192 protein-coding genes, 1 tRNA gene and 3 riboswitches (2 of these 196 running past the window's edge) are annotated in these 230,686 nt (G+C 57.8%); of the genes, 96 read left to right on the forward strand and 97 right to left on the reverse strand.

Annotation, left to right across the window (positions count from 1 at the left end; all coding sequences use genetic code 11):
• Nucleotides 1-767, forward strand: partial view of a glycoside hydrolase family 15 protein gene (locus tag N018_RS10490; RefSeq protein ID WP_024645757.1) — the 3' portion only. Its footprint begins 1,060 nt before the window's first position; the window shows 767 of its 1,827 coding nt (coding positions 1,061-1,827); the start codon falls outside the window, past its left edge; its stop codon occupies nt 765-767.
• Nucleotides 768-962: 195 nt separating this feature from the next.
• Nucleotides 963-1,187, forward strand: a complete 225-nt coding sequence (locus tag N018_RS10495; RefSeq protein WP_024645756.1) for a DUF6555 family protein — start codon at nt 963-965, stop codon at nt 1,185-1,187.
• Nucleotides 1,188-1,217: 30 nt separating this feature from the next.
• Here N018_RS10495 and N018_RS10500 read toward each other — a convergent pair whose 3' ends face one another.
• Nucleotides 1,218-2,636, reverse strand: a complete 1,419-nt coding sequence (locus tag N018_RS10500; RefSeq protein WP_025389511.1) for an MFS transporter — start codon at nt 2,634-2,636, stop codon at nt 1,218-1,220.
• A gap of 307 nt (nt 2,637-2,943) precedes the next feature.
• On the opposite strand from N018_RS10500, the gene N018_RS10505 reads away from it, so the two are divergent.
• Complete coding sequence (locus N018_RS10505) at nt 2,944-4,263, forward strand: Nramp family divalent metal transporter (protein ID WP_024645754.1); 1,320 nt, start codon at nt 2,944-2,946, stop codon at nt 4,261-4,263.
• Nucleotides 4,264-4,324: 61 nt separating this feature from the next.
• A complete protein-coding gene (locus N018_RS10510) occupies nt 4,325-5,776 on the forward strand; it encodes an MFS transporter (RefSeq protein WP_025389512.1) in 1,452 nt (483 codons plus the stop codon).
• Between the two features lie 7 nt (nt 5,777-5,783).
• Here the strand turns inward: N018_RS10510 and N018_RS10515 are convergent, their stop codons facing one another.
• From N018_RS10515 to N018_RS10535, 5 genes are all read right to left on the reverse strand, one after another.
• Nucleotides 5,784-5,984: a hypothetical protein gene (locus N018_RS10515; RefSeq protein ID WP_024645752.1), complete on the reverse strand. Its 201-nt coding sequence runs from the start codon at nt 5,982-5,984 to the stop codon at nt 5,784-5,786.
• Between the two features lie 142 nt (nt 5,985-6,126).
• Nucleotides 6,127-6,330: a hypothetical protein gene (locus tag N018_RS10520; RefSeq protein WP_024645751.1), complete on the reverse strand. Its 204-nt coding sequence runs from the start codon at nt 6,328-6,330 to the stop codon at nt 6,127-6,129.
• 63 nt (nt 6,331-6,393) lie between these two features.
• A complete protein-coding gene (locus tag N018_RS10525; protein ID WP_024645750.1) occupies nt 6,394-6,882 on the reverse strand; it encodes a DUF3828 domain-containing protein in 489 nt (162 codons plus the stop codon).
• 211 nt (nt 6,883-7,093) lie between these two features.
• Entirely contained in the window at nt 7,094-7,402 is a 309-nt protein-coding gene (locus N018_RS10530) for an RcnB family protein (RefSeq protein ID WP_032632844.1), read from the reverse strand.
• A 96-nt stretch (nt 7,403-7,498) separates the two neighbouring features.
• A complete protein-coding gene (locus tag N018_RS10535; RefSeq protein WP_025389513.1) occupies nt 7,499-8,356 on the reverse strand; it encodes an SDR family oxidoreductase in 858 nt (285 codons plus the stop codon).
• An 87-nt stretch (nt 8,357-8,443) separates the two neighbouring features.
• Here N018_RS10535 and N018_RS10540 point away from each other — a divergent pair, with 87 nt between their 5' ends.
• The 3 genes from N018_RS10540 to poxB all read left to right on the forward strand — a co-directional run bounded on the left by N018_RS10540 (nt 8,444) and on the right by poxB (nt 12,771).
• Nucleotides 8,444-8,872 carry a winged helix-turn-helix transcriptional regulator gene (locus N018_RS10540; RefSeq protein ID WP_024645748.1) on the forward strand — a complete coding sequence of 143 codons (429 nt, stop codon included), beginning with the start codon at nt 8,444-8,446 and terminating at the stop codon, nt 8,870-8,872.
• 138 nt (nt 8,873-9,010) lie between these two features.
• A complete protein-coding gene (gene mrdA / locus N018_RS10545; protein WP_024645747.1) occupies nt 9,011-10,900 on the forward strand; it encodes a penicillin-binding protein 2 in 1,890 nt (629 codons plus the stop codon).
• Between the two features lie 152 nt (nt 10,901-11,052).
• Nucleotides 11,053-12,771, forward strand: a complete 1,719-nt coding sequence (gene poxB, locus N018_RS10550) for a ubiquinone-dependent pyruvate dehydrogenase (protein WP_025389514.1) — start codon at nt 11,053-11,055, stop codon at nt 12,769-12,771.
• On the opposite strand, the gene N018_RS26375 is transcribed toward poxB, so the two are convergent.
• Nucleotides 12,768-13,190, reverse strand: a complete 423-nt coding sequence (locus N018_RS26375; protein ID WP_080274812.1) for a GFA family protein — start codon at nt 13,188-13,190, stop codon at nt 12,768-12,770. The genes poxB and N018_RS26375 overlap by 4 nt on opposite strands.
• A 285-nt stretch (nt 13,191-13,475) precedes the next feature.
• Between N018_RS26375 and N018_RS10565 the strand changes: the two genes are divergently transcribed.
• From N018_RS10565 to N018_RS10580, 4 genes are all read left to right on the forward strand, one after another.
• Nucleotides 13,476-15,392, forward strand: coding sequence for a methyl-accepting chemotaxis protein (locus tag N018_RS10565; RefSeq protein WP_025389517.1), 1,917 nt, complete (start codon nt 13,476-13,478; stop codon nt 15,390-15,392).
• A gap of 641 nt (nt 15,393-16,033) precedes the next feature.
• Entirely contained in the window at nt 16,034-16,351 is a 318-nt protein-coding gene (locus tag N018_RS10570) for a hypothetical protein (RefSeq protein ID WP_025389518.1), read from the forward strand.
• A gap of 261 nt (nt 16,352-16,612) precedes the next feature.
• A complete protein-coding gene (locus N018_RS10575) occupies nt 16,613-17,137 on the forward strand; it encodes a chalcone isomerase family protein (protein WP_025389519.1) in 525 nt (174 codons plus the stop codon).
• A 17-nt stretch (nt 17,138-17,154) separates the two neighbouring features.
• A complete protein-coding gene (locus N018_RS10580; RefSeq protein ID WP_025389520.1) occupies nt 17,155-17,688 on the forward strand; it encodes a DUF3833 domain-containing protein in 534 nt (177 codons plus the stop codon).
• A gap of 32 nt (nt 17,689-17,720) precedes the next feature.
• Here the strand turns inward: N018_RS10580 and moaA are convergent, their stop codons facing one another.
• The 9 genes from moaA to N018_RS10625 form a co-directional block, all read right to left on the reverse strand.
• On the reverse strand, nt 17,721-18,719 hold the full coding sequence (moaA, locus tag N018_RS10585; RefSeq protein ID WP_024645740.1) for a GTP 3',8-cyclase MoaA: 999 nt from the start codon (nt 18,717-18,719) through the stop codon (nt 17,721-17,723).
• A gap of 267 nt (nt 18,720-18,986) precedes the next feature.
• Entirely contained in the window at nt 18,987-20,333 is a 1,347-nt protein-coding gene (locus tag N018_RS10590; protein ID WP_024645739.1) for a cation:proton antiporter, read from the reverse strand.
• A 154-nt stretch (nt 20,334-20,487) separates the two neighbouring features.
• The gene (locus N018_RS10595; protein WP_025389521.1) at nt 20,488-21,540 is read right to left on the reverse strand and encodes an ABC transporter substrate-binding protein; all 1,053 of its coding nucleotides are present in this window, start codon (nt 21,538-21,540) and stop codon (nt 20,488-20,490) included.
• Nucleotides 21,537-22,712 (reverse strand): NAD(P)/FAD-dependent oxidoreductase, encoded by a 1,176-nt coding sequence (locus N018_RS10600; RefSeq protein WP_025389522.1) that lies wholly within the window; start codon nt 22,710-22,712, stop codon nt 21,537-21,539. Before N018_RS10600 ends, N018_RS10595 begins: the two co-directional genes overlap by 4 nt.
• On the reverse strand, nt 22,709-24,100 hold the full coding sequence (locus N018_RS10605; protein WP_025389523.1) for an NAD(P)/FAD-dependent oxidoreductase: 1,392 nt from the start codon (nt 24,098-24,100) through the stop codon (nt 22,709-22,711). Before N018_RS10605 ends, N018_RS10600 begins: the two co-directional genes overlap by 4 nt.
• The gene (locus N018_RS10610) at nt 24,097-24,387 is read right to left on the reverse strand and encodes a (2Fe-2S)-binding protein (RefSeq protein WP_024645735.1); all 291 of its coding nucleotides are present in this window, start codon (nt 24,385-24,387) and stop codon (nt 24,097-24,099) included. Before N018_RS10610 ends, N018_RS10605 begins: the two co-directional genes overlap by 4 nt.
• Nucleotides 24,388-24,404: 17 nt before the next feature.
• The gene (locus tag N018_RS10615; protein ID WP_025389524.1) at nt 24,405-25,199 is read right to left on the reverse strand and encodes an ABC transporter permease; all 795 of its coding nucleotides are present in this window, start codon (nt 25,197-25,199) and stop codon (nt 24,405-24,407) included.
• Nucleotides 25,200-25,202: 3 nt separating this feature from the next.
• Complete coding sequence (locus N018_RS10620) at nt 25,203-26,075, reverse strand: ABC transporter permease (RefSeq protein WP_024676011.1); 873 nt, start codon at nt 26,073-26,075, stop codon at nt 25,203-25,205.
• Nucleotides 26,072-27,100 carry an ABC transporter ATP-binding protein gene (locus tag N018_RS10625; protein ID WP_025389525.1) on the reverse strand — a complete coding sequence of 343 codons (1,029 nt, stop codon included), beginning with the start codon at nt 27,098-27,100 and terminating at the stop codon, nt 26,072-26,074. Before N018_RS10625 ends, N018_RS10620 begins: the two co-directional genes overlap by 4 nt.
• Before the next feature lie 241 nt (nt 27,101-27,341).
• On the opposite strand from N018_RS10625, the gene N018_RS10630 reads away from it, so the two are divergent.
• Entirely contained in the window at nt 27,342-28,181 is an 840-nt protein-coding gene (locus N018_RS10630; protein WP_025389526.1) for an IclR family transcriptional regulator, read from the forward strand.
• 29 nt (nt 28,182-28,210) lie between these two features.
• Here N018_RS10630 and N018_RS10635 read toward each other — a convergent pair whose 3' ends face one another.
• The 5 genes from N018_RS10635 to N018_RS10655 all read right to left on the reverse strand — a co-directional run bounded on the left by N018_RS10635 (nt 28,211) and on the right by N018_RS10655 (nt 31,101).
• Entirely contained in the window at nt 28,211-29,173 is a 963-nt protein-coding gene (locus tag N018_RS10635) for a class I SAM-dependent methyltransferase (protein ID WP_025389527.1), read from the reverse strand.
• Nucleotides 29,174-29,237: 64 nt separating this feature from the next.
• Complete coding sequence (locus tag N018_RS10640; protein WP_025389528.1) at nt 29,238-29,942, reverse strand: YoaK family protein; 705 nt, start codon at nt 29,940-29,942, stop codon at nt 29,238-29,240.
• Nucleotides 29,943-29,983: 41 nt separating this feature from the next.
• A complete protein-coding gene (locus tag N018_RS10645; RefSeq protein ID WP_007253485.1) occupies nt 29,984-30,211 on the reverse strand; it encodes a hypothetical protein in 228 nt (75 codons plus the stop codon).
• Nucleotides 30,212-30,354: 143 nt separating this feature from the next.
• Complete coding sequence (locus tag N018_RS10650) at nt 30,355-30,696, reverse strand: FKBP-type peptidyl-prolyl cis-trans isomerase (RefSeq protein WP_024645728.1); 342 nt, start codon at nt 30,694-30,696, stop codon at nt 30,355-30,357.
• Nucleotides 30,697-30,819: 123 nt separating this feature from the next.
• The gene (locus N018_RS10655) at nt 30,820-31,101 is read right to left on the reverse strand and encodes a hypothetical protein (protein WP_024645727.1); all 282 of its coding nucleotides are present in this window, start codon (nt 31,099-31,101) and stop codon (nt 30,820-30,822) included.
• A 659-nt stretch (nt 31,102-31,760) separates the two neighbouring features.
• Between N018_RS10655 and N018_RS10660 the strand changes: the two genes are divergently transcribed.
• Entirely contained in the window at nt 31,761-33,329 is a 1,569-nt protein-coding gene (locus tag N018_RS10660; protein ID WP_025389529.1) for a TerC family protein, read from the forward strand.
• 66 nt (nt 33,330-33,395) lie between these two features.
• On the opposite strand, the gene N018_RS10665 is transcribed toward N018_RS10660, so the two are convergent.
• The 6 genes from N018_RS10665 to N018_RS10690 all read right to left on the reverse strand — a co-directional run bounded on the left by N018_RS10665 (nt 33,396) and on the right by N018_RS10690 (nt 41,660).
• Nucleotides 33,396-33,974, reverse strand: coding sequence for a GNAT family N-acetyltransferase (locus tag N018_RS10665; protein WP_025389530.1), 579 nt, complete (start codon nt 33,972-33,974; stop codon nt 33,396-33,398).
• Between the two features lie 57 nt (nt 33,975-34,031).
• On the reverse strand, nt 34,032-34,775 hold the full coding sequence (locus N018_RS10670; protein WP_025389531.1) for a hypothetical protein: 744 nt from the start codon (nt 34,773-34,775) through the stop codon (nt 34,032-34,034).
• Between the two features lie 5 nt (nt 34,776-34,780).
• Complete coding sequence (locus tag N018_RS10675) at nt 34,781-38,164, reverse strand: toxin VasX (RefSeq protein WP_025389532.1); 3,384 nt, start codon at nt 38,162-38,164, stop codon at nt 34,781-34,783.
• Entirely contained in the window at nt 38,154-39,035 is an 882-nt protein-coding gene (locus tag N018_RS10680; protein WP_025389533.1) for a DUF4123 domain-containing protein, read from the reverse strand. Before N018_RS10680 ends, N018_RS10675 begins: the two co-directional genes overlap by 11 nt.
• The gene (gene tssI / locus N018_RS10685; protein WP_025389534.1) at nt 39,032-41,074 is read right to left on the reverse strand and encodes a type VI secretion system Vgr family protein; all 2,043 of its coding nucleotides are present in this window, start codon (nt 41,072-41,074) and stop codon (nt 39,032-39,034) included. Before tssI ends, N018_RS10680 begins: the two co-directional genes overlap by 4 nt.
• Nucleotides 41,075-41,141: 67 nt before the next feature.
• The gene (locus tag N018_RS10690; RefSeq protein ID WP_025389535.1) at nt 41,142-41,660 is read right to left on the reverse strand and encodes an Hcp family type VI secretion system effector; all 519 of its coding nucleotides are present in this window, start codon (nt 41,658-41,660) and stop codon (nt 41,142-41,144) included.
• A gap of 533 nt (nt 41,661-42,193) precedes the next feature.
• Between N018_RS10690 and tssA the strand changes: the two genes are divergently transcribed.
• The 14 genes from tssA to N018_RS10760 all read left to right on the forward strand — a co-directional run bounded on the left by tssA (nt 42,194) and on the right by N018_RS10760 (nt 60,900).
• Nucleotides 42,194-43,741 (forward strand): type VI secretion system protein TssA, encoded by a 1,548-nt coding sequence (gene tssA / locus N018_RS10695; RefSeq protein ID WP_025389536.1) that lies wholly within the window; start codon nt 42,194-42,196, stop codon nt 43,739-43,741.
• Between the two features lie 34 nt (nt 43,742-43,775).
• On the forward strand, nt 43,776-44,273 hold the full coding sequence (tssB, locus tag N018_RS10700; protein WP_024646492.1) for a type VI secretion system contractile sheath small subunit: 498 nt from the start codon (nt 43,776-43,778) through the stop codon (nt 44,271-44,273).
• A gap of 31 nt (nt 44,274-44,304) precedes the next feature.
• Complete coding sequence (gene tssC, locus N018_RS10705; RefSeq protein ID WP_025389537.1) at nt 44,305-45,780, forward strand: type VI secretion system contractile sheath large subunit; 1,476 nt, start codon at nt 44,305-44,307, stop codon at nt 45,778-45,780.
• Nucleotides 45,781-45,795: 15 nt separating this feature from the next.
• A complete protein-coding gene (tssE, locus tag N018_RS10710) occupies nt 45,796-46,200 on the forward strand; it encodes a type VI secretion system baseplate subunit TssE (RefSeq protein ID WP_025389538.1) in 405 nt (134 codons plus the stop codon).
• 88 nt (nt 46,201-46,288) lie between these two features.
• Nucleotides 46,289-48,076, forward strand: coding sequence for a type VI secretion system baseplate subunit TssF (gene tssF, locus N018_RS10715; protein ID WP_024646495.1), 1,788 nt, complete (start codon nt 46,289-46,291; stop codon nt 48,074-48,076).
• The gene (gene tssG, locus N018_RS10720; RefSeq protein ID WP_025389539.1) at nt 48,040-49,047 is read left to right on the forward strand and encodes a type VI secretion system baseplate subunit TssG; all 1,008 of its coding nucleotides are present in this window, start codon (nt 48,040-48,042) and stop codon (nt 49,045-49,047) included. Before tssF ends, tssG begins: the two co-directional genes overlap by 37 nt.
• Before the next feature lie 9 nt (nt 49,048-49,056).
• Complete coding sequence (gene tssH, locus N018_RS10725) at nt 49,057-51,654, forward strand: type VI secretion system ATPase TssH (protein ID WP_025389540.1); 2,598 nt, start codon at nt 49,057-49,059, stop codon at nt 51,652-51,654.
• A gap of 1 nt (nt 51,655) precedes the next feature.
• The gene (locus tag N018_RS10730; protein WP_024646498.1) at nt 51,656-53,185 is read left to right on the forward strand and encodes a sigma-54 interaction domain-containing protein; all 1,530 of its coding nucleotides are present in this window, start codon (nt 51,656-51,658) and stop codon (nt 53,183-53,185) included.
• 211 nt (nt 53,186-53,396) lie between these two features.
• Entirely contained in the window at nt 53,397-54,182 is a 786-nt protein-coding gene (tagH, locus tag N018_RS10735; protein WP_024646499.1) for a type VI secretion system-associated FHA domain protein TagH, read from the forward strand.
• Nucleotides 54,183-54,187: 5 nt separating this feature from the next.
• Nucleotides 54,188-54,679, forward strand: a complete 492-nt coding sequence (gene tssJ / locus N018_RS10740; RefSeq protein ID WP_024646500.1) for a type VI secretion system lipoprotein TssJ — start codon at nt 54,188-54,190, stop codon at nt 54,677-54,679.
• Nucleotides 54,676-56,007: a type VI secretion system baseplate subunit TssK gene (gene tssK / locus N018_RS10745; protein ID WP_024646501.1), complete on the forward strand. Its 1,332-nt coding sequence runs from the start codon at nt 54,676-54,678 to the stop codon at nt 56,005-56,007. The genes tssJ and tssK overlap by 4 nt, the downstream gene beginning before the upstream one ends.
• A 14-nt stretch (nt 56,008-56,021) precedes the next feature.
• A complete protein-coding gene (icmH, locus tag N018_RS10750; RefSeq protein ID WP_038401167.1) occupies nt 56,022-56,879 on the forward strand; it encodes a type IVB secretion system protein IcmH/DotU in 858 nt (285 codons plus the stop codon).
• A gap of 13 nt (nt 56,880-56,892) precedes the next feature.
• Nucleotides 56,893-60,396 (forward strand): type VI secretion system membrane subunit TssM, encoded by a 3,504-nt coding sequence (gene tssM / locus N018_RS10755; RefSeq protein WP_024646503.1) that lies wholly within the window; start codon nt 56,893-56,895, stop codon nt 60,394-60,396.
• 45 nt (nt 60,397-60,441) lie between these two features.
• Nucleotides 60,442-60,900, forward strand: coding sequence for a GNAT family N-acetyltransferase (locus N018_RS10760; RefSeq protein ID WP_025389542.1), 459 nt, complete (start codon nt 60,442-60,444; stop codon nt 60,898-60,900).
• A 79-nt stretch (nt 60,901-60,979) separates the two neighbouring features.
• On the opposite strand, the gene N018_RS10765 is transcribed toward N018_RS10760, so the two are convergent.
• The gene (locus N018_RS10765) at nt 60,980-61,486 is read right to left on the reverse strand and encodes a nucleoside 2-deoxyribosyltransferase (protein WP_025389543.1); all 507 of its coding nucleotides are present in this window, start codon (nt 61,484-61,486) and stop codon (nt 60,980-60,982) included.
• Nucleotides 61,487-61,655: 169 nt separating this feature from the next.
• Here N018_RS10765 and N018_RS10770 point away from each other — a divergent pair, with 169 nt between their 5' ends.
• Nucleotides 61,656-63,344 (forward strand): VRR-NUC domain-containing protein, encoded by a 1,689-nt coding sequence (locus N018_RS10770; protein WP_025389544.1) that lies wholly within the window; start codon nt 61,656-61,658, stop codon nt 63,342-63,344.
• Here N018_RS10770 and N018_RS10775 read toward each other — a convergent pair.
• Nucleotides 63,320-63,622: a hypothetical protein gene (locus N018_RS10775; RefSeq protein WP_025389545.1), complete on the reverse strand. Its 303-nt coding sequence runs from the start codon at nt 63,620-63,622 to the stop codon at nt 63,320-63,322. The genes N018_RS10770 and N018_RS10775 overlap by 25 nt on opposite strands.
• Before the next feature lie 127 nt (nt 63,623-63,749).
• Nucleotides 63,750-64,040, reverse strand: coding sequence for a hypothetical protein (locus N018_RS10780; protein ID WP_025389546.1), 291 nt, complete (start codon nt 64,038-64,040; stop codon nt 63,750-63,752).
• A gap of 536 nt (nt 64,041-64,576) precedes the next feature.
• Between N018_RS10780 and pstS the strand changes: the two genes are divergently transcribed.
• The 4 genes from pstS (at nt 64,577) to pstB (ending at nt 68,338) form a co-directional block, all read left to right on the forward strand.
• Nucleotides 64,577-65,602, forward strand: a complete 1,026-nt coding sequence (gene pstS / locus N018_RS10785; protein ID WP_024646509.1) for a phosphate ABC transporter substrate-binding protein PstS — start codon at nt 64,577-64,579, stop codon at nt 65,600-65,602.
• Nucleotides 65,603-65,682: 80 nt separating this feature from the next.
• Nucleotides 65,683-66,678, forward strand: a complete 996-nt coding sequence (gene pstC / locus N018_RS10790) for a phosphate ABC transporter permease subunit PstC (protein WP_005770815.1) — start codon at nt 65,683-65,685, stop codon at nt 66,676-66,678.
• On the forward strand, nt 66,675-67,559 hold the full coding sequence (pstA, locus tag N018_RS10795) for a phosphate ABC transporter permease PstA (RefSeq protein ID WP_024646510.1): 885 nt from the start codon (nt 66,675-66,677) through the stop codon (nt 67,557-67,559). Before pstC ends, pstA begins: the two co-directional genes overlap by 4 nt.
• Entirely contained in the window at nt 67,559-68,338 is a 780-nt protein-coding gene (pstB, locus tag N018_RS10800; RefSeq protein WP_024646511.1) for a phosphate ABC transporter ATP-binding protein PstB, read from the forward strand. The genes pstA and pstB overlap by 1 nt, the downstream gene beginning before the upstream one ends.
• On the opposite strand, the gene N018_RS10805 is transcribed toward pstB, so the two are convergent.
• Complete coding sequence (locus N018_RS10805; protein WP_024646512.1) at nt 68,339-69,268, reverse strand: LysR family transcriptional regulator; 930 nt, start codon at nt 69,266-69,268, stop codon at nt 68,339-68,341.
• Nucleotides 69,269-69,514: 246 nt separating this feature from the next.
• On the opposite strand from N018_RS10805, the gene N018_RS10810 reads away from it, so the two are divergent.
• A complete protein-coding gene (locus N018_RS10810; RefSeq protein ID WP_024646513.1) occupies nt 69,515-70,513 on the forward strand; it encodes an alpha/beta fold hydrolase in 999 nt (332 codons plus the stop codon).
• Between the two features lie 66 nt (nt 70,514-70,579).
• Here N018_RS10810 and nirD read toward each other — a convergent pair whose 3' ends face one another.
• Nucleotides 70,580-70,966 carry a nitrite reductase small subunit NirD gene (gene nirD / locus N018_RS10815; RefSeq protein WP_024646514.1) on the reverse strand — a complete coding sequence of 129 codons (387 nt, stop codon included), beginning with the start codon at nt 70,964-70,966 and terminating at the stop codon, nt 70,580-70,582.
• Nucleotides 70,966-73,527 (reverse strand): nitrite reductase large subunit NirB, encoded by a 2,562-nt coding sequence (gene nirB, locus N018_RS10820; RefSeq protein ID WP_025389547.1) that lies wholly within the window; start codon nt 73,525-73,527, stop codon nt 70,966-70,968. The genes nirD and nirB overlap by 1 nt, the downstream gene beginning before the upstream one ends.
• Before the next feature lie 622 nt (nt 73,528-74,149).
• Here nirB and N018_RS10825 point away from each other — a divergent pair.
• The gene (locus tag N018_RS10825) at nt 74,150-74,644 is read left to right on the forward strand and encodes a GNAT family N-acetyltransferase (RefSeq protein ID WP_025389548.1); all 495 of its coding nucleotides are present in this window, start codon (nt 74,150-74,152) and stop codon (nt 74,642-74,644) included.
• A 55-nt stretch (nt 74,645-74,699) separates the two neighbouring features.
• Here N018_RS10825 and N018_RS10830 read toward each other — a convergent pair whose 3' ends face one another.
• The 4 genes from N018_RS10830 to N018_RS10845 all read right to left on the reverse strand — a co-directional run bounded on the left by N018_RS10830 (nt 74,700) and on the right by N018_RS10845 (nt 79,632).
• Entirely contained in the window at nt 74,700-76,706 is a 2,007-nt protein-coding gene (locus tag N018_RS10830; protein WP_025389549.1) for a peptidase U32 family protein, read from the reverse strand.
• A 105-nt stretch (nt 76,707-76,811) separates the two neighbouring features.
• Entirely contained in the window at nt 76,812-77,603 is a 792-nt protein-coding gene (locus tag N018_RS10835; RefSeq protein ID WP_025389550.1) for an ABC transporter ATP-binding protein, read from the reverse strand.
• A complete protein-coding gene (locus N018_RS10840) occupies nt 77,600-78,622 on the reverse strand; it encodes a FecCD family ABC transporter permease (RefSeq protein ID WP_025389551.1) in 1,023 nt (340 codons plus the stop codon). Before N018_RS10840 ends, N018_RS10835 begins: the two co-directional genes overlap by 4 nt.
• Nucleotides 78,619-79,632: an ABC transporter substrate-binding protein gene (locus tag N018_RS10845; RefSeq protein ID WP_025389552.1), complete on the reverse strand. Its 1,014-nt coding sequence runs from the start codon at nt 79,630-79,632 to the stop codon at nt 78,619-78,621. Before N018_RS10845 ends, N018_RS10840 begins: the two co-directional genes overlap by 4 nt.
• A 131-nt stretch (nt 79,633-79,763) precedes the next feature.
• Nucleotides 79,764-79,963: riboswitch (cobalamin riboswitch) on the reverse strand.
• Between the two features lie 308 nt (nt 79,964-80,271).
• Between N018_RS10845 and N018_RS10850 the strand changes: the two genes are divergently transcribed.
• Genes N018_RS10850 through N018_RS10860 form a run of 3 tightly spaced genes read left to right on the forward strand, consistent with a single transcriptional unit; the run spans nt 80,272 to nt 82,543 of the window.
• The gene (locus tag N018_RS10850; protein WP_025389553.1) at nt 80,272-80,970 is read left to right on the forward strand and encodes a SixA phosphatase family protein; all 699 of its coding nucleotides are present in this window, start codon (nt 80,272-80,274) and stop codon (nt 80,968-80,970) included.
• Nucleotides 80,970-81,836, forward strand: coding sequence for a phosphatase PAP2 family protein (locus tag N018_RS10855; RefSeq protein WP_038401174.1), 867 nt, complete (start codon nt 80,970-80,972; stop codon nt 81,834-81,836). The genes N018_RS10850 and N018_RS10855 overlap by 1 nt, the downstream gene beginning before the upstream one ends.
• Before the next feature lie 32 nt (nt 81,837-81,868).
• Nucleotides 81,869-82,543, forward strand: coding sequence for a response regulator transcription factor (locus tag N018_RS10860; protein WP_024645541.1), 675 nt, complete (start codon nt 81,869-81,871; stop codon nt 82,541-82,543).
• A gap of 7 nt (nt 82,544-82,550) precedes the next feature.
• Here N018_RS10860 and N018_RS10865 read toward each other — a convergent pair whose 3' ends face one another.
• Both N018_RS10865 and N018_RS10870 read right to left on the reverse strand, forming a co-directional pair.
• Nucleotides 82,551-83,588, reverse strand: a complete 1,038-nt coding sequence (locus tag N018_RS10865; RefSeq protein WP_025389555.1) for an AraC family transcriptional regulator — start codon at nt 83,586-83,588, stop codon at nt 82,551-82,553.
• 8 nt (nt 83,589-83,596) lie between these two features.
• Entirely contained in the window at nt 83,597-84,511 is a 915-nt protein-coding gene (locus N018_RS10870) for a GGDEF domain-containing protein (RefSeq protein WP_024645543.1), read from the reverse strand.
• Nucleotides 84,512-85,010: 499 nt separating this feature from the next.
• On the opposite strand from N018_RS10870, the gene N018_RS10875 reads away from it, so the two are divergent.
• The 6 genes from N018_RS10875 to N018_RS10900 all read left to right on the forward strand — a co-directional run bounded on the left by N018_RS10875 (nt 85,011) and on the right by N018_RS10900 (nt 91,769).
• Nucleotides 85,011-87,527 (forward strand): TonB-dependent receptor, encoded by a 2,517-nt coding sequence (locus N018_RS10875; RefSeq protein WP_025389556.1) that lies wholly within the window; start codon nt 85,011-85,013, stop codon nt 87,525-87,527.
• Nucleotides 87,528-87,564: 37 nt separating this feature from the next.
• The gene (locus N018_RS10880; RefSeq protein WP_025389557.1) at nt 87,565-89,493 is read left to right on the forward strand and encodes a phytase; all 1,929 of its coding nucleotides are present in this window, start codon (nt 87,565-87,567) and stop codon (nt 89,491-89,493) included.
• Between the two features lie 54 nt (nt 89,494-89,547).
• Nucleotides 89,548-90,258 carry a protein TolQ gene (tolQ, locus tag N018_RS10885; protein ID WP_025389558.1) on the forward strand — a complete coding sequence of 237 codons (711 nt, stop codon included), beginning with the start codon at nt 89,548-89,550 and terminating at the stop codon, nt 90,256-90,258.
• Between the two features lie 9 nt (nt 90,259-90,267).
• Entirely contained in the window at nt 90,268-90,714 is a 447-nt protein-coding gene (gene tolR, locus N018_RS10890) for a protein TolR (protein ID WP_024645547.1), read from the forward strand.
• Complete coding sequence (locus N018_RS10895) at nt 90,711-91,562, forward strand: energy transducer TonB (protein ID WP_025389559.1); 852 nt, start codon at nt 90,711-90,713, stop codon at nt 91,560-91,562. The genes tolR and N018_RS10895 overlap by 4 nt, the downstream gene beginning before the upstream one ends.
• 131 nt (nt 91,563-91,693) lie before the next feature.
• Nucleotides 91,694-91,769 (forward strand) — tRNA-Asn (locus tag N018_RS10900).
• 233 nt (nt 91,770-92,002) lie between these two features.
• On the opposite strand, the gene N018_RS27755 is transcribed toward N018_RS10900, so the two are convergent.
• Nucleotides 92,003-92,170, reverse strand: coding sequence for a hypothetical protein (locus tag N018_RS27755; protein WP_195757173.1), 168 nt, complete (start codon nt 92,168-92,170; stop codon nt 92,003-92,005).
• Between the two features lie 88 nt (nt 92,171-92,258).
• A complete protein-coding gene (mapR, locus tag N018_RS10905) occupies nt 92,259-93,668 on the reverse strand; it encodes a GntR family transcriptional regulator MpaR (RefSeq protein WP_025389560.1) in 1,410 nt (469 codons plus the stop codon).
• Between the two features lie 419 nt (nt 93,669-94,087).
• On the opposite strand from mapR, the gene N018_RS10910 reads away from it, so the two are divergent.
• Nucleotides 94,088-95,575 carry a SulP family inorganic anion transporter gene (locus N018_RS10910; protein WP_025389561.1) on the forward strand — a complete coding sequence of 496 codons (1,488 nt, stop codon included), beginning with the start codon at nt 94,088-94,090 and terminating at the stop codon, nt 95,573-95,575.
• A gap of 7 nt (nt 95,576-95,582) precedes the next feature.
• On the opposite strand, the gene N018_RS10915 is transcribed toward N018_RS10910, so the two are convergent.
• Both N018_RS10915 and N018_RS10920 read right to left on the reverse strand, forming a co-directional pair.
• On the reverse strand, nt 95,583-96,758 hold the full coding sequence (locus N018_RS10915; RefSeq protein WP_025389562.1) for a sensor histidine kinase: 1,176 nt from the start codon (nt 96,756-96,758) through the stop codon (nt 95,583-95,585).
• 39 nt (nt 96,759-96,797) lie between these two features.
• Entirely contained in the window at nt 96,798-97,487 is a 690-nt protein-coding gene (locus N018_RS10920; RefSeq protein WP_024645552.1) for a response regulator, read from the reverse strand.
• 98 nt (nt 97,488-97,585) lie between these two features.
• On the opposite strand from N018_RS10920, the gene N018_RS10925 reads away from it, so the two are divergent.
• The 6 genes from N018_RS10925 (at nt 97,586) to N018_RS10950 (ending at nt 106,073) form a co-directional block, all read left to right on the forward strand.
• Nucleotides 97,586-99,058, forward strand: coding sequence for an efflux transporter outer membrane subunit (locus tag N018_RS10925; RefSeq protein ID WP_025389563.1), 1,473 nt, complete (start codon nt 97,586-97,588; stop codon nt 99,056-99,058).
• A gap of 19 nt (nt 99,059-99,077) precedes the next feature.
• Nucleotides 99,078-99,917 (forward strand): MipA/OmpV family protein, encoded by an 840-nt coding sequence (locus tag N018_RS10930; RefSeq protein WP_024645554.1) that lies wholly within the window; start codon nt 99,078-99,080, stop codon nt 99,915-99,917.
• A gap of 82 nt (nt 99,918-99,999) precedes the next feature.
• Nucleotides 100,000-101,067 (forward strand): efflux RND transporter periplasmic adaptor subunit, encoded by a 1,068-nt coding sequence (locus N018_RS10935; protein WP_025389564.1) that lies wholly within the window; start codon nt 100,000-100,002, stop codon nt 101,065-101,067.
• Nucleotides 101,064-104,114: an efflux RND transporter permease subunit gene (locus N018_RS10940; protein WP_025389565.1), complete on the forward strand. Its 3,051-nt coding sequence runs from the start codon at nt 101,064-101,066 to the stop codon at nt 104,112-104,114. Before N018_RS10935 ends, N018_RS10940 begins: the two co-directional genes overlap by 4 nt.
• A 109-nt stretch (nt 104,115-104,223) precedes the next feature.
• Nucleotides 104,224-105,465: a M20/M25/M40 family metallo-hydrolase gene (locus N018_RS10945; protein WP_025389566.1), complete on the forward strand. Its 1,242-nt coding sequence runs from the start codon at nt 104,224-104,226 to the stop codon at nt 105,463-105,465.
• Between the two features lie 182 nt (nt 105,466-105,647).
• Complete coding sequence (locus tag N018_RS10950) at nt 105,648-106,073, forward strand: VOC family protein (RefSeq protein ID WP_024645558.1); 426 nt, start codon at nt 105,648-105,650, stop codon at nt 106,071-106,073.
• 8 nt (nt 106,074-106,081) lie between these two features.
• Here the strand turns inward: N018_RS10950 and N018_RS10955 are convergent, their stop codons facing one another.
• Nucleotides 106,082-106,957: a LysR family transcriptional regulator gene (locus tag N018_RS10955; RefSeq protein WP_025389567.1), complete on the reverse strand. Its 876-nt coding sequence runs from the start codon at nt 106,955-106,957 to the stop codon at nt 106,082-106,084.
• 220 nt (nt 106,958-107,177) lie between these two features.
• Here N018_RS10955 and N018_RS10960 point away from each other — a divergent pair, with 220 nt between their 5' ends.
• The 4 genes from N018_RS10960 to N018_RS10975 all read left to right on the forward strand — a co-directional run bounded on the left by N018_RS10960 (nt 107,178) and on the right by N018_RS10975 (nt 126,765).
• The gene (locus N018_RS10960; RefSeq protein WP_025389568.1) at nt 107,178-108,899 is read left to right on the forward strand and encodes a ShlB/FhaC/HecB family hemolysin secretion/activation protein; all 1,722 of its coding nucleotides are present in this window, start codon (nt 107,178-107,180) and stop codon (nt 108,897-108,899) included.
• A gap of 39 nt (nt 108,900-108,938) precedes the next feature.
• Nucleotides 108,939-125,153: a two-partner secretion domain-containing protein gene (locus N018_RS10965; protein ID WP_025389569.1), complete on the forward strand. Its 16,215-nt coding sequence runs from the start codon at nt 108,939-108,941 to the stop codon at nt 125,151-125,153.
• Between the two features lie 2 nt (nt 125,154-125,155).
• Complete coding sequence (locus N018_RS10970) at nt 125,156-125,566, forward strand: hypothetical protein (protein ID WP_024647464.1); 411 nt, start codon at nt 125,156-125,158, stop codon at nt 125,564-125,566.
• 572 nt (nt 125,567-126,138) lie between these two features.
• Nucleotides 126,139-126,765 carry a glutathione S-transferase gene (locus N018_RS10975; RefSeq protein WP_025389570.1) on the forward strand — a complete coding sequence of 209 codons (627 nt, stop codon included), beginning with the start codon at nt 126,139-126,141 and terminating at the stop codon, nt 126,763-126,765.
• A gap of 151 nt (nt 126,766-126,916) precedes the next feature.
• Here N018_RS10975 and N018_RS10980 read toward each other — a convergent pair whose 3' ends face one another.
• The gene (locus N018_RS10980; protein WP_025389571.1) at nt 126,917-128,224 is read right to left on the reverse strand and encodes a sensor histidine kinase; all 1,308 of its coding nucleotides are present in this window, start codon (nt 128,222-128,224) and stop codon (nt 126,917-126,919) included.
• Nucleotides 128,225-128,683: 459 nt separating this feature from the next.
• Between N018_RS10980 and N018_RS10985 the strand changes: the two genes are divergently transcribed.
• The 8 genes from N018_RS10985 to N018_RS11020 all read left to right on the forward strand — a co-directional run bounded on the left by N018_RS10985 (nt 128,684) and on the right by N018_RS11020 (nt 137,911).
• Nucleotides 128,684-130,291: a M10 family metallopeptidase gene (locus N018_RS10985; protein WP_025389572.1), complete on the forward strand. Its 1,608-nt coding sequence runs from the start codon at nt 128,684-128,686 to the stop codon at nt 130,289-130,291.
• A 365-nt stretch (nt 130,292-130,656) separates the two neighbouring features.
• Nucleotides 130,657-132,015, forward strand: coding sequence for an amidase (locus N018_RS10990; protein WP_051476195.1), 1,359 nt, complete (start codon nt 130,657-130,659; stop codon nt 132,013-132,015).
• A gap of 79 nt (nt 132,016-132,094) precedes the next feature.
• The gene (locus N018_RS10995) at nt 132,095-132,853 is read left to right on the forward strand and encodes a DeoR/GlpR family DNA-binding transcription regulator (RefSeq protein ID WP_024647469.1); all 759 of its coding nucleotides are present in this window, start codon (nt 132,095-132,097) and stop codon (nt 132,851-132,853) included.
• Nucleotides 132,831-134,111: a Zn-dependent hydrolase gene (locus N018_RS11000; protein ID WP_025389574.1), complete on the forward strand. Its 1,281-nt coding sequence runs from the start codon at nt 132,831-132,833 to the stop codon at nt 134,109-134,111. The genes N018_RS10995 and N018_RS11000 overlap by 23 nt, the downstream gene beginning before the upstream one ends.
• A 9-nt stretch (nt 134,112-134,120) precedes the next feature.
• The gene (locus tag N018_RS11005; protein ID WP_025389575.1) at nt 134,121-135,074 is read left to right on the forward strand and encodes an aminoglycoside phosphotransferase family protein; all 954 of its coding nucleotides are present in this window, start codon (nt 134,121-134,123) and stop codon (nt 135,072-135,074) included.
• Nucleotides 135,071-136,006, forward strand: coding sequence for a choline kinase family protein (locus tag N018_RS11010; protein ID WP_025389576.1), 936 nt, complete (start codon nt 135,071-135,073; stop codon nt 136,004-136,006). Before N018_RS11005 ends, N018_RS11010 begins: the two co-directional genes overlap by 4 nt.
• Nucleotides 136,007-136,124: 118 nt before the next feature.
• Complete coding sequence (locus N018_RS11015) at nt 136,125-136,385, forward strand: hypothetical protein (RefSeq protein WP_024647473.1); 261 nt, start codon at nt 136,125-136,127, stop codon at nt 136,383-136,385.
• Nucleotides 136,382-137,911 (forward strand): sodium:solute symporter family protein, encoded by a 1,530-nt coding sequence (locus tag N018_RS11020; RefSeq protein ID WP_025389577.1) that lies wholly within the window; start codon nt 136,382-136,384, stop codon nt 137,909-137,911. Before N018_RS11015 ends, N018_RS11020 begins: the two co-directional genes overlap by 4 nt.
• 41 nt (nt 137,912-137,952) lie before the next feature.
• Here the strand turns inward: N018_RS11020 and N018_RS11025 are convergent, their stop codons facing one another.
• On the reverse strand, nt 137,953-138,864 hold the full coding sequence (locus N018_RS11025; RefSeq protein ID WP_025389578.1) for a LysR family transcriptional regulator: 912 nt from the start codon (nt 138,862-138,864) through the stop codon (nt 137,953-137,955).
• 141 nt (nt 138,865-139,005) lie between these two features.
• On the opposite strand from N018_RS11025, the gene N018_RS11030 reads away from it, so the two are divergent.
• Nucleotides 139,006-139,869, forward strand: a complete 864-nt coding sequence (locus N018_RS11030) for an aldo/keto reductase family oxidoreductase (RefSeq protein ID WP_025389579.1) — start codon at nt 139,006-139,008, stop codon at nt 139,867-139,869.
• A gap of 494 nt (nt 139,870-140,363) precedes the next feature.
• Here the strand turns inward: N018_RS11030 and N018_RS11035 are convergent, their stop codons facing one another.
• Nucleotides 140,364-141,212, reverse strand: a complete 849-nt coding sequence (locus N018_RS11035; protein WP_024645370.1) for a LysR family transcriptional regulator — start codon at nt 141,210-141,212, stop codon at nt 140,364-140,366.
• 116 nt (nt 141,213-141,328) lie between these two features.
• Here N018_RS11035 and N018_RS11040 point away from each other — a divergent pair, with 116 nt between their 5' ends.
• Together N018_RS11040 and N018_RS11045 are read left to right on the forward strand one after the other, a co-directional pair.
• The gene (locus N018_RS11040; RefSeq protein ID WP_025389580.1) at nt 141,329-142,336 is read left to right on the forward strand and encodes a hypothetical protein; all 1,008 of its coding nucleotides are present in this window, start codon (nt 141,329-141,331) and stop codon (nt 142,334-142,336) included.
• The gene (locus tag N018_RS11045) at nt 142,336-143,346 is read left to right on the forward strand and encodes a 2OG-Fe(II) oxygenase (RefSeq protein ID WP_025389581.1); all 1,011 of its coding nucleotides are present in this window, start codon (nt 142,336-142,338) and stop codon (nt 143,344-143,346) included. The genes N018_RS11040 and N018_RS11045 overlap by 1 nt, the downstream gene beginning before the upstream one ends.
• A 231-nt stretch (nt 143,347-143,577) precedes the next feature.
• Here the strand turns inward: N018_RS11045 and pdxH are convergent, their stop codons facing one another.
• The 16 genes from pdxH to N018_RS11125 form a co-directional block, all read right to left on the reverse strand.
• A complete protein-coding gene (pdxH, locus tag N018_RS11050) occupies nt 143,578-144,159 on the reverse strand; it encodes a pyridoxamine 5'-phosphate oxidase (protein ID WP_025389582.1) in 582 nt (193 codons plus the stop codon).
• Entirely contained in the window at nt 144,140-145,369 is a 1,230-nt protein-coding gene (locus N018_RS11055; protein WP_024645366.1) for an MFS transporter, read from the reverse strand. Before N018_RS11055 ends, pdxH begins: the two co-directional genes overlap by 20 nt.
• On the reverse strand, nt 145,366-146,448 hold the full coding sequence (gene pgk, locus N018_RS11060; RefSeq protein ID WP_025389583.1) for a phosphoglycerate kinase: 1,083 nt from the start codon (nt 146,446-146,448) through the stop codon (nt 145,366-145,368). Before pgk ends, N018_RS11055 begins: the two co-directional genes overlap by 4 nt.
• A complete protein-coding gene (locus N018_RS11065) occupies nt 146,445-147,743 on the reverse strand; it encodes an aminotransferase family protein (protein WP_080274816.1) in 1,299 nt (432 codons plus the stop codon). The genes pgk and N018_RS11065 overlap by 4 nt, the downstream gene beginning before the upstream one ends.
• Before the next feature lie 98 nt (nt 147,744-147,841).
• A complete protein-coding gene (locus N018_RS11070) occupies nt 147,842-150,010 on the reverse strand; it encodes an FAD/NAD(P)-binding protein (RefSeq protein WP_025389585.1) in 2,169 nt (722 codons plus the stop codon).
• 114 nt (nt 150,011-150,124) lie between these two features.
• Entirely contained in the window at nt 150,125-150,985 is an 861-nt protein-coding gene (gene aepX / locus N018_RS11075; protein WP_038401180.1) for a phosphoenolpyruvate mutase, read from the reverse strand.
• Between the two features lie 36 nt (nt 150,986-151,021).
• Nucleotides 151,022-151,999, reverse strand: coding sequence for an NAD(P)-dependent oxidoreductase (locus tag N018_RS11080; protein ID WP_024645361.1), 978 nt, complete (start codon nt 151,997-151,999; stop codon nt 151,022-151,024).
• The gene (argC, locus tag N018_RS11085; protein ID WP_025389587.1) at nt 151,989-153,056 is read right to left on the reverse strand and encodes an N-acetyl-gamma-glutamyl-phosphate reductase; all 1,068 of its coding nucleotides are present in this window, start codon (nt 153,054-153,056) and stop codon (nt 151,989-151,991) included. The genes N018_RS11080 and argC overlap by 11 nt, the downstream gene beginning before the upstream one ends.
• Nucleotides 153,053-154,060: a zinc-dependent alcohol dehydrogenase gene (locus N018_RS11090; RefSeq protein WP_025389588.1), complete on the reverse strand. Its 1,008-nt coding sequence runs from the start codon at nt 154,058-154,060 to the stop codon at nt 153,053-153,055. The genes argC and N018_RS11090 overlap by 4 nt, the downstream gene beginning before the upstream one ends.
• 2 nt (nt 154,061-154,062) lie before the next feature.
• Nucleotides 154,063-155,214 carry an iron-containing alcohol dehydrogenase family protein gene (locus N018_RS11095; RefSeq protein ID WP_025389589.1) on the reverse strand — a complete coding sequence of 384 codons (1,152 nt, stop codon included), beginning with the start codon at nt 155,212-155,214 and terminating at the stop codon, nt 154,063-154,065.
• 935 nt (nt 155,215-156,149) lie between these two features.
• Nucleotides 156,150-156,773, reverse strand: coding sequence for a PqiC family protein (locus N018_RS11100; RefSeq protein WP_025389590.1), 624 nt, complete (start codon nt 156,771-156,773; stop codon nt 156,150-156,152).
• Entirely contained in the window at nt 156,770-158,449 is a 1,680-nt protein-coding gene (locus tag N018_RS11105) for an intermembrane transport protein PqiB (protein WP_025389591.1), read from the reverse strand. Before N018_RS11105 ends, N018_RS11100 begins: the two co-directional genes overlap by 4 nt.
• Nucleotides 158,442-159,056: a paraquat-inducible protein A gene (locus N018_RS11110; protein WP_024645355.1), complete on the reverse strand. Its 615-nt coding sequence runs from the start codon at nt 159,054-159,056 to the stop codon at nt 158,442-158,444. The genes N018_RS11105 and N018_RS11110 overlap by 8 nt, the downstream gene beginning before the upstream one ends.
• Nucleotides 159,053-159,682 (reverse strand): paraquat-inducible protein A, encoded by a 630-nt coding sequence (locus N018_RS11115; protein ID WP_024645354.1) that lies wholly within the window; start codon nt 159,680-159,682, stop codon nt 159,053-159,055. The genes N018_RS11110 and N018_RS11115 overlap by 4 nt, the downstream gene beginning before the upstream one ends.
• A gap of 250 nt (nt 159,683-159,932) precedes the next feature.
• Nucleotides 159,933-160,232 (reverse strand): protealysin inhibitor emfourin, encoded by a 300-nt coding sequence (locus N018_RS11120; RefSeq protein ID WP_024645353.1) that lies wholly within the window; start codon nt 160,230-160,232, stop codon nt 159,933-159,935.
• Between the two features lie 33 nt (nt 160,233-160,265).
• Nucleotides 160,266-161,333 (reverse strand): M4 family metallopeptidase, encoded by a 1,068-nt coding sequence (locus tag N018_RS11125; RefSeq protein WP_025389592.1) that lies wholly within the window; start codon nt 161,331-161,333, stop codon nt 160,266-160,268.
• A gap of 268 nt (nt 161,334-161,601) precedes the next feature.
• Here N018_RS11125 and N018_RS11130 point away from each other — a divergent pair, with 268 nt between their 5' ends.
• The gene (locus N018_RS11130) at nt 161,602-161,952 is read left to right on the forward strand and encodes a hypothetical protein (RefSeq protein ID WP_024645351.1); all 351 of its coding nucleotides are present in this window, start codon (nt 161,602-161,604) and stop codon (nt 161,950-161,952) included.
• A 116-nt stretch (nt 161,953-162,068) separates the two neighbouring features.
• On the opposite strand, the gene N018_RS11135 is transcribed toward N018_RS11130, so the two are convergent.
• Complete coding sequence (locus N018_RS11135) at nt 162,069-162,386, reverse strand: DUF883 family protein (RefSeq protein ID WP_024645350.1); 318 nt, start codon at nt 162,384-162,386, stop codon at nt 162,069-162,071.
• 151 nt (nt 162,387-162,537) lie between these two features.
• On the opposite strand from N018_RS11135, the gene N018_RS11140 reads away from it, so the two are divergent.
• From N018_RS11140 to N018_RS11150, 3 genes are all read left to right on the forward strand, one after another.
• Nucleotides 162,538-162,792: a hypothetical protein gene (locus N018_RS11140; protein ID WP_024645349.1), complete on the forward strand. Its 255-nt coding sequence runs from the start codon at nt 162,538-162,540 to the stop codon at nt 162,790-162,792.
• A gap of 157 nt (nt 162,793-162,949) precedes the next feature.
• Nucleotides 162,950-164,311 carry an MATE family efflux transporter gene (locus tag N018_RS11145; protein WP_024645348.1) on the forward strand — a complete coding sequence of 454 codons (1,362 nt, stop codon included), beginning with the start codon at nt 162,950-162,952 and terminating at the stop codon, nt 164,309-164,311.
• A 22-nt stretch (nt 164,312-164,333) separates the two neighbouring features.
• Entirely contained in the window at nt 164,334-164,984 is a 651-nt protein-coding gene (locus N018_RS11150; protein WP_024645347.1) for a TetR/AcrR family transcriptional regulator, read from the forward strand.
• A gap of 16 nt (nt 164,985-165,000) precedes the next feature.
• On the opposite strand, the gene N018_RS11155 is transcribed toward N018_RS11150, so the two are convergent.
• The gene (locus N018_RS11155) at nt 165,001-167,742 is read right to left on the reverse strand and encodes a beta-glucosidase (RefSeq protein WP_025389593.1); all 2,742 of its coding nucleotides are present in this window, start codon (nt 167,740-167,742) and stop codon (nt 165,001-165,003) included.
• A complete protein-coding gene (locus N018_RS11160; RefSeq protein WP_024645345.1) occupies nt 167,739-167,975 on the reverse strand; it encodes a hypothetical protein in 237 nt (78 codons plus the stop codon). Before N018_RS11160 ends, N018_RS11155 begins: the two co-directional genes overlap by 4 nt.
• A 599-nt stretch (nt 167,976-168,574) precedes the next feature.
• Here N018_RS11160 and N018_RS11165 point away from each other — a divergent pair.
• On the forward strand, nt 168,575-168,913 hold the full coding sequence (locus N018_RS11165; RefSeq protein WP_032632793.1) for a hypothetical protein: 339 nt from the start codon (nt 168,575-168,577) through the stop codon (nt 168,911-168,913).
• A gap of 29 nt (nt 168,914-168,942) precedes the next feature.
• Here the strand turns inward: N018_RS11165 and N018_RS11170 are convergent, their stop codons facing one another.
• Nucleotides 168,943-169,824: a glycoside hydrolase family protein gene (locus N018_RS11170; protein WP_025389594.1), complete on the reverse strand. Its 882-nt coding sequence runs from the start codon at nt 169,822-169,824 to the stop codon at nt 168,943-168,945.
• A gap of 157 nt (nt 169,825-169,981) precedes the next feature.
• On the reverse strand, nt 169,982-170,461 hold the full coding sequence (locus N018_RS11175) for an LEA type 2 family protein (RefSeq protein WP_025389595.1): 480 nt from the start codon (nt 170,459-170,461) through the stop codon (nt 169,982-169,984).
• Between the two features lie 174 nt (nt 170,462-170,635).
• Between N018_RS11175 and N018_RS11180 the strand changes: the two genes are divergently transcribed.
• Nucleotides 170,636-171,844 carry an acetyl-CoA C-acyltransferase gene (locus tag N018_RS11180; RefSeq protein WP_025389596.1) on the forward strand — a complete coding sequence of 403 codons (1,209 nt, stop codon included), beginning with the start codon at nt 170,636-170,638 and terminating at the stop codon, nt 171,842-171,844.
• Between the two features lie 94 nt (nt 171,845-171,938).
• Entirely contained in the window at nt 171,939-172,712 is a 774-nt protein-coding gene (locus N018_RS11185) for an enoyl-CoA hydratase (protein WP_025389597.1), read from the forward strand.
• On the opposite strand, the gene N018_RS11190 is transcribed toward N018_RS11185, so the two are convergent.
• A complete protein-coding gene (locus tag N018_RS11190; protein ID WP_025389598.1) occupies nt 172,699-174,324 on the reverse strand; it encodes a type VI secretion system Vgr family protein in 1,626 nt (541 codons plus the stop codon). The two genes, N018_RS11185 and N018_RS11190, sit on opposite strands and share 14 nt — an antisense overlap.
• A 325-nt stretch (nt 174,325-174,649) precedes the next feature.
• On the opposite strand from N018_RS11190, the gene N018_RS11195 reads away from it, so the two are divergent.
• Entirely contained in the window at nt 174,650-175,354 is a 705-nt protein-coding gene (locus N018_RS11195; protein WP_025389599.1) for a YebC/PmpR family DNA-binding transcriptional regulator, read from the forward strand.
• A gap of 21 nt (nt 175,355-175,375) precedes the next feature.
• Here the strand turns inward: N018_RS11195 and N018_RS11200 are convergent, their stop codons facing one another.
• Together N018_RS11200 and N018_RS11205 are read right to left on the reverse strand one after the other, a co-directional pair.
• Nucleotides 175,376-176,680, reverse strand: coding sequence for a leucine-rich repeat-containing protein kinase family protein (locus tag N018_RS11200; RefSeq protein WP_025389600.1), 1,305 nt, complete (start codon nt 176,678-176,680; stop codon nt 175,376-175,378).
• Between the two features lie 76 nt (nt 176,681-176,756).
• Entirely contained in the window at nt 176,757-177,302 is a 546-nt protein-coding gene (locus tag N018_RS11205) for a TetR/AcrR family transcriptional regulator (protein WP_025389601.1), read from the reverse strand.
• Nucleotides 177,303-177,410: 108 nt separating this feature from the next.
• Between N018_RS11205 and N018_RS11210 the strand changes: the two genes are divergently transcribed.
• Nucleotides 177,411-178,628 (forward strand): MFS transporter, encoded by a 1,218-nt coding sequence (locus tag N018_RS11210; protein WP_025389602.1) that lies wholly within the window; start codon nt 177,411-177,413, stop codon nt 178,626-178,628.
• Nucleotides 178,629-178,662: 34 nt separating this feature from the next.
• Here the strand turns inward: N018_RS11210 and N018_RS11215 are convergent, their stop codons facing one another.
• Both N018_RS11215 and N018_RS11220 read right to left on the reverse strand, forming a co-directional pair.
• On the reverse strand, nt 178,663-179,799 hold the full coding sequence (locus N018_RS11215; RefSeq protein ID WP_024645334.1) for a M14 family metallopeptidase: 1,137 nt from the start codon (nt 179,797-179,799) through the stop codon (nt 178,663-178,665).
• Between the two features lie 97 nt (nt 179,800-179,896).
• Nucleotides 179,897-180,430 carry a DUF4880 domain-containing protein gene (locus N018_RS11220; RefSeq protein WP_025389603.1) on the reverse strand — a complete coding sequence of 178 codons (534 nt, stop codon included), beginning with the start codon at nt 180,428-180,430 and terminating at the stop codon, nt 179,897-179,899.
• A gap of 147 nt (nt 180,431-180,577) precedes the next feature.
• Between N018_RS11220 and N018_RS27390 the strand changes: the two genes are divergently transcribed.
• Nucleotides 180,578-180,733, forward strand: coding sequence for a hypothetical protein (locus N018_RS27390; protein WP_154219947.1), 156 nt, complete (start codon nt 180,578-180,580; stop codon nt 180,731-180,733).
• A gap of 193 nt (nt 180,734-180,926) precedes the next feature.
• On the opposite strand, the gene N018_RS11225 is transcribed toward N018_RS27390, so the two are convergent.
• Entirely contained in the window at nt 180,927-181,394 is a 468-nt protein-coding gene (locus tag N018_RS11225) for an Lrp/AsnC family transcriptional regulator (RefSeq protein ID WP_024645332.1), read from the reverse strand.
• Between the two features lie 174 nt (nt 181,395-181,568).
• On the opposite strand from N018_RS11225, the gene N018_RS11230 reads away from it, so the two are divergent.
• On the forward strand, nt 181,569-185,051 hold the full coding sequence (locus N018_RS11230; protein ID WP_025389604.1) for an indolepyruvate ferredoxin oxidoreductase family protein: 3,483 nt from the start codon (nt 181,569-181,571) through the stop codon (nt 185,049-185,051).
• A gap of 242 nt (nt 185,052-185,293) precedes the next feature.
• On the opposite strand, the gene cobM is transcribed toward N018_RS11230, so the two are convergent.
• Genes cobM through N018_RS11255 form a run of 4 tightly spaced genes read right to left on the reverse strand, consistent with a single transcriptional unit; the run spans nt 185,294 to nt 187,436 of the window.
• Nucleotides 185,294-186,043, reverse strand: a complete 750-nt coding sequence (gene cobM / locus N018_RS11240; protein ID WP_025389606.1) for a precorrin-4 C(11)-methyltransferase — start codon at nt 186,041-186,043, stop codon at nt 185,294-185,296.
• A 35-nt stretch (nt 186,044-186,078) separates the two neighbouring features.
• Nucleotides 186,079-186,528 (reverse strand): cobalamin biosynthesis protein, encoded by a 450-nt coding sequence (locus N018_RS11245; RefSeq protein ID WP_025389607.1) that lies wholly within the window; start codon nt 186,526-186,528, stop codon nt 186,079-186,081.
• A 1-nt stretch (nt 186,529) separates the two neighbouring features.
• Nucleotides 186,530-187,240 carry a CbtA family protein gene (locus N018_RS11250; protein WP_025389608.1) on the reverse strand — a complete coding sequence of 237 codons (711 nt, stop codon included), beginning with the start codon at nt 187,238-187,240 and terminating at the stop codon, nt 186,530-186,532.
• 10 nt (nt 187,241-187,250) lie between these two features.
• Nucleotides 187,251-187,436, reverse strand: coding sequence for a CbtB domain-containing protein (locus N018_RS11255; protein ID WP_024645327.1), 186 nt, complete (start codon nt 187,434-187,436; stop codon nt 187,251-187,253).
• A gap of 96 nt (nt 187,437-187,532) precedes the next feature.
• Nucleotides 187,533-187,746, reverse strand: a riboswitch (cobalamin riboswitch).
• Nucleotides 187,747-187,804: 58 nt separating this feature from the next.
• Nucleotides 187,805-188,029, forward strand: a riboswitch (cobalamin riboswitch).
• Between the two features lie 114 nt (nt 188,030-188,143).
• Here N018_RS11255 and cobW point away from each other — a divergent pair.
• From cobW to N018_RS11280, 4 genes are read left to right on the forward strand one after another with little or no spacing between them, the layout of a single operon-like run.
• A complete protein-coding gene (gene cobW, locus N018_RS11265) occupies nt 188,144-189,208 on the forward strand; it encodes a cobalamin biosynthesis protein CobW (protein WP_025389610.1) in 1,065 nt (354 codons plus the stop codon).
• Nucleotides 189,209-189,211: 3 nt separating this feature from the next.
• A complete protein-coding gene (cobN, locus tag N018_RS11270; protein ID WP_025389611.1) occupies nt 189,212-192,976 on the forward strand; it encodes a cobaltochelatase subunit CobN in 3,765 nt (1,254 codons plus the stop codon).
• Entirely contained in the window at nt 192,976-193,995 is a 1,020-nt protein-coding gene (locus N018_RS11275; protein ID WP_025389612.1) for an ATP-binding protein, read from the forward strand. Before cobN ends, N018_RS11275 begins: the two co-directional genes overlap by 1 nt.
• 53 nt (nt 193,996-194,048) lie before the next feature.
• Entirely contained in the window at nt 194,049-194,660 is a 612-nt protein-coding gene (locus N018_RS11280; protein WP_025389613.1) for a vWA domain-containing protein, read from the forward strand.
• 570 nt (nt 194,661-195,230) lie between these two features.
• Here the strand turns inward: N018_RS11280 and N018_RS11285 are convergent.
• A complete protein-coding gene (locus N018_RS11285) occupies nt 195,231-195,497 on the reverse strand; it encodes a hypothetical protein (RefSeq protein WP_024646044.1) in 267 nt (88 codons plus the stop codon).
• A 325-nt stretch (nt 195,498-195,822) separates the two neighbouring features.
• Here N018_RS11285 and N018_RS11290 point away from each other — a divergent pair, with 325 nt between their 5' ends.
• Nucleotides 195,823-197,145 (forward strand): sigma-54-dependent transcriptional regulator, encoded by a 1,323-nt coding sequence (locus N018_RS11290; RefSeq protein ID WP_025389614.1) that lies wholly within the window; start codon nt 195,823-195,825, stop codon nt 197,143-197,145.
• Here the strand turns inward: N018_RS11290 and N018_RS11295 are convergent.
• Together N018_RS11295 and pnuC are read right to left on the reverse strand one after the other, a co-directional pair.
• Nucleotides 197,089-197,667, reverse strand: coding sequence for an AAA family ATPase (locus N018_RS11295; RefSeq protein ID WP_025389615.1), 579 nt, complete (start codon nt 197,665-197,667; stop codon nt 197,089-197,091). The genes N018_RS11290 and N018_RS11295 overlap by 57 nt on opposite strands.
• Nucleotides 197,664-198,227 carry a nicotinamide riboside transporter PnuC gene (gene pnuC, locus N018_RS11300; protein ID WP_024646047.1) on the reverse strand — a complete coding sequence of 188 codons (564 nt, stop codon included), beginning with the start codon at nt 198,225-198,227 and terminating at the stop codon, nt 197,664-197,666. Before pnuC ends, N018_RS11295 begins: the two co-directional genes overlap by 4 nt.
• A 245-nt stretch (nt 198,228-198,472) precedes the next feature.
• Here pnuC and N018_RS11305 point away from each other — a divergent pair, with 245 nt between their 5' ends.
• Entirely contained in the window at nt 198,473-199,303 is an 831-nt protein-coding gene (locus N018_RS11305) for an undecaprenyl-diphosphate phosphatase (RefSeq protein ID WP_024646048.1), read from the forward strand.
• Nucleotides 199,300-199,788 carry a DUF1294 domain-containing protein gene (locus tag N018_RS11310; RefSeq protein ID WP_025389616.1) on the forward strand — a complete coding sequence of 163 codons (489 nt, stop codon included), beginning with the start codon at nt 199,300-199,302 and terminating at the stop codon, nt 199,786-199,788. Before N018_RS11305 ends, N018_RS11310 begins: the two co-directional genes overlap by 4 nt.
• On the opposite strand, the gene N018_RS11315 is transcribed toward N018_RS11310, so the two are convergent.
• Complete coding sequence (locus N018_RS11315; RefSeq protein ID WP_025389617.1) at nt 199,745-200,113, reverse strand: MmcQ/YjbR family DNA-binding protein; 369 nt, start codon at nt 200,111-200,113, stop codon at nt 199,745-199,747. The genes N018_RS11310 and N018_RS11315 overlap by 44 nt on opposite strands.
• Nucleotides 200,114-200,240: 127 nt before the next feature.
• Between N018_RS11315 and pcaD the strand changes: the two genes are divergently transcribed.
• From pcaD to N018_RS11335, 4 genes are all read left to right on the forward strand, one after another.
• A complete protein-coding gene (gene pcaD, locus N018_RS11320) occupies nt 200,241-201,032 on the forward strand; it encodes a 3-oxoadipate enol-lactonase (RefSeq protein ID WP_025389618.1) in 792 nt (263 codons plus the stop codon).
• Nucleotides 201,033-201,110: 78 nt separating this feature from the next.
• Entirely contained in the window at nt 201,111-202,091 is a 981-nt protein-coding gene (locus N018_RS11325) for a LysR family transcriptional regulator (RefSeq protein ID WP_025389619.1), read from the forward strand.
• A 73-nt stretch (nt 202,092-202,164) separates the two neighbouring features.
• On the forward strand, nt 202,165-202,770 hold the full coding sequence (locus tag N018_RS11330) for an FMN-dependent NADH-azoreductase (protein ID WP_025389620.1): 606 nt from the start codon (nt 202,165-202,167) through the stop codon (nt 202,768-202,770).
• Between the two features lie 361 nt (nt 202,771-203,131).
• On the forward strand, nt 203,132-204,172 hold the full coding sequence (locus tag N018_RS11335) for an alpha/beta hydrolase family protein (RefSeq protein WP_024646054.1): 1,041 nt from the start codon (nt 203,132-203,134) through the stop codon (nt 204,170-204,172).
• Here N018_RS11335 and N018_RS11340 read toward each other — a convergent pair.
• The 10 genes from N018_RS11340 to glgA form a co-directional block, all read right to left on the reverse strand.
• Nucleotides 204,108-204,833 carry a glycosyltransferase gene (locus N018_RS11340; protein WP_025389621.1) on the reverse strand — a complete coding sequence of 242 codons (726 nt, stop codon included), beginning with the start codon at nt 204,831-204,833 and terminating at the stop codon, nt 204,108-204,110. The two genes, N018_RS11335 and N018_RS11340, sit on opposite strands and share 65 nt — an antisense overlap.
• Complete coding sequence (locus tag N018_RS11345) at nt 204,802-205,428, reverse strand: class I SAM-dependent DNA methyltransferase (RefSeq protein WP_024646056.1); 627 nt, start codon at nt 205,426-205,428, stop codon at nt 204,802-204,804. The genes N018_RS11340 and N018_RS11345 overlap by 32 nt, the downstream gene beginning before the upstream one ends.
• Nucleotides 205,425-206,198: a PIG-L deacetylase family protein gene (locus N018_RS11350; protein WP_024646057.1), complete on the reverse strand. Its 774-nt coding sequence runs from the start codon at nt 206,196-206,198 to the stop codon at nt 205,425-205,427. Before N018_RS11350 ends, N018_RS11345 begins: the two co-directional genes overlap by 4 nt.
• A 13-nt stretch (nt 206,199-206,211) precedes the next feature.
• On the reverse strand, nt 206,212-207,225 hold the full coding sequence (locus N018_RS11355) for an acyl-CoA dehydrogenase (RefSeq protein WP_025389622.1): 1,014 nt from the start codon (nt 207,223-207,225) through the stop codon (nt 206,212-206,214).
• Nucleotides 207,222-209,405 (reverse strand): glycogen debranching protein GlgX, encoded by a 2,184-nt coding sequence (glgX, locus tag N018_RS11360; protein WP_024646059.1) that lies wholly within the window; start codon nt 209,403-209,405, stop codon nt 207,222-207,224. Before glgX ends, N018_RS11355 begins: the two co-directional genes overlap by 4 nt.
• 158 nt (nt 209,406-209,563) lie before the next feature.
• Entirely contained in the window at nt 209,564-209,941 is a 378-nt protein-coding gene (locus N018_RS11365) for a DUF2934 domain-containing protein (RefSeq protein WP_025389623.1), read from the reverse strand.
• Nucleotides 209,942-209,958: 17 nt separating this feature from the next.
• Nucleotides 209,959-212,742 (reverse strand): malto-oligosyltrehalose synthase, encoded by a 2,784-nt coding sequence (locus N018_RS11370; RefSeq protein ID WP_025389624.1) that lies wholly within the window; start codon nt 212,740-212,742, stop codon nt 209,959-209,961.
• A complete protein-coding gene (malQ, locus tag N018_RS11375) occupies nt 212,739-214,817 on the reverse strand; it encodes a 4-alpha-glucanotransferase (RefSeq protein ID WP_025389625.1) in 2,079 nt (692 codons plus the stop codon). The genes N018_RS11370 and malQ overlap by 4 nt, the downstream gene beginning before the upstream one ends.
• The gene (gene treZ / locus N018_RS11380) at nt 214,807-216,618 is read right to left on the reverse strand and encodes a malto-oligosyltrehalose trehalohydrolase (RefSeq protein ID WP_025389626.1); all 1,812 of its coding nucleotides are present in this window, start codon (nt 216,616-216,618) and stop codon (nt 214,807-214,809) included. The genes malQ and treZ overlap by 11 nt, the downstream gene beginning before the upstream one ends.
• Before the next feature lie 15 nt (nt 216,619-216,633).
• A complete protein-coding gene (glgA, locus tag N018_RS11385; RefSeq protein WP_024646064.1) occupies nt 216,634-218,226 on the reverse strand; it encodes a glycogen synthase GlgA in 1,593 nt (530 codons plus the stop codon).
• A 608-nt stretch (nt 218,227-218,834) separates the two neighbouring features.
• Here glgA and N018_RS11390 point away from each other — a divergent pair.
• Nucleotides 218,835-219,326 (forward strand): GNAT family N-acetyltransferase, encoded by a 492-nt coding sequence (locus tag N018_RS11390; RefSeq protein WP_025389627.1) that lies wholly within the window; start codon nt 218,835-218,837, stop codon nt 219,324-219,326.
• A 144-nt stretch (nt 219,327-219,470) separates the two neighbouring features.
• Here N018_RS11390 and N018_RS28005 read toward each other — a convergent pair whose 3' ends face one another.
• The gene (locus N018_RS28005; protein WP_038401188.1) at nt 219,471-219,644 is read right to left on the reverse strand and encodes a DUF6026 family protein; all 174 of its coding nucleotides are present in this window, start codon (nt 219,642-219,644) and stop codon (nt 219,471-219,473) included.
• 328 nt (nt 219,645-219,972) lie between these two features.
• Here N018_RS28005 and gnd point away from each other — a divergent pair, with 328 nt between their 5' ends.
• The 4 genes from gnd (at nt 219,973) to N018_RS11415 (ending at nt 225,172) form a co-directional block, all read left to right on the forward strand.
• Nucleotides 219,973-220,947 (forward strand): phosphogluconate dehydrogenase (NAD(+)-dependent, decarboxylating), encoded by a 975-nt coding sequence (gnd, locus tag N018_RS11400; protein WP_025389628.1) that lies wholly within the window; start codon nt 219,973-219,975, stop codon nt 220,945-220,947.
• Entirely contained in the window at nt 220,947-222,479 is a 1,533-nt protein-coding gene (gene zwf / locus N018_RS11405; protein ID WP_025389629.1) for a glucose-6-phosphate dehydrogenase, read from the forward strand. Before gnd ends, zwf begins: the two co-directional genes overlap by 1 nt.
• Nucleotides 222,472-223,290 (forward strand): Cof-type HAD-IIB family hydrolase, encoded by an 819-nt coding sequence (locus N018_RS11410; RefSeq protein WP_025389630.1) that lies wholly within the window; start codon nt 222,472-222,474, stop codon nt 223,288-223,290. Before zwf ends, N018_RS11410 begins: the two co-directional genes overlap by 8 nt.
• A 64-nt stretch (nt 223,291-223,354) precedes the next feature.
• On the forward strand, nt 223,355-225,172 hold the full coding sequence (locus N018_RS11415; protein WP_025389631.1) for a glycoside hydrolase family 15 protein: 1,818 nt from the start codon (nt 223,355-223,357) through the stop codon (nt 225,170-225,172).
• Here the strand turns inward: N018_RS11415 and alkB are convergent, their stop codons facing one another.
• Genes alkB through N018_RS11430 form a run of 3 tightly spaced genes read right to left on the reverse strand, consistent with a single transcriptional unit; the run spans nt 225,173 to nt 226,390 of the window.
• The gene (alkB, locus tag N018_RS11420; RefSeq protein WP_038401191.1) at nt 225,173-225,859 is read right to left on the reverse strand and encodes a DNA oxidative demethylase AlkB; all 687 of its coding nucleotides are present in this window, start codon (nt 225,857-225,859) and stop codon (nt 225,173-225,175) included. It abuts the gene before it with no gap.
• Between the two features lie 28 nt (nt 225,860-225,887).
• Entirely contained in the window at nt 225,888-226,070 is a 183-nt protein-coding gene (locus N018_RS11425; protein ID WP_024673799.1) for a hypothetical protein, read from the reverse strand.
• 14 nt (nt 226,071-226,084) lie between these two features.
• Nucleotides 226,085-226,390, reverse strand: a complete 306-nt coding sequence (locus N018_RS11430; RefSeq protein ID WP_007249367.1) for a DUF1883 domain-containing protein — start codon at nt 226,388-226,390, stop codon at nt 226,085-226,087.
• A 170-nt stretch (nt 226,391-226,560) separates the two neighbouring features.
• On the opposite strand from N018_RS11430, the gene N018_RS11435 reads away from it, so the two are divergent.
• Nucleotides 226,561-226,911, forward strand: a complete 351-nt coding sequence (locus tag N018_RS11435; protein WP_024646072.1) for a hypothetical protein — start codon at nt 226,561-226,563, stop codon at nt 226,909-226,911.
• Nucleotides 226,912-226,983: 72 nt separating this feature from the next.
• Here N018_RS11435 and N018_RS11440 read toward each other — a convergent pair whose 3' ends face one another.
• Nucleotides 226,984-227,265 (reverse strand): hypothetical protein, encoded by a 282-nt coding sequence (locus N018_RS11440; protein ID WP_024646073.1) that lies wholly within the window; start codon nt 227,263-227,265, stop codon nt 226,984-226,986.
• 337 nt (nt 227,266-227,602) lie between these two features.
• On the opposite strand from N018_RS11440, the gene galU reads away from it, so the two are divergent.
• From galU to N018_RS11455, 3 genes are all read left to right on the forward strand, one after another.
• Nucleotides 227,603-228,442, forward strand: coding sequence for a UTP--glucose-1-phosphate uridylyltransferase GalU (galU, locus tag N018_RS11445; protein WP_003315315.1), 840 nt, complete (start codon nt 227,603-227,605; stop codon nt 228,440-228,442).
• A gap of 101 nt (nt 228,443-228,543) precedes the next feature.
• The gene (gorA, locus tag N018_RS11450; protein WP_025389633.1) at nt 228,544-229,902 is read left to right on the forward strand and encodes a glutathione-disulfide reductase; all 1,359 of its coding nucleotides are present in this window, start codon (nt 228,544-228,546) and stop codon (nt 229,900-229,902) included.
• A gap of 61 nt (nt 229,903-229,963) precedes the next feature.
• Nucleotides 229,964-230,686, forward strand: the 5' portion of a protein-coding gene (locus tag N018_RS11455) for a PAS domain-containing sensor histidine kinase (RefSeq protein ID WP_025389634.1). It continues 570 nt past the right edge of the window; only the first 723 of its 1,293 coding nucleotides appear in the window; the start codon lies at nt 229,964-229,966; its stop codon lies off the right edge, out of view.

Below are 230,686 nucleotides of genomic sequence, written 5' to 3' on the forward strand. Positions count from 1 at the left end.
ATATCTACGGCGAACTGATGGATGCCGTCTACCTGGCCAACAAATACGGCGACGCGATCTCCCATGACGGCTGGAAGCATGTCGTGCGTCAGGTCGATTATGTGTGCGAGCACTGGAGCGACCGTGATGTGGGCATCTGGGAAATGCGCGGCGGCGATCAGCACTTTCTGCATTCGCGGCTGATGTGCTGGGTGGCGCTGGACCGGGCGCTGCGTCTGGCTTTCAAGCGTTCACTGTCAGGGCCATTCGAACGCTGGACCAAGGTGCGCGAAGACATCCAGAACGACATCTGGGAAAACTTCTGGAACGAAGAGCTTGGTCATTTCGTGCAACACAAGGGCAGTCGCAATCTGGATGCGTCCATGTTGTTGATGCCGCTGGTGCGCTTTGTCGGTGCCAACGATCCCAAGTGGCTGGCGACACTGGATGCCATCGAAGCGACGCTGGTGCGTGACGGCATGGTGTACCGCTATCGCAACGATGACGATCATGATGACGGCCTGGCAGGCGACGAAGGCGCATTCGTCGCCTGTTCATTCTGGTACGTCGAATGCCTGGCCCGCGCCGGACGCGTCGAGCAGGCGCATCTGGAGTTCGAGCAACTGCTGCGCTACGCGAATCCGCTGGGGCTGTACGCCGAAGAGTTCGATGGGCATGCCCGTCATCTGGGCAACACGCCGCAGGCTTTAAGCCATCTGGCGCTGATCAGCGCAGCCAGTTTTCTGGATCGCAAGCTGAGTGGCGGTGAGGCGCTCTGGCAGCCTTGATATCGGCAATCTGATAGCCGGTTGTGAGCGAAGCATGCGTGCGGGTAAGGCGCCCACTCATGCTCCATTTGCTTGATTCGTATGTCGCCCGGTGGCGTTCGTTGGTCGCGGATATTGAAAAAAGACTGAATTTTTGTGCTGTGTGAAAGGTCACCTATAGTTCAAGCCACTGCTGAAAAAAGGATCAGGCTTTCAATGGCACTTCCAAAGCACTACCGCATCGATTATCTATTAAACGGTTCGTTCAAGAGCTTTTACATACGCACCGAGAACATGGACAGTACCGAAGCATGGCATTACGCAAGTGTCGATGCAGGGTTGGCGCGCATACCCAAGTACCGTCTGGAAAAGGTTCCGCGGGTCTCGAAGCCCTATGCGGAACACTTCGGTGTGACCAACGTGGAGTGGGCCCAGGCCTGACCCACTCTGATCGCTGATCGGAACGCCGTATCAGCGATGGGTGATCTGTTCCAGCGCCAGATTGCGGGTGCGTGGCCCGAAGTAACCAATGACGATCATCACGATCAACATACTGCTGACGATGAATGCCAGTACTCCTGGTGTGCCGAAGTGTTCGAGAAACACCCCGATCAACAGGCTGCTGAACACCGTTGACAGGCGGCTGAACGAGTAACAGAAACCGACCGCACGAGACCGTATGTTGGTCGGGAACAGCTCACCCTGATAAGAGTGGTAACTGAAGCTCAGCCAGGCATTGCAAAACGTGATCATGATCCCGCAGAAGATCAGCCCGACTGCGCTGGTCTGAAACGCGAACAGGCTGCCGAAGATCATTGCACCCAATGCCGAGCCGACAATCTGCCATTTGTTTTCAAAGCGATTGGCAAATTTCACGAACAGTAACGGGCCCAGCGGGTACGCCAGCGTAATCACGAACGCATACCCCAGGCTATGGGTGACGCTTACGCCTTGTCCGGAAAGCAGCGCGGGCAGCCAGTTGCCAAAGCCGAAAAAGCCAATCGCCTGAAAAATGTGAAACACCACCAGCATCAGTGCGCGACGGCGGTAGGGCGGTTGCCACATGTCGGCAAAGCGCCCCTTACCCTCGACGGCCACTGCTTCAGGCTCCGGTTCATCCAGCGGCTTGCCATGTTCCTTCGCGCAACGTGTCTCGATGGTGTCCATGATCCGTTCGGCTTCATCGAAACGCCCCTGTTGGGCCAGCCAGCGAGGCGACTCGGGGAGCGCGGCGCGCAGCCACCAGACGAACAGCGCGAACACGGCACTGCTGATGACCACCCAGCGCCAGCCGGAAAAGCCGAACGGGTCTTGCGGCACCAGCCACCATGACATCAGCGCAACGCAGGGGACCGACAGGAACTGAATGAAAAATGCGAACGCGAAGGCTGAACTGCGGATGCGTTTGGGCACCAGTTCCGAAAGGTAGGTATCGATGGTCACCAGTTCGACACCCAGACCGATACCGACCACAAAGCGCATGCCGATCACGCCCATTGCCGAGGTTTGCAGGCCCATGATCACGGTGGCGACCGTGTACCAGATCAGTGCAAAGGTAAAAATCGCGCGACGCCCGAAACGATCGGCAATCGGACTGAGCAGGCTGGCCCCGAAGAACAGGCCGAGAAAAGTCGCCGAGGCAAAAGCCGCCTGATCAGAAAAGCCGAACAGGCCCTGGCTGCCGGTTGCGAAGATGCCTTCGCGGATCAGGCCGGGGCTGATATAGGCGGTCTGAAACAGGTCATAGAGCTCGAAAAATCCGGCGATGGACAGCAGCGCGACCAGTCGCCAGATGCTGGCGACTGCAGGCAGCCGGTCGATACGTGCCGAGATATAAGCTGCACGCAGCGATTCTTGCGCCGCAGTGCCCATCTTGTGTGGAGGGTTCATCAGTGGCCATCCTGAGTTCTTGTTGGTGAGCGGATGGTACGCTTTACAATTGGTAATGATTAGCGCCGAGTGCGTTTATCGGCCTTTTAGAGATGAATAATTGTTTACCCGATAACTTTGTTGAGTATTTATTTCACTTCATCGTCATCGCTGGCCGATCAGATGAATATCATATAAAGCCTTCGACAGGAGCAGTAAGTGACGAGCTCCCTGCAAAAAAGAGCGTTCCTGACGGGTTCGGATGTATCAACATGTGTCGCAAAACCTTAGGATTAGGTTCTTCATTCTTCTCCCTCGACGGGTTCCCGTGACGTACAAACTGCCCACCACTGCGACTGCTCCTTTCTGTCCCTCCGCGACCAGCGACAGCGTGGTCATTCCTGCCAATGCCTCGTTGCTGCGCAAGATGATGCTGTTCGTCGGCCCCGGTTTGCTGATCTCCATCGGCTACATGGACCCCGGCAATTGGGCGACGGCCATCGAGGCGGGCTCGCGTTTCGGCTATTCATTGCTGTTTGTAGTGGTATTGGCCAGCTTGTCAGGCATGGTGCTGCAAAACCTCTGTTCGCGCCTGGGGATCGCCACCGGGCGCGATCTGGCGCAGTTGTCTGCTGCTCATTACAGCCCGAAGGTCGCCAAGGGGCAGTGGCTGCTGGCGGAATTGTCGATCGTCGCCACCGACCTGGCGGAAGTGCTGGGTGCGGCGCTGGCGTTTCACCTGCTGCTGGGGGTGTCGATCACCGCGGGTGTCGCGCTTACCGCCTTTGATACGCTGATCGTGCTGGCCTTGCAGGGCGCCAACTTCCGGCGTCTGGAAGCGATTGTGCTGGGACTGATCGCGACCATTGCGGCGTGCTTTGCTGTCGAACTGATCTTGATCAAGCCGTTCTGGCCGGACGTCTTTGCCGGGCTGAAACCGAGTTGGGATGTGCTGAGCAGTCAGGAGCCGCTGTACATCGCCATCGGCATTCTGGGTGCCACCGTCATGCCGCATAACCTGTACCTGCATTCTTCGGTGGTGCAGACACGGGTGAACGGTTCTGACGAAGCGAGCAAGGCCAGCGCCATTCGCTTTGCGCGTTTTGACACCATTGGTTCGCTGAGCCTGGCGCTGTTGATCAACGCCGCGATTTTGATTCTCGCCGCGGCGGCGTTCCACAAGACCGGCCATACCGAGGTGGTCGAGATTCAGGACGCTTATCACTTGCTCGACCCGTTGGTCGGCGGCGCCATTGCCAGCGTACTGTTCGGGATCGCCTTGCTGGCTGCCGGGCAGAGTTCGACCTTCACTGGCACGATTGCGGGGCAGGTGGTGCTCGAAGGCTTTTTGCAGGCAAAAATTCCGTGCTGGCAGCGACGTTTCATCACCCGAGCACTGGCGCTGATTCCGGCGCTGATCGGTGTGATCTGGCTGGGCGACAGTTCAGTGGGCAAAATGCTGGTGCTCAGTCAGGTGGTGTTGAGCCTGCAATTGCCGTTCGCACTGTGGCCACTGATCCGCTTCACCAGTGACCCTCACCTGATGGGGCCGTTCGTCAACAGCCGGTTGATTAAAACAGTTGCGTGGGGGCTGTTCGGCTTGATATCAGCGGCCAACCTGACGCTGATGTGGTTCTGGATCAGCTGAACTCAGGCGATTTCTGCGACTCTCAACCCTGACACCAACGTCAGCCCTAGAGAGCCTGGAGATGAACACGACCCGTGATAATGGAGCAGTGTTCGAGACAGATTTGCCTGCCCGGCTTGATCGCCTGCCCTGGGGGCGCTTTCATACGTTGCTGGTGGTCGCGCTGGGTATTACCTGGCTGCTCGACGGCCTGGAAGTCACCCTTGCAGGTTCGGTAGCGGGTGCCCTCAAAGCCAGCCCGGCGCTGAACCTCAGCAACAGTGACATCGGCCTGGCGGGCGCGGCGTACATCGCCGGTGCCGTGCTGGGCGCGCTGTTCTTCGGCTGGCTGGCAGACCGACTAGGGCGGCGCAAGCTGTTCTTCATCACCTTGCTGCTGTATGTCGGTGCAACCGCTGCCACGGCGTTTTCGTTCAGCGTTTGGAGCTTCATGCTGTTCCGCTTTCTGACCGGCATGGGCATCGGTGGCGAGTACACGGCGATCAACTCGACCATTCAGGAATTCACTCCGGCCCGTTACCGGGGCTGGGTTGATCTGACCATTAACGGCACCTTCTGGCTGGGCGCGGCACTGGGGGCTATCGGTTCGATTGTCTTGCTCGACCCGCAATGGGTGGGGGCCGAACTGGGCTGGCGCCTGTGCTTCGGAATTGGCGCAGTGTTGGGCCTGCTGGTCTTGCTGATGCGCCTGTGGCTGCCGGAAAGCCCGCGCTGGCTGCTGATTCATGGCCAGTCGGCAGAAGCGACCAGGATAGTCGAGCAGATCGAGGCGGACCTGCAACGTCGCGGACACGTGTTGCCTGCCGTTGAGGGCAAACCGCTACGCTTGCACGTCCGAGACCACACGCCGCTTGGCGAGGTCGCGAGAACGCTGCTGGTTACGTTCCGCCAGCGCTCGCTGGTGGGCCTGACGCTGCTGACCTCCCAGGCGTTTTTCTACAATGCGATTTTCTTCACTTACGCGCTGGTGCTGACCGATTTCTACAACGTACCCGCTGAACGGGTGGGCTGGTACGTCCTGCCTCTCGCGTTGGGCAATTTCTGCGGGCCGCTGTTGTTGGGCAGGCTGTTTGACGTGATTGGTCGACGCGTGATGATCAGCCTGACCTATGGCGTGTCCGGGGTGCTGCTGGCAATCAGCGGATATCTGTTCCAGCAGGGCTTGCTGGACGTGACCCAGCAAGCGATCGCCTGGATGGTGATCTTTTTCTTCGCGTCTGCGGCTGCAAGCTCGGCCTACCTGACCGTGGCCGAAACCTTCCCGCTGGAAATACGTGCGCTGGCAATTGCAGTGTTCTACGCATTCGGCACAGGGCTGGGCGGGATCATCGGCCCGACGCTGTTTGGAGAGCTTATCGAAAGCGGGGATCGCAGCAATGTGCTGATCGGCTATCTGATCGGGGCAGGGTTGATGTTGCTGGCCGCGTTGGTGCAATCGATCTGGGGCATGGCTGCCGAACGCAAATCGCTTGAGGAGGTTGCACGGCCGCTATCGCAGGCGGATGGCCAGTAGCGACTGATCAGTTGCTGAACACGCCGCGCAGGCTGTCTACCGAGGCCTGCAGGCCGAAAATGCGCTCGCTGACTTCGCGAGCCTCGTGCGGGCGCGCAGAGCGCTCAAGGTACACCAGGTGCCCGGCAAGGTTGATCGAGACCCGCTCCAGATCATCGGCAGTGCGCTGCACATAGGCCTGGATGTCTTCCAGTCGTTCGATTTGCAAGAATGCTTCCTCATAGGTCGCATCCGAGCGCACTGACAAAAAGGGACCGTTTTGATAAAACCGCCCAAAAAAGTTTTCGGCAATGAAAGTGGCTTCTTTAACGGCGCGATCAAATAAATGTATGGGCGCCCGCCCTGGCCATTTATTCGTCCTCTTGATCGTCCTGCTCCGAATAGGAGTCCAGCAGTTCAGCCAGTGCCAGGGTGCGACTCAAACCGCTTTTGCTGGACACGATTTCAGCCACTGCCTGTGTGGCGGCAAGTCTGGCAGCTTCGCGTTCGGCATCGGTGTTATTGGGCGTAGCGGCCTGCGCAGCCTCAATAATCGATTCCTCAAAGGTATTCATGGTGCTCGCTCTTGAAGTTCAAGTGCCTGTGATACCGGTAAAGGCAAATGGTTTCAAGGTTGATCAGTCACCTTCGTAGGGAAATTCTTCGAGCGCCTGGCCCAACGCAACGCCCTGCGGGCCTTGCAGGTTGTCCAGCACCCAGCAGCTGTTGGCATTTTTCGCCATCAGCAGGCGTGTGGTCTGGCTGCTGACGGGTTGCTGAGGGGCATCCTTGTAACCCAGGTTGTAGGTCATCTCGACCACCGCCTGTTTGTCGGAATTGGACACCAGTTTCCAGTCGATGGGCTTCTGCACGTCGCCATCCTGTGCGTCAGTCCAGGGGTTGGCGCTGACGGCACACTGATCGCCGTTCTGGCACGCCCAGTCTTTCTTGAGCAGGCTCAACAGTGATTTGGACAGGTAATCAGCCCCGCCTTTGTCCTTGAGGTAAAAGTCCTGATGTTTCTCGTAGATCCAGCGCGCCGTATCGACTGGGGTGGCAGCAGGACAGGCAGCCTGTGCGGCGGATGAAAGCAGGCAGGCGAGGGCAATGGCAACGGTTCTGGACATGGAGCGAACTCGCGGTAAAGGTGGCAGTGGTGGTTACAGTCGGACGAGTCTGCATTTGTAAGGCATGCGGACAAAAAAGCAATGGTTTTGAGTGTGAGAGGTGACAGGTTGCTGATAGTTCGTCGGCAGAACGACGAGCATAGCCTTGGGCGCTTATGATTCGCTCTTGGCAGAGCCCTGTGCGCACGGCATGCGCACAGATTACCCGTACTTACTTCTTGACCGGCACGATATCCATGATCTGGCCATTCACTTTCTGGAATCGCACGTACTTGTCGTTGATCTTGACCCACTCGCTTTCCTTGGCTGGCGCTTCGAGGCCCTTGCTCTTCCAGTCCTTCACCTCAAGGTCGCTGCGACGGTACTTCTCCGGCACGCGGGAACCGACCTCCAGTTCGTGAACGTTGTCCTTCGACTCGGTCACTTTCGGGTCGGGCGTCTCTGCTGCGTGAACCGGCAGGGTAACGGCGGAGAAACAGCCGAGCAGGGTCATGCAGGCGATCAACGATTTGCTATTCATATGAAGACTCCCAGTCTTAGGTATCAGGCGGCTTAATGCCTTTGGTAATAACTGGGACCTTCATGCTTTCAAATCATTCGATCGGGTTTGCCGCGTTCAGCCTTTGAGCGTTTCAGCGATGCTTGCAGCCAGTGGCGTAGTGGGGCGCTTGATCAGCGTGCTCAACTGGCGGCCGTCGTCGAACAGTGCGCCTTTGGCTGCCGCAGCATCCGAGTCGGCCAACAACTGCGCGACGAAATCCGGCAGGCCCGCCTTGATCAGCGCCGCTTCGAATTCACTCTGCGGCAGGTCAACATAAGCCAGCGTCTTGCCGCTCTGCCTGGACAGCTCGGCAGCGTAGTCGGCCAACGTGTAAAAATCATCGCCCGCCAACTCATACACGCGACCGGCCTGATCCTGATCGTCTGTCAAAACTGTTGCGGCAGCTTCGGCGTAGTCCAGTCGGGAAGCCGAACTGATCCGCCCCTCGCCAGCGCAGCCCAGTACCGCGCCATGCGCCAGGGCTCCCTGTGCGCCTGCCACATAGTTTTCGGTATACCAGCCGTTACGCAGCAACACGAACGGCAGTCCGCTGGCGTGCAAATAGTCCTCGGTCTCGCGATGTTCTTTGGCCAGACCCAATGCCGAACGGTCGGCATGCAGGACACTGGTGTAGGCCAACAGTTTGATCCCGGCATTTTTAGCAGCATCGACAACCGCCTTGTGCTGCACCAGACGCTGGCCCACTTCGCTGGAAGACACCAGCAGCAGCTTTTTGGCACCGGCAAACGCGCTGTCCAGCGTCGACGGTTGGGAGTAATCGGCCTGACGCACCTGAATGCCCAGTGCCGCAAGGTCTGCGGCCTTTTCCGGGCTGCGCACGGCAGCGATGATCTGCGAAGCGGGCAGGCGAGTGAGCAACTGTTCAATGACGAGACGGCCAAGCTGGCCAGTGGCACCGGTGACAACGATCATGTTGGGGTTCTCGAATCAGGTTGATGGAAAGCACGAGGATAGTCATGATGCTTTCTTTTCGTAAGTACGTACAAAAAGGTAAGTGTCATGAGTGAATCCGCCGCGCGTCCATATTCCGAAACGGCCGAATCCATGCTGGCCTTTGTTCGTCAGGGACAAGTGCTGGCAACCGACTGCCCTTCGAGGGTTGTCCTCAACCATGTCTGCAGTCGCTGGGGCGTATTGGTGCTGGTGGTGTTGCGGGGTGGTGTGCATCGCTTCAGCGAGGTGCGGCGCAAGATTGGAGGGGTCAGCGAGAAAATGCTCGCGCAGACGCTTCAGCATCTGGAGCAGGACGGTTTCGTCATCCGCAAATCCCTGCCGGTGGTTCCGCCTCATGTTCAGTACAGTTTGACGCCGATGGGCGAAGAAGTTGCCTTGCAGGTCGAAACGCTGGCGACCTGGATCGAGACCAATCTGCCACGCATCATGCAGGCTCGCGAAGCGTCTGCGCAGGCTCAGGTGAAGCTGGTTTGAGATGTTTCTGACAGATTTTTCATCTGGTGATTGTCGGCTCAACTGCCTGCAAACTGTCGCTTCTTGCTATGGTGCGCGCCGAAATATTCATTTACACGTTCAGTAGCGCCGTTTGCCCTTCATCGAGAAGCTGTAGAAATGCCCAATCCAATCCCCTTGAAAGACCACGAGAAAGAGACGCGGCTGGTCAACCAGCGCTTGATTGCCTGTGCCGTATTGGTCGGGCTGCTGGCGATCTGTCTGGTCGCGCGGATGTATTTCCTGCAAGTCACCGAATTTGAATACCACTCGACCATTTCTGAAAACAACCGTGTGCATGTGCTGCCCATTCCGCCTGAACGCGGTCTGATCTTCGACCGTAATGGCGAGGTGCTTGCCGATAACCGGCCCAGCTTCAACCTGACCCTGACCCGTGAGCGCGCCGGAGACTGGCACAAGGTGATCGATGAGTTGATGACGCTGCTGGAGTTGCCTGACGAGGATCGCATCCTGTTCGACAAGGAGCTGAAGCAGGTGCGCCATCCGTTCGAGCCCGCGACATTGCTGTACGAACTGACTGAAGAGCAGATCGCCATACTGGCGGTCAATCAGTACCTCCTGCCTGGAGTGGATGTAGCCGCGCAGTTTGTTCGTCATTACCCGCTGGGCGCGCATTTTGCCCATTCGATCGGTTATGTCGGGCGCATCAACGAAAAAGAAGCCGCCCAACTCGACAATGATTATCGCGGCACTCAGTCGATCGGCAAGACCGGTATCGAACGGTTTTACGAGTCTGAACTGCACGGCCGGGTCGGCTATGAAGAAGTTGAAACCAACGCGCAGGGGCGCGTGCTGCGGGTTCTGAAGCATACCGATCCGGTGCCGGGCAAGAACATCACCCTGAGTCTGGATGCGCATTTGCAGGAAGCGGCCGAGAACGCGCTGGGTGATCGGCGCGGTTCGGTGGTGGCGCTGGACCCGGAAACAGGTGAAGTGCTGGCGATGGTCAGCAAACCGAGCTTCGATCCCAACCTGTTCGTGACCGGTATCAGCTTCAAGCAATACGCCGCGCTGCGTGACTCCATCGACCGGCCGCTGTTCAACCGAGTACTGCGTGGCCTGTATGCCCCAGGTTCGACGGTCAAGCCGGAGGTCGCCATTGCCGGGCTCGACAGCGGTGTCGTCAACGCCTCGACCAAGGTCTTCGACCCCGGTTACTTCCAGTTGCCGGACTTCGATCACAAGTACCGCAACTGGAACCACAGTGGCGACGGCTGGGTGGACATGGACACGGCGATCATGCGTTCCAACGACACCTACTTCTACACCCTGGCGCACAAGCTGGGCATTGACCGACTGCATGACTACATGACCATGTTCGGCATCGGCCAGAAGGTCTCGCTGGATATGTTCGAAGAATCCGCCGGCCTGATGCCGTCTCGCGAGTGGAAGCGCGCTACACGCCGTCAGGCCTGGTTCCCCGGCGAGACAGTGATTCTCGGCATCGGTCAGGGCTACATGCAGGTCACCCCGTTGCAACTGGCCCAGGCCACCTCGCTGATCGCCAGCAAGGGCGTTTGGCATCGCCCGCACCTGGCGATGGAAGTGGGCAATGTAGCGCCGGTCGACGAGCATCCGATGCCGAATATCGTGCTGCATGACCCCAATGAATGGAATCAGGTCAACACCGGCATGCAAATGGTCATGCACGACCCGCGTGGTATTGCGCGTGATGCGGCAAAGGGTGCGCAATATCGCATCGCTGGCAAGAGCGGTACGGCGCAGGTGGTGGCGATCAAGCAGGGCGAGCGTTACAACCGTCTCAAAACCCTTGAGCGTAACCGCGATAACGCCCTGTTTGTTGGCTTCGCTCCGGCCGATCACCCGAAAATCGTGGTGTCAGTGACCATCGAGAACGGCGAGGCGGGCGGCCGAGTGGCAGGCCCGGTGGTGCGCGAAATTCTCGATGCCTGGCTGCTCGACAGCGACGGCAAACTCAAGCCGCAATACGCAGTGCCCACCAAGGCGACGGGCAACCCGCACGCCTGAACCGCCTGCCACAGCAGGCGGCCTGACCGAGCCCTGAACAGGGCTCAGGTTTTCTGAACTGTCGAGAATCCATCGGGTCGACCACAACAGGCGTGGCAGAGCGCTGCGCGTGTTTATCTGAATCCTTTATTTGCCTCGACAAGGAACCCCTAATGTCCAAGACCATCGCCGACCATCTTGCGCAAACCCTCGCAGCGGCAGGTGTTTCCCACATCTGGGGGGTGTCTGGTGACAGCCTCAATGGCCTTACCGACAGCCTGGAACGCACCGATTCGATTCGCTGGATGCACACCCGTCATGAAGAAGTCGCCGCCTTCGCCGCTGGTGCCCAGGCAGCATCCAGCGGCAAGCTGGCGGTCTGCGCGGGTAGTTGCGGGCCTGGCAATCTGCACCTGATCAACGGCCTGTACGACTGCCATCGTAACCGGGTGCCGGTGCTGGCGATTGCTGCGCACATTCCATCCTCCGAAATCGGCCTGGATTACTTCCAGGAAACCCACCCGCAAGAGCTGTTCAAGGAGTGCAGCCACTTCGTTGAGCTGGTCAGCAACGCCGAGCAATTCCCGCGTGTGCTGGAACGTGCCATGCGTGCGGCGATCAGCCAGAGAGGCGTTGCGGTGATCGTAGTACCCGGCGACGTGGCGCTCAGCGAGGCACCGGATGTACCTGCGAAGTGGATCGAGGCGACGCCGCCCAACGTTGTCCCGGCAGACAATGACCTGCAGTCGATGGCCGAAATGCTCAATGCTTCCAAGGCGGTGACGCTGTTGTGCGGTGCCGGTTGTGCGGGTGCTCACGAGCAGGTCCTCGCGCTGGCCGACACGCTGGGCGCGCCGATTGTGCATGCATTGCGCGGCAAGCAGCACGTCGAGTACGACAACCCGTTCGACGTCGGCATGACCGGCCTGATCGGCTTCAGCTCTGGCTATCACGCCATGCTGTCCTGCGACACGCTGGTGATCCTCGGCAGCAGCTTTCCGTACCGCAACTTCTACCCCGAGAAGGCCAACATCATTCAGATCGACCTCGATCCGACCCAGCTCGGCCGCCGCACGCCAGTAGCGTTAGGTCTGGTCGGCGGGGTGCGTGAGACACTGGATGCATTGCTGCCGAAGCTCACGCCGCACACCGATCGCCGCTTCCTCGACAAGGCCCTCAAGCACTACGCCAAGGCCCGCGAGGAGCTCGACGAGCTGGCTACGCCCACTCCGGATGGCACGCCGATTCACCCGCAGTACCTGACCCGACTGGTCGACGAGCAGGCCGACGCCGATGCGATCTTCACCGTCGATGTTGGCACGCCGACCCTGTGGGCGGCGCGCTACCTGCACATGAACGGCAAACGCAGCCTGCTGGGTTCGTTCAACCACGGCTCGATGGCCAACGCCTTGCCGCAAGCGCTTGGCGCCAAGGCCGAACACCCGGATCGTCAGGTGGTGGCGTTGTGCGGCGATGGTGGCCTGTCAATGCTGCTCGGTGACCTGCTGAGCATTCGTCAGTTGAACCTGCCAATCAAAATGGTGGTGTTCAACAACAGCTCGCTGGGCTTCGTCGACATGGAAATGAAAGCCAGCGGCTACGTGCCGCATGGCACCGACCTGCACGAAACCAACTTCGCCGGTATCGCGCTGGGCGCAGGCATTCTCGGCTTACGCGTCGAAAACGCCGAAGAGTTGCCCGCCGTGCTGCGCAAAGCCTTCGATCATCCCGGCCCGGTGCTGATCGACGTGGTGACCGCCAAGCAGGAACTGGGCATTCCACCGAAGATCAAGCTCGCGCAGGCCAAGGGCTTCAGCCTGTACATGATGCGCGCGATCATGAGCGGGCGTGGCAGCGAAGTGCTGGAACTGGCCAAGACCAACCTGCGTTAATCGCACTCAGGTGCTTCAACGGCGGGGCGGTCAGAGGGATGATTGACCCCGTCACTGACCTTTACCTGCCCCAGATCGAAAGGATTCACGCCCTCCAGGCAGGCGACGTTGTAGCCGTATTCATCGGGGTTGGAACGTCGCTGGTGGTGGGTGTAAACCCCGCACCTGCCGCAAAAATAATGCTCGGCTGTACGTGTATTGAATTGATACAGCTTGAGTATGCTTTGCCCATGAATGACTCGAATGCCGTCCTTTGCCACTGAAGCGACAATCGCGCCTCTGCGCCTGCACAACGAACAGTCACAGCGCCGTGGGTCGACAATGCCGTCCGGTAAATCCAGCTCCAGCATGATCGCGCCGCAATGGCAGGACGCCTGGTGGACAGGTTTGATCTCAGTAGGGCCGACTTTCCTGATCATGGGGTTTTTCCTTGTGCGTGTTATCAATCAGTGGAAATGCGAACAATCTCATACCGCTGCAAATTAAAGCAGACCGGCAGGTAAAGCTTGGCACTTCACCGCCGAAACAGTTGGATGGAGGTAATACCAGCTACGGCAGGCTGATTACTGAACCCTCTCTGGTTATAAAAAACGTCACTGTTGAAAGAGCGTTGGACCTGGAGCGTTTTTATAGAAAGTCTGTGAGTTATGAGGTCTGTAATGCTTAGAAATGCTCCTTTGAGTATGAAACTGCTGCTTATTCTTATGTTTCCCCTGTTGGGCTTCCTGGCGTTCGCAGGTATTTTTGTCGCTGACAAACGCGAGACGTTCAGCGACAACAGTCGAGCGGTCACGGCCACCAGCGCCGCGCAAAAACTCAGTGATGTAGTGACCACCCTGCAGCGTGAACGCGGCGCCAGCGGCGTGTTTCTGGGCAGCGGTGGCAAGTCGATGCAAGACAAGCTGAAGACCTTTCGCCAGGAATCCGACAAGGCGATCAGCGCGATGCGCGCCCAGTCGACCGAAGGCATTCCCGGGCTGGATAGCGTAAAGCGGGCACTGGATGATCTGCTTGCGCTTCGCGCCAAAGTTGATTCGCTGGCAATCAACAATACCGAGTCCGGCACGCGTTTCACTGACATCATCAAAACACTTATCGGTTTTAATTACTCGCTTGAAGCCAGTATCGAAGACCCGGTAATTCTCCGCGCACTGAGCTCGCTCAATCAATTTGTCGACATGAAAGAGCGTGCAGGCCGCGAGCGCGTCTTGCTCGGCCTGGCCTTCAACCAGAACCGTTTCGACTCGGCCCTGTTGTCGCGTTTCAGCCGTAACCTCGGTGAATTCTCCGGTTACTACGAAGCCTTTCAGCGCTGGGCCCCGGACGTTTTCAAAAGCAAACTGAGTGCTGTCCTGCAGCAGCCAGGATCGCTGGAAGTGGCGCGCCTGCAACGTCTTGGCTTTGATACCCCGTTGGGCGATCCGCTCAATGTCAAACCGGAAGACTGGTTCAACCTTGCCACCGTGCGCATCGACATGATGGCTCAGGTAGAAGCCGAGTTGGGACAGACCGTCGTGGGCCTGGCCAGCGATGCACGCAAAGACGCTGAAAATAGCCTCTATATGGCAATCGGTACTGTAATCGTAATGCTGATCGCCGTGCTCTGGCTGGCGTCGGTGATCATCCGCAACATCAAGATTGCCGTCGTCGACGTAAACCGCACCCTGATAGCACTTTCCACCCGCGACCTGACCGCCAGAACCCGTTACACCGGCAAAGACGAGTTTGGCGAGATCTCGCGCAATCTGGACAACATGGCGCAACAGATCAGCGAAGTCATTCGCGACATCGGCAGCGCGACGGCACAGGTCGCCACGGCGGCCGAGCAGTCTTCAGCCGTCGCTTTGCAGACCAGCCAGAACGTGGCACAGCAGCGTCAGGGCACTGATCAGGTCGCCACTGCCATCAGCCAGATGAGCTCGACGGTCAAAGACGTTGCACGCAGCACCACCGATGCGGCGGCCATGTCGCAACGCGTCAACGCCAGCACGATGCAGGGCAAGATCGAGATCGACAACACCGTCACCCTGATCAAAGGTCTTTCGGTCCAGGCCGAACAGACCTCGCGCATCATCGACGAACTCAAAGGTGAGAGCGATTCGATCTCCTCGGTCCTCGACGTCATTCGCGGTGTGGCCGATCAGACCAACCTCCTGGCACTCAACGCCGCTATCGAAGCCGCACGTGCTGGCGAGCAAGGCCGTGGCTTCGCAGTGGTGGCCGACGAAGTGAGGAATCTAGCCAAGAAGACTCAGGAGTCGACCGTCAGCATCCAGAACATGATCGCTAACCTGCAATCCGGTTCCGACCGCGCCGCAAGCTCCATGCAGGAAACCCTCGGCAAGGCCCAGCAAGGCGCAACAAACGTCGTGCGTGCGGGCGAATTGCTCGAAGAAATCGCCGAAGGCATCGCCAGCATCAGCGACCGCAACATCCAAGTGGCCTCGGCCGCCGAAGAACAAAGCCTGGTCGCCGAAGAAATCCACCGCAACGTCCACGACATCAACGCCCTGGTCATCCAGGTCAGCGCCGGTGCCGAGCAGACAGCGGTGACCAGCCGCGAACTGGCCAGGCTGGCTGAGCAGCAGCAGGAGTTGGTGGGGCGGTTCAGGGTGAGTTGAGGACAAGGCGTCTGGTTTGATGTTCAAAGGCCTGGAAGCGTAAGCTTTCAGGCCTTTTTTGTTGTGCTATGCCAGTGTTCAAGTGAACACGGATCATCCAGGAAGTATGCTCATACAACATCGCAATACCGTCTCTCGACCACGACCACTCAGTCATCTTTTCACGTAACTCCAAGCCGTAAATGAAATTATGTAGTGATTAAAAATAATCACTACATAATCGTTGACGCGCCTCTTTCGGCCTTGCATTATGCAGCTGTCTCCCTGATCGGGAGCGCAGCAAAGCGGTACTGAACAGGCTCGGCAAGCCGTCGAGATGTTTCCGGATGTAGGCTGCCCACAAGGCAGATTGATGAAGCTGACCTGGCATCGTCGTCGATAAAGGCGAGAAGCTGGCGAAACGTCCTCATGATGCTTGTATCGGATCGGTTGTGGATTCTGGGCCGGGTCTTTGGGTTTCGTGACTTCTTCTCGCTAACGTTGACGCCGCTGTGTAGCGGCTTCTCATCAAGGCTACCTGCATGTCCTTGAGGGCCAGAACTGTATTCGACGAACGCTCCATCGCGGTTCGTGGATGAACGTCTGGCACATGAACTTGATGTATCAACTATTGAACAGTCTGCGAGTGAAGGAGCATCAACATGAATATCAACAAACAACCGACTATTGATGAACTGGCCTGTCTGTTTGCCACGCGCAAAGATACGCTGGATGACCATATCGTCTGGATTGCCGATTCCGGTGAAGTGCATGTCGATGCCATGGCGCCGCATACCCAGGAGTGCGAGTTCCGTGACGCACACCCGGACATGCGCATTGCGCTGAAGATGTTTCGTCGTGGGCAGGGTTACGTCGGCAGGAAAGCCGCTGCTGATCGCATGTTCATGGAGCACACGCTGCAAACCTTGCAAAGCGAATGGCAAAAGACTCAGCGCCATACGCACTCGCAGGTGGCCTGAGTGAGGGCGTAAAGTGCGAAACCTGCTCCTTGCCGTTATCAGGGAGCAGGTCATATCTGCCAGATAGCAGAACCGTTTCAGGGTTGGCCCTTTACCCTTGTCTTATTGTTGTACAAAGTAAATCGGGTGGTATAAATTCCGGTCAGGAGTCAGCGTGTTTGGCGCTGTTTTTTCCGGTTTCGGTATAGACCACGCCGCTGACTCTTATGACTTTTCTAGCTGCCGGTATCTCCTCTGGCAGTACATCTCCCGAGGTTGTCGATGCCCACGCTCGCGCCACGATGGTTATGGTTTCTCATCCTGCTCAGTAGCAGCGCCCTGGCGGATTGGCGTGAAGCGCTACCCAACGCGCAGGTGGTAGGCAGCGGCGAACTGACACTGTTCGGGTTCCGTATCTACACCGCCAGGCTGTCCAGCCCGGCAAAGCCTTTCACGGCAGACGCTCCGCTGGCACTCGAACTCACTTATCACCGAGACATTGACCGCGAAGACCTGGTGGATGCCAGCATCGATGAGATCAAGCGTATTTCCGGGTCCGCTGTCAGTGCTGAGCAACTGACGGCATGGCGTCAGCAAATGCAGCAATCGTTCGTTGATGTGCAGCCGGGCATGAAGATCACCGGCGTCTATCTACCTGGCCGTGAAGCACGTTTCTATGTGGGCGACAAGCTCCAGCATGTAGTGCCCGACAGTCAGTTTGCCAAGGCATTTTTCTCCATCTGGCTTGACCCGAAAACCCGCAACCCGGAGCTGCGTGAACAGCTGCTCGGGAAAGCAGACTCATGACGATTCACGGAGGGCGCATGCTCAGGAAATGGATGGTATTGCTGGGCCTTGGCCTGGCTTTGAGCGGTTGTGGTGGTGTGCCGGTCACTCACTACAGTCAGGAAGCGCCGAAGCTTGATCTGCGCAAGTACTTCACCGGGCGCGTCGAAGCCTGGGGTATGTTCCAGAAGCGTTCAGGCGAAGTCACCAAGCGCTTTACCGTGGTGATCGATGGCCATAATGAAGGCGAAGTATTGGTGATGCACGAGGCCTTCAGCTACAGCGATGGCACCAAACAGGTTCGCGAATGGCGCCTGCGTCCCGACGGTCCTGGCCGTTGGAAGGGTACGGCAGGGGACGTGGTCGGTGAGGCGCGTGGCGAAGTGTCGGGCAACAGCTTTCACTGGAATTACGTGCTCAGGCTGCCGGTGGACGGCACCGAGTACGACGTCAGTCTGGATGACTGGATGTACATGATCGATGAGCAGACCCTGGCCAATCGTTCGTCGATGACCAAGCTGGGCGTTGAGGTAGGGCAGATAACGCTGTTCTTTCGCAAGACTGACAAGTAGTTAGCGCCTCGCTATGCGAGGCGCAATACCGTTCAACCGCCGGTCATGTTCATGAAACGTACCACCTGCACACCGTCGTCGTGAGTGAAGTTGTGGCTCCACGGCTTCAACTGCATGGCGTCGATGATTGCCTTCTCAAGCTTCTGCGGCTGACCGGGGTTGGCACGCAGCACCGACTTCAAGTCCACTGAATGCTCGTTGCCCAGGCACAGCAGCAAACGTCCCTCAACCGTCAGGCGCACACGATTACAGGTGCCGCAGAAGTTATGGCTGTGCGGAGAAATAAAGCCGATGCGAATGCCCGGCGCTTCCGCCAGACGCCAGTAACGCGACGGACCTTGGGTGGAGTCAGTGGACGGCACCAGCGTATAGCGCTCGGCAATGCGCTCGCGAACCTGATCACTTGAATAGAAAGACTCGGCACGACTGTGCTCGCTGATGATGCCCAGCGGCATTTCTTCGATGAACGAGACGTCCAGATTACGATCAATGGCGAACGCCAGCAGGTCGTTGATCTCGTGATCGTTACGGCCATCCATTACGACACAGTTGAGTTTGGTATGGACAAAACCGGCAGCATTGGCGGCATCGATACCGGCGATGACCTTGTTCAGGTCACCGGTGCGGGTCAGTTCGCGAAAGCGCTGCGGGTCGAGGCTGTCCAGGCTGATGTTCAGGCGTGTGACACCCGCGTTGAATAGTGGCGCTGCCAGTTTGTCCAGCTGCGAGCCGTTGGTGGTCATGCACAGTTCGCGTAAACCGGGCAGGGCGGCGATTCGCTCGCAAAGCCCGACCACACCGGCACGTACCAGCGGCTCGCCACCCGTCAGACGAATCTTGCGAGTGCCCAGCGCGACGAAGCGCTCGGCCACTTGGAGGATCTCTTCCAGGGACAGGATCTGTTGGCGAGGCAGAAACGTCATCTCTTCGGCCATGCAATACACGCAGCGGAAATCGCACCGGTCGGTGACCGACATGCGCAGATAATCGACTTTACGGGCAAAGCGGTCCATCAGGACGGGTTCGGACATTTCACCTTCTAACTGATTGATAGAGCTGCATTCCGTTTGGAGGCCAGCGTGTGACAGGGGTTCAGGTCTTTTGCACACTGAACGCCATGTAGCTCTGGCGGACAGGCTGGCAGAGTGCCTTGATTCACCTTCATATTAGCCATAGAAGACGCTTATTGCACAGGCTGGATGCCCGCCACGCTAACCGAGGCGAATTGCCGCAGTCCAATTGCTTGTTCCGATGCGTTCATCGACTGGCTCTATGGCAAGCGCTCTGGCACGTGCTGATCAGTCCGGATGCGCCGCTGTGCTGCGTTCGTAGCGTTCGAGTAAAGGCTGAATGCTAATACCGTGCACCAGAATACTGAGCGCCACAACCGACAGCGTCATACCGATCACCACATCGCCGACATCATCCGCCAGCCCGTGCGACAGGGCAAAGCACAGGTAATAAAGACTGCCAATACCGCGAATGCCGAACCAGCCCACCAGCGCCTTTTGCCGGTGGTTGAGCAAATTCCGGCTGACCAGTAACCAGACGCTTGCCGGGCGGATGACGCAGAACAATGCCAGCCCCAGGCCAATCGCACGCCAGTCCCAGTATGTGGCCAGTGCCGCGCCCAGCAAGGTGATCAGCAGCACTTCCATGGCCCGTTCCACCAGGCTGCCGAACGCCAGCATGTCCCCCATCATCACCCCGGCAGCCAGTTGTGAGTCGCTGAGATCGTCGGCTTTGGCCACAGTGCCTTGTTCCAGCGAAGCCGTCATATGGCCTAATACGGGCTGCGCTACGTGTTCCGACGGCAGTTCCGAGCACGTGGCGCGGACTTCGGCCTGACGCAAGCCGAAGCCTGCGGCGAAGACCGACAGAAAGCCGAACGCGCCCACACTCTGGGCGATCACATAGGCCAGCGCGATCAGCGCCAGGGCCAGAAAATCGTTGGGCGAAGTGGTGCTGTCGGCGTTTTTGACGCGCAGAAAAATCATCAGATGGCCGACACCGCGTCCCATTCCATAGCCAATCAACAACCCGGCCGGTACAGCCCAGATCAGGTCCTTGATCAGCCATTCTTCTATCCAGTTGGCCATGCCGCCGCCTGACGTCAGGTACAGCAGGGCAAAGATCACAAAGGGGAATGCGGTCCCGTCATTGAGCCCGGCTTCACCGGACAAGCCAAAACGCAGCCGATCCTGATCCTGTGCGCTATTGACCTGCACCATGCCCGCCAATACCGGGTCGGTCGGCGACAGCATCGCGCCGAGCAGCACCGACACGCCCCAGTCCAGGCCGATGATGTAATGCGCTGCGACGCTTACTCCGGCGATAGTCGCCAGCATTACTGGCCCGGCCAGCCAATAGGCCGAGTGCCAGGCCTTTCCGCTCAAAGGCAGGCGCAACTTGATGCCTGTGCCGAACAACGAGAACAGCACCGCCACTTCGGTCAGGCGCTCCAGCCATTCGTGGGATTGTTTGAAATTCAGGTCCACGACATCAAGGCCCATCGGGCCGATACCGAAACCAAAGGCCAGGCACACCGCTGAGGTGGTGACTGGCATCCAGCGCAAATAGGAGGAGGTGAGCGCCAACAGCATCAACAGGACGCCGAGCACGCTCATGCAGACAATAAAACTCATAGAAAAAGAACCACCGTTGAATGCGCCTTGAGAAGAGGGCGTAACGGTGGGACTCCCCTATGCGGTAATAAGTTGAAATAATTTGCCCGGCGGCGAAAAACCTCTGCCGCTGGCTGCTTGCGAAGGCGCGTCCAGCGGGCAGGCCTGTGACCGACTAGCGCTCGATGCTGCGGCTCCAGCGTGCGTTCCATTCAGGGCGGATCAGGTTGACCTGATCCCAATCAATGGTCACAGCGGTATCCAGGTATTTTTCCATCGCCTCAACCTGAGGGCGCGTCTTGTCGCTGGTCGGGGTTTTCGGGTTGGACGGGATCTGATCGCCGAACTCCAGTGCCGGTGCCTGAGCTTCAGGCGTCAGCAGATAGGCCGCCAGCTTCTGTGCCAGTTCTGGCTGGTTATTGTTGGCCAGCGTACATTCCGCCACGTTGAGCACCACGCCGCCTTCCTTGGGCGATGCATATTCCACCGGCACGCCTTTGATTTTCAAGGCGGTCACCTGGGTGGGCGTCAGCGGAAAAATGGCCGCTTCGTCGGTCTGTACCATCTCGGAGATCTTCGCCGAACTGGCGATGTATTCCAGCACATTGGGGCCGATGGTTTTCGGCCAGGCCTTGAAGCCAGGCTCGACATCTTTCTCACTGCCGCCCTGAATGCGGTTGAACATCAGGAAACCATGCAGGCCGAAGGTTGAAGAGGCCAGCGACTGGAATACCACCTTGTCCTTGAAGCGCTTGTCGGCCAGGTCCATCCACGAGGTTGGCGCGCTCCAGCCCTTCTCCTTGAACATGCGCGTGTTGTAGGCCAGACCCGTGACGCCGAGGCTGACGGCTGCTGCCTGTTCCTTGATTTTCGCCTTGGCTGGCAGATCACTTAACGCGGCGCTGGGTTGCAGGGTGTCGCACAGGCCCATGGAAATGGCCCGATACATGATGCCGTCGTCGAGGAATATCACGTGCATCTGCGGGTTGTCTTTGCTGGCCTGCGCCTTGGCAAGGATGTCCGCCGACGTACCGGGCACGATCACCACCTTGACGTTGTTGGCTTTCTCGAAAGCAGGCAGAACCTGATCGGCATACAGCCGTTCCATGGTCCCGCCGTTCATGCCGAGATACAGCGTCGTTTCAGCCTGCGCAGGCATGCAAAACAGTGCGGCTGCCAGTGGCAGGCAGGACAGACCGGTGAGGGCGAGGTGTTTGCTGCTTTTCATAGGGACGATCTTCCTCTGTGCAATGGGATGACGTTCGTAACGGGTTCAAGCGGAATGGGAGATTGTTGAAAGCGGCCAATGGAAAAGGCGTCGAGCGAGATCAGCGAAGACCCTTCACAGACCCATTCAGCCAGCGCTTCGCCAGCCGCCGGACCAATCTGGAAGCCTGCTCCTGCAAAGCCAAAACCATGCAACAGGCCCGGTCGGGTCATGCTCGGGCCCAGCACCGGTTCACGATCCGGTAGATAACCTTCGGTGCCGCTCCAGGTGCGAATGGCCTGCGCCCCGGCGAGCGGCGGATACAGCTCGACCGCGTTGCGCAGGATATCCAGCAACGCTGCCTGTCCCGGTCTGGCGCGGGCTGGATCAAGGGCAAAGCCCTGGCCGCCACCGAGCACGCAGTTGCCGCGGGCGACCTGTCGGGCATAGATACCGCCGCCCTCGACGCCTGTGCTGACGTCCATGAACATCGGCAGTGGTTCGGTGACCAGCATCGCCGGATGCCCGGAATACATCGGCACCGGTTCGTCGAATTGAGCTGCCAGTTGCCCGGCCCAGGCGCCTGCGCAATTGAGCAGCCAAGGGGTGCGCAGGGTCAGGCCGCCAGTGGTTTTGACGGTAAAGGCAGTGCCGTCATGGCTGACTTCACTGACGGCCGCCTGTTCGAAGACTTGCGCACCGGCCTGGCGAGCGGCGCGGGCGAAGGCCGGTGATACCAGGCGCGGATTGGCATGCCCGTCGTCGGCACACAGCGACGCGCCAACGGCAACATCACCCGCCCACGGGTAGCGAGCGCGCAGTTGCTCGCGGTCAAGCAGTTGCAGGTTCAGGCCAAACCCGCTGCTGGCCTCGGCATAGCTCCGCAAGGCATTCATGTCCTGCTCGCTGCGTGCCAGTTTGAGATGGCCCGAGCGTTGGTACTCGCCGTCGGTGCCGATCAGTTCACGCAGGCTGCCCCAGATCTGGTGCGCCCGTTGTGACAGGGGCAACTGTGACAAGGGACGACCCTGGCGTCTGACCCCGCCATAATTGACGCCGCTGGAGTGCGAGCCGCAGAAGTCGCGCTCCAGCAGGGCGACGCGCTGGCCTTTGCGGGCCAGCGCCAAGGCCGCCGACGCACCGACAATGCCGCCGCCAATCACAACGGCATCGGTTTCAATCAGCGCGCTCATGATTGCTGCTCCAGCGCTTGTGGCTCGACGCCGAACGGAATGGGTTTGATGGGTGCCTGGCCACGCAGACGCCCGACTTGCTCAACAGGGCGTCCACTTTCGCAAGCCACGATCTCGGCCGCCGCGAGGCCACACATCCGCCCCTGACAGCGGCCCATGCCGATCCGGCACATGGCCTTGACCCGATTGATCTCCCAATGACCCTCCTGCACGGTGCTGCGAATGTCGCCCGCAGTCACTTCTTCGCAGCGGCACACCAAGGTTTCGTCCGGTACGTTGGCGGCCCAGTCCTCGGGAAACGGAAACGCGGTCTCCAGACCGTGGCGAAAACGCTCGATGCGTTGCAGTTCAGTTTTCAGATCGCTGATGCGCAGCGCGTCGACGCTGAGACCGCGGTCCTGCAACAGACCAAGGGCGGCAAGTTCACCGGCCATTTCCGCCGCGTCTGCGCCCATGATTCCCGCGCCATCGCCTGCCAGGTAAACGCCCGACACGCTGCTGCGTCCGCAGTCATCGCGCACCGGCAACCAGGCGCGGTTCAAGGTGCTCCAGCCAAACTCACAGCCCAGCAGATCAGCCAGTTGCGTTTCGCTGCGCAGTGCATGGGCAAAGGCCACGGCATCGCAGGACAGATGAGCTGATGTGTCGTTACGTGCCTTGTCGTTACGAGCCCACTGGATACCAGTGACCCGCTGTTCACCCTCTATGCGCGAAAGCTGCGCACCCTGATGCACCGGGATGCCTCGAGCGGTCAGCCATGCGCGGTAATACAGGCCCTTGGCGAGCGTGGCCGGCTGACCCAGCAGCGCGGGCAGTGCCTTGCACTGGGCCGAGAAGGGCGCGCTGTCGAGCACCGCGACCACCGTTGCGCCAGCCTTGGCGTATTGATAGGCCACCAGATACAACAGAGGCCCACTGCCGGCAAACACCACGCGCTCGCCAATCGCACAGCCCTGATATTTAAGGGCGATCTGCGCGGCGCCCAGGCTGTACACGCCGGGTAGGGTCCAGCCGGGCACGGGCAGAATGCGGTCAGTGGCTCCCGTGGCGACGATCAACTGAGCGTAATCGAGGGTTGCGGTTTTGCCGTTTTGCAAGGTGTCGAGTTGCCCGTTTTCGGCGTTCCAGACCAGCGTTTGCGGCCGGTAGTCAATGTGCTCTGTCAGCGTATCGAGACTTTGATGCAGCGCCACTGCCTTGCCGCTTTCAAAACCGTACAGTGCCTTGGCCGAGCGCTGGAAGTTTTCCGGCTGACGACGATAGACCTGGCCGCCGCCGCGCAGGCCTTCGTCGATCAGGCTGGCCTTGATGCCGTGGGCCAGCAGCGTCTGTGCGGCGCGAATGCCGGCGGGGCCTGCGCCGATGACAACTACGTCTGTTTCGTTCATGTCCGCCGCCCCGGTTCGCGAATCACCGTCAGGCCGGCTTCCAGCAGCGTGGAGCACGCACGTACCCGCTGACCATCACCCAGGCGTACCCAGCAATCCTGACACGCCCCCATCATGCAGAACCCGGCACGCGGTTCTGCGCTGAAATCGCTGCCGCGCAAGTGCTCGCTGGCGGTCAATACCGCAGTCAACAGCGTATCGCCCAACAAACCGCTGGCTGGTTGGCCATCAAGGGTGAAAGAGAGCGCCGGGCGGTCGCGCTCGACCAGTCGCTTGAGCAGTGCCATAACGTGAAAGCTCCGGGTTAGTGTTTGCCGACCAGCACGCGATCCAGGCCGTAGACCCGATCCAGCAGGATCATGGTGGCAGCGGTCAGGGCGATGACCAGTGCCGACACGGCGGCCATCATCGGGTCGATGGATTCGGTGGCGTAGACGTACATGCGCACCGGCAGGGTCTGGGTGGCAGGTGAGGTGACGAAGATCGACAACGTGACTTCGTCAAAGCTGTTGATGAATGCCAGCAGCCAGCCGCCCGCCACGCCGGGCAGGATCATTGGCAGGGTAATCTGGCGAAACAGCGTGAAGCGACTTGCGCCCAGAGACTCGGCAGCATGTTCGGCGCTGCGGTCGATACCAATCGCAGCTGCCAGCACCAGCCGCAGCACATAAGGCGTGATCACCAGTACGTGAGCGAAGATCAGCCAGGTGAAACTGCCGTTCACACCCATCAGCGCGAACAGGCGCAGCATCGCCACGCCCAGCACCAGATGCGGAATGATGATCGGTGAGAGAAACAGCGCGTTGAAAAAGTTGCGGCCCGGGAATTTTTGTCGGGTGATTGCCAGGGCGGCTGGCACTGCGATCAACGTCGCCAGGGTCGCCGAAATGAACGCCAGAATCAGGCTGTTGTAGAACGAGTCGATAAAGTCCGCCCGTTCGAACACGGCCTTGAACCAGCGCAACGAGAAGTGGGTGGTGGGCAGGCTCAGGGTATTTTCCGGGGTGAAGGCCACCAGGCACACCACCACCAGCGGGGCCATCATGAAAATTACGACCAGCGCGTGAAACGACAGGGCCAAAGGACCGTTCTTGGACATGGATCATTCCCCCAGAGTTTTTTTGTAACGGCCTTCGATCATGCGATTCCACGACAGCATCACCAGCAGATTGACCAGCAGCAGCGCAACCGCGAGGGTCGCGCCCATCGGCCAGTTCAGTTCCGAGAGGTATTGGTCGTAGATCACGGTGGCGACCATCTTCAGACGGCGTCCGCCGAGCAGGCCGGGAATGGCGAATGAACTGGCAGCGAGGCCGAACACGATCAGCGAGCCGGACAGCACGCCGGGCATGACTTGCGGCAGCACGATCAGGCGCATCACTTTTGCCTGACTGGCGCCCAGCGACAGCGCGGCCTGTTCGGCGGTCGGATCGAGCTTCTGCAACGAGGTCCAGACCGGAATGATCATGAACGGCAGCATCACGTGGACCAGCGCGATGATCACCGCAAAAGGGGTGTACAGCAGTTTCACCGGGCGCCCGCCCATGAACTGGATGGCCTGGTTGATCAGGCCGTCGGCGCCAAGCAGCAGGCTCCAGCCAAAGGCCCGGACGACCACTGAGATCAGCAGGGGCGTAAGGATCAGAATCAGGAAGATCGATCGCCATGGTGTGCCCATGCGACTCAGAATGTAGGCTTCCGGTACGCCGATCAGCACGCACAGCAGGGTGACCAGCGCACTGATCCAGAAGGTGCGCAGGAAGATTTCATAAAAGTACGAGTCGGTGATCACCGCCGTGTAGTTGGCGAGTGTGTAGCTGTCGCTCTTCACCCCGACCTGATAGTCGAACACATTGAACGACAGCACCAGGGTCAGGCCCAGCGGCAGCACCAGCAGGCCGATGTACAGCGCCAGCGCAGGGGCTGACAGCCAGTAGCCGCGTCCGCCCTGACGCATCTCGGTCAACAGGCTCATGCACGCACCTCGTCGGCATCCAGCACGCGCAGCAATTCGCTCGGCCAGTCCATGCCGACCGGTGCGCCTTCTTCCAGTGGCGCCTGTCCATCGTTACGGCGCACAACGGTGACTTCGCCGATGCCGGTCTGGATGCGATACAACCATTGGCTGCCGAGAAAATAGCGTGTGGTGATGCGCCCCGACAGACGCCCGCAACCGGGTTCAACCAGGTCGATTTTCTCCGGGCGCAGGCTTAGGGTCAGCGCACCTTCGCCAGGCGTCTGCCGAATCTGTGGGCAGCCGCTGCTGTCCAGATCGCCCTGCAACATATTGGCCTTGCCCACGAAGCCTGAAATGAACCGGGTGCGTGGGTGTTCGTAGAGCTTGTATGGCTCGTCGATCTGGGTGATGCGTCCGGCCTGCATGACCACCACCCGGTCACTGATCGACAGCGCTTCAGCCTGATCGTGGGTGACCATCAGTGTGGTGATGCCTACTTCATTCTGAATGCGGCGAATTTCGAACTGCATTTCTTCGCGCAGGTTGGCATCCAGATTCGACAGCGGTTCATCAAGAAGCAGCACGGGCGGTTCGATCACCAGCGCCCGCGCCAGAGCAACGCGCTGCCGCTGTCCGCCGGACAATTCACGTGGGTAACGCGTGGCATGCTGGCCGAGGCGAACCAGCTCCAGTACGCGGGTAACGCGCTGTTGCAGTTCGGCAGCGGGCACCTTGCGCATCCGCAGACCAAACGCAACGTTGTCGGCCACGGTCATGTGCGGAAACAGCGCGTAGCTCTGAAATACCACCCCAAGACCCCGGCTGCTGGGCTTGGCGTGGGTGATATCACGACCGTCGAGCACGATGCGCCCGTCGCTGACGTCGACGAAGCCCGCGATCATTTGCAATGTGGTGGTTTTGCCGCAACCGGAGGGGCCGAGCAGCGAGACGAATTCGCCCTTGTCCACGGACAGGTTGGTTGCAACGACCGCGTCTATGGAACCGTAGCGTTTGGAGAGACCTTCGAGCTGCAGAAATGCCATGCCTGCTTCCACCTTAATACGTGCGCGCCGAGGCACGCGTTTGTCATGGGCAGATGCGAAATGAAGTCATGCAATTCTGTGGACGTTGGCGCTCGCTCTGAGTCGGCTGCCGATGATTGTTCAAATCGCCCCTGTGGACTGAGAGTAGGACGAAGGCTAGGATGCGCTCAATGGCAAATTTCACTGAACAACATATTTTTTTGAATTAATTCATTCAGTGATAATTAAAAGAGAAATAAACATGAATAATTCCACTGATCGGAATTCTGATTCTCGCGACGTGGGTGTCGGAGCTGTTTCCAGACTGTTCGCCATCCTCCGCTGCCTGGGCGATTGCGATGAAGGCGGTGAACGCGTAACGCAACTGGCGCAGCGTGTCGGCTTGTCGCAACCGACCACCCACCGCCTGCTGCGCAGCCTGATGGACGAAGGCATGGTCGAGCAGGATGTGCTCAGCAAGCGTTACCGGCTGAGCATCGAATTCTTCGCGCTGGCGGCCAAGGCCGGCAACAGCGGCAATCTGCGTGACCTGGTGCGGCCGAGCCTGCTGCGCCTGTCTGCGTCGCTGGGTGACTCGCTGTTTCTGTTGGCGCGTAGTGGCTTTGACGCCATCTGCCTGGACCGCAGCGAGGGCCCTTATCCGATTCGCACCTTCACCGGAGACATCGGTGGTCGCGTCGCGCTGGGCGTGGGGCAGGGCAGCCTGGCGATTCTGGCGTTTCTGCCCGAGGACGAGCGCGAAACGGTGATTGCCTACAACCTGCCACGGCTCAAGGACTTCCATCTGTATGACGAAGTGTTTCTGCGCTCGGAAGTCGACAGCGTTCGCCGTCTCGGCTATGCCGCCCGTAACACCGGCGCGCTGCCAGGCATGGCCGGGCTGGCGGTGCCGATCATGGACCGCAACGGGCGTGCGGTAGCAGCGCTCAGCGTGGCGACCATCAGTGACCGGTTAGGGCCTGATCGCCTGCTGACCGTAGTGGAGTTGCTCAAGCGCGAAGCGGCCACCATCAGTGCCCGAATCAATCCGTTTGACCCGTCGCTGCGGCGGCCCAGTCAGGTGTTCGGGCAGGCGGAGTAAATGTCTGTTTTGGAGCGAAGCAGGACCGTTTACGCCCATCCTGTGCGGCTCAATCCTTCGGCCTTGAACACCAGCGCTTTCAGACCGCCGTCGACGCGTGCGTCGGGGAATTCCGGCGGGTTTTCCAGGCGTTCCTGAAACCGCAGGCAGGGCGCTTCGACGGCGGTGTGCTCGATCAGGAAGTCCGGGCCCAGCGCCGGGTCGTTCATGCACGCCAGCACTGTGCCGTCTTCGTCCAGCAACTCCGGCAGACGACGCAAGACGCGCTGATAGTCCTTGTCGAGCATGAAGCTGCCTTTCTGGAAGGAGGGCGGGTCAATGATGATCAGGTCATACGGCCCCGAGCGAGTCACTCTGGCCCATGATTTGAACAGGTCGTGCCCCAGAAACGTCACACGGCTGAGATCATGCTCGTTAAGCCGATGGTTCTCGCGACCGCGGTTCAGCGCAGCGCGGGCCATGTCCAGATTCACTACATGATCGGCGCCCCCGGCAATGGCCGCGACCGAGAAACCGCAGGTGTAGGCGAACAGATTGAGGATGCGCTTACCCTTGGCGTGAGCCCGCACCCAGTCGCGTCCGTAACGCATGTCCAGAAACAGGCCACTGTTCTGTTTCTTGCCGAAATCGACCTTGTAGCGCAGACCGTTTTCGCTGATCACCCATTCGTCCATCATCTCGCCCGCCAGCGACTGCGTGGTGCTGTGCGGCAGATAACGGTGTTGCAACAGCAGGGTATGAGCCTGGCTTTGCTGCCACTGCGGTGTATCGATCAGCTCGGTCAGCAAGTGCGTCAATGCGTCCAGTTCGGATGCTTGCGGTTCCTTGAACACACAGACCAGCACCACGCCCTGCAGCCAGTCTACAGTCACGTGCTCCAGGCCTGGCCACACGCGGCCACGGCCGTGAAACAGTCGGCGGGTTTCGGTCGGGACAGTGCTCAGGGCGTTGAGCAGGTAGTGTTGCAGGATCGCGAGTGCTTCAGGGGTCATGACAGCGGTCGGTTATGAAAGGCGGCGTATGGTAAACGATTTCAGCGCAGGGGAATCACGGGGTTCAGCGTGGCATGTAGCGGCGTTGCCAGCGGTGCGGAATCTTCAGCGAAGCCAGGCCGAGTAATGCCGACAAACTGCCGCTGATCAGTAACGCGTTGAGCCCGAGGCGTTGTTCAAGCATCGCGCCCATCACCGCGCCAATGAACATGCCCACCCAGGGAACCAGTTGAATACGCCAGCCATGCTTGCGCTCGCCCAACATCCAGCGCCCCAGACCGCGGCCGAATCGCGACAGCGCGCCCGTTACGTAGGTCAGGCCGACCGGCAGGCCATTCACCTGTTCAACAGCGGCGTTAAGCATGCCCATCGCCAGAATGGCCCAGACCAACGCCAGTATATTGCTGTCCAGCGGCCATGCCGCAGCGGCACACAGCAGCGTGGCGATGCCCAACAGCAGAGGCAGCGCGCGTCTGCCGCCGCGCCGGGCAACAACGACGCCCAGCGCGTTGCCGATTATGAAGGTAAAGATGGCCAGGGCGAGGCGGGCCGTCACGTTGAGGTCGCCGTCACTGATCGCGACCGCAAGGCGAGTGGTGTTGCCGCTCATGAACGAAACGAAATCACCGGTCGCCATGAAGCCGATGGCATCGGTCATGCCGGCCAGCACCGACAGGCTTGCGGCCAGCGTCATGCCGACCCTGCCGCGCCATTTCTGCATGTGCAGATGCCTGGGGCTGGCGCTGACGTTGGCGGGCGGTGGCAGCATAAAAGGTCCTCTGGACCATCAGCGACGTTACTGTCAGAGACTCAGAGCGGCTTGGCACGCACGATTCTTTTCGCGCGCACTTCATCGGCATACGCCTTGAGCTGATCGGCGTCGCTGTAGAGTCGGTTGACCATCTGCAGAATGGCAGTGACGTCGACGTCCTTCATTTGCGAAGCGAGCTTGAGGATTTCTTCTGCGGTGTTCTCAAGATTTGTTGCAGTGCCTTTCAAGTGCTTTTTCAGCTCTTGAGTCGACTTATTGAGCGCCATACGTGTTCCTGTGCGAATACCTGAAATTCCATGCCCGGAGCATGGCTTTTTCCGTGATAACAATCAATCCGGCATGCGCGTTGCGTGCGCATTGATAGGGGTATCGGCGTTGTTCCGGTCAGGTTTAGCCCGCAAGTCGCTATTCAATCGTCGCGGGTCAACACTTCCAGCAGCTCTATCTCGAATGTCAGGTCGGAGCCGGGCGTGATATGAGCGCCCATGGACCTGTCGCCATACGCCAGATGGGCAGGCACAAACAACTGGCGTTTGCCGCCGACTTTCATGCCCATCAGGCCCAGGTCCCAGCCCTTGATGACGCGTCCGGTACCGATAACGCACTGGAACGGCTTGCCACGTTCATGCGAAGAATCGAAGACGGTTCCGTCCTTCAGCGTGCCGGTGTAGTGGGTGGTGATCAGTGCGCCCTTGACCACAGCCTTGCCATCGCCGAGCTGTAGATCGGTGACCTGTAAATCATTGCTCATTGCCGGGTTATCCAGTGAGTGTGACGGGTGGGCTTTCTCGCAGAAATGACCGTCCGTGACAAGTCGCCTGAACGAAAACGGGGAAGCTTTCGCTTCCCCGTTCGGGCTACACAGTGTGTTATTTCAGAGGTTCTGTGAGCTGACAACCATGGCCTGGGCAATGTTTGCTTTCTGCTCCTGGGTGAAGCCGTCCCAGATGTTGGTCTTGGCATAGTAACCAAGGCCTGCCAGGCAGTAGAGGCTAAGGGTCAGGACAATGACGATAGAGACGAACGTCCAGCGGCCTTCGTCATCGCTTTCCCGCGTGAAGCTGCGGGAGTAGTTGTCCTCTGCGCTGCGGAAGAACAACGCGGACGACAGACGCTTGAGCCACTGGAACATATGAACAACAACGATACGCAGCATGGGGAGATCACCTCAAATGTTAATAAAACGGGTTGCCGGGATGCCGGTACTGGCATCGGGTGCAAAAGCTGAAAACGAAAAAAGCCCGTCTATGACGGGCTTTCTTTTTATGATTCTGGTCTGCAGGGCAAATGAACCGAGGTTCACAGATCGTCTCCTGGACGCTGCGCCTGCATGACGTTATGGCAACATTTTAAAACAAATGATTTCTCGCTTCTACCCGATAGTCGCTGTTGTCAGACAACTGGTCGTCTCTGATGGTGTGGCAAAACGTCGCTGGGGGTCCTGGTTGGCGTTCACGTGGACGCTCATCAAGAGGGGCTTATCAGTCAACTTTTGTAATACATCTGCGAAGTACGAAACAGTTGGACATATTGTACGATCAGCGCCCGTATTGATTTTCAGGACTGTATGAATACCCTCCAGGAGCCTCCGAGTTGTCCTCCTTCCTTCGTTTATGACTGGCCGGTGATGTCCTTTTCGCCGAGCAGGCCGTTCCATTCAAACGTCGATCTACCCAGCCTCTTGCACTGCATCGATTCCGCCAGGCCTTCGTGTCCAGGCATTGCAACGCCGTGTCTGACGTATCGCCTTGGCGTCTGGTCTACAGTGACCCAAGCCACTCCCCACCATTTTTCCCGTGAGGCTGCATAACTACCATGGAATGGATTGCTGACCCCACCGCATGGCTTGGCCTGCTGACCCTCATCGTGCTGGAACTGGTGCTGGGTATCGACAACCTGGTGTTCATCGCCATCCTGGCCGACAAGCTGCCGCCAGAACAACGCGACAAGGCCCGTGTCATCGGCCTTTCGCTGGCGCTGATCATGCGCCTTGGCCTGTTGGCGAGCATCTCCTGGATGGTGACGCTGACCGAGCCGCTGTTCGAGATATTCGATAAAACCTTCTCCGGACGTGACCTGATCATGCTGTTCGGTGGTGTGTTCCTGTTGTTCAAGGCCACCATGGAATTGCACGAACGGCTGGAAGGCCATGTGGCCCAGCGCGCCGGTAACGCAGCGTATGCGCTGTTCTGGCCTATCGTTGCGCAGATTGTCGTACTGGATGCCGTGTTCTCGCTGGACGCCGTCATTACGGCCGTCGGCATGGTCGAGCACCTATCGGTGATGATGATCGCGGTGATCTTCTCCATCGGCCTGATGATGATTGCCAGCAAGCCGCTGACCAAGTTCGTCAACAGCCGCCCGACGGTGATCATGCTGTGCCTGGGCTTCCTGATGATGATCGGTTTCAGCCTGACCGCCGAAGGCCTGGGTTTCCATATTCCCAAGGGCTATCTGTATGCAGCGATTGGCTTCTCGATCCTCATCGAAGTGTTCAACCAGATCGCTCGCAAGCGCAGCAAGAAGTCTGCGCATGGCCACCTGCCGCGTCGTGAGCGTGCTGCCCATGTGGTGATGCGCCTGCTGGGTGGTCGCAGGCTGGAGTCAGGTGATGCCGACGAGGAAATCATCGATATGCTGGAAGGCGAAAGCAGCGAGCCTGTGTTTGATCGCCGCGAGCGGGTGATGATCAGCGGCGTTCTGCAACTGGCCGAGCGGCAGATTCGCACGGTCATGACCCCGAGGGCCGAGATCGACTACATCGACCTCACCGACCATGCCGAGAAGATTCGCCTGAAACTGATGCACTCTTCGTACTCGCGATTGCCATTGATCGGCGAGGGCGGCATCGACGAGCCATTGGGCTTTGTGCACAAGAAAGAGCTGTTCAAGGAACTGCTGTCCGGCAACCAGCCAGACCTGAAGCTGATGTCACGCAAGGCGATCAACCTGCTGGAAAGCTTCACGATCCTCAATGCTCTTGAACAGATGCGCAAGGAGTCGACCCACATTGCATTCGTGGTCAACGAGTTCGGTGATTTCATCGGCGTCCTGAGCATGACCGACATTCTGGAATCCATCGCCGGTCAGTTGCCGGACGCCAGTGAAGTCGAAGGCCCGGACATCGTCGTGCAGGGTGATGAATTCGTGGTGTCGGGTGCCTTGAACCTGAGCCTGATTCGCGAGCGTACCGGCTTTCAGGCCAAGGCCACCGAGGATTACCAGACCCTGGCCGGCCTGGTCATGAGCCTGCTCGACCGCCTGCCGTCAAAAGGGGACAGCCTGAGCTGGCAGGGCTGGAACCTGAAAGTGGTCGGTGTGGAAGAGCGACGTGTGACACGGGTAGTGCTGCAAAAGCCGCCCGACAACGGTGCTGGCAAATAAGCGCCGAGCTATAAAAAACGGGGCCTTCTCCAGTGAGCAGGCCCCGTTTTCATGTGTGCGCCACACTCATTTTCGACGCGGGCGCGACACCACTGATTCGATATTCTTGCGCCCGATCAGCCTGGCTTGAGCAGGTTCTGCAGCCACTGGCGGCGCTTCAGCCAGCCACTTGAACATCACCAGACAATCCACCAGCCCCAACCGTGCATGACGGTAAGCCTTCGGCAAACGCCCGACCGTTTCAAAACCCAGCTTGGCCCACAGTGCAACCGCTACCTCGTTGCTGGCGACCACCGAATTGAACTGCATCGCCAGAAACCCACTGTCCCGCGCCAGTTGCTGCGAATGCTCACACATCAGCCGCGCTACACCACGACCCCGCGCTGCGTCCGTCACCATATAGCCGCAATTGCAGACGTGATCACCCGGTCCTGCCGCATTGGCCTTGAGGTAATAGCTGCCCAGTAACTGGCCGTCTTCTTCGGCAATCAGGGTGTGCAGCGGTAGCGTCATCCACAGATTGCGCGCTTGCTCCTGAGTGAGCGCAGGATCGTAAGCGTAGGTTTCCTGAGCGACAACGACAGCCTGAAAGGTGGGCCAGAAGCGCTCGAAGTCTTCCGGGGTCATGGGGCGGATCTGGATCATGAGTGGCCTGGGTGAAAGTGGGCTTGAATTGAGGGGCTGTACGTTATCTTGGGTGCGCTACCACTTCCAGGCTTTTTCGGTGAACTCAGCAGTGGAGGGGAGCACGCTGTGAAGGAAATTCAGGTACTTGTTGAACAGTGCCTCGTGCTGGAAGCGGGCCTCGAAGCCGAGTGTGACGTCAGTGCGGTGAGTGACGATCATCAGGCGTTTGCGGTCGACGGTGACGAAGTTGTACTCGCCCCATGGCAGGCTTTGTTCGTGGTGGATGGGGTTTTCCCAGTTAAGTAGCTTGATGGCTGCGATAAAGGCCATGGCGACAGGGCCGACGAGGAAGAGCAGTGAGCCGGTTAGGATGGCTACCATGACGAATAACAGAATGACGGCTATCGCGATGCATTTGAAAAAGGAGGAGGCGAAGTTGGGGTAGTGGAGGTAGTACTCAAGGTGGGCTCTGTCGGTTTTGATGGTGTAGTTGTAGATGGTTTTTTGGCGCACGCCTAGAGCTATGATATAGATGGCGGCGCCTGCGAAGGTATACACCAGATAAAGTGCATCAGAGGGAGTCTCCAGATAGACATCCCGGCCGAGCCATATGCAGAAGCTCATGGGCAGTGCGCATATAAATATCGTACCTAGCTGGGTCCAAAATATTTCATTGGGGGATCTTGCCATGGTTTTTATTGACCAGTTAAAAATATCATTGCCCGCTAGGCTCGGACTGATTGTTTCAGTATTATCTGAATCATCATTGATGTTGTGTGTGGTTTTTTGCAAGTTAGGCGCTGTCGTTTTTTCAGTCATCAATGTTATTCCGCTATTTCAAGGGCCAACGTGCTGGCTCGGTTGGATGCTTTTATCTCCAGTTCGGTGTGCGCCAGCCCGTCGGCTGCTGTATCACCCTTGCTATTAAGCTCCAGTTGAAACAGATAGCCTACATCCTGTTGTCCAGGCTCTATCAGGCTGTCGGGATACCATATCTGTAGTTCCAGATACGTTGCGTCTTTCCCAAGAGGTACCCAGGTTTCCCATACAATGTCTTCACCTTCAGGAGGCATAAGCGGAAATGTGAAATCTTCTTGGGCTTGGCGAGCTGGCTTATTGACAAGATTTTTGAATTGATCAACCTTCTTGAACTGTCCTCTGTCGAGAAAGGGGTCGAGTATCGGGTCATCAATTTTGGCTACAGGCAGTACGCCCAGTGGACGTTCACTACTGATGATATTAAAATGTACGGATTGTCCGCGCACTGCGCTTGGCAGAAGAATTTGCACGCCAGCACCGTATTGCACCGGAGCACTATAGGGGGTATCTCTACCAAAATAATGATCTTCGTCGCGTGTGGTGCTTTTAACATGAACCTGAGGGCTCAGCTGTATTGTGAGCAGAGCAAGTTTTTCTTCAAGTTGACCACCTGCATCTGCTGGGTAACGATAATTGATTGATTTGGACCAGCTGCATCTCTGCAGCCACCATCCAACGCTATCTTGCTTGAAGTAATTTAACGCCATGGAGGTCAATAGATAAATCACACCTGTTAGCAGAATTGCTACGCTAAACCACGGGCTCATTGCAACCAATGTATATGAACTTGCGGGAAGAAATCCTGCGGCGACCTGGAATGTGCTGCCCGCCGCCATAAGTCCTACTGAGCCAAATTTTATACGTGTTGCAGTTGCCTCTTCAGTTGTTTTTGTTTTAGTCAGGTCATCATAGATGTCTATTAGCTCCAACATGGCCGCCGCTATCCCAAACGCCCCCATCGCCACCATCGAAACCCGGAACCCGCTTATCGCTTCCCCCCACTCGAGATTACCCCTTGCCTTCCAGTACCCCGAGGACCTGTCCAGAATTCCGACATTTCTGCCATCAATCAATACCGGCGTCGCATCCTTGATCACGCGCCAGGGCGCCTCGACAAACACCGCCATCAACAGGTTAAAGCTATACCCCAACCCATAGGTAACCTTGCCAATGTCCTTCAGACTGAAATCCCCATCTTTCGTCAGGTCCCGATAGGTGAGGGCGGTATTGATGAAGTTGACCATGATCACGCCCCAGGTGATCGAGCCCGCGATACCGCCCAGCTTGTCGATCCAGCGTTTGGCGTGGGCGAGCCAGTCCTTGGTAATGGCTTTGCCGGTCTGGAAGTACTGGCGAATTTCGTCCTGCAACTGCTTCGCATATTCTTTGTTCTGAAAGTCGAGCAGGGCGGGCATGCTCAGTTCATGCAGACGAAGTCTTTCCCTCAGGGCATTCAGGTGGTTGGCGGTGCTTTTGCGGGTGTTGTAGGCGGTCGGGTAGAGCCAGCTGCGGCGAGTGTCGCTGATCTGTTTGTTAAGCACCTGCCACTCACGTATCCACTGTTTGAGCCTGGTGAAGACCTGTGGATTGATCGCGATACGTGTCGGCGAATCAAGCAGGACCTGACCGATCAACAGCGTGCGAATCAGGGCAACGATGTTCTGCTTTTTGCCAATTGCGTGGCGGCTGTCGATAGGCACCCACGCCAGCAGGATACTTTCAAGTGTCGCCTTGCCTGCGCCGCTGGCCAGTTCGCCGAGTGCTTTGAAGGTGTCTTGAACCGGTTGCTTCAGTGCCTTCATCCACGGTTTGTCGGCAAAGCCCTGATGATTGAGGGCGCCATTGAGCTCGCCGATGCGCGTGGCCAGGTTAGTCACGTCGCCGAGGCCGTTGAGCAGTGCATTGGCTTCCTGATGCAGGGCGTCTTTAAGCGCGGGCGAGAAGCCATAGCGCAAGGTGCCAAACAGGCTGCTGGTGTTGGCTTCCTGTTCGGCAAGCCAGGCGCTGGCTGCGTTGTCCTGCGCGTAGATGATCTGCAGATTGAGCAGGATCATTTGCAGGTACAGCAGGGTGTTCGGGTGAGTGGTGTCGATGAACAGCTTGAGTGGTTCTGTGCCCAGGTATGTCGACCACTGGCGGAAATCGCTTTGTGTGTCACGCACCTGTTGCAGCAGTGTGTCGCCGGCCGGCAGATGATGCAGGAGGTACTGACGCGCACCTGTCAGATCGACTTCGCGCCGCCATTTATGGCGATCCTTCCAGACTTGCGCGTCCTGTTCGGAAGGTGCGCTACCATAACGCGCTTCAATGGATTTGCGCATGTCTAAACTTTTGAACATGTCCGGCAGCACCAGAAAGTCTCCGGGCACCGAGCTGCTGTTGATCTGCGCCTCTTCAATGATGCATTGATCAAACCAGGCCTCGACGTCGCTCAGGTACTGGTGCGTTCCAGCCGCATCACCGCGTACCGATGCGGGCAGTTTCTCCGGTTCGCTTTCAGCGCCACACAGCGTGGTAACGGTCTGGGCGATCTGAATCTTGTGTTCGTGTTCGGCTTGCCAGTTGCGGCATGCCGCCTGATCGGCGGCCAGTTGCATGCCCAGGTCATTGAAAACGGCCAACGGGTCGTCAAGGGCGATGAGCAGCGAGCTGTCCTTGTCGTCCACGCTGCCCAGCCAGAAAACGTCAGCGCCGACAGGCGAAAACAACGATGTGGCCTCGTCGCCGGATGGCGAACGGGCAGTGGGAATCGCCGAATCTGCAAAACGGCCGTCGTCAATAACGTTGCCTTTGTCGACATCCGCCACGGCCTCTGCGATGTGGTTTAGCGGCAGGGTGTCCGGCTCGGCCATGGTGATGCAGTAGCGGGGCAGGTCCAGCGCTTTCATCCATAACGCGCGACTCGGCGGGTTGGAGCGCATGTGCTCGCATATACGCCATGTCCACTGGAGCGGCGAAAACGCGATGTGCAGCCGGTTGCTGCGCGGGTAGAGCAGGAACGGTTTGCCGTCAGTGCCACCGCTTCGCTGATCGCTGCCCACCTGCGCGTCGCTCCAGACGATTTTGCTCAGATGGCCGTCAGCGGCAGACACTGCGTATTCATGCAGCGTTCCGGCTGTTTCGTCGAAGACGTAAACGTAGCCGTCGTACAGTTGGCGCAAGGTGTAACTGCGCGTTTTCAACGTCGGCAGGCTGGCCCATTTACCGTCTTTGGGCAGCGGTTTCAATTGTTTGGGATCAGCATCATAGCGCGAGCGATCCAGCGCATAGCGCACCGGCACGATAGCGATGCTCGGCCCCTTGAAGGGGCACAGGCTGGTCGCCGTAGCCGGAGTCTTGTCGAAGCATGCTGCACGTCGTTGTTGGCGCGTGCCGTTTTTATCGGTCATGCCGGGTGCCCTTGTCTTCATGAAGTTTCTGGCGGTATTCATCGAGCGAGTTGACGCGCAGCTCTGGTGGCATGTGTTGAAGTTGGGGGGGCAGGGTCTGCCATAACTGATAGGGGCTTTGTGGGTCACTCACAAAATTCAGCCCCCACGCGTGGCAGATATCTGCCCATGTCGCTAACGCGTACTCGCTGACCAGTCCACACTCAGAGCCGCTGTCCACAGCTCGCTTCAGCCATATGGCTATCTGATCTTCGGTCAGGTTCGCAAAAGCCTGCGGATCCTGCTCTTTCAGCCAGTTATGAATACGGTCTTCAAAGAGCCATCGATAGCATTCTTTCAGGGCAAGTAACTGTGGCTCGCCCAGCAGAGCGAAATGTTCTTGCCAGCGTTTTTTCGGATGCTGGTTAACAAATGTTGCAGGTAGTGAAGAGGGGTTGTGCTGCCAGGCATGCCTCGGAAGCTGCACCCAAAGCTGATTGATAGGCCCCAATATCTGGCTTATATGCTCGTTGTCGTAAGTGGATAACCAGTAGTGCATCACCAGCGGATCCGCAAAGCGCAGGAGGCTTGAATTGCCGAGGTAGTCGAATGGGCATAGAAACCGGCACAGGTGCTCGGCTACATTTTTCAGGGAGGCATTGCTGGAAAATATACTCGCGTCAGTTCGTAACGTGGTTGGCTCAAGCCATTCGCGAATCAGCGAAGATTCTGGTGGAACCCTCACCAGCACAGGGCCCTGATTCATGACCGCTGACCAACGCGTTCCCAGATACAGCGGCATGATCTCCATAGGCTCGGCACACTGATACAACTGCTTGATTGCATCAGGCCGCAACACTCCGTCAATCAGCAGGTAGTTGGCCTGATTCATGACGTGGCTTCCGCGGCTGCTCGCTCGCATTGCTCGCAAAACGGAGTGCGCTTTATTGTCCGTGCTTGTGCGGGAGTCAGCAGCTCCCCGGCTTTTGCTGCATCGGCATGCTTTACCAGGCCTGGCAGCAACGGTGCGACACCCGAACCATTACCAGCGATGCCACCCGAGTTGAGCTTCACCTGTGGGCCCATGATCGTTACACCACCGGCGTCCAGCTTAATGAAGGAGCCAGCGACTTTGAGGGTGATCTCCAATCCTGCTTCGATTACCAGTTTGCTTCCGGCTTTTATGTGAATCTCTCTTCCGGCCTCCGCCAGCAATCTATCGCCCACGTTGATGTGTTGTGTTCCGGCCACCGTCAGATGGTCATTCATTTTGAGCTCAGTCAGCCGGTCGCCATCAACGGTCCGATGCTCCTCTGCCTTGAACTCGCTGTAGCTATTGGCTTCAACCCGGTCATAGCGCTCATGACCGACGTTGATTGTCTGATCGTGCCTGATGTGTTGCTCCCAGTCGCGCTGGGCATGAAGGTAGATCTGTTCCTGGCCGGTCCGGTCCTCTATGCGCAGTTCGTTCGAGCCTTCGCCGCCAGGGCTACTCAAGGTTTTGAACACACTGCGGGTCTGATGCGCGGGCAAATCGTAGGGCGGGACATGCTCGGCGTGGTACAGGCAGCCGCTGATCAGCGGCCGGTCGGGGTCGCCCTCAAGAAAGGTCACCAGCACTTCCATGCCGACTCGCGGGATGACCATGCCGCCGTAACGATGGCCGGCCCAGCTGGACGAAACCCGCAGCCAGCAACTGCTGCGGTCATCGCCCTGGCCTTCGCGATCCCAATGAAACTGCACCTTGACCCTGCCGTGCTTGTCGCAGTGGATTTCCTGATCTTTCGGGCCGGTGACCACGGCGGTCTGGCTGCCGAAAATCCTCGGCTTGGGGTGACGCAGGGAAGGGCGGTACAGCGTCTTCCATGGCGTGGCCAGAAACGTATTGCGATAGCCCTGATGAAAGTCGTCATCGCCCTTGCCAATAGATGATGATTCCTCCAGCACCTGCGGCTGACGGCCTTCGTGGCGCACTTCGGTCAGTAGCCAGAGGTCGTTCCAGTCCTGGTTGGGATGTTCGCTCAGCTGTAGAAAATGACCGCTGACCAGTCGGGGCTGATTACTGTGTCCCTCGCCGAGCCGGTAATCGTGGCGGTGCCGTTCAAGCGCACGTATGGCCAAATGTGCACCCCGATCACGATGGCTGAAGCCGCTGGGGTAATCGTAGTGCTCAAGGTCTGGGTGGTCCTCATCCTGTGCCGAGCCCTCCATGGTCAGGAATGGTTTTTCAAAATGGTAATCGCGCCGGGTAGCGCTACTGGAGCGGGTTTCCAGACGCAACTGGAAATGCCTGATCACCGGATCGTCGGCGGCCATGCCGGTGTCTTGCTTGTAGGTCACCGGCCCCAGTTTCGCGAACACCGTCTGGTCATCGCCAAACACCAGCTGATGCGCTGTCGGGCTGTGTTCAAAGTGGTAATGCAGACCTTCCTCTTCACACAGTCGCTGGACGAAGTGCAGATCAGACTCGCCATACTGCACGCAGTATTCTCGCTCCGGGTACGTTGCGCCGAGTTCGAAGCGGTAGGCGTTGGCCAGCAGACGGTGATCTTCCAGCACCTGGGCGATGATCTGCGGCACCGTCTTGTGCTGGAAAATGCGTTGATTGGTGCGGTGACCCAGTCGGGCCAGATGCGGTCGCAACGTGATTGCGTAATGCGTCAGGCGCGCGCCGGAATCGCCTTGTGCTATGCGATCAACCAACCCGTGGACGCCGCTGCCATCGGGGCTGAATTGCAAAAAAGCCGGGTGCCCAAGCAGGCTTTCAAGTTCCAGCGATGCACACTCGCTGACCAGTTCCAGCGTAAAGCAGAAGGGCTGGCTGATGGCTTCGTGGCCGGTGAATGCAAGTACCTGAAAGCCATGATCAGTGCCGTCGGGGCTATCAAGGCTTAGGGTCAGGTGTTTTGAGTGGGCAGACTTCGCCTTCATAGGGGCCTCCTGTTTAGCCGTTCGCTGAGAGTCCCATCGATCCGGGCAGATCGACGGGACAGGAGGATCAAGCCGAAGCGGGCTCTCTCCAATCGTCAGAACCACTGGTCGTGGCTTTGACGTGGGCCCAAGTGATTTTGCGATAGCTGAAATACACGTCCTGCAAGTGTGTGAAGTGCGAGCTATTCGGGTCTTGGCAGTTAGGCATGTAGTCCTCAATCTTGACAATGACTGCATCGGTCAGGGTGGTGGTGTAGTAATGTTCCTGTTTGCCTTGAGCGGAAGTGCGATACCACTTGATTTCCACTTCGCTCATCGTTGCACCAGAGCAAAGTGCTTCTAGAAGTAACGGCGATGTCCGGTCGAAAATCTTGGTGATGCAGACAGGTTTGTGAACACGTTGACCTGTAGGTTGACCAGACTGAGGGTCACACGGAATACCAATCTCGTGCTTGAACGCCTGGACTATTGCTTCGTCCTCATGGCCTGTCTGATAGATGTTTCCTACTGAATCCGGCGTGAAAGCTTTTGCAGTTAGTACTTTTTGATTTGCGTCAGTAATAGTTATGTAAGCAGGTGTTGGCATGTGCGCAGTTCCTGATAGTGATTACCGCTTCGCAAGCGAGAGTGCCTGGAGGGCGAGCGGTTGCTATAACAATATGTGTGCCAACTTTTTATCCGCCCATACCAGGCGGTGGTTTAATCCGTTTGGCCAAAACTATCAGTGCGTCTGGTGTCTGTTTTTCTTAGGAAAGTGAGCGAGTTCTTGCGCAGCTACACAGTTTTACTGCGCACCTTGTCCCAGGCCGATCAGAACGGTGGCGCGTATTGGATTTTGTATAAAATGCTAAAAAGGTGCGCAAAAAATTGCGTGCGATGGGCAGGAAATAATTTGCTGGTTCAGGATGTGATATCTGAATCTACCGGTCAAGAAAAGCAAGAGTATTTCAAGGTGTTTAGTTGGGGGGGTGCGAATAAGTCTTTTGTGTCGTAGGAAATCTCCTAAAAAATATTATTCGTCACTTACATGCTTGTTTGTTGGGCGGAGCAGGGGTAAATTTCATCCCGCTTTCAATCCGATAAAACGATTGACTATTATTTATTAAATAGGGGTGGGCAATGGCTTATAACGAAAAACTGTCCATCCGCTATCTGGAGATCGCTCGACACCCTGTAGCAATGCAGGATTATCCGGGCCAGGACATACGCTTCTCTACGCTCTTTGAATCATTGGAGCAAGCGCTGGGCGGCGCACAGTCAATCCTCGGCTCTTTAAATGTTGACTGGCCCAAAATCAGAGAAGACAGTGAATATATTCTTTTCAGCCAGTCCAAGGATTTGCGCGTTGCCAGTTGGCTCGCGTGGGCGTTGTACGAGTGTGAGTCTTTTGTCGGTCTAGTGGCAGGCTTGGGTTTAATCCATTATCTCTGTGAATGTCACTGGCACATGTTGTATCCAAGAAAGTTGCGAACCCGCTCTGCCGCCGTTGCGTGGCTCGTACTCAGACTCGAAAAAGTGCTGGTGGAAGATGTCTCGATCAACAATCAACTGATTGTGTTTCAGCAGTTGGCCAATCACCTCGATAAGCTGGATGAGTTATTTGAACGTTATCTGGATGACGACGCGCCGTTGCTGCTGCCTTTGCGCAGACGGCTAGCACGCATGATCGAGCGTGCTAGCCAGGTTGAGAAAGAGCCTGTGACGGTAGTGGAACAAGTCAGGCAGGTCGCTGCACAGCTATTTTCCAGCAGTTCTCCTATCAATAATGAGAAGGATGCTCAGCGTGCGTCAAGCTCGCTGGACGAATCCGCGCACAGTCTCTGCAGGTGGTGGCTGAAACAAAAGACCAGCGATACGCGTGCGTTTCGTCTTGGTCGAGTGCTGGTGTGGCTCGCCGTGGACAATGCTCCGGATTGCAACGCGGAAAAAGTAACGCCTCTAAGAGGATTGCCCACAGAGAAACTCTCGCTTTACCTGGAGCGCTTCGAGCAGGGCCTTTACGCAGATCTGATCGTTGATGTTGAGGCCACTTTAGTGTCTTCGCCTTTTTGGTTCGATGGGCAGCGTTTGATCTGGAACTGTCTAAAGGCTTTGGGGGCAACAGCGGCAATGTACGAGGTGGAAGCGCATCTCGCTATGCTGCTGAAACGAATTCCGGAATTGGTTGAGCTGCGCTTTCACGACGGCACACCCTTCGCGAACGCCAAAACACTGGAGTGGATCACAGCTCATGTTTTACCTCCTGTTATAACCGAAACGCACCTACGTGAAGCGGACGGAAAACCTGAGCGTTCAGAATGGGATTCTGTTTATCGCGAACTATTGCCAGGCTTACGGGACGGTGGCTTGAAGTCTGCTGTCCATGTGCTAAGCCAGCGTTTGTACAGTGCACAAGGCGGACGAGATCGATTGTTCTGGAGGCTGTGCCTCGCACGGCTATGTTATCAGGCAAAAGAGTATGTGCTTGCGAAGATCCAGCTTGAGTTTCTGGATCAGCAACTCCAGTCCTCTGGCTTGCAGGCGTGGGAGCCATTGGTTTATCTGGACGTATTACGCTTGTTGTATGACTGCCATGAACGGCTTCCTCAAGATGAAAAATCAGCAAGTCGTAAAGAGGATGTTTATCAAAGACTGTGCCACTGCGATCTTGAAGGGTTGATTGCATAGCATTCTATGTTTGAAGCAGATTGGAGAAAATACAATGGCCAAAGAAGGCTCGGTAGCACCCAAAGAACGGATCAATGTCACATTCAAACCTGCTATTGGAGGGGCGCAGGAAGAAATAGAACTGCCGCTTAAACTACTGGTTTTAGGTGACTTTACGCAAAAAATAGACGAGCGAAAACTGGAAAATCGCAAGGCTATAAGCATCGACAAAAATAATTTTGACGACGTCATGTCCAAGCAAGAACTGACACTTGAGATGAGTGTGCCTAATTGCCTGCAGCCCGAGAGCGGGATTGAAGATCTGACTGTTAGCGTCAAAGTAGGCTCAATGAGAGATTTCAATCCCGCCAGCCTGGTGGAGCAAATTCCTGAACTGAAAAAGCTGATGGAGCTGCGTAATGCGCTGATGGCGCTCAAGGGGCCATTGGGTAATACGCCCGCTTTCCGCAAGGCTATTGAGCGCGTCATAGCCGACACGGACTCGCGCAACACTGTGCTGGACGAGTTGGGTTTGAATGCGGCGGCGCAATAGTGCGTTTGACTTGATTGCAGGGAATTAGAGTATGACCACGAAAGCTTTATCGCAGAGCAATGTTGACGAGTTTCAGTACGGGATTCTTGACCAGATTATTGCAGAAACCAGACTGAGCCCCAGTGATGAGGCCTACGGCATTGCCAAGCGCGGTGTAGCTGCATTTATTGAAGAACTGCTGAAACCACACAACAGCAGCGAACCGGTAAAAAAAGCGCTGGTTGACCGGATGATCACCGAAATTGACGACAAGCTGAGTCGCCAGATGGATGAGATCATCCATCATGCTGACTTTCGCGCGCTGGAGGCGTCTTGGCGCGGGTTGCAGTTGCTCATCGATCGAACTGATTTCCGCGAAAACATCAAGATCGAGTTATTAAGTATTTCCAAGCAAGACCTGCTGGAAGATTTTGAGGATTCACCTGAAGTTGTTCAGTCGGGCCTTTACAAACATGTCTACACCGCTGAGTACGGCCAGTTTGGCGGCAACCCTGTAGGGGCAATCATCGCCGATTATTTTTTCTCCCCAAGCGCTCCCGACGTAAAAACGATGCAATACGTATCAAGCGTTGCCTGTATGGCGCACGCACCCTTCATCGCGGCTGCTGGCCCCAATTTCTTTGGGCTTGAGCAGTTCACCGGATTGCCTGATATCAAGGATCTGAGAGATCACTTCGAAGGTCCCCAGTTCGCAAAGTGGCAAAGCTTCCGCCAGCAGGAAGACGCCCGTTATCTTGCGCTGACGTTGCCGCGCTTTCTCCTCCGCAGTCCCTATGGACCTGAAGAAAATCCGGTAAAGACGTTTGCCTACAAGGAAAACGTGTCCAAAGATCACGAAGATTACCTGTGGGGGAACACGGCCTATGCGTTCGCGACAAAGCTGACAGACAGTTTCGCCAGATTTCGGTGGTGCCCCAACATCATTGGTCCGTTGAATGGAGGTGCTGTCGAAGACCTGCCGTTGCATCATTTCCACAGCATGGGTGAAATCGAAACCAAAATCCCGACTGAGGTACTGATCTCCGACCGCCGCGAGTACGAACTGGCTGATGAAGGGTTCATTGCATTGACTATGCGCAAAGGCAGCGATAATGCCGCTTTCTTTTCCGCCAGTTCTGTCCAAAAGCCCAAGGTTTTTGGCAACAGCCCAGAAGGCAAGATAGCTGAGCTTAATTACAAGCTGGGAACGCAACTGCCTTACATGATGGTTGTTAACCGGCTTGCGCATTACATCAAGGTTTTACAACGCGAACAGATTGGCTCCTGGAAGGAGCGCACGGATCTGGAACTTCAGCTTAACAAGTGGATTCGCCAGTACGTTGCAGACCAGGAGAACCCAAGTGCTGAAGTGCGTGGAAGGCGTCCATTGCGCACAGCGCAGATCATTGTCAGTGATGTTGAGGGCGATCCAGGCTGGTACCGCGTCAGTTTGAATGTTCGTCCTCATTTCAAATACATGGGTGCTGATTTTACGCTGTCTTTGGTTGGCAAGATGGATAAGGACTAGCAGAGAGGCAGCATCATGAACGCCAACGGTAGCCTTTTCGAACGCCTTGCGGGTCACAAAGCCCACTCAGGCCTCGATAACGAAGGGCGATTGATGACCTCGATAGCTGTTCATTTGTCGAATATGCTCGGCACTCGGGCGGGCAGTGTGAAAATGCTGCCTGATTATGGTTTGCCTGACCTTAACGACATGAACTTGAGTTTGCACGATACGTTGAAACAATCACGTGCAGCCATCGAAAAGGTTATCCGTACTTACGAGCCTCGTTTAGTCGACGTTTATGTAAGCTCCGGAGAGAGCAGGGGCTGTCCGCTCCAGCGACAATTCGCTATTGACGCTTCTGTGGAGATTGCCGGAATCAGAAAAGCTGTCCGTTTTTTTGCGACGGTGAGTGGTAGTGGGCACGTAAGCATTCAGTAAGTTGATCTGACCCGATATGGAAATAAATATTTTCTGTTTTTGAGCGTTGGTTTATTGCTGTTTATAATTCGGTCGGGTAGGTGTGCATTTGTCATTTAATCACTATTATCAAGATGAGCTGATGGCTCTTCGCCAATCAGGGCGGCGGTTTTCTGATCGTAATCCAGCGTTGGCTCCGTTTTTGGGGCAGGGTGGCCAGGATCCGGACGTTGAGCGGCTACTTGAAGGTTTTGCTTTTCTGACGGGCCGTTTGCGTCAAAAGCTGGATGATGATTTACCTGAGTTGACCCATTCGCTCATGCAGTTGCTATGGCCCAATTACATGCGACCTTTGCCTGCCATGAGCATGCTGCAGTTCGAACCATTGGCCGCTTCCAGCCCTGGCCTGACCGTAGAGCGTGATACCCCGGTAGAAAGTGATCCTGTAAATGGTTTGACGTGTCAGTTTCGCACCTGTTTTCCAACCGAGGTATTACCGCTGCGGCTGGCTCGCGTTTCCTACTCGGCAAGCGGAGACGCTGCAACACTTATGTTACGTCTTGAGATGACGGGTGAGGGGCATCTGGGTGAGCTGAAATCAGACCGGCTACGCCTGCATTTTGCAGGTGATCGTTATGTAAGCCAGATGCTTTATCTCGGTTTCATGCGGAAATTGAAAAGTATCAAGCTGTTGCTGCTTGACGGCCACAGTAAGCCGTTGGTGATGGCTGACGGGCAACTGGCTGAGTTCAGTATCTCGGCGGATAACGTAAAACCAGTCGGATTTGCCGAGGAAGAGGCGTTGATTCCCTATCCGCTGAATACCTTTAGAGGCTATCGCTATTTGCAAGAGTATTTTTGCTTTCCGGAAAAATTTCTATTTGTTGACGTGCATGGCCTTGATGTCATCCAGTCAATAAGCAAAGAACTGTTGGCAACGTCTCGTAGTTTTCAATGGGTATTCGATATGCGCTGCGAGGATATGCAGGGACTTCGACCTACCCTCGAACATATCAAGCTGTATTGCACACCGGTAGTGAATCTGTTCACACAGGATGCATTGCCTATTCAGGCTGACGCGCGTCAGGATGAGTATTTGTTAATGCCTGGCCATTATGGTCCAGATGGCTGCGGCGTGTATTCAGTTGATAAAGTGACTGGGTGGCAGCCCGGCGGCAAGGGGTATAAGAACTATGTGCCCTTCGAATCGTTTGAACATGATCCGGCTGTTGATGTGGAAAGCAACTCTCCGTATTACAGCGTTCGCCATCGCGATTCCATACTGCAAGAAGGACTTGATACATTTCTAAGCTTTGACCTTCGTGGCGACCGAAAAAATGAAACCATCTCAATAGAATTGACGTGTACCAACCATAACCTGCCGCAAAAAATCAGGGCTGGAGGGATATGCAAGTCGTGCGACGGTACTCCAGATTTCTTGCGGTTCAGAAATATTACTCCCGTCACCAAAAGCTACGCGCCACCTATGACCCGAGATTTTCTCTGGCGGGTCATTAGCAATATGTCGCTGAATTACCTTTCTCTGGCAAGTGTGGAAGCCTTGAAAGTCATTCTTGAGACTTACGATTTGCCACGCTATTACGACAAGCGGGCCGAGAAAGTCAGTCAGCATCTGTTAGGCGGACTCAAAGCCATCCGTCACGAGCACGTTGATCGTTTGCACGATGGGCGACCGTTACGGGGTGTCAAAACCGAACTGCTTATTGCACCTGCCGAATGTGCAGATGAGGCCAGCCTGTTTCTGTTTGCTTCAGTCCTCAATGAATTCTTTGCGCTTTATGCCAGCTTGAATTCTTTCCATGAACTGCACGTGAAAACCGATCAGGGAGGTGGCTACGAATGGACGCCACGCATGGGGCAGCAACCGCTGCTTTGACCGCGCTAAGCCAGGATATACGTGAGTATTCGGTCTATCAGGCGATACCTCTGATCCTTGGGGTCTTGCGCGAAATTTATCCGGCTGCTGATGATGAACAACTTCATGATTTCCTTGAATTGCGCGCAAATCCGGGACTTGCATTTCCAGGCAGCGATATCGAGTGCATGGGTTTTTTCGAAGACCACGGGAGCCTGTATGTCCGGCTGCACCTCAATATGATGAGTCTGGTCGGAGCAGGTTCGCCGCTACCGGCTTTCTATGTCGAGCAAGCGGTGGGGGACCGAGACAAGTCCAATGCCACTCGCGATTTTCTGGACGTTTTTAATCATCGCCTGCAGAAGCTGATGTTGCCTGTCTGGCGAAAGTATCGCTACCACGCGGTGTTCAGCAGTGGCGCAACGGACCCATTTTCAGAGCAACTGTTCGCGCTGATCGGTTTGCATGGTGAGCGTATACGCGAAACGACCGAATTGAACTGGAGGCGTCTGTTGCCCTATCTGGGGCTGTTGAGCCTGCGTGCACATTCCGCAGCACTGATCGAGTCAGTGCTTCGTTATTACTTCAAGCATGCCCCGCTATTCATCGAGCAATGCGTAGAGCGTGCAGTTGAAGTCAGCGTGCCTCAGCTTAATCGTCTCGGAAAAGCCAATAACCAGCTAGGGCGTAATGTGGTGCTGGGCAACCGAGTGCCCGATCGGGGTGGCAAATTTCGTATCCACATAAAGCAGCTCCACTGGGATCGCTTCCATGAATTTTTACCTATCGGTCCGAGTTACTTGCCATTAGGTGCTCTTGTGCGGTTCACGTTGCGCGACCCTCTGGATTACGACGTCTGTCTTGAACTTTTGAATGAAGACGTCAGGGATTTACGTATTGGTCAGGCAAACACCTGTCGCCTGGGGTGGACCAGTTGGCTGGGGCGTGAGCATTCGCGTGGTTTGGTAACGCTCAGCAGGCCGAGTCATTAAGGATCACACATGATTAATCCAGATCTGCAACAACTCGTAAAATCTCTCGATATGCCTACCCGCAGAGAGCTTGAAGGCACCGCAGAACGCTGCGTTTCCAGAGGCAGCAGTAAGATTCTCGTAGAGGATTTGTTACGTGCACTACTTGAGCGCCCAGCGGGAATGCTTGCCCGTGCTCTGCTTGAGGTAAATATTCTGACTGCTGAATTTGCAGGCGTTCTGTTTCCGCCCGTCGAGCAATGCGCTGACTGTACCCCGGTATTTGCTACCGAACTTGTTCAATGGCTTCAAGATGCCTTATTGATTTCTACTCTGGATCTTGGGCAAAGCCATATTGATCAGGCTGCACTGATCCTGGCGTTGCTGCGTAATCCATTGCGTTACGCGGACCGCCCCTATCAGCCATTGCTGGCGAAGATCAATATTGAACGCTTCCGCGACTACGCCCTTGCTGAACAAATGACCGACGTAACGAAACACACTGTCGAACAAGGTGAATTACTAATTGAGCGCTTCACTCATAACCTGACACAGCAGGCTAGAGATGGGTTGCTCGATCCAGTGTTGTGTCGTGATGACTGCATGCGCCAAATGGTCGACATACTGGCTCGGCGGCGCAAGAACAACCCGATCGTGATAGGTGAGGCGGGTGTAGGAAAAACCGCGATTGTCGAGGGGCTGGCGCTTAGAATCGTTCATGGAGAAGTCCCCGAACTTTTGAAAAACGTTGAGCTATTGTCTCTGGATATGGGGTTGCTCCAGGCCGGTGCCAGTGTAAAAGGTGAGTTCGAGCGTCGCCTGAAAGGCATTATCGACGAGATCAAGGCGTCGCCTACGGCCATCATTCTGTTCATCGATGAGGCCCACACTCTGATTGGGGCTGGAGCTCAGGCTGGCGGTGCGGACGCGGCCAATCTCTTGAAGCCGGCGCTGGCGCGTGGGGAGTTGCGCACCATTGCAGCGACTACCTGGGCGGAGTACCGACAATACTTTGAAAAAGATCCGGCACTTGCACGTCGATTCCAGCCGGTTCGTGTGCTGGAGCCCACGCTGGAGCAGGCCATCACCATCCTGCGCGGGCTAGCCCGGATATATGAGCGCAGCCATGGTGTCTATTTACGTGATGACGCCGTAGTTGCCGCCGCCCGGCTATCGGCGCGCTATCTATCCGGACGACAACTGCCCGATAAAGCTGTCGACCTGCTTGATACTGCTTGCGCGCGCGTGCGGATCAGCCTCGTTGCAGTGCCTGAACGTCTGGAGCGGCTGCGAGGTGAGCTGGCTGAGCAACAGAGACACTTTGATGCAGTGCAACGTGATGTCGATGCCGGAATGTCGGTCGATGACAATGTTTTACAAACCTTGTCGTCCAGCCTGTTGAGGATAAAGACGGACGCCGCCGCGCTGGAATGTACGTGGGCTCACCAACAGACCTTGGCTAACCAGTTGCTTGATCTACGTCAGCAATTGGCCAATCGAAAATTGCAACAGCACTCTTCGCCGGTCCAGCACAGTCACTCCACGAAAGCACTGAAGTCCGAATTAGCCAGAATTCAACAAACGCTGATCAGTGCTCAGGTAAACGACCGTCTTGTAAGTTATGAAGTCTGTCCGAGGCTGGTCGCGGAAGTGGTTAATGCCTGGACAGGTATTCCGCTGTCACAGCTTGTACAGGAGCACAGCTCCAGGATTGCCGGCTTCTCATCCGGATTGCGTGCGCGTATTCGGGGTCAGGAGCAGGCGATGCAGACCATCGAAAGATCGGTGAGGGCTTCGGCAGCGGGTTTGAATGCGCCGGGTGCCCCGACAGGAGTGTTCCTCCTGGTAGGTCCCAGCGGTGTAGGCAAGACAGAAACAGCTATCGCCTTGGCTGATCTGTTATATGGCGGCGAGCGCTTTCTGACGACGATCAACATGGCCGAGTTTCAGGAAAAACACACCGTCTCCCGTTTGATCGGTGCGCCTCCCGGTTATGTCGGCTATGGCGAGGGTGGCATGTTGACAGATGCTGTTCGACAAAAGCCCTATTCAGTGATTCTCCTTGATGAAGTGGAAAAGGCTGATCCGGATGTATTGAATCTGTTTTATCAAATATTCGACAAGGGTGTAGCCAACGACGGAGAGGGCAGGGAAATCAATTTTCGCAACACGCTTATCCTGATGACCTCTAATCTGGGCAGTGATTTGATTCATGCTAGCTGTATGGACGGACGCCGCCCGAATGCTGAAGAGCTTGAAGCAAAGATAAAGCCGGTACTCTCTGCACATTTCAAACCGGCATTGCTGGCCAGAATGCGTGTAGTGCCCTATTACCCGGTTGACGGTGCAGTGCTTCAGGAATTGCTTGAACTTAAGCTGAATCGTCTTGCAGAGAGGCTAGAGTCCCGTGGACTGACCTTCAGTTATTCGCAGCAGTTGACACGTCTTTTACTCGAACGCTGCACTCAACGCGATAGCGGCGCCAGGCTGATCGATCATCTGCTGGAGTCGAGCGTGACCCCGCTCATAACGGACCACTTGCTCAGTGCCATGAGCACTGACGCTACCGTTTCCGGCGTTCACGCAACGCTGGACAGCTCAGGCGGTATTGTCTGTGAGTTCGAATAAGATGATGTCGCCCTTGAGTTCGCTACAGAACCCACTGAGTCACGCGCAGACATTGATTTCGCATCACTCACTCCTCGCACGGTCAACTGATAGCCAGTCGCTGCTGAATGATTTCGCGAGATCCGCTGCGATGCTCAGCGGCTGCGAAGCGAGTCAGATTTTCCTGCTTGATAATGGCCGCAAAGGCCTCGGTCTTGCGGCAGAAATCATGGATGGCGTTATTCAGGACAACACAAAAAAAGTTTCTCCGGATGACTACCGTGATCAGCCTTTGCTACAGCTCAGTCTGCTTCAAAACGAAGTCTTCAGCATTCCGCAAATCGGCAGCAGCCTTTATAAAACCGGTTTTTTGCCTGCGCATGCACAAGAGTGGAAATCGCTGCTCTGCATGCCGTTGTTCAGTCCGGAGAAATCGCCTGTAGGGTTGCTGATCTGTGTGAGCGGACATGCCACAGATCTGGGGATTCATGCCGAATCGTTAGGTGCATTGGGCGCGTTCGTTATCTCGCAATTGTCTCTGATGGTGCTATCAGAAAAGCCGGCAGATACGTTGCGTCGCTCGCTCAAGCGCGTTTCACAGGCCGCGCATTATGGCCTTACCGGAAGCAGTGCGGCGCTGGGCCGTACAGCCCATCTACTGAGCAAGATTCTGGACAGCACCTGTACGGTATTGCTTACCGGCGAGACAGGGACTGGTAAGGAAGTCGTGTCTCGTGCCATTCATGAGCATGGGCCTCGTCGCGAGAATGCGTTCGTTGTGCAGAACTGCGCTGCATTTCCAGAGGCACTTCTGGAAAGCGAGCTGTTTGGTTACCGCAAAGGTGCGTTTACAGGTGCTGATCGTGATCGACGCGGGCTGTTTGATGCTGCCGATGGCGGTACGCTTCTGCTCGATGAAATTGGTGACATGCCCATGCTATTGCAAGCAAAGCTCCTGCGGGTATTACAGGAAGGAGAGATTCGTCCGCTGGGCTCTAACGACGTGCGCAAGGTCGATGTGCGAATCATTGCTGCAACCCATCGGGATCTTCCGACCCTGATTGCAGAAGGTCGTTTTCGTGAAGATCTTTACTACCGGCTTGCTCAGTTTCCCATTGAACTTCCCCCATTACGTCAGCGTGTAGAGGACATCGAGGTATTGGCCAGACATTTTTCTGACCAGGCTTGCCTCGGTGCAAAGCGGACTCCGGTGCGATGGTCAGAGGCCGCATTGAGCACTCTGTCGGGGTATGCCTTTCCTGGCAACGTCCGCGAGCTGAAAGGGTTTGTCGAACGGGCGGTGCTTCTGTGTGAAAGCGGAGAGTTGCAGTCGGAGCACTTTCCCATCGCCATCACTGTAATGAACGATCCCGCGTGCCTGACGCTACGTGAACGCATTGAGCAGTTCGAGCGCGGTGTGCTGCTCGAGTGTTTAGGTGACCACGACGGCAACCGTAGTCGTGCAGCGCGTACGTTGGGAGTTTCGCGGCGCACCTTGCTTTATCGTCTGGCCCATTTGAAAGTCCCTGCTGACTATGGGCGAAGTAATTAACTGCTGACCCACGCCGCCTTTTTAATTCTTTTGTTGGAGATTTCTCTCAATGAGCTTTCATTGTTGGCGCACCTTGCTTTTTGCGCTTATGGCGCTGTTTTGCCTGTCTGGATGTAGTGGCCATTTTAAATTTAGCGATGATCAATATCGGGCCTTGGGCAGTCCAGAGCCGGTCGGTCGCGATCTATAACTATTGTTAAAGGATTTGTGCATGGACCAGCCAATCAAAACAACTCATCCGGCAGGTCTTGAACAGGCGTGCCGGGTAGTGGGTGATCTCTTAATAGGAGACAACCGCGATCATCGGCAGCTTTCAGATTGCGCGGGCGTTGAAAGTGAATATTTTCTCTTACCACAACGTGTTGCGTCGCCAGCGCCTTCTGCATCCCCTCAGCCTGAATACGCGGCAGGTGTATTCTGGGAACAGTTTGGTGATGCACTGGGTGTAGAACTTACTTCAGTCGACCCGGCCACTCGCGAAGCGTGTGCCGTAAAGGTCGCTCGACTGTTCAAGCGTTGTATGGGCGGACTGCAGCAAAGTTTGAATATACGAGACGACATTGCAGATGAACTGCATTCGGGCCTCTCTGACATTACCCACCAAAGTGTCGGCGTATTCAAGGTCGCAACTGGCGAGGCACTGATCGACAGCCTACTGGACGATGCGCCAGGCCATCTCGTCACTGAGAGAGTCATCTCTCGGGTATTCCGTGAGCTTCAGGCCCACGAGGCCGCGATGCTGGCAGGTTGTCGGGCAATGGCCCGGGCGACGCTTGAGCATTTCTCGCCGCGGCAACTTGACTGGCAATTTGAGCGTGACCGCGGCAAACCCTGGCTACTTACTGATGGCCGCCGGTGGCGTGACTATGTGCGACACCACCAGTCTCTGGACAGTAGCGGCCAGTGGAGTGAGCACGTGCTTGTCCAGAACTTTGGACCTGCCTATGAGCAACAGTTCCTTTTGATTACTGCTTTCCACCAAGACTTTCAGGAATGACACCCATGGTTTTTTATTTAGCCCAGTTGAGTGGGTTACTGCTGTTTCTTGCAATGACCGGCTGCTCGACACTCTCGCCTTACTCTACGCAAACCCGCCTGGACATTAGTGTGCGTGCAGGCAATCAGCTTAATCCTGATGTGAATGGCAGGCCCTCGCCGATAGTTCTGACACTGCTTGAACTCAAACGGCCGGTAACGTTCGAGAGTATGGATTTCTTTTCTCTATATCAACGTACCGATCAGGTACTGGGCAAGGATCTGGTTGCCAGTGAGGAGTTTGAACTTCGTCCGGGTGACAGTATTGATCTGAAACTGAAGCTGGATGAAGCCAGTCGTTATATCGGCGTGCTGGCAGCTTATCGCAACCTACCGGAAACCCGATGGCGTCATGTGATCAAGGTAATACCTGGGCAGCAGCATCGTGCTGTTTTCGTGCTGGGTGAGTCCGGCCTCTACCCGGCAGACAGCCGGGATAATGCAGGAAATCCGCTATGAATTCACACAAGGTTATCTGGCAGGAAGGCATGCTGCTACGCCCGCAGCACTTTCAACATAACGACCGTTATTACGATCATCAATTAAGGATGCGTACGCAGCTGGCAGGGGCGTACAACTGGGGTTTTACAGCGCTGGAAATTGACCCGCAATTTCTCGGTTCTGGACAGATCGTGCTTGCTCAGGCGTCGGGCATCTTGCCGGATGGCAGTGTCTTCGACATACGTGATCGTGATATGCCGATGGCACTGGATATACCCGCGAATACTTCAAGCATGTCGGTATACGTGGCGCTGCCGATAGTGGCCGGCAACTGCATTGAGGCGCGCAGTCATGAGCAATCTGACGTGGTGGCGCGTTTCACCGCTTATGCAGCCAATATCTCGGATTCGAACGCGGGAGAACACGGTTCCACAGCAGTTTTTTGCGCGCGCCCGGAATTTCGCTTGCTGCTAGATGAGCCCAGGGGGGAGCACGCCTACGCGATGCTCAAGCTGTGCCATGTCCTGATGTGTAGCCCGGATAAGGCAATCACACTGGATGCGAGTTTTTCGCCCACGTTCATCAGCGCTGGTGGTGCTCGCTACCTGATGTCCTGCCTCAAGGAAGTTGTAAGCCTGCTTAGGCACCGAGGGGAGGTTATTGCCGAGCGTATCGGTTCTCATGGCCAGGCAAGCGGGGCGCAAGTGGGCGATTTCATGATGCTGCAACTGGTCAATCGCAACACGCTGGTACTTCAACACTACCTCGATAACGGGCATGTCCATCCCGAAGAGCTGTATCGGATGTTACTGGGGCTGCTGGGCGAGTTGTCGACTTTTGCCGATGACAGCCGGCGACCGCAGCTTGAGGGCAAATACCAGCACAGCGATCAGGGCGCAACGTTCCAGAGAGTCATGCTCGCCCTTCGACAGATGTTGTCCATGGTGCTGGAGCAGCATGCCCAGGAACTGGAGTTGCAGCCCAGACAATATGGCGTTCTGGTTTCGCCCCGTGTCGACCGTGAGTTGCTCGGAGCTGCTTCCTTTGTGCTTGCTGCTCGCGCGCATTGCGATGCCGAAGAGCTACGCCTCCGGCTGCCTTCGCACCTCAAAGTCGGTTCTGTGGAAAGTATCCGCGAGCTGGTCGGGTTGCATCTGCCGGGCATTCGGTTGAGGCCGTTACCTGTAGCGCCACGGCAAATTCCGTTTCATGCCGCCAGGACCTATTTCATTCTCGACATTGATGAGCATGAGCAGGCCGAGATCGATAAGTCCGGAGGTTTCGCCTTCCACGTGTCAGGCGAGTTTACCGGACTTGAACTGCAGTTCTGGGCGATCAGAAATTGAACAGAGTGACTGATATGCAAGGCAGCCGCCGAGACAACTCCATTACGTATGGATGGAATAATTCAAGCCCGGAAAGTGACAGGTTTACCGACGTCAATGATACGAATCTTTTCGAAGGCTTGCAGGAGCGACTGTTTAATACCGCACCGCAAGTATCTGGAAAAAGGCGCACGGTGCATGTCAATTCGCTTGTCGCTGCCGCGAGTGAGTTGCTTACTCAGGTATCAAGACTGGCTGCGTTGGACGACATCGGCGAGATCTCGCTTCTGAATGTACAGCTGTCTGACCAGGTGAAGCGGTTCGAGGCTGAAGCCCGGCAATACTCGATAGAGAATGATCACGTGTTGGCTGCTCGTTATGTCTTGTGCACGGTGGTGGATGAGGCTGTGTTGAACACGACCTGGGGCAGCAAGAGTGACTGGTCGAAAATCAGTCTGCTGAGTCGCTTCCACAAGGAAACATTTGGCGGTGAGAAATTCTTTCAACTCCTTGAAAAGCTTTCCGCCAATCCGTTCCGGCATCTGCCAATGCTAGAGCTGATGTACCTGTGCCTGGCTCTCGGGTTCGAGGGGAAATACCGTTCGAATCGTCATAGTGGCAATGAACTGGATGATATCCGCGACGCCCTTTACCGACAGATAAGGCACGTGAGGGGCGATGTGTCGCGAACACTGTCACCCCATTGGCAGAGCGCAGAGTCGTCGAGTGCCGATCAATTGCGCATTGTGCCGGTGTGGCTGGTTTTGCTGTTCACCATCGTCAGCCTGACCGCCCTGTATTCGGGATTTGCCTGGGTACTCGGTGAGCAACGTGAAGCTGTACTCAAACCCTATCAGTCGGCAGATCTGGCAGTGCTTGAGCTCCGGTCTTGAAATGAGAAATGCGATGAAAACCCTGTTCAAAAAACTCATCTCAGTGTTGTGCCGCACCTGGGTCTGGTCGCTGCTGTTGGTATTGGTTTCAACAACCCTGATCTGGCTGGTCGGCCCATTGCTGGCGGTCGATGACGAGCGCTTCTGGGAAAGTCCGATTGCGCGCCTGCTAACCATCAGTGTGCTGTTTCTGGCGTGGGGGCTCGGGCTCGTTTTTGCTAGCTGGCGCGGCGGCGTGCAAACCAAGCGGGCTGAGGACAGCCATACGGGGCAAGAGCGTCTGCGTAAGTCTTTGGCCGTCGAAAAAGAACGTCTTGAACTGTCCAGTCGCTTCAAGGATGCCTTGCGAGTACTCAAGAATTCCGCTTTGTATGGCGAACTGGGTGCGCGGAACCGGAATGAGTTGCCCTGGTATGTACTGATCGGCCCGAAGGGCAGTGGCAAGACCAGCCTGCTGGATTTTTCCGGGCTCGACTTTCCGCTCGACAGGCCCGGTCGCAAGCTGACTCGCGACACGCGGAGCACCGGCAGTTGCGAATGGTACTTTACCGAACAGGCGATCCTGCTGGATACCTCGGGTCGCTATCTCGACCAGCCTGAACCCGAGGTCGACCGCAGTGCATGGATGACGATGCTGGAATTGTTACGAAGTCGTCACCGGACACATCCGCTAAGCGGTGTATTGGTGACGTTGCCGATGGACATTCTGCTTGATGATCTGGACAAGCGTCTGGAGACAATCGCAGGCGATGTGCGAGATCGTCTGGACGAGGTTTTTCAGCGGTTGCATGTCGATGTCCCGGTTTATCTGGTGCTGACCAAGGCAGACTCGGTCGTTGGTTTCGATGAGTTTTTTGATCAGTTGTCCAGAGAGGAGGCGGAGCAGGTCCTTGGGGCCACCTTTCAGGGAGGGCAGCGAGGCGACGATGTCGATGTTCTCGGTCGGGAGTTCGAAACCTTGCTGGAGCGCCTTGGCAGTCAGGTTATTACCCGTATTCATCAGGAACGCGATAGCCAGCGTCGGGGAAAGATGCTCGAGTTTCCCACCCATCTTGGAAAGATCGGACGTCGACTGAGCATCTTTGTCGAGCTGGCGTTTTCCGGTAATCGCTATCAGCGGGCCAGCCATCTGCGTGGGTTTTACCTGACCCGTGCGCCGCACCTTGTTCAGGGTGATCAGCAGTCTGACGCCAACGAAGGCAGCAGGCTACCTGTACAGCATGGCGGGCGTGCGAGGTTTATTCATGATTTGTTGCGTCATGTGATCTTCCCTGAGGCCGACCTGGCCAGGCTCGACAAAGAAACGCGGCGTGCGATCCAGTGGCGTCAGCGAGGAGTGTATTGCGCAGCGCTGCTGGTTCTGACTGTTTTCGGAGTGCTGTGGGCGACCGGGTTCAGCGCCAACCATGACCGGTTGGAAAAGCTTCGCATCATGGGTCAGCAACTGGCGCAGCAGCGTTCATTGCTGACGCCTCAGGATGACCTGTTGGCCGTGCTTGATACCTTGAATATCAGCTACGCGGCTGCTCAAGTATTTCCCGACAGCAGCGATGTGGCTCTGCACGAACGTAGCGGGCTTTATCAGGGGCAACCCGCCAACAATGTGCTTTTACGCGCCTACCATGCTGACCTGCAAACCCGGTTGCTGCCTCGAATGGTCCGCATGCTTGAAGCCCGCGTACTGGAAAACCTGCAAAATCGCGAGCAACTGCTGAGCAGCCTGCGCGCTTATCTGATGCTTGTTCAGCGCGAGCACCGGATACCTTCTGTGCTGGAGGAGTGGACCGCCGCGGACTGGTCAATTCTCTATGCCGGTCACGCCCAGGCGCAGCGTGAACTGAACCAGCATTTCGGACGCTTGCTCGCTTTGCCTTTTGCCTCTCCGGTCAACGATCCATTAGTGGAACAGGCACGGCAGGCGTTGCGTAACGAATCCTTTGCTGATGTGGTTTATCGGGTGTTGCGTGACAAGGCACGCGCACTTCCAGATTACACGCTGGGCCAAAACGCCGGCCCGCAGGGCAGTGTTCTGGCAGGCGCTGATTATCGAATTCCGGGTCTCTATACCCGGCAGGGCTATGAGCGGTATTTCGTTACTCACGGTACGGGTGTGGTGACTGACATCATGCGCGACAACTGGGTGCTGGGTGAGGGCACACAGTTCAGCGCAACTCAATTGCGTGCGCTGATGGTAGAGCTGGAAAAGCTGTATTTTCGTGATTATGCCGATCATTGGGGCGAGGCTATCGGACGGGTCACGTTGCAACCTTTCGAAAGCCCGGTGCAAGGCGCTGTACACATGTCCGGGCTTACGGCAGCACATTCGCCGTTGGTGCAGTTGCTGATCGAGGTGCGTGACAATACGCGCTTTCCGATGCTTGCAGGCAGCCTCGACACGCTGAAAGCAGAAGCCGATAAAACCGTTTCGACATCTGTCGCGCTTACCCCGGTTGCTGCCGTTGGCGAGCTGTTGCAGCAGTCGGTTGCCAGCAGTCTGCCGGAGACAGCAAAGAGAGCCTTGCAGCGTCGCTTCGACCAACTGCATCGGCTGCTGGATGATGACAATGGTCCTGCTGCCGATCTGGTTACAGCACTGAACGCCATCAATGAATTGCAGATGCAAATGGCTGCGCTGGGGCGATCGGGTCAGCCCGATCTGGCTGCCTACGAGATGGCCAAGGGGCGGATGTCCGGTCAGCAGGATGCGTTGAGCAAACTGCGCAACGCCGCCACGCTACTGCCGCAGCCGGTTGGCGGCTGGTTCAATGCCTTGGCGGAAGACACCTGGAGCTTTGTGTTGTATCAGTCGCATCAGTACCTCAACCAGCGCTACAAAGCCGAGCTCTACGGGTTTTACGAGCAATCGCTCGACAAACGTTATCCGTTCCACGCACACAGCAGCAGCGATGTGGCGCTCAACGATTTTCGCGAGTTCTTCAAAACACAGGGAATTGCCGAGCGTTTTTTTGAAAACTACCTGAAACCTTTTGTCAGTGGTGATCCCGGTCGCTATCGCCTGCGTACTATCGACGGTTACAGTTTACCGATGAGTCGGGCCTATCTGGATCAGATGGCCGGTGTGCAGAACATTCGCAAGAGCTTCTTTACCGATCATGCGCAGGAACCGCAGGTACAGTTCACGCTCGAACCGCACACCCTCGACCCCGGCGTGCGCCGCGCCGAATTTCGTCTGGGTGATCAGTCGCTGGAGTACCGCCACGGTCCCATCGTGCCAATGCCTTTCAGGTGGCCTGTCGACAGTGAGGATGGGCGTGCGAGTCTGGTCATGGAGGGCATGGCGGGTCGACCGCTTGGCATCGAAAAGAATACCGGGCCGTGGTCGCTGTTCCGCCTCATTGACCTGATGCAGGTCGAGCCGCTGAGAGGGCGTGATGTGCTGCTGCTTAAAGCCGACGTCGGCGGAATGCGCGCCCACTATCTGTTGTCGAGCCAGCGCGCGCCCAATCCATTCGACATGAGTGCGTTGCGCGCCTTTCGTTTGCCTGCGCAGTTATGATGTCGGTGACAGGGATGCAACTCTGATTTATTAAAAGGAATGCACATGCTCAACCTGGACTGGCTCGGCAACCACCTGCATAACAGCGACACAATGGCGCGATGGCTTCATCGGCAATTCAGTTACGAATTTGCCTCGCAGGCGCTTGCGGACTGGCAGACGGAGTTCTCGCAAGGCCAGCAGGATGGCCGATGGAAGTGCCTGATCGCCATGGAGGAGGGTGAGTTGTTGGGCGGTGCGGCGTTGGCCAGTAACGACTTGCCTGAACGTCCGGATCTGGGGCCGTGGCTGGCCTGCGTTCTGGTAAAGCCCGAAGCACGGGGCAGGGGAGTTGCGGCGCAGTTGATTGAGGGCATTTGCCGTCATGCCAAGGCCATTGGCATCACCACGTTGTATCTGCACACCCATGATCAGCAAACGTATTACGCCAGGCGCGGTTGGCAGGTGCTGGAGCGTTTTGAAGCCTGGGGCAAGGAGCACTGGGTGATGTCGCGGGAGCTTTAGGGTTGGACGCTCTGCGTCGCAAAATGACGCGCAGCGTCCTCACAGCATGCAACGCATTGGCACGACAGTTACAAGACAATCAGCTGACCTGCAACCCACCCAGATACTTCGCCAATGCCTCCGCGCCCAGCTCCACGGTTGAGCTGGTGCCCGCCCAGCTACAGGCAAGCATAAGGTTGCGTGGCAAGTCGAAGTCTTCGACCATGAAACCGTCCTTGTCGAAGCCGTTTTCGTCATGCGGCACCAGTTCACGCAGTGAAGCTACCGGTTCGAAGTAGGCCCATACTGGCTTGTTAAGCGCCACCGCCATACCGACTTCAAATACCGTTCCCGAATCCGGCTCCAGGCCGCGAAACAGGTTCAGATTGACCAGCATCGCAGAGCAGCGGTGGATCATCGCGACGTTCATCGAGTAGATCTGCTGCGCAGCTTCGTGCGGCGTCTGCCCTGGCGTGACGTCATTGTCGAATGGGTACAGGCCTTCCAGCCCGTGCGCTGTACACAAGGCCTTGAGATAACGGCCATGCTCGACTGCGTCCGCCCGGAATACGTCAAAACCTGCGAGATAAACCAGTGGTGCTTGCATATCCTGCTCTCTGCTACCAATGAAATCCCGCCAATACTACGGCTGACTGCCTGTCCGGGAAACACGCCATTGATCGGCGAATAACGGATCGACAGGTTTTTACGCTGGAATCTGTACGGATAACCAGTATCCTTCGGCTGTGTACTTCGTCTTTATGTGAACGCTGGTCTTGAATACTTCTCCTCTCGACAATCCGTTTTACTACCTGGAGAACTTTCTCCAGGTGCTCGGCTGGATTGCACACCGCTACGATGACCTGCTCGACGCGTCCGAGCGTCGTTTCATCGTTGAGTTCGCTGATTTGCCAACCCCCACCCAAGGGCTGTTGGTGCGCATGGTCATGCGTAAAGGTGCGCTGTTTCGGGCCAGCAAACTGAGCTATGCGGAGATTGGCGATCCTCATCAGGCGGTTGTGCCGCTGTTGCAACGGCAATGGGTAGACAGCAGCCCGGCGCTTGAGCTGAGCGAACTGTTTCAGTTGCTGCGCAAGGATGAGTTGAGCCAGTGCTTCAAAGCGCATGCCGTGAAAGGGCCGGAACGCAAACACGACTGGCTCGAACGCCTGCAACCGCTTTATACAACGCCGCAGCCCCTCGAACACTGGCACCCATCGCTGTCCGACGCCGTGTTCGGTTTGAAGATCATGCCGCTGTGTGATCGGCTGCGGCTGTTGTATTTCGGCAATCTGTATCAGGAGTGGTCGGAGTTTGTCCTGGCCGATCTGGGCATCTACCGCTATGAAAAGGTCGAGTTCTCGGCTGAGTCCCGCGCTATCAACGAGCGCGCCGACATTGACGTGTGCCTGCAATTGCACGACTGCCGTGAGGCGCTGGAAACCTGCATCGAGCTGCATGAGCTTGCCGAGAGGGTCATTGCAATCCAGTGCGGCAACCCCTGGCTACAGATGCGCCGCGCCAAGTTGCTGTTTCGCATCGGGCAGCAGGCCGAGCGTTTGCAGGACTGGCCGCTGGCAATGTTGGTGTATCGCCAATCCAGCTATCCCGGAGCGCGTTCGCGGCAGATCAGGGTGCTGGAACTCAGCGCTGAGTACACCGAAGCGCTGCTGCTCGCGGAGCAGGCACGAAGTGCTCCGGAAAGTGATGCGGAGGTTCAGCATTTGTCGCGCGTCATGCCACGCCTGCAACGCAAGCTTGGCCTGGCTGCCGAGCGCAAGCGCGCTGCACGGGTCGTAGCACGGCTGGACCTGCAGGTGACGCCGCTACCGGGGGTGAGTGTAGAACGCCTGATACGGCTGCATCTTGAGGAAGAGCAGGGCGGTGAAGTGCATTACGTCGAAAATGCGCTGATCAATTCACTGTTTGGTCTGCTGTGCTGGCGGGCGATCTTCGCACCGTTGCCGGGTGCGTTCTTTCATCCGTTTCACAGTGCGCCGAGTGATTTGTACAGCCCCGACTTCTATCAACGCAGGGCTGCGCTGTTCGATGCCTGCATGGAGCAGTTGGAGTCGGATGCTTATCGGACGACCATTCTCGAACATTTCGAAAGCAAGTACGGCCTGCAATCACCGTTCGTGTTCTGGGGCACGCTGACTCCGCAGTTACTGGCACAGGCGCTGCATTGCCTGCCTGCCAGACACTTGCAGCACTGGTTTCGTCGCTTGCTGCAAGATATCAAAGCCAACCGGACCGGAATGCCGGATCTGATCCAGTTTTTTCCAGAGCAGCGTCGTTATCGGATGATCGAGGTCAAGGGGCCGGGTGATCGTCTGCAAGACAACCAACTGCGCTGGCTTGATTTCTGTGCCGAGCATGGCATGCCGGTAGAGGTGTGCTACGTGCAGTGGGCCACGCAAAGTGCAGAGGTACCCTCCGATCAAGGGGCCTTGTCGTCGTCCTGATCGTCATCATCGTCCATATCGGTCGATTGCTTCGAGCCGGATGAGCGATCACTGTTGCTGTCTTTCTTGCCAGGTAACGGATCCATGCCTTTGGTGCCGGGGCTGGTGCCTGCTGCGCCTGGACTCGTGCCATCGACATTCTTTTCCATGCCGGTGCCCGGTACTTTCACTGCACCGCTGTCCGGATTGGTCGGGCCTGTCGAGCCTGCCACGGCTGCTGCGCTGGCGCAGGCCAAAAAGGCTGCGAGACTCAACGCTGCGATTTTTTTGTCGATCATGATGCATACCTTTTATGAGTATTGTCGGTACAGTCATTGAGCGTTTGTGAGAAAGAAACACACCGTGTAGCGGTGAAGGGCACGGCCAGCGGACAGCGCATGAACACTGCCCGCAAGGCCTCACTCATCACTGAGTTTTGGTTTTCTCGGTAACGCTTTTCTTGTCGTGCGTACCGTGGTTGGTCGTTTTGTCGTGCTTCATTGACCGTTCAGCCGCCGCTTCTTTGCTTTCGGCCTGTGCCCCAGGGGTTTCGGAAGAGGTGCGGTCCATAGGCTGGGTGTTGTTGCCTGGCAGCTTGGTCGCGTTCTTGTTGATCGGGGTCTCCGGGGCAGTATTCGTCGAATCGGCAAAGGCTGCGCCGGAAGCGACAGCCATCAAGCCTGCCAGAGTAAGTGCGGTCAGTTTGGTCTTGATCATGGTGGTGACTCCGTCATTTTAAGTGGCCGCTTTTTAAAGCCGCCATGAATTAAGGTACTCACATTGGTCATTGGCCAGTGGCCATAGGTGCCGTCGATCCCGACGAACGGTATCCGTTCAGCATTCCAGCGGCAATGTGAGTGAAAGGAAACACGAATGTTTTCTGGTGCACACTCCGACCTGATTCGGGGTGTCAGCGGGTATTTTAAGTCGATTTGGTTATAACCTGACTGATCGGCCATTTATATAGATTCTTAAAAATCACACTTTCTTACATTTTTATAACAGTAGTGGCGTTAAGGAATCATACGGAATGTGGCCCATTGCTATTTCACCAGTTTGAGGCTCTTACCCCCGTATCCATTGGACCAAAACCCTTCTCTGTTTTTCAAAGGCGCAGGAAATCGGCCAAAAAATAGTTCCGTAGCCGGCATGATTCGTTTGATTGTCATTAAACAGCAACATTTCAGGTTTTAAATCCGCCTCGGGCCTCCTTATCTGGGCCACCACACAATCTCCTGGACTGAGGTATTACCGTGATACTGCTGACTAAAAAACGCTTGTCGCTTCTGATCGCTTCGCTGTGCCTCAGCGGTATGGCTCACGCGACTGACGTCACAGGCGCTGGTTCGAGTTTCGTTTTCCCGGTTATTTCGGCGTGGTCCCAGGACTACAGTAAAAGCAACGACTCCAAAAACCGCATCAACTACCAGTCCATCGGTTCGGGCGGCGGCATTGCTCAGATCAAGGCAGCGACTGTTGATTTCGGCGCATCCGACGCCCCGATGTCTGCTGAAGACCTGCAAGCAGGCGGCCTGGGCCAGTTCCCGAGCGTGATCGGCGGTATCGTGCCGATCGTCAACGTCGAAGGCGTTGAAAGCGGTGAACTGAAGCTGGACGGCGCACTGCTTGCCAAGATCTTCATGGGCGACATCAAAAAGTGGAACGACCCTGCAATCGTGGCCCTGAACCCGGGCGTCAAGCTGCCTGAGACTGCGATCACTGTTGTTCACCGTTCGGACGGTTCGGGCACTACCTACAACTTCACCAACTACCTGAGCAAAGTCAGCCCTGAGTGGAACGAGAAGCTGAAGTTCGGTTCGACCGTACAATGGCCTGCAGGTGTGGGCGGTAAAGGTAACGAAGGTGTTTCTGCCTACGTGAAGCAGATCAAGGGTTCGATCGGCTACGTCGAGTACTCTTACGCAGTTACCAACAAGCTTTCCTACACCCAGTTGAAGAACGCCGCCGGCAAATTCATCAAGCCAGACGCCAAGGCGTTTGCTGCCGCTGCCGACTCGGCCAAGTGGGAAGATGCCAAGGACTTCAACCTGATCATGACCAACGCTCCGGGTGACACCGCGTGGCCGATCACGGCGACTACCTGGATCATCATGTACAAGAAAGCCAAGAACGAAGAGAAAAGCGCAGCAGCTTTCGACTTCTTCAAATGGTCCCTGGAAAACGGCCAGAAACAAGCCGAAAAACTGGACTATGTTGCTTTGCCAAAATCGCTGGTTGATCGCGTAGAGACCTACTGGAAAACGGAATTCACCAAGTAAGTGATTCAACCCGTACACCCCTGTCATCAGCCGCGATATCGGCTCGGTGACAGGGGCTTTTCCTTGTGAGTGGCCTCAACATGACTGAAAACACCCAATACCTGTCCGCGAATGTCTCCGCTGGTGAGTCCGAGGGCGAGAAGCGCGCCAAACGGGATCATCGTCATGACCTGTGGTTCAAGCGTTCATTGCAAGCTGCAGCGATGCTGGTGCTTGCTTTGCTGGGTTGTATTGCCCTGTCGACCCTTTGGGGTGGCAGCCTGGCATTCCAGACGTTCGGCTTCGAGTTTCTGACCAGTACCGAGTGGGACGTGAACGCCGGCAAGTTCGGCGCATTGGTTCCGATCTACGGTACTCTGGTTACCTCTTTTCTGGCGTTGTTGATCGCCGTTCCGGTGAGCTTCGGCATCGCAATTTTCCTGACCGAAGTGGCTCCGCCATGGCTGCGCATGCCGATTGCCTCTGCAATCGAACTGTTGGCCGGTATTCCTTCGATCATCTACGGCATGTGGGGGCTGTTTGTGTTTGGTCCGTTCATGGCTGAACACCTGTCGCCATGGATCACCGAAAACCTCGGCGCGCTGCCGCTGATTGGCCCGATGTTCCAGGGTCCGCCGCTGGGCATCGGCATGCTGACCGCCGGTATCGTGCTGGCAATCATGATCACGCCTTTCATTACCTCGGTGATGCAGGAAGTTTTCCGTACCGTACCTGTGGCGCTGAAAGAGTCGGCCTACGCGTTGGGCGGCACTACCTGGGAAGTGGTCTGGGACATCGTGCTGCCTTACACCCGTTCGGCAGTGGTCGGTGGCATTTTCCTCGGCCTGGGACGCGCGCTCGGCGAAACCATGGCGGTGACCTTCGTTCTGGGCAACGCTCACCAATTCTCTGCGTCGCTGATGATGCCAAGCAGCTCGATTGCCTCGGTAATCGCCAACGAGTTCAACGAGGCTTATACCGACTTGCACCGTTCGGCCTTGATCGCGCTGGGCTTCCTGTTGTTTATCGTCACCTTCATCGTGCTGGCCCTCGCACGTCTGATGCTGTCGCGCCTTTCGCGTAAGGAGGGGTTATGAGTAAGGACATGACGGGCAGTGAGCGCATTTACCGGGCCCGCAATTTCAAGAACAAGATCGCGATGGTGCTCAGCTGTGGCGCCACGGCCTTCGGCCTGTTGTGGCTGGTCTGGATTCTGCTGACCACCATCATCAAAGGCATTGATGCGCTCAACCTGCAACTGTTTACCGGTATGACCCCGCCGCCCGGCACCGCGGGTGGTCTGGCCAACGCCTTCTACGGCAGTGTTCTGATGTCCGGCATCGGCCTGCTGATCGGTACGCCGATCGGCCTGATGGCCGGCATCTGGCTGGCCGAGTTTGCCCGTTACACCAAGCTGGGCAACACCGTACGCTTCATCAACGACATTTTGCTGTCGGCACCTTCCATCGTGCTTGGTCTGTTCGTTTACACGGTGGTGGTACTGCCTCTCAATGCGGTGACTGGCCATCAGGTCGGCTTTTCCGCGCTGGCGGGTGCATTGGCGTTGGCCCTGCTGGTTATTCCGGTAGTGGTGCGCACTACCGATGAAATGATGCAACTGCAACCCTCGACCATGCGTGAAGCTGCGCTGGCGCTGGGTGTGCCGCAATGGAAACTGACCCTGCAAATCGTTCTGCGCGCTGCCAAGGCTGGCGTGGTCACGGGCGTATTGCTGGCGTTGGCACGGATCACCGGCGAAACCGCTCCATTGCTTTTCACCGCTTTCGGCAACCAGTTCTGGAGCAGTGATCTGCTCAAACCAATCGCCAGTGTTCCGGTGGTGGTTTTCCAGTACGCAATGAGCCCGTTCGAAGACTGGCACTCCCTGGCATGGGCCGGTGCACTGGTCATGACGCTGTTCGTACTGATACTGAGTCTGCTGTCTCGCTTAATTCTTCTGCGCAATAGGGCGTCCTGATGAACAACCTTTCCCTGGCCAATGAAAAAACCAAGATCCAAGTTCGCGGTCTGGAGTTTTTCTATAACAACCAGAAGTCGTTGAAGTCCATCGACATGACCATTCCCGAGAAGCGCATCACTGCGATCATCGGCCCGTCGGGTTGCGGCAAGTCAACCCTGCTGCGCGTGTTCAACCGTATCTACGCGATGTACCCGAAGCAGGAAGCACGCGGCGAAGTGCTGCTCAATGGCGAGAACATCCTGGCGCCGGGCTATTCGATGAACCGCCTGCGCAGCCATGTAGGCATGGTGTTTCAGAAGCCCGTGCCGTTCCCGATGTCGATCTACGACAACATTTCCTACGCCATCAAGCACCACGAGAAACTCTCGCGTCGCGAAATGGAAGATCGTGTCGAGCAGGCCCTGCGTGGCGCGGCCTTGTGGGACGAGGTGAAGGACAAGCTCAAGCAGAGCGCGACTGGCCTGTCCGGTGGTCAGCAGCAGCGTCTGTGCATCGCCCGAACCATCGCGTTGCGCCCGCAGGTCTTGCTGCTGGATGAACCGACCTCCGCGCTCGATCCGATCTCGACCGGTCGCATCGAACAGCTGATCACCGAGCTTAAAGAGCAGTTCACCGTGATCATCGTGACGCACAACATGCAACAGGCGGCACGCTGCTCGGATTACACGGCGTTCATGTTCATGGGCGAACTGATCGAGCATGGCGACACTGACACCATCTTCACCAAGCCCTCCAAGAGCCAGACCGAAGACTACATCACCGGTCGATTCGGCTGATCAATCAGCCAGGGCGGGCGCTTCCCGGCGCTCGCCCATGAATTCCTCGATCCTGCTGCGCAACCAGCGTTCGGCAGGGTCGTTGTCCATTACGCTCAGCCAGGTCATCGACAGGTCCAGCCCCGGCGTGGGGAAGGGCAATGGCTCGTCATACAGCAAACCCAGTGCGCTCATCGCCTTCGCTGCATAGTCGGACAGACCCGAAATCATATCGGTACCAGCCATCAGCGCGGGCAGGGTGGTGAATTGTGGCACTGACAGCACCACCTGCCGCTTGCGACCCAGAGCGGTCAGCCATTCATCAGCAAAACTGCTGACACTCGCTACGTGCGACACCACAACGTGCGGCCTTGAGCAGTATTCGTCCAGGCTCATGGGGCGGGCGGGCTTGTCGGCGCGTACCAGCCTTGGCTGCACGTTGCGCAGCGTCTTGCGCTTGGCATTGGCCGGCAGCTCGCGCGTCAGGCAGACGCCGACGGTGATGTCGCCGGACATCAGCACTTCGGAGATATTCAGGTAGTCGACGTGCTTGACCACGATCACCACCCCGGGTGCTTCCTGGCGAATGGCCTTGAGCATGGCGGGTAACAAGCCGAACTCAACGTCGTCGGTCAGGCCAATGCGAAAGGTCATCTTGCTGACCGAGGGATCAAAGTCAGTGGTCAGGCTGAGCGCTGTGGACATCGCGTCCAGCGCGGGCGTCAGGTGCTTGAGGATTTCATGAGCGCGGGCCGTCGGCTCCATACGGTGGCCGACCCGGATGAACAGCGGATCATTGAGCAGGCTGCGCAGACGGTTCAACGCAGCACTGATCGTGGGTTGCCCGAGGAACAGCTTTTCTGCTGCGCGGGTCACGTTACGCTCCTGCATCAACGTCTCGAAAACCACCATCAGGTTGATGTCGGCCTTGCGCAGTTCATTTCGATTCATTGCTGTTCCTTGGCTCAGCCCCTGCCGGCCACAACGGCCCTTAACGGACGGCCCAGTCTAGGCAGGCACGGCAGGAGGCGTCCAGCATTTTGCCAGCGCCCGAAGTCTGCATGACGAAACGTCTGCTTACGGTTCTGTTGGCAGGAAAAGGGCGAATCTGTTGTGGGAAACAGGGTCTACTTGCAGGTCCGCCGCTTGCAGTTCAGCGGTTCAGGCCTTTGATTCCATTTACAGGAGGTGCCCCTTATGCGGGCTGCAAAAATTGCCGGTGTGTTGATGTCCCTTGCACTGTCAGGCCCGGCGTTGGCCGAAACGCCGAGCTACGGTCAGCAGCTGGAAGGTTTCGCTTATCCTCATCCGCTGCTGAAATTCCCGTTCGAGTCGCAGGGCCAGTCGCTGGAAATGGGGTATATGGACGTGAAGCCCACTGGCAAGGCCAACGGTCGTACTGCTGTTCTGCTGCACGGCAAGAACTTCTGCGCGGCTACTTGGGAAGACACCATCAAGGGCTTGAGCGCGGCAGGCTATCGTGTGGTCGCACCGGATCAGATCGGCTTCTGCACCTCGACCAAACCCGAGCACTACCAATACAGCTTCCAGCAACTGTCGCTGAACACCCATGCGCTGCTCGCAAAACTGGGCATCGACAAGGTGTCGGTTGTTGGCCATTCCACCGGCGGCATGCTGGCCACCCGGTACGCATTGATGTACCCGAAACAGACCGAGAAACTGGTGCTTGTCAACCCGATCGGTCTGGAAGACTGGAAAGCTCTCGGCGTACCGTATCGCAGCGTTGATCAATGGTACGAACGCGAGCTGAAGACCACTGCCGAAGGCATTCGGGCCTACGAGCAGAAGACCTATTACGACGGCCGCTGGAAGCCCGAGTACGACAAGTGGGTCGATATGCTGGCCGGTTTGAACAAGGGGCCCGGTCACAAGATCGTTGCCTGGAACTCGGCGCTGATCTACGACATGATTTTCACCCAGCCGGTGTTCTACGAGTTTGCGAAGTTGCAGGTGCCGACCGTGTTGATGATCGGTGACGCTGACACCACCGCTATCGGCAGCGATATCGCGCCGCCGGAGGTCAAGGCTAAGATCGGTCAGTACAAGGTGCTGGGCAAGCAGGTCACGCAGATGATCCCGGGTGCCAGGCTCGTTGAGTTCAAAGGCATGGGCCACGCCCCGCAAATGGAAGATCCGGCAGGCTTCAACAAATCACTGGTGTCCGAGCTTCAGTAAACGGCGCTATGCCAGGCGATAACCTGATCGGTCAGCGATCAGGTTGTCGCCCATTCCTTTTGCAGGCTAGACCGCGATCTCCACCTGTTCTCCGTTCAGGCGCACCGGCCAGACTTCCAGGCGCTGTTCCGGGTACTCGATGCAACTGCCGTCGTGCAGACGGAAGTGCTGCTTGTACAACGGCGATGCGATGACCAGTTCACCACCGATCTGACCCAGCAGGCCGCGTCCGATCACATTCGCTCCGGATTTCGGGTCCCGGTTGTCGATGGCAAACAGGTGTTTGCCCTCTGGGGTATCAGGCAGATAGAACAGCGCGATCTGCTTGCCAGTCAGCCAGGCCACCACGCCGGAATTGGCGACCAGGTCCTTGCGTTCACACAGCGTATGCCACTGCAAGTGCAGCGCTGAGGGTGTGTTTTCTTCCGCTAATGCTGTCTTGGACGAGTTCATCACACCACCTCCTTGAACAAGGGAATAAGCGCCAGCTCTTCGGGTTTTGCCGGGCGACGCTGAGCGCGCTCCTTGACGAAGTGCACGTCAGGGTCGCTGCGTTCGTCGTTGACGAAGGTGCGAAAGCGCTTGAGTTTTTCCGGGTCCTTGAGGGCATTGGCCCATTCGCACTCGTAGCGATCCACCACCAGTTGCATCTGTGATTCCAGCTCTGCGGCAAGGCCCAGGCTGTCGTCGAGGATTACCGCCTTGAGGTAATCCAGGCCGCCTTCCAGTGTTTCTCGCCATACCGACGTGCGCTGCAGCTTGTCGGCGGTGCGGATGTAGAGCATCAGGAAGCGGTCGATGTAGCGGATCAGGGTTTCGTCATCCAGGTCGGTGGCGAACAGCTCGGCATGGCGCGGGCGCATGCCGCCGTTGCCGCACAGGTACAGGTTCCAGCCGTTTTCGGTGGCGATCACGCCGACGTCCTTGCTTTGTGCTTCGGCGCATTCACGGGTGCAACCAGAGACCGCGAACTTCAGCTTGTGCGGCGAGCGCAGGCCCTTGTAGCGATCCTCGATGCGCAACGCCATGGCGACGCTGTCTTGTACGCCGTAGCGACACCAGGTGCTGCCGACGCAGGACTTCACGGTGCGGGTCGATTTACCGTAGGCATGACCAGTCTCGAAGCCGGCAGCGATCAGCTCGCTCCAGATGTCTGGCAGTTCGTGCAATTGCGCACCAAACAGATCGATGCGCTGGCCGCCGGTGATCTTGGTGTACAAGTCATATTTCTTGGCCACTGCGCCAATCGCGATCAGGCCGTCCGGAGTGATTTCACCGCCCGGAATACGCGGTACCACCGAATAGGTGCCGTTTTTCTGCATGTTGGCCATGAACGTGTCGTTGGTGTCCTGCAACGGCACCAGCGAAGGCTCGGTGATCGGACGGTTCCAGCACGAGGCGAGAATCGATCCGACCACAGGCTTGCAGATGTCGCAGCCATGCGCGCCTTTGCCGTGCCGTGCCAACAGCTCATCAAAGCTTTCGAGGCCTTCGACGCGAACCAGCGAGTAAAGCTCCTGGCGGGTATAGGCGAAGTGTTCGCACAGGCTTTTGTCGACTGCCACGCCACGTGCCGTGAGTTCGTGTTCGAAAACCTGTTTGAGCAGCGCCGTGCAACCGCCGCAACCGGTTGCTGCCTTGGTACATGCCTTGATCCCGGCCAGATCCGTGCAGCCATTGTCGATAGCCGAGCAGATCGAGCCCTTGCTGACGTTGTGGCAGGAACAGACCGTTGCCGTGGCGGGCAGGGCATCGACACCCAGAGTAGGCGCGCCCTCGCCGCGTGGCAGAATCAAGCTCGATGGATCTGCGGGCAGGGTGATGCCGTTTTGCGCGTATTGCAGCAGGGTGTCGTAGTAACTGTTGTCGCCGACCAGCACGGCGCCGAGCACCTGTTTGCCATCGGCCGACACCACCAGACGGCGATAACTGGCAGTGGCTTCATCGATGTAGCGATAGCTGACCGCCCCGGCCAGCGCACCATGCGCATCGCCGATGGAACCGACGTCGACGCCCAGTAGCTTGAGCTTGGTGGACATGTCGGCACCGAAGAACGGCTCGGTGTCTTTCTCACACAATTGCGCCGCCACGCCACGGGCCATCTGGTAGCCGGGCGCGACCAGCCCGAACACGCTGCCGTTCCAGGCGGCGCACTCACCGATCGCATAGATATCGGCGTCGCTGGTGCGGCAGTGTTCGTCAATCGCAATGCCGCCGCGTGGACCGAGTTGCAGCTCACACTGGCGGGCCAGGGCATCCTGCGGGCGAATACCGGCCGAAAACACGATCAGGTCGGTTTCAAGGAATTCGTCATTGGCGAAGTTCATACGGTAGCGATACTGCTTGCCGTCGCTGATCGACTGCGTGGCGCGGGACAGATGCACGCCGACGCCCAACGCTTCGATTCGCGCTTTCAACGCGGCGCCGCCGTGTTCGTCCAGTTGCACCGGCATCAGGCGTGGGGCGAATTCGACGACGTGTGCCTCAAGGCCGAGAGACTTGAGCGCATTGGCCGCTTCCAGGCCCAGCAAGCCGCCCCCGACCACCACGCCACGCCGCGCTTTCGTGGCGGCATAACGAATGTTGTCGAGGTCTTCAAGGGTGCGATAGACCAGCCGCGAATTGCCTTTTGCGCCTTCAATCGGTGGCACGAACGGGTAGGAGCCGGTGGCCAGAATCAGTTTGTCGTAGCTAAAACAGCCTTCGGCCGTGATGATTTCGTGCCGGTCACGATCGATCTCCAGCACCGGCACGCCGAGGTGCAGGGTCAGGCCGGCCTTTTCATAGACAGACATCTCGCTCATGGCCAGCGATTCGGCGTCGCGGCCGGTGAAGTACTCCGACAGGTGCACGCGGTCATAGGCACGCTGCGCCTCTTCGCCGAACACATGGATGCGATAACGCTCAAGCGCGCCGCCTGCGATCAACTGCTCGACGCAATGGTGCCCCACCATGCCATTGCCGACGACGATCAGGGTTTTTACATTGTTGGAGGGGAATACTGTGGTGTTCATAGCGAGTCCCGGCCGAGGCCAATCAGGTTTTTCAACGCAAAAAAAAGCGCCCGGAACCTTGCGGTTCCAGGCGCCTTTGCCTGTTCTCTTGTTGGAAATTCGAGGGTGCCATCGAGCCACGTTGCCGGATGCACCTGAGTAGCCCTCTGGTCTCAGCGAGACTGGCGATCAACGTCGATCAACCGGGGCGTGCCCGACCACATTCACGGTGGGGTTATCAGGCTTATGCAGAGGGTGTGCCAGCTTGGGCCGGCAGCGGTTCAAACGCGCATTGGCAATGCCTGCACGGCCGCGCAGCTTTTACAATAGCATCTGGCGCATGATTTTTCCTGCCTTGCATTGGTGCGCGTCGAAGGGGGGGCGCTGTAAAGCTGTGCGCAGCCTCGCCCGGTCAACCCCGGACGCAGAGCGTCCAGAACGGCATGCTCACGCGGAGCATGGGCACAATAGTTTCCCGGACACCTCTCGTTCCTCACGCTCTGCGTAGGAATGCCTTTCTTGACGCTCCGCGTCACAATTCTGCGCCGCACCGCCTGTTCAATATCGAAGCCGTGCGTTTAAAAGCCCAGGTATGGCGTAACATTTGTATCACCCTGCAATTCCCCTATTTAAGTCAGTTCTCATGAAGATCACGATCACCGAAGTACCCCCCGCCGACATCCCGCATACCGTCGATTTCGTCATGCGTGCCCGCGCCGAGATATTTCCTTTATTGGACGCCGTCACCGTTCCACCCGATCTGGCCGGTTTCGAACAGGTTTACCTGAAAGGCAAGGATGGAAAATTCCTCATCGCTCGTTGCGACGAGCGCATCATCGCTGCCGTTGGCTATTTGCCTTACGACCATCGCTTTGCACAGTTCGACTACACAGTCCGCAGAACGGTAGAAATCGTGCGCCTGTACGTAATGCCCGAATTTCGCGGCGACGGGCTGGCCAGCCGCTTATGCCAGGCGCTCTGGGCACATGCCGAAGCGGGTGGCATCGAGGTTTTGTACCTGCACACCCATCCGTTTCTGCCCGGTGCCATCCGTTTCTGGGAGAAACAGGGTTTTGCCGTGACTGATGTGGAAAGCGATCCGGTGTGGAACACGACCCATATGGAGCGCGTTCTTTAAGAGGGCTTTGTCAGAAGACGGCAGGGGGCTGGCAGACGCCAACCCCTTGTACCGATCAGCGCGGATGACGCTGGCGGGCGGTCTTGAGCAGGTCTTCCGGGGTGATGTGACCGACCACTGACTTGGCCGCCGCGCTGCCGGGCAACGGCAGGTCGAGGATGTGGCCTTTCATCTTGCCGATCACGTGCATTTCACAAGGCTTGCAATCGAATTTCAGGGTCAGTACTTCGTCACCCTGCACCAGTTGCATCGGCGCGACCTTGGTACGTACGCCGGTTACGCCTTTGGCCTGTTTCGGGCACAGGTTGAACGAGAAACGCAGGCAGTGCTTGGTGATCATCACCGGCACTTCGCCGGTTTCTTCGTGCGCTTCGTAAGCCGCGTCGATCAACTGCACGCCGTGACGATGGTAGAAGTCGCGCGCCTTCTGGTTATAGACGTTGGCCAGAAAAGACAGATGCGATTCAGGATAAACCGGCGGCGGGGTGGTTTCGGCCTTGCGCCCGCCACGCGGGTGAGCCTGGACGCGGGCTTCGGTCAGCGCTTCGATAGCATCGCGGCGCAAGGCCTTGAGCTGCGAATTGGGTACGAAATACGCCTGTGGGGCATCCAGCTTTACGTCTTGGGCATGGTAAATCGTGGTGCCCAGTTGAGTGAGCAAGTCACGCATCTGGTCCAGCGCCTGCTCGGGCTTGTTGGCAGCGCCGAACGGACCGTCAAGACCGACCGTCACGCGTACGCCTTCTTCACTGATCGCGTTCAGGCTCAGGTGATCCTCACGCAGCGTCACCTGCCACTGAATACCGATGCGGCGTTCAGCTGAAGTCTTGAGCAGCGCCTGCTGCCAGTTGTGGTCCAGGTTGCGGTTGAGTGGATGATTCGGTCGCAGGCCGGAGAGGGCAGCCGGCATTTCGTTGGGTTCTACGCGATAGCGCCAGCGCTTCTGACCTTCTTCTTCGAACTCGCCTTTCAGCTCGGCGATGTTGGCCCGAAAGCCCACCACTTCACGTTTGATCTGCACATTGAGGCCGTCACCGTTGGACAGCGGCTCATGAGTAACCGCGATCAGATCGCGCTTGCCGAGTTTTTCGACGGTGCCCACCGCCAGACCGGTAAACGTCGGCGTATCGAACGCGCCGATATCGATCTTGCGATCACTGACGAAGTAATCGGTGCTGCCGCGATGAAAGGTCTTCTCCGGATCAGGCACGAAGAAGTGCGCGGTACGGCCGCTGGAAGCACGTGCAAGGTCCGGGCGGTCTTCAAGAATCTCGTCCAGGCGCTGCCGGTAATAAGCAGTAATGTTTTTGACGTAGCCGGCGTCCTTGTAGCGGCCTTCGATCTTGAACGAGCGCACCCCGGCGTCCACCAGGTCACTCAGGTTGGCGCTCTGGTTGTTGTCCTTCATCGACAGCAAGTGCTTTTCGAACGCAACCACACGACCCTGATCATCCTTGAGCGTGTACGGCAGACGGCAGGCCTGCGAACAGTCGCCACGGTTGGCGCTGCGGCCATTTTGCGCATGGGAGATGTTGCACTGCCCGGAAAACGCCACGCACAGCGCGCCATGGATGAAGAACTCGATGGTCGCATCGGTTTCACTGGCGATTTCACGAATTTCCTGCAGGTTCAGCTCGCGCGCCAGTACCAACTGCGAAAAACCGGCCTGATCGAGAAACTTCGCCCGGCCCAGGGTGCGAATGTCGGTCTGCGTGCTGGCGTGCAGTTCGATGGGCGGAATGTCCAGCTCCATCACCCCGAGGTCCTGCACGATCAGTGCATCCACGCCCGCGTCGTAGAGCTGATGAATCAGCTTGCGCGCTGGTTCCAGTTCGTCGTCATGCAGGATGGTGTTGATCGTGGTGAAAATCCGCGCGTGATAGCGATGGGCGAATTTCACCAGCTCAGCGATATCGCTGACGTCGTTGCAGGCGTTGTGCCGCGCACCAAAGCTCGGCCCGCCGATGTACACCGCGTCGGCGCCATGCAGGATGGCTTCACGGGCGATGCTCACGTCCCGGGCAGGGCTGAGCAATTCCAGGTGGTGCTTGGGTAACGACATGGCAAGGGATCCGGCGGCGAGCAAAGCGCGCATTGTAGTGCGCCGCGCCGCGCCGCGCACCTGTTGACGTCAGCAGCAGATCACTGGCTGACCATCGGCGTGCGGTCAGCGGGAACGCAAGCGCAGGATTTTCGTACCGTCGCAAGGATCGGTCAGCCAATGCGCGACGACGCCAAAGGTGCTCAGCAACCGCTCCGGTGTCAGCACGTCGGCCGGCACACCCAGTGCGACCAGCCGGCCTTTTTCCATCACCGCCACGCGGTCGCAATCCAGTGCCTGGTTGAGGTCGTGCAGGGCAATCACCGTGGTCACCGGTAAAGCCCTGACCAGCCCGAGGATAGTCAACTGGTGCTGGATATCCAGATGGTTGGTCGGCTCGTCCAGCAGCAGAATTTTCGGCCGTTGCGCCAGCGCTCTGGCGATATGGACCCGCTGCCGTTCGCCGCCAGACAGGGTGTGCCAGGCACGTTTGTGCAGGTGCAGCATGTCCACGTCCTGCAACGCCTGACGGACGATGGCGTCATCCTCGGCGCTCCACGGCTCCAGCGCTGACAGCCAAGGCGTGCGGCCCAGTTCGACGGCATCGAGCACGGTCACCGCGTCGCTGGTTTCAGCCTGTTGTTCGACCACCGCCAACAGCCGAGCCACGTCTCTGCGACTCATGGCCGCGAGAGACTGTTCGCCCAGCGTGACCGTGCCGCTGCCCGGTTTCTGGATACCGGCCAACAGTTTGAGCAAGGTGGATTTGCCCGAACCGTTGGGGCCGACCACGGCCAGCGTTTCGCCCGCTGCAATGCTCAGGTCGACGTCACTCAACAGTGCCGTGCCACGCACCGAGTAGCCGAGACCTGAACAACCAAGCACTGGCGCGTCGAGCCGATGAGGAAAAGCGTTCATCGCGTGCTGTTGCCCCGGATAAGAATCAATGCGAAAACCGGTGCGCCGATCAGCGCGGTAATCACCCCGATCGGCAGCGCCTGACCTTTGATCATGGTGCGCGAAAGGATATCGGCAGCGATCAGAAACAACGCGCCGCTCAGGGCGCTCAGCGGCACCAGTCGTGCGTGACGTACGCCGACCAGCATTCGCACTGCGTGTGGAATCACCAGCCCGACGAAACCGATGGAGCCGACAATCGAGACCATCACCGCAGTGACCAGCGCAGCGGTGGCGATCAGGACGATCTGCACGCGGCGCACCGCAATCCCGAGCGACGCGGCCGAATCGCCGCCGAAAGTGAAAGCGTCCAGCGCGCGTCTGTACCACAGGCACACCAGCAGACCGACCAGCACCGTTGGCACTGCGAGCCACACCGAGTGCCAGCGCACGCCACTGAGGTTGCCCAATAGCCAGAACATGATGCCGCGCGCCTGTTCGGAGCTGGCGGATTTGGTGATCAGAAACGAAGTCAGTGCGTTGAACAGCTGTGAACCGGCGATCCCGGCCAGAATGATCTGCACCGACGCTGTGGTGCCCCGAGATGAATGTGCGAGCAGGGCAACCAGTGAAAACGCTGCCACGGCCCCGGCGAAAGCGCCAGCTGACATGGAAATCGCCCCCGCACCGAAGCCCAGAATGGCAACCAGTACGGCGCCGGTCGAAGCCCCGGCGGAAATTCCCAGCAGATAAGGATCGGCCAGCGGGTTGCGCAATAACGATTGCAGCACCACACCGCAGATCGCCAGCCCGGCTCCGCAGGCGGCTGCGACGATGGCGCGGGTCAGGCGGTAATTCCAGACGATGCCTTCGTCGATAGGATCGAGCACATAACCGGCCGCCCAGAGTTTGTTGGCCAGCACCTGAAAAATCACCTTGAGGCTGATCGAGGTCTCACCAATCGCCGCGCCGACCATGATCGCCAGCACCAGCAAGGCGGATACCCAAAGCACATGGCCCAACGCTGTCGGCAGTTTCATCGCGCAGCGTTGAAGCGGTTGGCGGCGTCAGCCAGTTCTTCGAAACCGGTGAACAGACGCAGACCGGCCTGCATGCCCTCGGCGTCGATGATCACGATTCGGTCATTCTTCACTGCGTCCATGTTGCGCGTCACCGGGTCGCTTTTGAGAAATTCGATTTTCTTCAGATAGTCGTCGGCCGGGAAGCGGCGGCGGTCCATGCGTGCAATCACCAGAATGCTCGGATTGGCCTTGGCGATGGTTTCCCAGCCTACGGTTGGCCACTCTTCGTCGGACTGCACGATATTGCGCATGCCCAGGCTGTTGAGCATGAAGTCCGGGATGCCTTTGCGACCGGCCACAAACGGATCGCTGGCAAGCTCGGAGCTGGAAAACCAGAACAGCGCCGACACATCGTTGGCCTTGTTCTGCCTGACGTTGGCAATCGCGGCGCTCAGGCGCGTTTTGAGATCTGCAACCAGTTTGTCGCCGCGATCCTGCGCATCGAAAATCTGCGCCAGCTGTTCGATGCTCTTGTAGATGGTCTCGATGCGAAATGGCTCCAGGCGCGTGCCATCGGCACCCACCAGGTTGTCTTTGCCCTCGCAATCGGACGGCAGGATGTACGTCGGTATTTTCAGGTCATGAAACTGCTCGCGGGTGCCGACCGCGCCCTGTTTGCCAACCATCCACTCCAACTGAACAACCACCAGTTCAGGACGTTTGCCAATCACTGCTTCGAAGCTGGGTTCGTTGTCGGCCAGACGCTGCACTTTGTCGTTCTGCGCCTTGAAGCGCGGCAGCACGTTGTTGAACCACAGCGAGGTGCCGACCAGTTTGTCGCCCAGGCCCAGTTCGTAAAGCATTTCAGTGCCTGCCTGGCCAATGGTCACGGCCTTGGTTGGTGCATGGGCGAAGGTCAGGCTCGAACCGCAGTTTTCGAGGGTCAGCGGGTACTGTGTGGGTGCAGCGAAGGCAAGGCTCGACAAGGTCAGGCCGGCGGCGAGTGCGGCGAGGCGGGGCAGCGACATGAAATGCGATCTCCGTTGGAGCAGGTGCCAAGGCGCAATGCATATCAGGAAACACATCCCCGGCAACTGACCGGGCACGACAAATAAATGCCGATGCGTGCGGATGTCCTTCCCGGACACCCCGCCGGTTAGTGGATTGAATCGGGTCGGCAGGTCTCCTGACTGGCATGTCATCGCCACGCTCCGGCCTTCCCGGATCTGAATCCAGTGGCAGTCATGGAGCAGGCTCGATGCCTACAGTTGCGGGGGCAGTTTCGTTTTGGCCTTGCTGGGGCAAGGCGGGCGAATTCCCTGTTAGTTCCTCTCGGAAACCGACGGCCGGCATGGTAAACGATAAGCGTTTTAGTGGCTAATGCTTTGCGTGCGGGCGCCTCGGCATCAACCCTGCCCGCCAGGCACCGGACAAGTCTGTACGCGAAAACGCTTAAATTATCTTCATGTTCTTGTCCGAAAATGCTCTCAAGCCCCGGTTTCAAAAGGCTGCACGGAAAACCGTCGTGCGGGCTCACAACACATTTTTCACATCTTCTTCACTGAGTCAGCACCATGCTGAACCTATGTTGGCTCCATGGGGGCGGTCATGACGTCGGGAATCTCCCGAGTCAGCGCCACACAGGTGTGTAGTGTAGGAGTGGTCACTTGGCTGACACGGTAATCAATAACAAGAATCTGCCTCCCGTTGCGGGAATCCATCGGCATTTCAAAACTCACCAAAACATCGTATCAATCTCCATCGTCGTGACATTGATAGCGATTTGCGCGTGGTTCTTCACATCGTTTTCAAGCGTGCACGTGGTGGATCTCGGCGCGGGCAATAACCTGAAAGTATCGGGCCTGCGCGAGCAGTGGCTGCGCGGTGATGTGGTGGTGATGATTCGGCACGCCGAACGCTGCGACCGCTCGACGAACCCGTGCATGGCCAGCGCCGAGGGCATCACCCTCAAAGGTCGTAACGCCGCGCTGGCGGTTGGGGCAGGGTTGCAGAAAATGGGCCTGGCCCGCGCCCGGGTGGTCGCCAGCCCCAAGGTTCGCACGCAACAGACCGCAGAGTTAGTGGCCGGGCATGCAGTGCAGACCCAGGAATGGATCAACGCATGCGACGGTGGCTTCGTGAAAGCAGTACAGGCTCATAAAGTCAGCGGTGAAAATCTGGTACTGATCACCCACAGCGGTTGCATCGACCAGTTCGAGCGCAAAGTGGGTGTACCAGGCGGCGAGCGCTCAAGTGATTATGCCGAAGCGTTTTTCGTGCAAGTGGACGGCAGCCAACGGCCTAAGGTGCTCGGCTCCCTGAATGCAGAGCAATGGGTAAATCTCAACAGCGAGCAATTCAATTGATGACATTGACCCACTCCAGGTTGCGGTTTTACGGCATCAATCTGGGTTTACCCATGTTTTTCGCTTTACTGGTGTTCGTGACATTTGACCTGACCAACCTTGATCGACAATTGAGCGACCTGCTGTTTGATTCGGCCGCCGGGGTGTTTCCGATCGGGCATATTCGGCTGTTCGAAACGATCACCCACAAATGGGCACGGATCATTCCCAATCTGACCGGTGAGCTGGCAATCATCGGTGCGATTTCTTCGTTTGTCTGGCCACTGCTGGAGAAATATCGCGACTCGGGCCTGACACGGCTTGCCATACGTGCCCGACTTGAAGGCCCTCTGCAATTTGCACGCAGGTATCGTCTTGATTTCTTCTTCGTGACGGTCGCATTTGCGGTGAGCACCGGCATGATTCATTACTTGAAAAGTCACACCAGCGTGTATTGCCCGGTCGAAACCACCGTGTATGGCGGCCCTCAGGCGCATATCGAGTGGTTCAGAAACTTCAATCTGTTGCATGAAGCAGGCGCCGGACGATGCTGGCCAGGCGGCCATGCGTCAGGCGCATTCAGCCTGTTGGCCTTGTATTTCGTGGCACGGCGTTATTGCTGGACGCATTCAAAGGTACTGCTGGCGGGAATATTGTTGCTCGGGATGATCTATGGCACTACGCGCGTGCTGCAAGGCTGGCATTTTATGTCGCACACGTTCTGGGCTGGCATTGTGGTGTGGCTGAGCACGCTGCTGGTTGCCTTGTTTTTCTACGGACGGTCGACCTTGCAACAGCCACTACACGCGGCACGCCCAGTCCCGACGTCGATGCAGCCTGACGCATTAGTGCTTCGGGGTGCCGACTCAGCGACTACAGTTTCTTGATCGGTCAGTTGGAAAAACAACAAGGCGCTGCAATGAACATTCTGGTGATTGAAGACCACCGCGATATCCACGACAACCTGTTGGAGTTTTTCGAACTCCGCGGGCATGCCGTTGAAGGCGCGCTGGATGGCCTGAGCGGCTTGCATCTGGCAGCGTCAAAACGTTTCGATGCGATCATTCTCGACATCATGCTGCCTGGCATCGACGGTAACCAGATCTGCCGAAGCCTGCGTCAGTATTCGAAGTCGGAAGTTGCGATTGTGATGCTCAGCGCGCGCGATGAGCTGGATGATCGGCTGATCGGCTTCAAGGTGGGCGCGGATGACTACATCACCAAGCCCTTTGCAATGTCCGAGGTGCTGGCCCGGGTCGAGGCGGTGGTGAGCAGACGTCAGCCCAGACATAACCGTGTCATGGTAGTTGCCGACTTGCAGTTTGACCTGGACACCCTTGAGATAACCCGCAACGGCAGGCCATTGAAGCTCAACCCGACCAACATGAAGCTGCTTGAGTTGTTGATGCGCAAAAGCCCGCATATCGTGAAGCGCAGCGAGCTGGAAGAAGTGCTCTGGGGCCGCGACGCGCCGAACAGCAGCAGCCTGCGCAGCAACATTCATATGCTCAGACGCGCACTGGACGGCGACCATGACACGCCGCTGTTGCACACCGCTCACGGGCTTGGCTACAAACTGTGCGTGCCGCGCTGACACGCGTTCAGTCAAAACTGAACAAGCGCTGGATCAGGGTCGGTGTGCTGCCGGTCCAGCGTTTGAACGAACGGCGGAAGTTGGCCGGATCGTTGAAGTTCAGGTATTCGGCCACTGCTTCGTTGCTCATTCCTTTGATCTGATACAGGTGCAGAGCAACATGCTTGCGCGCCAGATCGTGCTGGGCCTGAAAGCTGGTGCCGTGTTTCTGGAGCTTGCGCTTCAGCGTGGCCGGGCTCATGGCAAATGCCTGAGCGACCTGATCGAGGCCAATAGCGTCACGCACATGGTGACGCAGATGGTCGTGCAGGCGGTCCAGCAGGCTGGCCTGTATGCCGAGTGCCGCGAGTTGCTGCGCAGCTTCCTGCCGGGCAACCTGACCGGCGATAGGCGATGCGCCGGGCCATGAATGGCTGAGGTAATGCCTGGGCAGGCGCATCATGTTCAGCGGGCGGCCAAATACGGTGTTTTCGCCCAGATGGACCCAGTATTGCTCAACGTAACGCGGCTCCTCATGGCAGAAGCTGCATTCCCACGGCAGGCGTTCGCCGCCCAATTGCTGACTCATCGCAACCAGCGCAGTCATGCCGGCTTCCAGCAGAAAGCGTTGTTGTTCGCCCGCGCCGCAGTTGTCCAGCCAGTAGAGGTAGGCGTAGTGCTCGTCCAGCTCCAGGCGCAGCGTGAGCAGCGGGCTGAGCACGGCTTGCTGACAGATCAGGACCTCCAGCGCCTGGTGCAGATTCTGTGCATGGCGCAGGGCATGGCTGGCTGCGCCGTAGTGACCGGGAAACAGCCGCTGACCGAAAAGGAAGCTGGTGTCATCGGCTTCCATCTGGCGTTGTGCGTTACCGATCAAGGCAAAGAATTGATGTGGGCTGAGTCGTGTCTTGCCCGCCACGATGTCTTCGTAGAACAGGCTGGTGCCTTTCAGCAGGCGATGGCTGTCGATGCCGCGTGACAACGCCAGGTCTATGAGCGTGGCAGGCTGGTAATGACCGGGAATGAAGCGGCTGTCGGCCTCATACCAGTCACTCTTGATGGTCACGGCAAGCCTCAGGCGGTGCGCGTCAGCGGACGCCGGGCGCGGGCCAGCGACAGGTTGAGGCGTCGCAGCAGGTTGTCCGGCGTTTCGTTGAGCGCCATCACCACTGCGACGCTGGCCGACAGCAGAATGCGTTCACCTTGTTGCCGCGACTTGTGCGCCAGGCTGGCGACGGCCTGTTGCAGCTCGAGGGCCAGCACCTTGGCCTGGCTTTCGCCGGTGTTGGGCAACAGCACCACAAAACGGTCGCCGGCCAGGCGGCAGAGCAGGTCCTGACGCCGCAGGTTGAGCACCAGCAAATGGCTCAGTGCAGACAGCACCTCGTCACCTTCGGCGTGGCCGTAGGCGTGGTTGATGGCGCTGAAGTCGTCGATGTCCAGCGCCAGCAGTGACAGCGGTTGCTGTTCGCAGAGGCTTTGCTCCAGACTCACCACCAACTGGCGTTTCAGGTAGTCGGCACTGCCCAGCGGAGTGAGCTTGTCGTAAAGCCGATGCTCACGAAAGCCACGCTCGCGCTTTTCCATCTGCGCACTGATCGCCAGTTGCTCGCGGTGCCAGTGGTAGATACCGACAGTCAGCAGGATCAGCCCGACCGGCATTGGGCCCGATTCAAGCCAGTGGTCCCATTCGATCGCGGCAGGCAGGCGAATGAATTCGTCCAGCGCGTCGATCCACCACGAAAAGAACACGCAGCTCAGGCCCACCGACAGGTAATTGGTCACCCGACCGGCAGGACGGCTCTTGAACACCAGAAACAGCCAGACCAGCGACAGCAGGGCAGAGCCGCCTTCGCCAACGATATCCAGCCACTTCCATTCGCTGACGTATTTGATATCGCCAAACGCCAGAAACGCCAGCAGCCCCAGGTTGGAAGCAATCAGCAATACAGCGAGTTTCCAGCGATGGGGTTGGATGATCCTGAACATGAAACGCGGCTCCTGAGGTGCTGGTTGTCGGTCAGCAAAGCAGATGCACATGACACTTGGGTGACGGGTAACGCGAACGCCCGGAGGTCGAATCAGCTCACGTGTGTTGCAGGTGATGATCGTTCCGATGACGCTCTGCGTCACATTGCAGCCATGGCGCCTCCTGCAACCCGGTCCGGGATACAAGCCGCACTAAAGCCTGAGACTCCTTTTTACTGGATGCCGTGGCACGCTGCAGATATGCGGCGCAGAGCGTCCCCCAATGCATGCCGACGCGGAGCATTGGTACGATAGCCACACCGAGCGTCAGTCAGGTCTTCATCTCCAGCGTCGCCTGAAAGTCAAATCAGCTCATTTACCTGCCCAATCCCCCTCAAACCCCGCGTTTTCAGTCCCCCTGCCCGTGACCTGTCACAGAACCGTCATTGCACGACTCTAGCTTGCGCCTCCAGTTGCCGGGCCATTTGCCTGGCTGGTCGGGATTCTGGGGAGGACTCGTATGTACAGGCGTCGCAGCAGGGCTCAACTGGTTGGTTTTACCCTCGGCTCGCTGGCGTTCGCCATTGCCAGCGAACGTTTGCAGGCAGCCGACGCCGACACTACCGAACATGTGCAAGTGGTCGGGCAGGCGGCGAGCATCGACAATGCGCTTAAGGAACAGCGCAGTGCCGACAGCATCAAAAGCGTGGTACATGCCGATGGCGTAGCGCAATTGCCGGACCAGAACGTCGCCGAAGCGGTGCAGCGTCTGCCGGGTGTCAGCGTCGAGCGTGATCAGGGCGAAGGGCGCTTTGTCACCGTTCGTGGCCTGGCCCCCGACCTGAACAGTGTGACCATCAACGGCACCCTGGTGCCTGCCCCGGAAAGTGGCCGCCGCGCCGTGGCGCTAGATGTGCTGCCCGCCGAACTGGTGCAGTCGCTGTCGGTAATCAAGACCCTGACACCGGACATGGACGCCAACTCGCTGGGTGGCACCATCGATGTCGAGAGCCTATCGGCTTTCGATCACAAAGGCCTGTTCTACACCGGCAGCAGCGAAGCCAGCTACGACAAGAACACCCATCAGACCAGCCCCAAGTTTTCCGGCGCGGCGAGCAATCGTTTCAGCCTTGGCGACGGCATCGACAACTTCGGCGTGGCGGCTGCACTGAGCTGGCAGAAGCGTGACTTTGGCTCCGACAACGTCGAGACCGGCGGTGACTGGGACGGCTCGCGCCTGCAATCATTTGAACAGCGCGACTACGACATCAGTCGAGAGCGCGCCGGTGGCGGCCTGAACTTCGATTACAAGCCTGATGACGTCAGCAAATATTACCTGCGCACCCTGTACAGCCGCTTCAAGGACGACGAAGTACGCACCACCAACGGTTTCGAGTTTGCCGATGCGCAACGCGCAGGCCAGACCGGCGATGCCGAGGGCACCCGCAAGCTCAAGGCGCGCACCGAAACCCAGGAAATCCAGTCCTACGTATTCGGCGGCGAGCGCATGGTTGGCCTGTGGACCCTCAGCGGCCAGGCCGGTTACAGCACCTCCAGCGAAGACAGCCCGGGGCACATCGCCGGGGCCACGTTCGTCGGCAACGATGATTTCAGCGACGCCGGGTTTTACGACCGTGACAAGCCGAGGCCGATCATCAGCTCTTCCTTCTACGACAATTCGAACTTCACCCTCGACAAGGTTGACTGGGAAAAGCAGTACACCAAGGACACCGAGAAGAACCTGCGCCTCGACCTGGCTCGCGATTACGACATCAAGGGCTATGCGTCGCAGTTCAAGTTTGGCGGCAAGGTCAGTCGCCGCGACAAGAGCAACGATCTGGAAGTCTGGAAATACGAGGATTTCGATGATCTGGGTTTCAGTGACGAACAACTGAACCTGACGCAGTTTCAGAAAGGCAACATCGACTATCGACTGGGCAATTTCGGCAGCGGCATCAGCCCCGGCGCGATCAAAGGGCTGGTAGGCGGGCTGAATGCCGCCGATGCCTATGATCAGGCAGAATCCAGCGCCAATGACTTCAAGATCAACGAAGACATCAACGCCGGCTACTTCATGAACACGATAGACGTCGACAAGTGGCGCTTCATCGCCGGTCTGCGTTACGAAGGCACGGAAATGGACGCCAAAGGCACGGGTGTACGCGACGGCACGTTCGAGGCCAGCGATACCCGTCGCCGCTATCACCACTGGCTGCCGGGGCTGCACGCCCGTTACCAGATCGACAAAAGCACCCAGCTGCGTGCCGCCTGGACCAAGACCGTGGTGCGCCCGACCTTCGGCCAACTGGCGCCGGGTTTTGTGATCGACGATGACGAAGCGTCCTTCGGCAACCCGAACCTCAAACCGCTGGAGTCCAGCAACCTGGACCTGGGCATCGAGCATTTCATGGGCCGCGCCGGTACGGTGTCAGCGTTCGTGTTCTACAAGGACATTCAGAACTTCGTTTACAACACCGACCTGGCGGGCACCGGCCAATGGGCGAACTTCTCCGAAGCCAACTCCTTCGCCAACGGCGACAAGGCCAAGCTGTATGGCCTTGAACTGGCCTACTCGCAGAAGCTGGACTGGTTACCGTCACCCTGGAACGGCTTGCTGCTGGGCGCCAACGCCACACTCAGCCGCTCGGACGCCAGCATCAACGGCTTTGATCAAAGCACCGGGACTAACCGCAAGCGCGATATCGACCTGCCCAGCCAGTCAAATACGGTCGGCAACGTCATGCTCGGCTGGGAAAACGACACACTCAGCCTGCGCCTGTCGGCCAACTACAAGTCGGCCTATCTCTATGAGCTGGCGGCCATCGGTGACAAGGATCATGACCAGTATGTGGACGCACAGACCTTCGTCGATTTCAGCGCGCGTTACTCGCTGACCAAAAACCTCAAGGTCAGCTTCGAGGCGCAGAACCTTACCGATCAGCCGTATTTCGTCTACAGCGGCCATCGCGCCTACAACGGCCAGTACGAAGAGTACGGACCGACCTACAAAGTCGGCCTGACCTTCACCCACTTCTGATCGACCTGATGCGCCACTTCGAAGGATTACACCGTTCATGATGATTTCGTTATCACCCAAACCGGCTGGTCTGATGCTGTTGCTGAGTCTTGCGGCCGGAGTTGTGCAGGCCGCTCCTCCGACCGACCTGAACCTGACACGCTGGGCCGAAAAGGCAGCGTTCAAGGCGCAGTCTGTGGCCTTTTTACCAGGCAGTGACGGTGCTCGACGTCTGGCAGCGAGCGTCAAGGGCGGGCTGTTGTTGCTGGACGATCAGGGCCGCGAACTGGCAAGCATGCCGGGTTCCTTTCAGGGGCTCGACAGTCGCCTGACAGGCTCCAGTGTGCTGGTTGCGACGCTGGACAACGGCCGCCAACAGGCAATGCTGACTCAGCTAGACCAGGCGACAACGCAGTGGACGAAGCCGCTGTACTTGCCCGCCCGTGATTATTCTGTGGCCGGGCTGTGCCTGTACCGCGATGACGCCAGCAACCTTTTCGTGTTTCTGGTCGGCGAAGAGGGCAAGGGCGAGCAGTGGCTGGTGGGCGCGGCTGACCGCTTGAATGACACGCCGCGTCTGGTGCGCAATCTGCCGCTGCCGCCGAACGCTGAGTTCTGTCAGGCAGACGACGCTGCCCACCGCCTGTTCGTCAATGAACAGAACATCGGCTGGTGGGCCTACCCGGCGCATCCAGAAGCGGACGTCGCTCGTCAGCCGGTGGCTCTGCGCGAGCCGTTTGGCGAGCTGAAACAGGCGGCGGGTGCCATGGCTGTGGTCCCCGGTGGGTTGCTGGCGCTCGACCCGAAAGGCAAGTCCTTGCATCTTTATCAGCAGCAGGGGCAGTCAGAGAGCTGGACGCAGGTGGCCGATCTGTCGCTGATGAACCTGAAAAAGCCCGAAGGCCTGTCTGCGCGTGGAGACAAGGTCGGTTTGCAGCTGCTGGTCAACGACAACGACGGCGAGCGCCTTTATCAGGGTGAGTTGAGCTGGGCGCCACAACCGGTGGCTACTGCTGCGCCGTTACCCAGTGTCATGCCGCTCAGCCAGAGCCAGCCGGTCGGGCGGCAGGGCGATGCCGCCGATGATCCGGCGATCTGGATCAACCCGCAAAACCCGGCCCTGAGCCGAGTGCTGGGCACCAACAAGAAACAGGGCCTGCTGACCTACGACCTCAGCGGCAAACAGTTGCAGGAACTGCCGGTCGGGCGCTTGAACAACGTCGATGTGCGCCCCGGCTTCATGCTTGGCAAGCGCAAGGTCGATCTGGCGGTGGCCAGCAACCGTGACCGCAACAGCCTGAGCCTGTTCAGCATCGACCGCAGCAGTGGCGTGGTCCGCGAAGCGGGCGAGATCCCTACGCCACTGGCAGAAATCTACGGTGTCTGCCTGTTCAAGCCGGCCAGCGGCGAGCTGTATGCCTTCGCCAACGGTAAAGACGGCAGCTTTCTGCAATACCGCCTCAGCGCAGCGGATGGCAAGGCACACGGCGAGCTGGTGCGGCGTTTCAAGGTCGAGACCCAGCCCGAAGGCTGTGTCGCCGACGACCAGCGTCAACGGCTGTTTCTCGGTGAAGAGGACGTCGGTGTCTGGGAAGTCGATGCGCGCGCCGATCAGCCCGCGACGTTGTCCAGCGTGATCAAGGTCGGCGAGGCGGTGCATGCCGACGTCGAGGGTCTGGCGCTGTATCAGAGTGACAGCCACGACTATCTGGTGATCTCCAGTCAGGGCAACGACAGCTACGTGGTGGTCGATGCCGAGCCTCCCTACGCGCTGCGTGGCGCTTTTCGGGTCGGCCTGAATGCACAGGCCGGGATTGACGGCACGTCTGAAACCGATGGCATCGAGGTGACTTCCATGAACCTGGGCGGCGCTTGGAGCAAGGGCATGCTAGTGGTTCAGGACGGGCGCAAGCGCATGCCCGAACAGGCACAGAATTTCAAATTCGTGCCATGGGCCGAGGTCGTGAAAACCCTCTCGCTGCCGTAAGTCGTTTGTCATCAAGCGATGCTAATCATTCGTTCCACTACAGAGGATTACCCGATGCACGCCACCCTCGAACACATGACCGTCTGGGGCCTGATCAGCGATGCCAGCCTGCTGGTCAAGGCCGTGATGCTGATTCTGCTACTCGCATCGCTGGTCAGCTGGTTTCTGATCATCCAGCGCAGCCTGGCCCTGCGTCACTACGAGCGCTCGCTGGATGCCTTTCAGCAGCGTTTTCGCAGTGAAACCGAACTGGCTCCGTTGTATGCCGAGAGCCGTTCGGCTCCAGGGGGTACTGAAGGCATCAAGCAGGTCTTCAACGCCGGTTACGCCGAATACGTGCAGCTCAAACAGCGTCCGGGCATCGAGCCTGACGTGGTGCTGTCAGGTGTCGAGCGCTCGCTGCAAGTCGCGATCAGCGAGCAGGAGTTGCAGTTGGAAAAAGGCCTGCAATTTCTTGCCACGGTCGGCTCGGTCAGCCCATATATAGGCCTGTTCGGCACGGTCTGGGGGATCATGAATTCCTTCATCGGCCTGTCGCAGGTGCAGCAGGCCACGCTGTCGACAGTTGCGCCAGGCATTGCCGAGGCCTTGATCGCCACCGCCATTGGCCTGTTTGCCGCCATTCCGGCGGTCATTGCCTACAACCGCTTTGCGGCGCGCGGCCAGACCCTGACCGCCCGTTACTATGCCTTTGGCAACGAATTGCAGGTGCGCCTGAACCGCACGCTGCAAGGCCTGACACGCAACATGGCCGCTGCGGCCTGAGGACTTGCCATGCTGGTCAAACCGCAACGCAAACATGGCCCGAAAGCCGAAATGAACGTCGTGCCGTACATCGACGTGATGCTGGTACTGCTGGTGATTTTCATGGTGACCGCGCCGATGCTGACCCAGGGCGTGAAGCTCGACCTGCCGAAAGTCGCCAGCGAAGCGCTTGCCAGCGATACGCGGCAGCGCATCGTGACCCTGTCGGTCAAGGCGCAAGGCGGCTACTACTGGAACCTGGGCGATACCGTTGATACGCAGTCGCAGACCGATCAGGCTGCCAGCCTTGAAGACATGCAGGGGCGCATCGCGCAAATCGTGGCCGAGCGCCAGGACACTCAAGTGTTCATTCGTGCCGATGACAAGGCTGACTATGGCCGCGTGGTCGCAGCCATGGCGGCGCTGCAACGCAGTGGCGTGACGCAATTGGGGCTGGTGACCGAGGCACCTCAATGAACAGCATGGCCCTCAGCTATGAACCATCTCGCGGCGAATCGGTGAACTGGCTCTGGTTCCGCAGCAATGGCCTGGCGGCGGCTGTCGCGCTGGCGTTGCACGGGGCGCTGCTCGGTGGGTTGATGCTGGGCTGGAGTGTGCGTGAAAAACCGCCTGAGCCACCTCGAACGTTGACCACCCAGCTACTGATTCTGCCGCCCGCACCCACACCAGTGGCCGCAGCACCGGCAGCGGTTATCGAGCCTGCCCAGATTCCGCCGCCGGTTCCCGTCGCCGCGCCGCTGCCGGTCGCAAAACCCATCGAAACCCCGAAGCCACAGGTCGAACCGCAGCGTCAACTGGAACAGGCTGCCCTGGCGCGCAAGCGGGTGGATGAGCAGAAGCGTGAGCGCGAAATTGAACAGCGTCAAAGTGCGCAACGGGTTCTTGAAGCGCAACAGCAGCAACGCCTTGCTGATCAGCAGCGCCAGCAGGTTCAGGCCGAGCAACAACGTCAGGCCGAACAGGCGCGCCAGTCCGCTGAGCGTGCCCGTCAGTCGCAAGTTGCGCAGCAGGCACAACAGCAAGCTGCCGCCGACAGCAGTCAATATCAACCGTTGAGCAAAGAAGCCCCGGACTACCCGGAACGGGCACTGGATAAAGGCATCGAGGGGGACTGCACGGTGGTGTACGACGTGTCACCGCAGGGCAAGGTGGTCAACCCACAGGTACAGGGCAGTTGCCACCCGCTGTTCATACGTCCGTCACTGGCGGCAGCGGAAACCTTTCGCTATCAGCCGAAGATCGTCGAGGGCAGGGCGGTGACCGTTTCAGGGGTGAAGAATACGTTTCACTACCGGATCAAGTAGCGCTGTCGCGTGACGCAGCGAGCCTGAAAAGCTGCGGCCCGTTCGCGCCAAATCTCGTAGCAGCCTGAAAACGCAAGATTTTTTCTTGCCTCGCTTGACTTCCTTTTCCGAATCAGTAACATAGCGCTCATTCCGCGATAGCTCAGTTGGTAGAGCAAGTGACTGTTAATCACTGGGTCCCTGGTTCGAGTCCAGGTCGTGGAGCCAGACATGATTCAGAGGTGATGTATAAAACCTCTGAACCCCAAGAAACCCGCCTTATGGCGGGTTTTTTCGTTGCAGCGGTAATCTCACCGATTCTCCTGCCGATGCTCCGCCTTGGCATGCTCAGGACGCTCCGCGTCCACTCTTGAGTGTGCGTCGCGGCGCAGATCTGTGACAGAGCGAAAGGCATTCCCACTGGATCGTGAGGAACGAGCGCTTTCTTGGGCCCCTCATCCTCAATACGGCGAAATAGTCCCCAGCAAGCCCACTGCGATCGCCAGCAATAGAAAACCTATCAATGAAAGTCCGAGCTTGCCCATGAGAATCTCCTGCTGATCTGCCATGTCGCAAGCCGCAGGTGCCAGGGATTGGCGGTCGGCATGCGCGTTTGAATGCACGGCCATTATCGTGTGCAGTGAGTTTCTGGTACAGATTCAGAAACGGCTTAAAAATACGGATCAGTTGCCGCAAAGCGGTCTGTCCCAGGAAAGATCAAAACGACGCAATGATGCGCCCCAGCATCGCCATGGCCTGTTCGCTGCGTTCATCCCATGGTGTGCCGTAGTTCAGGCGCGCGCAGTTCTTGAAGCGTTGCGATGCGGAAAAAATAGGGCCGGGTGCCAGGCTGATGCCTTGGGCCAGCGCGAGCTGGAACAGTTGCAACGAATCCACCTGCTTGGGGAATTCGAACCACAGAAAGTAACCACCGACCGGCTTGGTCACGCGAGTCCCGGTCGGGAAATAACGTGCGGCAGCGGCGAGCATCGCGCCTTGTTGCAGTTCCAGAGTGTCGCGCAGTTTGCGCAGGTGCCGGTCATAGCCGCCATGCTTGAGGTAATCAGCGATGGCGGCCTGGGCCGGGACCGAGGGCGATAGTGTGGTCATGAGTTTCAGACGATCGATCTGCTCGGTGTAGCGGCCGCCAGCCACCCAGCCAACGCGATAACCGGGTGCCAGAGTCTTGGAAAACGAGCTGCAATGCATCACCAGTCCGCTGCGGTCCAGGCTTTTGATCGGCTGGGGCGCCTTGCCGCCGTAGTAAAGTTCGGCGTAGACATCGTCCTCGATAAGCGGTATCTGCCGCTGTTCCAACAGGTCGTAGAGCCTGACTTTTTTCTCCTGCGTCATGCTCGCGCCCAGCGGGTTCTGAAAGCTGCTCATGAACCAGCAGGCCTTGATCGGCAAGCGGGTCAGGCTGTCCTGCAACGAGTCCAGGTCCACGCCATCGCGCGGGTGCACGGGAATTTCGACAGCCTTGAGCTTGAGTCGCTCCAGCACTTGCAGGCAGGCGTAGAACGCAGGCGCTTCTATGGCGACCAGATCGCCAGGCTCGGTGACGCATTGCAGGCACAGGTTCAGCGCTTCCATTGCGCCATTGGTGATCACCAGCTCGTTGGCGGGCAGGCGTACGCCGCCGATCATGTAGCGCAAGGCAATTTGTCGGCGCAGCTCGGAGTTGCCGGAGGTCATGTCACTGACGATGGCGGTCGGTGTCATTGTCCGAACGGCGCAGGCCATCGATTTGGCAAGCCGCGGCAGCGGGTACAGGTGCGGGCTGGGAAACGCCGAGCCAAAGGGCACTGTGTCCGGGTCCTTGAGCGAGCCGAGCACTGAAAAAATCAGATCACTGACCCCAAGTTCCGTGCCTTCGCTGGTGTGCCTGACCAGTTCCGGCTCGGTCAGCGCGTTGGAAACATGCTCCCGAACGTAATAACCCGAGCGCGCACGAGCCTGAATCAGGCCCTTGTCTTCCAGCAGGTAATACGCTTTGAAGACCGTAGCAGGACTGACCGACCAGGTGCGACTCGCAACCCTGACAGAAGGGACTTTCTCTCCGGCAGGCAGCACGCCGCTGCGAATCATCTCCGAGATGTCGGCGGCGAATTGTTCGTAGCGTTTCATGGGCGGTATCTTGTGAGCAGTGCGTGCATCATGCGCGAAATGAGGAGTGGCGAACAGAGTCAATGCTTGGGCAAAAAGACGTATCAGATGGCGCTTTGCGGTTTTCAAATGTGGAACCATTCGTCCAACAGCACAGCACGCAGGGTCATCCGGGTTGAACCCCTCAAACGCATAGGTCTATGATATCCGCGTCCTTCGACTCATCAAAGGAAACACGTTTGTCTCGTACCAACTGGCTGCCTACGCCGCCTTAGCGCTACGCCCCCTCGCCACACCTTGACCGCCATTGCTGCGGTCGCCTGTCGCTGTGCCCGTTTCGCGGTCGCCGCCACCTCCACCTAATTCAATCGAAAACTGATGCTGTTGCTCGTCCGGCACTCGTTGCTGTGCGTCCTGCCGTGTCTGCCATAGGTATTGCTATGCTCGAAAAAATCAAAACTGCGTGGTTTTCCAACGTCCGTGCCGATGTTCTTGCCGGGCTGGTTGTTGCATTGGCCTTGATTCCAGAGGCCATCGCGTTCTCGATCATCACCGGCGTGGACCCGAAAGTCGGGCTGTATGCGTCGTTCTGTATCTGCACGATCATCGCGTTCGTGGGCGGACGTCCGGCCATGATTTCTGCTGCTACCGGTGCGATGGCACTGCTGATGGTGAACCTGGTGAAAGAGCACGGTCTGCACTATTTGCTGGCAGCGACGTTGCTCTGCGGGGTATTGCAGATCATCGCCGGGTATCTGCGACTGGGGGCATTGATGCGCTTTGTTTCGAGGTCAGTCGTCACCGGTTTTGTGAACGCACTGGCGATCCTGATCTTCATGGCTCAACTGCCGGAGCTTACTCACGTGACCTGGCCGGTGTACGCAATGACCGCAGCCGGTCTGGCGATCATCTATCTGTTCCCCCGAGTGCCTGTACTGGGAAAACTGTTGCCTTCGCCGCTGGTGTGCATTCTGGTACTCACGGCGATTTCCATCTACATGGGCCTCAATGTGCGAACCGTGGGCGACATGGGCGCGATGCCCGACAGTCTGCCGACCTTCATGTGGCCGGAGGTGCCGCCGAGTCTCGACACGTTGCTGATCATCCTTCCGTATTCCGCCGCACTGGCGGTCGTGGGGCTGCTCGAATCAATGATGACGGCTACCATCGTCGACGACCTGACCGACACTGGCAGTGACCGGAATCGCGAGTGCAAAGGGCAGGGCATCGCCAACATCGCCAGCGGTTTTATCGGTGGCATGGCAGGCTGCGCCATGATCGGGCAGTCGATGATCAACGTGAAATCAGGCGGAAAAACGCGCCTCTCTACCCTCAGTGCGGGTGTCTTGTTGCTGATCATGATGCTGTTTCTCGGCGACTGGCTGGCGCGCATTCCGATGGCAGCGTTGGTGGCGGTGATGATCATGGTGTCGATCAGCACCTTCAGTTGGGGATCGATCCGTAACCTCAAAGACTATCCACTTTCGACCAACATCGTGATGGTGGTCACCGTGGTGGTGGTCGTGGCCACTCACAACCTGGCGTATGGCGTACTGATCGGGTCTCTGCTGGCCGCAATGTTCTTTGCCAGCAAAATCGCCTGTTACCTTGACGTCACCTCGCAGCGCGATCCCTTTCACAGTCACCGCACTTACTACGTGACCGGCCAGGTGTTCTTCGCCTCTGCTGACCGCTTCATGGCGTCATTTGATTTGCGGGAAAACCTCGAAACGCTGGCCATCGATCTGCGCGAGGCGCATTTCTGGGACATCACCGCGGTGGCAGCGCTGGACAAGGTAGTGATGAAACTGCGAAGGGCAGGTGTCAGCGTGGACGTCGTAGGCATGAATCGCGCCACGGCGACATTGGTGGACCGGTTTGGCGTACACGACAAGCCGGACAGCATTGATTCATTGATGGGGCATTGATCGCCCATCAGGCCGGAATTTCCAGCCTGATGACCGATCCACCGCCAGGCCTGTTGCGCACCTCGATCAGGGCGCCATGTTCGACACAGATGGCACGGGCGATGGACAGGCCAAGACCGCTGCCGCCGGAATAGCGCGCCCGCGATCGTTCGGCGCGCCAGAAGCGGTCGAACACCTGTTCAAGGTTATCCGGGCCGAAGCCGGGGCCACGGTCCGAGAACGTCAGCTCGATATTTCGTGCGGTGGTTCTGGCGACAATCAGCAGTTCGCCACCCAGCGCCGAATAGCGCAACGCGTTGTCCACGAGGATGTTGACCACCTGGCCGATACGGTCGCGATCCGCCATGATGCTCAGGCGTTGCGGGATATCGAGCTTCACCTTGATGTTTGCCTCATCGAGTTGGTCGGCAAACCAGCTCAGGCGTTCGGCCACGAGTTTCTGCAAAGGGAATTCAGACTTGTCCAGCGTCAGCTGGCCGGCGCTGGCGAGTGACAGCAGGTGCAGGTCGCTGACCAGTTTGTTCAACTGGTTGAGTTGTCGATGGACCATTTCCAGTTGCGCGAGATCGCGCGGAAAGACTTCATCGATCATGCCCTGTACGCGGCCCATGGCGGCGTTCAACGGTGTCCTCAACTCATGAGCGATCATCGCGCTGGACTCACTGACTTCCAGCTCGTAACGACCCAGTTGAATGGTCATGGTGTTGAAGTCGCTGACCAGCGCCTGCAGCTCGTCAGGCCCGTCGGAGTCCGTCGGCAGGCGGGTCTTGAAGTCGCCTTGGGCAACCTGGCGTGCGCCTCTGGCAATCGAGGAAAACTGACTGGAAAGTGGACGTGAGAACAGGAAGCCGAAAAAGATGACGATGGGAATGGCCGTCATCACCAACCCCGCCAAAACCCACCACTCCTTGTTGGCAATACCGGGCAGCAGATTTTCGATTGGGTAGTACTGGACGAACAGTTCGCGAAGCCTGGCGATGTTCATTTCAGGATCGGCTTGCAGCTGCTCAAACTCACTGCGCACCTCGACTGGCATTGCCTGCAGGGTCATCCAGTCAGACACCGTAACGTGCAGCCACATGCAAAACGCGATAACGATGACGGCACCCACCGCCAGCATGCTCATGCGCATGCCGACCCAATGCCACAACGGTTGCTGCCTGTGTCGGAAAAGGTATCGCATGATAGTTACCTGGATCTGCCGGCTGTCTGGATCTGGCAGCTACCGGAATCGATAGCCGACCGAGCGCACTGTCACGAGCACGTTATGCACGCCGTGGAGTTCGAGTTTGCGACGCAGATTATGCACATGTGCGTCGACCACTCTGGCCAGCGCTTCGCTGTCGGGCAGACATATCTCGAGCAGCTCTTCCCGGGTGAAGGCCTTGGAAGGCGTTTTCAGCAACGTGGAAAGAATCTTGAACTCGGTCGGGGTCAGGTCCAGCAGCGTATGCATGGCGTCGTTGTTTTCGATGGTGGCGGTGACCGCGTCCAGGTCCACCAGCAATGTCTGGTAACGCAAGTGCCGCTCGTTGCTGCTGTTTTGTTGGGAGCGTCGCAGCACGGCATGTACGCGGGCGACCACTTCCTTCGGGTTATAGGGCTTGACCACATAATCATCCGCACCATAGCGCAGTGCGCCGAGTTTTTCCGGCTCGTCGCCCATGGCCGTCACCATGATCACCGGTGTATCGCTGCAACGCCTGACCGCCGACAGCACGTCGGTTCCGCTGACCAGAGGCAGCATCACGTCCAGCAAAATCAGGTCGGGTTTCCACTGGCGATGCATGTCGATGCCGCGCTGACCGTTTTCGGCCAAACCTACGGTAAAACCGTCACGACGCAGGTAGGCGTCGAGAATGCTGGCACTGTCGGCATCGTCTTCGACGATAAGAATGCGTTTTCCTGACACAAGCGTGCCTCTTGATCAAATCTTGATAATTCACGAACGGTTTATTGAAAGTCGGCGTTCAGGATGGTGTCCAGAGCCCACTGTCGCGGACAGATCCTATGCTGATGAGTACACCGCTGTCCAAGCGTATCCGCAACCTCAGGTACCGTTATCTGGCAGCATTGCTGAGCCTGAGTTTTTCCGGTTGCTCGCTGATTCCGGACTACCAGCGACCGGCGCTGCCGGTTCCGGCAGATCAGTTCTCCGGCGTGGTGCCTGCTGCTGATGTGTCGCCTGCAATCGTGCTGAGCGCTGACGAAGCAGCGCTGGTTTCCGAGTTGTCTGCGAACGGGCAACTGCGTGCTCTGCTGCAAGCTGCCCTGGCGTTCAATCGCGACTTTCGTGTGGCGACACTGCGGGTGGAAGAGGCGAGGGCCATGCGTGGCATCAGTCGCGCCGACCGTTTCCCGACCCTCGCCGCAGGCGTCGAGCGTGATCGACAGCATTTCGATGATGCCGCTGCCGATGAGCGATATGGCCAGGACATCTCTATTGCTTCGCTGGGCATTTCTGACTTCGAACTGGATTTTTTTGGCCGGGTACGCAGCCTGTCCGAGGCGGCGCAACACGATTACCTGGCCAGTACTTACGGTCAGCAGGCGGCGCGCAGTGCGTTGGTTGCTGAAGTGGCGCAAGCCTGGCTGACGGAACGTCTGGCCGCTGCGCTGCTACAGGATGCGCAGGCCGTTCGCGATGCTCGGCTTATGCTGGTGAAAGCGGCCGAAGAGCAGCAGCGTCAAGGCGCCATCTCGCTGGACGATCTGCTCGTGCAGCGTCTGCAGGCGTTGAACGCGCAACAGCAGGTACAGGATGCGCTTGGCGATCATGCCAGTGCATCGCAGGCATTGTTGTTGCTGACTGGCTACTCGACAGCGCTGCCAGTCGCGAAGCCTGACATGCCGGTGCTGAGCAACGCGCTGCTTGATACGCCTGCCTGGCTGGCGAACCTGCCATCACAACGGCTGCTGGAGCGCTTTGATATCCGTCAGCGCGAAGAGGCGCTCAAAGCCGGCAATGCCAACATTGGTGCCGCGCGCGCAGCGTTCTTTCCATCCATAAAACTCAGCACTGGCATTGGCATCCAGAGCGACAGCCTGCGCACGCTGTTCAGTGGCGGCAGCGGCGCCTGGTTGTTCAGCCCGCAGCTGAGCCTGCCGCTGTTCGACGGCGGGCGTAATCAGGCGAATCTGGATCTCGCCCAGGTACGCCAGCAGATCGCTGTTGCTGAATATGAGAAGGCGATACAGAACGCTTTCCGGGAAATGTCCGGAGTCCTGAGCCGACGTCAGCAGGCGCTGGATCATGCGCGCAATGAGGTCGAGCGTGTCGCGCTGGTGCAGGAAAAAGTGCGGCGTCTGTCCTTCGAGCTGAACGCAGGTGCTGCCGACCGTACAGCCTTGTTGACCTCCAGCATCCGTATCGCCGAAGCCGACGCAGCCTGTCGCAAGTCCCTCGATGATCTACAGCAAAACCGTATCGATCTGTTCCGCGTACTGCGCGGCGCAGAACCCGCAAGCCCCTCGAAATCCTGACCGAAACCGGAGTATCACCATGACTCATGACCTCTCTCATTCTCGCGTACGTCACACTTTGCTCAACGTGCTGATCGCCTCCGCTGCCATGGCCCTGATCGGTCAGGCTTATGCTCAGGGCAGCGATTCTGCTGACAGTCAGTCGATTCTCGGCGACCAATTCAACGTCAACTTCGGTCTGGGTATGGCCGTGTTGCCCCGCTATATGGGTGCGGATGAATACCGCAGTCAGGTGCTGCCGATGCTTACGGTTCAGCGCGGGATCTTTTTTGCTGACACCACTCGTGGTCTTGGGCTTCAGTGGCAATCGGCTTCCGGGTTCGGCGCCAGTGCGGCGCTCAATTATGACTTTGGCCGTACCGAGAAAAACAGCACCAACCGTCCTGGCTCCAATGAGCTCAGGGGCATGGGTACCGTCGAGGGCGCGACCGTTGGCGACTTCATGGTCTCTCAGCAGCTCACGCCATGGTTGTCGGCGAGTGCCGAGGCCGAGTTGCGGGTGGCGGGCGAAAAACGTGGGAACCGCTACCGGTTGGGCTTTGAAGGCATCGCTTACCACAGCCAGAGTGACACGGTGACGCTCGATATCGATGCGCATGCCGGCGACGGCCGTTACAACCAGACCTATTTTGGCGTGAGCCCGATCCAGAGCCAGCGCAGCGGCTTTTCCAGGTTCACGGCAGACAGCGGCATTTATGCCTATTCGGCGGCACTCGCCTGGCAGCATACCTTTGACGCTCACTGGTCAACTGTCGCCAGTGTTGGCGTCACTCATTACACCGACCAGACCCGTGGCAGCCCGCTGGTCGAAACCGATGCCGAAGGCAGCGGCCTGCTTGCCTTGAATTACGCCTTCTGAAGAGTGGACGCCTGCCATGCGATTTCATCCTGATACGTTTCCTGCTCCACGCCGATGTGTTGCCCGCGCGTGCAGCATCGTACTGATTGCCTTGCTGGCTGGTGGCTGCAGCGACAAACATCCGGCCAGCGTCGCGGCTGTACGTGCCGTCAAGGTCGAGGCGGTGCACGCAGGTGAGGGTGCCGTGATGCGTTTTATCGGTACCGTTCGGCAGCAGCAACGCGCCAGTCTGGCGTTTGAGTCGGCAGGTACCGTTGCCGAGTTGCGGGTCGATGTCGGAGATGCCGTGGAAAAGGGCCAGGTACTTGCCAGCCTTGATCGGCAGCCTGCGACCTTGCATCTGCAACAGGCGCAGGCCAGTGCGCACCTGGCCGCTGCGCAGGCAGTCGAGCGTGAGCAGAACTATCAGCGCCAGAAAAATCTGCTTGCGGCAGGCAGTGTTGCGCAAAGCGTTGTCGAGTCGGCCCTGGCATCCCGCGAGCAAGCCCGGAACGAACAGATTCGGGCGCAAGCCGAAGTGGCCTTGGCGCGTCGTGAGCTGGATCATAGCCAGTTGATTGCGCCGTTTGCCGGGCGGGTGGTGGCGCGCCATGCAGAGCCGCGCAGCGTGTTGCCTGCCGGGCAGGCGCTGCTGGATATCGAGTCCGGCGCAGAACAGCAGGTTGTGGCGGCTGTTCCGCTGGCGTTTGCCGAGGCGCTCAAGCCCGGCGACCTTGCCAGAGCCTCAAGCACGGCAGACACCACTGACGGTTTTGATCTGGTGCTTGAAAGCATTTCGCCTCGATCCGATGACGGGTTGGTAAGAACCGGCATCTTTCGTGTATTGCGTCCTGCCGACAGGCTGCCCGGCGGTATCACGCTACTCGTACAGGTGCGCCCTGACGCTGCAACGCAGGCCCTTTCGGTTCCCGTTCAAGCACTGTGGATGGGAACTGACAGTAATACGGCTGAGGTTTTCGTCTACCAATCGGGTGGAACAGTGGCCATCCGCTCTGTTTCCCTGGGGGCGGTCAGCGCGGGTCGAGCGATCATCCACACCGGGCTGGTCGCGGGGGAGCAGGTGGTGACTGCCGGAGCCGCTTTTCTGCAGGACGGACAGACCGTCAGCCTGTACCAGCCGACCAGCCGTTTGAGCGGAACTGCGCCATGAACCTTACCTATCGTGCAATGGGTGCGAGTCGCCTGACCTTTTTCGTGGCCTGCCTGATTTTGCTGGCGGGGGTCGCTACCTTTTCGGGTTTTCCGTCTCAGGAAGAACCTTCAGTGACGGTTCGGGATGCGCTGGTCAGCGTCTCGCTGCCGGGACTTTCCGCAGAGCGCACAGAAGAACTGCTGGCCAGGCCGCTGGAAGAAAAAATTCGCGAGCTGGCCGAGATCAGGAATGTGGTGACCACGGTCAAGCCTGGCCGGGTAACGGTGCAGGTAACCGCTTATGACAGCATCAAGGATCTTGGGCTTTTATGGCAGCGACTGAGAGCCAAAGTCGGTGAAACCAGCGGTGTGTTTCCGCCCGGCACCCAAGGGCCTTTTGTGGATGACGATTTTGGCCGGGTGGCAGTGGCTTCCGTCGCCGTGACCGCACCGGGCTTCAGCATGGGCGAAATGCGCGGGCCGATCAAACGGCTGCGCGACCAGCTTTATGGGCTTCAAGGAGTTGATCAGGTCGAGCTGTATGGCCTGCAAGATGAGCGAATCTATCTGGATTTCGATCAACAGACCCTGGCTGCCGCAGGTCTGTCGCCTCAACAGTTAATGCAGCAGTTGCAAGCCCGCAACCTGATCGCGTCGGGAGGTAACCCGGTTATCGGGCAGCAGAGCACCACACTCTCGGTGAGTGGCGAAATCCTTTCGCTGGAGCAATTGCGCCAGTTCCCCGTGCAGTTGGCCGGCGGTCAGAGAGTGGCACTGCAAAGCCTGAGCAAAATATCGGCGGTTCCGGTCGGTCCGCCGGAGACCGAAGCTATCTATCAGGGGCAGGATGCTGTGGTGCTGGCGGTTTCAATGCAATCCGGCCTCAATGTTCAGGCCTTCGGCAGCGCGCTGCGCAAACGCCTCGGCGAGCTGGAACAGCAACTTCCGACTGGCTTTACGTTGCACGTCGTGACGTTTCAGGCTGATGTGGTGCAACACGAGATGAGCAAGATGTACCACGTCATGGCTGAAACCGTGGTTATCGTGATGTGCGTGGTCATGTTGTTTCTCGGCTGGCGTACCGGGCTGGTGGTCGGGGTTATCGTGCCATTGACGATCTTGAGTACGCTGCTCGTCATGCGTTCGGTGGGCATCGAGCTGCAAACGGTGTCAATTGCCGCGATCATCCTGGCCCTGGGGTTGCTGGTGGACAATGGCATTGTCATCGCCGAGGACATCGAGCGGCGTCTGCATGCCGGAGAAGAGCGGCGAACCGCGTGCGAGGAAGCAGGGCGCACACTGATGATCCCCTTGCTGACGTCCTCACTGGTCATCGTGCTCGCGTTCTCGCCATTCTTTTTGGGGCAGACCAGCACCAATGAATACCTGCGTTCACTGGCGATTGTGCTGGCGACCACGCTGATCAGCTCCTGGCTGCTCAGCGTGACGGTGACGCCGCTGCTGTGTTTCTACTTTGCCAAGGCTTCGGCCGTCGTCGACAAGTCTGCTGCCGATGAGTATGCATCAGGGTTTTATCGTGGCTATCGCAGCGTCATCCAGGCGCTGCTCGATCACTCCCTGCTATTCATCGGCAGCATGGTTGTTCTGCTGGTGGCTGCGGTCGTGGTATTGACTCACGTGCCCTACGATTTCCTGCCGAAATCAGACCGCATGCAGTTCCAGATTCCTCTGGTAATGGAGCCTGGCAGCAGCTCGCGCGACACCTCACAGGCCGTGCGCGATATCAGCCAGTGGCTGAGCAACGACCAGGATGTAAAGGACAGCATCGGTTATGTTGCCGATGGCGGCCCGCGGATCGTTCTGGGCCTCAATCCGCCTTTGTCTGCCCCGGACATTGCCTATTTCACCGTCAGCGTGCGCGAAGGCGCCAATGTAGACGCGGTGATTGACCGGACCCGGCGCTTTCTTCTGGCGCAGCACCCGGAAATCGAAGCGCAGCCCAAGCGTTTTTCGATGGGCACCACTGAGGCGGGGATTGCGATCTATCGGGTCATTGGCCCTGATGAAAAAGTGTTGCGAACGATTGCCCGCCAGATCGAACAGGCCTTGTCGGCGTTGCCTGGCACGCAGGACGTAAACGATGACTGGCGCACCCGATTGTTGCGTTATGACGTCCTCGTCGATCAGTACAAGGCTATGTCGGCGGGTGTATCCACTCAGGATATAGCTCAGGCATTGCAACTGAGAAACAATGGGCTGGCGGTGTCCTCGTTGCAGGATGGCGAAACTGCGGTGGCCATAATGGCCCGAGAACAGGGCACGCCGAACATGCCCGCGAGCGAACCGGGCAGCACGCTGATCTATCCAGCCTCCGGTGCTGCGCCGCTGATGTTATCCGCTATTGCCACACTCGAGCCCAAGGCCGAAGCCTCGACCATTCAACGCCGTAATCTGGAGCGGGCTATTACCGTGGTCGGACACAATCCGTCACTTACCGCAGCATCAATCGTGGAACAACTGGCACCGCAAGTTGCGGCACTGAAGCTGCCAGCCGGTTATCGCATTGAACTGGGTGGCGAGATAGAAGACTCGGCCGAAGCCAATCAGGCGCTCTTGCAGTACACGCCGCATGCGCTGATTGCGATGCTGCTGCTGTTCGTCTGGCAATTCAATTCGTTTCGCAAATTGCTGATTGTTATTTCCAGCGTGCCTTTTGTGCTGATTGGCGTGGCGCTGGCCCTGCTGATTACCGGGTATCCGTTCGGCTTCATGGCCACTTTCGGGCTGCTGTCGCTGGCGGGAATTATCGTCAATAACGCGGTCTTGCTGCTGGAGCGCATTGAAGCCGAGCGCGGTCAGGGCCTGCCGGTGCGCGAAGCGGTGGTCAATGCGGCGGTCAAACGGTTGAGGCCGATTGTAATGACCAAACTGACCTGCATCATCGGCCTTGTGCCACTGATGCTGTTCGCCGGTCCGCTCTGGGAGGGCATGGCCATCACGATCATGGGTGGACTTGCACTGGGCACACTGGTGACCCTGGGCCTGATTCCCATTCTGTACTGGCTGCTGTTCGACAAGCTTGATCGTTTGCGCGGCCGTACCTGAATGATCCAGGTTCCTGGCGTATGTGTCGGGCCCCCTGCTTATGACGACGAGTAGCGCTTTGAGGTATGTTCCTGAAAACGTCACTCAATAAAACAAGGATGGAACACGTATGCGCGCATTCTCACGCTCGCCACTGGCCGCTCATTTGGCTCTGGCCCTCGCGTTAACAGCCCTGGCACCTGTGGCTATGGCTGAACCGCACAAGGCCATTCAGGCCGATGCCGAGCAATACCAGGACGACGCCTTGAAATTGTTGGAGCGTCTGGTGAACATCGACTCGGGCTCCGGCTATGTGCCTGGCCTGAACAAGGTCAGCGACATCGCCATCGAAGAGCTGAAAAAGCTCGGTGCCACCATTGAACGGGTGCCGAATACGCCTGAAGCCAGTAATCATGTCATCGCCACCCTGAAAGGCACCGGCAAGGCGAAGATTCTGTTGATGGCGCACATGGACACTGTGTTCAAGGAAGGTTCGGCGGCAGAGCGGCCGTTTCACATCAAGGACGGTCGTGCCTACGGCCCGGGCGTGATGGATGACAAGGGCGGTATCGTCGCTGCCATTTATGCGCTGAAGGTCTTGCATAACCTGAAGTTCACCGACTACGCGCAGATCACCGTATTGCTCGACGCCAGTGAAGAAACCGGCTCGGTCGTTGCTACCGAACTGATCAAGAAAACCGCCAAAGAGCACGATGTCACGCTGAACCTGGAGCCAGGTCGCCCGGCCGACGGGCTAGTGGTGTGGCGTAAAGGCTCGGCGACGGCGCTGGTCGAGGTGAAGGGTAAGGCATCCCATGCAGGTGTTGCGCCGGAACTGGGTCGCAACGCGGCTACCGAGGTGGCGCATCAGATTCTGCAACTCGGCAAGCTGGGCGACGAAGAGAAGAAAACCACCATCAATTTCACGGTGCTCAAGGCCGGTGATCGCACCAACGTGATTCCGGATCAGGCCAGCGCCAAGGCTGATGTCAGGGCGGCAGTGCCGGAGGAATTCGACCGGATCGAGCAGGACCTCGCCAAGGTCTCGGCCAATAAGCTGGTGCCGGATACCGAGGTCAAGACCAGTCTGATGCGCGGCCTGCCGCCGATGCCGCAAACGCCGAAGTCGGATGCGCTGGTTGCGATGGCGCAAGGCATCTACGGCGAGCTGGGACGCACGCTGACCATTGAAGGCAGCGGCGGAGCGGCTGACTCAAGCCTGTCGGCCAGCGTGGGCACGCCGACGCTGGATGGTTTCGGTATTGTCGGTGGCAATATCCATACGCCGGAAGAATACGCCGAGGTGGGCAGCGTGGCACCGAGGATTTACCTGCTGTCGCGGATGATCATGAAGCTGTCCGGGCAGCAGTGACACGGCATGTCTGAGTGATTGAGTTCGAGGAAAGCACAAATATTTTTTGTGCTTTCCAACAAAACATGTTGATTTTATTTTGTTCGAGCCGGATCTAGGATAGGCCTCACCTTCACGCGGATCGTCGGCTCGCGAAAGCGTCAGTTCGACACCTGATCCTGAACATCGCCTCCGGAGTTCTGATGAGCCTTTCTCCTTTTCACCTGGCAATCCCTGTGTATGACCTGGCCGCTACCCGGACCTTTTATGGCGAAGTGCTCGGGCTTGCCGAAGGGCGTTCCAGTGCGCAGTGGGTCGACTTCGACTTTTACGGCCATCAACTGGTCATTCACGAACACCCCAAAACGGCGTCTCAAGAGAGCGTTCACAGCAACCCGGTGGACGGACATGACGTGCCGGTCCCGCACTTCGGCATCATTCTGGAGTGGGCGCAGTGGGAGGCATTGGCTGAGCGCCTGAAGTCGTTCGGCATTCAGTTCGTGATCGAACCCTACATTCGATTCAAGGGGCAGGTCGGCGAGCAGGCCACCATGTTTCTCTTCGACCCCTGCGGTAACGCGCTGGAATTCAAGGCGTTCAAGGACATGAGCCAACTGTTCGCCAAATAGCCTGCTTGTCACTGCGTCTCGTGAACCTGCTCGCTCAATAGCTGCGCGAGCGTCCTTACCGGCTCCGAAAGGCTGCGTTTTGCGCGGTGTACGAGTCCTATATCCCGATGAAACGTATGCTGCCCGAGGTTGATAGCCCGCACAGTCGGCGGCCACGCCTGAATGGTCGCCGTTTCCGGCACCAGGGCCACGCCCACGCCGTTGGCAACCAGTTTGACGATGGCGTCCAGCTCGTCGAGTTCGCACACCTCACGTAACGCAACGTGCGTCTGACGCAGAAAGCGGTCGACCTGCCTCCCGCCAAAGGACGATCGATCATAGCGGATGAAGGGCTGGCTGGAGATCAGCTCTGACCAGTCCTCTCCTTGAACATCGGCTGGAACGATCAGGCGATAGGGCTCTCGCGTCAGGGTGGTCCAGCGCAGATCGCTTTGCAGCGAAAAGGGCGGACGAATGATCGCCGCCATGTCCAGTTCCCCCGCATCCACCTGATTGACCAGGTCCATCGACAGGCCTGGGACAATGCGGGTTCGACATTGCGCAAACTGTCGATGAAAGCCTGCCAGCGCCTCCGGCAGAAAAGAGCGCTGCACGGAAGCTATAGCACCAATGGTCACCAGCACATTGGGTGCAAGCCCGACAGCCGCACTGCCCAGATTGCCGTACAGGCGTACCAGTTCCTGACCTTGCAGCAGAACCTGCTGGCCCATGCGGTTCAACTGCGCCGACCGCCCCTTGCGGTCGAACAACTCGATGCCCAGCTCCGCTTCAAGACGCTGCATCTGCGCGCTGACCGCCGCCTGGGTCAGGCCGATACGGTCTCCGGCTGCGGCGAACGTACCTTCTCTGGCTACGGCTATAAGGGTTTTCAGTTCTTTGATCATTGGCAAATATTAGTTGTGTTTGATGCGTGTGGATATTTGTTTTTTTGATATGGCAGCTTGCGGGGCGCTTAAGTAAAGCACTGCTTGATCGGGAGAAATTAGTTGTAAATTAAGTTCAATAAATCCGATACACGGTCGATACAAATATTTGACGCCATAGTGGTGGCGTTCTAGTATCTCTCGCCCTTTTGATGTCAATCTGCTACTGCAAGGACGCACCGTGTATTTACATGTCTTCAAAAGGGCGTTGCTGCTCTCGTTTGCCCTGGTGGCTTTTCCCTCGCTGGCGGCCACCGCACCGGACATGACACAGGCCAATGCGCCAGGTGTGCAGGACCTTATTCGTGATCGCCAGGACCGTTTGCTCGAAGAGCAGCGTCGTCGCCTGGAAGAGCTCAAGGACCTGCCCGGCAAGCAGGCCAAGCCAGAGGCACCTGCCACTCCTGCAGATACACGCTGCTTCACGATCAACCGTATCGAACTCAAAGGTGCGGACTCTCTGTCGGCTGCCGAACGCGACGCGTTGATCAAACCCTATCAGGGCAAGTGTCTGGGTGTAGCCCAGCTCAATGACGTGCTCAAAGTCGTTACTGACCACTACATCGAAAAAGGCCTGGTCACGACTCGCGCTTACTTGCCGCAACAGGATCTGTCGACTGGTGACCTGCAAGTGCTGGTCATCGAAGGCAAGCTGGAAAAGCTGCGCGGCGCTGCTGACAGTGGTTTGTCGGATCGAGAACTGGCGATGACTTTCCCCGGTCAGGAAGGCCGGATCGTCAACCTGCGTGAAATCGAGCAAATGGTCGATCAGCTCAATCGTCTGCCTTCCGCTCAGGCGCAGATGGAGCTGACGCCGGGTCAGGCGGTGGGCGGCAGTGATGTGGTGGTCAAAGGCACTCCGCAAAAGCCCTGGCGGGCGAACCTGTCACGCACCAACGAAGGTCAGCGCAGCACCGGTGAGCAGCAGCTCAATGCAGGGCTGGAGTGGGACAACCCGCTCGGTCTTGCTGACCAGATCAGTTTGCGTGGCGGTCATGATGCGATAAGCGACCGCCAGAAAGCCTCCCGCAATGCGTCGCTTGTCTACAGTCTGCCGTGGGGCTGGTGGACGTTCAGCTACCTGTACAACACCAGCGAATATCGTTCGGTGGCGCAGGCCTCGAACATCAACTTCAAGCAGGACGGCGACAGCCAGAACCATCAGTTCAAGGCCGAGCGGGTGGTGTATCGCGACGCGCTCAGCAAGACCTCGCTCAATGCCGGTCTGTCCTACCTGCGCACCAACAACTACGTCGAAGACAGCAAGCTGGCGGTCAGCAGCAATCGCATCACCGAAGCGCAGTTTGGTATCAACCACGGGCGGCGGGTCGGCTCGGCGTTCGTCAACATCGATCTGGGCATGCAGCAAGGCATCGGTGCACTGGACGCACAGGGCAACCACGATCCTCGTCCGGGTGAGGCCGATGCGCGTTATCGCAAATACACCGGCACCCTCAGCTACCTGCATCCTTTTCAACTGTGGGGCGAAAACCTGAGCTTCACCAGCCTGGCGACCGGGCAGCGCAGTGAGGATGTGTTGTTCAGTTCGCAACGCACCAGCCTGGGCGGATCGGCATCGGTGCGTGGTTACAAGGATGAGTTTCTGTCCGGCGACAGCGGCGGCTACTGGCGTAACGAGTTGCGCCTGACTCGTCCGGTGACGCTGGACTGGCTGCGCCCGGTGTTCGCCGAGTATGGCGCGGCTGCCGGTTACGACCAGGGTGTTATCCGCAACGATCGTTACAACGGCGACCAGCATGGGCGTTTGTCCAGTAACTCGTTCGAGCTGTTTACCCGAGGCCAGCACGTTGCTGCCTCAGTGACCTTCGCTCATTCCCTGGAACGTCCCGATGTGATCGAGCGCGAAGCGCCGATCTATTTCCGTATGGACTTTTTCCTCTAATCACACCGTATTCAACCTACCTGTTTCGAGGTCATTCACATGGACGTTCACCAACTGGCTCTGCTCGCTCGTCAGCCTTCTGCTGTGCTGGTCGAGCGCCGGTCTTTCTGGGGAATTTCCAAGCGCGGCCTTGCGCTGATTCTCGCCAATGCGATGTTCTGGCAGCCGCTGCTGGTTCAAGCCGAAGGCATCGTGGTCAGCGGCACGAACACCAGCCTGAACCAAGCCGGCAATGGTGTGCCTATCGTCAACATTGCTGCGCCCAATGCCAGCGGCCTGTCACACAACCAGTATCAGCAGTTCAACGTCGACAGCCAGGGTGTAATCCTCAACAACTCCACCAACCAGACCCAGAGCACCCAACTGGGCGGCATCATCGTCGGCAACTCCAACCTGCGCGGCACAGCGGCCAGCACCATCCTCAACGAAGTGGTCGGGGCCAACGCCAGCCAGCTCAAGGGCTACACGGAAGTGGCGGGGCAGGCTGCGCGGGTGATCGTGGCCAACCCTTACGGAATCAGTTGCAACGGTTGCGGTTTCATCAACACGCCGCAGGTCACGTTGACCACCGGCAAACCGGTGCTGGATGCCAACGGCCAATTGCAGCGTTTCAACGTTCAGGGCGGCAGCATCTCCATCGATGGTGTCGGGCTTAATGCCGATAACGTTGATCAATTCGACATCATTACCCGCAGTGCGAAGATCAATGCCGAGTTACACGCCCGCCGCCTCAATATCATCGCCGGTCGGAACGATGTCGATGCGCAAACCCTGAATGCCACAGCCCTGCCGGACGACGGCAGCACCAAACCGGAACTGGCCATAGACAGTTCGGCATTGGGCGGCATGTACGCTGGGGCCATTCGGCTGGTAGGCACCGAGGCGGGTGTTGGTGTCAGGCTGGCAGCTGATCTGGCGGCCAGCGGTGGCGATATTCAGATCGACGCCAACGGCCATTTGAACGTGATGCAGACGGCTGCAAGCGGTGCCGTCACGGTCAAGGCCACTAGCGCCGAGGTCAACGGACCGGTTTATGCGGGCTCGTCACTGGCAATCACCACCGCGGGTAATCTGACGACTCAAAAGAACGTCGCCGCACGAGATGCACTGACGCTTTCGGCAGGGGGTCAACTGACCAACACAGCGGTGATCGAAGCGGGTGTCAATGCCGACAACAGCCGTAACGCTTCTGGCGACATCGCACTTTCTGCCAACGGCCTCGGCAACAGTGGCAGCATAACGGCAAGCCGTTCATTGCAGGCCAGCGTAACCCAGACCCTGAATAACCAGGGTGCGACGCTGAATGGGCAGTCCAGCACACGCATCGTGGCGGCCACGATCGACAATCGCCAGTCAGGCAGAATTCTGAGCCAGAGCGGCAGTGTGGATATCACCGCTTCTCAGGTGCTGAATACCCAGAGCGGGCTGATCAGCAGCAATGGCAACCTGACGATCACAGCCGGTTCGCTGGACAACAGTCAGCAGGGCAAGCTGTCCAGCAGCAGCGCTTTATCGGCGCGTATTTCCGGTCAGTTGCTCAATCAATTGGGTCTTGTCAGTGCCAATGGTGATCTGCTGCTCAACGCCGCGACGCTGGACAACCGCAGCGCGGAAATATCCAGTCTCGGTAACCTGACCTCGACCGTGGGGCAGTTCGACAACCGTGAAAAAGGCCGTCTGCTGGCCAACGGTACGCTGCAACTGACCTCCGACAACCTGAATAACCAGAATGGCTCGGTTGCCGGGCAGCAGAATGTGCAGTTGGCGCTGGGGCAATTGACCAACACCGGGAATGGCAGCGTTTACGCCAGAAACAGCCTGGGCCTGAATATCACCGGGGCGTTGAATAACGATCAGGGCGTATTGCGCAGCGACGGCACGCTGGACGTGCGCGCGGCCTCGCTGAGCAACACCACCGGCAGCGTGACCAGTGCCAGCACAGCGTCTATCAGTACAAGTGGCGCGGTCGTCAATCAAGGCGGGCAGATTGTCAGCGATGCACAACTGACGCTCAGCAGCGGCAGCCTCGATAACAGTCAGAGCGGGCGTATCGCAGGCAATGGCGTGGTGCTGAGCACCGGCACGCTCACTAACCGGCAGAGCGGCAGCCTGACCAGCACCGGGGCACTGCGCCTGACTGCAACCCAGGTCAACAACAGCGACGCAGGCCGTATTGCCAGCGCCATGGCCTTGACTGCGGTGGTGACCGGTCTCGATCAAAGCAACGACGGCCGTATGTACGGCAACAGCGACGTCAGCCTGGACATGAGCAACGGTCTGCTGAATAACCAGAGCGGACAGATATCCGCCCCCGGCCAGTTGCTGCTGAAAAACCTCACAACGGTCAACAACCAGAGCGGCAAGATATCCAGTGCAACCGGTTTTACGCTGGCGGCAACCACGCTGGACAACACCGGCGGTTCAGTGATCAGCGACAAAGCGCTGAACGTGCGCATCGCTCAGGTGCTGACCAACCTTCGTGGGCAGATTTCCGCGACCGGTGTTGATCTGAATGCCGCGACGCTGGACAACCACAGCGGCGAGCTTTCCAGTCTGGGCGCGCTGACCGCCAATATCGGCCAGTTCGATAATCGCGACAAGGGCCGACTGCTGGCTAACGGCGCGCTGCTGTTGACCGCAGACAACCTGAATAACCAGAACGGCATCGTGTCCGGACAACAGGGCGTGCAGTTGAATCTGGGTCAATTGACCAACACCGGCGGCGGTAGCATCTATGCCAAAAACAGTCTCGGCCTGACGCTGGGCGGGACGTTGAACAACGATCAAGGCGTGCTACGCAGCGACGGATCACTGACTGTGCGTGGCGCATCGCTGGGCAACAGCGCAGGCAGCATCAGTAGCGCTGGCGTAGCGTCGATCAGCATCAATAAGGATGTCGTCAACCACGGCGGACAGATCCTCAGCGATGCACAGCTGACGCTCGTCAGTGGCAGCCTCGATAACAGCCAGAGCGGGCGTATCACCAGTAATGGCCTGCTGCTGACCACCGGGACCTTCGACAACCATCAGGACGGACGCCTGACCAGTACCGGGGCACTGCAGATGAATGCCGGGCTGGTCAATAACAGCGATGCCGGTCGTATCGCCAGCGCCATGGCCCTGACCGCGGTGGTGACCGGTCTCGATCAGACCAACGACGGCCGACTGTACAGCAACAGCGACGTCAGCCTGGACATGAGCAACGGCGTGCTGAACAACCAGGGCGGGCTGATCAATGCGCCCGGTCAACTGCTGCTGAAAAACCTCACGTCGGTCAACAATCGGAATGGTGAAATCTCCAGTGCGAATGGCTTTACGCTGGCAGCCAATTCGCTGGATAACACCGAAGGTTCGCTGCTCAGTGACAAAGCGCTTGTGGTGCGCATCAATCAGCTGCTGACCAACCTTCGCGGCAAGATTTCCGCCAATGGCGTCAATCTGAGTGCCGCCACGCTCGACAACCGTAATGCCGAGCTTTCCAGCCTGAGTACTCTGACCGCCAACATCGGCGAGTTCGACAATCGCGAAAAAGGTCGTTTGCTGGCCAACGGTGCGCTGCTGTTGACCGCCGATACCCTCGACAACCGGAACGGCGTCGTATCCGGACAACAAGACGCGCAACTGAATCTTGGGCAACTGATCAATGCCGGCGGCGGCAGCGTTTACGCCAAAAACAGACTGGGCCTGACGCTCTCCGGCGTATTGAACAACAATCAAGGTGTGCTGCGCAGTGATGGCACGCTCGACCTGAAGGCCGCGTCTCTCGCCAACAGCGGCGGTAGCGTGACCAGCGCTGGTGTTTCAGTCCTGACCACCGACGCGGCCGTGGTCAATCAGGGCGGGCAGATTCTCAGTGATGCAACCCTGACACTTACCAGCGGCAGCCTCGACAACAGCCAGAGCGGGCGTATCGCCAGCAACGGTCTGGTTCTGGCGACCGGAGCTTTCGACAACCAGCAGGACGGACGACTGACCAGCACCGGTACGCTTCAGCTCAACGCCGGGCTGGTCAACAACAGTGAGGCGGGGCGTATTGCCAGCGCCATGGCGCTGACCGCCGTGGTCACCGGCCTGAACCAGACCCGTGATGGACGCCTGTACGGCAACGGCAATGTCAGTCTCGACCTGAGCAATGGCGTACTTAATAACCAGGGTGGCCTGATCAATGCGCCCGGCCAGTTGCTGCTGAAAAACCTGACATCGGTCAACAACCAGAGCGGCGAAATCTCCAGCGCCGATGGCTTTACGCTGGCGGCCAATTCGCTGGACAACACCGGCGGCCGGGTGATCAGTGACAAGGCGTTGATCGTGCGTATCGACCAGCTGCTGACCAACCTTCGGGGGCTGATCTCTGCTACCGGCGTTGAGTTGAGCGCCGCGACGCTGGACAACCGCAACGCCGAACTCTCCAGTCTCGGCAACCTGACCGCAACCGTCGGCCAGATGGATAACAGCGGCAAGGGTCGTTTGTTGGCCAATGGCGCGTTGCTGCTGAAAGCCGACACTCTGAACAATCAGAGCGCTGGCGCAATTTCCGGCCAGCAGGCGGTGCAGCTTGAGCTGGGGCAACTGATCAACACGGGCAGCGGCAGCGTTTACGCCAAAAACAGCCTGGGCCTCACGGTCAGCGGTTCGTTAAACAACGATAACGGCGTATTGCGCAGTGATGGGTTGCTGGACGTGAGCGCTGCTTCCCTGGCCAACACTGCTGGCAGCGTCACCAGTTCAGATGCTTTGGTGCTGAAAATCGACGGCGCCGTTGTGAACCGTGGCGGACAGATTCTCAGTGATGCAGCGCTGACGCTCACCAGTGCCAGCCTCGATAACAGCCAGAACGGCCGTATCGCCGGCAAGGGTGTAACCCTCGAAACAGGTGCCTTCGACAATCAGCAAGGCGGTCGACTGACCAGTACCGGCACCTTGCAGATCAATGCCGGGCAGGTCAATAACAGCGACGCTGGGCGAATCGCCAGCGCCATGGCCTTGACTGCCGTGGTGACTGGTCTGAACCAGACCAACGACGGGCGACTGTACGGCAACCGTGACGTCAGCCTGGACCTGAGCAACGGTGTGCTGAACAACCAGGGCGGCCTGATTACCGCCCCCGGTCAGTTGCTGCTGAAAAACCTCGTGTCGGTCGACAACCAGAATGGCGAAATCTCCAGCGCCAACGGTTTTACCCTGGCCGCTAGTTCGCTGGACAACACTGGCGGCTCGGTACTCAGCGATAAAGCGCTGATTGTGCGTGTCGACCAATTGCTGACCAACCTGCGTGGTCTGGTCTCCGGCAACGGTATCGATCTGGCGGCAGGCGAACTGAATAACAACAGCGGCAGTGTGAGCAGCGATGCTGATCTGCTGCTGAATATCACGGGCAAACTGTCGAACCAGAAGGGCGAGCTGACCAGCGCTGCTGGCACCACCCTCAGCGCGCTGAGCCTGGACAATGCCGCAGGCCAGGTCATGGCCGACCGCTTCCTGAACATGGTCATCACTGATGCCATCGACAATCAGGGCGGAACACTGGGCGCAGGGCAGGGCATCGACATCAGTGCAGTGAGCCTGGACAACCGGCAATCAGGTGTACTGGTCACCGACGGTCAACTGACGCTCAAGCTCACTGGCGCTCTGGATAATCGCGTCGGTGGCAGCCTGCAAGCCAAGGGCTTGATGGATCTTTCGAGCCAGACGCTGGATAACCGTGGCGGCCGTCTTGCGGCGCAGAACCTGCTGATCGTGCATAGCGACAGTGTCGACAACCGTGGCGGTTCGATTCGTGCCGAAAAAGGCATGCAATTGTTTGTCGGTGAACTCGACAACAGCCAGACAGGCCTGAACACCAATCAAAAAGGTTTGATTCACAGTAATGCGGACCTTGAACTGGTCGGCAAGCGTCTGGATAACCAGAACGGTCTGCTCAACGCCGCTGGCCTCATGCAATTGCAGGTCGAGAGCGTTCTCAACGGCAGCGGCCGTATCGCCAGCCAGGCTGATCTGATCGCCAACATCGACGGCCTTACCCAGCAAGGCGGTGAGCTGGTAGCACAGGGCAACCTGACGCTGACCGGCAAAACCCTCGATAACCAGTCGGGTGGCCTGGTGGGCTCGACAAAAGCGCTAAAAATTGACGTTGCCGACATCGATAACAAGGCCGGTGAACTCTCCAGCCAGATCGGCCTGGACATCATCGCGCAGACGCTCGATAACAGTAATGGCGGCAAAGTCCTCGCGGGCACGGCGTTGGGGCTGACCGTGGCGCGCGTTATCAACCTGAACAAGGGGCTGTTGTTCGGCAATAGCCTGCGTCTCGACGGCACACGTCTGGATAACGCAGGCGGTACGCTGGCCAGCCAGCAGGACCTGAACATCAGTCTGTCTGGCGCGCTGGACAACACCAGCGGCCTGCTCAGCAGTGAATCTGCGCTCACCGTCAGCGCGGCTTCTCTGCAAAACGCATCGGGCAGCCTGTCGAGTGCCGATGCCTTGAGCGTCACCACCACCGAGGCGTTGCGCAACCAGGCGGGCTCTATTACCACCGATGCAGCGCTCACGCTGACCAGTGCAAGCCTGGACAACAGTCAGGCGGGCAAGCTGTCCGGCAAGGGCGCCACCCAAGTCACCACCGGCACCTTCGATAACAGCCAGGGCGGTCGGCTGACCAGTAGCGACACCCTGCGATTGACAGCAGGCAAGGTCATCAACCAGAACGCCGGACGGATTGCCAGCGCGCTGGCTTTGACCGCCAGCGTCACCAGTCTCGATCAACAGGCTGGCGAGCTGTTCAGCAACACCTCGCTGAGCCTCGACCTGAACAACGGCCAGTTGAACAATCAGGGCGGCCTGATCAACGCCAGCGGCATGTTGCTGCTGAAGAACCTCAACGGCGTCTCGAACCAGAGCGGTGAAATCTCCAGCGCACAAGCGTTCACGCTGAACGCAGACAGCCTGGATAACAGCGGCGGCAAACTCCTCAGTACTCAGGCCTTGACGCTCGTCGTCAACAAGGCGCTGAGCAACATCAAGGGTACGATTTCCGCTGCTGCGCTGAACGCCAGGAGCGACAGCCTGGACAACACCGAAGGCATGATCAGCAGTCGTGCAGGTCTCGACGTGGCGGTGAATACCGCCCTGACCAACGTCAGCGGCACGCTGATCGGCGACGGCGACATGAAACTGAGCGCCGCGACCGTGAACAACCGCCTTGGTCAGTTGGCCAGCAAACAGAACCTCAACGCGCAGATCGGCAGCCTGCAGCAGCAGCGCGGGCAAATGCTCGCCCAAGGCTCGTTGAGCCTGACCGGCGACACGCTGGACAACCGCCAGAAAGGCTTCATCGGTGCCACTAAAGCCCTTGATATCCGTGTCACCAACGTCGATAACCGGGGCGGTGAACTGTCCAGCCAGGACACGATCACCCTGACGGGTCAGCAACTGAACAACAGCGATAACGGTCAGGTGCTGGCGCAAAACGCCCTGACTCTGAACGTGGCGCAGATCACCAACCGTGCAAACGGTCTGCTCTCCACTCAAGCGGGCCTGACTCTGGTCGGCAGCTCGCTGGACAACACCGGTGGCGCGCTGAGCGCACTCAAAGCCATGGGCATCAACCTGTCTGCGGCGCTCGACAACAGCCAGGGGCTGATCAGCAGTGAAGACGCCTTGACGTTGAAGGCCAGCAGCCTGACCAATACCGCAGGCAGCGTGTCCAGTGCTGGAACCTTGATCCTCGACAGCGCCGGTGCGATCAGCAACCAGGGCGGCAAACTGGTGACCGATGGCGCGCTGGACCTGAAAAGCGCCAGCCTCGATAACCGCCAGCAGGGCAATATCAGCGGCAAAGGCCTGCTGACCCTCAAGACCGGCAACTTCGACAACAGCCAGAATGGCCGGGTCAGCAGTAGCAACAGGCTGGAACTGACCAGCGCGCAACTGACCAACCGTGACGGTGGCAGCATCGGCAGCAGCCAGGCGCTGATGGCCAGCGTCAGCCGACTGGATCAGCAGGGCGGCAGGTTGTTCAGTAACACATCGTTGACCCTGGACCTGAACAACGGCCAGTTAAACAACCAAAACGGTCTGATCAACGCACCGGGCGCATTGCTGCTGAACAACGTCAATGACGTCCTGAACCAGAACGGCGAAATCTCCAGCGCACAGGCGTTTACCCTAAATGCTCAGCAACTCGATAACACTGGCGGCAAACTGCTCAGCAACCAGCTGCTGACCCTGCGCATTGCTCGTGCGCTGACTAACGTGAAGGGCATGATCGCCGCAGCCGGGGTCGATACCACTGCCAATACCCTCGATAACACCGGCGGTACGCTGACTAGCCGTAACAACCTGGACCTGACGGTCACCGGCCTGCTGACCAACCGCGACAAAGGGCTGATCAATGCTGCCCAGGCGCTCAAAGTGGGTGCGGCCAGTCTCGACAACCAGAGCGGCCAGGTGTTGGGCGGTACCAGCCTGACCCTCAACACTACATCGATCAACAACACCGCAAAGGGCCTGATCAACAGCACCGGCACCTTGAACCTGAGCGCTGGCAGCCTGGACTCCGGCAACGGCGGCGAAGTGTCGGCTGCACGCGACATGACCCTGGTCCTCAATGCCTTGTCGTTGAATGGCGGACGCCTGACGGGCGACGCCGGCTTGTCCATAGACATGGTGGGCAACGACCTCAATAACCTCGGCGGCTTGATCACCGCCGATGGGGCGCTGACCCTTAACCGTCTGCGCGACCTGAATAACCAGTCCGGTGAAGTGTCCAGTGCACAGAGCTTCACCCTCAGCGGCCGCACCCTCGATAACAGCAGCGGCAAGCTGATCAGCAGCAACGTACTGACCGTCAGCGCCACCAGCCTACTCAACCAGAACGGCCTGATTTCCGGCTGGCAGGGCCTGAACGTCTCCGGCAACCGACTCGACAACCGCAACAGCGGCACATTGTCCAGCCGCAGTGGCAACCTCGTGGCAAACCTTAGCGGTGAACTGCTCAATGGCGGCAACGGCGCACTGGTCAGCCAGAACGTGCTGAACGTGACTGCCAACAGCCTCGACAACAGCGGCGGCATTCTGTCCAGCGGCACCGGCCAGACCCTCACCGTGGCAGGCCTGCTGAACAACAGCCAGAACGGTTTGATCGACAGCGGTGCGGGGCTGACCCTCAAAGCCAATGCCTTGAGCAACGCGGCCGGTAACCTGACGGCCCAGCAGGACTTCAGCTTTGAAGGCAGCAGCCTCGACAACAGCGCTGGCAACCTGAGCAGCAAGGGCGCAATGACCCTCGACCTGCTGGACAGCCTGACCAACACCAGTGGCAAGCTGGCGAGCGGCGGTACCTTGCTGTTGCGGCGCAGCACCGCGATCAACAACCAGGCCGGGCAACTGGTCAGCCAGAGCCTGATGACCCTCAACACGTCAGGTCAACTGGACAACCGCAATCGCGGCACTGTCGCTGCCAACAACACACTGGCCGTCGTCGCGGGTGGCAGTGTGCTCAACGATGCCGATGGCTTGATCTACAGCCAGGGCGCCGACGCGCGCATACAGGCAGCAAGCCTGTCCAACGTGCGTGGCGCGCTACAGAGCGCAGGCGCCTTGCGCGTCGATGTCGCCGGCACCGTGGATAACCAGAACGGCCGGATCATCGCTCAGGGCGGTGACCTGAACCTCAGCGCCGCCAACCTCTACAATCAGGGCGGGGTGCTGTCCAGCCTGCAAGGTCTGTTCACCTCGAACGTGACCGGCGTGCTGAAAAACGGCTATGACGCCAACCGTCAGGGCGGTGTCATTCAGGCGCAGCGTCTCAACCTGACCGCGCTGGGCGGCTTCGACAACTACGGCGGGCGAGTTTCCGCGCGCACTGGCGAAGCACTGATCAACACGTCCAGCTTCGACAACCGCAATGGCGGCCTGTACGCCAAAGGCCTGGTGCGCGTCACCGGGGGCAACTTCGACAACAGTGGCGACAACGACGGCCAGATCGCAGGCGGCCAGGTCGAACTGCAACTGAGCGGCGCACTGAACAACCGCTTCGGCATCATCGAAAGTGACAGCACCCTGGCCGTGACAGCCGCAAGCCTGGACAACCAGACCGGACAACTGCGCGCACTGGGCGGCGCAGGCGCTACGAACTTCCAGATCGGCAACCTGTTCGACAACCGCAACGGCACACTGGAAAGCGCCAATAGCGACCTGATCCTCAACGCTGGGAGCTTCCTTAATGGTGGTGGGTCGCTGTTGCATACGGGTAATGGCACGTTTGACATCTCCACCGCCAACCTGACCAACGCAGGCGGCAGCATCGTGACCCGTGGCGGCCTGACCCTGACGGCTGACAACTGGACCAACAGCAGCGTGATTCAGGCCGGGCGTTTGACGGTGAATGTCGGGACCTTGAATCAGACGGCGGGCGGGCAGTTGTTGGCGTCGAGTTCGTTCAGTGGGAGTGGTGGGAACTGGACGAATGATGGGTTGATTGCGAGTGATGGAGGGGTAGACATACGCATTGGTGGGACCTTTGCCGGTAGTGGTCGGGTCAGCAGTGTCGGTGCATTGAATCTGGCCGCTAGTCAGCTGACGCTAAATGGTAGCGGAAGTATTGCTGGTGGCTCGCGCGCTGAGATTAGTATTGCAGGGAGCGTTAATAACTACAGTCGTATTACATCCGCTGGTGATCTGGTGGTCAGTGCGGGTGCTATTAATAATTACGGCACGTTAGGCGGGGCTCAAAATCTTACATTGAATACGCCCTCACTATTAAATAGTCAGGGGCTGATTTTTAGTGGTGGCGACTTGCAAGTTAATGCTGGCACTTTTACTAACCAGAAAGGTGATATGTATGGCTTGCGTAATGTGACTTTTAAAGGTTATGGAGTCGATAGTGCAAGCAAGGTTTCAAATATTTCAGGTTCTATGGAAAGCGGAGACAGTTTCTCGATAACCGCTTCTTCATTTGAAAATCGCACAGAAGGGTCGGGTGGAGATCAAGGGTTTGCGGTAGGTAGAACCTTGGTAAAAGGTCTGATTGCTGTACAGTGCCTAGACTGTCGAGGGGATCACTACTCAGTAAACTTTGTTGCCAAAGAGTTTTTTGAAGGTGGTCAGGATAACGACACCAGTGCCTCATCTTCTATAGTTTCAGGCAGAGACTTTGTCTTCAATGGTGGGGATTTTTCAAACAGAAAAAGTGTGATTAGCGCGGTTGGAAATATTGTTATAAATGCTAACAATGTGAGTAATATTGGAGCTGTAAGTGGCAGCATTGAGCGAACGCGTACTTACCTTGCCAGCGGAGTAACTGATGGGACGATAGCCCGATCTATACCTAGCGTTGATGCATACAATCGGCGTAACAATCCTGATTATCCCAACGTTTATTATATCGGTAAGGATGGAGATCTAAGGCTCGGTTTGATTGAGACTTATGAAGTCCAGAGCGGAAGTGATACTATCTTTACTTATAACGAATACATCGTTCGGGATTCTGTTACCAAAGCCGATGTTGAAAATACTATCATTCAGTATAATGGTGAAAAGCCTTTACCTGCCTCAAGCTACGACCCAAATAATTTGCTGGCGCTGCCAAGCGAGATAACAAGATTTTCATTGGTAAGTGACGTTGAAGTCGCCAAAGACGGCAGCGGTAACGGCGGACGTAGTGCAGTCATCCAGGCAGGCGGAAACGTCTCCATCACCGCCAAGCAGGACCTGCAAAACAGCGTCATTCACCAGGATTACGCAGGTGGCGCAGGCACCAGCAAAGTTCAGGACACGCGTACCTCCGGCACCGGTACCACTGTCATCAGGATCAATGCCCAGCTACCCCCCGACCTGGCCCAACAACAAGTCAACCCGTTAAGCCTGCCAGGCTTCAGCCTGCCCACGGGCCAGAATGGCCTGTTCCGCCTCAGCGGCCAGACCGGTACCGCAGCCGCTGTCGCCCAACCCGTCGGCCTGCCACAAAGCTGGACCATGGGCGGCGCGGCCGTATCCGTCGCGCAGCGCGAACAAACCGTTTCCGACGCGCAGGCAAGCACCATCCAGATCGGTTCGGTTGATCAGATATCCAGCGCCAGCCGCCAGCTTGGTCTGACAACACGACAAAGCGCCGGTGTTAGCGTCAACGCATCGGCGTTCGACACCAGCGTGCCTGTTGCCTCATCTATAGGCGGTCTTGTAGTACCGGGTCACAACTCGGATTCCGCAGGCATGACCACTGTCGACAGCGTCACCGGCATTGTTACCGGCAATCAGGGCAGCGGCGCGCTGCTGCCTGTGCAGAACGCAGGTTCGACCTCGGGCTTGCCAGCCATCACATCGGTCTCCTCCGGTAATTCGGCAGGCCTGAACGCCGGGATGGTGCAGGGCACGCAGATCAGCCAGGCAGGCCAGGTTGTGACTGGCTCTCAAGGTAGCCTTGTCAGCGCAATCAATCAGGCCCCGGCAGGCGTCCGGTCGGGTGCCAATGCCGCCGTTACCAATACCCCCGGCAGTTTGGGTGGCCTATCGGCCCACAGCCCTCTGACAACCCCGATCAATCCGGTCACAGGCGCTGCCCAGTCCGCCAGCGCGATTAAGCCGGGCGTCGCTGCGGCATCGCAAACCGTTACCCGAGTGCAGGGCTTGCCCAGCAGCTCATTTGTTTCCAAGCCGCAAAAATACCTGATCGAAACCAACCCGGTCCTCACCGAGCTCAAGCAGTTCATGAGTTCAGATTACCTGCTCGCAGGCCTGGGCTATGACCCCGAAGTCAGCGCCAAACGTCTGGGCGATGGGTTGTATGAACAACGTCTGGTTCAGCAGGCAGTGGTAGCCCGAACCGGCCAAGCTTTCATCGATGGGCAGACCTCCAACGAGGCCCAGTTCAAGTACCTGATGAACAACGCCATCGCCAGCAAGGAGCAACTGAACCTGGCCGTCGGCGTCTCGCTGAGTTCACAACAAGTCGCCGCACTGACTCACGACATCGTCTGGCTTGAAGAGCACGAAGTGAATGGCGAGAAAGTACTAGTGCCGGTGCTGTACCTGGCACAGGCCGACAATCGTTTGGGCCCGACCGGCGCGCTGATCGCGGGTAACGACGTCTCTCTGATCGCCGGGCAAAACCTCGATAACGTCGGCACCTTGCATGCCAACAACAACCTGTCGGCGGTGGCAGGCAACGACCTGATCAACACGGGCCTGATAGAAGCCGGCAACCGGCTGGATCTGCTCGCTGGTAACGACCTGATCAACAAGGCTGGCGGCATCATCAAAGGTCGTGACGTATCACTGACCGCGATCAACGGTGATGTGATCAACGAGCGCACCATTACCTCAATGGACAACAGCGCGCGCGGTCAGCGCCATAACGAGTTCGCCGACAGCGCTGCGCGCATCGAAGCCGCCAACGACATGAGCATCTCGGCCGGTCGCGACTTCATCAACAAGGGCAGCGAGCTGGAAAGCGGTCGTGACATGAGCATCCAGGCCGGACGCGACGTCACCATCGCCCCGACCGAAGTCACCAACAGCCTGTTTACCGACAGCAAACACAACAGCAGCGACATCACCCAACTGGGCTCGACCGCCAGCGCCGGACGCGACCTGACTGTTCAGGCCGGACGCGACATCTCCATCATCGCCAGCCAGATCGACGCCAAACGCGACATCGCCATGGCCGCGACTGAAAACCTCACCATCAGCTCTGCTGCGGACGAAGAGCACTCCCTGTCCAAAAGCAAGAAACTGACCCGTCAGGAAGACCACGTCAGCCAGATTTCCGCTGACCTTGATGCTGGCGGCAGTGTGGCGTTGCAGGCCGGGCAGAACCTCGCCGTGATCTCCAGCCGCATTACGGCCGGGAAAGAGGCGTATCTGGTTGCGGGTGATCAACTCGACATACTGGCTGCGCAGGACAGTGATTACTCGCTGTACGACAAAAAGAAGAAGGGGAGTTTTGGCGCGAAGAAAACCAAGCGTGACGAAATCACGGATGTGAGAAACATCGGCAGCGAAATCACCACGGGCGGTGATTTGTTGCTGGCGAGTGGCGGCGATCAGAAGTATCAGGCCGCGAAGCTGGAGAGTGGCAAGGATCTGACGATTCAAAGTGGTGGTGCGGTGACGTTTGAGGGTGTCAAGGACCTGCACGATGAAAGCCATACCAAAAGCAATAACGACGCTTTTTGGACCTCCTCAAAGGGCAAAGGCAATACAGACGAGACTCTTCGTCAGACGCAGATGTCGGCTGAAGGAAGTATCGCAATCAAGGCTGTAGACGGGCTTGCAATTGACGTCAAGCAGATAGATCAGAAGACCGTCAGCCAATCTATCGATGCGATGGTGAAGGCTGATCCACAACTTGCCTGGTTGAAACAGGCTGAGGCAAGAGGAGATGTGGATTGGCGACTCGTAAAGGAAGTTCATGAGTCATTCAAGTATCAGAACTCTGGATTAGGTCCCGCTTCGCAATTGATCATTGCGATTGCACTGGCAGCGGTTATGGGACCGATGATGGCCGGCATGAACTCGATGTTACAAGCGGGCGCCATCAGTGTCGCGACCAAGGCTACTGTCAGTACGGTTGACAACAGAGGCAACCTCGGAAAAGTCCTGAAAGACGTCACATCCAAGGACAGCATCAAAGGGTACACGGTGGCAATTGCTACAGCAGGTGTGGCCGACAGCCTCGGATACAAACCGACTGAACTGGGTTTTGATATGCCGAGCGCAAAAATAATTGCCCTGAAAATAACGGCCGACGCAGTAATCAAAACCGCTGTGTACGGCGGGAGCCTCGCAGACAACCTAGCAAGTTCGGCAGTGAGCACCGCGGCCGGCATAGGTGGCGCCAAAGGCGCAGGAGCAATTGGAAGTCTTGGGTTTACTGACGGAGACATTACAAAGATTCTCTTGCATGCAGGTTTGGGTGGTCTGTTAGCCGAAGCCATGGGCGGCGACTTCCGCGCCGGAGCTATTGCCGGTGGTGCAAACGAAGTTTTGGTGGGACTGTTGGGAGACAAGCTGCTCCCTTCAAACCTCGTCCAGGGCACACCCGAGTACGAGCAGGCGCAAGCAAATCTTCTGGCTCTGTCGCAAATCGTTGGAGTACTAGGCGCTGCGGCCAAGGGGTCAGATGTTGAAGTCGCTGCTGCAGTCGCTGCGAATGCTACCCAGTACAACTGGCTATCACACTCTGAGGTCCGGGAGGCTGATGAAGCACGGGCTGCGTGTGGGAAAAATGGAGGGGACGTTGCGAGTTGCCAATTAAATATCACGCGAGCAGTGGATGCTTTGGACAAAGCACGAAACTATGAGCTGAGCGAGCGTAAACGTGCAATTCAGCTCCAGTCCTTTAAAGATGGTGGCTGGACCCTGGGCGAATACAACAAGGCTCTGTTCGACGACTATTTTGCAAGCAAAGGTGTAGACCGGAGCGATGTCACATTTGACGGATATGCTCCTGCGAAAACGTTGGGTTACATGCTTTCCGAACGGGGAGTTGGCAGTGTTCAGCAGGCCTTGGAATGGCCGGGCAAGGTTGCTGGCAGTATCGTAAATACGGTTGCACACCCCGTTAATACGGCGGTAGGGATTGGTCAAAACATTTGGTCCGCAGCAGGCTCGGGGGTGGATTGGGCGACCAGTCCTATCCCGGCTCAAGGACTTGAGCGTGCAGGAGATAAATTGCTGGCGCAATCCGACCAAGAGGCTGGGAGGTTGATATTTGACGTCGCCAGTGGTTTGATCACCGCAGAGATTGGTGGGTTTGCTGCCAGGTGGGTTGGAGGGAAGTGGGTTCAGGCTGAAGGTGGTTCGAAAATCACCAATGAGGCGCCACAAACTCCGCCAGTCTCAAAGCTGGAGTCCCCTGCGTCGCAAGCAGATGGTGACTTTGGCTACTTAAATCAGCCGGGACCAAGTAAACCAGCAGCATTTTTTGATGCTCAAGCTTCAGCTAAAGCGTTTATCAATAATGGTAGAATTAGTTTTCTAGATTTAGAAAGATTGGTGCCTCCGGGTACGCCGAATAGTTTCAAGTCGTCAACTACGATTGCTGACGGCAGCAAATATCAATACAAGGTTAATGGTCAAAATGTAGAAATAAAATGGCATGCGCCTGATGTGAATGCAGCTGAAAAGTTTCCTGGCTCTAATGCGGGCGCTGGATGGACGGCACAGATAAAAATAGGGAACAAGCTCTTGGGTCAAGACGGCGTGCTGTATAGGAAGCCTTCTAACGCAACGCACATACCCGTGGATTTCTAAGCATGAAAAACTTTGCGTACTATGCTGGACTGCCGGACTTTATGACTAGTAAGGATGTCAATGCTGAGCTTCTAGAGTTGCTAGGTAGTCTTGGTTCTCGAGATTTTAATATTGCTGAGTTTGTAAAGTCGTTGTTAGAACTGAGTGATAGGCAATGGCATACTTACGATGTTTTAGATGCTAGCCTCAAAGAGCGAATTGAACAATGTTTAATTTCTATATGGGATGGTCACGATCTGGAGCTTGCTGAAGATGTCATTGATATTATGGTGAGATTAGGTCTTGAGAGAATAAGTGCTTTTTTGGGCTCACGCTCACTAAGAGATGTTTCGCCGGAAGTTTTTAATGAGATTTCACTCGCTCTCTCTGAGTTAGGCGGTTCAGTTTCAGATCCGTATAGCGGTATGCGGTAGTTAATGGACGAAGAACACTCTCTCGCCCCCAAAGCAGGAAGCTCTATTGGAGGCCTTCCGAAGATTTCTGGGAAACAATTGGACGAGCATGCACCAGCAATGTTTAAGGAAGGCGGGGTGGGAGCAAGCGTTAGGCCCATAAGCCCGAAAGATATTTATGGCGCTGGTGCATGCATAGGGAAATGGGTGCAAAGGATTTTCCGACGTAGACAAATTCATAATTAGGGTGGTGAGCTGATGGCCATATTTGAAGAAAATGCGTATCTATCGTGCTTGCAATTTTGCATTTTTCTAAGCTCGCTTGATCAGCCGTACAACGTCTAGAATGATCGGTGCTATACGCTTTTTCGTGACGCGTAGGTGCGTAGCGGGTCTATCGTGCATTTGCTGACGCTTCCGATGTTCAAGGAGTACGCTTTGGTTTTCGGGATATGGATATACAGTCTGCAACTGCGCCAGAGCAGCTATTTCCATCCGGAGCGATCTGCTGGTTAGTCCCCTCCCAGCACCTTCGCATTGGCAACAGCCGTAATCGCGCTGACCAGGCACGCGGCCCCTTAAGGAGCATCAGCATGTACACGCTTTTCGGCAGCGAAGGTTCGGGTTCGGCAGCGATCGAGATAGCGCTTGAGCGGTGCGCGGTCCCGTTTACCCTGATCAGGGCCAGCTCGTGGGAGGAGGGGCCCGGGAAGGAGGCGTTGCGGCGGGTCAATCCGTTGCTGCAAGTGCCGACGCTGGTGTTGGCAGACGGCTCGGTGCTGACCGAGAGCGCGGCGATTCTGATTCATCTGGGTCTTGAGCACCCTGGCTCCGGACTTCTGCCGAAGCAAACGTCCGCACGGGCCCAGGCACTTCGCGGGCTGGTTTACATCGCTACCAATTGTTATGCACCCATCGGCATTATCGATTACCCGGAGCGCTGGCTGTCGGGTTCCGATGAGGCGCTGGAAGCTGCGCTTGAAGCGGGCGCTCGGGCGCGCTTGTATGAGAACTGGGAAACCTTCGCTGATCTTTTCGGGAGCCCGGCGACATGGAGGCCGGATGCTCCCGGCGCTATGGAGATATTGGCCGCCATCGTGACGAGATGGAGCGGTGCGCTTGAGCACTTGAGTTCAAGTCGACCAGCGTTTTATGCATCGCTATTGCACGTTGATACAAACCCGAGTGTCGGCGCAGTAACGAAGCGCCATTGGTCTTGAACGTCAGCGATACAGGTGCGGGAAACAGTTGCTTAAAGTCATGCCGGTTTGCAAAAGTGCCGGTTCATCGCAACGTGTATCGAGCAAAGAGAAAGTTGCCTGATATAAGAGCTGTCTGGCAGGCAAGACAGCTTATCGAGAGGTTCTTTAGTTACGCCTGCGTCGAATTGATCCGGCCCAGAATTCTCAGGTAAAGGTGCAATGTGGTACCTGTGCCCTCGGATGTTTCGATTCGCACCGCGCCGCCAGCGTTGACTGCAAACTCTTGCACTTGAGCCAGCCCCAGCCCTGTGCCGAGCCCCGTCTGTTTGGTGGTGAAGAAGGGTTCCAGTATCTGCTCCTTCAGATCAGCGGTCATGCCCGGACCGTTGTCCTTGACGCTGAGTACGACGTAGTCGCCCTGTTGCAGTTGTGCGTCGCTCTTTATCGACTCAAGGCGCGTCGCGATGTGGGCCTTGCCGGGTTCCTGCATGGCGTCGCGTGCATTGGCCAGCAGGTTCAATACGGCGGCGTGCAACTGCGCCTCGACGCACAGAACGCCCCAGCCACGGGCACTCAGGTCAAAAGACAACTCCAGTCGGTCGCCGACCGAGCGAAGCAGTAAGTCACGCGCCGCATCGAGCCGCTCGCTGACATCAATACAAATCAGTTCCGGTCCGTCCGGGCTCACGCTGGCCAGCAGGCGAGTCACCAGTTGCCTGCCATTTTCCACAGCCTGCATGCCGGTGTTGCTGAACGTCTCTACATCGATAGGCCGTCGCGAGCGCATATGGATAAGTTGCAGGCTCGCGCTCAGCGCCTGAAGCAGGTTGTTGAAATCATGGGCGATGCTGGCGGTGAGCATTCCCAGCGATGACATCCGCTGTGAATGCTGCAGGTCTCGCTCAAGCGCCTGGCTCTGGTTTTGCGCATTTTCCAGTTCCAGCTCAAGAGCCGCCGCATGTTTTTCACGCTGATCAGTGAGCAGACGGTATTGCAACAGGTCGGCTGTCTGGCGTGCCAGGGCCAGCAGGGCAGCGCGCTGTTGGTCAGAGAGGACGCGAGGCCATATGTCGATGATGCAGACGGTGCCCAGCGCGTTACCCGACTCATCGCGGATAGGCGCGCCTGCATAAAATCGAATGTAGGGAGGCCCGAGCACCAGCGGGCTTTCCCTGAAGCGTGGGTCGGTGGTGGCATCTTCCACGACCAGCACGTCGCTTGGCTGAAGGATCGCATGCGCGCAGAAAGCCAGATCGCGATGGGTTTCCTTGATGTCCAGGCCGATGCAGGCTTTGAACCACTGACGCTCGCGATCAATCAGCGAGACCAGTGCGATGGGCGCATCACACAAGGTCGTGGCGAGCAGCACCACGTCTTCAAAACCCTGTTCGGGTGCGCTGTCCAGCACCTTGAGGTGTTCGAGCGAGAGGATTCGATCCTCTTCGTTGGCTGGAAACGGTGCTGGAGTGTGGGTCATGAGTACGTATCACGATGAGTACAAGGCCTTATCATGCCTATGATTTACAGGCGGCAGCAAGGCGCATCTCATCGACGAATCAACGTTGTCCCTGCAAATCCTTACAGGCGCCTTTTTTTCAACGCCGGACTGGCGTTGAAACGAGCACTTCGTACCTTATTGCCTGTCTACGGCCTTGTCTGTCGACCACTGACTTGTCTCTGATCGACGACGCTGGAAGACGGGTATTTTCGGCAGGTGCGCCCGCTGAGCAAGATAGGCATCCGGCAAGTTAGTTAAAGTATGCTCGTAATAAGAAGTTTCAGACTTTGATATTACCGGTCAAGTAGATGCGGATACTTTAGTTGTAACGTATTGTGTCTAACTTGTATATGTCGTGTAAGAAACGTCCATTCGGTTTTGCAGCGCCTGCATAACTCGATGGTCAACCAATCATGTCTGTCTTCAGGAGCATCGCCGATGCCTGGCCCAAATGATTCAAGCCCTGCCGAACTATTGCCCGAGGGAGCTACCGACGACAGAGTCACCAGTCTGTTGTGGGGGCCATTCTGGCTGGGCGATACGTCCGGTACCCATCTGACTTACAGCTTTCATGCCGCAGATTCTGTATACGCCACTGACTACAGCCGTTCGCAGGAACCCAGTGATGCCTACTCGCTGACCGGTGCCCAGATGGCGGCTGCGAAAAGTGCGATGGGCGCATGGAGTGCTGTAGCGGACATCACCTTCACCGAGGTAAAGGACACCCCCGACAATGTCGGAGACATCCGTTTTGGCGGCTTCAATGGCCTGCAAGGCACCGAGTATGGCCAGGCTTATGCGCCTGGCACACTGGGCCGGTCCGGCGACGTCTGGATCGGGCCCAAGGTCAACGCGGCGGATCCGGCGAAAGGCACGGATGACTACCTGACGTTCATGCACGAAACAGGTCATGCGCTCGGCTTGAAGCATTCGTTCGAAGCCTCGCAGTACAACGATGTGCTGCTTGACGCCAAATTCGAAGACGCCCGTTACACCATCATGAGCTACACCAACAACTACAGCTTCAAGCCCACCAAGCCGATGTTGCTGGACGTTGCTGCCATGCAGTTCATCTACGGCGCCAACACCCACTACCACACCGGCGATGATGTTTATAAGTGGGCTCCCGACCAATCGGTGTTCGAGACCATCTGGGACGCGGGCGGCAAAGACACCATCGATGCCAGCAATCAGGCCGCGTTTGTGAAGATCAACCTCAATGAAGGTGAGTTCAGCACCATCGGCAAGGCTTTTCTCGATTACAACCATAACCCTGACAGCCCGACCCAGATGAACTCGGGTCTGGCGATTGCCTACGGCGCGCATATCGAAAACGCCATTGGCTCGGCGTTCGACGACACGCTGATCGGCAACGACCTGGCGAACGTGCTAGATGGCCGTGGCGGCCTGGACACCATGATCGGCGGATTGGGCAACGACACCTACGTTATCGATCAGGTCGGTGAACTGGCGCTCGTGCAGGAAAAGGCCAACGAAGGCATCGATACACTCAAGATCACATACGACAACACGTCCAGCACGGCGGCGGTGATTGATCTGAATGCCGGTCCGCTGGCGAATTTCGAGAACGTTCATCTGAAGGGCGAGGGTGCTTTCACGCTTCTGGGCAATGATCGCAACAACATCCTGACCGGCAACGATGCGGACAATATCCTCAATGGCGGCGCAGGCAATGACAAGCTGGTCGGCGGTATGGGCGCCGACATCATGACTGGCGGCACGGGGGCCGACCGTTTCGTGTTCAATAACCTGTCGGAGCTGGGTAAGGGCCCGTCCAGCGACGTGATTACTGACTTCAATGCTGATCAGGGCGACAAGCTGAGCTTCCTCAAGATGGACGCCAACGTCGACACCAAGGCGCTGGACGCTTTCACGTTCATTGGCAGTGGTGAATTCACGGGGGCTGGTCAGGTGCGCTTTGCCGATCATGTGTTGTCCGGCAACGTCAACGGTGACCTGCACGCGGATTTCGAAATCCAGCTGGTGGGCGTGACGGCCTTTCATGCGCATGACCTGGTGGTCTGATCGCTGATTGAATGCCTGTCTGCAAGATAAAAACGGTGTCATGGAATTGCGCTGTTTTGCCGGTCCTTCAGCGCCCGGTTCGTACAAGTCCTGTTTCGCTTTCCGGCTGATTCTGTGCGCACTGCAAATGTGCGAGAGAGGATTTTGACTGGCTTTTCAGCACCACGACGGTGCTGTTACAAATTTAAAAGTCACAAAACCAAAATATCCAACAAAACCCACTTGACTCGTCACCGGTGCCTGAATGTAATGCGCTTAAGGACATCTGTGCCGGGCATTTTTTAGAGGTATCAGCATTGATAGAGCCTACACAATCCGTTGTACCGACATTGATCGAAGCGATCGGGCATGTGCGCAGAGGCTGCATGACCCCCATTCGCCTGACTGAAATATGCCTTGAATCGATCAAAACCCACAATTCCACACTCAATGCGTTTGGCGATGTCTACACCGAAGCCGCACTGGAGCAAGCCTGGAGCATGACTGCCGAGTTGCAGCGCGGTCAGGTACGCGGCCCATTGCATGGCATACCGTTCGGCATCAAGGACCTGTTTTCAACAGCGGGATTGCGCACCACGCGTGGTTCGCTGACCGGGCTTGAGAATGTACCGGCCAAGGATGCGCCGATCATTCGCCGTCTCAAGGACGCCGGGGCGATCATTGTGGGCAAGACGGCAACTACCGAGTTCGGCTGGACCGGCGCAAGTACTTCGCGGGTGTTCGGCAACGGTCGCAACCCATGGGACCCAACCCTGACCAGCGGCGGCTCCAGCTCCGGCTCGGCGATTGCCGTAGCGGCGCGCATGGTGCCTGCGACACTGGGCTCCGACGGCGGCGGCTCGGTGCGGATACCGGGCGCGTTCTGCGGCGCGTTCGCGCTCAAGGGCACATTAGGGCGTATTCCAACCTGGCCCTGGTCAGCCACCGAAATGCTCAGTCACGCCGGGCCGATCACCCGCACCGTACGCGACAGTGCCTTGCTGTTCGACATACTCTCAGGCCCAGATCCACTGGATCATCAGGCATTGCCGGCGCCAGACGAGTCCTTTCTGACCCGTTGCGACCAACCGTTACAACCGCTGCGTATTGGCTATTGCCCGACCCTGTTCGATACCCCCGTAGACCCGGAAATCGCCGCTGCCGTCGAGGCTGCTGTGGGCGATATCGCCAGAACACTGCCGGTGACGCTCACAACACTCAAGCTTGACTGGCAGGACCCGCTGGCGACCTTCGAAACCCTGTGGGTGGCAGGTCGCGGTATCGCTTACGGCAAGGGCCTGGCACAGCAAATGGACCAGCTCGACCCGGGTTTCGCCGAGTTGATCAGGCGCTCGGCGCAGTACGATCTGAGTGATTACCTGCAAGCGATGCAGCAGCGAGCAGCGTTTGCCAACCAGGTACATGCGCTTTTCGAGGATTATGACCTGCTGCTGATGCCCACATTGCCGATCCTGCCGTTCGCGGCCGACGAGGTGGCACCCGCCGGTTACGTTGGCCAGGACGGCGCCGTGCCCTGGGCGCGCTGGACGCCGTTTACTTACCCTTTCAACATCTCCGGCAACCCGGCTGCCAGTTTGCCCTGCGGACGCAGTTCGACCGGGCTACCCATTGGCCTGCAAGTGGTCGGGCCACGTTTTGCCGACGCTCAAGTGCTGCAGTTCTGCGCCGCCGTGGAAGACATGGCGCCGTGGGATCAGCACCTGCCGCCGATGCTGAGCCGCTGACATGCAACCCGCAACTTTCGGGCGTGAGCCAGTCGCCCTGGATACCGGAATCCACACCTCGCAAAGGAATGTCACGAGCATGCTCAATCAGCCTCGACTGGAAGAAATCATGCGCCTGCTCGCTCAGCAACAGCGCGTCAAGGCGTCTGACCTCGCGCAACTGCTGTTCGTGTCCGAGGAAACCATACGCCGGGACTTCAAGTTTCTGGAGGAAGAGGGCCGGTTAAGGCGGATTCATGGCGGTGCCATCCTGCCCAGGTCCAGTGAAGAGTTGCCCTTGCAGGAACGCAGCCGCCTCAAACCGAGGGCCAAGGCGGGCATCGCTGCTTGCGCTGCCCGGCTGGTGACTGAAGGCATGGCGATCTTTCTCGATACAGGTACTTCGACCTTGGCGCTGGCCCAGCAACTGACCACCTTCAGCCAGTTGAAGATCATTACCAACTCACTGGACATCGCCCAGCTCATCTCGCACCAGAGTGACAATCAGGTGCTGGTCGCGCCCGGCGATGTGCGGCGCGCGGACAACGCCTTGATCGGGCCGCACACGCTGGAATTTGCCAGGCAGTTTCACTACGACATTGCCTTCATGGGGATTGGCGGCATCGATCTCGACCTTGGACTGATGGATTACCAGGAGCCCGAAGCGATGTTGCGCAGGACGCTGGTCAGGCATTGCGCGCGCAGTGTGATCCTTGCCGACGATGGCAAGTTTGGCCATCGCACCTTCATTAATACGTTGCCGTTTGCTGCGATCACAACCCTGGTCACCAATCGAGCATTATCCGACGAGTTCGTGACACGCCTGGAGAAAGACCATGTCGACACGCTCTACGCCTGAACTGATCGAACCCGGTGCAGAAGATCTGGCCGAATTCGACCGCCTGTTCGAGCACACCTCGGCCATTGGCGCGACGCCCGCCGGAGGTCTGCACCGGCTGGCTGCGTCGGCCGAAGACGGCCGGGTGCGCGACCTGTTTCGTGACTGGCTCAAGGCACATGATTTTGAAGTGCGCGTCGATGCAGTCGGAAACATGTTCGGCCTTATGAGCTTTGATCCCGATGCGCCCTGGTTACTCTGCGGCTCGCACCTGGACAGCCAGCCGAGCGCCGGTCGTTTCGACGGGGTTTATGGTGTTCTTGCCGGTGCCGTGGCGGTGTCCAGTCTGGCGCGGCAGTTGCGCGAGCGAGGTGAGACGCCAGCGTGCAATCTGGCGGTGGTCAACTGGACCAACGAGGAGGGCGCGCGTTTTCAGCCGAGCCTGATCGGCAGCGGGTTTTTCACCGGGGCACTGGCTTTGGAAAAAGCCTGGGAAAGCCGCGACGGCGACGGTATTTGTCTGAAGGATGCGTTGCAGGCCATTGGTTACCTCGGCGAAGACCAGGTCGATCTGAACATCGCCGGTTATGCCGAGATCCACGTCGAGCAGGGCGCAGGGCTGGAAAGCAACCAGATGGCGATTGGTGTGGTGCGTGAAACCTGGGCTGCGTTGAAGCGCCGGGTACGCTTCGATGGCGAGCAGAATCACACTGGCCCTACGCCCATGGCCGCACGCCGGGATGCGCTGCTGGCCGCTGCGCATGCGATCACCGCGGTGCGCGCTGAAGCCGATCAACAGGGTTTGCAGATGCACAGTTCGGTCGGGCGTATCGAGGTCTATCCCAACTCGCCCAACGTCGTGCCTTCCAAAGTGTCGCTGTTGATCGAATACCGCTCCCGCGACATCGACCTGCTGAGCGCGGCCAGCGAGCGGCTGGACGTGACATTGCACCGCATCGCCGAGCAGACCCTGACTGGGTTCGAAGTGGAAAGCAGCGTGCTGCGTTCGCCTGCAAGCCTGCATCAGGGCTTTGCCGAGCTGGCGCATGCCGTGGGGGCCGAGCTGGGCTTGCCGACCACCGACAGCACCACCGTGGCGGGGCACGATGCAATCAGCATGAACAGCCGCTATCCGGTGTGCCTGCTGTTCATCCCCAGCAGCAATGGCGTTTCACACAACGAGGCCGAATACACCAGCGACCATGACATGCACAACGGTTTGCGCATGTTGACCGGGCTGCTGTATCGCGCCTGTACCTCATCCGCTGCGTTTCGCTGAGGGCTGACCATGTCATCTGCAGAAAACCTCACCATACGCATGATCGACGCGCTGGCACGCTACGGAGTCGACGCAGATCCCCGGATCGAGTCAGTCAGCCAAGGTGTGGCGTCGCCATCGCGGCTGGCGACCGAATGGGCAGGTTTTCGCGTGTCTTTTGGCGGGCACCGCTGTTACGCAAAAGTGCTGCATGCCGACATGGCATCGGTTATCGATATCGAGTCTGCGGCACAGGCCAGCGAGTGCGCGGGCCTCAGCGGTGCAGGGCCACGCTTGTTGAGCTGCGACAGGCAGAATGGTGTGCTGATGTTCGAGGACCTGGGTCCGCAATGGCGCGCTGCCCGACTGGATGATCTGCTCGCACCGGGAAGACTTGACGCGTTGTGGGCACTCAAAAGGCAGGTTCATGCAGGACCGGTACCTGACGTCGTGCGCTCGCCGATGGCGGACATTCAGCGTCTTCGCGACTTGTGTGCGCGCGACAACGTGTTGTTGCCGGATGAGCATCACTGGATCGATCGCTGCATCGATATGGCCTGGCAGGCATTGCAGGCGCACCCGGTGCAGCGGCGGCCGCTGCACGGTGACGGTGTGGCGAGCAACGTGATGGTGTCTGACAGCGGGGACCTGCACCTGATCGATTTCGACTACGGTGGCTGCATGGACCCGTGGTACGACGTGGCAATCACCCTCAACGAGTTGTATTCGTTCGAGCATGAGTGGCGTGAAGGTATCAGCGCCTGGGCCGGGCAATGCCGCGAAGTCGACTATGCCGTTTGCCGGCTGTATGCGCTGATCAATGACTGGTACTGGACGCTGTGGGGATTCTGGGCAGGCAGTACGTCCTTGCGGCCACTGGAGTTTTCCAAGGTCGGGCAATGGACCCTGTTGCGCTGCCGTCAGAGCATCCAGGACCCGAGGCTGGAACGTTGGTTACGTCAGGTTCAGGAGGGCAGATCATGAAAACGTTAGGGCAATCGGTCAGCAGCCAGGAGCGACAGCTTGAAGCGGCGGTGCGCAGCATCGATGGCTGGCAGGGTCGTCAGGTGGCTTATGAGCCGGTAAGCGGCGGTATCTCCAACACCAACTGGCGAGTCGAGGTCGAAGGTGCCGATACGGCGTATTTCTTCAAGGTGCCGGGTGTCGGTACGGAAATGTTCATTGATCGCCAGACGGCGCACGAAGCGAGCGTGAAAGCGGCGCAGACCGGCTACGGCGCGCCGGTATTTGCCTTCCTTGAAGCGTACGGCGTCGAGGTATTCGAATTCATGGAAGGCTGGCGAGCGTCTTCCAATCATGATTTTCTGCAACGCGACATCCGCCATGGCGCGCTGCACGGGCTCAAGGCGTTCAACGATCAACCCTTGCTCAAGCAGACCAAGACCGTGTTCGACATGATCGCCGAACATCAGCGTCAGGTGGCTGAACTCAACGGCGTGAAACCTCAGGATGATGCCTGGTTGTGCCTGCAGTACCAGCGTGCAAGGCAGGCGCTGGAAGCCTCCGGCATTGATCTTGCTCCGTGCATGAACGACACGCTGGCGGGCAATTTCATGCTCAATGCCCAGCAGCAGATTCGACTGGTGGACTTTGAGTACGCCTCCAACAACGACCGGCATTACGAGCTGGCATTGTGGTTCGGCGAAATGTTTTTCAGTGATGACATGGAGCTGGCGTTGATCGAAGATTATTTCGGCCACGTCAGTGCGCAGACCGTGGCGCGCATCAAACTGAACAAGGCGTTGGCAGATATCAAGTGGTCAACCTGGGCGATGGTTCAGCACGCCGTCTCGCAACTGGATTTCGATTTCTATAAATACGGCGCCTGGAAGCACATGCGCGCGCGCAGCATCATCAACGATTCACAATGGGAAACCTGGCTGAGGCAAGCCTGACCCCGCCACCGCCAGACATCCAATAAGAAAAACGTAGCGGCTCACCGCACATTCCTTTCACTGCTTGAGTTTTATCCGGTCACTTCACCGCCCGATTCTGAAATTCAAGGAGCACCCGATGAGTACCATTCCGTCCACCGCACAGCCCGGCCGCCTGAAAAGCCTGGTCTTCGGCGTTTATTTCTTCGCGCTATTGATGATGGCGCTGTTTCCGCCGTTCTATCTCCAGGTCAGCGGCAGTGCCGTCATGGTGCTCGGCATCCCGTTGCCGATCTTTTACTGGATTCTGATTGCGGTGCTGATGGGCCTGGGCCTGTGGGTGCTGTATGTCGTCGAGTCTCTACTCGGCGAAATTCCTGATGAAGGGGGCGCGCAATGATCAGCACAACGAGTGTTTCCGATCTTTACATGACCTTCGGCCTGATCGGCGTCTTTCTCGCGGGCATGATTGCGGTGCTGTATGCGACCAACCGCAAAAGCGACAGCTTTTCCGACTATGCGGTGGGCGGGCGTTCCTACGGCCCTTGGTTCATTGCCATGTGCTACACCAACTCCTGGTGGCCGGGCGCAACCTTTACGGCATTCTTTGCCTTGTCGGTCGGCGGAGCGTTGGGGTTTTACGGCATGGTGTACGCCACGCTCGGTGTGACCGCGATGTACCTGATGGCCAACCGGGCCTGGACCTGGGGCAAGCGCTTCAATCTGACCACTCAACCTGACTTGCTGGGCATGCGCTTCAACAGTCCGGTGGTCAAACGCATTGCGTCGATCATCGGCATCATCTCGGTGTTTCCCTGGGTGGTGATGGGCATTCAGGCGCTGGCCACGCTATTCCAGTTCGCCAGCTTCGGCCGTTGGGGTGTGACCACCTGCCTGTTGGTCGGGGTCGCCGTCATTCTGATCCGCCAATACTGGACGGTCAGCATGGGCATGCGCGGGCTGATCATGACCGACATGTATCAGGGGCTGATCGCTTACGTACTGTGCGCTGCGTTGTGCATCTTTTTGCTGTTCGGTGCTCAGGCTTCATTCTCGAATCTGTCGCAACTGCCGGCCAGCATGCTGGTCATTCCTGGCGGCGCGGGCAGTACGTATGGTCCGATGTACATGTTCAGCCTGATCTTCACGGGTGTGATCGGTTCGATGTGCTGGCCCATGAGTTTTCAGCGTATCTATACCGCCAGCGGTGTGCGTTCAGTGAAGAAAGGCACGCTGCTGACCATCCTGCTGGTGGGTGGTTTCTACGGCATCCTGATGCTGTTCGCCGCAGCCATCAGCCAGGATCCGAACGTCGCTGCGCATCCGCAACACGGCTGGTTTCTGTCCCTGTTCGATATCGGCGGCCCGTGGCTGCTGGCGGTCGCGATCATGATCGTCCTGGCGGCCAGTATCGGTCACGTCGACGGCTGTGTTCAGGTGTGCGGTACGCAGTTCGCCAATGATCTGGCGACCTGGAACAAACCGCGCAGTGACCGTGAAAAGACCATTCTGGCCAAGGCCGGTATGGTGGTATTTATCGCTGCGGCGTCGCTGCTGGCCTACCTGACCTTCGACTATGCACGCCTGCAACTGCTGGCGCAGATTTCCTACCAGGGCATTATCCAGCTGGCCGTTCCGCTGTTCTTCGGTGTGTTCAGCCGGCATGGCAACAAGCAAGGGGCGATTGGCGGCATGCTGGTCGGCATTGTCATCGCGATTGTGCTGACGACGATTTACCCCGACGACATTCCGGCACTGGGGTCGTTGACCAGCGGCATCATCGGTCTGATCTTCAACGCAGGCGTTTTCGTGGCATGCGCGGTGCTGATCAAACCGAGTACAGAAGAAGTCAGACGTGTTGATGAGCTGTTTGCCATGGCAGCACCACGTCGTCATTCGCTGGGCGCGGTCCCGGCGATGAGCTGACAGCGGGCGGGTGCTTGCAGTCGAATCGCCAGTTTGCAAGGTTAGCTACTGGCGTCTCGACCGGCGTTGATGAAGTCCACAAAAGCCCTCAGCGGTGAGGGCAGGTAGCGTCTGCCGTGATAATAAAGGTACGGCCCGGTAAAGCGTTGCCACCACGGTTCAAGGATCGGCTCCAGTGCTCCGCTGTCCAGGTGTGGACGCAGCCAGTCTTCGAACAGGTGAACAACGCCCAGGCCATCCATTGCGCATTGCACCGTCAGGTCAAACGCGCCGCCGATTCTCACAATCAATGGCCCGTTCGGGTCGACCCTGACAACCTCTCCATCACGCTCGTATTCCCAGGGTGGCAGATTTCCGCTGGGGAACTTGCCTCGCAGGCAAGCATGGCCCAGCAGGTCTCGTGGATGCCCGGGGCGTCCTCTGACATTCAGATAAGCGGGTGACGCGGCGGTTGCAAAGCGCTGGAAGCGCGGACCGATCGGCACGGCGATCATGTCCTGCTCGAGACGATCATCGTAACGAATACCCGCATCACAGCCTGCCGCGAGCATGTCGACGAAGCTCTCTTCGGTGACCACTTCCAGACGGATATCAGGGTACATCTGCAGAAAGGGCGTGATGATCGACGGCAGCACCAGTCTGGCGGCGCTGACGGGCACGTTCAGCCTCAAGGTGCCGGAAGGGCGATCACGGAAATCATTGACCACATCCAGCGCGGACTCGACTTCGCCAAGGGCGGGCACAATGCGCTCCATCAGCTTGGCACCGGCTTCGGTAGGCGCCACGCTGCGCGTTGTACGGTTGAGCAAGCGCACGCCAAGCCTTGATTCCAGGCGGCGAATCGCATCGCTGAGACTGGAGGCGGATTTGCCGCTGACCCGGGCGGCCTCGCGAAAGCCTCCGGCGTTGACTACCGCGACAAATGCCAGCAAATCCTGAATGTCTGTATTCACGCTTGTCTGCTCGATTTTTTGTATTGAAGGTCTGGTGCGGGCTGTTCTCTGAGCCGTACAGCCTGTGCTGATTGCACCTGATTATCAACCAGGTGGCCAATGTCTATAGTGCGGCATACACATCGGATCAAGGCGCATGAAATGAGCAATCCAGAAAAGACAGGCACATTCCAGGTGGGCAACCACCATGTCAATCGCATGGGGTACGGCGCGATGCAACTGGCCGGCCCGGGTGTGTTCGGCCCAGCCAAGGATCCCGAGGCCGCCATTGCGGTGCTGCGCGAAGCCGTCGCGCAAGGCATCAATCATATTGATACCGCAGATTTTTATGGCCCTCATGTCACCAACACTCTGATTCGCGAAGCACTGCACCCGTATGCGGATGACCTGCTGATCGTGACCAAGGTCGGTGCGGTGCGTGGTTCTGATGCTTCATGGAATCCTGCATTCAGTCCGGCAGAGTTGACCCGGGCTGTTCACGACAACCTGAAGAACCTCGGCCTGGAAGCGCTCGATGTGGTCAATTTCCGTGCGTGGGGAGATCATCAAGCGCCCGCCGACGGCTCCATCGAAGAACCGTTCGGCGCGCTGATCAGGCTTCAGGAGCAAGGCCTTATCCGCCATCTGGGATTGAGCAACGTCACGGCGAAACAGATCAAGCAGGCACAGGGCATGGCTGACATCGTGTGCGTGCAGAATCATTACAACCTGTCTCACCGCTCTGACGAATCGCTGATCGCCGAGCTGAACGAGCAGGGCATTGCCTATGTGCCGTTCTTCCCGCTGGGTGGTTTTTCGCCTTTGCAGTCACAAACCCTGTCCAGCGTGGCAAGCCGCATGAAAGCGTCGCCGCTGTGTGTCGCACTGGCCTGGCTGCTGCAACGCTCGCCGAACATCCTGCTGATCCCCGGTACGTCCTCGGTCGCGCATTTGCGCGAGAACCTCAGTGCCAGCGAACTGATCATCGAGCCTGATCTACTGGCCGAACTCGATAGGGTGGCCTAGGCTCTGTATGTAAAGTGGCTGCGCTCGGTGATGCTGCGTTAAAAACAGGCTCGTGCGCGAGTCCGATCGGAATGCTCATTTACAACACGTAGACTCTGCTTCCTCGCCTGTTTTTGCCTTGCCTGACCTTCGCTCGCCGACTTTTCGTACAGAACCTAGACCAACACAGCTGCGGTGACGGTCTCCTGACGTGGGTTGGGCCTGTCGCTACGAGGTCGATGGGGCGGTCCGACTTTTCGAAGACCGCCAGTTTGCGTTTATCGGGCCGATGATGGAAAAACTCAGAGTCAAAGCGTCTCCGCTCTGATTATCAGATGACATGTGATCTGCCGTCATTTACTGTCCGTTCATATTGGTTTTGAGAAATGGCAACCTGACACTCGGCGCTGGAAGTGGTGGGCGTGATCAACTTAAATTGGCTGAGGAAGGCCTGTATTAACCCACGCTGAAGGTTATTGGGCGGGATCAACAGGCGCTTGAAAGTACGTTAAGACTCAGCGTTTGAAAGTACGTATAAGCAATCCTTGCAGCTGCATGGCTCCAGGATTGTCGGTATCACTCAAGAGATAAATGTAGTGTTTTGGCAGCACCGGTAGGGTCAGTCCTTCGATGTTCGCGGTCAGGGCGTCGCTCAGCATGCCGGTTTCCATCAGCCCGACGGCCATGCCGCTACGGACAGTGGCTTCAACCGCAGGAGAACTTGCACTTTCGAGCAGAATCCGATGGGGCAGTCCTGCTTCCCGGAGGGCATTGATCGCGGCGTCACGATAGGGGCAGCCTTGGAGCTGTACTGCTATTGGCAAGGGCATGTCAGGATCATATTTGAACTCCCGTGACGCTACCCAGCAAGGTGAGGTTGTCCAGATCAACTCGCCCTGGCCCAAACGCTGCGGAGAAACCATCAAGGTAATATCCAGTAGATGTCGCGAGAAAAGGCTGAACAGCTCGCAACTCGAACGGGCTTCCACCTCCAGTTGGAGCAAAGGGTTGCTCATCACAAACACCGGCAGCAGATCTGTCATCACGCTTGCTGCGTAAGAGTCGGGTACTCCAAGCCTGAGCTTTCCTTTAAGCAACTGCGGCGACAAGGAGGCCATCAGGCGGTCGTGACTGAGTAGGAATTCGGTTGTATCTGCCAGTAAGCGTCGACCAAATTGAGTGAGTTCGACCAGTTGGTTATTACGGTTGAAAAGACGTTGTCCCACCAGTTCCTCAAGCTTTTGAATTTGCGTCGTGACCGCAGAAGGGCTTCGGTTGACGTAACCTGCCGCCTCCTTGAAACGTCCTAGTCGCGCCACCGCATGAAACGTCCTCAATACATCAACATCCAATCCGCGCGCCATAATTCAATTCCTTTTAATTACAGATTTTGATCATTCAAATCGACAAGTTATCGGCGTTGCTATAGGTTCACTCTGTGTGTTTAACGGCTGTTCTCCATGGAGTTTGGAAAATATTGATGTCTATCAGTGAATTGGTTCTTAAAGCGTTGCGTGGGTGTAAGGGGTTTGAGTCAGCACAAATATGGAGTGTCGAGAACGAGGAAAAATATTCAACGCTTAAGTCGGGCCGCGTCACTCGCTCACCAAGTAATCTTGTTAGTGAAGAGATTTTCTCACTCATGCATCGCCTTAATCATGAAGGTATTTTCACGCAGGGTCTTTGTAGCGGTATAGGGGGGCAGGGCTCACTTGGTCGCACTCTCGCTGCGCTAGGTGAGCACTTGGCTGCTTTGGCTAGAGGAAAAAAAGTTCACTATGTGGAGCTTGGACCCGAGCCAGTCAAGACCTCTCAGCTGGTCCGTGCTTTAAGGACTGATGATTCTGGCATGGTGCTCTATACCGCAGTAGATATCAATGAAACCTCAGAGCTTTCAATGAAAGAGGCTATTTCACCATTGCTCAGTGATGGGAATGATTTTCGTTATATGGCGGCCAATTATCATCATCTTTTACGGCCTGATATCGACAGGCAGCAAGACTTGACGTTGATCACAATGCTGGGCTTTCAGGAAGGTAATGAAATGCCTGAAGTCATCGGCAAACTGCTCGGAAATTTAGGAGGTAGGACAACATACGTCGTTTCGGAAATGCAACTTTATGTCGACGGTAACAACAAACATATCTTTGATTTTTACGAAAATGACTACATGGCTACCTTTTCAAGGTTGGTTAGCCAACTTCAGAGCGTTCAAACGATCGGCGATCATATCGTAACGCTTTTGACAATACCGGTACTGGGCCGTGAAATTTACGCTGCCGTTACCCTACAGCCGGGGAGGCGCGACGGTGTCCTCGGTTGTCTGATCACTAACATTTGTTTGAAGTACACCCTTGAGCAGTTTCGCGCCATTCGTCAGTACCAGGGGCTGTCGGTGACTGACGAGTTCTTGACCGGCGACGGAAGTGTCGTTTACCAGCTCGCCCGTTTCAATGATCAGACGCAGAGCGTCAGGAGGACGTTCTAATGGATAACAATAACTATACGCTGCCGGTTTTTGCAAAAGGTTTCAGCCGGGCACGGTTGGCATTGAAAACAACGTTTACGCGTGTATCCAGGCGATCTCTCGCTGAGGAGACGGTATCGCTAGGATGGGATGATCGATTTGTGCAGGTTCGTCCTGGTTGCGTACGGAACTCCGGAACGCTTGCCGATCTGGGTTATAAAAGCGCTCTATTGGGAGGCGTCCGCCCTGAGCGGATAACGGCCATCGCCAGTCTGCGTCGATGGCTGGCAGATGAGGCAATCATGGCGTTGCGGCATGAGTGTACGGCCTTGGAGAGTTATTCGGAAGAGCGGGACTGGATCATTACCAAACGTACACGAGGGGCGACCCGATACTCGAAATTTATTAATGACATGATGAATAGCCGTGCATTTTTGTTGGCGGTCTCGCGTATCGCCGGCGTGCCGCTCGTCCCTTATCCACTGGTCAATGCTCGCTCGCAGGTTAATTATTATTACCCGCGTCATACGCCAGAGCAAAAACAGCAGGTCGGTATGTGGCATACCGACGGTACCTGTTTTGTCCTGAACATGCTGATGTCAGATGCCAGCGAGTTCCAGGGCGGCGAGTTTCTTTATCACGAAGGTCCGGTTGATACGTTTCACAGGGAAACGCCTCAACGTGAGCTTGTCAGAAAAGCCAGTCTCGTCAGCGTGGGCGATTCGTTATTTATCCACGGCAGTAAATTGTTTCACGGCGTTGAGCCGGTAGTGCAAGGCCGTCGAATGTCGCTGGTCCTGTCGTTTCACTATCCTTACTCCTCTGAAGACGTCAACGAGTTCTGGCATCTTGCTTCAGACGACGGGATCGGACAAACCCTCGGCAAGTGGATGACGTTGAAGCGCGACCTGACAAGGCGCGCAGATGAGCAGTACGAGCGTCTTGGAATAGATCCCATCACGTTCGACGATCTGTTGCCCAAGGACCTTGATGCATCAGACGAGCATCATTCATATGAAGGCTTTCCATGAGCTTGATTGGCTTACAGCTGATATTCGTTCTGTCCTGGAGTCAGTGCTCGTGTATCTGAAGCCACCTGTTACGCTGATCGGGTCGGCACTGATGTTTGGAGACCATTTACGCATCGACTTATCTGGGGGTGCTTGGCGTGGCTGCAGGTGTGTCCCTTATCGCGGATGAGACCTGCACCTGCAGTGGTGAAAGAGTAGAAGTCGCCCCGTGCACTTTTACCGCGGCTGCTCTTATGGCTGCAGCAGATCTTTTTCCCACCCCTGCGGGGTCTTGGTATAGCGTTCACGCAGGTGCAGCCGATTCTCCCGGAACGTCAGAAACTCTATCGTCACAGGTCGTACGATAAATCCTCCCCAGTTTTCGGGCTTTGGTATGGATTTGTTTGCGAGCTTCTTTTTCATACCCTCGAATCGTTCCAGCATTTCGTGCTCTGAGGAAAGCGGCTGGCTCTGGTGACAACTGAGGGTTGTCAGCTGTGCACTTCTGGAGCGGGTCTGCCAGTACGCCTCTGCCTTTTCCTCGGGAACGGCATTGGCGATTCCCCTGACCCTGACCTGATAACCCTGAAGCTCCCACCAGAATGTCAACGCTACCTGTGGATTACTCTGAAGTTCACTGCCTTTTTGCGAATCCAGAAACGTGCAGAAAACAAATCCCTGCTCATCGACAGATTTCAGATCGACAAAACGAGCATTGGGAAAGCCGTTTTCGTCCGTCGTCGATACGCACATAGCTCCTGGATGCTTGAGTGTCCGGGCACTTTTGATTTCGTTCCACCAGTGGTGAAAATGCTCAATTGGATGTTCGGTCATGACACGCTCCAGAGTAGGTGAGTCTGCCTGATGCACAGACCCGATTGAAAAGGTAAAAGCAGCAGATCAGCACACCCGACAAGAGGAAAAAGTACAGGTTTCCTTGGTCAGCGTAGACAAATATGCCTCCCAGCAGCGGGGCGCACGCCATGCCCAGCATGTAGATATAAAAAAAAGAAAAATAAGCGCCCTTGTAACGCACCGGTGTCAGTATCTCCATCGCGAAATTGGTGGTAGAGATCACAATTATTTCACCCAGTTTGAGCAGGATGGCATAAGGCAGCAAGGCTGCGTATGAGTCCAGTGAGCAAGATGACACGATGACCTGGCTAAGGATCAAGAAACCCAGCGCAATAAATATTCGCTGCTTCAAATTGAACCGCTGAAGAGCTTGATTGATGCTGAAATACATGAACACGACCATCACCGTATTGATGATCTGGATGGTTGCGTAAAGCCTGATTGCCTGGGGCGGGGCAAACTGGCTGTTCAACAGCATCAACAAGACAATATCATTGCTGTGAATGACCAGATAACACAGCACGCAGAAGGCACACAATGCGAGAAAATTCTTATCCTGAAAAATGATCCTGAGCCCTGCAGTCAGTACAATGTTCCGTTTTTTCTGCCCAGCCGAAAAAGTATTCAGTAAGGCATAAAGTGCAATGATCAATGTGCAGGCCAGGCAACCGTAAAGCAGAAAATCCCGGTTATGTATGCCTGCCAGTGCTACCAGCGCCGGTGCAATTGCCCCCCCGATGTTTACATAATAGTAGCGAGCGCTGTGCGCCATTTCGATAACTTCGCCCGGCGCGCGATCGCTGAGATTAACCTTGAACCCCATCTCCAGTGTTCGGGTGGAAATCGTAAGCCCTATGAGCCCGGTCACGACAACGGCCAGATAAGGCGTCATGAGCATGGCAATAGCTGACCCCAGAACGAGGCTTGAGGCGACCAGCGTGCGCCTCAGGTTACCCGCATCTATCGCATGCCCAGCAAGTTGCGTGGCAAAGAACGCGGAGAGGGTGGCAGTGAATAACAGTGCGCCAGACTCAAGCTGATTAAGTGAGAACTGCTGTTCGAAGACAATGACCATATACGGGTAAGCGATAAAATAAACCAGACGAACCAGCAGCGTCCCGAGAAGCTCCTGAGCACAATGCCTGTGGACTTGCATCAAACTGCCGGAGAGAATCGATGGTTTTCTCATGAAGGCTCTCCGTATGACGGAAGTGCATTTGCTGAGGAGAAAAACGCCAGGGCTGCTCCGCCCCCCGAGGAGCAGTTGGAAAAGGTCCTTACCTCGGTAAGCGTATCTCCGCCCATGAATAATCCATTCACGCCAGCTTGCTCAAGCCGGTGGTAACACTCATGGGAATACTGACTCGCCGGGGTGCTGAGAGGGCCTGCCGCGAAAAATGAAAACGTATCCGGCGCGAGCTCGACCTCGTTGAAAATACGCGCATCAACAATGAAGTCGATAATGCTGTCATCTGCCTTCACGCCCAGAAAGTGGCGAGGTACGACGGCTCCACTGTGATCCTCGACCAACAACACCTCAGGCAAATGAATCTTGCGCAACACCTCTTGGGTAAGCTCCAATGGGTAGTGAACCGAACGACCTATCGGAAAGCCCAGTGTGTTGAGCACACTATTCAACACCGCGCCCCCCACAATAATCGCATGTACATTCAGGCGCCCCTGATGTGCACCTAAAAAGTCGACTTTTTCTATTTTATTGCCACCCAGCAGCAGGACAGTTCGTCGATGCGCGTAAAGCGTTTCATACAGGTGCTGGAGGGTGTGAAGCTGGCTACTCACTCCCTGCGAGTACTGCCAAGGCAGAAACTCTTTTATCGCGTCATTGGACGCATTTTTGCGGTGCAGCTTACAAAAGCCGCCGATCACCAGATGGTCTCCCGGCGCTGACAGCTGTTGTGCAAAATCTCTGTCGTTCTTTTGTTCTTGTGGGTAAAGGCGAGTGTTGCCGAACAAGGCTATTGAGCCGGGTGCCATGCGGCGCGCATATTCAAGTGACACCGGACCCACACAATCTTCCAGATAGGCCACTTGCCGACCCAGCCTATGTGCCAGCAGCGTTGCGAGCCAAGGGGTCTGCTGCGCTGTACCTTTTTTGAAGTCGCCCTGGTGATTCAGGATGATGATCCGCTGTTCAGTCGCGAGCAGCGGCATCAGTGACGAAACTTCTTCATCAATCCTGGGGTGCTCCTGCACCCCCTGATTGATATTGATGCCAGCGCTGTAGATGAGGACAGGTTGTGTATTCATAGCGCGTGATCGAACACTTTTCTGAATCGGTCAACCAGTTCATCAATCTCGTCTTCAGTGATGATAAAAGGCGGAGTAAACAGAAACGTCAATGCGTTCCCGTCCTTACCCGAAGAGCGACAAGCGTACAGGTTGATGCCGTGTTCATGACCGCAATGGATAAACTTCTGCGCTAGGCTCCTGTCCAGGGTCGTTTCTACTGCCCACAGAAGCCCTTGGCCACGGATGTCTGCAATGCAGGGTAGCGTGTTCAGTCTTTCTATAAGTGTCTCCCTGAAGTACAGACCTTTACTTCTGATCGCCTGTAACCCTACCTCGTGCTCAACCGTGTTCAGCACGGACAGTGCAATACCCGTCGACAGTGGATTTCCGGAGTAGGTATGCCCGATGAAATGGGGTGGATTGTGGCTGGCCAGTCGTTGTCCGATATCGCGCGAAACCAGCAAACCCGATATGGGTGTAAACCCGGCACCCAGCCCCTTTCCGATAATCGTGATATCGGCCTCCGTCCCCCATGTTTTCATGTTGAACCATTCACCCGTGCGCCCGAGCCCTGTGACGATTTCGTCGGCAATCAGCAGGATGTCGCGCTCTGCGAGGCCTGCCTTCAGCTCACTCATGTATCGTTCGTGGGGAACCAGCGCTCCGCCAGAAGACGCTGTAACAGGTTCTATGAAAACACAGGCGATACGATCAGCTCCGAAGCGATCAATGACGTCCAAGGATTCGGTTACGCATTCCAACTGGCAGTTTTGCGGAGCTTTGCCCATTGGGCAATGGAGGCAATAGCAGGGCGGGAGTTTTACTTCGCTGATTTCCGGGTCAATGGCGCTACCCAGCAGATTGACCTTTCGGGCCCTGTCATCACCGTAACCCAATGACTGAATGGTATTGCCGTGATTGGTAATACGTCGGCCCAGTGCCACATTTTTTTGTTCTTTGCCTTGATAGCGATAGTGATCCAGCGCTATACGATAAGCGGCTTCGGACGCTTCGGAGCCACCGTTTAAAAAGAAGGCATAACCTTTATTATCGTTTGAGAGCTCGATTAGTCGGGTAGACAACTGTTCAGCTTCATCACTTCGGAAGTGTAAGCGGTAGGCAAAATGCAGGCGTTCAACCTGACGCTGCATGGCGCTGATAACCGCAGGATGACAATGTCCCAGATTGACAGTCATTGGGCCGGAAGAGGCGTCGATGTAGCCTTTGCCCTGTTCGTCGAAAAGCCAGATACCTTGACCCGATACGACTTTAGGGACGTCCGCCTGGTAGTCTAAGAATGGATACATGTACATATTCAGTCTCGCAATAAATTAGGCTCAAAATGAGGGTGTCCGTCGATGCGACGGCGAACGTCCAGGCGCTCAGTCTCACTGAGCGCCCTGGCCGTACTTTAAGGTAAGGTCAGCGATGACTCTTTATTCTTCGGTGCGCTGATGGTAAGTTCCAGTAACTCTCTGTTGACTGCATTCAGGCAAGACAGAATATCGTTGGCAACGTGATGATTGACATTGGGTCTGATCGAGCCATTCTGGAAAAACATGATGCCTTCGGACGGCTGGCCCACGCAGAACACCCGTTCTTTTTTGCCTTGCGAATTGATGAACTGAAATTCCCGAGTGATGTTGAAGCCCGACAGGGAAGTATCAACGCCGTAGCAGTCCTTATGGACCCAATAAGACGCGATACCTTGCTCCACCAGATTGGAAAAAAGATGGTTTTTGGCTTTTTTGATATCGAAATTATGAAGCTTGGCGTCGATCATCACATCAAGCGTGGTGAACTCCCCTGGATCGCTCAGGCTGTGCAGCCACACAACGTCATTATCAATCTGAATATTGGCTTTGGCATAAGTGACATCAATAACATCGGCCGCAATCAGGGCTTCGATTTTCTCCATCAGTTCAATGCAATTGCCGTTTGCTGCCCGGTTATGCACAGCGTAAAAATCTTTCAGCATTCTGTTGTAGGAAGCGGGTGTAATGCCCCCGAAATCCACCGCATAGACCACCGTTTGACGCAGGTCGCGAAATACATCATCACAGGCCCCCTTATAAGGATTGTCCAGATTGCCTTGTTCGGACTGCAGCCGATCCCATTTCATGAAGTTCAGCAGTCGTTCACGCCATGGAGTGGAGATCGGAAAGTCCATATGCGTGATGGGATCAACGATGAAATCCCAATTGAACAGGTGTGCTTCGGGTGCGCTGCTGTGCCCCCAGGGGCTTGAACCGTTCAATGCATGTTGCGCCGCCTCGAATGTGGACAGCTCCGGATTGGCCTGCTGACCATACAGCACTTCGATATAACGATTTACCAGCGTTTCTATCGGAATACCTTCTATTGTCGAGGCGGTGCCGTCATGCAGAAAGCGTCTGACTTTAAAGACCGCTTCATGAGCGATTCTTTCTACTGCTTTGGTGAGCCAGGCAATCGCCGTCTCTTTTTGTCTGTTGTGCTGGTTGTGTCCGGCGACAAAGGCATCCACCAGCGGGGTGCTCTGCGCCACCATGACGTTCAATAATTCCGGGCCAAATAATATGCGGTAGTAGCACAACTGCAGCTCCAGCATCAGGACTGGAAAAACGTGCACATCGAAATCCAGCTGATGGCGATGATTTTCCGAAGAGCTTTCGCTATGCGCTGGGTAGCCCAGCCGTTCACGCAGCGTGTCCACCAGTGCGCGGGTGTAGAAATAGCCGTTATGTTCGTACTTGGCGAGGTCTACTTCCTTGAGATTATGCGGCCTGCTGTAGGTAAAATAACCTGAGCGGCTAAGTGCAAACAAACGTTGTGGTTCGTTACCTGATCGGCGATAACGCAGCTGCTCTCCTTCTCTGTAGAATTCGCCGCCCTTGTTTTCGGTGTAGTAGAGGAGGGTGTCGATTGCCGTGAGCCCCATCCCGATGACGCCAATGCGTTTCTCCTTCCAGTCAGGGACATCGAACAGCGGGTAGGCAAAATTGTGATATTCAATATGTTTCTTTAAGGTCGATGCAAGCGTGAAGTTATCGCGGGATTCCTGGTGGCCGGTGGCGAGCATCACTAGGTCGAACACGTCCGGATGCGGTTGTTTCTGGGTAATCACCTGATAACGCTTGTCGCCAACCTTGTTAATACTGGTTACATTCTCGGTGAAAAGCTTGACCTCCGCCCCCGCATCATGAAGATCTGAGACCAGTTCGTGAAAAATTTCGCAAAGCGACTCACCGTACAGTTCGCGGGTAGGAAATTCGTCCGCCGATTTTTTGTAACGCTCGTTGTGTGTTTCTCTGTATTTTCGCTGCAGCCAATCGCTGAAAGTGATTCGCGGGCAGGGCGGCAGCGACGTATTCTCGATATTGGTGCCGTCCGGGGCGAATGACAGCTGACCCACAATACGATTCAACATACTGGTCTTGGCTTGTTTCGGCGAATGTGCCCACCCCGAACCAAAGTTTCCATACGTATCAAACAGCGAGATACTAATTTTTTTTCCATCAAGGTTTTTGAGCAGGCTGTAAATTCCATTTAGAAAATACATGCCGTTGGGCCCGCCACCAATAATAGCGATATTCGTCATGTTGAACTCCATAGGCGTGTCTGTGTGACAGCCGGGTAGAGACACGTTATATACAAGATGTGATTGATGCAGCCTGTTGCCTGGTCATCTTCAACGGGGTGTTCGATTTTGTGCTCAGCGGGAAGACTTGTCGTAAAGACTTTCGAGTTCTTCCATGTGGCGCTCGTTCGTTAATGAAAACAGTTCTTCAAGCGAAGACACATTGTTTTCTATATTGATCAGGGACTTTTCCTGATAAATGGTCTGCGCCGTTTCTTTCATACTGCGTATCGAACTGCGGATGAGGTGATTCGCCCAGATCAGATTGTTGATACCGTGATTGACGAACTCACTGTAGTCTGTGCGGTAATACTTGGTCGGCACGGCGAAGATGGGCGACTTTCCAGACCAGCGTGTTGCAAACTCAAACACCTCATGCGCGTCTTTTTTCTTGGAGTGGATAAGTATCGCATCCGCGCCTGCATCTCGGTAAGCATGTGCGCGCTCAAGTGCTTCCTCCATGGATTTTCCGGAGATAAGGGCTTCCACGCGGGCAACAACAGTGAACTCGCCGCCGCCGGTATCTTTGGCTGCCTTGATTTTGTTACTGAACTCCTCAATCGAGGCCAAGTCCTGATTTTCGCCAATAAAAGAATTGGTTTTGGGGAAAAGCTTGTCCTCAATACACACGGCGTGAACACCGATCTGTTTGAGCTTCTTAACGAACCGAATCACATTGATGTAGTTTCCGAACCCGGAATCGCCGTCCACCAGAATAGGGATATCGACGTTATCCGACATCTGTTCCAAAACATTCAATACCTGGGACCAGGACGCCTCGTTGCGATCAGAAAGCCCCATCGAGGCGCTCATTGAAAGACCTGATGCCCAAATGGCCTCAAAGCCTGTTTGCTCGACAATTTTGGCGCTCAGGCCGTTGTGAGCTTCCATGAATTGAGTTTTTTTGTTGGCCAGTAATTTTGCTTGGATACTCATGATGTCCGTCCTGTTGGAGAATGGTTTACGGTGTTATTAAAGATGGCCGGCTGCGTACGTAGGGATGTCGGCGTTTTTCGGGTAGTGAATCAGGCTTTTCTCTTCCAGAAAGTCGATGATCAGGTCGGCTATTTTTTTCTGAGATTCATGAGTCATCGCCCCGATGTGAGGTGTTCCGATAAAATTATCGAGAGTGAACAGCGGTGACGGCTGACGTTCGTTAACGAATACGTCGCTGGCAGCGGCATAAAGTTGTTTAGTCGCCAGCGCTTCGTACAGGTCCTCTTCACTGACAACCCCTCCGCGTGCCACATTGATCAGAATGGAGCTGGGCTTGAGCAGTGGCAGGTTGTGCCGAGCGAGCAGGTTCTTGGTTCGCTCTTCGTACGGGCAGCAAACGACCACGATATCGCTGGCAGCTAGAAGTGTGTCGAGCTCTTCATGCAGGAAAATAGAGTGCAGTTGTAACGCGGAGGCGCGCTCTTGCGAATAATGCTGCACCTTGCTATGGATGTTCATTCCGTAGCCTCGGGCAATGTTTGCGATTTGTTGACCAATGCTGCCGAAACCGACCAGGCCCAGCGTCTTGCCCGACAATTCAAAACCCTGAAACGCTTTCTTGTTCCAGAGATTACCCTCTATTTCTACACTGGCTTTTTTAATATGGCGGTAAAGGCAATGCATGAGCCCGAAGCTTAACTCGGCCACGGATCTGGAGTTGGTACTGGGCGTATTATAAAAATCGATCCCTTTCTGCTGGACGGCCTCAAGGTCAATATTATCGGTGCCTGTGCCTGCCCGAACAATGGTCGTCAGGCGAGTACCTCGCTCCAGCAGTTCGCTGTCCACCTGCGCACCGCTTCGCAGAACCAGAAGGTCAAAGTCTTCGATGCAGTCAAGCAGCTCCTTTCGGCTAATAGGGGATTTGACTGTTACGTTGTGACGGCTATACAAATAGTCCTTCAAGTGGATATGAATAGGGTCGACAATAAGTACATCACGTTTAGAGTCCATAGTTGCTCAGTCCTGTTTTTTGATCAAAGCCCATCATGATGTTCATGTTTTGAATGGCCGTTCCCGCAGCGCCTTTCACAAGGTTGTCAATGACACTGACGATACGGAGTTCGCGGGTTTCAGGAACAATGTCCACCGACAGGTGGCAGGCATTGGAACCTATTACTTTTGAAAGTTGTGGATAAATGCCGTAGTTTTTTTCAATACCTTTTGATTGCTGGTGGTGGCCTACTACAAATACAAATGGATTGTCCTGGTAATAGGTTTGCAGAAAATCCAGTATTTTCTGGCGGTCCAAATCAATGTTGGGCGCCAGCTTCATTGCCTGAACCATGAATATGCCACGGGTGAAATTTCCGTGTGAAGTGATTAAGGAAATATTAGCGTCCGCGCCGGTTGTCGCCTGTATGATGTTCTTGATTTCGGCGGTATGACGATGCCCGTTTAGCGAGTACGCCAGCATGTTGGCGAACATGTTGTAATGTAAAAGCTCTTTCATGCCGCTATTGCCAGCGCCTGATGTGCCATTGACGGCGCTGATGAAAATACTGTGTGTGTCGATCATTCCCGCTTTGATCAAAGGGACCAGCCCACAGAGCGCGGCATTGACATAGCAGCCCGGGTTGGCTACATAGCGGCTGTCGCTTATCTGATCTTTATATTCTTCAACATAACCATAGGTAAACTGTGACTGCAGAGCCGGTGCGCCATGAGGTTTGCCATAGACTGTTTCGAACTGACCGGGCTTCGAAAAACGAAAATCCGCACCTAGGTCAATGATGCGTGTCCTGGTTTTGCTCAGTTGAACGGCCACTTCATGCGCAGCGCCCGACGGCAAGGAAATAAAAGCGCAATCGGCCTCAACATCGTTCAGTTGTTCCAGTTGCAGCGTCTTTTTATCAATACCGGTCAGGTTGGGGTGTAGGGATTCGAGCGAAACGTCGCGCTCTCGGGACACCGCATAGATATCTGTCACATGAGGATGCCTGTCGAGCAAGCGAATGATTTCAGCGCCTGTCCAGCCGGTTGCGCCGATGACGAAAGCTTTGAGTGTCATGAGAGGACTCCAGGTGATTCAACGATGGTTTTCCCGACCGTGCCCGTACGCAGCATGAAATCCTTTAGCTGACCGAACGAAATACGTTCGACAATCACCTTGCTCAATAAGGACTCGTTGTGCTGTGATCGTTTGATCATTTCCACCGACACGCTCAAGTCATCAAGTGTGCTCAGAAAGGATCCTGCTATCTTGATTTCCTTGCGGACAACCGTATTCATGTCCAACTGGCTAAGCGTATCGAAATATGAAATAAGCAATAATGTGCCGCCAATGTTCAAACGGGACAGTGCGAGGTCAAAGTCCAGGGCGCTGCCGCCTGCGACAATAATCATATCTACACTGTCTTTCGGAATATCTTCGAACTGCAGTGCCGAAAGAAAACCCAGTGATTCCGCAAACGCCTGGCGAGAGGAGTGCGTCTCAAGCAGTGTCACGTTTGAGACGTTATGAACTTCTCTACACACAATGGCGCTGAGCAGTCCCATGGCACCGGCACCGATTATCAAAACGTTATCAGAAGCCTCGACGCGTACTTTATGCAGTGCATGCACCACGATGCTCAACGGTTCGGCCAGCACAAAGTCATGTGGTTTGGAATCTTCGGGAATTGTCACTAGCGAACTCTCGTGCACGTGCATGTGTCGGCTGAATGCACCACTGCTGCCCGCTGTGTTATAGGTGATCTTCTCGAGGCAATGATTAGTGAGTTGCTGTTTGCAATAATCACATTGGCCACACGATCCGTACGACAGTGCTGTTACCTGCTCGCCACAGATGAACCGAGAGCCATCCCCGGCCTGCACCACTTTGCCAACCAGTTCATGGCCCAGAATGGCAGGATACTTTTTGTAGGGGTGGGTACCTTGAAGCACCATGTAGTCAGAACCGCAGATGGTCGCATAATTAACTTCCAGAAGCAGGAATTCAGGGGCTGCAGGTGTCGTGGACTCGAGGGCATAGTGCTGCTTGCCCTTTTCTGTACAAATCAGAGAGTAGTGCATGATTAATGTCCTGTGATCTGTTGCAGGAGACGTGTTATAACGCCCGCGCCTAATTGGTTTACCAGTGGGTCATTCAGGGTGTTGCCAGTAATGCGCGTGATGATACTGGCAGCACTGATGGACGTTTCTTTCAACTCGTCTTCTAACTGATCAAGTCGCAGGTCATACAGAATGCTGTCGACGTATTGGCTCAGTGAGTCGAATTTGTTAACCGACTTCGGCAAAGTGCGGGCCACGTTATGTTCATCCAGAAGCGCCACCCACTTGGGGTAGAACGCGGCCAGCCCTGCGCCATGAGAGTGCGAGTAAAGCGGTGCAAACGCTTGCTCGAAACGATGGGGCAAGCAGGTACCGACATGCGCGACGCACAACCCGCCCAATAACGCGCCGTAAGCAATGTCATGATAAAACTCGGCGGAGAACTGTTGGGCTGCATAACGAGCAACACTTTTGTTGATGGTCGTCAGCGCTTCATAGGCAATGCAGTCCATCAATCGTGTTCGCTTGACCGCCTGGATGGCTTCGAAGGCATGGGTGAAGCTGTCGAACAATGTTTCTCTCAATACAGTGTCTGGCAGGCTCCTGCCAAGTTCAGGGTCGATCAGCGCTTCATCTGGAAATAGGGCGCTGCCTCTAACGCCGTCTTTGATACCGCGCTCAACGTCCTTGATAATTGCGCCTTTGGTGATTTCTGAACCGGTGCCGAATGTGGTGGGAATAGCGATATGAAAAAGCCGTTGATGTACTTTTTCAAACGTACGGCCTACAACGGTTTTCAGGTCAACATTTTCATCCAGGCAAATGGCGGCTACTTTTGCGAAGTCGAGGACATTGCCTCCGCCGAGGGAAACGATGGAATCGCAGTCATCCTGTTTCAGAAAGGTTTTGACTTCTTGAAGCTCTTCAGTTGATGCCTTGAATGAGTGATCCAGTAAATAAGGTACGAGTTCTGCACCCTCGGTATTGTTCAGCAACTCAGCAATGGAGGACAAGCGCTGCAGACTTCCCTGAGTCAGGATGAGCAAAGCCCTCTTTTTCCCCGCCAGGGCCAAGCGTTCAGGAACGGTGCGTAGCGCATTGGCCTGAAATATGATTTTTGTAGGTAAATCGAAACTGAAAGTGTGAGCGTTTCTAAAATTGACGTCAGTGTTCATGGAAACTCCGTTTCGCCGTACTGGATGACATCAGGCTGAAAACCATACTGCCGATACGCATTAAAGTTCGCTATGAATCAGCCGCTATTACTGAGTGAGTTGTAAGCGCATCAGCAATAGGCGTGGCGGTTGTTTGTTTTGTTAATCAGGTTGGGGAAAAATCTATTCGAAGCGCGTTTTTGTCGCAACCCCCTCTGTCATAAAAAAGTAATAAGCCGGCGGTAAGCTTTTGTTTTTGAATGACAAATATTTCAATTTTTTTTAGGGGCTTTTATCGCAATAGTTTAGTTAGTTAAAACCACGAAATGGCTACTTTCGATGTGGGTGTGCTGTCTTGATGTTTAAGGTACAGAGGGTTGTCTGACCACATTGCTTTAGCGCGTCCTTTGTTCACGGGGGCGGCCGAATCAAGGCATGGTGAGTGTTGATAAGTTGTCACTCGACTGGCCTGTTCTTGTGGGTTGGTGCTGAGCGTGTAGTCATTCGTTTTTTTTGAATAACTAACCGCTTCTGGACATTGTGGAAGTCGCGTAATTGTCCTTCCACTACGTGAGCTATTTAAGATGCTGATAACTGAGAAGTGATGCCGCAATGCAATCATCTTTCTTCAGGCATTACAGGCATAACCGCTCGAATGAACCGATTTCAGAGTGCGGTTGCTTGTGCTGTCGATAGTTTTCGGCGTTTCAGGTAGGGCATTGCCAAGTCGGCTTTTTACCGAGGGCAGAGTTTAAGGAGTGGGGGGCGAGGTCTGGGCGTCTCTGGTGAAACCGAGATGAGGCGTAAAATCAATACAGGCCTCAGACCTCCGCTAAAAGCGCTGGCGAGTCAGGCCTGTATCACCTTATTCAGGGCTCGCATTGCTTTCAAGAGGGGATCATGCACGATTGAAGCAGAGAAGTCAGAAGGCTTCCGCAAAAGCCTTCTGACCTCTTTCACAGGCAGTGAGAGGTCGGTTGCTGTGTCCAGCGTTGCGCTGTTGCGGCGATCTTGTCGGCCAGTGTGGAGACGGCTTTCTGATGGGCGATGATGAGACTTTCCATGCCTTCTCCGGCCTGCTCGCGGATGATGCTGCTGCAGGTCAGGCTCTGTCGTTTGCTACCGGCAGTGGCACCTGCTTCACGAAGCCCGAGGGTCCATACGACATCGATCAGCGCGTAGTTACCCGGCATGGACTCGAAACGTCGCACGTCGGTACGGACTGAAAGCACAGGCTGCTCGCCGTTTTTTGGCAGGCCGGCCATGTCGCGGCTGCCAAACCGGTGTTCCAGCTGCGGCGTCAGTGCGTCATGAAATTCGTCGCCCAATGGCGAGCCCCAGCGCTCGGTGTCCAGAATCGCCAGGCTGCCGTTGCCCTGGCGCACCACCAGTGGTGGCTGGTCCACCTGAACCGGCATCAGCACCGGCAGCATCTCGAACTGAAACGGCATGGGTCTGACGGCCGCAGTGCTGGTCGTGCCCATTGGCGCGATCAACGTGTAGTAATGAGTCTGTGTCGACGTGCAGGCACCCATGCCCAATGCGGCGGCCAGCACCACCAGTTTCAAACGCAAGGTCATTGTTTTGGCTCCAGATCAATTGCACGTGACGACGACGGGGCGTTGAACGAACGTGGGGCGGCATCGCCGGTACGGCCGCGGATCAGCGATTCAGGGTGACGGCTGAGGAAGTCAGTCAACACGCGAACCGAACGCGCGGTGCGCTGCACTTCATCCAGTGCCTGGCCCAGTTGCTGACGCGCGGGTGAGTCTTCAGCGAACGAGTCGTTGGCGGTGCCCAGGGTTTTTTCAGCCTGTTGCAACGTGCCACGCATCTGCGGCAATACGCTGCCGTTGACCTGCTTGAGGGTCTTCTGCAGCTCGCTCAAGGTACCATTGAGGTTGTTCGCCAACTGGTCGATCGGCAGGTTGCTGAGCTTCTCGACGAATGCTTGCAGTTGCTCCTGCAACTTGTCGAAGCTGCCCGGCACCGTCGGGATTTCCAGCGGGCGCGCCTTGGTATTGAACGCTACCTTCGGTGCCTTCGGATCGAATTCCATGGCGATGTAAAGCTGGCCGGTCAACAGGTTGCCGTTGCGCACCTGAGCACGCAGGCCATTGGCGACGAATGCGCCCAGTACTCTGGCCGACTGTTCTTCTTCATCACCCGAACCACCGAGTTCCTTCAACTTGGATTCGGCGGCGCCCAGGCGTTTGGGATAGATCACTGCACCGACAATGCCGGGGAAGGTTTTGGTCGCCGGATCGTAATCCAGATCAACTGATACCACCTTGCCGATATTGACGCCGAGGAAGTCCACCGCGGCATTGACCGTCAGGCCTCGCAGCGACTGGTTGAAGCGCATGCGGATGTAACGCGGTTCGCCGTCCGGAGGCGCCATTGCTGTGGCCTGGTCGTCGAAGATCTTGAACTCGGCATTCTCGTCGGCCAGTTTGGAGTCCGGGCTCCAGTTGGGCTCGCGGAAGGCAATCCCGCCGGAGATGATCGAGGTCAGCGACTGAGTATTGACCTTCACTCCCGAGGCGCCCACGGTGATGTCTACGCCACTGGCGTTCCAGAAGCGGGTATCGGAGGTGATGTACTGATCGTTCGGGGCGTTGATGAAGATCTGCACATCGACCCCGCGGCCATCCTTGGAAAGGTTGTAGGCCACCACCTGACCGACCTGGATGCGTCGAAAGTAGATCGGCGAACCGATGTCGAGCGAGCCAAGATCGTCGGTGTGCAGGATGAAGCGCTTGCCTTTCTCGCCGAAGGTGATCGGTGGTGGCGTTTCCAGACCGGTGAAACTGGTCTTGGTTTCCTCGGAACTGCCGGCGTCAGCGCCGATGAATGCGCCGGAAAGCAGGGTATCGACACCGGACACGCCATGCGCACCGATGCGTGGTCGCACGACCCAGTACTGGCTGTCGATCCGGGTGAACGGCGTGGCACTGGTATTCAGTTCGATGGATGCCAGCACGTGGGTCCGGTCATCGCTCAGGGTAATTTCCGAGACCATGCCTATGACCACGTTCTTGTATTTGACCTGCGTCTTGTTGGCTTCAAGCCCCTCTGCGGTGAGGAAGCTGACGGTAATCCTGGGCCCGACATTCATCCAGTCATGGAAGGCCATCGAGACGCCAATGATTGCCGCGACGATAGGCACCAGCCAGATCAGCGAGACGCGCAGGCGACGACGTTTGACTTCAGGGCGTGGCACTGAAGCAGGCGGGGGGAGGGTATTGTCAGACATCTTCAACCTCTGCGTCCCAGATAAGTCGGGGATCAAAACTCATGGCGGCGAACATCGTCATCACCACTACCAAGCCAAAAAACAGGATACCGATGCGCGGCTCGATGGTGCTGAGCTCGCGAAACTGCACAAGAGACGCCACGAGGGCAACGACCAGCACATCGAGCATCGACCAGTAACCGATCAATTCGATAAAACGGTACAGGCGGGCCCGCTCGCGCATCGCCCAGGTGCTGCGCCGTTGGCATGTAATGAGCAGCATGCCGAGCACCAGAAACTTGATACAGGGCACCAGCACGCTGGCAACGAAAATCAGTACGGCAATGTCCCACGAGCCGCTTTCGAAAAACTCGATGACGCCGCTCATGATGGTGCTTTCGCTGCGGTTGCCCAGCAGGTTGGTGTACATCACCGGCAGCAGGTTGGCGGGAATGTAGAAAATCAGCGCTGCGATCAGGAACGCCCAGGTGCGGCTGAGGCTGTCGGGCTTGCGTCGATGCACGGGTGAGTCACAGCGCGGGCAACGGTGCGCGTCTTCCTGGCAGGCATACCCGCAGGTGTGGCACAGGCAAAGCTTGTGTTCATGGGCGAAGGGGATGCCATTCATTGCGCTGGCACTCCCAGTTCATCCCACAAGCGGCGGATGTCCTTGTTGGCGATCAGCAGAATCAGCACCATTAGCATGGCCATGGCCCAAAGGCCGACGCCGGGATGCACGTCGAGCATTCCGGATAACTTGATAATCGCCACCAGCACGCCAAGCATGCACACTTCGAGCATGCTCCACGGGCGCAAGTGCTCCAGCGCGCGCATGCAGGTTTTGAAGCCAGGGGCAATGATGCCTCTGTGTGCATGCACCAGCACCCAGAACAGCAGCGTGATCTGCAACAGCGGCGCGAAAATGATCGACAGGCCGGCAACCAGCGCAATGATAGTGATTCGCCCTTGGGCAAGCGCCTCGACGGATTGCCAGAGCGTTACCTCGTTGGTCAGCCCTTTCATGCTGATGCTGATCACCGGGAAGAAGTTGGCGAACAGAAAAAACATGGCCGCAGCAATGGTCAGGGCCAGCAACTGTTCGATATTCATCCGGTGACCGCGACCGAGCAATGCGTCACAACGCAGGCAAAACGCCGCTTCACCCGGTTTTAACGGCTGGGCTTCATAGAGCGAATCGCAATGTTCGCAGATGATCAGGCCGGACGAATGTTCAGTGGGATGCTCAGTGCTCATCGACGCCATTGATTCAGAGGTAAGGGGTGATAATTCGAAGCACGAAAAGATACCTCGTTAATGGCATTGCGTAGCGATTTTTTTGTACCGCCCATGACCGTGTGACGATACAAAACATTGACCGCGGCGGTAAGGGGTCGTTCAGATGTCACGAGGCCATTATTTCATGAGTGCAGAAGGGTGGCGAATCAGCGTGTAAACGATGCCCTGCAATCGGTGGTTGCAGGGCATCGGAGCGCTCATGTCTGTCTCAGGGCTTGCCGGGTTTGACGCGCTGTTTGAGATACCCCAGCAACTGACGGGCTGACGCCGGAACGTTGTGCTCGTCAAAGGTCAGGCAAATGGCCCTGGACTGGTCCTCGATGGTGATCTCGTACTGATTGAGATCCCTTGCCTCGTCGTTGAAGGCGCTACTCGACTGATCCAGGCCGCTGTCGCTTACCAGTTGCTGCAACTGCTCCGCTTCCGGTTGATCAAGCGTCTCGGTGTCAAGATCACAGCGCTTGACCGCGCCTGCAAAACCGCCTGATTGCACTAGACAGACCTTCATTTCAAGCACCTTTGTGGATGAGACCCTTGAGCCTTATACCTTGACCCCGACCTCTTTCCAGGCCGCCTGTACGGCTTTTTTGGCTTTTGCACTAAACCGCGAGTCTCCGGCAATTTTTATGCTGGTTTTAGCGCAATCGACGAACTGACTGTCCGGTTTCAACGCCAGCATCGTTTCATACCAGATTCTGCCTACAACTTCCCAGGCATTTCCGCCGAGCGCCTTGGCGGCCAGCACGAAAGCCCGATTGGGGATGCCGGAGTTGATGTGCACGCCGCCGCGATCCTTGGCACCTTTATAAAGGTCGGCCATGGTTGCTGGCTGCGGATCATCGCCCAGGTCCGGGTCGTCGTTATACGCCGTGCCGGGGTTTTCCATGTCGCGAATGCCCCGGCGCGTCGGCGCGGGCACCAGTAATTCCTTGCCCACCACCCAGTCCGCCTCAGCGGCACTGGTGCCTTCCTTCCATTGACGTACCAGCATGCCGAACACATCGGCGAAATGTTCATTGAGGGCGCCGGACTGACCGCGATACTCCAGATTCGACGTGAAACTTTGCACCCCGTGGGTCAACTCATGGCCAATGACTTCAAGGCTGCCGGTGAAGCGCTTGAACACCAGATCGTCACCGTCGCCATAGGCCATCTGGCTGCCGTTCCAGTAAGCATTGCTCAGCGGAATATGATTGCCTTCAAAATCCACTTCAGTGACATGCACCGTCGAAACCAGCGACATGCCATTGTCATCCAGCGAATTACGCTCGAAAAGCTCGGCATAGAAGTCATAGACATCACCCGAGCCGTCGTAAGCTTCGTCTATGGCCTTGTCACCGCTCGCTTTCTGGCCCTCTGAACGGGCCAGGGTGCCGGGAAGGTCGTCAGTGCCTTTGGCGTCGTACACCATGCGGTGTTTGCTGCCTTCAGGCGACTTGATCGCGTGCATGGACGGCATGGTTCTGGCGGAAAGGCGAGAAGCAAGAAAGGCCGAGCTGCTCGTCAGGTTGGCGATGGCTCTGGCGCTGACCAGCGTTTTCGGGGAAAGCGCCATACGCTCCAGCATATAAGGAGGGATGAAGCATTGCAGCGGATCTCGGTCGCACATGATGAACTCCTGTACTAATGCACCGATGGCGGCAAGCCATCGATCAACATGGTCGCAGGAGCTTTGACACCCTTGGTTGCGTTTAATCTGCAAAGAAATATCTGTTTACACGATCTTTAACGCTTATCGCTTCAGTGGTTCGCACGAAGCCCAGTGTGGGCGGGCCTTTTACTTGAAAACCCTCGGTGTGCGACACCTCGACACAGTGGCTCTTGGAAGGGGGCGGGAATGCTAGACTCGCGTCACTTCAGACGAGGAGCAGACTCACGTGCGCAAGACGGTAATGATGATAGCGGTGCTGGCGCTGGCCGGATGTGATGGAGGCAGTCCTGGTACGCCTGCCAGAGACAAGGTTCAGGACGCGACGGCAACTGCTCCGGCCTCCACGCCGCAGTGGTATATCCAGATGAACTCGCGAGAGGCGGTGAGTGACACCAGTGCCTGGCTGCTGGAACGCAGCTATGCGCCATTCATTGTCGACATCAACGGTAAGCAACAGACGCTGATCGGACCCTATGAAAGCCAGGCCCAGGCCGAGGAACAACGCGTGGCGTTGCAGGCCAAGGTCACCAAGTCCCATCGTTTTGCGGAACCTTCGGTGGTGCAGTACAGCCGTTAAACAGCGGTGGTGAAACGCAGTAGCGTCAGATTAATCCGCCTTACAGGCAGCGCCTGCCGGACAGCAGCGCGGGCCGTTCATGACGGCCCGCACGTTGTCCCGTTACCGGATGTCGATCAACGACGGCCCAGCAGCAAGCCCACTACCAGACCAAAACCTGCAGAAACTGCCACGGTCTGCCAAGGATGGCCACCGATGTAGGTTTCGGTCGCTTCTACAACCGGCTTGGTGCGATCACGCACGCTGGCCATCGAGTCAAGCGCCTGCTTGAGCTTGAGACTCAGTTGCGCACGGATGCTTTCTGCATCTTCGCCGACCAGTGCCGCGCTGTCTTTGAGCAGTTTGTCGGATTCTTCGATGAGGGCCTGCAATTCGCTGAATGCCTGATCCTTGATTTGATCGGCAGCATTTTGGGCAGAAGTCTTACGAGCCATGTGATTTTCCTTTCAAGTGATTGCACAGTAAGCAATGGAGTCTGACGCATCCGGAAAAGTTGCAATTGTGTGAACGACCCGACGTGAGACTCTGCAAGTGAAGCCCATTCCCGGTGTAAGATGCAGCCGTTTTTAGCCGTAGGTGACTGTCATGAGTTTCAATCTGGCCAATCGGCCTCTCCCCGAGCGTACCGCCATTGAAGACGAGAAATCCCGTCTGTTCGACCTCTGGCAGAGCAATCTGGGCAAGGCCAAGGCTGATGCTGCGCGCCTGATGGGCGAACGCGCCAAACGCAAGGGCAAGTGGTCCGAATGGGTAAGGTCCGAACTGGACACCATGAGCCCGCCGGAATACGCCAACATGGTCCGCAGCGAAGTGAATCGGTTGATGGCGGCAACCCGCTAGTCGAGCGGGGGGACCATGACGGCCCCCCGTGCCTACGCGGCATTGGCGCGAGCGGCAATGCAGTCCTTTATGTAATCAATGAGCATGGAGCGCAAAACCACCATTATTACGACTTGAGCCCCGCGTTCCGGACGCATCAGGCCTTTTGAGAAACTTGATGGCCGAAGCCAGCGCAAAATTTACCCAGGGCAGCGTGGCACGTCACATCGCCGTGACTGCCAGCACCAGTGCAGTAAGTCTGTTCGCCGTGTTCCTCGTAGACATCCTGACACTGGTCTACGTCTCAATGCTCCACGATCCTGTGCTGCTGGCGGCCATCGGCATTGCCAAAGTGCTGATGTTCTTCAACAGCGCTTTGGCCACCGGCCTGATCATCGCCGCAACAGCCGTCCTGTCAGAGCGTATTGGCCATCATGCCGCCGGATCCATCCCGAGGCTCACTGCCAGTTTGTTATTGATGGTGTTCGCGGTCTGCGGCCTTGCTGCTGGTGTGCAGATCGCGTTGATCGGGCCGATCACCCACTGGCTGGGAGCCGAAGCCGCCACTGACGAAGCCGCGCGCAGCTTTATCTGGCTCACGCTGCCGTTCACGGCGATTCAGGCCGTCATGCAGATGGCCGCCCAGATCCTCAGAACCACCGGTGATAACAGCCGGGCGCTGTGTGTCGTGCTGTCAGCTGCCGCCACACTGGCGGTTGCCGACCCGTTCTTCATCTTTGCGCTTGACCTGGGCCTGAATGGCGCGGGCATCGCCTTCGCGCTGTCCGCCTGCGTTTCCGCGTCGCTGGGCGTGTATTGGGTGCGAAAGAGAGTGGGGCTGGTGCTGACGCGCAACCTCAAGCTGCTGCGCCTCCACGCAGTCCGCACCTTCAGGATTGCGCTTCCGGCGATGGCCGCCAACCTGGCGACGCCGGTAGGGCTGGCTTACCTTGTGGCCTCGTTGTCGGCCTTCGGCACCTCGGCACTGGCTGCCATGACGGTGCTGGACAGGGTGCTGCAATTTTCCTACTGCGCGTTTTTTGCCTTGCCCGGTGCTCTGGCGCCAGTGTTGGGGCAAAATATAGGCGCGCAGCGCGACGACCGGGTCAGTGCAGCTATCGTCTTCACACGCAGACTGGTGACTGGCTACGGTCTGACGGTGTGGCTGATACTGGTGCTGTGCGGCGGGATGATCGCCGATCTCTATCAACTTGAAGGCGATGCCCGCGCGTTGTTCCTCGCCTTTTGCCATTTTGGCGGTGGGCTGTGGGTGATTATCGGTCTGGATTTTGTCGCCATCGCCGTGTTCATGACCATGAACAGATCATGGTGGGTCCCGGTTTTCGCCTGGCTCAGGGCAACAGCAGGTACAGTGCCCTTCGTCTATGCAGGCGCTCACTGGTTTGGCAGCAGCGGGGCATTTCCCGGCATGCTCGCCGGTAACGCCGTGATTGCACTGATATCGATTACCACTGCTTCGCTGACGGCGAAGCGCTTTTTCACAAGCAGAGCCCGGGCCAAGTGCGCCGGGGCACATTGAATCAAGGCGTTATCAGGTTTTTATGGCAGTCGACGAATCAGGGAATGACATCGAAGAAGCAACACCACCCAAGCGTCGCCGGGCGCCCAAGGGGGACATGCGCAAACAAGCCTTGCTGGATGCAGCGACGGTCATTTTTGCCAGAGACGGCTATTCCAGCGCTTCGATGCGTGAGGTGGCAGTGCTTGCCGGCATCACCACAGTAGGGCTGCTGCACCACTTTCCCAATAAGGAAGCCTTGCTCAATGCACTGCTGGAGCGCAGGGATCAGCGCGTCACGTCGAGGTTTCAGGACCTGACCACTGAACTGACGCTCGAGGGTTTTCAGAAATTCCTGAAAATGAGCATGAGCTTCAGTATCGAGGAGGCTGCGGAGTGCCAGGCGGCGTTGCTGATGAACACGGAAAGCCTGTCGCCTTCGCATCCGGCCTGGTCATGGCATAACGAACGATTTCACCTGACCCATCAGCATGCGCGTAGCCATTTGAACGCATTGATAGATGCAGGGGAAGTTCGCGCGGACATCGACGTGAAAGCCCTGGCCCAGGAGATTTTCTCGGTCATGGACGGCTTGCAGATTCAGTGGCTGAGAAGCCCGGAAGATGTAGACGTCATGGCCGTTTTCGAGATCTACGTGCAACGTCTGGGAAGGGATATCAAGGCTCATCCCTGAGCCTTGATGGGGTGTATCAGTAAGCTTGTGAGGCGCTGACCTGCACTGCCTTGCGCAGTGGCAACGGCAGCGGGTTGCTGTCGCGCGTGGTCAGTTTTTCCGGATACAGGGTGATCAGCGTGCGGTTAAGCGTCAGGTTTTCCGAGTCTGCGCCCACCAGGATCTTGAACTTGCCGGCATCGACATCCCAGCTATCGGTCTTGTCGACGTAGTAAGCCAGTGAGCGTGAGTCGACAGGGATGCTGACCGTCTTGCTCTCGCCAGGCTGCAAGTACACCTTGGTAAAGCCTTTCAACTCCTTCTCTGGACGGTCTACCGCCGGTTTCACTGGCTGCACGTAGAGCTGCGCCACCTCGAAACCTGCCTTGTCGCCGGTGTTGGTCACGGTGAACTTGACGTCAATCGTCGAGCCTGGGGTCAGGACGTTGGTCGACAGCTTGAGATCGCTGTAGCCGAACGTGGTGTAGGACAGGCCGTAGCCGAACGGGTACAGCGGTTTGGCGTGCTTCTTGTCATAACCGCGATAGCCCATGTACAGGCCTTCGCTGTAGGTCATTTCGGTCAGCGCATTGCCGCCACGATAGGCAGCCGGGTCCGGATACGAGGCGTAGCTCGGGTTGTCTTCGATGTCCTTGTCGATGGTGATCGGCAGCTTGCCCGACGGGTTGACCTTGCCGTACAGAATCTCGGCCAGTGCCTGGCCGCCTTGCTGACCCGGGAACCAGGCTTGCAGAGTAGCGCCCACTTTGTTGGCCCATGGCTGCATGTTGGCAACGCCGCCACCGTGCATGACCACAACCGTGTTGGGGTTGGCTCGGGTCACGAAGCTGATCAGCTCGGCCTGTTGGTCAGGCAGATCGAAACCGTGGTCCGAACCTTCGCCTTCGTTTTCATAGTTGCTGCCGACAGCCACCACGACTGCATCGTACTTCGACAGATCCTTGGGCGGACGCAATGCTGCCCAGCTCATCTGTACGCCAGTCAAACCGCCCAGCGCCGGGATGAAATTGCCCTGCACACGCTTGTATTCCAGTTTCACGGTGTACTGCTTGCCGGCGGTCAGCGCAGCGGTCTTCCCGGAAGTGACCATCGCGTTCACGACGTCAGCGGAGTACGGCACGCCATCGCTTTGCAGCACCAGCTCGTCGTTGACCCACAGTTTGTAAGGGCCGTCTGCACGAACCTTGAACACCTGAGCACCGGAGACGGTCGGCTTGATGGTCGAGGTAAACCGCGCCGAGAACGCGCCTGGCGAAGGGCTGAAGCCGGAGACGGCGGTGCTGCCAGCGTCGGTGACGTTGGTGCCGGTGGTCCAGTTCAGATTCACGCCTGGCTCTACCCGCGTCAGCACAGGATCGCCGGACAGGTTGGTGTTGGAGAAGTACTCGGCCTTGACGCCCGAATTGGTGATGCCGTTTTCACCGGTTGCAGGCTGATACCAGGTGGAACTGGCCGGATTCAGGCTCATTTCCGGGAGATAGGTGACATCTGTGCTGCTGGACGCCAGTTGTTGCAGGCCGCTCAGCTCGGTCACGTAGCTGTTGGGCGGCGAGTTGGCCGTACCGAACGGCGATCCCGGAGCCTGACGTGCCCAGTCGCCGATGACGGCGATCTTGGCCGAGCGGGCCAATGGCAACAGGGGTTTGCCCGCAGCGGTGTTTTCATTGCGCAGCAGCACGATGGACTCGCGCGCGGTGTTCAGCGCTGCGCGCATGCCGTATTCCGGGTGCTCCAGCGCTTTGGCGGTGTTCAGGTTGTCCTGGAAGTCATAGCTGACAATGGCACGCAGGTTGCGTTTGACCTTGTCATCAATCACGTTCTGGGTGAGCTGGCCGCTCCACAGGTAAGGCAGCAGGTTGGCTTCGGTAAACTGCAAGCCGGACGGCATATCGATATCCGTACCGGCCCATGCGCCTTTGAACGCATCGTGGATGGCATTGAAGTCACTGATAACCGTGCCCTGATAGCCCCATTCGCCTTTGAGCACTTCAGTGATCAGGTGATGGTTTTCGCACGCGTAGTCGCCGTTGACCTTGTTGAAACCGCACATGATCGACGCCACGTTGGCGTTCTTGACCATAGACTCGAAGCCCGGCAGGTACAGTTCGCGCAGGGTGCGTTCGTCGACATTGACGTTGATCGCCTGACGATTGGCTTCCTGTTCATTGGCCAGGTAATGCTTGCCGCTGGCCTGGATCCCCTGCACCTGAATGCCGTTGACGATAGCGGGTGCCAGTACCGCACCGAGGAACGGGTCTTCGCCGCTCACGTACTCGGCCGAGCGCCCGTTGAAGGGGGTACGGTACAGGTTGGCGCCAGGCGAGAGCATTTGCTGACCGCCGGAAATCCGCGTTTCGTAGGCGATGGCCAGGCCGAATTCCTTCGCCCGGTTGATGCTCCAGGTCGCGGCCAGTGCGGACTGTGAAGGGTACTGCGCGCCGAAGGTGGCGTTGTTGACGTGAACGCCCATGGACGAGTCATACGCCACGGTGCCTTTGATGCCCCATTTGAGCAGCGACGGGATCATGTGACCGTCATTCACGCGGGTGAAGTTGATCTTTTCCGACTGGGTCATGTTGTCGAGGATCGAACTGACGCGCGCTTCGACAGCGTCGCCGGTGGCCGGAGTCACTGCGGCGAGGGCCATATTGGCCTGCATGACGCTGAACGTCAGCAGGCTCAAACCCAGTGTGTGCTTGAAGACTGACAAGGAAGGTGTCCTTCGGGTGAGTGCAGTTGGCTGTGGGCGTCGGATCATGGTCGTTGCGCCTGTGCAGGGGCGTCGTCGGTCACTACCGGCGCATCAAGCAGGGTGGAAGAGCTTTTTTGCCCGGTCGGGCTGATTTTGTCGGCACCGGACAACTGATCGCGTTTCGCTTCCACCTGCACCCTGATCTGTTGATCAGTGGTCGTGGCTGTAGAAGTTGAATCCGCTGCCAGCGCGGACACACTTTGCGCGCACAGAAGTACTGCGCTGAAAACAGACAGCATGCATCTAGTCATCGATCGCATCTCGATTATTGGTTCACAAGGGGAAAACAGACGGCTGTCGCAACGACACATTGCTTGGCTGAACATTAAGTCCAGCGCGCAGTTAAAAAGTTCGCCGGGTTATAAAATATTCTCAATAGTGTTTTTAATAAATGATATCACTTGGCTAGCATCTTGTTTTTAAGCGGTTTTCTGCTGTGTCTCCTCTGAAATTTAAAGAAATATGTCGTCCTTTTGACAAAATATCGTCAATAAAATAGTAAAAATTAGAGATAAATTGTCTAATTAAGTAATTTTTAAGTTATTAATTGCTTTCTGTAAACCTAACTGCTGTTCAGTTTAGTGATCTGGTAAGCTGTGCAGGCTGAAGGAGAAGTCACGCCTTCGGTATGTCTAGTTGGCGCAGTGATGTGTTTTATCAACAGTCTCGCCGCGTGTTCAGGGTGATTTTATTTATGTGATTTTAATTAACGCATCAACTATCAACGGCATTCGGTACGCGTGTTTAAATAAACCGGCGTTCTGCTTGTTGTGTCATTTATTGTGACTGGGTATTGAGTCTAACTGTCGAATGCGGGTAGAGCCGATTCGCTGGTTACTTGTGGGCGTTGGTTATTTTAAAGGCAGATGTGGTGAGTCACGAAAACCCACGGATTGATCTTGCAATCTTGAAGATCGTCAGACGCCTGTGCTCCAGCAAGCCGCGAAAACTGACATTCGGGCAGATCTACATGGAGCTGGTGCGCGCCTGTGCCAGCCTTCCGGCCATCCCTGTCTGCGTAATGACCGTCGATACGATGGTCAGGGAAGGGCTGCTGACCTCGGCAAAAGTCCTTGAGCCCGATCTGTCATTTCCTTTTACCCAGCACCTCATCAGCGGCCTGACCGAAATCGGCGCTGCGTCTTTGGCGGACCAGCGCGTTACCTCCTCGCGCTGATCGCCTTATGCCTTATCAAGGTGCGAACGTTACTCGCCGTACGGTAGAGACAGGTAGTACTGACCCAGCTCGGTCAGTTTGCCCTCATCGCTCAGCAAACTGGAGAAGTGCGGGTCCTGAGTCATGCGCCCAGTGAACCAGGCATACCTGAACACGTCCGCGCGCCTTTCAAGAGTGGCAACCATGTCGGCCATTTGCTGTTTCTGCTTTGCTACAGAGTCAATCTGCGCTCCATCATTGAGCCCGTGCCAGTTGGCGAACTCTGTGACCCACACCGGTTTCCCGTAGCGAGCCAGCTGGTCGAGCATCCCTGACAGGCCATAGTCGTACCAATGAAAGGCCAGGTAATCGATCTGCGGGTCGCGATTCTGGTTCATCGATCGGTAGGCGGCGTAGAAGGCATCGAGCCATAGCACCGGGTCGCCATAACCGGCCATGGTTCCCCAGTTCATGGCAGGGCCTACCAGTTTCACGCCGGTCTGTGCCGCGATCTGTTCCAATCGCGGCCAGAAGCGCGCGGCCGCCTCGGGGGTCATGTTGGCCTGGTCCGTCAGATTGGGTTCATTGATAACCAGCAGGTAGCGAATGGCGGGGTGAGCTTGCAGATAGAGCTTCAACTGGCCGTCATCGACGTTGTCGTTCCAGACCATCGGGATGAAGTCGACGCCATACATCGAGGCGTAATCGTAGGACGCCAGGCGGTCATGCGGTTTCGGGCTCCAGTTGTACCACCAGCTCACGCCAGACGATAACGCAGCCAGATCGGCAGGCGAGGTGATGTCATAGGCAATGCCGCGTTTGGCGCTTTTATCGGCGGCCCATGCGGGGGCTGTCGATAAACCGAGCAGCGCCGCGACCAGGGTGAGAGTTGAAAGGGTACGGAGTTGTACTGGCAGCTTTCGCAGCATCATTGGCAGGTCTTCCTTGAGCGTGAGGATTCGGGGGCACAGGTGTCTTTTGTAAAGCAGCAAACATGCCACCACTTTCTGACAGATTCACCCGTGCGCTTGTCTCGTACTCATTCCAGCGATGTGAAGCTGAATATTTCTGCTAGCCCGCGATCAGGCGTTACCAGGGGTCGCCCTCAGCCTGGCGCAGGTCCAGTGTGCCGCTGTCGCTGAAACGCAGGGTGCCGAACAGGCCGCCCGCCAGCTTGCCACGCAAGGTGTACGGCAAATTGTCCAGACGCTGGCTCTGGGTAAGGCCCAGTGCCTGGCGCAATGCGGCAAAGGCCGACACGCTGACCGGGACCACCAGTACGGCCTCGGAGAAGCGTCCTACCGTACCTTTCTGATTACTGACGCCCGAGGCCAGCAGCCTGCCGTTCACGTCCAGGTCCAGCGCCACGCCGGTGTAGTTGATCTCGGCATCGTTGGGATTCTGCACGCGTAAGGTGATCGCCATGCGCAGTTCCAGTCCTTGCCCGGGAATGGGCTCGATACCGACGACATTGATGCTCAGCGGGTCGCGCTGCGGCATCAGCGCACAAGCGCTCAGAGTCAGAACCAGCAGGCCCGAGAGCAGGGCGCGGATCGGGTGTAGCGACATTGGCGGGCTCCAGGACAAGGTTCAGTAACCGTCAGACCTCGGCTTGGGTGAGAGATTCGTCCGCCCGGGCGTAATCTGCAGATACCCGCTAATCTGCCTGCTTTACTCGTTGCGTGGTTGAAGCGACGGGTTGATCATTTCAGCGACCCCATAAAAACAAGACTGGAGATAGCCATGTCCATAGAAGGGACAACCCCGCATCACGACCCCGTGGTCATTGTCAGCGCCGCACGCACGCCCATGGGCGGTTTTCAGGGCGATCTGCAAAGCCTTAGTGCTACTTGCCTGGGCTCGGCCGCGATCCGCGCCAGCGTCGAGCGCGCCGGGATAGATCCCGCCCATGTCGACGAAGTGCTGTTTGGCTGCGTGCTGCCAGCCGGGCTGGGTCAGGCTCCGGCCCGGCAGGCTGCGCTCGGCGCAGGTCTGAGCACTGCGACGGTGTGCAGCACGGTCAATAAAATGTGCGGCTCCGGCATGCAGACCACGATCATGGCGCATGACCTGTTGCTGGCAGGCAGCGCGAAGGTGGTGGTGGCTGGCGGCATGGAAAGCATGTCCAACGCACCTTATCTGCTGGATCGGGCCCGAGCCGGTTATCGCATGGGCCACGGAAAAATCCTCGATCATATGTTTCTCGACGGTCTTGAAGATGCCTACGAACCCGGTCGGCTGATGGGCACTTACGCTGAAGATTGCGCGCAGCAGCACGGCTTCACTCGCGAGGCGCAGGACGCCTTTGCCATCACCTCTTTGACTCGCGCTCAGCAGGCCATCGCCGATGGGCTGTTCGACGCCGAGATCGTTCCTGTGCAGGCCAGAGTCGGCAAGGAATCCAGGCTGATCACTCAGGATGAGCAAACACCCAAGGCGCACCTGGACAAGATTCCAGCGCTCAAACCTGCGTTTCGCGAGGGCGGAACGGTCACTGCGGCCAACGCCAGTTCGATCTCGGACGGTGCTGCGGCGCTGGTGCTGATGCGTCAGTCAGAAGCGCAACAGCGGGGTCTGCAACCGTTGGCCGTGATCCACGCACATGCTGCTTTTGCTGATGCACCCGGCCTGTTTCCCACCGCCCCGATAGGCGCCATTCAGCGCCTTTTGAGCAAGACAGGCTGGAGTCTGAATGACGTTGATCTGTTTGAAATCAATGAAGCCTTCGCGGTGGTTGCGCTGGTGACGATGAGCACGCTGGGCATTTCGCATGAGAAGGTCAACGTCAATGGTGGGGCCTGCGCGTTAGGTCATCCGATCGGGGCGTCGGGCGCGCGCATCATTGTCACGTTGCTCGCGGCTTTGCGCAGCAGGCAGCTCAAGCGTGGTGTAGCGGCCATTTGTATCGGAGGCGGTGAAGCGACAGCAATAGCGGTTGAAATAGTATATTAGTCTTTTAATTACAATGAGTTAAAAGATATTTTAAAGGTTGATTCTATAGAGTTTGCCTGAGCATTGGCTTTGGATATGAAAAGGATATTTATCAATGTCTTACGAGACCATTCTAAGTAAGATTATAGGCGGCGTCGGGGTGATCACCCTCAATCGTCCCAAGGCGCTGAATGCATTGAATGCCCGCCTGATCGACGAACTCAACCACGCACTGGATGCGTTCGAAGCAGACGCAGACATTGGCTGTATCGTCCTTACGGGCTCGGAAAAAGCGTTCGCTGCTGGAGCGGACATCAAGGAAATGGTCGACCTGACCTATCCGCAGATCTACCTCGACGACCTGTTTCGCGAGAGTGACCGGGTGGCTGCCAGACGCAAACCGATGGTGGCTGCCGTGGCCGGTTTTGCGCTGGGCGGTGGCTGTGAGCTGGCGCTGATGTGCGATTTCATTCTGGCCGCCGAAAACGCCCGGTTTGGCCAGCCGGAAATCAACCTGGGCGTGTTGCCTGGAATGGGCGGGACGCAGCGTCTGACCCGTGCTGTCGGCAAGGCCAAGGCCATGGAAATGTGCCTGACCGGCCGCCTGATCGATGCCCATGAAGCTGAACGGGCCGGTCTGGTGGCCCGCGTTCTGCCGCTGGAGCAGTTGCTGCCGGAAGCATTGGCTGTCGCAGCTGTCATCGCCGAAAAGTCCCTGCCTGTGGCGATGCTGGTCAAGGAGAGTGTCAATCGCGCCTTTGAAGTCAGCCTGGCCGAAGGCATTCGCTTCGAACGTCGTGTGTTTCATGCGACATTTGCCAGTCACGACCAGAAAGAAGGCATGACGGCTTTTATCGACAAGCGCAAGCCGGAGTTCAAGGATTGTTGAGGGGCGCTGACGACACCGTTACAGAGACTGCACCGATGATCGTGACGCCCTGTGCATCGATATGAATGGCAGCCTGCTGCCCGTGCAAGGTCATTGCTTCGCCGCAAGCAATGTGCAGCCGCTGACCGTTTTCGAGCTGTAGGTCTCCGGTCGTTGTGACAAGTACGCCGTCGAGAGTGATGCAGGGTCTGGTGACGTCCTCTGGCTGTGGCAGTGCTGCGCAGATCACCGGACGGTCTGCGTTGTTGTCGAGGTAGCGGATCAATACGCGGGCGCCTGGTGCCAGTGTGTACGCCGTGTCGCAAGCGATTTGCACGTATGGCCAGCGCGGGCGCGAGTCGCCTTGGGACGAAGCCCGTTGCCAGTCGAAGCTGACCGGTCGATAACCCGGATGCTGCGCCCGGTCATCGGACGGGGGCATCAGCGTAGCCAAGTGAGTGTCGGTCATTGCAGGGCGCTGCCGCCTCAGCGACGGGCGAAACGGCATTGCCCAGGGTATGACGCTGAAGCAATTGCGGTAACCATTGCCGGGCATCGGATCAGTGTCGGTCAATACCGATTGTTCATCGGCAAGAATACGCAGGATGGCGAGTATGTCGTGCGGATTCAGTCCTCTGAGCACCCGCAACTGCCGAACGCTGTGGCTGACTTCAGTCAGCAGCCATTGATCGTTGAGCAGCCGCTCGGGGTGATCCAGCACCTGGATGATCTGCCCGCTGCGCAGTGCCGCGTGATTGCTTCGTCCCCTGATAGTGCGGCGTTCACAGCGCAGGCGCTCCAGCTTGCGTGCGCCGTGTTGCAGGAGCAGGGCCTGTTGATGAGTGCGCGGGCCCGCGTTGCCTCCGGATTCGAACGGTTGGTTGGCAGCAGGCGATTCGGGTTGCCGGGTGCGTGCCGGAAATAGAGGTGAGTCATCCTCGCCAAGGTACTCGGCATGTTGGCGCAGCGCGCTCTGCATCGACAGTGTTTCAGCCATATGCAGCAGTGTCGGCGGGCACGTGCCATCCTGTTGCGCATGCCCGAACCGGATGGGCACCGGTTGCTGCGGAAAACTGGCCGGATCGTCTGAAAACACCAGGCGGTGACGTTCGGCATCATGCTCAAAGCGAAAGTGGATACCTTCTTCCTCGCACAGGCGTTGCAGCAGATGCAGATCGCTTTCGTCGTACTGAATGCACAGTGCTCGCGGGGGATACAGACCTGTCAGGCGGTCGAAGCGCTGAGCGTCGGCTTCTATGCCATGCGCCTCAAGCAACTGAGTAATCAGTTGTGGAACCGTGAGGTCCTGATAGACATGGCGCTGCTGTCGCCGGGCGAGCTTTTCCAGCGACGGCATCAGCAGCAGATGGTAGAGGCTCAAGTGCTCACCCCTGTAGATAAGGCTGGCCTGGCTTATTCGCCCGTGGAACCCCTGATCGACCTGCCCAAAGCTCAGAAATGCGCCGTGTTCGAGCAGACTGTCGAGGTTGAGGTCAGGATCGCTGCCAACCAGTTTGATATCGAAGCGATACAGCTCATTGAGGGCGTCCAGGCCGTTGAAACTGATGACGCGCAGGTCTGCCTGGCAGTCGGCGATTGTCAGGGTGACTGGCGCTTGCTGGTCTTCGTACATCCGATGGCTCTCTCACCTTGAAATTCAGGGTGCGAAGGTTACGAAATACCGTTCCGGAAAAGCATTGCCGCCTGTTTTTTCGGAAAAGGACTACAAGCTATGGCGTGCCTGAGAGCGTTGCACCCCGGCGAATCAATCGCGATCCTGGCGAGTTCGTCAGGCAATGTGCCCAGCGGGGGTTTCATCTGTCGTGATCGCGTATAAAATGCGCCGCGCCGGACGGGGATATTGGCCGGCGACCATTTTTCAGCGTCTTGCCATTGCCGCGTTCTGCCTGTCTTGCAGGCGCAGGCCGCAAGGCGCCTATCGGATCAAGAGAGCAGACATGGGCGCACAGTGGAAGGTCAAGCATAAAGAAGCGGCAGCCAATGCCAAGGGACGCACGTTTGGCAAGCTGTCCAAGGAGATAATGATCGCGGCCCGCGCCGGGGCCGATCCGGACATGAACTCACGCCTGCGACTGGTCGTGGAGCAGGCCAAAAAGGCCTCCATGCCGCGTGAAACCCTGGAACGTGCCATCAAAAAGGGTGCGGGTATGCTGGGCGAAAGCGTCAACTTCGAACGGCTGACCTACGAAGGCTTTGCCCCGCACCGTGTGCCGGTTATCGTCGAGTGCCTGACCGATAACATCAACCGTACGGTCTCCGAAATTCGCGTGTTGTTCCGCAAAGGCCAATTGGGCGCTGCGGGTTCGGTATCCTGGGATTTTCTGTATCAGGGCATGATCGAAGCGGTTTCTGCTTCACCGGACGCTGATGCAGACGAGGCGGCCATCGAGGCCGGTGCCCAGGACTGCGAACCGGGTGAAGAGGGTGCGACACTGTTCCTGACCGAGCCTACCGACATGGACGCAGTCTGCAAAAAGCTCCCGGAATTCGGTTTCACGGTGCAATCGGCGCAACTGGGCTATCGCCCGAAAAGCACCGTGGACGGCCTGACCGAAGAGCAAATGGCCGAGGTCGAAGCGTTTCTTGAAGCCATCGACAATCACGACGACGTGCAGAACGTCTACGTCGGCCTGGCTGGCTGATCCGCGCAGAGCTGGAGCGCTTTAAGCGCTCCATGCCTGTAGCGTTCGCAGAATCTCTTCAAGTGCCGGTCGGCGATGGCTTTCAGGTTGAATGCATCTGGCTTGAAGTGCCTGAAGGCCGTCGATCATGGCTGAGTGATGTGGGTGCTCATCACATCGCTCCAACAACTCCCCCAGCAGAATCCCGAAAGCCCGCGTCTCGATGCGCTCCAGCGCATGGCCTGCGGCCGATGACGGGTGGAAAGACGCTGCGCCGAAATCCCCCAGCAGGCAATTGCCGTCGTTCTGCCAGAGAATATTGTGCCCATACAGATCACCATGGGTGATGCCGCTGGCATGCAGGTGCGCAGTGACCGAAGCGATACCTGTGGCGAGGCGTAACAGCACCGGCAGCGAAAAGCGCGTATCGCTGGCGTAAACGTCGCGGCTGCACGACTCAAGGCTGGGGGGACCGGCCAGATTGCTGAAGTCGGGCGCAATCAGCTCCATGACCAGGCCACTTTGCTGTGCGGGATGGCCGGTGATCTGCCCCAGCACCTCAATCAGATGTTCATGGTTGCCTGCGCTGATGCACGCGGCCATTTCATTGAGCGGCGAGCCGTCGCTGGTGACGCTGCCCTTGTACAGCTTGACGGCAACTGCCCGCTCTTCGGTTTCGTTGTGCCAGACCGCCTGCTGGATGATACCCGACGCACCTTCGCCCAGGCGCTGGCGCAGGCTCAGTTGTGGCCACGGAATCTGGCGGATCGGCGCTGCGGCATGTTCCGGGCACAGCGGATTGTCAGCATAGGCAAGCCACGCCAGCGCAGGCAGGCGCAGCAGCCAGTCAGGCAGCTCGGTCAGCCGGTTGGCGGCGATACGGATCAGCTCCAGCTTGTGACAGGCGCCCAGGGTCGAAGGCAGGGCACTCAGCCGGTTGCCAGCGAGCATCAGCTTTTGCAGATCGGGACGGCGCCCCAGTTCGTCAGGCAGCGACTCGATCCGGTTATCGGTCAGAATCAGCCAGCGCAGCCGGGGTGGCAGCGCTGCTGCACTGACCTGCTCGATGCGGTTGGCCTTGAAGCCGACGATGCGCAGGTTCTGGCAGCGACCGATGCTTTCCGGCAAATGTGTAAACAGATTGTCGGAGCCGAACAGTACTTGCAGGTGTGTGAGCCGATGAAGATCGTCGGGCAGGGAGGTTAACGCGTTACCACTGAGGTTGAGCACTTCCAGCGTGTCCGCCAGATCGAATATCTCTGGTGGAAACTCGCTCAGCGCGCAAGAGAGGTCCAGCCGTTTGATGCCTGCCAGTTTGCCGGCGCGTAAGTCTGCGAGGGTATGCATGAGTCGGTTCAGTCATTGATCGGACAAGGCGCGCATCATACGGGAGTTTCGCGTGCAGGCTGTTGCGAGCGATGCTTCAGCCCAGGCAGCGGTCCACCCATTGCTGCACGCGGTCGAGTGCAGGTGGGGACTCGGCGTACAGAATCCGGTAAATCATGGGTCCGACGATGGCGTCAATCATGTCGTCGGCTGTCGGCGCGAGTTCCCCGCGCTCGGCGGCGCGGTCAATGATGGTCTGCAACTGTTCACGTACCATCGCCGCGCATTTTCCGACACAACCGGCCGTGCTGGCGGCGACATCTCGCATCAGCGCCCGGCCGGGTGCCGAGGACATTTCGTCCAGGTACATTTCGCTCCAGCTCAGCAGGTCCTGACGCAGGCTGCCGTGATCCATCGGTGCCTCAGGACGCAGTCGTTCAAGGGCTGCATCGGCCAGCAACGTGGTCAGATCACCCCAGCGCCGGTAGATGGTCGACGGCGTGACCCCGGCCTGAGCCGCGATCATGGGCACACTGATGGCCGAGCGGTCATGTTCAAGCAACAGATCGCGGACGGCGCGGTGAATGGATTCCTGCACTCTGGCACTGCGGCCGCCGGTGCGTACTGCTTCTTTGATAGCCATACGGCAGACCTTAACACAAAGTATTTGCTTTAAGCGGCACTCAGTCGCACACTCCGCAAAAGCTAATTTTTGGCTTTAAATTAAATTGTTGCAGCGGGGAGTGTACCCATGTCCGTTTCTTTGCAGAACCCGCAGCCTGAGGGGCGAGCACAAAGCCACCTCGGTTTCTTCGCCTTCACGACGCTGTGTTTCTTTGCCGCATCGAGTACGCCGACACCGCTCTATCACCTGTATCAGGAAGCGTGGGGGTTCTCTGCCGGTATGCTCACGCTGATTTTTGCCGTGTATGCGTTCAGCCTGCTGGCCGCATTGCTGACGGGCGGTTCGCTGTCTGACTACCTGGGTCGTCGCCCGGTGATTTTCGGCGCATTGCTGATGCAGATCGTCTCGATGCTGCTGTTCATTTTTGCCCGGGATATTACCTGGCTGATTGCCGCGCGCCTGTTGCAGGGTTTTGCCACCGGTCTTGCGGCCAGTGCGTTAGGCGCGGCCTTGCTGGACAGCGATCAGGTCAAAGGGCCAGTGATCAACAGTATTTCGCCGATGCTCGGCATGGCGGTCGGCGCACTGGGTACCGCGCTGCTGGTGCAATTCGCACCGTTGCCGCTGATGCTTGCCTACTGTTTCCTGCTGGCGGCCTTTGTGATTCAGGCCATTTATCTCGGTCGTGTCACAGAAACCGTAAGTCCTCAGCCAGGCGTATGGCGATCTCTCCGGCCATCGTTGCACGTCCCGCAGCAGGCGCGGCGTATGCTCTGGCTGGTGCTGCCGGTGGACATCGCCGCCTGGGCGCTGGGCGGCTTCTTTCTGTCCTTGAGCCCGTCTTTGTTGGTGGCGGCGACCGGCTCGACCTCGCCGCTCAATGGCGGCCTTGCCGTCGCAGCGCTGACCCTCAGCGGCGCACTGGCCATTCTGCTCCTGCGCCAACGCGAGCCGGTACTGGGTTTGTGGGTGGGCGCGAGCTTTCTGTCACTTGGGGTGTCAGTGATTCTGTTGGCGGTCAATCTGGGGTTGCTGTGGCTGTTCTTCGTCGGTGCCGTGGTGGCAGGCATCGGTTTCGGATCAAGCTTTCTGGGCGCGTTGCGGATGCTTATGCCAATGGCGCATGCCCATGAACGGGGAGGGTTGATGTCGGCATTTCTGGTGCTCAGTTACCTGGCGTTCTGCATACCGGCGTTGATCGCAGGCTACTGCGCGCACAGTGCAGGCCTGGTGATGACCAGCAATGTCTACGGAGCGGTGGTGATCATTCTGGCGCTGCTGGCACTGGCTGGGTTGATCGTGCGGCAGGTTGGCAGCGGTAAGGAAAAAAATGCCCACGCGTAAGTGGGCATTTGGGATCGCCGTCGGTCAATAGCGCTTAGCGCAAATCGATAACCATCTCTGCCAGCACGCTCAGCACATCCTTGGCCAGTTGCGCGGAGCGCTTGCCTGACCAGCCTGTAACCGGGTCCGGTGCATTGTCGTGATCCTTGAAGGGCATCTCCAGGGTCAGCGACAGACATTTATAGCGCTCGCCGACCGCATTGGCCGCGAGATTCATGTTGGCCCGGCCTTTGGCGCTACGCGGGTATCCGTAGACGTTCTGGAAGTCCACGGTGACTTCGCCCAGACGGCGGCGAAAGCGTTCTTCCAGCTGTTGCTGGTGGGGGGTGTAGCCCGGATTTCCTTCACAGGCAGCGGTGAATACGTACGGGATTTCTTCGTCGCCATGGACGTCGAGGAACATGTCGACGCCGTACTTTTCCATCTGCTGTTTGACGAAGAACACTTCCGGCGTCTGCTCGGGTGTGCTGTCCTGCCAGGCGCGGTTGAGGTCCTTGCCGTTGGCGTTGGTGCGCAAGTGGCCGTGAAATGCACCGTCCGGGTTCATGTTGGGCACCAGATACAGGTCGGCGCGGGAGAGCAACGCTTGCAACGCTGCGTCATCCTGCTGCTGAAGGCGTTCGATCACGCCCTCCATGAACCATTCGGCCATGTGCTCGCCGGGATGTTGCTGCGCGATGATCCAGATCTTGCGCTTGCCCTCGGCACCATCACCTTTGCGCAGCAGCTGAATATCCCGGCCTTCGACACTTTTACCGGTGGCCAGCAACTGCGCATCGGCTTTTTCCTGCGCCTGTCCGATCAGCCAGTCATGGCGCTCGCGGCTGTAGGGCTCGAAGTACGCAAACCAGACATGCGGCTGTTCAGGGGAAAGGCTGAAATTCAGCGCCTTGCCATCAAAGCTGGACGGCACGCGAAACCAGTTCTGATGGTCGTAGGACGCGACTGCGTTGTAGCCACTCCAGGCGCTGTTGAACGTGGATTCGCTGGCGTTGCTCAGGCTGAATGTGTGAGGCTCTCCGACGTTCAGGCCGTCGACCTTGAAGTGGAACCACTGAAAGTGCGCGCTTTGGGTATCCGGCCCTATGGCCAGGCTGATGCGCCTTGGGTCGCTGACATCCAGAACCTGGATATTACCGCTGTCGAAATCTGCGCTGATAGTGAGGGTCACGGTGGCTTCCTGTGTACGTAGCATTTCAGGCAGCTACTGTACACCGATCACCCCTTGGCCCCGCGACGTAAAGTTCTCTGCAACGGTCATCCGGTGTTCAGGAAATCGCTTCGGCGGTGACCATCAGGCTGCACACGAACGCGGTCAACAGGCACCACGCAAGATAGGCGCGACGCTTGCGTCGATGCCAGCCTGACGCGCCGAGCAGCAAGGCAGGTGCCTGCAACTGGCGCCACACGCGCTCGCTGTTCTGAAACGCGGACAGGTGCGCGGCATCGGCGTCCAGCCAGTGACGAAACTCGATCCGCTCGCTGGCCGTTGCAGCAGGACTTTGCAGATGCACGTACCAGCGACTGGCCTGATCCTGAACGGTACTGCTTTCACCGCTGGCGTAAACATGTGCCTTGCCCAGCGCGCGACACATGGCGCGCTCCACTCTGGTGACCTCGACGTTCATGAACAGGGCGATGTCTGCATAGGGCAAGCCGTCGACACGGCTGAGCAGGAATATTTGCAACGTGCGGTGCGACAGCGTGCGCAGCCTGTTGCTGAGCTCGACCGTTTCCAGCGTCGGTTGCGGATGGGGCAGGCGGGCTGGCAGATGCAAGGAAGATGAGAGCTGATTACTCATGGTGTATCGCTCGCTGATCTTTCATGAAGGTCGTGGCTCGTTTCGTCCGTGTACAGAGTAGACTAAAAAATAGAGAATCATTCTCAAGTGGAAAATCACTGCATTTACTTTTTATGTGTCGACTTCGGCTGCTTTTGGCCGTAAATCATGACCCCGATCAAGCTCTGGTTTGCTATGATTCGCGCCATCGCTACACAGCAAGTGGTTTATAGCAACACCCCAGACTTCATTAGCCTGAAGCAGCGAAACCAAAAGAAAGAACCAAAAAAAGACCCGGCTAAAAAGCCGGGTCAAAAACCGTGATTAGCCTGATGAGGAGATAATCAGGAAGCCGACCTAAGACTTCCTGGTTACCCGGCGGTTCTCGCGAACCGCTGAAGCAATAATAATCATTATCATTTGAAAATCAAATGTTTTTATTGCCCTCATCGAAATAAATAATCCGCCAGCGCACGCCTGGCGGATTATCCCTCCTGCAGCAGCCTCCGATACTCGTCTATTCCAACGGCAATTCCGTGGTGCGCTTTACCGTGCTCATGGCGATATTGGAGTGGGCTTCATGCACGTGAGGCAGTTGCAGCAAGTGGTCGCGCAGAAAGCGTTCATAGCTGGCGATATCCTGCGCTACCACCTTGAGCATGAAATCCATCCCGCCCGCCATGGTGTAGCACTCCAGCACTTCAGGGTGGCCGATGATCGCCTCCTCGAATTCGGCGAGATAGCGCCGGCCGTGACCTGACAGCTTGACCTCGACAAACACCGTCATGCTCAGACCAAGCTTCTGCGTACTCAGCAGGGCGACGGTGCGCTCGATGACACCCTCTTCCTGAAGCCGGTGAATGCGCCTCCAGCAAGGCGATTGCGACAGCTCGACACGCTCGGCGATTTCTGCTGCGGACAAATTAGCGTCGTGTTGCAGCAAACGAAGGATCTTGCGATCGATGGGGCTCAATTTGGGCTGCATGAATTGACCTTGTTTTTTGTTATGGCCGAAAAAAGCATGCTCAATATCAGCAGATTTGCGCGCATTTAGAAAGAAAAAGCCGCCTTGCTACAGGCAGTCTAATGCCAAGGCTGCCGGGCTGGACCGTCCCGGTGCAAAGACCTGACCCACTATAAGAACAAGAGAGGTACCCGCATGTCCCTGGCTGATATTCGTCTGGATGATAAATACCGCCTTGCCACTGGCAATCTGTACCTGACTGGCACACAGGCGCTGACCCGACTGCCGATGCTGCAAAAGCAGCGCGATGAGGCGCAGGGCTTGAACACCGCCGGGTTTATCTCTGGCTATCGGGGATCGCCGCTGGGTAATCTCGACAAGAGTCTGTGGGACGCCAAGGACTACTTGCAGCAGAACGCCATCCATTTTCAACCAGGGATCAACGAAGAGCTTGCAGCCACCGCGGTATGGGGCAGCCAGCAGGTCAATCTGTTCCCGCACGGAAAATACGATGGCGTGTTTGCGCTGTGGTACGGCAAAGGGCCGGGGGTGGACCGCTGTGGCGATGTTTTCAAGCATGGCAACTCGGCAGGCGTCGCGGCCAATGGTGGCGTGCTGATTCTGGCGGGCGATGACCATGGCTGCAAATCATCGACCATCGCGCACCAGAGCGAACACGCCTTCATCGCCTCGATGATCCCGGTGCTCAACCCGAGTAATGTCCAGGAAATTCTCGACTACGGCATCATCGGCTGGGAGCTTTCGCGCTACAGCGGTTGCTGGGTGGCCATGAAGACCATTGCCGAGAACGTCGATTCTTCGGCGGTGGTGGAAGTCGATCCGTTGCGGATCAAGACGCGTATTCCTGAAGACTTTGTACTGCCCGAGGGCGGTCTGCACATTCGCTGGCCGGACCCACCGCTGGCTCAGGAAGCTCGCCTCAATACCTACAAAATCTATGCGGCCAGGGCGTTTGCCAGGGCCAACCAGCTCAATAAAGTGGTGATTGATTCTGCCCGGCCGCGGCTCGGCATCGTCACCACCGGCAAATCCTATCTTGACGTGCGTCAGGCGCTTGAAGAACTGGGTATTGATCAGGACCTGTGCGACACGGTCGGCATCCGCGTGCTCAAAGTCGGCATGAGCTGGCCCCTTGAGCCTGTGTCGGTGCATGACTTTGCCGAGGGGCTGGAAGAGATTCTGGTGGTCGAAGAGAAACGCAGCGTCATCGAAGATCAGTTGACCGGCCAGCTGTACAACTGGCCGGTGGACCGCCGCCCGGTGGTGGTCGGCGAATTCGACGAGCAGGGCCGTTCGCTGCTGCCTAACCTCAGTGAGCTGACCCCGGCGATGATTGCCAGAGTGATCGCCAAGCGTCTGGCGCCGTTCTACAGCAGCCCGCAGATCGACGCGCGCCTGCAATTTCTCAGCGACAAGGAAAAGGCACTCCAGGCTCCGCTGTTCAACACCCAGCGCACGCCGCATTTCTGCTCCGGCTGCCCGCACAACACCTCGACCCGCGTGCCGGAAGGCAGCCGTGCCCTGGCCGGGATCGGCTGCCATTACATGACCATCTGGATGGATCGCGAAACCGAGACTTTCACCCAGATGGGCGGCGAGGGCGTGACCTGGATCGGTCAGGCGCCATTTACCGAAACCCCTCACGTCTTCCAGAATCTGGGCGACGGCACCTATTTCCACTCCGGGCACCTGGCGCTGCGTGCCGCTGTGGCCTCGAAGGTCAATATTACCTACAAGATTCTCTATAACGACGCAGTGGCCATGACCGGTGGCCAGCCGATTGACGGCGTTCTGCGGGTCGATCAACTGAGCCGCCAGGTATTCAACGAAGGCGTGCAGCGCATTGCGCTGGTCTCCGATGAGCCGGACAAGTATCCGAACCGTGAAGGGTTTGCGCCGATCACCAGCTTTCATCACCGTCGTGATCTGGACAGCGTGCAGCGCGAATTGCGTGAGTTCAAAGGGGTCTCGGTCATCATTTACGACCAGACCTGTGCCACCGAAAAGCGCCGCCGCCGCAAGCGCGGCACGATGCCTGATCTGGAAAAGCGCGCGTTGATCAACCCGGCCGTGTGTGAAGGCTGCGGGGATTGCGGCGTCAAATCCGGTTGCCTGTCCGTACTGCCCAAGGAAACCGCTCAAGGGCGCAAGCGGGAAATCGACCAGAGTGCCTGCAACAAGGATTTCAGCTGCGTCGAGGGTTTCTGCCCAAGCTTTGTCACCGTGCATGGCGGTAAATTACGCAAGCCTGTGGTGCCTGAGCAGGTCGACGCCTTTGCCCGTTTGCCAGAGCCTGTGCTTCCATCGCTGGAGCGGCCGTTCAACATTCTGCTGCCCGGCGTCGGCGGGACAGGTGTCACCACCGTCGGTGCGATGCTCGGTTATGCCGCCAATCTGGAAGGGAAGGGCTGCAGCGTGCTTGATCAGGCCGGGTTGGCGCAGAAATTCGGGCCGGTGGTCAGCCATATCCGCATCGCAGCGCGCCAGCAGGATTTGTTTGCGGTACGCATTGCTGCCGGTGAGGCGCATCTGCTGCTGGGCTGTGATTTGCTGGTGGCAGCCGGTCCGGACGCGATTGCCAAGCTCGACAGCAAGATTTCCCATGCGGTGGTCAACAGTCAGCAAACCCCGACGGCTGAATTCACCCGTAATCCGGATGCTGTGTTTCCGGCCGAAGCGATGAAACAGACCATTATTGACGCGGTGGGTGTCGACAAGACCCATTTTGTCGAAGCCACGTCACTGGCGACCCACTTGATGGGCGACAGCATTGCCAGCAACCTGTTCATGCTGGGGTATGCCTTCCAGCTTGGGCTGATCCCGCTGACCTCGGCGGCCATCGAAAAAGCTATCGAGCTCAACGGTGTCGCCGTGAGCCTCAATCAACAGGCGTTTCTCTGGGGGCGTCGTGCTGCGCATGATCCCGCCGCTGTCGAAGCGTTCGTCAATCCGCAGCAGCAGGTCAGCGAACCACAACCGTTAAGTCTGGAGCAGCGCATTCACGACAACGTCGGCACCTTGCAGCAGTATCAGAACAGCGCGTATGCCGAGCGTTATCTGGGGCTGGTGCAACGAGTACGTGATGCGGAATCGCGAGCGTTCCCCGGTCAAGAATTGGCGCTGACCGAAGCGGTAGCCTTCAACTACTTCAAGCTGCTGGCCTACAAGGATGAATATGAAGTGGCGCGGCTGTACAGCAATGGCGATTTCACCCGGCAGCTGGAGGCGCAATTCGAAGGTAACTATCGACTGGAGTTTCACCTGGCTCCATCCTGGCTGGCCAAGCGCGATCCACACAACGGTCAGCCGCGCAAACGCAGCTTCGGCCCTTGGATGCTGCGTGCGTTCGATGTGCTGGCAAGATTCAAATTCCTGCGCGGCACGGCACTCGACCCTTTTGGTCGCAGCCTCGAGCGCAGGCAGGAGAGGGAGCTGATCGACCGCTACGTCAGCGATATCGAACTGATCCTGCAACATCTTCAGGCCCACAACCGCCACACAGCGTTGAGCCTGGCGCGTCTGCCGGAAAAGATCCGCGGTTATGGCTACATCAAGGAAAATGCCATGAAAGCTGCGGCTTTGCAGGCAGATATCCTGCGCAAAAGCCTGGAAAGCGGCGAAAGGGTCGCGCCGAAGCTGTATGAGGTGGCTGCTTGATGAGGTGAGCGTCCTGCTACTGGTTGATTTCGCGACAATGCTCAAGTGTTGGCATGCCGTTCTGGACGCTCCGTGGGAATGCTTTCCCGTTCCCACGCTCCTTGCTGTTCGCGAAGACATCGTTTCAGACGACGCATTTCCGACTTTCATACCGGCCTTTTCGCGAACAGGTTCGCCCCTACGGCCTAAGGTCAGAATCAAAAGCGTACGTGTGTAACGCCGAGCGGCACGAGAGTCATCTGCTATTCAGGCCTGAACAAATGTGCATGCCCGGCCCGATACAACGACGACTCACTGAAATGATCGGCAGCAAGCACGCGGCCGACCAGAATCAGCGCGGTACGCCGAAAGCCCTTGGCCTGCACTTTCTCCTGAATGTCTGCCAGCGTACCGAGCGCCCAGTCCTGATCCGGCCAACTGGCGCGGTGTACCACTGCTATCGGGCAGTCGGCACCGTAATGCGGGGTCAGCTCTTCGACAATCCGCTGCAGGTTTTTCACCCCCAGATGAATTGCCATGGTCGCCCTGTGGCTGGCGAGGCTCGCCAGCGCTTCGCCACTCGGCATCGAGGTCTTGTCGGCGTAACGGGTCAGAATAACGCTCTGGGAAACATCCGGCAGCGTCAGCTCAACGCCCAATAGTGCAGCACAGGCCGCAGTGGCGGTCACGCCGGGGATGATTTCGTACGCAATACCCAATTCCCGCAAATGACGAATCTGCTCGCCAATGGCGCCGTACAGGCTCGGGTCGCCGGAATGTACGCGGGCCACGTCCTGGCCCTGTGCATCAGCGGCCTTGATCAGATCAATGATCTGCTCCAGATGCAACTCGGCGCTGTTGGTCACTTGCAGCGCCTGATTACCTTCCAGCACGGCCAGCGGCACCAGCGAGCCCGCGTAGATAATCACCGGACAGGTGCGAATCAAACGCTGGCCCTTGACGGTGATCAGCTCGGGATCGCCAGGACCTGCGCCAATGAAATAGACGGTCAATGAATTCTCCGGAAATGAATACGCGAGTGCTGCAATTATCCGCCCGCAATGGGGCAGGTTGCCAAGGCAAATGTCACCTGAGTGCTTTTCTGCCGCTCGATGACCAGCCGCGCTGTGCCGTTGCCCAGCTGTGCGGCCAGTGCCAGCGCCGAACCTTCGGCTATACCGTGACAGCCGGTGGTCTGCAAGACCTGCGCAGAGCGGTGCGTCAGATGCAGCTCCCACGCCACCAGTTGCGCGGCGTTGAAGAACACCAGTGGCACCGCCAGTTGCCTGGCCAGTTCGAGCAGACCGGGTTCCTGATCTTTCAGGTCAATGGACGCCAGCGCGGTGACGCTGCCGATCTCCAGATCAATCGCGCGGAGGCTGTTCTCGATCAGCTCACGCAAGGTCGCCGCCGAACAACCGCGCCGACAGCCCAGCCCGACCACCAGGGGCGCGTCGGGTTGAACGTTCGGTGGATCAGGCCTGATGCCGGTCGGCATTTTAGTGCGCGGTGTGGCTGTGAACATCGTTTCTGCGGAACAGCCAGGCGCTAATCAAGCCCATGGCAATCCAGAACAGCGCGTTGGTCAGCAGTGACGCGATCATGAACTGCGATTCCAGCGCTTCAGGTGCCAGGCTTTCATGAACCAGCGGTTGCGGCGCGCCAATCACGTGAGGCACAACCAGAATCGCCAGTCCGAGCGCTTTCAGCAGCCAGTTTTGACCAAACACCAGCAACGCCAGCCCGGCTGCAGTAGACGCAGCAGTACCGATCCACCACAACTGACGCTGACTCAACTCAGCGGCAGCAGTGCCTGGCAACTCGGGTGGCAGGCCCAGGGTAGGTGCCAGGACGAACACCGCAAAACCCGCCAGCCCCCACCAGGCGCCCTGAGCCGTTCGGCCCGGCGCGCGCAGTGTATAAAGCGCGGCAAGCATCAGGGCGAAACCCACTGCGACCACCAGATTGCCGCCCGTGGTGGACAGCACTCGCTGCCAGCCGTCTTCCGGCTCCCAGGCGGCTTCTTCGTGTACATGACTGTGTGCGGCCGCAGCACCGTCAGCATGCTCATGCACCTGTTCGGTGGGGGCATTCTCGTAAGTTTCGGCCTGCTGGATCAGTGGCACGACCCAGAAGCTTTGCAACAAGGTCAGCAGCAGGGCTGCCAGCAGGCCGGTGAAGCCTGCCGTTTGCGCGATTCGCTTGAACATTGTGCAGTCCTCAATGGCAAGGGAAGGCGGCGCTGTGGCGGGTGTCGTGCGCCGCATTGTGTACCGCGGCAATGTGTGAAAACCCGGCAAAATAGACCAGGCACGCACCCAGCAGTGCAGCGCTGATTGCAGCGGTCAGGCGTTGGGTTTGAGTTGAGCTGGTCGCAGCCGTCTGGCTGCTGCTGATGGTGGTCATGGCGATCCCTCTTGAGTGTCGGCAAGTGGGCCATGCGCACGCGAACCCACTGGCGGGCGCCAGAGGTTTCAACTGCGCCCGCCCACCGCGGGTGTGTCATTGAAAAAATATCGGGCCGGTCTCCGGGCTCGCGAGGGGCTTGAAGCGCAGTGCGTTCAGGCCTTCAAGGTCACCTTCCCATGCCGGGGCACAGTGGATCAGACCTTCTCTCGCTTACCGTTGCGGGGGCAGCACCGGACTTGCTCGACAGCTTGAGCGCACCGGTTTCCCGTTTCACCCCGTGAGGGGCACCCGAAACAAGGCGCACAGGAGAGCATGGGCGGCAGGGCAGCGTCAATCTGAACGATTGACCTGTCTGCGGTCACTGCGTAGCCTTGCCGGTTCGAGGTTCTCCATCCGTACTACGTTACAGAATGGAGCTAAGACGGGAATGCGGTCGATGCCGCAGCTGCCCCCGCAACTGTAAACGGTCAGGTTCATTGCACAGCCACTGCTGCGGCGGGAAGGCGCGATGAATGCATGTCGCCAGGGTCTTCGATGATCAGCGACATGCCGCCGTGAGCCAGGAGACCTGCCTCGAACCGGGCTGACTGAAAAGCCTGCGAATTCTCACTACAACCGGGCGGGGTGATCCGGTGGCGATCCGAACCTTGTGCCTGCACGTGGTTCTCGTCCTGTTTGCCCGCCGCATTGCCAAAGGGCACCTGATGAAAACACTGGCCAAGCTTCCCGTCACCATCGTCACCGGCTTTCTCGGCTCGGGCAAGACCACCCTGTTGCGACACATGCTCGACAACGCCGAAGGTCGGCGCATCGCGGTGATCGTCAACGAATTCGGCGAGCTGGGCATCGACGGCGAAATCCTCAAGCAATGCACCATCGGCTGCACCGAAGAAGAAGCCAACGGCCGCGTCTACGAACTGGCCAACGGTTGCCTGTGCTGCACGGTGCAGGAAGAGTTTTTTCCGGTGATGCGTGAGCTGGTCGCTCGCCGTGGCGACCTTGACCACATCCTCATCGAGACCTCGGGGCTGGCGCTGCCCAAGCCGCTGGTACAGGCCTTCCAGTGGCCGGAAATTCGCAACGCCTGCACCGTCGACGCAGTGATTACAGTGGTCGACAGCCCGGCGGTGCTGGCCGGTACGTTCGCCGCATTCCCTGATCAGGTCGATGCACAGCGCAAACTGGACCCTAATCTGGACCACGAGTCGCCGCTGCACGAGCTGTTCGCCGATCAACTGGCCAGCGCCGATCTGGTGATCCTCAATAAAGCCGACATGATTGACGCCGAAGGGCTGGCTGCGGTGCGCGCCGAAGTCGCCGAAGAGCTGCCGCCAGCCGTCAAGGTGGTTGAAGCCAGTAGTGGCCGCTTGCCGATCAGCGTGCTGCTGGGCGTCGGAGCCGAATCCGAGCTGCACATCGACGGCCGCAAGACCCATCACGATCATCACGAAGGTGACGATGATGATGACCACGATCACGACGCATTCGATTCGATCTCCCTGAAACTGCCGCAAGCCGATGAAAAAGTGCTGCTCGATGCGCTGAATCAACTGGTCGTGCAACACGGCATTCTGCGCGTGAAAGGCTTCGCTGCGATCCCCGGCAAACCGATGCGCTTGCTGATCCAGGGCGTGGGCACGCGTTTCGACAAGCACTTCGACCGTGCCTGGCGCGCCGATGAAGAGCGCGCTACTCACCTGGTGCTGATCGGCCAGGAGCTTGACGCGGTCGCGTTGCAGGCTCAGCTCAACGCTGCGATTGCCGGCTGACCCATGCATTTACTGAGAACCCAGCCCGGCGGTTTTGTACCGGACGACAACATTGCCGATCTGGGGCAGACGCCAGCCGAGCTGGTGATTCTCTGCAGTGGCGATTCCAGCCTGGCGCTGCTGGCCGAGGCCGCCCAGCACCTGCCTGATGACTACCCCAGCCTGCGTTTGGCCAACCCCATGCAGGTGCAGAATCACGCCTCGGTCGACCTGTACGTCGATGAGGTATTGCGCCACGCCAAGGTCATTCTGATCTCCCTGCACGGCGGCATCGGCTACTGGCGTTATGGCGTCGAGCGCCTGATGGAGCTGGCAGAGCGTGGCGTTCAGGTAATTCTGGTGCCGGGCGACGACCGTCCTGACCCCGAACTGAGCGATCTGAGTACGGTGCCCGCCACCGAGCGCGACCGACTCTGGCAGTTTCTGCGTCAGGGCGGCTTGCCGAATGCGCTGGACCTCTATCGCTGCATGGCCAGTCAGTGGCTGGACCGTGATTATCCTTGGGCCGAGCCCCAGCCGTTGCCGCGCACTGCTGTCTATCATCCGCAACGGGCGACTGCCGGTTTGCAGGATTGGCAGGCCGACTGGCACGCGGAACAGCCTGTCGTCGCGCTGCTGTTCTATCGCTCTCACTTACAGGCTGCCAACACCGGCTTCATCGATGAATTCTGCACCCGCTTGCAGGCGCAGGGCATCAACCCGCTGCCCATCGCGGTCGCCAGCCTCAAGGAGCCGGGCTGCTTTGTCCAGGTCGAAAGCTGGCTGGATGAAGCCGAAGTCGAGCTGATCCTCAACACCACCGGTTTTGCCCAGTCGAGCCCTGAAGCGCCGCATCTGCGACCGTTCCGGCGCAATGTGCCGGTGATTCAGGCGATCTGTGCCCAGGACAACGAACCCGCCTGGGAGGCCAGCGAGCAGGGCCTCGGCGCTCGTGACCTGGCGATGCACATTGCCCTGCCGGAACTGGACGGACGGATCATCAGCCGCCCGATCAGCTTCAAGGACCTGGCCTGGCGCAGCGAGCGCAGCCAGTCGGATGTGGTCTGCTACCGTGCTCAGCCTGATCGCATGGACTTTGTCGCGCAGCTGGCGCGGCGCTGGATCGAGCTGGCGCGGCTGCCCAATGCCGACAAGCGTGTAGCGCTGATCCTCGCCAACTATCCAACGCGTGATGGGCGGATCGGCAATGGCGTGGGTCTCGACACACCGGCTGCGGCGCTGAATATCCTGCGTGCCATGCAGGCCGAGGGTTATCCGGTGGCAGCACTGCCGGACAGCGGCACCGAGCTGATCCAGCAGCTGCTGGGTGGTGTGACCAACGATCTGGACAGCATTGATCAGCGCCCGTGCCAGCAAAGCATGGCGCTGGATGAATACCTCGCGGCGTTCAACGAACTGCCGCAGAGCAACCGTGATGCGGTTAATGCCCGCTGGGGCGCACCGGATGCCGACCCGATGTTCCGCGCCGGACGGATGATGATCGCCGGTCTGCGCTTCGGCCTGACCTTTGTCGGCATTCAGCCCGCGCGGGGGTATCAGGTCGATCCAAGCGCGGTCTACCACGATCCGGATCTGGTGCCGCCGCACGGCTACCTGGCGTTCTACTTCTGGCTGCGCAAAGCCTATGGCGCGCACGCTGTGGTGCATGTCGGCAAGCACGGCAATCTGGAATGGCTGCCGGGCAAGGGCGTCGGGCTGTCGCGAGCCTGCTGGCCGGATGCTGTATTGGGGGCGATGCCGAATATCTATCCGTTCATCGTCAATGATCCGGGCGAGGGCGCACAGGCCAAGCGCCGCACGCAGGCGGTAATCATCGACCACCTGATGCCGCCACTGACCCGTGCCGAAACCTATGGCCCGCTGCGCAATCTGGAACTGCTGGCCGACGAGTTCTATGAGGCGCAACTGCTGGATCCGCGCCGCGCCCGCGAGCTGCAACGCGACATTCTCGAACTGGTCCGTGAGACGAATATCGATCGCGAGCTGGCGCTGGACGAGTCCACTGACAGCGATGCCGATGCGGCGGTCTGGCTGCCGCGTCTGGACACCTACCTGTGTGATTTGAAGGAATCGCAGATCCGCGACGGCCTGCACATTTTCGGCCAGTCGCCGGAAGGCCGTTTGCGCATCGACACCTTGCTGGCCCTGTTGCGCATTCCGCGCGGTGACGGGCGTGGGGCGCAATCCAGTTTGTTGCGGGCTCTGAGCAAAGCGTTCGAACTGGGCTTTGACCCGCTGGATTGCGAACTGGCCGAGCCCTGGAGTGGCCCGCGGCCCGCTGCGTTGCTGGCCGTCAGCGGCGACCCGTGGCGCAGTGCCGGTGATGCTCGCGAACGACTGGAACTGTATGCCGCCGCCCTCATCGAACGCGTAACGCTGGGTGAAGCGCGGCACGATTTGCCGGCTCATGATGATCTGGCCCTGATTGTCGACAGCCTGCGCGAAGTGGTCGCCCCTCGGCTGGATGCCTGTGGCCCTGGCGAAATGCAGGGCATGCTCGATGCCCTGAGTGGTCGCTTCGTGCCTGCCGGGCCCAGTGGCGCGCCAAGCAGGGGAAGGCTGGACGTATTGCCAACCGGCCGCAACTTCTTCAGCGTGGACGTGCGCAACTTGCCGACCACCACGGCCTGGCGCATCGGTTTCCAGTCGGCGAACCTGCTGCTGGAGCGGCACCTTCAGGACCACGGCGACCACCTGCGTCAACTGGGCTTGTCAGTCTGGGGCACGGCGACCATGCGCACCGGCGGCGATGATATTGCGCAGGCCATGGCGTTGATGGGCGTACGTCCAGTCTGGGCGACCGGCAGCCAGCGGGTCGATGATTTCGAGATTCTGCCGGTCAGCCTGCTGGATCGCCCGCGCGTGGACGTCACACTGCGCGTCTCCGGCTTTTTCCGCGATGCGTTTGCCAACCTGATCAAACTGTTCGACGCCGCCGTGCAGGCAGTGGCCGCGCTCGACGAGTCGGACGACCTGAACCCGTTGGCCGCCAGGGTGCGCGAAGAGCGCCAGGGGTTTGTGGCTGAAGGGCTGAGCGAGGACGAGGCTGCACGTCAGGCGGGCTGGCGAATTTTCGGCGCCAAACCCGGGGCTTACGGGGCGGGCGTGCAAGGTGCGATTGACGGCCGGCTGTGGCAAAGCCGCGAAGACCTCGCCGAGGTCTATCTGAACTGGGGCGGCTACGCCTATGGTGCTGCGGATGAAGGCACGCCTGCCCGACAGCGTTTTGCCCAGCGTTTGTCCAAGGTCCAGGCAGTGTTGCAGAATCAGGACAACCGCGAGCATGACTTGCTGGACTCAAACGATTATTACCAGTTCCAGGGCGGCATGCTCGCGGCTTCGGAAAGCCTCAGCGGGCAAAAGACCGCCAGCTATCATGGCGATCACAGCCAGCCTGATCTGCCGAAAATCCGCACCCTCAAGGAAGAGCTGAACCGGGTGATACGCTCGCGTGCGGCAAACCCGAAATGGATCGACGGGGTCAAGCGTCATGGTTACAAAGGTGCGTTCGAAATGGCCGCGACCGTGGATTTCCTGTTCGCCTTCGACGCCACCACTGAACTGATCGACGATCATCAATACGCGCTGCTGGCCGACGCGTATCTGCTGGATCCGGAGACCCGCGACTTTATCGCGCAACACAACCCCGACGCCTTGCGCGACATGACCGAGCGCATGCTCGAAGCGCAACAGCGCGGGCTCTGGCAGGAACCTGGCGAGTATCAGCAAGCGCTGGAAGACCTGTTGCTGGACATAGAAGAGAACTGATGAACTTGCCTGACTCAAGCACTCCACATTTTCCGCTGGCCGCCGTGGTCGGTGCCGATGATCTGAAACTGGCGCTGTGCCTGACGGCCATTGATCCGCGCATTGGCGGCGTGTTGATCGAGGGGCCGCGTGGCATGGCCAAGTCGACGCTGGCGCGGGGTCTGGCTGATCTGCTGGCCAGCGGTCAGTTCGTCACCTTGCCGCTGGGTGCAACCGAAGAGCGTCTGGTTGGCACACTGGACCTGGATGCTGCGCTGGCCGAGGGCCGTGCGCGTTTCTCGCCGGGCGTGCTGGCCAAGGCCGACGGTGGTGTGCTGTATGTCGACGAAGTCAATCTGCTGGCCGATCATCTGGTCGATTTGCTGCTGGATGTTGCGGCCAGCGGTGTGAATCTGGTCGAGCGCGACGGCATTTCCCACCGTCACGCTGCGCGTTTCGTACTGATTGGCACCATGAACCCTGAAGAAGGTGAACTGCGCCCGCAGTTGCTGGATCGCTTTGGTTTGAACGTCGCACTGAGCGGTCAGACACAGCCTGTCGAGCGTAGCCAGATCATTCGTCGTCGCCTGGATTTCGACGCCGATCCAGCTGTTTTCTGTCAGCACTGGCAGGCTCGGCAGGACGCCTTGAAGCTTCGTTGTGAACAAGCGCGCCTGCTATTGCCGAGCATAGAACTGGATGATCACTCGTTGGCCGCGATCACCGAGCGCTGTTTCGCGGCGGGCGTCGACGGCATGCGTGCCGATCTGGTCTGGCTGCGTGCTGCCCGAGCGCATGCGGCGTGGCGTGGTGGCAAACAGATCGAAGAACAGGACATCGAGGCGGTCGCCGAGTTTGCCTTGCGCCACCGACGTCGCGAACACACTCCGCCGCCGCAAAATCAGGAAGCACCGCCGCCGGAATCGTCTCCAAAGCCTGACAAGCCCGAGAGCGGGCAGGGCAACTGGGGCGAATTGCCTGCTCAGGCGGTGATTACCGGGTCACGCCGTGAAGTGCCGAGCTGGCCAAAAAAGCCTTAGGCATCCGCCCTCGTGCTGCACCGGGGGCGGATGCGATTCCCCGTCCCGGTCGACTGGCCTCCGGCAGGCAAGGCGCCGTTCGTGCCGGCACTGACGGCATGGTGCAATGGCTGCCGACCCTATTGAAGGGGCGCCCAAAGAGCCGCAAGGACCTGGTCCGCCAGCCGCGTAGCGCTCGGCCGAGTGAGCTGTTGCTGGTGATCGTCGATGCCTCGGCCTCCACACGCCGTCATCAAGCCTTGAGTCAGGCCAAAGGTCTGCTGTCACAGGTATTCGACGATGCCTGTCGGCGGCGTGCGCGGCTGGCTTTGCTGACCGCGAGTGGCAATACGCCGCGCTGGCAGCATCAAGGCCTCAAGGCTTCAGCGGCATTGAGTCCATGGCTGGACGGGTTGGGCGCGGGGGGCGGTACGCCGCTGTCAGCAGCGCTCGAACAGGCCATGAGCTGGCTGGAACAACGCCAGCAACGCTACCCCTCGGAACAGCATCGGGTGTTGGTGCTGACCGATGGCAGAATCAAGCAACTGCCAGCGCTGCCGGCATTCCCCTGCGCGAGCCTGCTGATCGACATCGAAAAAGGCCCGATTCGCCTGGGGAGGGCAAAGGAGCTTGCAGCAAGCCTGGGCGCGGACTATCGGCACATTGATGAGCTGAAACGGGTTTGAGGGGCTGATTTGCACACCTGCCTGGGCTTCGGCAAATAGTCAGGGCATGACCTTGATTCAATTGGCCCTGCTGAACCGCTATGTGACGTCAGCACGCTGGTTAAAATCTCCCATGCGACTCGTCCTCGTGCCTTGGCGGTAGCTTGCACCACGGTGCTTTAGATGTGCTTTTCGATCGCGATGGCGCTGACGACGCAGATTGCGATCCCCTGGATCGGTGTCAGGGCGAAGGAACCCGACGAAGTCGGGCCGGAAACGGAGCCAGGGGGTTTGGTTACTTTGGCCCCATCAAAGTAACTCGCCGAGTGGCGAAAAGGTGCCTCAAGTCGGATACCTATTCAACTGCCATCGCAGAACCGCTCTATGACGCAGAGCGTCACGAACTGCATACCGACGCGGAGCGTTGGCACGATAGTCATACAGTTGGCACCAAAGCCTGAGAGTCCTTTGCGCTTGATACCGCGCCAAGATGCAGAATTGTGACGCGAAGCGTCACCCGGGGCATGCCAACGCAGAGCATTGGCACGAGATTCAGCTGGACCTGTGCCCCCCGATGAGCGCAGGGCGTGATCAGGCAGGCATGGTCCACGGCTCGAGGTCATAGCCCTCATTGCTGATTTCGGCGCGGGCCTGTTCAAGGACGCTGGCCAGCTGTTTCTTGTCCGAATAGGCGCTGCTCGGGATCTGCTTGCGACCGATGCGGTTACTGGTGCGGTCGATGACCGTCAGGCTCAGTTCGCCGTTACCGTCCTGTGGTGCCCAGGCAACACACTGGAAGGGTTCAAAAGCGTGTCCAGCGATCAGAAGTGCATCGTTGAAGCGCAGTGGGGCGTTCATGGTTGTTTCCTCAAGTGCCCATATCAATTCAGTCACGTCGGCGGGCTGACCGTCCGGCTGGTTACTTGTGTTGATGAACGACAGGGGGGCATGAGTCACACCCTTTGCCGGAAAAATTCTGAAAATTTTTTCATTCGCACTGTGTGAGAGCTGGCCAAGGGGCATTAATGGCGAAAAAATCGACCTAATGGCAGTTGGTCATGACGGTTAGACCCAAACGGTACAAGGACGCGTCAAATAGTTGCTAATGTGATATTCGAGCCCGGCAACATGCTGTTTATAAAACAAAACATACCCATCCGACGTCGGGCGCCAAGGAACCTGCATGCATGAAAAGGTCTGCGCGCAACGTCTGCTGATGATTGATGCGGACAGCGATTACGATCACCTGACCCCGATCCTGCAAGCAGCCGGATGGACGGTCGAGAGATGCACGCTGGATTCAGCCCCTGTTGACGACTGCGACGTCGGTTTGATCCACCTGAAACCTGCGTATTTCGAGCACCTCGATAAACTCGAAAAATTCGTTACCCGCGCTGACATTCCCTGGATTGCACTGATGACAGCCAACGACCTGCGCCGCGAAAAGGTCGGTGATTTTGTTTGCCAATGGTTTTTCGATTTCCATATCGTGCCATTTGATGTGAACCGCATGCAGATCACGCTTGAAAAGGCGTTGAACAGTGCGCTTTTACACAAGCAGAACAGACGACGGGAACCACTGTCCGAACCTGAGATGCTCGGTGACAGCCGGCTGACCCGTGAATTGCGACGTCTGTTGAGCAAGCTGGCGCCTACTGAAGCACCGGTACTGATACGCGGCGAACGTGGCACCGGCAAGGCGTTGATTGCTCGAATCCTGCATGCCCAGTCCCGGCGCCGTGGCAGGCCTTTCGTGACGTTCGATTGTGGCGCGGTTGCCAACCATCTGATCCACGCAGAACTGTTCGGTCATGAAGCAGGTGCTGGCGATGATGCGCCTGAGCGCAAGGCCGGACGAATCGAGGCCGCGAATGGCGGCACGTTACTGCTTGAAAATATCAGTGATCTGCCGCTGGAAACCCAGGCTTATCTGTTGCGTTTTCTGGAAGACGGGCAGATTAAGCCCCTGGGCGGCAGCGAGCCACTCAGCGTTGACGTCCGGGTACTGGCCGCGACCGAGTCAGACCTCGAAACAGCCATTCGTAAAAAGCGTTTTCGTGAGGATTTGTACTACCGGCTCAACGTACTGCAGGTGGGCACCGCGCCACTGCGCGAACGGCATGGCGATCTGGCCATTCTGGCTAACCATTTTGCTCACCTCTACAACCTGGACAGAGGCAGGCGCGCACGCAGTTTCAGTCAGGATGCGCTCATCGCCCTTGGCAAGCACGACTGGCCAGGCAATGTTGGCGAATTGGCCAATCGGGTGCGGCGAGGGCTGGTGCTGGCGGAAGGCAGACAGATCGAAGCTGGCAATCTGGGGTTACCCGACGACGATGTGATGGGCAGTATCAGTACTCTGGACGAGTATAAATCCCGCGCCGAGCGTCAGGCACTGTGTGACGTGCTGACTCGCCACAGTGACAACCTGAGCATGGCTGCCAAGGCGCTAGGCATCTCGCGACCGACTTTCTACCGCCTGCTGCACAAGCACCAGATCCGCTGATGCACCGAGCAGTTTTGCCACCGCAACCATCGCCTGTTCACGACGCTGCTGCCAGTCGCCGTCGAGCACCTGATAGGGTTTTCGATGCGTGTCGAGCCATTTCCGGCTAGCTTCGAAGAACGCCTGGCGTTCGCCCGGATCCGGCTGGCAGCGTTGCCCATCGCTGATCCAGTCCACACCCTTCGGTGACAGCAGCAGGTGCAGGTCGTAGGACCTGCTCAGCAATTGCTCTTCAATCCATGCAGGGCAGTCGCCGAACAGGGTCCGGCTCCAAAGTATGTTGCTCAACAGATGGGTGTCGAGAATCAGCAACTCAGGAGCGCCGGCACGTGCAGTATCTTCCCGGGTCAGTTGACCCTGAGCGATGGTCGGGATATCGCTGTAGAAGGTATCGCGGCCCTGTTGTTCGATGAACTCACGAACGTATTCACCGACCATGACCCCGCCGAAATGCTTGTGAATTTCGGCCGCCAGCCAGCTCTTGCCGCTGGACTCGGGGCCGGTCAGGACCAGCACTTTCATCGCGCCAGCACCAGATCATTGCGCCATTCGCGCCAGCCCTGAACGGCCAGCAGGGTGAAGAGTGCGTAAAGGGCCGCCGTCAGGTACAGGTCTTTGTAGATGAACAGGCCGACAAAGGTCACATCCAGAACAATCCACAGCGGCCAGCACTGCACGCGCTTCTGGGCCATCCAGACTTGAGCGACCAGGCTGAAACCGGTCAGTGCCGCATCGAGCCAGGGTTGTGCTGCATCAGTGAAATGGGCCATGCCGGCGCCCAGTACCAGGCTGATCAGCACACCGACCGCCAGCCCCATGAGTACAGAAGAACTATTGAGCACACTGACGGCTCTGACCGGCAGGCCATTGCCATGCCGGGTCCATTGCAGCCAGCCGTAGACTTGCAGGCCGGCGTAGATCACCTGCAACAGCATGTCCGAGTACAGCTTCACGTCGAAGAAAATCCAGATGTAGATGACCACCATGACCAGACCGATTGGCCAACACCAGGGGTTCTGCTTCACTGTCAGCCAGACTGCAATCACGCCGATGGCAGCGGCAAAGAGTTCAAGCCCGGACATGGCGGCACCTTGGTGGGAGTAGTGGTTACAGGGGCGGCGATTGTAATCGCTTCCGGGCAGGGCGGGGAGCCTCTGTTTTTATCGACAGCACGCCAGCAGGCGCTGTGCGCGAAGGTCTGCTAGCATTCCGCGCCTCGCATGTATGCAGGTTCAAGCTTTGTTCAGGCTGGCAACGGCATAGTGGCAAGCATTTTTTACACAACAACATTAACAGCGAGCCAGAGGCATCGCTTCATGGGGGAATGATGGATCTTTGGACCGCTGCTCAGGCATTGATATTGGGTGTTGTTGAGGGTTTGACGGAGTTCTTGCCGATCTCCAGCACAGGGCATCAGATCATTGTTGCCGATCTGATCGACTTCGGTGGCGAGCGCGCCATGGCGTTCAACATCATTATCCAGCTGGGTGCGATTCTGGCGGTGGTATGGGAATTTCGGCGCAAGATTCTTGACGTGGTCGTTGGTCTGCCAAAGCAGCAGCAGGCTCAGCGCTTTACCCTCAACCTGCTGATCGCGTTCATGCCCGCAGTAGTGCTCGGGGTGATTTTTGCCGACATGATTCACCACTACCTGTTCAATGCCATTACTGTGGCCACGGCACTGGTGATCGGGGGCGTGATCATGCTTTGGGCCGAGCGCCGCGAGCATACCGTGCGCACCGAAACTGTCGATGACATGACATGGATTGATGCGCTTAAAGTCGGGCTGGTGCAGTGCCTGGCGATGATTCCCGGTACATCCCGCTCCGGCTCGACCATCATTGGCGGCCTGCTGTTCGGCCTGTCGCGCAAGGCGGCCACTGAGTTCTCGTTCTTCCTCGCCATGCCGACCATGGTGGGTGCAGCGGTTTATTCGGGCTACAAGTACCGTGACATGTTCCGCCCGGAAGACTTCGCGGTCTTCGCTATAGGCTTCATCACCTCGTTTATCTTCGCGATGATCGCGGTACGCGCGCTGCTCAAGTTCATTGCCACCCACAGCTATGCGGTGTTTGCCTGGTATCGCATCGCCTTCGGCCTGCTGATTCTGGCGACCTGGCAGTTTGGCTGGATCGACTGGGCATCGGCCAAGGCATGACCCGCGTCCGACAACCTCAGCGACCGGCCAGCGGGGGCAGGGCGCCTGTTCGGCAACTGCCCCTCAAACTGTCGGTGTATGTGCTGTTGTGCGCGCTGCCGGTGTACGGTTCTACGTCGCTGTGGGCCAGGCAGGGGGTGATGATTCCGGCGCTTGCCCTGATGGGGATGAGCCTTCTGGCGGTCGTGCTCTATCGACGGGACAAGCGCCAGGCCGGAAACGGCGGTCAGCGCACGCCAGAGAACGTGCTGCACAGCCTGGAATTACTGGGCGGCTGGCCCGGAGCGCTGTTGGCGCAACAGATGTTTCGGCACAAGACCCGCAAGGTGTCTTTTCAGGTCGTATTCTGGCTGATCGTAGCGGTGCATCAGGCGTTGTGGTTCGACTGGCTGTTTCTGGGCAAGCGACTCTTGCAGATGTTGCCCGCGCAGTTTCATGGCCTTATAGCATCAGCGCAATCTTCTGGCGCTTTGGCAGTTTGCTGACCACCAGTTGATGGGAGCGGGTCAGCAGATCCTTGATCTCCGATTCGCTCAAGGCAGTCAGTTTCGTCACGCTGATCCAGTGCGCTCTGGCCAGGTAGGGTGCAGGACGTATGCCGGGGCGGTCGACATAGCCTAGAAAAAGCTCCGCAGCCACCTTGAACGCCAGCTCATCACCCGCTAGGTCCATGACCGCAAACATCTTCTTTTCGGCGATGGAAAACACCCGCACGCCGCCCCATTTGTAGTCTTCCCGCGCGCCCGGCAGGCTGAGGCAGAATCTGGCGATATCGTCTTTTTGCATCGGCTTTTGCGTGGATTTTTGCATGGAGAAGCTCCTTTGTCGGCTGTCAAAAGGCAAGCTGTTCGATAGCCGCACGGATATTCGATCAGCGGATTGTATGCTGCCGTGACACTCATTAGTGTGCACGTTTGCCTTTTCTCTGGAGCCTCGTATGCCTGCTGTGCAACTCGCTGATGGTGAACTGAATTATTTGCTGGAAGGCCAGCCCGGCGCGCCAGTGCTGGTTTTTTCCAATTCGCTGGGCACCGACCTGCACATGTGGAACAACCAGGTTGCGGCGTTTACCCGGCATTTTCAGGTGTTGCGTTACGACACGCGCGGTCATGGCAAATCGCTGGTCAGCGAGGGCAGCTACAGCATCGAGCAGAACGGCCGCGACGTATTAGCGTTGCTGGATGCGCTGCAGATCGAAAAGGTGTCCTTCTGCGGGCTGTCCATGGGTGGGCTGATCGGGCAGTGGCTGGCTATCAACGCGCCACAGCGTCTGCAGCGGGTGGTGCTGTGCAATACCGCGGCGAAGATCGGCAACCCCGATATCTGGAATCCGCGCATCGAAACCGTGTTGCGCGAGGGACAGGCGGCGATGGTCGCCTTACGTGACGCCTCCATCTCACGCTGGTTCACCCCGGCATTCGCGGTACAGGAGCCTGCCTCGGTGGAGCATATTGTCAGCATGCTGGCGCAGACCTCGCCACAGGGTTACGCGGCCAATTGTGCTGCCGTGCGCGACGCCGATTTTCGCGAGCAAGTGGCGGCCATCAAGGTGCCGACGCTGGTGGTCTGCGGCACCGAAGACGCGGTGACAACCCCCGCCGACGGACGCTTCATTGCCGAACGCATTCAGGGCGCGCAGATCGTCGAGTTGCCCGCCGCTCATTTGTCCAGTGTCGAAGCGGGAGAAGCATTCACTGCGCCGGTGCTGGCGTTTCTGACCGCTGAGTAATGAATCCGCGTCCTGCGGCGGACCTTGAGAGGCTTGCGGTAGCGCGGCATACTCGCCGCTCTAGACGCGAGGTGGCCGGTGTTTGATCTCAATGATCTGTATTATTTCGTTCAGGTGGTCGAATGCCGAGGTTTCGCGCCAGCCAGTCGCAAGCTGGGAATTCCCAAGTCCAAGCTCAGCCGGCGCATTGCCGGACTGGAAGAGCGGCTCGGTGTCACGCTGATTCATCGCTCGACCCGCAAGTTTGCCGTGACCGAAAGCGGGCGCGACTATTACGCTCATTGCGTGGCGATGCTGGTCGAGGCCGAAGCTGCCGAAGAAGCCATTCAACGCTCCAAGTCCGAACCGCAGGGCAAGGTCGTGATCAGTTGCCCGCCTGCCATGGCCGCCATGGGCATCAACGAGTCGATTGCCGGTTTCATGGCGGCGCACCCCAAAGTGCAGGTGCACATCGAGAGCACCAACCGGCGTGTCGATCCGCTCACCGAGAACATCGATATCGCCTTGCGGGTACGTTTCCCACCGCTGGAGGATGACGGTCTGGTGGTGAAGAATCTCGGCCACTGTGCGCAACGGTTGGTGGCTCATCCCGATCTGGCGGCGCTTATCCCGGCTAACCCGTCATTTGACGAGCTAGGCAAATTGCCGAGCCTTGATGTGCCGTCTTCTGCACCCGAACATCGCTGGCTACTGGAAAACGGACCGGGTCATTATGTCGAAGTGCGACACGTCCCGCGGTTGGTCAGCTCGGATCTGGACGGCATTCTGCAAGCCGTTCTGCAGGGTGTCGGCGTCGCGCAATTGCCTGAAATCCTGGTCAGGGGAGCGTTGCAGCAGGGCCGTCTGGTGGAGTTGTTCGATTCACACCGCCCCAAGTGCGGCATCCTCCATGCAGTGTTTGTCTCGCGACGCGGCCTGCTGCCCGCCGTCAGAGGCCTGCTGCCCGCCGTCAGAGGCCTGCTGGATGCATTCGAGAGCTCATTCAAGGAGCTGGCCCACAATCCTGAGTCGATCTATTGTTCCTTATATAGAACGAACAATCGCATTCAGGGCGACTAATCATCTATTACGATCACTGGTAGGATGCTCTCCACTGATCGCCTGTCGGCGATATTCACTTGGGAAGCCCGTTATGAAACTTCTACACCTTGATTCCAGCATCCTCGGCGACCATTCTGCTTCGCGCCAGCTGACCCGTGATGTCGTTCAGGCCTACCAGAGCGCGCACGCCGACGCTCAGGTCACCTACCGTGATCTGGCCAGCGATGCGCTGGGCCATTTCTCGGCCGCCAGCCTTGCTGCAGCCGGTACTCCGGTGGAAGCCCGCGACGCTGCCCAGCAGCACGAAGTGGACGCCAACGAAGCCACCCTGCAACAGTTTCTCGATTCCGACGTGGTAGTCATCGGTGCGCCGATGTACAACTTCACTGTGCCGTCCCAGTTGAAAGCGTGGATCGACCGCATCGCCATTGCCGGTCGTACGTTCCGCTACTCCGAAGCCGGCCCTGAAGGTCTGTGCGGTGGCAAGAAAGTCATCATCGTTTCCACCTCCGGTGGCCTGCATCAGGGCCTGCCGACTGGCGCAGGTCATGAAGAGCTGCTCAAGGCACTGTTCGCGTTCATTGGCGTAACCGATCTGCAATTCGTGCGTGCACACGGCCTGGCTTACGGTGAAGAGCCTCGTGCCAGCGCCATCACAGCAGCACAGCAGCAGGTCAAGGATTTGTTCGCCGCCTGATCGTCAGCAAAATTCTGACCATGACTCCACCGCTTGCGCATTGATTTGCGTCTGGCTGTGGAGTTTTTTTCTTCGCTGCAAGAGGGGGGGCAAACCCTTACAGCTTCCTTACAGGTAAGCAGGCGCATAGAGGACTAAGCTGACCTTGTGCGAACCTCTGCCGGGCATTTTGCCGAAGGGTTCGCATTTGCAAAAAAGAATGGGCTGATGCTGGCTCGACTTGTGCACTAATTCAGTTTCGAAGACTCTCATCTGAGTGACACTTCAAGTGTAAGCGGCGCGCTGGAGCATGATGCTCGACACAAGCGCATGAACGGACTGTCCGGACGAGCTTCCGGAACGACAAAGGTTGGGCCTCACCATGGTACGTCTTTGTGCAGTGATGCTGGTTTGCCTGCTTGAAAGCATGATGTCGGTGCACGCTCAGGCTGCTGAAGCCTGGAGTGCGGGCTATCACGAATTGACTTTTCCTGATCCGCTGGACTCGCTGCCGATGCAGGCGATTGCCTTCTATCCGTCGACCGGCAGCGAGCAGTCCAGCACTATTCATGGCTACCGTGTCGAGGCCAGTGAAGACGCACCCATTGCCATGGGCCGGTTCCCGTTGTTGCTGTTGTCGCATGGCAATACGGGCACGCCACTGGCCCTGCATGATCTGGCAACTTCGCTGGCGCGACAGGGTTTTGTGGTAGTAGCGGTGATTCACCCCGGCGACAACGATCGTGACCACAGCCGCCTCGGCAGCCTGAGCAATCTCTACGGACGTCCGCTGCAGATATCCGAGGCCATCAGTTCAGCACTGCTTGACCCGATGCTAGCGCCTTACCTCAATGCGCGTCAGGTTGGCGTGATCGGCTATTCGGCGGGGGGTGAAACCGCTCTGATCCTCGCCGGCGCGCAACCGGACTTGAAGCGTCTGCGTCAGTATTGTCTGGAGCGCCCGAATGATCGGGACGCCTGTAAAACCCAGGGTGAGCTGGTTGCAGACCGGGACGACCTGCATGCCCAGGCCGACCCCCGGGTAGGCGCGTTGATGCTGATGGCGCCCTTGAGCCTGATGTTCGGTCGCCATACGCTGGGGGATGTGCATGTGCCGGTGCTGATGTATGCCGGCGACGATGATCAACTGCTGGCCATCGACCGCAATGCCGAGGCGCTGGCGCGCAAACTGCCGCAGGCTCCGGACTACAAGCTATTGGCGGGGGCAGGGCACTTCGTGTTCATGGCGCCGTGCAGTGACGAACAACGCGCGACCGCGCCGCTGCTGTGCAATGACCCCGACGGGGTTGATCGTGAGGACATTCATCGCACTTTGAGTGCCGAAGCCGTGCGTTTCTTCACGACGGCGCTGAGTGCGGCTGATCCAGACCGTTCCGGCATGCAGACAGCGCATCATCAGTAATGGCCTGGCGGCCATTGAGCGAGCGCAGGTAATCGCCAAACCCGCCCTTGGCTTTTGAGTCGAGGCGGGTGCTGGTGGTCACTCTGGGACGGCAGCTCCAGGCGATGCGTGCGCCAATCAACTCCAGTTGCTGGACCAGATGCACATCCTCATGGCAGGCCAGCGCTGGAAAACCACCCGCACTGACATAGGCAATCGAACTCACACCCAGGTTAGCACCGTGTATGTGCCGGTGGCCGTCGCGATGCTGATAGTGGCTGAGATAGGCCGCCTGCGCAGCAGCCGAGATATTCTCGTTCCAGTCGCCAGGCATGACGGTTCCGCACACTGCGTCGGCATCCAAAGCCAGTTGCTCGCTCAACCAGTCGCTCGCCACGCTGCTGTCGCCATCGGTGCAGGCCAGCCAGCGCGCGCCCCTGTCGAGCAGGAATGCCGCACCTTCGGCACGCGCCTGTCCGACATTACGGGCCGTCACCTCCAGAATCATTACGCCATGGGCACGAGCGATGTCTGCGGACCCGTCCGTGCAGCTGTCAAGCACCACCAGCACTTCCACGACTTCGCCTTTAAGATCCGGGTGGGCAGCGGCGTGCAGGACGGTCGTCAGGCAGGCGTCCAGCAACTGTTCTTCATTGTGCACCGGAATCAGAATGCCGATCATTCGAGAACTCCTGTTCTGCGACAGAGGTACCATCACGACTCCACAGGTCCATCAGGAAATCCTGTTCGTGATGACTAAAAAGCCGATGCATGGACAGCCTTTCAGCCAGCGTGTCATGAACACGTTGTGCATTCAGCGGGCAGCCTTCGATGTCGGGGCGCCAGTGGCAGGCGAGCAGTTGGCCATCGGGTGATAGCGCATCAAGTGCGCAATCGATCAGGCGGTTCAGATCGTTGATATCAAGGTAATAGCCCAGTTCGCTTAACACGATCAGGTCGAACTTCTCCGCCGGCCATTGCTGCGGCAGGCGAGCTTGCAGTACGCGGGCATTGGGCCTGTCAGCCAGGCGCTGGCGAGCCAGTTCTACTGCGCGGGTCGAGGTGTCGCAGCACAGCAGGGCGTCGCAACGTCTTGCCAGGTCGGCGCTGAGTTCGCCGTTGGCACAACCCGGTTCAAAGATCGACCGGTAGTGCTCGCGGGGCAGGGCGGCCAGGGTCAGCGCGCGCTTGCGGCGTTCATACCAGCGCTTTTTAAACGCCCACGGATCGCTGTCGTTGCTGAAGAGCTCGTCGAAGTAGCTGTCTGCCACGCTCATGTGAACACCACTTCAAACGGCTGCATCAGCCGTTCCAGAACGCTGGCAGGCAAGACCGGAGAAAGTCCTGCAGCCGGATCACCTTGCAACTGGCTGGTAAACGCCTGCGCGGCATGGCGTTTACGGGCGAGCGTCATCGGGTCGAGCAGCAGCTTGCGCGCACGCTCCCAAGGCAGACGCGGGTCTTCGGGATCTGCCCAGTGCCAGGCCCAGATCGGCACTTCATGAAGTTGTGCGCCGGTAAGGGCACAGGCCTTCGCACTGGCGCGGCCAACGGCCTCGTGATCGCCGTGGCCGTCACCCGACCAGGTGGCAAAGACCACATCGGTCGGCCCCAGGTGCTGTGCGAGAAATTCGACCAGCCGATCTTCCTGTCCGCCGACGTCGCCATCCTGAAAACCGCCACGCAGCCATTCCAGGCGCTCGACAGGGATATCGAGACGACTCAGCGCCTCAGCGCTTTCCCGAGGGCGGATGTCGGACAGCCGCTCGACAGGCCAGAGCGCCGAACCCGGATGGCTGGCGGTGCCATCGGTGACCGAAATCAACAGCAGGTGGCGTTCCAACTGAGCCAGTTGACTCATCAGGCCGCCACAGCCCAGTACTTCGTCATCCGGGTGCGGTGCAATAATCACCGCCCTGCAATTGGGCGGCACCAACAGATCGGCAGTGACTGCCGGCAGGCCGCGCAGCTTGCCGGAGGCATTCCAGGCGGACAAGGGAGTGCCTTGGCCTGCTTCGTCTTCACTCACTACAAAGGCTTCACTCATGTTGAATACGTTCTCATAGCGACCACGCCCGTGACGTTTCAAGCCGTTTGCCGGTCAACTGACCCAGCGCAGCCATATCCCGCTCGGCATGACTCTGGCGCAGAAAAACAGGCAAATCGGCGATCAATCGGGCGAAATGTGCATCCTTGCAATAAGGGCCAGCGCCCACCGCGCGACCAACATGCTGGATGACCTGATCGGCTGTCTGCTCAATGAATGCTCTACAGCGCCGCGCAATGACTTCCGCATTCTCGGTGGGGGCGTTGTCCAAGTGCACGGCGGCAGCGCGGAGTACGTCGGCCGCGGCATTCAGGGCAACGTCCACTGCGCCCAGATGAGCAAGCGCATGGGGTTCTTCGCGTTTGCCGACCTGTTGCAGCAGGCGCTGCGCGATGGAGCGCGATGCGCCAAACCAGCAGGCGGCGATGCCGATGCCGCCTTGCCAGAAGCCCGGTCGATTCAGATAACCGTCTGCTTCGCCAACCCGCTCTGCGCTGGCCCGCTCGAACATGACTTCGACGCTGCCGGTGGCGCCCATGCCAACTGCTCGCCAGCCATCATTGGTGATACGCACACCCGGTTGATCAAGGCGTACGGCTACCAGTTGTTGACGCTGTTGCTCATCCCATACAGTGATCAGGGCGTGGCTCACTGCCGACGCACCGGAACACCAGGCTTTGCGGCCGTCCAGGCGAAGCGAATCGCCTCTGCCGCTGAGCGTTACCCGTGCCTGTGGCGGCTCTGCCGCCCACATGCCCCAGGTACTGAATTGTTCGGGGGGCGGGGCACCCAGTTCCGCCATGATCGCCAAAGCGTCGGTGTGCCCCTCGTAAAGCTTGCACAACCCCAAGTCGTGGCCTGCAACGCAGGCCAGCGCCTGCCAGCGCTCAAGTGTCTGACCGCCGGCAGGCAGGGGAAGCTGATCCAGACCTTCAATCACCAGTGCCTGCAAGCACTCGCCCAGCGCACGCGTATCGGCATAGCCCTGCCTGCGCCAGTCGAGAAACTCACTCAAGGCATCAGTCATTGCTGATCTTCATGCTTCAGTTCGAAAAGCAACAGTGAGCGCGGGGTAACGGTGTATTCCGAACCGAAGGCAAACTGCTCCTTGCTGCGCGCATCGTCCTGATTGGTATCGATCAGGCACTCATAATGCGTGCCTTCAGGCACTTCCGGCAGCGTGAAGTTGACGCCGTCATGATGTGCGTTGACGACCAGCAGCAAGGTGGCGTCTGCACCAGGACGGCGGATACCGGTTTCCTGTGCGCGGCCATCCATCAGCATACCGAGGCAACGGCCATTGGCATCGTGCCATTGCTCGACACTCATTTCTTCGCCGCTCGGCGCAAGCCAGGTGACGTCCTTGACGCCGATTTCTTCGTTGTAATCGCCCACCAGGAAGCGACTGCGACGCAGGATCGGGTAGGTCTGACGCAGCTTGATCACGCGGGTCACGAACTTGAGCAGCGCCTCGCCGTCCTCGTCCAGATCCCAATTGATCCAGCCAATCTCGCTGTCCTGGCAGTAGGCGTTGTTATTACCGTGCTGAGTGCGGGCGAACTCGTCACCCGCCACGATCATCGGTGTGCCTTGTGCCAGCAGCAGCGTGGCGAAGAAGTTGCGCATCTGGCGCAGACGCAGGGTATTGATTTCCTGATCTTCGGTCGGACCTTCAACGCCGTGGTTCCAGGACAGGTTGTTGTTGCTGCCGTCCTGGTTGTTTTCGTCGTTCGCTTCGTTGTGCTTGTCGTTGTACGACACCAGGTCGTGCAGCGTGAAGCCATCGTGCGCGGTGATGAAATTCACCGAAGCCTGAGGGCGACGACCGCGCTGGTTGAACATGTTGCCGGAGGCCGTCATGCGCGCAGCAAAGTCGGCCAGTTGGCCTTCATCGCCTTTCCAGAAGGCACGCACGGTGTCACGGAACTTGTCGTTCCATTCCATCCAGCCCGGTGGGAAGCCACCGACCTGGTAGCCACCCGGACCGCAGTCCCAAGGCTCGGCAACCAGTTTGACCTGACGCAGAACCGGGTCCTGGCGGCAGGCGACCAGGAAGCTGTGACGCTCGTCGAAACCGTCATGGTAGCGACCGAGAATCGTTGCCAGGTCGAAGCGGAAACCATCGACGTGCATTTCCGAGGCCCAGTAACGCAGCGAATCGGTAACCATCTGCAGAACGCACGGGTGACTCAGGTCAAGGGTGTTGCCTGTACCGGAATCGTTAATGTAGTAACGCTTGTCGTCCGGCATCAGCCTGTAATAGGAGGCGTTGTCGATACCCCGCATGGACAGGGTAGGGCCCAGCTCGTTGCCTTCGGCGGTGTGGTTGTAGACCACATCGAGAATGACCTCCAGCCCGGCATGGTGCAGGTGCGCGACCATTTCCTTGAACTCGGCAATCTTGCCGCTGGCCAGGTAACGCGGGTCCGGGGCGAAAAACGCAATACTGTTGTAGCCCCAGTAGTTGGTCATGCCTTTTTGCAGCAGGTGCTGGTCGTTGACGAACGCATGGATCGGCAACAGTTCGACCGAGGTCACGCCCAGCTTGCGGATGTGCTCGACGACAGGCGCTGACCCCAGACCGGCAAACGTGCCGCGCAGCTCTTCGGCTACCTCTGGGTGGCGCATGGTGATGCCGCGCACGTGGGTCTCGTAGAAAATGGTCTTGTCCCAAGGCGTGCCAACGCGTTGGTCGCGGCCCCAGGTGTAGGCCTCGTCGATCACTTTGCTTTTGGGTACGAACGGAGCGCTGTCGCGTTCGTCGAAGCTCAGGTCGCCATCAGCGTGGCCAATGGTGTAACCGAACAGTGCTTCCGACCATTTCAGTTCGCCGACCAATTGCTTGGCGTACGGGTCGATCAGCAGCTTGTTGTGGTTGAAACGGTGACCATTCTTCGGATCGTACGGGCCGTACACGCGGTAGCCGTAGATCAGGCCGGGATGCGCGTCGGGCAGGTAACCGTGGTAGATCTCGTCGGTGTATTCCGGAAGCTCGATGCGCTCCAGCTCCACTTCGCCGGTCGAATCGAACAGGCAGAGTTCCACTTTGGTGGCGTTTGCCGAAAACAGGGCAAAGTTTACGCCCAGGCCATCCCAGCTGGCACCGAGTGGAAAGGGAAGTCCTTCGCGAATGCGTGTCGGGGTACTGGCAGGGTTATCGTGCGTGGCCGAACTTTCTTCCGCCGCTGGTGTGGACTTCGTATTCATGGTGCCTTCCTGACGTCTGATAATTTTCTGAGCGGCCAAGACCGCTACCGAAGCCCGAAGGCTTCGATATTGACGATAGAGTGTGGGTGTGCAGCAAGCCTGACCTCAATGTTCCGAGCAGGCCTGCAACAATGGACTGGCGTATCGCGCCAAGAGTTTCAATCAGCCGATGGCTTGCGTGGTTTCTTCGCGGCTGGCTTGGCTGGAGCGTCAGTTGGGGCAGCCTTGGGCTTGGCTGCTGGCTTGGCTGCGGGTTTTGCGGCCGCTGGCTTAGGCTTTGCTGCTGCAGGCTTTGGCGCAGGAGCGGACTTGGCCACCGGTTTTGCAGCACCCTTGGCCGGAGCCTTGGCGCCATCTACCTCAGGTAGCTTGGGCTTGGTCGACTTGCGCACGTTGGACTTGTTTGGAGCCAGCGCCTCGGCTTCTGCCAGCTTGCGCGCCATCTCCCAATGACGTTCGTCGTGTCCGGAAGGCTTACCTTCCGATTCCCAGATTTGATAAGCAAAATCACGAATTCGTTTTTCGTCGGCACTCATCTCGACACTCCCAGGTATTACGTAGTTTGAATAAGCATATTGACGGAAAATCTCTCCAGCACTGCGCTGAGCGGCAATTCCCGGTCATTTATCACGACAACGTCAGAAAAGAGGCCTTTCCAGTCTGAACCGGAAGCGGAAAATGGCACGATAATCTGCGTGTCGCCCCAATTGGCAGCATTAATCAATGGAGTTTGTGCAGTGCCCAATAGTTCACTGCTTATGCGTGGGACTACGATGATCGCGCGCACTCCTTGCGTAACTCGGGCAAACGCCATTACCTGCTCGGCATGACTGCCCTTTATTTCCAGCGGGATATATTCCCCCTCGCTGAACAGCGTTGGATGCGTCGCCCGCAGGTTCAACACCTTCGCAATCAGCGTCTGTTTGATTCGGCCGTCCTGCCAGTGACTTAACAGGTCTTCCACCTGGGTCTCTTCTGCCAGCGACTTCTGACGGGCTGCATAATCCACCGGCCGACGGTTGTCCGGATCCACCAGGCTGAAATCCCAGTACTCGGTACCCTGATACAGATCAGGGACACCGGGCACAGTCAAGCGTAGCAAGGTTTGCGCCAGGCTGTTGAGCGCGCCTGCGGTAGCGATGCGGTGGGCTGTAGCACTGAGGGACTGGCGCAGCGCCAGTGCTTCGGGAGCCAGTAACAGGTTTTGCAGAAACTCGCGACAGGCAGTTTCGTAAGGCTGATTGGGCGCGCTCCAGCTGCTTTGCAACTTGGCTTCGCGCAGGGCCTTTTCCTGCCACTGGACCATACGTTTGGCATACGCCTCATGGGCCTCTTCACCTTCGAGATTCAAAGGCCAGCTGCCCAGCAATGCCTGATAAAGCATCAGTTCGTCACCGGCGCTGATGGCCGATTCCTCGCCCTTCAACGGCAGTGCGAGCTGCCGCCAGCGTTCCACCTGCTCGGCATACCAGGGCGCGCATTCGCTGAGTACAGCGAGACGCGTGCGGGTGTCTTCGCCACGCTTGTGGTCGTGCGTCGCAGTGGTCAGCAGATTGTCGGGAAACTTTTCCAGACGTTGCAGGCAGACCTGATGAAAGTCTTCGACCGGCGCGCTGAAATGCTGCGGATGAAAGCCAACGTCATTTCGCGACAGCAGCACTGCGGACCGATAGAACGAGGTGTCTTCGACCGACTTGGCAGCGACCGGGGAGGTCAGTTGCTGGAAGCGCACGCAGGCATTCTTGTACAGCTTGCGCAGATGCCCGCGGGGCAACTGACGCCACGCTTCGCCACCCAGCCAGCGGTCCAGATAATCCAGCACCGGCCAGTCGCCTTCACTCAGGAGGGTACGAGCCCCTTCCATCGCCTCCTGAAAGTAATGATCGTCCTGCGCCGATCGTCCACAGACCGAAATGTAGGTACGGTAGATCGGGAAATTCACCACCAGGGCCAGCAACGCCCGGCGGATCGCACCGAGTGTCAGGTCGCGGCTCATCAAGTCACTGCGCGCCACTTGCAGCAAGGACTGCGCAACGTTCTCGAAATCACCCGCCAGGGTGCCGTGCAGGACCAGATCCCGAGCCACCAGCACTTCCTGATCGAAGTCAGCGGTCCGCTCGCTCAGGCGGCTCCACAGCTCGCTCAATGGCTCCTTGCCCTTGGGGTCGTGTTGCAGCAGCGACACCTGATTCATGAATTCGTAGCCGGTGGTGCCGTCTACGCTCCAGTCTTCGCGCAGTGGCTCATCAGGACCGAGAATCTTCTCGACGAAGATCGGCAAGTGTTCGATTTGCGCGTCGGCTGGACGTTGCTTGAGCAGGCTCTTGACCCGGCGGTGCAGCTTGCGGCCATAGCCGCGCGGGTCGGCCAGACCATCGATATGATCGATGCGCAGACCGTCTACCAGGCCATCTGCAACCAACTGGAAAATCTTGCCGTGAGTGGCTTCAAACACTTGTGGCAACTCGACACGCAAGCCGCCCAGTTCATTGATGTCGAAAAAGCGCCGCCAGTTGATGTCATCCCCTGCGGTTCGCCAACTGGCCAGACGATAGTGCTGGCGCTCCAGTAACTGATGCAGACGCTGGAAACCTTGCGCATTGCTGGAGTCGAACTGCGCGAGCAACTGGTCGATGGCCTTGCGGGCCTCTGAGTCTTTCGCCAGCTCGGCCAGTTCAGCCTTGGCCTGACGCGCACGCTCGTAGGCCTGCGGGTAGTCCGCCAAGGCCTTGAAGCGCTGTGCCAGCTCCTTCAATTGCGCGTTATCTGTCGACTGCAACAGCGCGCCGTAGGTCAGGGGGCAGATCGGAAAATGATGCTGATAGTGCTCGATGTAGAACGAGCCCTGATCAGCATTGAAGCGCAGCGGGATCTCTCCAGCCTGCAAGACGGTGCCGTAATCGCTGCTCAGAAACGGCAGCAACAGTTGACCCTCCAGCAGCGGATCGGGCGAATTCCACTGGATATCGAAGAAGTCGGCGTAAGGACTGCGACGGCCCCACTCCAAAAGGTCCAGCCACCAAGGGTTGTCTGCACCACCGACGGCCATGTGGTTGGACACGATGTCCAGAATCAGGCCCATGCCGTGTTCGCGCAGGGTCGCAACCAGACGCAGCAGGGCAGGTTCACCGCCCAGCTCGGGGTTGATGACGGTCGGGTCCACCACATCGTAGCCATGCATGGAGCCAGCACGTGCCTTCAACAACGGCGATGCGTAGATATGGCTGATACCGAGGCTGGCGAAATAAGGCACCAGAGGGACAGCGTCGTCCAGCGTGAAGTCTTTATGGAATTGCAGGCGCTGGGTAGCGCGCAAGGGTTGTAATGGACGGCTCATCGGTCACGCTCCGCAGCTTGCAGCCGGGATTGAGAGAGCAATTCCAGTCTTCGAGCAGCATGTGGGTTATCAAGCAAGGTGGCAGCCTCACCGGGCAGACGTCTGCGCCAGTTCGGGTGGCTGTCTATGGTGCCGGGCAGGTTGGCCTGCTCCTCGACACCCAGCGCATCTTCGATGGGCAGCAATACCAGCGGCGCGCGAGTCAGACCGAGGTAACGGACGCTGGCGTCGATGATCTGCTCCGGGGCTTCGCTGTCGGCAGGCAGGTCTTCAATGTTCTGGCTAAGGGCAAGTCGCAGGCTGTGATACTCGCGGACACGCTCCTCACGCCATTGCGCTTCGCGTTCCTCGTCGATGTGATCCAGACGTGCGTTCCATTCGATATCCAGCTCGCTGATCCAGCCAGCCAAGGTCGGCAGATCGTGCGTGCTGGTGGTCGCCAGCGCCTGATCGGACCAGTCGAGGATCGGTTTGAACTGACCATTGTTCTGTTCGAACAACAGGACGCGCATGCCGAGAATCGCGCGCGCGCTGAGCTTGTCGCCAAGGCCTTCAGGCACCGTACCGAGGTCTTCACCCAATACGATTGCCTTGTGTCGCCAGGACTCAAGGCTTAGCAGGCGCAGCATGTCGTCCAGCGGGAAATTCAGATAGGCACCTTCGCTAGGTGGCGACCCCACAGGGATCACCCACAGCCGTTGCAGGCCCATGACGTGGTCGATACGCAGACCGCCAGCGTGGGCAAAGTTGGCCCGCAGCATCTCGATAAAGGCGCGAAAACCGTTGCGCTTGAGGCCGTCCGGCGAAAAAGCCGAAATGCCCCAGCTTTGTCCTGCTCGGTTGAGGATATCGGGCGGTGCACCAACGGTCAGGGCTGACAACAACTCATCCTGACGGCTCCACGCCTGACTGCCGGCACCGTCGGCGCCAACGGCCAGATCGGCGATCAGGCCGATGCGCATGCCACTGCTGCGGGCGGCATCCTGGGCCCGTTTAAGGCTGCGGTCGATCAACCACTGAGCGAACGCATGGAAGCTGATCTGTTCGCTGTGGCTGGCCGCAAAATCGACGACGGCCTTGCCACGCGGATTCTTGAATTCAGCTGGCCACTCATGCCAGTTATCGCCTATGCCAAGCCTGGTGGATTCGGCCCGCAGGGCCTCGAAGCGACAGTGATTTTCCAGCGCTTCGCCACCGCTGTGGCGGAAGCTGTTGAAGTCTTCGTGCAGCGGATGAGCCGCTTTGCTGAATGTTTCGTAAAGTGCGTGCAGCGCTTTCCACTTCGCGTTGGCAGCCGCTGGCCAGTCAATCAGGTGCAGCGTTTCCAGGCGTTTCATTTCGTCGCCGACACCGGCCTGTTCGATAGCGTCACGCCAGGCGCGCTCACCCAGAATGGCCCCCGGCGAGGCGTACAGGCTATTCAGAAACAGGCGGCTGGACGGCGAGTAGGGGCTGTAGCGGTGCGCATCGTTAGCGAACATCGCGTGGATGGGGCTGATACCGAGTGCGTCAGCACCACGCTCTCCGGCAGAGCGCACCAGCGTCTCAAGTGCCTCGGTATCGCCAAAGCCTCCATCACCCTTGCGGCGCAGGCTGTACAGCTGGGCAGTCAGACCCCAGCCACGCGGCACATCAGCATCAGTCGCCATCGCCATGCTGAAACAGGTTTTCGGAGCAACTGCGATGGTCAGGTGCTGCCCGTCGATTTCGAGCTGTTGATAGCCAGGCGGCGCGAGAGCGGGCAGTTCGCCTGTTGTGGTCAGCCTGGCATTCAGTGATGAGCCGTCTTCAAGGTGCAGCGTGAAGGGCGTTTCCGGCGCAAACCACGCGGACAGATCAAGGTTGCTGTCCAGTTCGACCGTCAGCAGCGGCGGGGCGCTGGCTGCGTGGCGTTCGACTTGCAGGCGTTGCAGGCTGGCGTCTATCGCCTCACCATTTTCAGCAGAAAAGCCCAGTGCTTCGAGAACCTTGCGCAAAACGTCAGGGCTGACGGTTTGCGGGCGAGCGTTGGCGTCGACCCAATGCACCGACAAGCCGGCTGCGGTCGCAAGCCTCTCCAATTGCTCATTGTTCATCCTGTTCCTCCAGAACATCACTTGCTGTCAGGCTGACAATGGCCGTGTATGGATTGAGGATGCCCTGACGTGAAAGTTCGGACGATTTTTCCGGGCTGGCGAAAATCAGCCGTGCCTCTTGCTGAGGCGGTGTATCGACCGCGTGTTCGCTGAGGTTCAGATCGATGCGCAGCACCGTCCCGTCGCCCAGCGTCCAGCGTGCGCTGACCGCCTTGTCACCGAGGATGTCGGTTTTCAAGAACCGAGCGCCTTGCAGGCGAGGCACGATTTCCTTATGACGCAAGGCCAGCAGACGCGTGTAGAAATCGAGCCAGTTGCGATGGTCGGCGCCCTTGTCGGTTTCCAGGTCAACGGCCGCGAATGCAGGACGTGATGCTTCGAATGTCTTGATGTCGTTCGGGTCGGGGATATGCTCGCGCTTTTCCGGGTCGGCGAACGCTGCAAAGTCGGCAAATTCCTTACGACGACCTTCGCGTACTGCATCGGCCAGTTCGCCATGATGGCTGGTGAAGAACAGAAACGGCTCGCTGGCCGCCCATTCATCACCCATGAACATCAGGGGAATCATCGGCGAGAGCAGCAGCAGGGCAGTCGCCGCCTTGAGCGCTTCGGGTGAGCACAGCAGCGGCAGGCGTTCGCCAAGGGCGCGATTGCCGATCTGGTCATGGTTTTGCAGGAACAACACGAACGCGCTGGGCGGCAGATGACCGCTTGGTTCGCCTCGGGTGTGGCCATGGCGAGTGGGTTCACCCTGATAGACAAAGCCCTCACTGAGCAGGCGTGCGAGCTTTTGCGTCGGCTCCTTGGCAAAGTCCGAATAGTAGGCGTCGGTTTCACCGGTCAACAGCACGTGAAGCGTGTTGTGACCGTCATCGTCCCACTGCGCATCGAAGCCCTTGTCGAGCAGGCTGGCTTGATTGAACTCGTTTTCGAGGTTCAGCCAGACGCGCCTGGACGGTTCGATCTGCGCGCGCACACGCTCCGCGAATTCCGGAAGGAATGTCTCGTCGCGAATAGCATGTACGGCGTCCATGCGTAGCCCGTCAAAGCGGTATTCGAGCAGCCACATCAGGGCGTTGTCGACGAAGTAGTCACGCACTTGCGGGCGGCGAAAATCGATGGCGTCGCCCCATGGTGTATGCAGGTCGCTACGGAAAAATTCCTTGGCGTAACTGCCGAGGTAATTGCCATCCGGACCGAAGTGGTTGTACACCACGTCCAGAATCACCATCAGGCCGTGTTCATGGGCAGTGTCGATCAGGTGCTTGAGCTGTTCTGGCGTGCCGTAGGAAGACTGCGGAGCATACGGCAGCACGCCGTCATACCCCCAGTTGCGATCACCCGGGAACTGCGCCAGGGGCATCAGTTCGATGGCAGTGACGCCCAGGGCTGCCAGGCGCGGCAGGTGTTTTTCCACCCCTGCATAGCCACCCATGGCACCGACGTGCAGCTCATAGATGACTGCCTCGTGCCATGGACGACCTTTCCATTCGGGGTTTTGCCATGAATAAGCAGGGTCAACCACGACGCTTTGCGAATGTACGTCATCGACTTGGGCGCGTGACGCCGGGTCGGGTACTTCCAGCTCGTGATTGATCTTGAAGCGGTATCGGGTGCCTGCCTTGCAGCTTGCGTCGAGAACAAACCAGCCTTCAGGCTGCGGCAGCATGGCCAGAGACTGGCCATCCTGCAGTTCGACACTGACGTATTCGGCATCCGGCGCCCAGAGGGCAAAGCGGGTGTGATCAGAATCCAGCAAAACGGCGCCGTGGCGCCAGTTATCATCTGTACGCAGTGGCATCCATCGATCCTTTTCCTAGTAGTGAGTTGAAACGCCCACGTTTTTCTTCAGCAGGTCGCGGTAAAGTTCTGCATAGGGCTCCACGGCCTGATGCCAATTGAACGGGGCGGCCATTGCGCGGCAGCGCATGGCGTTGAGTAATTCCGGGTGAGAGAACACATTGAAAGCCCGGTTCAGCGCTTCCATGTAGCTTTCAACCGTGGATTCATTGAACAGGAAGCCGGTCACGCCATCTTCGATGGTGTCAGCCAGGCCGCCGGTGTTGCGGGCAATCGGCAGCGAACCGAAACGCTGTGCGTACATCTGGCTCAAGCCGCAAGGCTCATAGCGGGACGGCATCAGCAGGAAATCGCTGCCAGCGAACATGCGGCGCGCATCAGTCTCGTTGAAGCCAACACGAACCCCGATGCGACCCGGGAAGCGTGCCGCCAGCTCGCGCATGGCCTCTTCTTCCTCGGGTTCGCCTCGGCCGATGATCGCAATCTGCCCGCCGTTGTTGACGATATGCTCGGCAACGCCAATGGTCAGATCCAGGCCTTTTTGATAGACCAGGCGTGAAACCACGGCGAACAGAGGGCCGGTGGACTCATCCAGTTCGAACAGTTCACGGACGTGATCGGCGTTGATCTCCTTGCGCGTCCACTCGTTTGGTGCGAAATGGCAGATCAGGTGTTCGTCGGTGGCTGCGTCCCAGCTTTCGTCGATGCCGTTCGGGATACCGCTGAGCTGGCCCTTTTTTGCCTTGCTCTGCAGAAAGCCTTCAAGCCCGCAGCCGAATTCAGGGGTGGTGATTTCCCGAGCATAAGTGGCGCTGACAGTAGTGATGTGGCTCGCATAGGCCATGCCGGCCTTAATGAACGACAGCTGGCCGTAGAATTCCATACCCTCCGGATTGATGGCCTCGTCCGGAATGCCCAGCTCGCGGCTCGACGCGGTACTTACCGTGCCTTGATAAGCCAGGTTGTGAACGGTAAAGATGCTTGGCGTGGACTGTCCGCGCCAGCGCATATAAGCGGGCGCCAGACCGGCTGGCCAGTCATGTGCGTGAACCAGTTCGGGGCACCACTGGCTTTTCACTTCGCCTGCAGCAAACTCTGCTGCGGCCAGGCCGAGACGGGCAAAGCGAATGTGGTTGTCGGACCAGTCGCGACCTTCGGTATCCGCGTAGGGCGTGCCCTCGCGCTCATACAGCTCGGGGCAGATCAGTACATAAATCACCAGGCCGTCTTTCATGTCCATGCGGCCCACCTTGCACGGTGGAAGCGCGGCATGGCCACCCAACTGACTGATGATGTGGATCGGATTGCCACTGTTGATGACTTGCGGATAACCGGGAATCAGGACCCGAACGTCATGCAGGTGGCGCATGGCACGTGGCAGTGCGGCAGACACATCACCCAGACCGCCGGTTTTCACCAGGTCGGCCAGCTCTGAGGTCACGAACAGCACTTTACGTCTGTTGACCTGAGACATGGTTTGTTGTGTCGGTGCAGGCGGTATATGCAACGCAGGCAAATTAGTAGTCGCAAAAACCGGTAGATGAGTCAGCTCGCCGACCGGCTGACTAAAACTCTCTCCCTTCTGGGTTTTGACAGCGGCGCTAATCATCGTTTTTCCCCTTAAAACAGTATTGGTGCATCACTTGGTTGTTATTGGCCATTTCCTATGGCCGGTACACATACGTGCACTACGCAAGATCGATACCCGTTCGGGCTTGGCGCAGTGACAAAGCGGCGTGATGTCGCCATTACCGGATGTCAGCCAATAGCATAGATGCTCTATTCACCTGACCCAGCCATTTTTGAGAAGTTTCCACTTTTTTATGCGCGAATGTCTGGGGCGCGGCGTTGCGCCCGTCCGGCGGTCGGCTGCAGGCGCCTGTCATTAAGGTGTTGCGCGTTTAAGGGGCGAAATATCGCACATTGTCAGCGCGTGACCGGCCGTCGGATCGTTCGACAATCCTCTTTTGCAGGCCTGCTCCGAGGGTACGCCAGGCCTCGTTCAAGTGCCGTCCGAACCCAATCAGTGCGTTGCGCCTTTTCCGGGTGCAGTTGACGCACTATCTCCGTGCACCATAGGAAATTTCCTGCATCTGTGCTGGAACAATTCAAGTCGAGGCAGGATAGAATCGACCTGTGATATTCGGGAGATGGCGCTGGCGTCACCGAAGCACACTGATTTGAACACGCTGTTTCGAATTGTTGACGAGGACGGAAATGGAAGCCCCTGAGGTGCTGGTACTGCAAGCGAGCTATACAAATCCTGTGCATGCGGATGCCATTGGATTTGTCCTGAACGAATACTCTATGGATGCCATGGGCGCGGGTCGACCCATTTCAGCCGATACTCGTCAGCAACTGGCGATCGAACTGGCCAAGCGCTCACATGCGTTCAGTGTACTGGCCTTCGTCTCTGGCGAGCCGGTAGGGCTGGTCAACTGTTTCGAGGGCTTTTCCACGTTTGCCTGTCGTCCGCTGGTCAATATTCATGACGTCGCGGTCATTTCGCAGTACCGGGGGTTGGGCATCAGCCAGAAGATGCTGGCCAAGGTCGAAGAAATCGCGCGTCAGCGCGGCTGCTGCAAGCTGACTTTGGAGGTGCTTGAGGGGAATGACGTCGCGCAGGGCGCTTACAAAAAGATGGGTTTTGACAATTATCAGTTGAACCCGGAAATGGGTCGCGCCATGTTTTGGCAGAAATCGCTCTGATACGCGATACGTATCGAGAAAGGGCGCATCTATCGGGGGATTTGAAGAGCTTGAAGGCAGTATGAATGAGGGGGCTGGATCAAGCGGGCAAGCCAGCGTATCGGGCTTGCCACGGTGCGGTCTGAAACGTTGTAGAGTCTGCTGTCAGGCGTGAAGCATTGCGCCTGGCGCAGAAAGCTGGCTTTGCTGCAGCATTACGCTTAAATAAGCGACCTTTCGCTGCAACTGCTCACGTTCTTCTTTCAATGCACGCAGTTCGTCGCGACGGATAGTGACGTACAGGGTTTGTGGTGCAACTGGTGGTAGTACAGTTCCCATTGCTCACCTCGCAAATGGCGGATTCAACCTCAGAAAGGTCCTGAGCAATGACTTTCAATCCCTGAGCGCCGCTGCTTACCTCTCTATCGGCTCCGATTCTGAATTCTTTTGCGCTTTTTTGGAACTTTTTTATTTTTAATGGTCGCGGGTGAGCGCCGATCACGCCAAAATGCACCGACTGAGGGCGTTCTCGCCGTCACTTCTCTTATGCGAATGTCCTTATAAGGGAACCGACGTTCTGCCTCGCTTGACTAACCTGCATGCTCACATCCTGTTGAAGCGCTGTACGGCAGGTGAGGCACCTTTTTACGATTTAAGGAGCACCTTCATGCAACTTGGGATTATTGGACTGGGCCGCATGGGCGGCAACATCGCACGACGTTTGATGCTGGATGGTCACACTACCGTGGTGTACGACCGTGACGAAGCATCACGCAGCGCCCTGGCCAATGACGGGGCCACTGCCGTTGCCGGCCTGACAGAAATGGTTGCCGCTCTGGCAAAGCCTCGTGCTATCTGGGTCATGCTCCCGGCCGGCGCCCCGACCGAAGACACCATTCAGATGCTCAGTCAGGTGCTTGAAGCCGATGACGTGATCATCGACGGCGGCAATACCTTCTACAAGGATGACATGCGTCGTGCTCAGGAACTGACCGCAAAAGGTCTGCACTACGTTGACGTGGGTACGTCCGGCGGCGTGTGGGGGCTGGAGCGTGGTTACTGCATGATGATCGGTGGTGAAGACGCCATTGTGCGTCGTCTCGACCCGCTGTTCGCAACGCTGGCCCCCGGCCTGGGCTCCATCGAACGCACCAAGGATCGTGTCTCCGATGATGATCGCGCCGAGCGTGGCTATATTCACTCCGGCCCTGCGGGCTCCGGCCATTTCGTGAAGATGATTCACAACGGCATCGAATACGGGATGATGCAGGCATTCGCCGAGGGCTTCGACCTTCTCAAACAGAAGAACTCCGAGCATCTGCCTGCCGAGCAACGCTTTGACCTGAACACCGCCGACATTGCCGAAGTCTGGCGCCGCGGCAGTGTGGTTTCGTCCTGGCTGCTGGACCTGACTGCCGATGCACTGGCCACCGATCCACAGCTGGATGCCTTCTCCGGCTCGGTTGCCGACAGCGGTGAAGGGCGCTGGACCATCGAGGCTGCCATCGAGCAAGCCGTGCCGGTTCCGGTACTCTCCAGTGCCTTGTTTGCACGCTTCCGTTCGCGTCAGACCAGTTCATATGCAGACAAGATGCTGTCCGCGATGCGCTTTGGATTTGGTGGCCACAAGGAACCGAAATAATGGGCCTGTCGCGTGGCACCGCCGACCAGAAACCGGAAGTGGCGCCAGCCACGACGCTGTTTCTGTTCGGGGCTCATGGCGATCTGGTCAAGCGTCTGCTGATGCCGGCGCTGTATAACCTGTCACGCGACGGCCTGGTGGACGAAGGTCTGCACATTGTCGGCGTCGATCACAATGCGATCAGCGATGCCGACTTCGCGAAAAAGCTGGAAAATTTCATTCGTGAAGAAGCCGCTGGCAAGGTTGCCGGTGGTGGCAAGGAGCCGCTTGATCCTGCGCTATGGAGCAAGCTGGCCGAGCGCATCAGTTACGTGCAGGGCGACTTTCTCGACGATTCGACCTACCGCGACATCGACAGCAAGATCAAGAGCACCGGCGCAGCCAACGCGGTGTTCTATCTCGCCACAGCGCCGCGCTTCTTCAGTGAGGTCGCCCAGCGCCTTGGTTCATCCGGCCTGCTGAACGAGACCGATGACGGGTTTCGTCGCGTAGTGATCGAAAAGCCGTTTGGCTCCGATCTGGCCAGTGCCGTCGAACTCAACCAGTGCCTGCTCAAGGTGATGAGCGAGAAGCAGATCTACCGCATCGATCATTATCTGGGCAAGGAGACGGTGCAGAACATTCTGGTCAGCCGTTTCTCGAACGGCTTGTTCGAGTCCTTCTGGAACAATCATTACATCGACCATGTGCAGATCACTGCGGCGGAAACCGTCGGTGTTGAAACACGTGGCAGCTTTTACGAGCACACCGGTGCCCTGCGCGACATGGTTCCCAATCACCTGTTTCAGCTGTTGGCGATGGTCGCGATGGAACCTCCAGCGGCGTTTGGCGCTGATGCCGTGCGCGGCGAAAAAGCCAAGGTGATCGGGGCGATTCGCCCGTGGAGCGAAGAGGAAGCGTTGGCCAACTCGGTGCGCGGCCAGTATGCAGAAGGGGTGACCGGCGACAAGAAAGCCGTAGGCTATCGCCAGGAAGACCGGGTAGAGGCCGACAGCACCACCGAGACTTACGTTGCGCTCAAGGTGATGGTCGACAACTGGCGCTGGGTGGGTGTGCCGTTCTATCTGCGTACCGGCAAACGCATGAGCGCTCGCAGTACCGAGATCGCCATCTGCTTCAAGCCGGCGCCCTATGCGCAGTTTCGCGATACCGAGGTAGACCGGCTCAAACCCAACTACCTGCGGATTCAGATCCAGCCCAACGAAGGCATGTGGTTCGATCTGTTTGCCAAGCGCCCGGGCCCGACGCTGGACATGGAAGACATCGCCTTGGGCTTCGCTTACAAGGACTTCTTCGAAATGCAGCCTTCAACCGGCTACGAAACGCTGATCTACGATTGCCTGACCGGCGACCAGACCCTGTTTCAGCGTGCCGATAATATCGAAAACGGCTGGCGTGCCGTTCAACCGTTTCTCGACGCCTGGGCGAAGAAGTCAGAGGTGCAGCTGTACGAAGCCGGCAAGGATGGTCCTGCCGCCGGTGAGGAGCTGTTGAGCCGTGACGGCCGCGAATGGAGAGAACTGAATGTCTGAAGCATCTTCATTGCCTGTGCAGTTCGTGATGTCCGATATCGACGGCACGCTGCTGCGGCGTGACCACAGTCTGAGTCAGGCCAATATCGATGCCATCGGACGCCTGCGGGCAGCAGGCATACATTTCACATTGGCCAGCAGCCGTCCGCCTAGAGCCATGCGTCAGGTGATCGAGGCGCTGGGCGTCGATCTGCCGACCGTCGCGTTCAATGGCGGCACCATTACGCATGCCGACGGCAGCCTGCTTGTCGCTCACCGCATCGATCAGACCGCAGTGCGTACCTGCCTTGATCTTTTTGCTGGCGAGAAGGTGGCTATCTGGGTGTTTGCCGATGACCAGTGGCTGTTGCTTGACCCGGCAGGGGATTACGTCGATCACGAGCGTGATGCGCTGGGTTACGAGTATATCCAGGTCGAGAGCTTCGAACCCTATCTCGACCGGGTCGACAAGATTGTTGCGGCCAGTGCCGACTTCGAGCTGCTCAAGACCCTGGAAACCCGGCTTAACCCCTTGATCGACGGGCTTGCGCTGGCCGCGCGCTCGCAAAAGTATTACCTGGATGTCACTGCGCTGGATGCCAACAAGGGGTCGGCCCTGGTGACGCTTGCGGAGTACCTGGGTGTCGAGCTTTCACGCACGGCGGCTATCGGCGATGGCGGCAACGACGTGGCGATGTTTCACAAGGCCGGCGTATCGATTGCAATGGGACAGGGTGAGCCGACAGTTCAGGGACAGGCTGACCATGTTACAGATAGCAACGAGCAGGACGGTGTGGCTCGCGCTATCGAGCGCTATATCCTGCCAGCCTGAACCGGCCTGGCGCGGGGAGGTCCGCCGAACCGCAACGAATCATCTACATGACGGGCATTTCTGAATGGCTGGATTGATCGAAGACTATGCGTTGCTGGGCAACTGTCAGACTGCGGCGCTGGTCGCCCGGGATGGTTCGCTGGACTGGTTGTGTTTTCCCCGCTTTGATTCCACCGCGTGCTTCGCGGCGCTGCTGGGCAACAGCGATCATGGGCGCTGGAAGATAGCGCCGACGGCCGAGGTGATTTCGGTCGAGCGCCGTTATCGAGAAGGCACGCTGGTTCTCGAAACCGTCTTTGAAACCCGCGACGGACGCGCGATGCTGATCGATTTCATGCCCATGAACACCAGCGGGCATGTAGTGCGCATTGTTGTCGGGCTGGAGGGGCAGGTCGAATTTACGGTCGACATCGCCATTCGCTTCGATTACGGCAGCAGCGTGCCATGGGTCGAGAAAAAAGACGCACATACCCTGACTGCTGTAGCGGGGCCGGAAATGCTGGTGCTGCGCAGTGCGGTGCCGCTGCATCCTCAAGATCATCACACTGCCAGTCATTTTCAGGTGGCCGAAGGCGAGCGCAAAGTCTTTACGCTGGCTTATCAGGCCTCCTACGAGCCTTTGCTGGCTAATATCGATGTCGAGCAGGCGCTTCAGACCACTGTCAGCTACTGGCGTGAGTTTTCTGACCGGTGCCCGGATGTCGGGCCATGGACGGAGCAGGTCAAACGCTCGTTGATCACCCTCAAAGCCATGACCTACGCGCCTACCGGCGGCATCGTCGCCGCAGTGACCACGTCATTGCCCGAACAACTCGGTGGCGAGCGTAACTGGGATTATCGATACTGCTGGTTGCGTGATGCAACGATGACGCTGTTGGCTTTCATGAACCTCGGCTATTTCGAGGAAGCCACGGCCTGGCGGGACTGGCTTTTGCGTTCAGTTGCAGGTAACCCGGAGCAGATTCAGATCATGTATGGCGTAGGCGGTGAGCGACGCTTGCAGGAATATGAGCTTCCCTGGCTGAGCGGCTACGAGCATTCGCAACCCGTGCGCGTTGGCAATGGCGCTGCGACCCAGGTCCAGCTCGACGTGTATGGCGAGGTCGCCGATGCGATGATTCAAGCGCTTCGCGGAGGCATGTCAGCGCACCCGCGCAGTGTGGCGATCTCCAAGGTGGTCATGCCCTACCTGGAAACCATTTGGCACCTGCCGGACGCCGGGATCTGGGAGATTCGCTCCGAACCGCGTCATTTCACACATTCGAAAATCATGGCGTGGGTAGCGTTTGATCGCAACTCCACGCAAATTGCGCAGGCTGCTGAAAATGATGAAGATCGCGCGCTGGCCGAGCATTACCGGCTGGTCGCGGATGAAATTCATGCCGACGTCTGTCGCAACGGTTTTGATACCCAGCTGAATAGCTTTGTGCAAACCTACGGCGCTACCGAGGTCGACGCCAGCCTGTTGCAGGTTGTTCTGACCGGCTTCCTTCCGCCTGATGACCCTCGTGTCATCGGCACTGTCGCCAGGATCGAGCGCACGCTGATGCAGGATGGTCTGCTGCTGCGTTATAACAACGAGCGCAGTGATGATGGTGTGGCGGGGCGGGAGGGCACGTTTCTGGTCTGCTCCTTCTGGCTGGCCGATGCCTACGTGCTGCTCGGGCGTGCTGATGATGCTACGAGGCTATTCGAGCGGCTGTGCGGCCTGTGCAATGACGTAGGCTTGCTGGCCGAGCAATATGATCCGAAAGATGGCCGGATGCTGGGCAATTTCCCTCAGGCGTTCAGTCACATCGGCATCATCAATACTGCATTGAACCTGCACCGGGTGGTATGTCCGGCGCTGGCGCGAACGTCCGGCGAGCTTGCTGCGAGTTGATCAGTCGTGTCGACCGGCTTTGCGAAAGGTCAGGTTGATGCGCTGCTCGCCCAGTACGGGATGCTCGGCCTGTTTGACCGGCAGAATACCGTGGAAGCGCAGCCTGTCTTCGCCGCCCCAGACCACGACATCGCCGTGAAACAATGAGATGCGCTGCGTCTTGTCGCTGCGCAGCATGCCGCCGAACTGGAAAATGGCCGGGATGCCGAGTGATACCGAGACCACGGGCCATTGATGGTCATGCTCGTTGCGGTCCTGATGCAGTGACATCTTTGCACCGGGAATATAACGATTGATCAGGCAGGCATCCGGCAAGAAGTTACGATAACCGGCAGCCAGCGCAGCGCTTTGCGCCAGTTGCAGGAAAACATGCGGCATGGCGGGCCAGGGCTTGCCTGTTTGCGGATCTACGCTGCTGTAGCGGTAACCGTGGCGATCAGTGATCCAGCCCAGTTGCCCGCAACTGCTGAGCGCAGCCGACATGTTCAGGCCGCTGGGCGTCTGCATGAGGCGGAACGGGGACTGGGCCAGGGTTGCTTCCAGAGCAGCCAGCAGCGGCTCCATTGCATCCAGCGTAAAGCCTCTGAGCAGCCATGACCCCGGACCTATCTGCTCGTCGCGACGAGGTTGCGGCACAGGGTCGGCAAACAGGTCGAGAGTGGCGGGCGTTTCACCTTTACGCTGCATGATCGGATCAGGCACCTAGGAAGGGGCGTCAGAGCGCTTTGCTGACCTTGACGTCGGTAATCTGATCGTCACTCTGGTCGTGCATTTTTTTCAATGCGGCTTCGGCTTCTTCGACAGAAGCGGACTGCAACTGTGCGAATTCGAAGCGGCGCTCGCCGTTCAGCTTATAGCTGACAGCGTATTTGGTCGTGCGCGTGGCGGGATTGTTCACAGTGACTCCTTGCATCATCTCAGTTGAGAGGTCGAGCGGCGGACGATCTTGATGGCGTGGGTAAATGGCGGTTTGCGCCCGGCGTTGGTGTCCACCTTGCGTCCCGCGGTATCGATGGTAATGTTCCAGAAGCCGGTGCTTGGCGCGGCGATCTTGGCCGGAAAGGTATCGAATGCACCACCGTGGTAGGTATGACGGCCACCGTTCTTGAAGCTGCGGAAGTTCGCATCGTTCATCAGGCGAATATTGCAGGTCTGCGAGCACGTGATGACGACCAGATCGTCCTCGTTCAAATGCTCACGCTGGTGTACGAATTTCATGACCGGGGCTCCGAAGCAGGGCTTTTTCTGAAAAATCAAAACGATAGCATGCTGTGCCCGTGATTTGACGCTGGCCATCATTAATTTGCAGTCTTTCTGGTAAAAATCGCCCGAGTGGGGATTTAATTGCCGCCTGTCTTGTCGTAGCACCTTTATTCTGGAGACTTTGTATGAAACTGGCTGTAGTAGTCCTGGCTCTGGCGATGACCGGCTGTGCGACGGTAAACGATATCGAACATACGCCCCCTACCATGAACGTCATGTCGGGGAAGAATCCCAAGGAATACACTGACTGCTTCATCAGCAAGATCAGCAGCAGTCGCAAGCCGCCCCTGATTGAGACCCGTCACGATGGTTTGCGTATTATCGTGGCGCAAAAGCTCAGCAAGTCGCCCGCGGCAGTGGTGGACGTCGAGAGCCGCTCGGGTGGCAGTACGATCAAGGTCTATGAGCGTCTTTCCAATGTGCCGATCCGCTTCAGGGATGTGCAGAATGCCGCTGAGGCCTGTATCTCCGGCTGACCGATAAAAACCTGTCCATAGCGCCCGACCGCATGGGGTCGGGCGGCGAATATTCGGTGGCTGAAAGCGGAATTATTTGCAGACCACCAGCACGCTGCGGCTCTTGTAGTTGCCGACGTCCACGCCCAGGGTCTTTTCGCTTTCCGCAGGTTGCGGTGTGCCGTCGGTGCCGACAATCTCATAGCCTGTGCCCGCGCAGGATGCGTCGGCTTTTTCATAGCAGCTTGCCCACGACATCGCCTCGCCAGAGCAATCGATGCTAAGGCCTTGTTTGCCGTTTTTCAGGTAGGTGTTAGAGGAAGTTGCACAGCCAGTTAGGCCCAGCACAGCAATAATGGACAGGATTCTGATCATGTTTTTCGCTTCGAGAAGGTGTAGGTAAGGCCGGGAAATCAGCAATTGCAGGGTTGGACTGATATGGCGTGCCATCGTTCCGCCATGTTTTACATTCCTGTTAGCTGTTTTGTAGTACTAATGTAAGCGACAGAATGCCGTCCGGGTGCAGGGTTTCAGGTGCATGAGCCTCGCCGGGTTGGTCGCGATATCTACAACAGTGAGGAAATTGTGCGGAACTATCTGTCGTCGGATTCCTCTATGAAGGCATCGGACGGCCAAAGGCGGGGCATTGTATCGTGACCGCCGCCTGATTAGACTGCGCCGTTAACACCAACAGCCCTTATCAAGGACTTTTATGATCAAGAAATGCTTGTTCCCAGCAGCCGGTTACGGCACTCGCTTTTTGCCAGCGACCAAGGCCATGCCCAAGGAAATGCTGCCGGTGGTCAACAAGCCGCTGATCCAATACGGTGTTGAAGAAGCACTCGCGGCTGGCCTGACTGAAATCTCCATCGTGACCGGCCGCGGTAAGCGCTCGCTCGAAGATCACTTTGACATCAGCTACGAGCTGGAGCACCAGATCAAGGGTACTGACAAAGAGAAATACCTGGTCGGCATCCGCAAACTGATCGATGAGTGCAGCTTTTCCTACACCCGTCAGACCGAAATGAAAGGTTTGGGCCACGCTATTCTCAGCGGTCGTCCGCTGATCGGCAACGAAGCGTTTGCCGTGGTTCTGGCGGATGACTTGTGCGTCAACCTCGAAGGCGACGGCGTGCTGGCGCAGATGGTCAAGCTTCATAAGCACTACGGGTGCTCGATCATTGCCATCCAGGAAGTTGATCCGTCTGAAACCAACAAGTACGGCGTGATCGCGGGTGAAGAGATCAAGCCTGGCCTGTTCCGCGTTACTGACATGGTTGAAAAACCAAAGCCTGAAGATGCACCGTCCAACCTGGCGATTATCGGCCGTTACATTCTGACTCCGGACATTTTCGAGAAAATCGAACAGACCGAGCCAGGCAAGGGTGGCGAGATCCAGATTACTGATGCCCTGATGAAGCAGGCCGCAGAGGGTAACGTGCTTGCCTACAAATTCAAGGGCACGCGTTTCGACTGCGGTGGCGCCGAAGGTTACATCGAAGCGACCAACTTCTGCTTTGAGCATTTCTACAAAGCCGGCAAAGCTCATTGATTTTTGAATGACTGTGCTGTGAAAACGCCACCTTCGGGTGGCGTTTTCATTTCTGAACGACCGCCATGCGGTTATGCTGTGACTCTGCTCAGGAGATATCGATGGCTTTTGATTTTGATCTGTTTGTAATTGGTGCCGGTTCAGGCGGCGTTCGGGCGGCACGTTTTGCTGCCGGTTTTGGTGCGCGGGTGGCTGTGGCCGAGAGTCGCTATCTGGGTGGTACCTGCGTCAACGTGGGCTGCGTCCCGAAGAAGCTGCTGGTATACGGTGCGCATTTCTCCGAAGACTTCGATCACGCCAAGGGTTTTGGCTGGTCGCTGGGCGAGGCCGAATTCGACTGGTCGACGCTGATCGCCAACAAGGATCGCGAGATCAATCGCCTTAATGGCATCTACCGCAAGTTGCTGGTCGACAGCGGCGTGACGCTGCTCGAAGGGCATGCAAGGCTCACCGGCCCGCAGCAGGTCGAGATCAATGGCCAGACCTACAGTGCCGAGCGCATTCTGATTGCTACCGGCGGCTGGCCGCAGGTGCCTGACGTGCCCGGGCGCGAGCATGCGATTACGTCCAATGAGGCGTTTTACCTCAAGACGTTGCCGAAGCGCGTTGTTGTGGTGGGCGGCGGCTACATTGCTGTGGAATTCGCATCGATTTTCAACGGGCTGGGTGCCGATACCACGCTGGTCTATCGCGGCGAACTGTTCTTGCGCGGCTTCGATGGCAGTGTGCGTACCCATCTCCATGAGGAGCTGCTCAAGCGTCACATGACGATCCGCTTCAACAGCGATATCGCGCGTATCGATAAACAGCCCGACGGCAGCCTGCTGTTGACAATGAAGGACGGCGGCACGCTGGAAACCGATTGCGTATTTTATGCGACGGGTCGTCGGCCTATGCTCGATAACCTCGGTCTCGACAACGTGGACGTCAAGCTCGACGAGCACGGCTACATCAAGGTCGACGAGCATTACCAGAGCAGCGAGCCTTCCATTCTGGCTATCGGCGACGTCATCGGCGGTGTGCAACTGACTCCGGTTGCGCTGGCTGAAGGCATGGCCTTGGCGCGACGGCTCTTCAAGCCGGAGCAATACCGTCCGGTGGACTACAATCACATCCCGACAGCGGTTTTCAGTCTGCCGAACATTGGTACGGTCGGCTTGACCGAAGAGGATGCCATCAAAGAGGGTCATGACGTCCAGGTGTTCGAAAGCCGTTTCCGGCCGATGAAATTGACCCTGACGGACGATCAGGAGCGCACCTTGATGAAACTGGTGGTGGATGCCAAAACCGATCGTGTGCTTGGCTGCCACATGGTGGGACCGGATGCTGGCGAAATCGTGCAAAGCCTGGCGATTGCCATCAAGGCCGGCGCGACCAAGCAGGTGTTTGACGATACGATCGGCGTGCATCCGACGGCCGCAGAAGAATTCGTCACCATGCGGACCCCGGTGCAGCGGTAAATCGCGGCACCCGGAGGTCAGGACGATTTCCGGTGTAAAAGCTTGAAGAGGATGGACCCCTGTGAACAGAGAGAAACCGTCGATCCGCATGCCGCTGCACTTGCCAGCGCAGGATATTGAAGCTCGGCAGCACATCGATGCGTTGCGTGAGAGCGAACAGCAGTTCAGGGCGCTGGCCGACAACATGAGTCAGCTTGCCTGGACTGCTGACCCTCGGGGTCAGGTCAATTGGTACAACCAGCGCTGGTATTCCTACACCGGCGCGTCCTTTGAAGCCATGAAGGCACTGGGCTGGCGTTCAGTTCTGCATATCGAGCATCGTGAACGGGTGGTGGCCAGGCTGCAATATTGCTTTGCAACCGGGTCTATCTGGGAGGACACCTTTCCGCTGCGTGGCAAGAACGGTGCTTTCAACTGGTTTCTGTCGCGTGCGCAGCCCATCCGGGATGTGCAGGGCCATATCACCCATTGGCTGGGTACCCACACCGACATCACTGCTCAGGTCAAAGCTGAAGAGGCGTTGCGCGATCTCAATGAAAGTCTGGAGATGCGCGTCGAGCAGCGGACCCGTGAGCTGGCCAAAGCCTACGAATTGTTGCAGGTCGAGACTGCCGAGCGCGCTCAGGCTGAAGAGGTGCTGCGCCACGCGCAGAAGATGGACGCTATCGGTCAGTTGGCCGGAGGTATTGCCCACGATTTCAACAATATGCTGTCCGGGGTGTTGGGGGCGCTGGATCTTATCAAGCGTCGCCTGGCTGCCGGTCGGGTCGATGAGGTCGAGCAC

The sequence above is a fragment of the Pseudomonas syringae CC1557 genome, from assembly GCF_000452705.1.
Taxonomy (GTDB): Bacteria; Pseudomonadota; Gammaproteobacteria; order Pseudomonadales; family Pseudomonadaceae; genus Aquipseudomonas; species Aquipseudomonas syringae_F.

Excerpts from the sequence above, each read along its gene's own strand:
- N018_RS11135 (WP_024645350.1), bottom strand. The coding sequence starts at position 162,386 with ATGGCTCGTAAGACTTCTGCCCAAAATGCTGCCGATCAAATCAAGGAT.
- N018_RS10675 (WP_025389532.1), bottom strand. The coding sequence starts at position 38,164 with ATGACCGATAAAAACGGCACGCGCCAACAACGACGTGCAGCATGCTTC.
- N018_RS11170 (WP_025389594.1), bottom strand. The coding sequence starts at position 169,824 with ATGATGCTGCGAAAGCTGCCAGTACAACTCCGTACCCTTTCAACTCTC.
- N018_RS10945 (WP_025389566.1), top strand. The coding sequence starts at position 104,224 with ATGCGCGCATTCTCACGCTCGCCACTGGCCGCTCATTTGGCTCTGGCC.
- N018_RS11005 (WP_025389575.1), top strand. The coding sequence starts at position 134,121 with ATGTCATCTGCAGAAAACCTCACCATACGCATGATCGACGCGCTGGCA.
- N018_RS10955 (WP_025389567.1), bottom strand. The coding sequence starts at position 106,957 with ATGATCAAAGAACTGAAAACCCTTATAGCCGTAGCCAGAGAAGGTACG.
- N018_RS10530 (WP_032632844.1), bottom strand. The coding sequence starts at position 7,402 with ATGAATAGCAAATCGTTGATCGCCTGCATGACCCTGCTCGGCTGTTTC.
- N018_RS11430 (WP_007249367.1), bottom strand. The coding sequence starts at position 226,390 with ATGAAATTCGTACACCAGCGTGAGCATTTGAACGAGGACGATCTGGTC.
- N018_RS10830 (WP_025389549.1), bottom strand. The coding sequence starts at position 76,706 with ATGTCGTTACCCAAGCACCACCTGGAATTGCTCAGCCCTGCCCGGGAC.
- N018_RS10970 (WP_024647464.1), top strand. The coding sequence starts at position 125,156 with ATGAAAAACTTTGCGTACTATGCTGGACTGCCGGACTTTATGACTAGT.
- pstA (WP_024646510.1), top strand. The coding sequence starts at position 66,675 with ATGAGTAAGGACATGACGGGCAGTGAGCGCATTTACCGGGCCCGCAAT.
- pgk (WP_025389583.1), bottom strand. The coding sequence starts at position 146,448 with ATGAATACACAACCTGTCCTCATCTACAGCGCTGGCATCAATATCAAT.
- N018_RS10680 (WP_025389533.1), bottom strand. The coding sequence starts at position 39,035 with ATGAATCAGGCCAACTACCTGCTGATTGACGGAGTGTTGCGGCCTGAT.
- N018_RS27390 (WP_154219947.1), top strand. The coding sequence starts at position 180,578 with ATGACCCCGATCAAGCTCTGGTTTGCTATGATTCGCGCCATCGCTACA.
- aepX (WP_038401180.1), bottom strand. The coding sequence starts at position 150,985 with ATGAGTATCCAAGCAAAATTACTGGCCAACAAAAAAACTCAATTCATG.
- mrdA (WP_024645747.1), top strand. The coding sequence starts at position 9,011 with ATGCCCAATCCAATCCCCTTGAAAGACCACGAGAAAGAGACGCGGCTG.
- N018_RS28005 (WP_038401188.1), bottom strand. The coding sequence starts at position 219,644 with ATGGGAACTGTACTACCACCAGTTGCACCACAAACCCTGTACGTCACT.
- N018_RS10985 (WP_025389572.1), top strand. The coding sequence starts at position 128,684 with ATGCCTGGCCCAAATGATTCAAGCCCTGCCGAACTATTGCCCGAGGGA.
- cobN (WP_025389611.1), top strand. The coding sequence starts at position 189,212 with ATGCATTTACTGAGAACCCAGCCCGGCGGTTTTGTACCGGACGACAAC.
- N018_RS10615 (WP_025389524.1), bottom strand. The coding sequence starts at position 25,199 with ATGTCCAAGAACGGTCCTTTGGCCCTGTCGTTTCACGCGCTGGTCGTA.
- N018_RS10570 (WP_025389518.1), top strand. The coding sequence starts at position 16,034 with ATGAATATCAACAAACAACCGACTATTGATGAACTGGCCTGTCTGTTT.
- tssH (WP_025389540.1), top strand. The coding sequence starts at position 49,057 with ATGATTAATCCAGATCTGCAACAACTCGTAAAATCTCTCGATATGCCT.
- N018_RS10575 (WP_025389519.1), top strand. The coding sequence starts at position 16,613 with ATGCCCACGCTCGCGCCACGATGGTTATGGTTTCTCATCCTGCTCAGT.
- N018_RS10775 (WP_025389545.1), bottom strand. The coding sequence starts at position 63,622 with ATGATCGACAAAAAAATCGCAGCGTTGAGTCTCGCAGCCTTTTTGGCC.
- argC (WP_025389587.1), bottom strand. The coding sequence starts at position 153,056 with ATGACACTCAAAGCTTTCGTCATCGGCGCAACCGGCTGGACAGGCGCT.
- N018_RS11185 (WP_025389597.1), top strand. The coding sequence starts at position 171,939 with ATGTCTTACGAGACCATTCTAAGTAAGATTATAGGCGGCGTCGGGGTG.
- mapR (WP_025389560.1), bottom strand. The coding sequence starts at position 93,668 with ATGAAACGCTACGAACAATTCGCCGCCGACATCTCGGAGATGATTCGC.
- N018_RS10895 (WP_025389559.1), top strand. The coding sequence starts at position 90,711 with ATGAACAGCATGGCCCTCAGCTATGAACCATCTCGCGGCGAATCGGTG.
- N018_RS11125 (WP_025389592.1), bottom strand. The coding sequence starts at position 161,333 with ATGTGCGACCGAGATCCGCTGCAATGCTTCATCCCTCCTTATATGCTG.
- N018_RS10840 (WP_025389551.1), bottom strand. The coding sequence starts at position 78,622 with ATGAAACTGCCGACAGCGTTGGGCCATGTGCTTTGGGTATCCGCCTTG.
- N018_RS11110 (WP_024645355.1), bottom strand. The coding sequence starts at position 159,056 with ATGAATGGCATCCCCTTCGCCCATGAACACAAGCTTTGCCTGTGCCAC.
- N018_RS10650 (WP_024645728.1), bottom strand. The coding sequence starts at position 30,696 with ATGAGCAATGATTTACAGGTCACCGATCTACAGCTCGGCGATGGCAAG.
- N018_RS10640 (WP_025389528.1), bottom strand. The coding sequence starts at position 29,942 with ATGCTGCCACCGCCCGCCAACGTCAGCGCCAGCCCCAGGCATCTGCAC.
- moaA (WP_024645740.1), bottom strand. The coding sequence starts at position 18,719 with ATGTCCGAACCCGTCCTGATGGACCGCTTTGCCCGTAAAGTCGATTAT.
- N018_RS11315 (WP_025389617.1), bottom strand. The coding sequence starts at position 200,113 with ATGCAAAAATCCACGCAAAAGCCGATGCAAAAAGACGATATCGCCAGA.
- treZ (WP_025389626.1), bottom strand. The coding sequence starts at position 216,618 with ATGCCACTGCGTACAGATGATAACTGGCGCCACGGCGCCGTTTTGCTG.
- N018_RS10500 (WP_025389511.1), bottom strand. The coding sequence starts at position 2,636 with ATGAACCCTCCACACAAGATGGGCACTGCGGCGCAAGAATCGCTGCGT.
- tssB (WP_024646492.1), top strand. The coding sequence starts at position 43,776 with ATGGCCAAAGAAGGCTCGGTAGCACCCAAAGAACGGATCAATGTCACA.
- N018_RS10835 (WP_025389550.1), bottom strand. The coding sequence starts at position 77,603 with ATGAACGCTTTTCCTCATCGGCTCGACGCGCCAGTGCTTGGTTGTTCA.
- N018_RS10825 (WP_025389548.1), top strand. The coding sequence starts at position 74,150 with ATGAAGATCACGATCACCGAAGTACCCCCCGCCGACATCCCGCATACC.
- nirB (WP_025389547.1), bottom strand. The coding sequence starts at position 73,527 with ATGAACACCACAGTATTCCCCTCCAACAATGTAAAAACCCTGATCGTC.
- N018_RS11160 (WP_024645345.1), bottom strand. The coding sequence starts at position 167,975 with ATGCTGTCTGTTTTCAGCGCAGTACTTCTGTGCGCGCAAAGTGTGTCC.
- N018_RS10535 (WP_025389513.1), bottom strand. The coding sequence starts at position 8,356 with ATGATCGTTGTCACCGGTGCCACTGGCCAGCTTGGCCGTCTCGTCATT.
- N018_RS10665 (WP_025389530.1), bottom strand. The coding sequence starts at position 33,974 with ATGATCCAGATCCGCCCCATGACCCCGGAAGACTTCGAGCGCTTCTGG.
- tssE (WP_025389538.1), top strand. The coding sequence starts at position 45,796 with ATGAACGCCAACGGTAGCCTTTTCGAACGCCTTGCGGGTCACAAAGCC.
- N018_RS11000 (WP_025389574.1), top strand. The coding sequence starts at position 132,831 with ATGTCGACACGCTCTACGCCTGAACTGATCGAACCCGGTGCAGAAGAT.
- N018_RS10880 (WP_025389557.1), top strand. The coding sequence starts at position 87,565 with ATGATGATTTCGTTATCACCCAAACCGGCTGGTCTGATGCTGTTGCTG.
- N018_RS27755 (WP_195757173.1), bottom strand. The coding sequence starts at position 92,170 with ATGGCCGTGCATTCAAACGCGCATGCCGACCGCCAATCCCTGGCACCT.
- N018_RS11340 (WP_025389621.1), bottom strand. The coding sequence starts at position 204,833 with ATGATCGGCATTCTGATTCCGGTGCACAATGAAGAACAGTTGCTGGAC.
- N018_RS10875 (WP_025389556.1), top strand. The coding sequence starts at position 85,011 with ATGTACAGGCGTCGCAGCAGGGCTCAACTGGTTGGTTTTACCCTCGGC.
- N018_RS10950 (WP_024645558.1), top strand. The coding sequence starts at position 105,648 with ATGAGCCTTTCTCCTTTTCACCTGGCAATCCCTGTGTATGACCTGGCC.
- gnd (WP_025389628.1), top strand. The coding sequence starts at position 219,973 with ATGCAACTTGGGATTATTGGACTGGGCCGCATGGGCGGCAACATCGCA.
- N018_RS11245 (WP_025389607.1), bottom strand. The coding sequence starts at position 186,528 with ATGCCGACCGGCATCAGGCCTGATCCACCGAACGTTCAACCCGACGCG.
- N018_RS10595 (WP_025389521.1), bottom strand. The coding sequence starts at position 21,540 with ATGAAAAGCAGCAAACACCTCGCCCTCACCGGTCTGTCCTGCCTGCCA.
- N018_RS11070 (WP_025389585.1), bottom strand. The coding sequence starts at position 150,010 with ATGACGAATATCGCTATTATTGGTGGCGGGCCCAACGGCATGTATTTT.
- N018_RS11230 (WP_025389604.1), top strand. The coding sequence starts at position 181,569 with ATGTCCCTGGCTGATATTCGTCTGGATGATAAATACCGCCTTGCCACT.
- N018_RS10855 (WP_038401174.1), top strand. The coding sequence starts at position 80,970 with ATGACATTGACCCACTCCAGGTTGCGGTTTTACGGCATCAATCTGGGT.
- N018_RS11250 (WP_025389608.1), bottom strand. The coding sequence starts at position 187,240 with ATGTTCAAGCGAATCGCGCAAACGGCAGGCTTCACCGGCCTGCTGGCA.
- tssK (WP_024646501.1), top strand. The coding sequence starts at position 54,676 with ATGAATTCACACAAGGTTATCTGGCAGGAAGGCATGCTGCTACGCCCG.
- N018_RS11195 (WP_025389599.1), top strand. The coding sequence starts at position 174,650 with ATGGGCGCACAGTGGAAGGTCAAGCATAAAGAAGCGGCAGCCAATGCC.
- cobW (WP_025389610.1), top strand. The coding sequence starts at position 188,144 with ATGAAAACACTGGCCAAGCTTCCCGTCACCATCGTCACCGGCTTTCTC.
- pdxH (WP_025389582.1), bottom strand. The coding sequence starts at position 144,159 with ATGACCGAACATCCAATTGAGCATTTTCACCACTGGTGGAACGAAATC.
- N018_RS11255 (WP_024645327.1), bottom strand. The coding sequence starts at position 187,436 with ATGACCACCATCAGCAGCAGCCAGACGGCTGCGACCAGCTCAACTCAA.
- N018_RS11100 (WP_025389590.1), bottom strand. The coding sequence starts at position 156,773 with ATGACCTTGCGTTTGAAACTGGTGGTGCTGGCCGCCGCATTGGGCATG.
- N018_RS10610 (WP_024645735.1), bottom strand. The coding sequence starts at position 24,387 with ATGGCACTGCTCAAGCGACTGGTCGAGCGCGACCGCCCGGCGCTCTCT.
- N018_RS11115 (WP_024645354.1), bottom strand. The coding sequence starts at position 159,682 with ATGAGCACTGAGCATCCCACTGAACATTCGTCCGGCCTGATCATCTGC.
- N018_RS11020 (WP_025389577.1), top strand. The coding sequence starts at position 136,382 with ATGATCAGCACAACGAGTGTTTCCGATCTTTACATGACCTTCGGCCTG.
- N018_RS11205 (WP_025389601.1), bottom strand. The coding sequence starts at position 177,302 with ATGGCTATCAAAGAAGCAGTACGCACCGGCGGCCGCAGTGCCAGAGTG.
- N018_RS26375 (WP_080274812.1), bottom strand. The coding sequence starts at position 13,190 with ATGATCAGGAAAGTCGGCCCTACTGAGATCAAACCTGTCCACCAGGCG.
- N018_RS10990 (WP_051476195.1), top strand. The coding sequence starts at position 130,657 with ATGACCCCCATTCGCCTGACTGAAATATGCCTTGAATCGATCAAAACC.
- N018_RS11140 (WP_024645349.1), top strand. The coding sequence starts at position 162,538 with ATGAGTTTCAATCTGGCCAATCGGCCTCTCCCCGAGCGTACCGCCATT.
- galU (WP_003315315.1), top strand. The coding sequence starts at position 227,603 with ATGATCAAGAAATGCTTGTTCCCAGCAGCCGGTTACGGCACTCGCTTT.
- N018_RS11190 (WP_025389598.1), bottom strand. The coding sequence starts at position 174,324 with ATGTACGAAGACCAGCAAGCGCCAGTCACCCTGACAATCGCCGACTGC.
- N018_RS11435 (WP_024646072.1), top strand. The coding sequence starts at position 226,561 with ATGAAACTGGCTGTAGTAGTCCTGGCTCTGGCGATGACCGGCTGTGCG.
- N018_RS10925 (WP_025389563.1), top strand. The coding sequence starts at position 97,586 with ATGCTGATGAGTACACCGCTGTCCAAGCGTATCCGCAACCTCAGGTAC.
- N018_RS10510 (WP_025389512.1), top strand. The coding sequence starts at position 4,325 with ATGAACACGACCCGTGATAATGGAGCAGTGTTCGAGACAGATTTGCCT.
- N018_RS11440 (WP_024646073.1), bottom strand. The coding sequence starts at position 227,265 with ATGATCAGAATCCTGTCCATTATTGCTGTGCTGGGCCTAACTGGCTGT.
- tssC (WP_025389537.1), top strand. The coding sequence starts at position 44,305 with ATGACCACGAAAGCTTTATCGCAGAGCAATGTTGACGAGTTTCAGTAC.
- N018_RS10965 (WP_025389569.1), top strand. The coding sequence starts at position 108,939 with ATGGACGTTCACCAACTGGCTCTGCTCGCTCGTCAGCCTTCTGCTGTG.
- N018_RS10995 (WP_024647469.1), top strand. The coding sequence starts at position 132,095 with ATGCTCAATCAGCCTCGACTGGAAGAAATCATGCGCCTGCTCGCTCAG.
- N018_RS10760 (WP_025389542.1), top strand. The coding sequence starts at position 60,442 with ATGCTCAACCTGGACTGGCTCGGCAACCACCTGCATAACAGCGACACA.
- N018_RS10730 (WP_024646498.1), top strand. The coding sequence starts at position 51,656 with ATGATGTCGCCCTTGAGTTCGCTACAGAACCCACTGAGTCACGCGCAG.
- N018_RS11015 (WP_024647473.1), top strand. The coding sequence starts at position 136,125 with ATGAGTACCATTCCGTCCACCGCACAGCCCGGCCGCCTGAAAAGCCTG.
- N018_RS10860 (WP_024645541.1), top strand. The coding sequence starts at position 81,869 with ATGAACATTCTGGTGATTGAAGACCACCGCGATATCCACGACAACCTG.
- alkB (WP_038401191.1), bottom strand. The coding sequence starts at position 225,859 with ATGCAGCGTAAAGGTGAAACGCCCGCCACTCTCGACCTGTTTGCCGAC.
- N018_RS11410 (WP_025389630.1), top strand. The coding sequence starts at position 222,472 with ATGTCTGAAGCATCTTCATTGCCTGTGCAGTTCGTGATGTCCGATATC.
- N018_RS10630 (WP_025389526.1), top strand. The coding sequence starts at position 27,342 with ATGAATAATTCCACTGATCGGAATTCTGATTCTCGCGACGTGGGTGTC.
- N018_RS11175 (WP_025389595.1), bottom strand. The coding sequence starts at position 170,461 with ATGTCGCTACACCCGATCCGCGCCCTGCTCTCGGGCCTGCTGGTTCTG.
- N018_RS11080 (WP_024645361.1), bottom strand. The coding sequence starts at position 151,999 with ATGGACTCTAAACGTGATGTACTTATTGTCGACCCTATTCATATCCAC.
- N018_RS10590 (WP_024645739.1), bottom strand. The coding sequence starts at position 20,333 with ATGAGTTTTATTGTCTGCATGAGCGTGCTCGGCGTCCTGTTGATGCTG.
- pstB (WP_024646511.1), top strand. The coding sequence starts at position 67,559 with ATGAACAACCTTTCCCTGGCCAATGAAAAAACCAAGATCCAAGTTCGC.
- N018_RS11345 (WP_024646056.1), bottom strand. The coding sequence starts at position 205,428 with ATGAGCGTGGCAGACAGCTACTTCGACGAGCTCTTCAGCAACGACAGC.
- N018_RS11350 (WP_024646057.1), bottom strand. The coding sequence starts at position 206,198 with ATGAGTGAAGCCTTTGTAGTGAGTGAAGACGAAGCAGGCCAAGGCACT.
- N018_RS11045 (WP_025389581.1), top strand. The coding sequence starts at position 142,336 with ATGGATAACAATAACTATACGCTGCCGGTTTTTGCAAAAGGTTTCAGC.
- tssJ (WP_024646500.1), top strand. The coding sequence starts at position 54,188 with ATGGTTTTTTATTTAGCCCAGTTGAGTGGGTTACTGCTGTTTCTTGCA.
- N018_RS11305 (WP_024646048.1), top strand. The coding sequence starts at position 198,473 with ATGGATCTTTGGACCGCTGCTCAGGCATTGATATTGGGTGTTGTTGAG.
- N018_RS11390 (WP_025389627.1), top strand. The coding sequence starts at position 218,835 with ATGGAAGCCCCTGAGGTGCTGGTACTGCAAGCGAGCTATACAAATCCT.
- glgA (WP_024646064.1), bottom strand. The coding sequence starts at position 218,226 with ATGATTAGCGCCGCTGTCAAAACCCAGAAGGGAGAGAGTTTTAGTCAG.
- N018_RS11225 (WP_024645332.1), bottom strand. The coding sequence starts at position 181,394 with ATGCAGCCCAAATTGAGCCCCATCGATCGCAAGATCCTTCGTTTGCTG.
- N018_RS11200 (WP_025389600.1), bottom strand. The coding sequence starts at position 176,680 with ATGCATACCCTCGCAGACTTACGCGCCGGCAAACTGGCAGGCATCAAA.
- N018_RS11355 (WP_025389622.1), bottom strand. The coding sequence starts at position 207,225 with ATGACTGATGCCTTGAGTGAGTTTCTCGACTGGCGCAGGCAGGGCTAT.
- N018_RS10660 (WP_025389529.1), top strand. The coding sequence starts at position 31,761 with ATGGAATGGATTGCTGACCCCACCGCATGGCTTGGCCTGCTGACCCTC.
- N018_RS11155 (WP_025389593.1), bottom strand. The coding sequence starts at position 167,742 with ATGATCCGACGCCCACAGCCAACTGCACTCACCCGAAGGACACCTTCC.
- N018_RS11335 (WP_024646054.1), top strand. The coding sequence starts at position 203,132 with ATGGTACGTCTTTGTGCAGTGATGCTGGTTTGCCTGCTTGAAAGCATG.
- N018_RS11035 (WP_024645370.1), bottom strand. The coding sequence starts at position 141,212 with ATGGCGCGCGGATTGGATGTTGATGTATTGAGGACGTTTCATGCGGTG.
- N018_RS11210 (WP_025389602.1), top strand. The coding sequence starts at position 177,411 with ATGTCCGTTTCTTTGCAGAACCCGCAGCCTGAGGGGCGAGCACAAAGC.
- N018_RS10910 (WP_025389561.1), top strand. The coding sequence starts at position 94,088 with ATGCTCGAAAAAATCAAAACTGCGTGGTTTTCCAACGTCCGTGCCGAT.
- N018_RS10975 (WP_025389570.1), top strand. The coding sequence starts at position 126,139 with ATGTACACGCTTTTCGGCAGCGAAGGTTCGGGTTCGGCAGCGATCGAG.
- N018_RS10915 (WP_025389562.1), bottom strand. The coding sequence starts at position 96,758 with ATGCGATACCTTTTCCGACACAGGCAGCAACCGTTGTGGCATTGGGTC.
- N018_RS11370 (WP_025389624.1), bottom strand. The coding sequence starts at position 212,742 with ATGAGCCGTCCATTACAACCCTTGCGCGCTACCCAGCGCCTGCAATTC.
- N018_RS11040 (WP_025389580.1), top strand. The coding sequence starts at position 141,329 with ATGTCTATCAGTGAATTGGTTCTTAAAGCGTTGCGTGGGTGTAAGGGG.
- N018_RS11220 (WP_025389603.1), bottom strand. The coding sequence starts at position 180,430 with ATGAGTAATCAGCTCTCATCTTCCTTGCATCTGCCAGCCCGCCTGCCC.
- N018_RS10600 (WP_025389522.1), bottom strand. The coding sequence starts at position 22,712 with ATGAGCGCGCTGATTGAAACCGATGCCGTTGTGATTGGCGGCGGCATT.
- pnuC (WP_024646047.1), bottom strand. The coding sequence starts at position 198,227 with ATGTCCGGGCTTGAACTCTTTGCCGCTGCCATCGGCGTGATTGCAGTC.
- N018_RS10520 (WP_024645751.1), bottom strand. The coding sequence starts at position 6,330 with ATGAATACCTTTGAGGAATCGATTATTGAGGCTGCGCAGGCCGCTACG.
- nirD (WP_024646514.1), bottom strand. The coding sequence starts at position 70,966 with ATGAACTCGTCCAAGACAGCATTAGCGGAAGAAAACACACCCTCAGCG.
- N018_RS10645 (WP_007253485.1), bottom strand. The coding sequence starts at position 30,211 with ATGGCGCTCAATAAGTCGACTCAAGAGCTGAAAAAGCACTTGAAAGGC.
- N018_RS10580 (WP_025389520.1), top strand. The coding sequence starts at position 17,155 with ATGCTCAGGAAATGGATGGTATTGCTGGGCCTTGGCCTGGCTTTGAGC.
- N018_RS10930 (WP_024645554.1), top strand. The coding sequence starts at position 99,078 with ATGACTCATGACCTCTCTCATTCTCGCGTACGTCACACTTTGCTCAAC.
- N018_RS11330 (WP_025389620.1), top strand. The coding sequence starts at position 202,165 with ATGAAACTTCTACACCTTGATTCCAGCATCCTCGGCGACCATTCTGCT.
- N018_RS11095 (WP_025389589.1), bottom strand. The coding sequence starts at position 155,214 with ATGAACACTGACGTCAATTTTAGAAACGCTCACACTTTCAGTTTCGAT.
- N018_RS11415 (WP_025389631.1), top strand. The coding sequence starts at position 223,355 with ATGGCTGGATTGATCGAAGACTATGCGTTGCTGGGCAACTGTCAGACT.
- N018_RS10690 (WP_025389535.1), bottom strand. The coding sequence starts at position 41,660 with ATGCCAACACCTGCTTACATAACTATTACTGACGCAAATCAAAAAGTA.
- N018_RS10980 (WP_025389571.1), bottom strand. The coding sequence starts at position 128,224 with ATGACCCACACTCCAGCACCGTTTCCAGCCAACGAAGAGGATCGAATC.
- N018_RS10765 (WP_025389543.1), bottom strand. The coding sequence starts at position 61,486 with ATGCAAGCACCACTGGTTTATCTCGCAGGTTTTGACGTATTCCGGGCG.
- icmH (WP_038401167.1), top strand. The coding sequence starts at position 56,022 with ATGCAAGGCAGCCGCCGAGACAACTCCATTACGTATGGATGGAATAAT.
- poxB (WP_025389514.1), top strand. The coding sequence starts at position 11,053 with ATGTCCAAGACCATCGCCGACCATCTTGCGCAAACCCTCGCAGCGGCA.
- gorA (WP_025389633.1), top strand. The coding sequence starts at position 228,544 with ATGGCTTTTGATTTTGATCTGTTTGTAATTGGTGCCGGTTCAGGCGGC.
- malQ (WP_025389625.1), bottom strand. The coding sequence starts at position 214,817 with ATGAACAATGAGCAATTGGAGAGGCTTGCGACCGCAGCCGGCTTGTCG.
- N018_RS10635 (WP_025389527.1), bottom strand. The coding sequence starts at position 29,173 with ATGACCCCTGAAGCACTCGCGATCCTGCAACACTACCTGCTCAACGCC.
- N018_RS10810 (WP_024646513.1), top strand. The coding sequence starts at position 69,515 with ATGCGGGCTGCAAAAATTGCCGGTGTGTTGATGTCCCTTGCACTGTCA.
- N018_RS10670 (WP_025389531.1), bottom strand. The coding sequence starts at position 34,775 with ATGACTGAAAAAACGACAGCGCCTAACTTGCAAAAAACCACACACAAC.
- N018_RS11145 (WP_024645348.1), top strand. The coding sequence starts at position 162,950 with ATGGCCGAAGCCAGCGCAAAATTTACCCAGGGCAGCGTGGCACGTCAC.
- N018_RS10495 (WP_024645756.1), top strand. The coding sequence starts at position 963 with ATGGCACTTCCAAAGCACTACCGCATCGATTATCTATTAAACGGTTCG.
- zwf (WP_025389629.1), top strand. The coding sequence starts at position 220,947 with ATGGGCCTGTCGCGTGGCACCGCCGACCAGAAACCGGAAGTGGCGCCA.
- N018_RS10540 (WP_024645748.1), top strand. The coding sequence starts at position 8,444 with ATGAGTGAATCCGCCGCGCGTCCATATTCCGAAACGGCCGAATCCATG.
- pcaD (WP_025389618.1), top strand. The coding sequence starts at position 200,241 with ATGCCTGCTGTGCAACTCGCTGATGGTGAACTGAATTATTTGCTGGAA.
- N018_RS11285 (WP_024646044.1), bottom strand. The coding sequence starts at position 195,497 with ATGAACGCCCCACTGCGCTTCAACGATGCACTTCTGATCGCTGGACAC.
- N018_RS10605 (WP_025389523.1), bottom strand. The coding sequence starts at position 24,100 with ATGAACGAAACAGACGTAGTTGTCATCGGCGCAGGCCCCGCCGGCATT.
- N018_RS11150 (WP_024645347.1), top strand. The coding sequence starts at position 164,334 with ATGGCAGTCGACGAATCAGGGAATGACATCGAAGAAGCAACACCACCC.
- N018_RS10655 (WP_024645727.1), bottom strand. The coding sequence starts at position 31,101 with ATGCTGCGTATCGTTGTTGTTCATATGTTCCAGTGGCTCAAGCGTCTG.
- N018_RS11105 (WP_025389591.1), bottom strand. The coding sequence starts at position 158,449 with ATGTCTGACAATACCCTCCCCCCGCCTGCTTCAGTGCCACGCCCTGAA.
- N018_RS11120 (WP_024645353.1), bottom strand. The coding sequence starts at position 160,232 with ATGAAGGTCTGTCTAGTGCAATCAGGCGGTTTTGCAGGCGCGGTCAAG.
- N018_RS11065 (WP_080274816.1), bottom strand. The coding sequence starts at position 147,743 with ATGTACATGTATCCATTCTTAGACTACCAGGCGGACGTCCCTAAAGTC.
- tagH (WP_024646499.1), top strand. The coding sequence starts at position 53,397 with ATGGACCAGCCAATCAAAACAACTCATCCGGCAGGTCTTGAACAGGCG.
- tssG (WP_025389539.1), top strand. The coding sequence starts at position 48,040 with ATGGACGCCACGCATGGGGCAGCAACCGCTGCTTTGACCGCGCTAAGC.
- N018_RS11030 (WP_025389579.1), top strand. The coding sequence starts at position 139,006 with ATGAGCAATCCAGAAAAGACAGGCACATTCCAGGTGGGCAACCACCAT.
- tolQ (WP_025389558.1), top strand. The coding sequence starts at position 89,548 with ATGCACGCCACCCTCGAACACATGACCGTCTGGGGCCTGATCAGCGAT.
- N018_RS10780 (WP_025389546.1), bottom strand. The coding sequence starts at position 64,040 with ATGATCAAGACCAAACTGACCGCACTTACTCTGGCAGGCTTGATGGCT.
- N018_RS11180 (WP_025389596.1), top strand. The coding sequence starts at position 170,636 with ATGTCCATAGAAGGGACAACCCCGCATCACGACCCCGTGGTCATTGTC.
- N018_RS10805 (WP_024646512.1), bottom strand. The coding sequence starts at position 69,268 with ATGAATCGAAATGAACTGCGCAAGGCCGACATCAACCTGATGGTGGTT.
- N018_RS11310 (WP_025389616.1), top strand. The coding sequence starts at position 199,300 with ATGACCCGCGTCCGACAACCTCAGCGACCGGCCAGCGGGGGCAGGGCG.
- N018_RS11090 (WP_025389588.1), bottom strand. The coding sequence starts at position 154,060 with ATGCACTACTCTCTGATTTGTACAGAAAAGGGCAAGCAGCACTATGCC.
- N018_RS10870 (WP_024645543.1), bottom strand. The coding sequence starts at position 84,511 with ATGTTCAGGATCATCCAACCCCATCGCTGGAAACTCGCTGTATTGCTG.
- N018_RS10525 (WP_024645750.1), bottom strand. The coding sequence starts at position 6,882 with ATGTCCAGAACCGTTGCCATTGCCCTCGCCTGCCTGCTTTCATCCGCC.
- tssM (WP_024646503.1), top strand. The coding sequence starts at position 56,893 with ATGAAAACCCTGTTCAAAAAACTCATCTCAGTGTTGTGCCGCACCTGG.
- glgX (WP_024646059.1), bottom strand. The coding sequence starts at position 209,405 with ATGAATACGAAGTCCACACCAGCGGCGGAAGAAAGTTCGGCCACGCAC.
- N018_RS11055 (WP_024645366.1), bottom strand. The coding sequence starts at position 145,369 with ATGAGAAAACCATCGATTCTCTCCGGCAGTTTGATGCAAGTCCACAGG.
- tssI (WP_025389534.1), bottom strand. The coding sequence starts at position 41,074 with ATGAAGGCGAAGTCTGCCCACTCAAAACACCTGACCCTAAGCCTTGAT.
- N018_RS11275 (WP_025389612.1), top strand. The coding sequence starts at position 192,976 with ATGAACTTGCCTGACTCAAGCACTCCACATTTTCCGCTGGCCGCCGTG.
- N018_RS11290 (WP_025389614.1), top strand. The coding sequence starts at position 195,823 with ATGCATGAAAAGGTCTGCGCGCAACGTCTGCTGATGATTGATGCGGAC.
- pstC (WP_005770815.1), top strand. The coding sequence starts at position 65,683 with ATGACTGAAAACACCCAATACCTGTCCGCGAATGTCTCCGCTGGTGAG.
- N018_RS10625 (WP_025389525.1), bottom strand. The coding sequence starts at position 27,100 with ATGGCATTTCTGCAGCTCGAAGGTCTCTCCAAACGCTACGGTTCCATA.
- N018_RS11365 (WP_025389623.1), bottom strand. The coding sequence starts at position 209,941 with ATGAGTGCCGACGAAAAACGAATTCGTGATTTTGCTTATCAAATCTGG.
- tolR (WP_024645547.1), top strand. The coding sequence starts at position 90,268 with ATGCTGGTCAAACCGCAACGCAAACATGGCCCGAAAGCCGAAATGAAC.
- tssA (WP_025389536.1), top strand. The coding sequence starts at position 42,194 with ATGGCTTATAACGAAAAACTGTCCATCCGCTATCTGGAGATCGCTCGA.
- N018_RS10845 (WP_025389552.1), bottom strand. The coding sequence starts at position 79,632 with ATGTCGCTGCCCCGCCTCGCCGCACTCGCCGCCGGCCTGACCTTGTCG.
- N018_RS10940 (WP_025389565.1), top strand. The coding sequence starts at position 101,064 with ATGAACCTTACCTATCGTGCAATGGGTGCGAGTCGCCTGACCTTTTTC.
- N018_RS11010 (WP_025389576.1), top strand. The coding sequence starts at position 135,071 with ATGAAAACGTTAGGGCAATCGGTCAGCAGCCAGGAGCGACAGCTTGAA.
- N018_RS10565 (WP_025389517.1), top strand. The coding sequence starts at position 13,476 with ATGTTTCCCCTGTTGGGCTTCCTGGCGTTCGCAGGTATTTTTGTCGCT.
- N018_RS10620 (WP_024676011.1), bottom strand. The coding sequence starts at position 26,075 with ATGAGCCTGTTGACCGAGATGCGTCAGGGCGGACGCGGCTACTGGCTG.
- N018_RS11295 (WP_025389615.1), bottom strand. The coding sequence starts at position 197,667 with ATGAAAGTGCTGGTCCTGACCGGCCCCGAGTCCAGCGGCAAGAGCTGG.